Here is a 229,765-nt window from a genome sequence, read left to right as displayed (position 1 = left end):
CACCTCTTCGTGACGCCGGAGCAGCTGGAAGCCGAGACGACCCGCGTCCTCGAGTTCGTCATCACGATGCTGCGCGATTTCGGTCTCGACGACTTCGAGCTCGAACTGTCGATGCGCGACGACGAGAAGGAGAAGTGGATCGGCACCGACGAGTTCTGGGAGTACTCGACGAACGCCCTGCGCAACGTCGCCCTCGCCAGCGGCCTGAAGCTGACCGAGGTTCCCGGCGAAGCCGCCTTCTACGGCCCCAAGATCGACCTCAAGACGAAGGACGCCATCGGCCGCACCTGGCAGCTGTCGACCGTGCAGGTCGACCCGAACCTGCCCGAGCGCTTCGAGCTCGAGTACACCGACCGCGACGGTCAGAAGAAGCGTCCGATCATGATCCACCGTGCGCTCTTCGGATCGATCGAGCGCTTCTTCGCGATCCTGCTCGAGCACTACGCGGGAGCTTTCCCCGTGTGGCTCGCACCCGTGCAGGTGGTCGGCATCCCCGTCGCCGAGGATTACGCCGACTATCTCGAGGATGTCATCGCCGCGCTCGCCGTCGCGGGTGTGCGCGCGGAACTCGACCGCAGCGACGACCGCATGCAGAAGAAGATCCGCAACCACACCACGGGGAAGGTGCCGATCATGCTGATCGCGGGGGAGCAGGACCGCTCCGCCGGCACCGTGTCGTTCCGATTCCGCGACGGATCGCAGGAGAACGGCGTTCCCATCGCCGACGCCGTGCGGCGCATCCGCGACGCCGTCGACACGCACACGCTGGTCAACACGGCGGAAGATCTGGCGTGATCGACCCTTCGGCGAGCTCAGGGACCGGGGGCGACCCTTCGGCGAGCTCAGGGACCGGGGGCGAGCCCGGGACCGGGGGCGACCCTTCGGCGGGCTCAGGGGCCGCCGGGGCGGAGCCACGGGGCGCGGCGGAGGGCGTGGACGGACTCGCCGATGCCGCGGCGCTGCCGGGTACGCCGGACGGGTTCCAGCGGCTGTGGACGCCGCACCGCATGGCGTACATCAACGCCGGGCCCGAGCCGCTGCGCGAAGTGTGCCCCTTCTGCGCGGCACCCGACAAGACCGACGAAGACGGCCTGATCGTCGCGCGCGGCCGCACCGCCTACGTGCTGCTGAACCTCTTCCCGTACAACTCGGGGCACCTTCTCGTGTGTCCCTACCGTCACGTGTCGACCTACGACGAGGCGACGCCCGAAGAGGTCGCCGAGATCGGCGCGCTCACCCAGCGCGGCATGCGGGTGCTGCGCTCGGTCTCCCGCTGCGACGGCTTCAACCTCGGCATGAACCAGGGACACGTCGCGGGAGCCGGCGTCGAAGGCCACCTGCATCAGCACATCGTGCCGCGCTGGCGCTCCGATGCGAACTTCTTCCCCATCATCGCCCAGACCAAAGCCCTGCCGCAGCTGCTGGGCGACGTGCGGCGCACCGTCGCCGAGGCCTGGGACGCCTGAGCTCGCCGCGACGCGGAGTGCGCGGCATCCGCTGAGAACAGCCGTTCCTGCCGACGCAGGCCGATCCGTTGGCAGAAACCACCTGCTCCCGCCAGCTCACCTGACCGCCGGCACGGCAGCCGACGCGCCGCTCAGCGCACCTGGCGTGCCGCGAACTGCATGCGCGGGTGCGCGTAGAACTCCTGGGCTTCGACGAGCCGCAGTTCGCGGTCCTGCGCCTCGAGCGTGAGGGAGAGCAGGTCGAAGACGCTCGATGCTGTGCGCTCGAGCGCGAGGGCAGCGTTCTGTTCGCGCCGGTAGTGCGCAGTGAACAGAGCCGCCGTCACGTCACCGGATCCGTTCGCCTTCAGGGGGAGCAGCGGCGTCTGCACGATCCAGGCTCCCGAGTCGTCCGCGACGAGCATCTCGATCGTGTCGGGTTCGCGGTCGGGGCGCTCCACGCTCGTCACGAGCACGGTCGACGGCCCCATTGCGCGCGCAGCGTCGACGGCGTCGAGGGTCGACTCGATCGTGTCGGGCTCGGACTCGGTGAGGAACCCGAGCTCGAACTGGTTGGGCGTGATGATGTCGGCCACGGGAACGACCCGCTCGCGCAGCAGCACCGGGATGGCCGGTGCCACGAAGCATCCGGATTTCGCGTTGCCCATGACGGGGTCGCACGCGTATACGGCGGCGGGGTTGGCCGCCTTCACACGTGCGACGGCGTCGATGATGACGTCGGCGATGCCCTCGCTGCCCTGATATCCCGACAGGACGGCGTCGATCCCCGAGAACACGCCGCGCTCCTCGATGCCGGTGATGACATCGCGCACGTCGTCGGGCGAGATGAGCGGCCCGCGCCAGGCACCGTAGCCGGTGTGGTTCGAGAAGTTGACCGTGTAGACCGGCAGCACATCGACGCCGATGCGCTGCAAGGGGAACACGGCAGCCGAATTGCCGACGTGACCGTGGGCGACGGCGGATTGAATCGAGAGCACCTTCACGGGACGATCATGCCACCTCTCGCGCACCCGCTCCCACGCGCGCGGCCTCGATCGCCGCCGCGACATCTCGCGCGAGAGCGTCGGCGGACGTCTCGTCGAGATCATGGACCGTGAGGCGCAGCCGTCGCGACGGGCCCGTCGACGCGAGCGCGAACTCGTCGCCCGCGCGGGCGAGCCAGCCCCGACGCATGAGCTGCTCGACGACGGCTCGTGCGGCGACGGGCAGCTCGACCCACAGGTTGAGTCCGTCACCCGGTTCTGTCACGACGCCGTGCTCTGCCAGCCTCCGGGCGAAGTCGATGTTTCGCTCGGCGTAATGCACTCCGGCACGGTCGATCGCCGCACCGACGTCCGGGTCGCTCACGAGCGCATGCGTCAGGCGCTGCAGCAGGTGGCTCACCCATGTCGTGCCGGGTGTGAGACGCATCGCGAGGCGCTCGGCCGTCTCCGGGTCGGACGCCGTCACGGCCAGACACATATCGGGCCCGAGGAACTTCGACACCGAGCGGATGAGCGCCCACCGACGATGCTCCCCGCCGATGACCGAGTGATACCGCGACCGCGACAGCATCGAGAAGTGGTCGTCTTCGATCACGAGGACATACGGATGCCGCGCCAGCACGTCGCGCAGCTGGGCGGCGCGCTGCGCCGACAGACTCGCACCCGTCGGGTTCTGCGCCCGCGGGGTGCAGACGATGGCCCGCACACCGTCGTCGAGGGCCGCCCGGAGCCCGTCGACCGTCATGCCCTCATCGTCGACGGGGATCGGAACGGGGCGGTAGCCGCCCAGACGCACCGTGTGGATGCTCGTCAGGAAGCACGGATCCTCGAGCCCCACCGCGTCGTCGCGCGTGAGCGCCTGGGCGAGCAGCCGTTCCACGGCGTCGGCGGCGCCGCTCGTGATCGTGATGCGGATGTCGTCCTCGCGCACGAGGCCGTCACGCATCCAGCCGCGCGCCCACGTCTCGAGGCCGGGATCGACGACGGGCTCACCGTAGAGCACCGGGCGCCCGGTGACCCGCGCGAGCGCGGACGACACGTCGGGGATGAGGTCGGGGTCGGGGTTTCCCGTCGCGACATCGCGCAGCACACTGTCGGCGGCGAAGCCCTCCTGCGCAACGGGGGAGCCCCCCGCGACACGCGTGCCGGCACGGCCGCGCGTCACGATGGCCCCCGCCTGAGTGAGCTGGCGGTAGGCGGCGACAGCGGTGTTCCGGTTCACGCCGAGTCGTTCGGCGAGGGTGCGCACCGGGGGGAGCGGATCGCCCGGACGGAGGCTCCCTCGTTCGACGAGGGCGCGCACGCTCTCGGCGATCTCGGTCGCGGTGCCGCCGCTGATGGCGAGGTCCATGCCGCTCCTTCCGACGTCTCGATCCTACGAGGTGGATCATGCTACGTTTTGGCATAGGCCAATCAACGGATTGGCTGTGCCCATTCCAGGAGGACCAGATGTCGACCGCCGCCACCGGGACCAACCGCGTCAAGCGCGGACTCGCCGACATGCTCAAGGGCGGCGTCATCATGGACGTCGTCACCGTCGAGCAGGCTCGTATCGCCGAGGACGCCGGCGCCGTGGCCGTCATGGCCCTCGAGCGCGTGCCCGCCGACATCCGGGCGCAGGGCGGCGTCTCGCGCATGAGCGACCCCGACATGATCGACGGCATAAAGGCGGCCGTCTCGATCCCGGTCATGGCCAAGGCCCGCATCGGGCACTTCGTCGAAGCGCAGGTGCTGCAGCAGCTCGGCGTCGATTACATCGACGAGTCCGAAGTGCTCTCGCCCGCCGACTACGTCAACCACATCGACAAGTGGAGCTTCGACGTGCCGTTCGTGTGCGGTGCGACCAACCTGGGAGAGGCCCTCCGCCGCATCAACGAGGGTGCCGCGATGATCCGATCGAAGGGCGAGGCCGGAACCGGCGACGTGTCCGAGGCGACGAAGCACATCCGCACCATCTCCAGCGAGATCAACGTCCTGCGCTCCATGACGAAGGACGAGCTCTACGTCGCGGCGAAGGAGCTGCAGGCGCCCTACGACCTCGTGGCCGAGATCGCCGAGACGGGTCAGCTGCCCGTCGTGCTGTTCGTCGCCGGTGGTGTCGCAACCCCCGCGGATGCCGCCATGATGATGCAGCTCGGCGCGGACGGCGTCTTCGTGGGTTCGGGCATCTTCAAGAGCGGCAATCCCGCTGAGCGCGCCGCCGCGATCGTGAAGGCCACGACGTTCTTCGACGACGCGAAGGTCGTCGCGGACGTGTCGCGCGGCCTGGGCGAGGCCATGGTCGGCATCAACGTCACCGACCTGCCGGCCCCGCACCGCCTCGCCGAGCGGGGCTGGTGATCTCGATACGGCCGCTGCGCGACCTACTCGATCCACGGGGGCACGCGTGAGGGTCGGCGTCCTCGCGCTGCAGGGTGACGTGCGCGAGCACGTCAGCGTCCTGACGGAGCTCGGGGCCGACGTCGTGCGCGTGCGCCGGCCCGACGAGCTCGCCGCCGTTCGCGGGCTCGTGATCCCCGGCGGCGAGTCCAGCGTCATGGACAAGCTCGCCCGCGCGTTCGGGCTGCACGAGCCGCTGCGCGACGCGATCGCGAGCGGCATGCCCGTGTACGGCACGTGCGCGGGCCTCATCATGCTCGCCGACCGCATCACGGGTGCGATCGACGGTCAGCAGAGCCTCGGCGGTCTCGACATCACCGTGGCCCGCAACGCCTTCGGCAGTCAGGTCGACTCGTTCGAGACCGAACTCGATGTCGACGGATTCGCCGGGCCGCCCGTGCATGCGACGTTCATCCGCGCACCGCTCGTGACCGACGTGGGTGATCGCGTGCGCGTGCTCGCGTCGCTGCCCGATGGGGGAGTCGTCGCCGTCGAGCAGGGCGCATTGCTCGGCACCTCGTTCCACCCCGAGATGAACGGCGAGACGCGCTTGCACGCCCGCTTCCTCGAGCACGTGCGCGCGAGCTGACCTCACGCCCGGGTCGGCACCGCCTCGATGAGCCGTTCGATCGCCTCGAGCGTGCGGTCGATGTCGTCGTCGGTCGTCACCCACGACGACATCGAGCAGCGCAGCATCGCCCGCCCGTCCCATTCCGCGCCGGTGAGCGCCGCCGTGCCGTCGGTGAGGATCGCCGCGCCGAGCTGCCGCGTCGCGTCGTCGTGCTCGAGGCGGAACATCACCTGGGTGTATGACACCTCGTTGACGACTGTGACCCGCGGCATCCGTCGCAGCCCCGCCTCGAGACGCACGGCGTTGTGGTGCAGCCGCTCGACGAGCTCGGCGACGCCGCGACGGCCGAGACTGCGCAGCGCGGCCCACGCGGGCACGCCCCGGGCACGGCGCGACAGCTCGGGGTTGACGTCCCAAGGGTCGAGGCTCGTGTACATGAGGTAGTCGCCGCCCGTGCGGAACATCGCGATCGCGTCGGCGGGGTCGCGGATGATCGCCATGCCGCAGTCGTACGGCACATTGAGTGTCTTGTGCGCGTCGGTCGTCCAGGAGTCCGCGCCGTCGACGCCGTCGGTGAGCGATCGCAGGGCGGGAGAGGCGGCGGCCCACAGACCGAACGCGCCGTCGATGTGCACCCACGCCCCGTGGGCGCGGGCGAGCGGAACGAGCTGCGCGAACGGGTCGAACGCCCCCGTATGCACCTCGCCGGCCTGCAGGCACACGATCGTGGGGATGCCGCGCCCACTCGCCAGCGCCGCGGCGAGGCCGTCCGGCAGCATCCGCCCCTCGTGATCGGCGGGCACGACGACGAGCTCGTCGGCGCCGATGCCGCAGAATCGCGCAGCCCTGTCGACCGATCCGTGGCGCTGCGCTCCGACGACGAGCCGGACCGGCGGCGCACCCCGCAGGCCCTGGCGGGTCAGATCCCACCCGGCCCGGCGCAGCACGGCGTGCTGAGCGGTGGCGAGGCAGACGAAGTTCGACACCTGCGCTCCCGTGACGAAGCCGACGGCCGCGTCGGCCGGCAGCCCGAGGAGCTCGCATGTTCAGCGGCCCGCGATGCGTTCGAGCGCGACGGTCGCGGTCGTCATCGTGCTCGACCCGGCGTTCTGGTCCCACGCCGAGACGAGCCAGTCGGTCGCGAGGGCGGCGGGAAGGGTCCCACCGATCACGAAGCCGAAGAACCGGCCGCCCGGGATGGCGACGAGTCCGGGGTCGGCCCGCTCGGCGAGATCGGCGACGAGCTCGGCGGCATCCTGCCCCTCGTCCGCGAGCGGTCCGCCGAATACACCGAGCATGTCGTCGAGACTCGCGCGCGGCCACACGGGCCGCTCAGCGAGCGAGTCGAGGAATCGGGATGCCGCGTCATGAGCCGCCTCGAGGGCATGCGCCCGGTCGTCCATGCCTCGAGTGTCCTCCCCCTTCGGGCCGCGGGCAACGGGACCCGTAGAATCATCTGCATGTCCGGCCACTCCAAGTGGGCGACGACCAAGCACAAGAAAGCCGTCATCGACGCGCGTCGTGCCAAGTCGTTCGCCAAGCTCATCAAGAACATCGAGGTCGCCGCCAAACTCGGCGGCGCTGACCTCGCAGGCAACCCGACCCTGTACGACGCCGTGCAGAAGGCGAAGAAGACCTCCGTCCCCAACGACAACATCGACCGCGCCATCAAGCGCGGTGCGGGCATCGGCGGCGAGTCCATCGAGTACCTGTCGATCATGTACGAGGGCTACGGGCCCAACGGCGTCGCGCTCATGATCGAGTGTCTGACCGACAACAAGAACCGCGCCGCCGCCGAGGTGCGCACGGCGCTGAGCCGCAACGGCGGCAACCTGGCCGACCCCGGCAGCGTCGCCTACAACTTCACGCGCAAGGGCGTCATCGTGGTGTCCGGTGAAGGCACGTCCGAGGACGACGTCATGCTCGCCGTGCTCGAGGCGGGAGCCGAAGAGGTCGAGCCGCACCCGCAGGGGTTCGAGGTCGTGACCGAGCCGACCGACCTCGTGACCGTGCGCACGGCGCTGCAGGACGCGGGCATCGACTACGAGTCCGCCGACATCGAGTTCGTTCCGAACCTCAAGGTCGAGATCGACGCCGACACGGCGCGCAAGGTGTTCCGGCTGATCGACGCGCTCGAAGACAGCGACGACGTGCAGAACGTCTTCAGCAACTTCGATCTGAGCCCCGAGGTGCAAGCCGAGCTCGAATCCGACGACTGATCGGGCGGATGCCGCCGTTCGGGCGCGCCTGGGCGGTGCAGGTCGCGCGCTCGCTTAGCGTAGGGCCGTGACCTCTTCTTCCGCACGCGGCGTGCTGCGTGTGCTCGGGATCGACCCGGGCCTCACGCGGTGCGGCATCGGTGTCGTCGACGTCGCGCGCGACCGATCGGCGACGCTCGTGCACGTCGGGGTCGTGCGGTCCCAGCCGGGCGACCCGATCGAGACGCGGCTCGCGGCGATCGCCGCCGGCATCCGCGGCGTCGTCGATCGGCATTCCCCGGCGGTCATCGCGGTCGAGCGCGTCTTCGCGCAGCAGAACCTGCACACCGTGATGGGAACGGCCCAGGCGAGCGGCATCGCGCTGCTCGTGGCGGGGGAGCGGGGCCTTCCCGCCGCGACGCACACCCCGAGCGAAGTGAAGGCCGCCATCACCGGCTACGGCAGCGCCGACAAGCGCCAGGTGCAGACCATGGTGGCCCGCATCCTGCGGCTCGACGAGCTGCCCAAGCCCGCAGACGCCGCCGATGCCCTCGCGCTCGCCCTCTGTCACGCCTGGCGCGGAGGCCCTGCCTCGGCCCCGTCGGCACCGCTCACGCCCGCGCAGCGCGCCTGGGCCGATGCGGAGCGTCTCACGCGGCGGTAGCGTGTCGGTCGAACATAGCTCCGAATCCCCGCGTAGGCTCGCCTCATGATCTCCTCGCTCCGCGGCACAGCCGTGCACGTCGACACCGATGCCGTCGTCGTCGAGGTAGGCGGAGTCGGCCTCGCCGTCGCCGTGACGCCTCAGATCGCACGGAGCACGCCGGTCGGAGCCGAGATCACCCTGCACACGACGCTCATCGTCCGCGAAGACGCCCTGTCGCTCTTCGGGTTCGAGACCCGCGACGACCTGGCCGTCTTCGGACTGCTGCTGGGTGTCACCGGCGTCGGGCCGAAGTCCGCGCTCGGGGTGCTCTCGACGCTCACCGTCGCGCAGATCGCCGATGCCGTCGCCGCCGAAGACGACGCTCCGTTCCGGCGCGTGTCGGGCATCGGCCCGAAGACGGCGAAGCTCATGGTCGTGCAGCTGGCCGGCAAGATCGACGCGCTCGCCGCCACGACCCCGACGACGGATGCTGCGGCCACGGCCGGCATCCCCGCTCAGGTCGTGCAGGCCCTCGTCGGGCTGGGCTGGTCCGAGCGCATCGCGACCGAGTCGGTCACGACCGTCGCCGAGCGCGCGAACGACGCCGACCGTGCTTCGGTGCCGGCTCTGCTGAGACTCACGCTGTCCGCGCTCGGCCCGGCGCGGAAGGAGCCCGTCGGTGGATGAGCTGAGAGACGCCGGCGAACCGGTCGACGAGGGGGAGCTGGCGATCGAGGGCGCCCTGCGGCCGGCGTCGCTGGCCGAGTTCGTCGGCCAGCAGAAGGTGCGCGGTCAGCTGCAGCTGCTGCTCGATGCCGCCCGAATGCAGCAGCGGCCCGCCGATCACATCCTGCTCTCGGGACCCCCGGGACTGGGCAAGACGACGCTCGCCATGATCGTCGCGCACGAGAGTGCGCGACCCCTGCGCTTGTCGAGCGGGCCGGCCATCCAGCACGCGGGCGACCTCGCGGCGCTGCTGTCGAGCCTCACGCCCGGCGAAGTCCTCTTCATCGATGAGATCCACCGCATGGCGCGCTCGGCCGAAGAGATGCTGTACCTCGCGATGGAGGACTTCCGCATCGACATCATGGTCGGCAAAGGCGCCGGTGCCACGAGCATCCCCCTCGATCTCGCACCCTTCACGCTCGTCGGCGCGACGACCCGGTCGGGCCTCCTGCCCAATCCGCTGCGCGACCGGTTCGGTTTCACGGCCCACCTCGAGTTCTACGAGCCCCACGAACTCGAGCGTGTGCTCGAGAGGTCCGCTCCGATGCTCGGCATCGTCCTGCCCACCGGGCCACGCGCCGAGATCGCGCGCCGTTCGCGAGGCACCCCGCGCATCGCCAACCGCCTGCTGCGCCGGGTGCGCGACTACACGATCGTGCACGGCGACGGCGCCGCAGCCGACGCTGCGACCGTAGACGCGGCGCTCGAGCTCTACGATGTCGACGCCTTGGGACTGGACCGGCTCGATCGCGCGGTCCTCGACGCCGTCGTCCACCGGTTCGGAGGGGGTCCGGTCGGGCTGAGCACACTGGCGGTCGCCGTCGGCGAAGAACCCGACACGATCGAGTCCGTCGTCGAGCCGTATCTGGTGCGCATCGGCTTCATGGGGCGCACTCCGCGCGGGCGCATCGCGACTCCTGCCGCCTATCAACATCTCGGCGCACCGCGTGACTCCGCGGTCCTGGGATTCGATGGCCTATAATCGCTGAAGGCCTCTCGCCTATACCCTCCCTGCAAGGCATCGCCGCCGTGGCGCACGCCTGACCCGAAAGGCACCCCGCCCCATGGAATTCGGTCTCTTCTTCCAGCAGTACGGTCTCATCGTCCTGCTCATCCTGCTGCTCGTCTTCATGTTCTGGAGCTCGCGCCGCCGCATGCAGAAGCAGAAGACGGAGCAGGCTGAGAAGGCCCGCCAGACCGTCCCCGGCGCCGAGGTGCTGCTGCAAGGCGGCCTGTACGGCACCGTCGTCGAGTACGACGGTGAGAACCTCGACCAGCCCGCGATCGTGTCGATCGCCCCCGGCGTCGAGATCAAGGTGCACAGCCAGGCGATCCTGCGCGTCGTGAACCCCACCGAGGGCTTCGTCACCGAAGACGACTTCATCGAAGCTGAGGAGTCCGAGGCCGAGTACGACGCGGCCGTCACCGACGGAGACATCTCCTCGATCAGCGACGACCGCGCCCGTTGGGCCGGCGACGAGTCGCAGCCGGGCAGCGACGACAAAAAGCCCGAGGCCTGACCGGTCCTTCGCGGCCATCCCCCCGAGAGAAGCGAATCACCGTGGCGACATCCACCCCTGTCCGGCACGCCTGGCGCGCCCTCATCGCGCTTGTCGTGACGACGGCCGTCCTGTTCGGCATCAACGCGCTGGGCGTATACGTCTTCACCGACGAAGACGGCAACGGTCAGAGCTCCTGGAGCCCTGACCTGGCGCTCGACCTTCAAGGTGGCACGCAGATCGTCCTGCAGGCGCAGACGCCTGACGGCTCTGCGCCCAACGAAGAGCAGATGAACCAGGCGGTCACGATCATCCGCCAGCGCGTCGACGCGTCCGGCGTCGGCGAGGCCGAGGTCGGCACGCAGGCCGGCAACCAGATCGTCGTGCAGATCCCGGGCGAGGCCGACGACGAGACGCGTGCACGCATCGAGGCATCCGCCCAGCTTCAGCTGCGCGCCGTACTCGTCGCCGGCGCACCCGTCAACACGTTCGTCGGCGAAGACGGCCAATCGACGCCGTACCCGACCCCGGATCCGACGCTCGGCGCGACGCCGACGGTGGAGCCGACCGACGGCAGCGACCTGAACTGGATCACGCCCAAGCTCGAGGCCGAGTTCATGGCGTACGACTGCGCGAATCCGACCAACGACCCGGCCAACGCGCCCAAGGACGAGCCGCTCATCACGTGCGACCCGTCAGGCTCGGCGAAGTACCTGCTCGGCCCCGTCGAGCTCGACGGCTCGTCGATCTCGGATGCGACGTTCGGCCTGCAGCAGACCGACGGCCGCTGGGCCGTCAACCTCGTCTTCAACGGCGAGGGCACCAAGACCTTCGGTCAGATCAGCCAGCGCCTCTACGGTGCGCAGCCGCCTCTGGACCAGTTCGCGTTCGTGCTCGACGGCTACATCCTCTCGGCGCCGTCGATGAACGGCGTCATCATGGACGGCAAGCCCAGCATCACGGGCAGCTTCACGCAGGAGACGTCCAAGACGCTCGCCGACCAGCTCAAGTACGGTGCACTGCCGCTGAGCTTCGAGGTCGTCAGCTCGAACACGATCTCGGCGACGCTCGGTACGCAGCAGCTCGAGATCGGTCTCATCACGGGTCTCATCGGCCTCATCCTCGTGGCGCTGTACTCGCTCATCGTCTACCGGACGCTCGGCACCGTGATCATCGCATCCCTGCTGGTCATGGGTGTCCTGACGTACGTCATGCTCTGCATCCTGGCGTGGCGCATGGGCTTCCGTCTGTCGCTGGCCGGTGTCGCGGGTGTGATCGTCTCGATCGGCTTCACGGCGGACTCGTTCATCATCTACTTCGAACGAATACGAGATGAGCTGCGAGACGGCAAGTCGATCACGAGCGCCGTCGAGGACGGCTGGGCGCGCGCGAAGCGCACGATCTACATCTCGAAGTCGATCAACATCCTGGCCGCCGTCGTGCTGTACATCCTGGCGGATGCGACCGTGAAGGGCTTCGCGTTCACGCTGGGGCTCACGACGATCATCGACGTCTTCATTTTCATCCTCTTCACGCACCCCGTCATGCAGCTGCTGGCGCGCACGAAGTTCTTCGGTCAAGGGCACCCTCTCTCGGGCATGGATCCGAATGCACTCGGCGCGGTCTACCGCGGACGCGCGCAGTTCCGCGCGCCTGTTGCGGCAACGAGCACGACCCCCGCGGGAAGACGAGCCGTCAAGTCGCGAAGCGAGGCCGTGCGCCGCCAGACCATCGCAGAACGCAGACAAGCCGCAGAACTCGCCGCAGCCGACTCCTCGAAACCCGGCCCGAACGTCAAGGAAGCAGGCGACTGATGCGCACCATGAGCCAGCTCGGCAACGACCTCTACACCGGCAAGACGTCCTTCCCGTTCGTCGGGCGACGCAAGCTGTGGTTCATCATCGCGGCGGTCCTCGTGATCGGATCCGTGCTCGTGCCGTTCATCCGGCCCGTGCAGTTCTCGATCGAGTTCACGGGTGGATCGCAGTTCACCGTGTCGGGCCTGTCCAGCCCGGAACAGTCTCTGGCCACCGACGCGGTGCACTCGGTCGTACCCGGAGCGACGACCAAGGTCACCACGATCGGCGACACCGCGGTGCGCGTGCAGACCGACCAGATGACCGAGGCGGAGACGCGCGCGGTCACCGATGCTCTGGCCGACGAGTTCGGCGTGCCCGAGAGCGAAGTGACGGCGTCGTTCATCGGCCCCACATGGGGCGCCGATGTGACGCGGCAGTCCCTGTGGGGACTCGCGATCTTCCTCGCGCTGACCTTCATCATCCTCGCGCTGTACTTCCGCACGTGGAAGATGTCCGTCGCGGCGATCATCGGTGTCGTGGACGTGCTCGTCGTCACGGTCGGCATCTACGCCGCCTTCGGGTTCGAGATCTCGCCCGCCGCCGTCATCGGCTTCCTGACGATCCTCTCCTATGCGCTGTACGACACCGCCGTGGTGTTCGACAAGATCAAGGAGAATACGAACGAAGACGGGGAAGTGTCCGGTCGAACATTCGGCGAATCGGTCAACCTCGCCGTCAACCAGACCCTGGTGCGCTCGATCAACACGACGGTCGTCGCGATCCTGCCCACCGGTGCGATCCTGTTCATCGGCTCGCTGTGGCTCGGCGCTCAGACCCTCACCGACATCTCGCTGTCGATCTTCGTCGGAACCATCGTCGCGGCCTACTCGACGATCTTCGTCGCCTCGCCGCTGTACTCGTTCATGCGCGAAAAGGAGCCGGCGATCCAGGCGCGCGACGAGCGCGTCCTGGCGGCGCGCGAATTGGCGGGCGCTCCGGCCTGACCCTTCGGCCCGCTCCGCGGGCTTAGGATGGCAGGCTCGGGGGAGGGAGGTCTATCGCATGGCGGAGACACTCCCTCCTGCCCACCCGTCGTCGCTGCGCCGGCTCGTTCCGCGCATCTTCTCGCGGGCCGCGCGACGCGATGACGTCGAGAAGCTGCTGCGCACGGTGCGCACGCACCACCCCAAGGGCGACCTCTCGATCATCGAGCGGGCCTACGGCGTCGCCGCAGACGCGCACCGCGACCAGAAGCGCCAGAGCGGCGAGCCGTACATCACCCATCCGCTCGCCGTCGCGCAGATCCTCGCCGACATGGGACTCGGGCCCAAGGCGATCGCCGCCGCGCTGCTGCACGACACGGTCGAAGACACCGGCTATGCGCTGGACACCCTGAGCGCGGAGTTCGGCGACGAGGTCGCGATGCTCGTCGACGGCGTGACGAAGCTCGACAAGGTGAAGTACGGCGACAGCGCGCAGGCAGAGACGGTCCGCAAGATGATCGTCGCGATGTCCAAGGACATCAGGGTGCTGCTCATCAAGCTCGCCGACCGGCTGCACAACGCCCGCACGTGGGGCTTCGTTCCGACGCACAAGGCCGCCAAGAAGGCGACCGAGACGCTCGAGATCTACTCACCGCTCGCGCACCGCCTCGGCATCCAGACGATCAAGTCCGAGCTCGAAGACCTCTCCTTCGCCGTCCTGCACCCCAAGATCTTCGCCGAGATCGACAGCCTCGTGCGACAGCGCACGCCCCAGCGCGAGCAGTACGTGCAGAACGTGATCGACGCCGTCGACGCGGATCTACGGGACCTGCGCATCCGCGGCCGGGTCATGGGACGCCCCAAGCAGCTGTACTCGGTCTACCAGAAGATGATCGTCCGCGGTCGCGAGTTCGACGACATCTACGACCTCATCGGCATCCGCGTCCTGGTCGGCAGCGTGCGCGACTGCTACGCCGTCCTCGGCGCGATCCATGCGCGTTGGACTCCGCTGCCCGGCCGATTCAAGGACTACATCGCGACGCCGAAGTTCAACCTGTACCAATCGCTGCACACGACCGTGATCGGCCCCGGCGGACGAACGGTCGAGATCCAGATCCGCACCAACGAGATGCACCAGCAGGCCGAGTTCGGCGTCGCGGCGCATTGGAAGTACAAGGAGCGGATGAACGGCGGCAAGGCCGACGCGAAGTCGCTCGACACCGATATGGCCTGGCTCGCGCACATCTCGGATTGGCAGGCTGAGACCGCCGACCCGGGCGAGTTCCTGGACTCGCTGCGGTTCGAGATCGGCGCGAAGGAGGTCTACGTCTTCACGCCGAAGGGCCGCGTCATCGGACTGCCGGCCGGCGCCACACCCGTCGACTTCGCGTATGCCGTGCACACCGAGATCGGTCACCGCACGATGGGTGCGAAGGTGAACGGGCGTCTCGTGCCGCTGGAGACGACGCTGAAGAGCGGCGATGTCGTCGAGGCGTTCACATCGAAGAACCCCGACGCCGGCCCCAGCCAGGACTGGCTCGGGTTCGTCACGAGCACACGCGCGCGCAGCAAGATCCGCGGCTGGTTCACGAAGGAGCGGCGCGAAGAGGCGATCGAGCAGGGCAAGGAGTCGATCGCGCGCGCGATGCGGCGACAGAACCTGCCGCTGCAGCGCCTCATGAGCCAGGACTCCTTCACCGAAGTCGCCCAGCAGCTGCGCTACGAAGACGTCTCCGCACTGTATGCGGCCGTCGGCGAAGGCCACGTGTCGACGCAATCCGTGATCGAGAAGGTCACGGCGCTCATCAATGCCAACGACACAGCGACCGGTCCCATCGACCTGCCGCAGCTCGGACGCTCCCGCGCGCCGCGCGGGGGAGACTCCGGCATCCTCGTCCGCGGTGCGCCCGACATCCTGGTGAAGCTCGCGAAGTGCTGCACGCCCGTGCCGGGGGACGACATCATGGGCTTCGTCACGCGGGGGACGGGCGTGTCCGTGCACCGCACCGACTGCACGAACGTCGTCTCGCTCCAGCAGGACACCGAGCGCCTGATCGACGTCGAGTGGGCGCCGACGTCCAAGAGCGTCTTCCTCGTGCAGATCCAGGTCGAGGCGCTCGACCGCGCGGGTCTGCTCAGCGACGTCACGCGCGTCCTCAGCGAGCACCACGTCAACATCCTGTCGGCGACCGTGACCACCTCGAACAACCGCCTCGCCCTGAGCAAGTTCGTGTTCGAGATGGGCGACATCGTGCACCTCGATCGCGTGCTCAACGCCGTGCGCCGCATCGATGCGGTCTATGACGTCTATCGCGTCACATCGTCCTGACCGAGCACGCGCAACCGCTGGAGCCCGACCTTCTTGTGCGGCACCCCCGAGTGCTCCACGAGCCATGTCTCGGCATCTCGGACGATGTCGGGCCGTGCGACGGCGAGGGCGCGGGCAGCATCCGCATGATCTTCGTCATCGACCCGAACCAGATCGGCGAGCGTGCGCGTGAGCGTCGTCACCCACACGCCACCGAGCAGCTGCAGGTCGTCCTCGTCGATCGTCGTGTCGCGATAGACGAGCCGCACATCGAGGACGGCATGCAGCCGTCGCCGGATCGCGCGTTGCACGGTGTGCCGCCCCGGTGGGTCGAGCGTGACCCCGTGCACCCACGCCGCGCTCACGTGGGTCGCCGCGAGACTCTCGCCGAGGATGCCACGCAGCGAGCCCGCCCGCAGAGCCGCGGTCTCGACGGCGTCGGCCGGAACGAAGGCGTCACCGAGCTCCACGACATGCCCGTCGAGCCGCGCAGCGCACAGCTCGGCTTCGGACAGGCGTCCGCCGGGGAAGTACAGGAACGGCGTGCTCATGAGGGAAGTGTGCCCGAGCGGAGTCGTCCGCGAACGCAGATCGGCCCGGTTGTGGAGAACCGGGCCGATCTGAAGGCGGTGTGAACTCTAGCCGCCGAGCACCTTGAGCCATCCGCGACGCGCTTCGAGCGCTTCGCTCGCCTGCGCGATCGAACGCTTGTCGCCCGATGCCTTCGCGGCGTCGAGCTCCTGCTCGAGCTTCTCGATCGCGTCGGTGAGCTGGCGCGTCATGTCGTTCGCGCGCGCCTTTGTCTCGGGGTTGTTGCGCTTCCAATCGGTCTCTTCGCGGGTGCGCAGCGCCTGCTCGATCTTCCGCAGGTCGTCGTCGAGGCCACGCTCCGCGTCGCGGGGGAACACACGACCGATGTCGTCCCAGCGCCGCTGGATACCGGTGAGAGCCGCACGAGCCTTCGCGAGCTCCGGCTCGTCGGCGATGGTCTTGGCTTCGACGAGCAGTTCGCGCTTCGCCTCGATCTTCTCGCGGGATGCTTCGATGTCAGCGGCTTCGCGCTCGACGCGCGCCGAATAGAGCGCATCTCCGGCCGCCTTGAACCGCGCCCACAGCGCGTCGTCGGTCTTCTTGCCGGCGCGGCCGGCGCCCTTCCACTGGTCGAGCAGGTCGCGGTAGGCCGGAATGCCGTCCTCGCCCTTCGGCGCGAGGGCCTCGGCGCGTTCGACGAGCTTCGACTTGCGCTCGCGCACCTCTTTATGGGCGCCGTCCAGCTGGGCATAGAACTCGCGGCGGTGCTTGTCGACCGTCGAGCGCGCATCGCGGAAGCGCTTCCACAGCTGCTGCGCCGTCGACTTCGGCAGACGCGGGCCGTTCTGCTGCTGCGACTGCCACTGATCGAACAGGTCGGCCATGTCGGCGGAAGCCTGCTTCCACTGCACCGTCTTGGGGTCGCGGGCCGCGAGCGTCTCGGCCTGCTCGACGAGGGTCGTGCGTGCGCGCACGGCCTCATCGACCGCCTCGCGGGCAGCGGCGGCTTCGGTCGCGGATGCCGCCGAGAGAGCTTCGGTGAGCGCGCCGAGGCGCGCCTCGAGGCCGGCGAGATCGCCGACGGCGGCCGCGTCGGTGGTTCGGCTCAGCAGAGCACGGGCGGCCGAACGCAGGTCGGAGGCTGATGCGCCGCCACGACGGTGGCGCGCTTCGAGCAGCGACACCTCGCCGGCGAGGTCGGAGTACTTGCGCTCGAAGTACGCGAGTGCTTCGGCGGGCGTGCCGTCGGGGTACTGACCGACGACGCGCCATCCCGCGGCTTCTCGCACCGAGACGGTGCCGTCGTCGTCGACGCGCCCCCACGGCTCGCCGTCGGAGGCGGGCGTCGCGTCGTCTGCCTGCGACGACGAGGAGTCGGCAACGGGCTTGGGGCGGGCTGCCGCGGACGGTGGCGCCGGCACGGCGCGAGGGCGCGGCGTGGGCACGGGTGACGGGGCCGGCGTGGTGACCTCGGCCGCGGGCTCCGCGGTGGCGTCGGCGCCGGCGACCGGAGCGGTCTCGGCGACGGCGTCCGGCGCAGGAGCGGCCTCGGCGTCAGCGACCGGTGCGGCCTCGGCCTCGGCGACCGGTGCGGCATCCGCGTCCGGGGCAGGAGCGGCCTCGGGGTCGGAGGCAGGAGTGGCCTCGGCGTCAGCGACGGGAGTCGCCTCGACGTCGGGGGTCGGAGTCGCCTCGACGTCGGAGACCGGCGTGGTGTCGTCTTCGGGGGACGGGGGAGTGGGCTCTGCGTCGGCAGTCACGGGTTGCACCTCATCGCGGCCTCGCCGCCTGTGGGGGATGGACGCGTCAAGCCTAGTACGCGAGCTTCATCGCACGACGTCTCGACAGCGGTGTTCTCGGGTCAGGGAGTGGAGGTCGGCTCGGGCTCGGGGAGCTCGGTGTCGACGGGCTCGGGGACGGGGCTCTCGGAGTCCACGGGATCGGGCACGGAGCTCGGCAGAGCCGGCGGCGTCGTGATCGATGTCGGCTCGGGTTCGGGCACCGGCGTGCCCGGTCCGACGGTGAAGTAGAGCGTCTGAACGACGACGATCGCGACGATGACGAGTCCGCCGCCGATGCCGGCGATCAGATTGTCGCGTGTGCGGCGACGCGTCTGACCCTGGTGAAACGCCTGACGCGCCTGGTATACCCGCGACCGTTCGCGCGTCTCACGCGCACCACGGTCCTTTCCCACGCTGGACACGGGACCTCCTTTTCCGGGTGAGCCCCGGGCCGGGACGATCCTATTCAGAACGCAGGCTCGCGGCAAAGGCGGCTGCATCGAACGGGCCCGGTGTCGGCCGACGCGATTAGCCTGGACGGGTGACTGCACCCACTCCCACCGCGCTCTTCCAGGGGCAGACGCCCCTCGCGGTGCGGATGCGGCCGACCTCGCTCGATGAGGTCGCCGGTCAAGGGCATCTGCTCGCACCGGGGTCGCCCTTGGTCACACTCGCCGATTCCGAGGCCTCGACGCGCGCCGCGACCTCGGTGATCCTCTGGGGCCCGCCCGGAACGGGCAAGACCACTCTCGCCCAGGCGATCGCCCGTTCTTCGGGTCGGCGGTTCGTCGAGCTCTCGGCCGTGACGGCGGGGGTCAAGGACGTCCGCGAGGTCATGCAGGATGCGCTCACGCAGCGCGATCTCTACGGCCAATCGACGATCCTCTTCCTCGATGAGATCCATCGCTTCACGAAGGCCCAGCAGGACGCCCTGCTTCCGGGCGTCGAGAACGGCTGGGTCGTCCTGATCGCCGCGACGACCGAGAACCCGTCGTTCTCGGTGATCTCGCCGCTGCTGTCGCGGTCGCTTCTGTTGACGCTGCGCCCTCTCACCGACGACGACCTGAGGATGCTGCTGACCCGTGCGACGACCGACGCCCGAGGCCTCCACGACTCGATCGTGCTGCCCGACGAGGCGCGCGACGCCATCGTGCGACTCGCGTCGGGCGACGCGCGCCGCGCTCTCACGACGCTCGAGGCTGCGGCATCCCTCGCGATCGAGACGAATGCCGACGAGACGGCGCCGTCCGTCACGCCCGACCACATCGCGCAGGCCGTCGACCGCGCGCTGCTGCGCTACGACCGCCAGGGCGACGAGCACTACGACGTCATCAGCGCCTTCATCAAGTCGATCCGCGGCTCCGACGTCGACGCCGCGCTGCATTACCTCGCGCGCATGATCGAGGCGGGCGAAGACCCGCGCTTCATCGCCCGGCGCCTCATCATCTCGGCCGCCGAAGACATCGGCCTGGCCGACCCGCACGCACTGCCGCTCGCTGTCGCCGCCGCCGACGCCGTGCAGTTCATCGGGATGCCCGAGGGGCGCATCCCGCTCGCCGAGGCGACGGCGTACCTCGCGACGACAGCGAAGTCCAACGCGGCTTACCTCGCGATCGACAAGGCGATCGCCGATGTGCGTTCCGGAGGTTTCGGACGCGTCCCGACGCACCTGCGCGATGCGCACTATCCCGGCGCGAAGCGGCTCGGGCACGGCAAGGGCTACCGCTATCCCCATGACGCCGACATCGGGGTCGTGGCGCAGCAGTACCTGCCCGATGAGCTGCGCGGTCGCCGCTACTACGAGCCCAAGGCGCTCGGGACCGAACGCGACGTGCAGGCGCGTCTCGAGAAGATCCGCCGCATCCTCGACGGCGACTGACCCGCCTGAGCAGGCGGCACAGCCGCCGTGCATCCGCGGTCCCTGAGCAGGCGGCACAGCCGCCGTGTATCCCCGGTCCCTGAGCAGGCGGCACAGCCGCCGTGTATCCGCGGTCCCTGAGCAGGCGGCACAGCCGCCGTGTCGAAGGGCTGTTAGACTTGACCGGCTTGAAACCGAGTTTTCGGGCATCCCCACCCTCTTTACCGACCTTCCGGTGTGCCCCGACGTGCACACAGCCAGGGCGAGGAGCGGGAGATACGTCCGTGAGCCGTGAAAGACACGGCCACGTCTTCGGAAGGCAATCATGGCTTCGAAAGCCCAGGACCGCCGCAAGGTCCGCCTCTCGCGCGCTCTCGGCATCGCGCTGACCCCCAAGGCCGCCAAGTACCTCGAGAAGCGTCCGTACGCTCCGGGTGAGCACGGCCGCACCAAGCGCAAGCAGGACAGCGACTACGCCGTCCGCCTGCGTGAGAAGCAGCGTCTGCGCGAGCAGTACAACATCCGCGAGGCACAGCTGCGCATCCAGTTCGAAGAGGCTCGCCGCAAGGACGGCCTGACGGGTGAGAACCTCGTCGAGCAGCTCGAGATGCGTCTGGACGCGCTCGTCGTTCGTGCGGGCTTCGCCCGCACGATGGCCCAGGCCCGCCAGCTCGTCGTGCACCGCCACATCCTCGTCGACGGCCAGCTCGTCGACCGCCCGTCCTTCCGCGTGAAGCCGGGTCAGCTCATCCACGTCAAGCCGAAGAGCGAGGCGCTCGAGCCGTTCCAGGTCGCCGCCGCCGGTGGTCACGCCGAGGTTCTGCCTCCTGTCCCGCCGTACCTCCAGGTCGAGCTCGACAAGCTGCAGGCCCGTCTCGAGCGTCGCCCCAAGCGCGCTGAGGTTCCCGTCGTCTGCGACGTCCAGCTCGTCGTCGAGTACTACGCGGCGCGCTGACGTCAACGCGCGCTGACGTTCCGTCGTCAGTGCCGCAGGAAGGGCGTCGGGGAAACCCGGCGCCCTTCGTCGTTTCCGCCTACGATGGACCAAGCCGCGGCTCGCGGCATTCGCGAGGAAGTGGTGACATGAAGAACCTGCTGTGGTTTCTGCTCGGCATCGTGAGCGGCTTCGTCGCCGCGCACCTCGTCAACAAAGACCCCCGCGGCCACGAACTGCTCGCTGAGGTCGACACGCGCATCACGGAGTTCACCGAGCGCATGGGCGATGCCTACCGCGAGCAGGAGTCGCGCATGGCGGGACTCGTCGCCGACGCCGCATCGGCCGTCGCGGACTCCACCCGTTCGTCCTCCGACTGACCACCCACCACGATTCGTCGGCGGTCGCCCGGCCGCCGACGTGTCCGAGGAGCCATCACGCATGAAGACCGCCGAGATCGCCCAGCGCTTCCTCGACTATTTCGAGAAGCAGGACCACGTCATCGTGCCGTCCGCCTCTCTCGTCACCGACGACCCCGCCCTGCTGTTCACGGTCGCCGGAATGGTGCCGTTCATCCCGTACCTCTCCGGTGACGTGCCGGCTCCGTACAAGCGCGCCGCCGACGTGCAGAAGTGCCTGCGCACCCTCGACATCGAAGAGGTGGGGCACACGCCGCGACACGGCACGTTCTTCCAGATGCTCGGCAACTGGTCGTTCGGCGACTACTTCAAAGAGGGCGCCATCCGCTTCGCGTGGGAGCTTCTCACGACCCCCGACGCCGACGGCGGTCTCGGATTCGATCCGAAGGACCTCTGGGTCACGGTCTACGAAGAAGACGACGAGGCACACGACCTCTGGCTGCGGCTGACCGACCTGCCCGAAGAGCGCATCCAGCGCCTCGGCAAGGACACGAACTACTGGTCGACGGGTCTGCCCGGTCCAGCGGGCCCCTGTTCCGAGATCTTCTTCGATCGCGGTCCCGCGTACGGGATCGACGGCGGACCCGCGACCGACGACGACCGCTACGTCGAGATCTGGAATCTCGTCTTCATGCAGTACGAGATCACCAACGTGCAGTCCAAGTACGTCTTCGACATCGTCGGCGAGCTGCCGAACAAGAACATCGACACCGGCATGGGGCTCGAACGCGTCGCGTTCATCAAGCAGGGCGTCGACAACATGTACGAGACCGACCAGGTGCGTCCCGTGCTCGACAAGGCCGTCGAACTGTCAGGGCGCGAGTACGGTGCCGTGCACGAAGACGACGTGCGGTTCCGTGTCGTCGCCGACCACGTGCGCTCCTCGCTCATGCTGCTCTCCGACGGCGTGACGCCCTCGAACGACGGCCGCGGATACATCCTGCGTCGTCTCATGCGCCGCGCCATCCGTTCCATGCGCCTGCTGGGCGTGGACGGACCGACGTTCCGCGACCTCTTCGCCGTCTCGCGTGACGCCATGAAGACGACCTATCCCGTCGTCGAGGCGGACTATCCGCGCATCGAGCAGTACGCGCTGGCCGAAGAGGCGACGTTCCTGCGCACCCTCGCCGCGGGCGAGGCGATCCTCGACGAGTCTCTCGTCGCGACGAAGGATGCCGGGGGCACGACGATCCCCGGTGCCGAGGCGTTCCTGCTGCACGACACGTACGGCTTCCCGATCGATCTGACGCTCGAGGTCGCCCAAGAGGCGGGCCTCACTGTCGACCGCGACGCGTTCGACGCGCTCATGCTCGAGCAGCGCACGCGTGCCAAGGCGGATGCGCGTTCGCGCAAACGCCAGCTCGCCGACACGAGCGTGTACCGCGATCTGCGCGCGCAGGGTGAGACGGTCTTCACGGGCTTCACCGATCTCGAGACCGAGTCGACCGTGCTCGGCATCCTCGTCGACGGCGTCTCGGTCGACCGCGCTCCGAGCGGGCGGATCGCCGAGGTCATCCTCGCCGAGACGGCGCTCTACGCCGAGTCGGGCGGTCAGGTCGCCGACAAGGGCATCATCGTCGGTCCCGGCTACGAGCTCGAGGTGCTCGACGTGCAGCGCCCGGTCGCAGGGCTGGTCAGCCACACCGTGCAGGTCACGACCGGTGAGGTGGGCGTCGGCCAGCCGGCGACGACCATCGTCGATGCGGCGAACCGCCGCTCGGCGCAGCAGGCGCACTCGGCGACGCACCTCATCCACGCCGCCCTGCGCGACACGCTCGGCTCGTCCGCGACGCAGTGGGGGTCGCTCAACCGCGCCGGCTACATGCGGTTCGACTTCTCGTGGGGCCAGGCGCTGTCTGACGCGACGAAGAGCGAGATCGAAGAGATCGCCAACAACGCCGTGCGCGACAACCTCGACGTCACGACGCGGGTGCTCCCGCTCGACGAGGCGAAGGCGCTCGGCGCGCAGGCGCTGTTCGGCGAGAAGTACGGCGATGTCGTGCGCATGGTCGACATCGGCGGCCCCTGGTCGCGTGAGCTCTGCGGCGGCACCCACGTCGGACGCAGTGCCGAGATCGGACTCATCAGCGTCGTGGGCGAATCCTCGGTGGGCGCGTCCAACCGCCGGGTCGAAGCCCTCGTGGGCCTCGACGCGTTCCGGTCCCTGGCCGCCGAGCGCGCGCTCGTCTCGCAGCTGACGACATCGCTCAAGACGCCCCGCGAGCAGCTTCCCGCGCGAATCGCCGAACTCACGGCGAGCCTCAAGTCCGCCGAGAAGAAGATCGCGGCGTACGAAGCCAAGGCCCTCGCCGAACGTGCCCCCGCGCTGGCGAACGACGCGGTCCGTGTCGGGGCGTACCGAGTCGTCGCGCACGCCGTCGGCACGGCGGCATCCGGTGATGACCTCCGCACCCTCGCCCTGCAGGTGCGCGACCGGCTCGGCTCAGAGCCCGCTGTCGTCGCGCTCGGCGCGACGGTGGGCGAGCGCCCCGTCGTCATCGTCGCGACGAACGACGCCGCGCGCACGGCCGGCGGCAAGGCGGGCGTGCTCGCCAAGCTCGCAGCCGGCGTCCTCGGCGGCGGCGGCGGCGGACGCGACGATGTCGCGCAGGGCGGCGGTGCGGATGCCGCGGCTCTGCCGGCGGCTCTGTCTGCCATCACGACGGCGCTCGAGGCCTGATGACCTTCCGTCGCGGAGTGCGACTCGGCGTCGACGTCGGCCGTGCCCGAGTGGGCGTCGCGCGGTGCGATCCGGACGGGCTGCTCGCAACGCCCGTCGAGACCGTGCCCCGCGACGATGCCGCCGTGGCGCGCATCGTCACCCTCGCGCAGGAGTACGACGCGGTCGAGGTGCTCGTCGGTCTGCCGCTCAACATGCGGGGCGAGGACACGCCCTCGACGACCGACGCGCGAGAGTTCGCGGCGGCCGTCGCGGCGGCCGCCGACCGGGCTGTGCGCCTCGTGGACGAACGCCTCTCGACGGTCTCGGCCCACGCCGCTCTGCGCGATTCCGGGCGTTCTCAGCGTTCTTCTCGTAACATTGTGGATCAGGTCGCGGCGGTCGTCCTTCTGCAGCAGGCTCTCGACGTTGAGAAGAGCACGGGACGCCCGGCCGGTACCCCCGTCGTCCAGGAGCCCGCCTGAATGCCCGATCCCACACCCGATGACCCCTTCGCGGACCTCTTCGGCAAACTTCCCGATCCCAATTCCCGCGTGCTCCGGGACGATGGCGCTGAGCGCCCCGCGCCCCCGGCGCCGGCGCCGGCAGATCCCGCGACGGGTGCGCCGCCGATGAGCCGCCGCGAAGCACGAGAGGCCGCGCTCCGCGCCGCCGCCGCGAAGGACCCCGGAGCTGCGCCTGACCCGGTCGAGCCTGGCACGGGCGAGTCCACGCCTGTCCGGACCACGCCCGCTTCCGACCGCCCTGCGCCCTCGCCGTCCGCGCCGACTCCCGCCGAGCCCACGCCGTCCGCGCCGACTCCGGCCGCACCCGCCCCGGCTCCCGCCGAGCCCACGCCTGCCGCCCCGGCTCCCGCCGAGCCCACGCCTGCCGCACCCGCTCCGTCGCTTCCCGCGCCGCGTGCCGCCGAGCAGCCCTCGCCCGTGCGTGCGACGGCTGGGCAGCCGAGCGACCCCGTCCCGGCGGCATCGGCCAGCGAGGTCCGCGCGCCCGCGTATGCGCGCGCGAGCGCGGCGTCGACGTCGGTGCTCGACGACGATCCGCCGACGCGCGCTCCGCGTTCGACGTCACCGGGGCTCGAGGACCTCTTCTCGGGCGAGAGCACGACCGACGACATCGGGACGCACCCGCGTCCGCGGGACAAGCGCCGCCGGCGCGTCGCGGGCTGGGTCGCCCTCGGGGTCATCGTCGCGATCCTCGGCGGGCTCTCGGCAGGTGGTTGGTACGTCTGGTCGACCTACGAGGACCGCATCCGCGCGTTCATGGGCTGGGAGGAGCCGAAGGACTACGAAGCAGGGCTCGCCAACGGCGAAGCGCTGCTCACGATCGTCTCGGGCGACACGGGCTACTCCATCTCACCGAAGCTGCACGAAGCCGGCATCACGAAGACGCCGGAGGCCTTCTACGACTACCTGATCGCCGAAGGGCTCAACCCTCCCTTCCAGCCGGGCGTGTTCCAGATGCAGCAGCAGATGACCTCGGCCGCGGCGCTCGAGGCGATCCTCGATCCCGCGAACAAGCTCGAGAACATGGCACAGCTGCGCGAAGGGCTCACGGTCGAGCAGTCGCTGCCGATCCTCGCCGACGTCATCGGGATCCCGCTCGAGGAGTTCCAGGCCGCCGTGGCCACCCCCGCCGACTACGGCGTGAGCGCATCGTCGCTGGAAGGCTGGCTCTTCCCCGCGACGTACCAGTTCGACCCCGGCGTGACGGCGACCGACGTCATCTCCACCCTCGTGGGCCGCACCGTACAGGCGCTCGACGGAGCAGGCGTCCCCGTCGACGACCGCCAGCGCGTGCTCACGGTCGCCTCGATCATCCAGCGCGAGGCCCGCTTCGAAGACGACATGCAGAAGGTCGCGACGGTCATCGACAACCGTATGGACCCGAACAATCAAGAGACGTTCGGCTACCTGCAGATGGACTCGACCGCGCAGTTCGGTTACGGCGAGATGCACTCCGGCTCGGCGAGCTCCAGCGCCGAAGCGCTCGCCGACGACAACCCCTGGAACACGTACACGCGCCAGGGGCTTCCGGCGGGGCCGATCTCGAACCCCGGCGACGCGGCGATCAACGCCGTCATGAACCCGGCACCCGGTGACTGGCTGTACTTCGTGACGGTGAACCTCGACACCGGTGAAACGGTGTTCACGTCGAACCTGAACGATCACAACCGCGCGGTCGAGCAGTGGATCTCGTGGTGCCGCGACAATCCCGATTCGGGATGCTGAACGCCCCTCGGCGCCTCGCGGTCTGGGGGGACCCGGTGTCTCAGAGCCGGTCCCCGCAGCTTCACGCGGCGGCGTACGCAGAGCTCGGCCGCGATTGGTCGTACGGGCGGCAGCAGGTCGACGCCGCGTCGTTCGACAGCACTCTGGCCGCGCTGGACTCGACGTGGCACGGACTGTCGGTCACCTACCCCCTCAAGGGGGCCGCGTTCGCAGCATCCGTCGTGCGCGATGCGCGCGCCGAAGCGACCGGAGCCGTGAACACGCTGCTGCTGACCTCGGACGGCCCGCACGGGTTCAACACCGACATCGGCGGTCTGGTCGGCGCGCTGCGCGAAGAAGGGATCTCCGCGGTCACGCACGGACGGATCGTGGGTGCGGGCGCCACCGCGACGTCTGCCCTCGTCGCCCTGGCCGAGCTCGGCGCGACCTCGGTCGATGTCGTCGCCCGGCGTCCGGACGCAGTGCAGCCGCTGGTCGGGCTCGGCGAGCGGCTCGCCGTGACCGTCAGGCCCGCGGCGTTCGATGCCCCCTCGCACGCGCACGCCGACGTCACGATCGCGACGCTGCCCGGCGAGGCCGTGCTCGACGCCGACGCCGCTGATCGCCTCGCCTCCGCCGGAGGGCTCCTGCTCGACGTCGTCTACGGCCACTGGCCGACCGATCTCGCAGCCGCCTGGGAGCGGGCGGGCACTCCGGCGATCTCGGGACTCGGGATGCTGCTGCACCAAGCTCTCCTGCAGGTGCGGATCTTCGTCGCGGGCGACCCGGAAACCCCTCTCGCGGGGGAGTCCGACGTGCTGGCCGCAATGCGCCGGGCGGTCGTGGGAGACTAGAGCAATGCTCCGCGTGCTCACGGCCGGCGAATCCCACGGTCCCGAACTCGTCGCCATCATGGAGGGCCTGCCCTCCGGCATCCCGGTTTCGCGTGCCGCGATCCAGGCCGATCTGGCCCGTCGCAAGCTCGGCTACGGCCGCGGCTCGCGCATGAAGTTCGAAGAGGACGAGCTCTCGATCTCGTCGGGTGTCGTGCACGGGCTCACGCTCGGCAGCCCCATCGCGCTGCGCATCGGGAACACCGAGTGGCCCAAGTGGAGCGAGGTCATGAGCGCCGAGCCGGTCGAACTGACCGACCGCTCACGCGGACGCGGCGCCACCCTGACCCGCCCGCGCCCCGGCCACGCCGACCTCGTCGGCATGCAGAAGTACGGCTTCGACGAGGCCCGGCCCATTCTCGAGCGCGCGAGCGCCCGCGAGACGGCGGCACGCGTCGCGCTCGGCGCGCTCGCCCGCGCGTTCCTGTCCGAGCTCGGCATCCGGCTCGTCTCGCACACGCTGTCGATCGGCCCCGTGCAGGCGCCGGCGGATGCGGCACTGCCGACCCCCGACGACCTCGAGGCGCTCGACGCCGATCCGCTGCGCTGCTTCCACGCTGCGACGAGCGCCGCGATGGTCGCCGAAGTCGACGCCGCACGCAAGGACGGCGACACGCTCGGCGGAATCGTCGAGGTGCTCGCATACGGGCTTCCGCCCGGGCTCGGCTCGCACGTGCACTGGGACCGCCGCCTCGATGCGAAGCTCGCCGAGGCGCTCATGTCGATCCAGGCGATCAAGGGCGTCGAGATCGGCGACGGCTTCGAGACGACGCGGCGCCGCGGCTCGGCCGCGCACGATGAGCTCTTCGTGACCGACGACGGCATCACCCGCTCGTCCGACAAGGCCGGCGGCACCGAGGGCGGGATGTCGACGGGCACCGTGCTGCGCGTACGCGCCGGCATGAAGCCCATCGCGACGGTTCCGCGTGCCTTGCGCACGGTCGACATCGCCTCGGGAGAGGCAGCGTCGGCGCACCACCAGCGCTCGGATGTCTGCGCCGTGCCGGCCGCGGGAGTCGTCGCCGAGGCGATGACCGCGATCGTGCTCGCCGGTGTCGTGCTCGAGAAGTTCGGCGGCGACAGCGTCGCCGAGACCAGGCGCAATCTCGAGGGGTACCTCGCGGCGCTTCCGACGACGCTGCGCACGACCGACGCGAGCGACGCCGGCCTCGCTCAGCATGACCTCGCGCTCTGACGCGATCGTCTTGATCGGCCCGATGGGCGCCGGCAAGACGAGCATCGGACGCAAGGTGGCCAAGGCGACGGGGCGCGCGTTCTTCGACAGCGACATCGCCGTCGTGCGCGACCACGGTCCGATCGAGCGGATCTTCGCCGAACACGGCGAGTCGCATTTCCGCGCTCTCGAGCGGGATGCGGTGCTCGAGGGACTCGCGACGGGGGGCGTCGTGTCACTCGGCGGGGGAGCGGTGCTGGACCCCGCGACGCACGACGCGGTCGCTGCGCACCGCGTCGTGCTGCTCACGGTCGCGCCCCACGTCGTGGCCGGGCGGGTCAAGGACTCGCAGCGGCCTCTCCTGCAGAACGGCGACGCGCTCGAGCGGTGGACGACGATCTACCGGGAACGTCGCCCCGTGTACGAACAACTCGCGGACGTCACCTTCGACACGTCGCACGGCCCGTTGCAGCAGGTCGTCGACGCCGTCGTCGAGTGGGTGCGCCGCACCGACGAGGAGACGCCATGACCGACACGACCCGCATCACCGTCACAGGCCAGCACGATTACGCGATCACCGTGGGGCGCGGCATCCTGCGCAGCCTCGGCGAGCAGCTGCCCGAAGCGGCGCGCAAGGTGCTCATCGTGCACCCGCCGACGCTCGCGGCGCAGGCCGAGGCACTGCGCGATTCGCTTCTCGGGGACCGCGAGGTGCTGCTCGCCGAGATCCCCGACGCCGAAGCCGGCAAGCGCATCGAGGTCGCCGCCTTCTGCTGGCAGGTCATGGGCAAGGCGGACTTCACGCGCACCGACGTCGTCGTGGGCTTCGGCGGAGGCGCCGTCACCGACCTCGCAGGCTTCGTCGCCGCCACGTGGCTGCGCGGCATCGAGGTCGTTCAGGTGCCGACCACGGTGCTCGGGATGGTCGACGCCGCGGTCGGCGGCAAGACCGGCGTCAACACCGCGGAGGGCAAGAACCTCGTCGGTGCGTTCTGGCCCCCGGCATCCGTCGTCTGCGATCTCGACCTGCTCGACTCGCTCTCGCGCAACGAGACCGTCGCGGGGTACGCCGAGGTCGTCAAGGCGGGGTTCATCTGGGCGCCCGAGATCCTCGACCTCATCGAAGCCGACCCCGACAAGGCCGTCGACCCGCACAGCGATGCGTTCCGCCGCGCGATCGAACTCGCAATCGACATGAAGGCCCGCGTCGTGAGCGAGGACTTCCGCGAGGCGGGACTGCGCGAGATCCTCAATTACGGGCACACGCTCGGCCACGCGATCGAGCATGCCGAGCGCTACCGGTGGCGGCACGGCGCCGCGATCTCGGTCGGCATGGTCTTCGCCGCCGAGCTGTCGCGTCTGGCGGGGCGGCTCTCCGATGACGCGGCGCAGCGGCACCGCAGCATCCTGGATCTTCTGGGGCTTCCGACGACCTACCGCGCGGGCGCATGGCCGCAGCTGAAGGCATCGATGCAGCGCGACAAGAAGAGCCGGGGCGGGATGCTGCGCTTCATCGTCCTCGACGAGATCGGGCGTCCGACGGTGCTGCAGGCGCCCGACGAATCGCTGCTGTTCGCCGCGTACCAGGAGGTCGCGGGCTGACCTCTTGCGCCGCGCTTCGCGGAGGCGAAGAGTGGCGACATGCAGAAGATCGTCCCCAACATCTGGTGCAATCGGACGGCCGCTGAGGCCGCGGAGTTCTACACGCGGATCTTTCCGAAGGCGACGAGCGAAGTGACGCTGCGCTATCCGGCGGAGGACCTGCCGGATTTCCAGAAGGACTTCGCCGGCGACGTCCTCACGATCGACGTCGTGATCGATGGCTATCACCTGTCACTCATCAATTCCGACGGCACCTTCCGCCCGAACGCCTCGCTGTCGTTCATGGTCAACTTCGATCCGCTCATGTTCCGCGGCGACGAAGCGGCTGCGCGTGGGGCGCTGGATGCCCTCTGGATCGAACTCTGCGTCGGCGGCCGCGTGCTCATGGAGCTGGGGGAGTACCCGTTCAGCGCGCGATACGGGTGGGTCGAAGACCGCTACGCAGTCACGTGGCAGCTCATGCTCACAGACCCCGAAGGCGATCCCCGGCCGTTCCTGATCCCGTCGCTGCTGTTCGGTGCGACGGCGCAGAACCGGGCGGCCGAAGCCGTCGAGGCGTACACCTCGATCTTCGGCGGACGGCTCGGGACGATCGTGCCGTACCCGGAGGAGACGGGCCCTGCTGCCGCGGGTGCCGTCATGTTCAGCGAGTTCCAGCTCGCGGGGGAGTGGTTCACCGCGATGGATTCCGGCGCGCCGCAGGATTCGTCGTTCACGCCGGGTGTCTCGCTCGAGGTCCGCTGCCGCGACCAGGCCGAGATCGACCGGCTGTGGGATGCCCTGAGCGCGGTACCCGAGGCCGAGGCGTGCGGCTGGCTCGTCGACCGGTTCGGTCTCAGCTGGCAGATCACGCCCGCCGACATGGGCGACCGGGCCCAGGAACCGGGCGTCTATCAGGGGATGCTCGACATGAAGAAGATCATCATCGCCGACCTGTGATCGTGTCGGCGGTCTGTGCGAGTGTGTGCGGCATGGCAACGCACACGCATTCGATTCCGCTCACGATCGACTACGTCGAGATCACCGTCACCGATATGCGCGCCGCGCGGGATTTCTACGGTGCCGCGTTCGGGTGGACCTTCACCGACTACGGCGATCAGTATTCGGGCATCCGGACTCCGGCCGAGGCCGAGGGCGACGAGGCCGGCGGGCTCCTGCTCGGCGATGAGGTGCAGCGCGGAGGGCCGCTCGTCCTGCTCTACAGCGACGATCTCGACGCGACGCGCGACGCCGTCGTCGCGGCGGGCGGCACGATCGTGCAGGAACCGTACGCCTTCCCCGGCGGGCGGCGCTTTCATTTCCTCGATCCGAGCGGCAACGAGCTCGGCGTGTGGGGTCCGGCCTGAGCGCGGGCGGCTACTCCAGCAGGTGGCGGAGGTAGCGTACGGGTGATCCGAGGTATGACTTCCCGTGCCCGATCCCATCTGGCACCACATCTTCGAGCCGGGCATCGCCCTCATCAAAACGCACCTGGATGTGTGGAATCTCGCCGGTCCGCTCGACTACCGAACCGTCAACGAGCAGCACTCCCGGGGGTTCGCCGCCGGCACCTGGATGAGGACGCCGGCCGGCGTCGCGCCGTCCCCTCAGCAGATCGTCACGGTCGGTGACCGGGCCTTCAGCGTCGTGTCGGCACGGGACGGCGAGTTGGTGGCGACGTTCGACCAGCTCTGCTCGGCAGCGACGTCGACGATCGAGCATCTGCACTGGTCACGGACATTTCGGCGGTGGACGATCACGGGGATACCTCCGCTCGCAGACGCCGATCCCGAAGCTCAGCAGCGCTTCATCAGCCTCATCGACGTGCTGGTCGATGCCGACGTCCCCGTGGCGTTTTCATCGCCCGTCGATCTGCCCGGCTTCCTCACGAACGCAGCCGCACGGCCCGACGCCTTTTCGTATGGCGAGCCGCCTCCACCTCCTCGTGGCGGACCGCTGAGGGCGCCGCAACCTCACCGCAACCGTTACCGTTTCGTTACCTCCGCAGACTCGAAAACAGTCCATTCGAGCCTGTCGATGTCGGAGGCCCTTCGTATCTTTGTTCTATGACCTCGAACCCCGCACTCACCGGCCGTCTGGTCGCAGCGGTCGCGCGCGTCGCCGAACGAGTGAGCACGGGTGCTGAAAGTGCGAGTGACGGCGAGGTCGATGTGACCCCGGGCGTGGCGGCGCTCGACGACGACGCACTGCTGGCGGTGCTCGCCGATGTGAGCGAAGCACGCAATGCGCTCGATCTGGTCAGCGCGTCCGCGGCCGCCGAGATCGCACGGCGGTCCTCACGCGAGCTCGGACACGCGGGGCTCGCGCAGCGCAAGGGGCACCGCAATGTCACGTCACTCGTGCAGAACATCACGGGGCAATCCCGCACCGATGTCGGGCGCACGCTGAAGACGGGTGAGGATCTCCTCGTCACGGTCGCCGACGTCACCAGCGATGACGAGCCGCGTCCCGACCGACCCAGCGCGCCGAGCGCACCGCGGTGGCGGATGCTACTGCGCGAGGCGCTGACGGGCGGAAAAATCGGACAAGCCCAGTTCCAGGCGATCCTGATCGGCATCGGCGAGCCGCCCGTCGAGCGATATCCCGAGCTGGATCCCGAGTTCTTGCCCGAAGCCTGGGCCAACTCCGTGGAGCTGCTGCTGCATGAGGCGGCGACGCTGCCCGTCGAAGAGCTGCGCGCGACGGCACGCATCGCCCGCGATCGGCTCGACCCCGTCGGTGTGACGCTTCGGTTCGAAGAACGGTTCGCCGCTCGGTCGTTCCGGATGTGGATCGACGAGCAGGGCAGGCATCACGCGAGGATCGCGTTCGATGACGAGGCGGCCGCGTGGGTGCAGTCGATGCTCCATGCCGCGCTGCGTCCACGACGAGGGCCGAGGTTCGTCGGCTCGGATGCCGCCGAGCGGGCGAAGGAGGCCACGGCAGACGAGCGCACGAACGAGCAGCTGCAGTACGACACCGTCGTGGCGGTGCTCCGCTCGGGAGCGAACGCCGACCCCCGACAGGCATTCGGCGACAGGCAGCCCGGCGTCCGGGTCGTCGTCGAGGCCAGCGCCATCGAGAGCCCGTCCGAGCGAGGCGGGATGCGTGTCGCCGGCGTCGGACACGTCGAGCACTCGGGGGCGGCGCTTCCCGGGGGAGTGATCGAGAAGCTCCTGTGCGACGCCGGCGCGATCGCGGTCACGATCGACCCCTTCGGCAGACCCCTCGATGTGGGCCGCGAAGAACGGCTCTTCACGAGAAAGCAGAGGATCGCGATCGCGATCCGAGACGGCGGGTGCATCTGGCCCGGATGCACGGCGCCGATCGACTGGTCGGAGTTCCATCACACCGACCATTGGTACGAAGACCACGGCAGAACCGATATCGATGACGGAGTACCACTCTGCCGAAACTGCCACCTGCGTCTGCACAATCAAGGGTGGCGGATCATCCGAAAACGCGACCAGCACACTCAGCTGGACACGTACTGGCTCCAGTCGCCGCCCGACCCCGTCACCGGCGCCATCGACGAACCCATCCGCCTCGAGTCGCGCTCGCCTCGACGCTTCCAGGCTGCATGAGACCGACTCGGATGCCGCCGACCGACCACCGTCTCGCCTTCGCTGCGCCGTCGCGGCCGGTGCCACGCGCGCCGTGCCGTGCCGTGTGCCGCGCCGTGCCGTGCCGTGCCGTGTGCCGTGCCGTGCCGTGTGTCGTGCGCCTCGTCACCGGCACACCCGACCACGCGAGAGTCCGAGCGACCGCCGGCCGATCAGCGCCCGGGAGCGCCGCGAGCGGCCGGTCGCGCATCCATCGATCGGTAGGGTGATCGCGTGACCGAACGTCGACTGCTGCTCGTGAACGGGCCCAATCTCAACCTGCTCGGCACACGCGAACCCGACGTCTACGGCACGAGTACGCTCGCCGACGTCGAGCGCATCACGACGGATGCCGCGGCCGTACGCGGCTTCGACGTGCGAGCCGTGCAGAGCAACCACGAAGGCGTCCTGCTCGACGCGATCCACGACGCCCGTGAGGACTGCGCCGGCATCGTGATCAACCCCGGCGGCCTCACGCACACCTCCATCGTGCTGCGGGATGCCCTGTCGGGAGTCGCGCTCCCCGTCGCCGAGGTCCACATCTCGAACGTGCTCGAGCGCGAGCCGTTCCGGCACCGCTCCTACGTCGCCGATGTCGCCGCCGTGCACGTGATCGGCGAAGGCGTGCAGGGCTACGCGAAAGCCGTCGAACTGCTGATCGACCTCATCACGGGACAGACCGACGGGTGACATCCGGCACGAAACCGACGCCGTAACGGGTGTGATCTCGCCGGCCACGCGGTAGACACGAGAAGCGAGCAGGTTCGACGACGGGGGAGTGCATGTACTACAGCAGCGGCAACTACGAAGCCTTCGCGCGTCCGCGCAAACCCGAGGGAGTCGACGACAAGACCGCCTGGTTCGTCGGCGCGGGCCTCGCATCGATGGCGGGCGCCGCGTTCATGATCCGCGACGGCCAGATGGACGGCTCCAAGATCACGATCCTCGAAGAGCTCGACCTGCCCGGCGGAGCACTCGACGGCATCAAGAAGCCGAAGAAGGGCTTCGTCATCCGCGGCGGGCGCGAGATGGAAGACCACATGGAGTGCCTGTGGGATCTCTTCCGGTCGGTCCCGTCCATCGAGATCGACGGCGCGAGCGTGCTCGACGAGTTCTACTGGCTCAACAAGGACGACCCGAACTTCTCGCTCTGCCGCGTCACCGAGAAGCAGGGGCAGGACGCCCACACCGACAAGCTCTTCACCCTCAGCAAGAAGGCGCAGAACGAGATCGTCAAGGTCATCATGGCCACGCGCGAGCAGATGGAGGGCAAGCGCATCACCGACGTCTTCGGCGAGGAGTTCCTACAGAGCAACTTCTGGCTGTACTGGCGCACGATGTTCGCGTTCGAGGAGTGGCATTCCGCCCTCGAGATGAAGCTCTACCTGCACCGCTTCATCCACCACATCGGCGGCCTGCCCGACCTCTCCGCCCTCAAGTTCACGAAATACAACCAGTACGAATCGCTCGTCCTGCCGCTCTACCGCTGGCTGCTCGATCAGGGCGTCACGTTCCGGTTCTCGACGACCGTCACCGACATCGACTTCGACATCACGGGCGACCGGAAGGTGGCGACCCGCATCCACTGGACCGATGCCGACGGCGACGGCGGCATCGACCTCGGTGAGAACGACCTGGTGCTCACGACGATCGGCTCGCTGACCGAGAACTCCGATGAGGGCGACCACCACACCCCCGCCACGCTCGACACCGGTCCTGCCCCCGCGTGGGACCTGTGGCGTCGGATCGCCGCGAAGGACCCGTCCTTCGGCCACCCCGACGTCTTCGCGGGCGACATCGCCGAGACGAAGTGGGAATCGGCGACCATCACGACGCTCGACGAGCGCATCCCCGCCTACATCGAGAAGATCGCCCAGCGCGACCCGTTCAGCGGCAGAGTCGTGACGGGCGGCATCGTGACGGCAAAGGACTCCTCGTGGCTGCTGAGCTGGACGGTCAACCGGCAGCCGCACTTCAAGAACCAGTCGCCCGATGAGATCGTCGTCTGGTTCTACGCCCTGTTCGCCGACGTGCCCGGTGACTACGTCACCAAGCCGATGCAGGAGTGCACGGGCGAGGAGATCACCCGGGAGTGGCTCTATCACCTGGGTGTGCCCACCGACGACATCCCCGAACTGGCAGCGACCGGCGCGAGCGCCGTGCCCGTCATGATGCCGTACGTCGACGCGTTCTTCATGCCGCGCCGAGCGGGCGATCGCCCCGACGTCGTGCCCGAGGGCGCCGTCAACTTCGCCTTCATCGGGCAGTTCGCCGAGACCACGCGAGACACGATCTTCACGACCGAGTACTCCGTGCGCACCGGAATGGAATCCGCCTACCAGCTGCTCGGCGTCGAGCGGGGAGTGCCCGAGGTCTTCAACTCGACCTACGACATCCGCTGGCTGATGAAGGCGACGACGCGACTCGCCGACGGCGAAGCCGTGCACATTCCAGGACCGAACTTCGTCGAAGGACGCATCCTCGACAAACTCGACACGTCGCAGCTGGGCGAGCTGCTGACCGACTTCGGCCTGGTCGCCCCGCACGGCGACACGCAGCCGCGGCCTCGTCTGGACGACGCCGTGGAGTGAACGGGATGCCGCTTCCCGGCATCCCGTAGACTCGAGCGTCGGCTTCCCACACGATCGGACTGAATCACCTCATGGCATCGACCGCAGACATCAAGAACGGCATCGTCCTGAACATCGACGGCCAGCTCTGGAGCGTCGTCGAGTTCCAGCACGTCAAGCCGGGCAAGGGCGGCGCGTTCGTGCGGACGAAGATGAAGAACGTCGTCACCGGAAAGACGATCGACAAGACCTACAACGCCGGCACCAAGATCGACATCGAGAACGTCGACCGCCGCGACTTCACCTACCTGTACAACGACGGCGAAGGCTTCGTCTTCATGGATGCCACCGACTACGACCAGCTGACCGTTCAGGCTGCGACCGTCGGAGACGCCAAGAACTTCCTGCTCGAGAACCAGCAGGTCACGATCGCGCTCAACAACGGCAACCCGCTGTACATCGACCTGCCGGCATCCGTCGTTCTCGAAGTCACCTACACCGAACCGGGCCTGCAGGGCGACCGCTCATCGGCGGGCACGAAGCCCGCGACCGTCGAGACCGGCTACGAGGTGCAGGTGCCGCTGTTCCTCGAGACAGGCACGAAGATCAAGGTCGACACGCGCACCGGCGAGTACCTCGGTCGCGAGAAGTAAGGCGTGAGCGCTCGTTCCAAAGCGCGCAAACGCGCGCTCGACATCCTTTTCCAGTCCGATGTCCGCGGTGACGAACTGCGGACCGTCCTCGCCGCGGAAGCGAAGCGCGCCGCAAGCGAACCCGCACGCGAAGCGTCGTGGCTGTATGCCCGCGACATCATCGACGGCGTGATCGACAATCGCGACGCGATCGACGAGCAGATCACGACCTTCGCGAAGGACTGGAGTCTCGCCCGCATGCCCGCCGTCGACCGCGCCGTACTGCGCATCGGCGTGTGGGAGCTCCTCTACAACGATGACGTGCCGCCCGCTGTCGCAATCGACGAGGCGGTCGAACTCGCGAAGGAATTCTCGACCGACGAATCGGGATCGTTCGTGCACGGCGTTCTCGGCCGGATCGCCCGCGCCACCTGATCCCACGTGACCCCTCCGTTCATCGACGCCGTCCACATCCGGAGGCTCGCCGGGCCGGGCGCGTACGAACGGGGAGTCGCCTACTTCGCCGACGGCGCCGTGCAGCGCGTGACGTGGGACGCCGTCGGATCCCTCATCGAATCCGTCGTCGCCGGAAGCGGCGCGCAGCACTACCGCTGCCGCATCCGCGTCGATGCGGATCGGCCACATGCGCCCATCGTCGCGACGACGTGCTCGTGCCCCATGCAGATCGACTGCAAGCACACGGTCGCCACGATCCTCGCGAGCAACCGCTCGGCCGAGGTCGCATCGCGCAGCGAGTCGTCGTGGCGCACCGTCCTGGCGTCCGCCCCGCCCGCGAGCCCCCGCCCCGCGACACCGCTCGCGCTCGGCGTCGAGCTGCGCCAGCGCGTCCGTCGCGGCGCATCCTCGTGGGCGCCGGCCCGCGTCGCGACCGCGACCGCGCGAGGTCTGCACCACAGTGCGGCCGATGTGCTCGTGGGTCTGCGTCCGCTCGAGCGCAGCCCGCGAACGCGCGCCTGGATCAAGGGGACGGTGTCGTGGGACACGCTGCGCCGTCCGATCAGCGCGCACGACCCCGCACAGGCCCGCTGGTTCGCGGAGCTGCACAGCATCGGCCGCGACGTGCGGTCCTTCGGTGCGTTCTCGGACGTCTCGGAGTGGCTCACGCTCGACGACATCGAGTCGAGCCTGCTCTGGGCGCACCTCGCCTCGGGTGTCGAGCACGGCATCCCGCTCGTGCCGACCAAGACCGGTCAGAGCGTCGACCTCGCCCAGACCGCTTCCGTCGTCGTGCGCGCCGAGCGCGTCTCCGGTGCGCTCGAGATCCGGCCGCGGGTCACGATCGACGAGACCGAGGCGGATGCCGCGACCCTTCGGCCGGTCGGACGCTCGGGCCTGTACCGGTTCACGGTGCACGGCGATCGCATCGCACTCACCCTCGCCGCCCTCCCGCTGCCCGATCCGGTGCCCGCGCTCCTCGCCGCGCGGTCGGCGGTGTCGATCCCGGCGCACGAGGCGGACGAGTTCGTGAGCGAGCACCTGGGCAGGATCGCACGTCGCGTCGCCGTCGAGGCGCCCGGCATCCCGATCCCTGCGGCGGTGCGACCGACCCTCGAGGTCGCCGTGCGCTTCGCGCCGTCGGACCGCCTGGACTACGACCTGACGTGGCGGTACGGCCGCGACACGACACTGCCGTGGGATCCCGACACGAGCGAGGAGCGAGACCCGGTCGCCGAGAGCAGCATCCGCGCGCGCGTCGAACAGCTCTGGCAGGACGCGTCTCCCGTCGAGTTCGCACCGTCCGCGTCGCTGGCGGGCGTCGTCGCGGCGGAGTTCTCGTCGAGGCTGCTGCCGCTGCTCGAGGCGGCGGACGACGTCGATGTCGTGATCTCCGGCGAGCGCCCGCGCTACCGCGAACTGTCCGGCGATCCGCGGATCGAGATCACGACCGTGGAGACGACGGAGACCGACTGGTTCGACCTCGGCATCGTCGTGACGATCGACGGGCGACGCATCCCGTTCGGCACCCTGTTCACCGCGATGTCGCGCGGCCGCAAGAAGCTGCTGCTGAGCGACGGTGCGTACTTCTCGCTGTCGCATCCGGCGCTGGACCGTCTGCGCGAGCTGATCGACGAAGCGGGCACGCTCGACGAATGGCAGACGGGGCCGCGGATCAGCCGCTACCAGACGGATCTGTGGTCGGAGTTCGAAGACCTCGCCGACGAGACCGTTCCCGCCACGAGCTGGCGCGCCGCGGCCGAGGGCCTGCGCGACGCCGACGGCGTGCCGTCGGCCGCCCTGCCGCGCGGGCTGAACGCCGAGCTGCGCCCATATCAGCGCGCCGGCTACGACTGGCTCGCGTTCCTGTGGCAGCACCGGCTGGGCGGCATCCTCGCCGATGACATGGGGCTCGGCAAGACGCTGCAGATGCTGGCACTGCTGGCTCACGCGCGCGAATCCGGTGAGACGCGCCCGTTCCTCGTCGTCGCACCGACCTCGGTGCTGTCGACGTGGCGTGACGAAGCGGCTCGGTTCACCCCCGGCCTGCGCGTGCACATCGTCAGCGCGCGGGGGACCGAGGTGGCCGATGCCGCATCCGAGGCCGACGTCATCGTGACCTCGTACACCCTGCTGCGACTCGACGCCGCCGCCTTCACGAGTGTCGATTGGGCGGGAGTCGTGCTCGACGAGGCGCAGTTCGTGAAGAACAGCCAGACGAAGACGCACCGCGTCGCGAAAGAGCTGCGCGCCGACGTCACGTTCGCGATCACGGGCACACCTCTGGAGAACAGCCTCACCGAGCTGTGGGCGCTCCTGTCTCTGACCGCACCCGGCCTTTTCGCCTCGGCGCGCCGATTCCGCGACGAGTACATCGCGCCGATCGAGAAGGGCAAGGTCCCCGACACGCAGGAGGGCGGCCAGTACCGCGCCCGCCGCCTCGCACGGCTGCGACGGCGCATCCGACCCCTCGTGCTGCGCCGCACGAAGGACCTCGTGGCCCCGGAGCTTCCGCCCAAGCAGGAGCAGGAGCTGCGGATCGAGCTCAATGCGGCGCACCGGGCCCTGTACGACACCGTGCTGCAGCGCGAACGGCAGAAGGTGCTCGGACTGCTCGACGACCTCGATCGCAACCGGTTCATCGTGTTCCGCTCGCTCACACTGCTGCGCATGCTGAGCCTGGCTCCCGGGCTCGTCGATCCGGCGCACGCGCACGTCGCGCCGAGCAAGCTCACGGCATTGTTCGAACGCCTCGACGAAGCGGTGGCCGAAGGTCATCGCATCCTGGTCTTCAGTCAGTTCACGTCGTTCCTGCGCCTCGTGGCGCAGCGGCTCGAAGAGCGCGGCATCCGCTTCGCGTATCTCGACGGGTCGACGCGCGATCGAGACGCCGCCGTCGCGGAGTTCCGCCAGGGTGGCGCTGCGGTGTTCCTGATCAGCCTCAAGGCGGGCGGGTTCGGGCTGACACTCACCGAGGCAGACGATGTCTTCCTGCTCGATCCGTGGTGGAACCCTGCCGCCGAAGCGCAGGCGGTCGACCGCGCGCACCGGATCGGGCAGGAGCGCAAGGTCATGGTCTACCGCCTCATCGCCAACGGCACGATCGAAGAGAAGGTCATGGCCTTGCAGCAACGCAAAGCGCGCCTGTTCCGCTCCGTCATGGACGACGACGCCCTGTTCGGCCAGACGCTCGATGCCGACGACATCCGAGCCCTCTTCGACGCGTGAGCCGGTCGGCCCTCGCCTAGACTCGAGGGGTCACACGGGAGGGAATTCATGCGCATCACGGGCCTCGGACACGCCGGAATGTATATCGAGACGGCGGGTGGCAGCATCCTCTGCGATCCGGTCATCGGCCCGAGCTTCTTCGGCTCATGGTTCCCGTTCCCCGACAACCGCGCACTCGACTGGGAGCGCTTCGGCGCCGCGGACTTCCTCTACATCTCGCACCGGCACCGCGACCACTTCGACCCCGCCCTGCTCGAGCGCTACGTGCCGAAGGACATCAGGGTGCTTCTGCCGGAGTACCCGACCGATGACCTCGAGGTCGATCTGAAGAAGCTCGGCTACGACAACATCGTCTACACGCAGGCGGGTGTGCCGCTCGAGTTCGGCGACCTGAAGATCATGGTGACACCCCTGCGCGCCCCGAGCGATGGACCCATCGGCGACTCGTCGCTCTCGGTCGACGACGGCACGGCCAGCATCCTCAATCAGAACGACTCGCACCCCCTCGATCTCGACACGCTGCTGACGTTCTCGAAGCCCGACGCGTACTTCACGCAGGTGTCCGGCGCGATCTGGTGGCCCATGGTCTACGACCTGCCGCAGGATGCCAAGCAGAACTTCGCGAAGCTCAAGCGCGACGCGCAGAACAAGCGCGCGATGTACTACATCGAGAAGGTCGACGCGGCACACGTGTTCCCGATGGCCGGACCGCCCATGTTCTTGCGCGAAGAGCTGTTCCGCTACAACGGCTACGGCACAGAAGACGACTCGATCTTCACCGATCAGCGTCAGTTCCTCGCGCACATGCGCGAGTTGCGGCCCGAGCAGAAGGGCTATGAGTTCGTGCCCGGCACGCAGGTCGACCTGAACCACGGCGAGCTCGTCGTGACGCAGACGCTCTACACGGCTGCCGAGATCGACCGGATCTTCGATGACAAGTGGGCCTACCTCGCCGAACAGCGCGATACGCGTCAGAGCGAAGTCGCGGCCGAAGAGGCGACGCGCGCGGCCGTACTTCCCCCCGCCGAGATGCTCGCCGCGATCAAGGAGTGGTGGGAGCCGCTGCTGCGCCGCGCGCGCACGATCCGCAACGGTGTCGGCGGCAACGTGCGCTTCCGCATCGGTGAACTCGACATGGTGGTGGACTTCCCGAAGGCGAAGGTGCGCGAGTACGACGGCGAAGACTGCGTCTACTGGTACACGATTCCCGCCGACCTCGTCTCGACCAACATCGCCGACCACGAGATCGACTGGTCGAACTCGATCTTCCTCTCGATGCAGTTCGAGGTCGGTCGCAGCGGCAAGTTCAACGAGTTCCTCACCACGTTCCTGAAGTGTCTTTCTCGCGACCGCATCGAGTACGTCGAGAACTGGTACGCCGAGCAGAGCGATCAGACCGAGGATGCGCAGCTCGGCGACTGGATCGTGCAGCGCCGCTGCCCGCATCTGCGCGCCGACCTCACCAAGACCGGCAAGATCGAGGACGGCGTCCTCACGTGCTCGCTGCACGACTGGAAATGGGACCTCGCCACCGGCAAGTGCCTCACGACGCAGGGCCACCCGATACGTGCTCACGAAGCCGAGGGCGCGCTCGCCGCAGGCTGACGACGGGATGCCACTCGCACGAGGCGTCCCGAGACCGGGGCCACAACGATGAGACCGAGCCACGAAAGCCGTGCCGCATCGGCACTCACAACGAGCGCGACAGGCACGGACGCCAGGAAGTAGAGCGGCACGACAAGTGCGTCGAGCAACTGGATCCGATTCAGCCGCGATGGGATCGGGTTTCGCTCGAGACCGCGCGAACGCGCCACCTGGAACATCGCCACCTGCGCAAGCGCGACGGCAGCGACGTTGACGGCGTAGATCGCGGTGGGCAGCGGCAGATCCGTCGTCGCCGCATCGCTGATGCCCTCGGTTGTGAACGGCAGCAGGATGACCAGGCCCGCCGTCGCGAGGTTGACGGCCGTCGTCGGCCCGTCGAGTCCGGACAGACGCCGCACGAGCGTGACATTCACCCGCCAGAACACGACGATCACGACGAAGCTGATCACGAAACCGAGCAGCTGGTCGACGACGTCATCGGTGAAAAGTGTGCGCAGGCTCTGCCAGGCCTCGGGCGCCGGCGCATCGACGTTCGCGACGAGCAGCGTCGCAGCGAACCCGTAGATCGCGTCATAGAACGACAGCCCCCGGTCGAACTCGCTCTCGCCGCGTTCAGCGACGCCCGGACGATCCTGCGCATCGGTGCCCATGACCCCAGCGTGCCAGAGCCCTGTCATCCCGCTAGACTGGCGCGAGTACCCAGCAACCTTTAACACCGTCCTGTGAGGCGGAGAAGGGAGCGGCGGATGAGCACGCGAATCGTGCTGCCTCGTGTCGTCCTGCACAGCGCCGACATCGCCCGCGCTCTGACTCGGATCTCGCACGAGATCCTCGAGTCCAACAAGGGTCCCGAAGACCTCGTCGTCCTCGGCATCCCGACCCGCGGCGTCACGCTCGCCAACCGGATCGGCGGTCTGCTGTCGGAGTTCAGCGGCACGCCGATCCCGATCGGCGCACTCGATGTCACGATGTACCGCGACGACCTGCACCGCAACCCGACGCGCGCCCCCCAGCCGACGCAGATCCCGGCGGGCGGCATCGACGGCAAGGTCGTCGTGCTCGTGGACGACGTGCTGTTCTCGGGCCGCAGCATCCGCGCCGCGCTCGATGCGCTGCAGGACATCGGCCGCCCGTCCGCCGTGCGCCTGGCCACCCTCATCGACCGCGGCCATCGCGAGCTGCCCATCCGCCCGGACTTCGTCGGCAAGAACCTGCCGAGCGCGCGCGACGAGCGCGTCAACGTGCGCCTGGCCGAGACCGACGGCGTCGAAGAGGTGACGATCGAATCATGAGGCACCTCCTCGACACCAAGACCCTCTCGCGGGAGAGTGCGCTGCGCATCCTGGACGTCGCCGAAGACATGTCGGACACGCAGCTCCGCGAAGTCAAGAAGCTGCCGACCCTGCGGGGCAAGACGGTCGTCAACCTCTTCTTCGAAGACTCCACCCGCACCCGCATCTCGTTCGAAGCCGCTGCGAAGCGACTGTCGGCCGATGTCATCAACTTCGCGGCGAAGGGCTCCAGCGTCTCGAAGGGCGAGTCCCTGCAGGACACCGCGCAGACTCTGCAGGCCATGGGCGCGGACGCCGTCGTCATCCGGCACGGGGCCTCGGGCGCGCCGCGGACGCTCGCGACGAGCGGATGGATCACCGCGGGGGTCGTCAATGCCGGCGACGGCACCCACGAGCACCCGACGCAGGCGCTCCTCGATGCGTTCACGATCCGCAAGCGTCACTTCGGCGACGACAGCCGGGGACGCGATCTCGAAGGACTGTCGGTCACGATCGTCGGCGATGTGCTGCACTCGCGCGTCGCGCGGTCGAACGTGTGGCTGCTCGACACCCTCGGCGCCGATGTGACCCTCGTCGCCCCGCCGACACTCGTGCCGCAGGATTCCTCGCAGTGGCCGGCGACGATCCTCTACGACCTCGACGAGGCGATCGCCGCGGCTCCCGACGCGCTCATGATGCTGCGCATCCAGCTGGAGCGGATGAACGCCGCCTATTTTCCGACTGAACGGGAGTATTCACGCCGCTGGGGTCTGGACGCCCGACGGTTGACGGCGCTTCCGGCCGGTAGCATTGTCCTGCACCCCGGACCCATGAACCGGGGGCTGGAGATCTCCGCCGAAGCCGCCGACTCGCCGCGCTCGACGGTGCTCGAGCAGGTCACAAACGGCGTATCGGTCCGCATGGCCGCGCTCTACCTGCTGCTGGCGGGCGAGCGACCCGAACGAGAGCAGAACACGCGATGACTGAGACGTTCCTCATCCGGGGGGCCCGACTCGAAGGCGGGGCCGCCGCCGACATCCTCGTCGAGGATGGCCTTCTCACACAGGTGGGCTCGGACGTCTCGCGCGCCGGGGCCACCGTCGTCGACGCCGACGGCCTCATCGCGCTGCCGGGCCTGGTCGACCTGCACACGCACTTGCGCGAGCCCGGGTACGAAGCCTCCGAGACGATCCTCACCGGGTCGCGCGCCGCCGCGGCCGGCGGCTTCACGGCTGTCTTCGCGATGCCCAACACCTCACCCGTCGCCGACACCGCCGGAGTCGTCGAGCAGGAGCTCGCCCTCGGCGAGGCGGCCGGGTTCGTGACGGTGCAGCCCATCGGGGCGGTCACCGTCGGGCAGAAGGGCGAGCGCCTCGCCGAGCTGGGGGCGATGGCCGACTCCCGCGCTCAGGTGCGCGTCTTCAGCGACGACGGCTTCTGCGTGTGGGATCCGCTGATCATGCGCCGCGCCCTCGAATACGTCAAGGCGTTCGACGGTGTCATCGCGCAGCACGCGCAGGACCCCCGGCTGACCGAGGGCGCTCAGATGAACGAGGGCGTCGTCTCGGCCGAACTGGGCCTGGCCGGCTGGCCCGCCGTCGCCGAGGAGTCGATCATCGCGCGCGACGTGCTCCTGGCCGAGCACGTCGGCTCGCGGCTGCACGTGTGCCACCTGTCGACAGCCGGCTCGGTCGACATCATCCGGTGGGCCAAGAAGCGCGGCATCGACGTGACGGCCGAAGTGACGCCGCACCACCTGCTGCTGACCGACGAACTCGTCCGCGACTACGACGCCCGGTTCAAGGTGAACCCCCCGCTGCGGCGCGAAGAAGACGTCCGCGCCGTGCGCGAAGGACTCGCCGACGGCACGATCGACATCGTCGCGACCGACCACGCACCCCACCCCGCCGAAGCGAAGGCGTGCGAGTGGCAGGCCGCGGCGAACGGCATGGTCGGGCTCGAGAGCGCGCTGCGGGTCGTGCAGCAGACGATGATCGACACGGGGATGCTGGTGTGGAGCGACGTCGCGCGCATCATGTCGCGCGAACCGGCGCGCATCGGCCGGCTCGCGGGCCACGGGACTCCGCTGGCCCCCGGGCACGCGGCATCCCTCACGCTCATCGATCCCGCGCCGATCCGCACCTTCTCGAAGGATGACCTGCGCGGACGCAGCGTCAACTCCCCGTACCTCGGGCGCGAGCTGCCCGGTGAGGTGCGCTGGACGCTGTATCGCGGCACGCCGACCGTCGTCGACGGTGTCGTGCTCGACCGGCCGGGGGAGCGCGCATGACCCGTGAGGGCGCCGTCGCCGTCATGATCGGCGTGGCGGTGTTGATCCTCGCTCTCGCGGCCTTCGCGTGGTGGCGACGCACGCGCCGCGATTCCGGGCTGTCCGCCCCCGTGGCCGAAGCCCCCGCCGGCGCCGAGACGATGAGCGAGTTCCGCTCGCTGTACGTCGCGACGACGAAGCACGGCGAGCCGCTGGAGCGCCTCGCGATCCGCGGTCTGGCGTTCCGCTCGCGCGTCGATGTCACGGTGACGAGCGCCGGCATCGCCCTCGACCTGACCGGCAAGCCCCGCGTGTTCGTGCGCGCCGACCGCATCGATCTCGTGGCGCAGGCCACGGTGACGATCGACCGCGTCGTCGAGCGCGACGGACTCGTCCGCCTCACCTGGCGCCTCGATGACGGCACGGTCGTCGACTCCTACCTCCGACCTCAGGATGCCTCGGCCAGAGCCCTCACCGATGCGATCTCGAGCATCCTCACCCCGACCCAGACGGGAACCGACGCATGACCTTCTTCTCCACCGAACCCGCAGTGCTCGTCCTGGAGGACGGCACGCGCTACGTCGGCCGCGCCTACGGTGCGGTCGGCACGACCCTCGGCGAAGTCGTCTTCGCCACCGGCATGACCGGATACCAGGAGACCCTCACCGACCCGTCGTACGCCGGTCAGATCGTGCTGCAGACCGCGCCGCACATCGGCAACACGGGCGTCAACGCGGAAGACGTCGAGTCGCACCGCATCTGGGTGTCCGGCTACATCGTCCGCGACCCCTCGCGTGTCGTGTCGAACTGGCGCGCCGACGGCTCGCTCGATGACGCCCTCGTCCGCGAAGGCGTCGTCGGGATCAGCGGCGTCGACACGCGCGCCGTGACACGGCACATCCGCGGAGCGGGCAGCATGCGCGGCGGCATCTTCTCGGGGGATGCCGCATCCCTCGAGCCCGACGAGCATCTCCGGCTCATCCGCGAAGCCCCGCGCATGGCCGGGCGCAACCTGTCGGCCGATGTCTCGATCGACGCCGTTCGCGTCGTCGAGGCGACGGGAGAGCGGATCGGCAATCTCGCCGTGCTCGACCTCGGCGTCAAGCAGGCGACGATCCACAACCTCGTCTCGCGCGGCTTCGACGTGCATATCCTTCCGCACGACGTGTCGATCGACGACATCCGCGCCGTCGACCCCGTCGCCGTCTTCTACTCCAACGGGCCGGGCGACCCCGCGGCATCCGACGCGCACGTCGACCTGCTGCGCTCGATCCTCGACGACCGCCTGCCCTTCTTCGGGATCTGCTTCGGCAATCAGCTGCTCGGGCGGGCGCTGGGTCTGGGCACGTACAAGCTGCCGTTCGGCCACCGCGGCATCAACCAGCCCGTGAAGGACAAACTGACCGGGCGCGTGGAGATCACCTCCCACAACCACGGCTTCGCCGTCGACGCTCCCGTCGAGGGCGAGTTCGACAGCCCCCACGGGTACGGCCGCATCGAGGTCAGTCACGTCGGACTCAACGACAACGTCGTCGAGGGACTGCGCGCCCTCGACATCCCGGCCTTCTCGGTGCAGTACCACCCCGAGGCCGCTGCCGGCCCGCACGACGCGAACTACCTGTTCGACCGCTTCCGTGACCTCGTCGTCGCGACCCTTCGACAAGCTCAGGGACCGCGGGAGCAGGAGCAAGGTCAGGGACCGCAGGAGCAGGGGCAAGGTCAGGGACCGCAGGCGCAAGGCCGGGGACCGCAGGAGCAGACTCAGGGATCGAAGGAGAACAATGCCTAAGCGCGACGACATCACGAGCGTCCTCGTCATCGGCTCCGGGCCGATCGTCATCGGGCAGGCGTGCGAGTTCGACTACTCGGGCACGCAGGCCTGTCGCGTGCTGCGCGAAGAGGGAGTGCGGGTCATCCTCGTCAACTCCAACCCCGCGACGATCATGACCGACCCGGACTTCGCCGACGCGACCTACATCGAGCCGATCACGTGGCAGGTCATCGAGACGATCATCGCGAAGGAGCGCCCCGACGCGATCCTTCCGACCCTCGGAGGTCAGACGGCGCTCAACGCGGCGATCGAGCTGCACAACCACGGCATCCTCGAGAAGTACGACATCGAGCTCATCGGCGCGAACTTCGAGGCGATCAACAAGGGCGAGGATCGCCAGATCTTCAAGCAGCTCGTGATCGACGCGGGCGCGGATGTCGCGGCATCGGTCATCTGCCATTCGATGGACGATCTGATCGCCGGCGCCGAGAAGCTCGGCTACCCGCTCGTCGTGCGTCCGTCGTTCACGATGGGCGGCCTGGGATCGGGCTTCGCCTATGACGAAGAGGACCTCCGCCGCATCGGCGGCGCGGGCCTGCACGACTCGCCCACCAACGAGGTGCTCCTGGAGGAGTCGATCCTCGGGTGGAAGGAGTACGAGCTCGAGCTCATGCGCGACACGTCCGACAACACCGTCGTGGTGTGCTCGATCGAGAACGTCGACCCCGTCGGGGTGCACACGGGCGACTCGATCACTGTCGCCCCCGCGCTCACGCTGACCGACCGCGAGTTCCAGAAGCTGCGCGACATCGGCATCGACATCATCCGCGCCGTGGGCGTGGACACCGGCGGCTGCAACATCCAGTTCGCCATCGACCCGCAGACCGGGCGGATCATCGTCATCGAGATGAACCCGCGCGTCTCGCGCTCGTCGGCGCTGGCATCGAAGGCGACGGGCTTTCCGATCGCGAAGATCGCCGCGAAGCTCGCGATCGGCTACCGGCTCGACGAGATCCCCAACGACATCACGAAGGTGACGCCGTCGAGCTTCGAACCGACTCTCGACTACGTCGTGGTGAAGGTGCCGCGGTTCAACTTCGAGAAGTTCCCCGCCGCCGACACGACCTTGACGACCACCATGAAGTCCGTCGGCGAGGCGATGGCGATCGGGCGCAACTACGCCACGGCGCTGCAGAAGGCGCTGCGCTCGCTCGAGAAGCGCGGATCGAGCTTCCACTGGGGCGACGAAGAGCGTTCCGTCGATGAGCTGCTCGAGATCTCGAAGACGCCGACGGACGGTCGGATCGTCGTGCTGCAGCAGGCGCTGCGCAAGGGCGCGACGATCGAGCAGGCCTTCGAGGCGACGAAGATCGACCCGTGGTTCCTGGATCAGATGGTGCTCATCAACGAGGTCGCCGAGTTCGTTCGGCAGGCCCCCGAGCTCGACGTCGCCACGCTGCGTCTGGCGAAGGAGCACGGATTCAGCGATGCCCAGCTCGCGCAGCTGCGCGGCGGGTCCGAAGCCGAGATCCGCGGCATCCGGCACGCGCTGGATGTGCGTCCGGTCTACAAGACGGTCGACACGTGCGCGGGGGAGTTCCCCGCGCTCACGCCCTATCACTACTCGAGCTATGAGGTCGAGACCGAAGTCACGCCGTCTGACCGGCAGAAGGTCGTCATCATCGGCTCGGGCCCCAACCGCATCGGCCAGGGCGTCGAATTCGACTACTCGTGCGTGCATGCGTCCTTCGCCCTCTCCGGCGCGGGATACGAGACCGTCATGGTCAACTGCAACCCCGAGACCGTGTCGACCGACTACGACACGTCCGACCGGCTCTACTTCGAGCCGCTGACGCTCGAGGACGTGCTCGAGGTGCTGCACGCCGAGGCGCAGTCGGGTGAGATCCTCGGCGTCATCTGCCAGCTCGGCGGCCAGACGCCGCTCGGACTGGCGAAGGGCATCGAGGAAGCCGGCTACACGATCCTCGGCACGAGCCCCACCGCGATCGACCTCGCCGAAGAGCGCGAGCTGTTCTCGCGCCTCCTCGACGACGCGGGACTTCTCGCGCCGCGCAGCGGCACGGCGATCGACGCCGACGGCGCCGTGCGCATCGCGGAGGAGATCGGGTACCCCGTGCTCGTACGCCCGAGCTTCGTGCTCGGCGGACGCGGCATGGAGATCGTCTACGACACCGCCGCCCTGCGGGAGTACTTCGTCCGCACGGCTGGCGAGGTCATCGTCGAGGCGGGCAAGCCCCTCCTCGTCGACCGCTTCCTCGACGACGCGATCGAGATCGACGTCGACGCGCTCTACGACGGCACCGAGCTGTACATCGGCGGCGTCATGGAGCACCTCGAAGAGGCCGGCATCCACTCCGGCGACTCATCGTGCACGCTGCCGCCCATCTCGCTCGGTCGCACCGACGTCGACCGCGTGCGTGAGGCGACGCTCGCGATCGCTCAGGGCGTGGGCGTGCGCGGGCTGCTCAACGTGCAGTTCGCGATCTCGGCGGGCGTGCTCTACGTCATCGAGGCCAACCCGCGTGCGAGCCGCACCGTGCCCTTCGTCTCGAAAGCGCTCGGCATCCCGCTGGCCAAGGCCGCCTCGCGCGTCATGGCGGGCACCTCGATCGCCGATCTCAAGGCGGAGGGCCTGCTGCCCGAAGCCGACGGATCGCGCATCCCGCTGGACGCTCCGGTCTCGGTGAAGGAGGCCGTGCTGCCGTTCAAGCGCTTCCGCACGAAGGACGGCAAGACGGTCGACTCCGTGCTGGGGCCGGAGATGCGCTCGACGGGCGAGGTCATGGGCATCGATCGCGATTTCCCGACGGCGTTCGCGAAGTCGCAGGCCGCGGCATACGGCGGCATGCCGCTCGAGGGCACCGTCTTCATCTCGGTCGCCGACAGCGACAAGCGCGCGGTCATCCTGCCCGCGCACCGGCTGCAGGAGCTCGGCTACACACTCGTCGCGACCGAGGGAACCGCCGAGATCCTCGCCCGCAACGGCATCGCCGTGACGGTCGTCGCGAAGTACAGCGAGACGCACGACGGTGGAGAGACCAACATCGTCGACCTCATCAACGACGGCACCATCGACATCATCGTCAACACGCCCTCGGGCGGAACGGCCCGCGCCGACGGGTACGAGATCCGCGCGGCGGCGGTCGCCGGAGACAAGGCGCTCTTCACGACGATGGCCGTTCTCGGCGCAGCCGTGAGCGGGATGTCGACGCTGCGCAAGGGTTTCGACGTGAAGAGCCTGCAGGAGTACGCCGCGGACCGGGCAGCGCGCACGTGACATCCTTCGGCGCGCGGCTTCGCGCAGCGCTCGACGCGTACGGACCGCTGTGCGTCGGCATCGACCCCCACGAGCACCTGCTCGCCGAATGGGGGATGGATGCCGGCGCGCGCGGCCTGCGTGACTTCGGGCTGCGTGTCGTCGAGGCCGCGGCAGGACGCGTCGGCGTCGTGAAGCCCCAGGTCGCCTTCTTCGAGCGCTGGGGATCGGCGGGGTTCGCCGCTCTCGAAGACGTGCTGGCCGCCGCGCGCGCGGCGGGGCTGATCGTGATCGCCGACGCCAAGCGCGGCGACATCGGCTCGACGATGGCCGGCTACGCCGCCGCGTGGCTCACGCCGGGTGCTCCGCTGGAAGCGGATGCTGTCACGGTGAGCCCGTATCTCGGACCCGAGTCGCTGCGCGAGACGCTCGCGACGGCGGTCCGTGCGGGCAAGGGCGTCTTCGTTCTCGCCGCGACGAGCAACCCCGAAGCGGCGGCGCTGCAGACCGCACGCACGGTCGACGTCGCGTCGGCCGACGACCAGACCGTCGCAGCGCGCGTCGCACGCGACATCGCGTGGGTCAACGGATCGGCGGCGTTCGCCGGCGACCTCGGACCGGCCGGTCTCGTCATCGGGGCGACCGTCGACCGGCTCGAGTTCGGATTGACCGACGACGCGCTCACCGCATGCCCCATCCTCGCTCCGGGCTTCGGTGCACAGGGTGCGCAGCCGGCCGAGCTGACGTCGCTCTTCGGGGCGGTCGCGCGCAACGTCGTCGCGTCCGAGAGCCGCAGCATCCTCTCGGCGGGTCCCGATGTTCTGACGGCGCGCATCACAGAGCGCGCGGCGTTGTACCGTAGTGGTTCCGATGGCTGATTCACGTACCCCTCCCGAGGTCGACCGCGTCGCGGCATCCCGCCGCGCGGTCGCTGCGCGCCGCGAACGCGCCGCTCTCAAGCACGACGTCACGATGCGCGTCATCACCCCGCAAGAGCTGCTGCGCCGCGCGCTCGCGAAGCCCGAGACACCGGCGGGCGCGATGCGCGTGACCGAGTTCCTCACGTGCATCCCGGCGATCGGCGAGGGCAAGCGGGACCGCATCCTCGCCGAGCTCGGCATCTCGCCCGTCAAGCGTCTCGGCGGGCTCGGCGCGCGTCAGCGCGCTGTCCTGCTGCGCTTCCTCGACGAGAGGCGGCCCGAGCGCGCCCCCCGCGCCGGCCGCAGCCGGCTGCTCGTGCTCGCGGGTCCCACGGCGGTCGGCAAGGGAACCGTCGCGGCGCACATCAAGGAGCACCACCCCGAGATCATGCTCTCGGTCTCGGCGACGACGCGCGCACCGCGGCCCGGCGAGATCGAGGGCGAGCACTACTTCTTCGTCGACGACGCCGAATTCGATCGCATGATCGCCGCGGGCGACCTGCTCGAGCACGCGACCGTGCACAACCGGCACCGCTACGGCACGCCGCGTGCACCGATCGACGCGGCACTGGCCGAAGGCCGGACGGTGCTGCTCGAGATCGATCTGCAGGGCGCGCGCCAGGTGCGCGCCGCCGAGCCCGCGGCGACCCTCGTGTTCCTGTTGCCGCCGAGCTGGGACGAACTGGTCGACAGGCTCGTCGGTCGCGGCACGGAGGGTCCCGAGGAGCGCGCCAGGCGACTCAAGACCGCCCGTGTCGAACTGGCCTCGCAGGACGAGTTCGATTACCGCGTCGTGAACGACGACGTCGCGCGTGCCGCCCGCGAAGTCGCGGCACTCGCCCGGGTCTGACCGCGCTCGACGGATCGCCTGTCCGGGGGGAACGCCTGTTCCGGATGCCCCTTCGTTGCAGAACATTACGCTCGGCTTCGTTCCGGGGGCCGCCTCAGAAACGATGAGTGCATGTCCAGCACTCTGCTCGCGCCTCCCGCAGCGTCCGCCCCGGCGGTGGACCGCGCTCCGGCCGTCCGTCTCGAGGGTGTGGGGCGAGCCTTCGCAGGACGCGGCGGGCAGCGCACCGTACTGCGCGACGTCGATCTCGAACTCGTCGACGGCGAGATCCTCGCGATCGTCGGTCCCTCCGGCTGCGGCAAGTCGACGCTGCTGCGCCTCATCGGCGCCCTCGACGCGCCGACCGCGGGCGGGGTCGACGTCGGCGGCACGACCGCCGTCGCCTTCCAGGAGCCGCGACTGCTGCCGTGGCGCACCCTCGCGCAGAACGTCGCACTCGGCCTGCCGCGCGGCATCGACAAGCGCGCCGGACGCGACCGCGTCGCCGAGCTGCTGACCCTCGTCGGCCTCGAGCACGCGGCGCACCAGCGCCCGCGCGAGGTCTCCGGCGGCATGGCGCAGCGCGCGTCGCTCGCCCGCGCTCTGGCCCGGGGGCCCGAAGTGCTGCTGCTGGATGAGCCGTTCGGCGCTCTGGACGCGCTGACCCGCCTGCGCATGCAGGACCTGCTTCTCGACGTGCACGCCGCCGTGCCCACGACCGTCGTGCTCGTGACCCACGACGTCGAAGAAGCCCTGTATCTCGCCGACCGCGTGCTGCTGCTGCGCGCCGTCGACCCGAGTGCCGACGCCCGCGACGCTTCGATCGCCCGCACGATCACGGTCCCCGGACTTCGACCGCGAGACCGCTCCGAGCGAGCACTGACCGACCTGCGCGCCGAGCTGCTCGAGGGCCTCGGCGTCGACACGCACCACACCCGCACTCAGGAGACCCGATGAACCGTCCGCTGCGCCGCATCCTTCCCGTCCTCGCCGTCACCGGCGTCATCATGCTCGGTGCGGCGGGATGCGTCGCCGGTGAGAACGCCTCGGCGGCACCCGCGCCGGCGGGGGAGGGCGAGTGGTCGACCGACACGCTCACGATCGACTTCGCGACATATAACCCCCTGAGTCTCGTCATCAGGGAGCAGGGGCTCATCGAAGAGGCGCTCGGCGATTCGGTCGCCGTCGAGTGGGTGCAGTCCGCCGGCTCGAACAAGGCGAACGAACTGCTGCGCGCCGGGTCGATCGACGTCGGCTCGACGGCGGGCTCCGCCGCGCTCCTCGCGAAGGCGAACGGTTCGCCGATCCAGGTCATCGACATCTACTCGCAGCCGGAGTGGGCAGCGATCGTCGTGCCGGAAGGCAGCGACATCACGTCGGTCGCCGACCTGAAGGGGCAGTCCGTCGCCGCGACGATCGGCACCGACCCGTACTTCTTCCTGCTGCAGGCGCTCGAGACCGAGGGTCTCACGGTCGAGGACGTCGAGGTGCAGAACCTGCAGCACGCCGACGGCTGGGCCGCTCTCGATGCGGGATCGGTCGCCGCGTGGTCGGGCCTGGATCCGATCATGGCGGCCGCCGAAGTCGATGCGGGGGCGCAGCTGGTCTACCGCAACGTCGACTTCAACACCTACGGGTTCCTCAACGCGACCGAGGACTTCATCACGAACCACCCCGACCTCGCGCAGGTCGTCGTGAACGCCTACGAAGAGGCGCGCGTGTGGGCACTGGCCAATCCTGACGAGACGGCGGCTCTGCTCGCCGAGGTCGCCGGCATCGACCTCGCCGTCGCCGAGACGGTCATCCAGGAGCGCTCGAACCTCGACGTGAGCGGCATCCCGGGCGCTGCCCAGCTCGCGGTCCTCGAGAAGATCGCGCCCGTGCTGGTGGACTCCGACGCCGTCCAGGGCGGCGAGCAGGCCGTCTCCGACGCCCTCGCGACGATCATCAACGCGACATTCGCCGAACAAGCAGTGAACGCGCGATGACCACGCTCACCGCGGCGGACACCGACACGGGCACGCCCACGGCGCGCTCGCTGTGGGATCGCCGCGCCGTGCGCATCGCGGGTGGCTTCGTCGTTCCGATCGCCCTGCTGGCGCTGTGGCAGGCGGTCACCGTGACGGGCATCCTTCCGCCGCACCGGCTGCCGGCGCCCGCGACGGTCTTCCAGGCCGCCGTCGAGATGCTCGACAGCGGCGTGCTCTGGCTGCACATCGCCATCTCGGTGCAGCGCGTGCTGATCGGCTTCGCGATCGGGTCCGTCGTCGGGCTCGTCGCGGCGGCGTTCGTCGGCCTCACGCGGGCGGGCGACGTGCTGCTGAGTCCGACGCTCGCCGCCTTCCGCGCGATCCCCTCGCTCGCCCTCGTTCCGCTGCTGCTGCTGTGGATGGGGATCGGCGAAGACTCCAAGGTCGCCCTCATCGCGATCGGCGCGTTCTTCCCCATCTTCACGACCGTCGGCTCGGCCCTGCGCCACGTCGACCCGCACCTGGTCGAGATGGGTCGCTCGTTCGGTCTGCGCGGGTGGGACCTGCTGCGCCTCGTGCAGCTGCCCGCCGTCGTGCCCTCGATCATCTCCGGGCTGCGACTGGCGATGGCACAGGCATGGCTCTTCCTCGTCGCCGCGGAGCTGATCGCCGCGTCGATGGGCCTGGGGTTCCTGCTGACCGAATCGCAGAGCACGGGCCGCGTCGACCGCATCCTGCTCGCGATCGTGCTGCTGGCGCTGCTGGGCACCCTCACCAACGGCATCCTCAGCGTCGTCCAGAAGCACCTGCTGAAGAAATGGGCGTGAGATGACCGCCGAGACCCGCCTGGTCGAACGGCGCACCTATCCGCCCGACGACGCGTTCCGCGCGCAGGCCAACGTGGGCGACGAGGCCTACGCCCGCGCCGCCGCCGACCCCACCGCCTTCTGGGAGGATGCCGCGCGCCGGCTGACGTGGCAGCAGCCGTGGCACACGGCCCTCGAGTGGGAGCCACCGGTGACCCGCGCCGACGGCACCCTCTCGGTCCCCGCCGCCCGCTGGTTCGCCGGCGGGCGGCTCAACGTCGCCTACAACTGCGTCGACCGGCACGTCGAGGCCGGTCGCGGCGAGCGCGTCGCCCTGCATTTCGAAGGCGAGCCGGGCGACCGCACGAGCGTCACGTACGCCGATCTGCAGCGACGGGTCTCCCGCGCGGCCAACGCACTGCGGGACCTGGGCATCGAGCCGAGGGACCGGGTCGTGGTGTATCTGCCCGTCCTGATCGAGACCGTCGTGATCGCTCTCGCGTGCGCGCGCATCGGCGCCGTGCATTCGCTCGTCTTCGGCGGTTTCTCGTCAGAGGCCGTGCGCTTCCGCCTGCAGGACACCCGCGCGGCGCTCCTGGTCACATCCGACGGCCAGTTCCGCCGCGGATCCGCCGTCGAGGTGAAGTCCGCCGCCGACGCGGCCGCCGACGGTCTCGACCACGTGCGGCACGTCCTCACGGTTCGCCGCACGGGGCAGGACGTGCCGTGGACGGCGGGCCGCGACGTGTGGTGGCACGATGTCGTCGACACCGCGAGCGACCGCCACGACGCGGTGGCGTTCGAGGCGGAGCATCCGCTGTTCATCATCTACACCTCCGGTACGACGGGGCGACCCAAGGGCCTCGTGCACACGTCGGGCGGATATCTCGCGCACGCGAGCTGGGCCCACTGGGCGCACTTCGACGCCAAGCCCGACGACGTGCACTGGTGCACCGCGGATCTCGCATGGGTCACGGCGCACACCTACGAGCTGTACGGGCCGCTGTCGAACGGTCTGACGCAGGTCATCTACGAGGGCACACCGGATGCACCGCACCGCGAGCGGCATCTCGAGATCATCCAGCGCTACGGGGTCACGGTCTACTACACCGCGCCCACGCTCATCCGCACCTTCATGACGTGGTTCGGCGATGACCTGCCGGCGGGGCACGACCTGTCGTCGCTGCGCCTGCTCGGCACGGTCGGCGAAGCGATCAACCCCGAGGCCTGGGTGTGGTTCCGGCGCACGTTCGGCCGTGACGAGGTGCCCGTCGTAGACACGTGGTGGCAATCCGAGACGGGTGCCGCGATGATCGCCCCGCTGCCCGGCGCGACGACGCTCAAGCCGGGATCGGCGACGGTGCCGCTGCCGGGGATCGACGCGGCCGTCGTCGATGACGCGGGAGAACCGGTGACGCCGGGCGCGTCGGGCACGCTCGTCGTGCGACGGCCGTGGCCCGGTATGGCGCGCACCGTGTGGGGCGATCCCGAGCGGTATCGCGACTCGTACTGGGCGCGCTTCGCGGGACACGGCGCGCACGGCGGCTACTACGTCGCCGGTGACGGCGCGACGGTCGACGACGACGGGCACGTCTGGATCCTCGGTCGCCTCGACGACGTCGTGAACGTGTCGGGACACCGTCTGTCGACGATCGAGATCGAGTCCGCCCTCGTCGCGCAGCGCGCGGTCGGCGAAGCGGGCGCGACGGCCGTCGACGATCCCGTCACCGGTCACGCCGTGGCCGCCTTCGTCGTGCCGTCCGGCAGCGGCGGTCTCGACGCCGCAGAGCTGCGCGACGGCGTCGCACGGCGGATCGGACCGGTCGCGAAGCCACGCCACGTCTACGTCGTCGCCGAACTGCCCAAGACGCGCTCGGGCAAGATCCTGCGCCGCCTCCTCGCCCAGCTGTGGCAGGCTGAGCGGGACCGCCGGGCCGGTCGCGCCCCCGCCTCCCTCGGCGACACCACCTCGCTGCAGAACCCCTGGACCGTCGAGCAGATCGCCGACGTGCTCGCCGATGCGTGACCGCCGTCGCGCCCGCACACCGAGAGAAGACATGACCGACGACCACCGCTTCGGCTTCCGCACGCGCGCCCTGCACGCCGGCGGCACCCCGGATGCCACGACCGGCGCGCGCGCCGTGCCGATCTACCAGACCACGTCGTTCGTGTTCGACGATGCGACGGATGCAGCGAACCTGTTCGCGCTGCAGAAGTACGGCAACATCTACTCCCGCATCGGCAACCCCACCGTCGCCGCTCTCGAAGAGCGGCTCGCTTCGCTGGAAGGGGGCATCGGCGCCGTCGCGACGGCATCGGGCATGAGCGCGGAGTTCATCACCTTCGCCGCCCTCGTCGGCGCGGGCGACCACGTCGTCGCCTCGGCGCAGCTGTACGGCGGCACCGTGACGCAGCTCGACGTCACGCTGCGCCGCTTCGGGGTCGAGACGACCTTCGTCGCCTCCGACGACCCCGCCGACTTCGCCGCCGCGATCCGGCCGGAGACGAAGGTGCTGTACGTCGAGATCATCGGCAACCCGTCGGGGGAGATCGCCGACATCACCGGTCTCGCCGAGGTCGCCCACGCGGCATCCATCCCGCTCGTCGTCGACGCGACGCTCGCGACGCCGTATCTGGCGCGCCCGCTCGAGCACGGGGCGGACATCGTCATCCACTCGGTCACCAAGTTCCTGGGCGGTCACGGCACGACGCTCGGCGGCGTCGTGATCGAGAAGGGCACGTTCGACTGGGGCAACGGCAAGTTCCCGCAGATGACCGAGCCCGTGCCGTCCTACGGCGGCATCCGATGGTGGGACAACTTCGGCGAGTACGGCTTCCTCACGAAGCTGCGCACCGAGCAGCTGCGCGACATCGGCCCCGCCCTCAGTCCGCAGTCGGCGTTCCTGCTGCTGCAGGGCGTCGAGACGCTGCCGCAGCGCATGGACGCGCACCTCGCGAACGCCCGCGTCGTGGCGGAGTGGCTCGATTCCGACCCGCGCGTCGAATACGTCACGTGGGCGGGGCTTCCCGATCATCCTCATCACGATCGAGCGCGCGCGTATCTGCCGCTGGGGCCGGGCTCGGTGTTCGCCTTCGGGGTGAAGCCCACGGGCGAGTTCCCGACGGACGAGGAGCGCCTGAGCGCCGCCCGCCGCACCGGCGAGCGCGTCATCGAGGCGCTGCAGCTCGCGTCGCACCTGGCCAATATCGGCGATGCCCGCACCCTGGTCATCCATCCGGCGTCCACGACCCACCAGCAGCTCGCACCCGCGCAGCTGGCCGACGCGGGCGTTCCCGCCGACCTCATCCGCATCTCGGTCGGCCTCGAGGACGCCGAAGACATCGTCTGGGACCTCGATCAGGCCCTCACCCGAGCGACAGGACTGCCGCGATGAGCTTCGGATCCGATCAGGCCTGCGCACTGCCTGCCCCCGCCTGCGCGCTGCCCGGCGCGCTCGCCGAGACGACCCCGACCGAGGCGACGGCCCCGCGCACGTGGCGGGCCCCGTCCGCGCCGGAGCGTTATGCGCTGCTGCGCGAGGCCCGCTCGATCGCGATCGTCGGGGCATCGGACAACCGCGCGCGGGCGAGCTACTTCGTCGCGTCGTACCTGCTGGGCGGCTCCGACCTCGACGTGTACTTCGTCAATCCGCGCGCGACGGAGATCCTCGGCCGGCCCGTCTACGCCTCGCTCGCCGACCTGCCCGTCGCGCCCGACATCGTCGACGTGTTCCGCAGGCACGACGACCTGCCGGACGTCGCACGCGAAGCGGTCGCCGTCGGCGCGAAGACGCTGTGGCTGCAGCTGGGGTCGTGGAACGAAGAGGCCGCCGCGATCGCCGGTGAGGCCGGCCTCAGCGTCGTGATGGACCGCTGCGTCAAGATCGAGCACGCGCGCTTCCATGGCGGACTGCGTCTGGCGGGCTTCGACACGGGCGTCATCTCGTCGAAACGCCAGGTGACGGCGCGCTGACCCGCACGTCGGATAGAATGGACGGATGCGTCCGCGCTCGGCGCGCGCCTTCAGACATCCACCGCTGACATCCACCCGCTTCGAAAGGATTCCGCCATGGCCGGAACGAAGAACCAGGGGATCATCGATCCCCCCATCGATTCCCTGCTCGGCAAGGTCGACTCGAAGTACCAGCTCGTGATCTACGCATCCAAGCGCGCGCGTCAGATCAACGACTACTACTCCGACCTGCACGAGGGCAACCTGTTCGACAACGTGGGGCCGCTCGTCGACTCCAACGTCGAGGACAAGCCGCTCACGATCGCCCTGCACGAGATCCACGAGGACAAGCTCCGCCTGCGCCACGAAGAGTAAATCGCTCTTGCGCCGTCTGTGTGACGGCCCGATGCCCCCGATGATGCGATGTCCGCACCCGGGGGCATACTGGTTTCCGCCCCGCCCCGATCTGGAGGATCGATGACCGAGTTGCGCCTGTTCACGTCCGAGTCCGTGACCGAGGGCCACCCCGACAAGATCTGCGACCAGATCTCCGACAGCATCCTCGACGCGATCCTCACCGACGATCCGCACGGCCGTGTCGCCGTCGAGACGCTCGTCACGACGGGTCTCGTGCACGTCGCGGGCGAAGTGTCCACGTCGGCGTACGTCGAGATCCCGGCGATCGTGCGCGACGTCGTCAACCGCATCGGCTACACCTCGAGCGAGACGGGCTTCGACGGAGATTCGTGCGGCGTCAGCGTGTCGATCGGCGCGCAGTCCTCCGACATCGCGGCCGGCGTCGACAAGGCGTTCGAACGGCGCGAGGGCGGGTCGGAAGACCCGCATGACCTGCAGGGCGCGGGCGACCAGGGCATCATGTTCGGCTACGCGACGAACGAGACGCCCGAGTTCATGCCCATGGCGGCGTGGACGGCGCACCGCATGGCCGAGCGCCTCGCCGAAGTGCGGCGTTCGGGCGAGCTGCCGTTCCTGCGCCCCGACGGCAAGACCCAGGTCACGCTCGGCTACGAGGGCAGCACCCCGCGCACGGTGCAGTCGGTCGTCCTGTCGACGCAGCACAATCCCGACATCTCGCAGAAGGCGCTGCGCGCCGCCGTGCGGGCCGAGGTCATCGATCCCGTGCTCGAGGCGACGGGGCTCGACATCTCCGACGTCAAGTTCTACATCAACCCCGCGGGCCCGTTCGTGATCGGCGGTCCGAAGGGCGACGCGGGTCTCACGGGCCGCAAGATCATCATCGACACCTACGGGGGAGCATCACGCCACGGCGGCGGCGCCTTCAGCGGCAAGGACCCGTCCAAGGTCGACCGCTCGGCGGCCTACGCCATGCGCTGGGTCGCCAAGAACGCCGTCGCGGCAGGCCTGGCCGAGCGTCTCGAGGTGCAGATCGCCTACGCGATCGGCAAGGCCAAGCCCGTCGGACTCTATGTCGAGTCGTTCGGCACCGCTCAGGTGTCGGATGAGACCATCACCCGGGCCATCCTCGACGTGTTCGACCTGCGCCCGCGGGCGATCGTCGAGCAGCTCGACCTGCTGCGTCCGATCTACGCGCAGACCGCCTCCTACGGGCACTTCGGGCGCGAACTGCCCGATTTCACGTGGGAGCGCACCGACCGCGTCGACGATCTCCGGCGCGCCGCCGGGCTCTGACGTGACGCGGCGCATCGCGCGGGTGCTGCTGGATTCGCCGCTGCCGCAGCTGGACAGGCTCTTCGACTACGAGATCCCGCGCGAGCTCACCGCTGACGCCGTCGCCGGTGTGCGCGTGCGGGTGCCGCTGCGCACGGCCGGTCGCCTGGTCGACGGCTACCTCGTCGAGGTGACGGAATCCGACGACGCCGAGCGCCCGCTCTCCGAACTCGACGCCGTCGTGTCCGGTGTTCCGGTGCTGCCGACGCGGCTCTATGAGCTCGCCCGCCGCGCCGCCGACCGCGCGGCGGGATCGGCGAGCGACATCCTGCGTCTGGCGATCCCCAAGCGCATGGTGCGCGCCGAGAAGGCGTGGCTCGCCGGCGAGCACCCCGCGCCGCCCGAGGCCACCGCCGGCGGGCTCCCGGCGCTGGAGGCCTACCCCGGACTCGCCGACGCGCTCGATGCGGGGGAGCGCCTCGCCCTCGACGCGCCGCCGCACCCCGCCCAGCTCGCGGACGGCACGACCGTGGGGTCGTGGGCCGTGCTGCTGGCATCCACCGCGGCGCACACGCTCGCGACCGGTCGCAGCGCCGTGCTCGTCGTGCCCGACCACCGCGATCAGGACCAGCTCGCCGCCGCCCTCGCCGACCTCGTCGCACCCGACGCCGTCGTCGCCGTCGACGCGCGGCAATCCTCGCCCGCGAGGTATGCGGCGTTCCTGCGCACGCTGACCGAAGTCCCGTGCATCGTGCTCGGCAATCGCTCGGCCGTCTACGCCCCCGTGCACGACATCGGCCTCATCGCGATCTGGGACGACGGAGACCCGCTGCTCGGCGAGCCGCTCAGTCCCGGCGTCAGCGCGCGCGACGCGGCCCTGGTCCGCCAAGAGCTCGATGGTCCCGGGCTCCTGTTCGCGGGCCACACCCGCACGACCGACGTCGAGCGGCTCGTGTCACTGGGCTGGGTGCGCGAGATCGCACCCGCCCGCAAGAGCAGTCCGCGCGTCGTGCTCAGTGCGACGCGCGAGGGCGAGTCGCGCGGTGCGCGCGTTCCCTCGTCGGCCTTCGCCGCGGCACGCGAGGCGCTCGAGGACGGACCCGTGCTCGTTCAGGTCGCCCGCCCCGGCTATGCGCCCGTGCTCGTGTGCGCGGGGTGTCGCCACGCCGCGCGGTGCGCGCACTGCGGCGGACCCCTGCACGCGAAGTCCCACGGCGCCGTTCCCGTGTGCGGCTGGTGCGGTCGTCGGGCGCAGGCGTGGACATGCCCCGACTGCGCCGGCACGACCGTGCGGATGGTCTCGTCGGGCAGCGAGCGCACGGCCGACGAACTGGGTCGTGCGTTCCCCGGCGTGCGCGTCATCGTCGCCGACGGGGAGCACCCCGTGCTGCGCGTCGACGCGCGCCCCGCCCTCGTCATCGCGACGCGCGGGGCCGAGCCGATCGCCGACGGCGGATACCGCTCGGTCATCCTGCTCGACGGCGATCGCATGCTGCAGGCCGAGGCCCTGCGGATCGGCGAGTCGTGCCTGCGCTGGTGGTCCAACGCCGCCGCGCTCGCTGTGCCGAAGGCGCCGGTTCACCTCGTCGGCGTCGCCGGACCCGTCGCACGGGCCCTCGCGACGTGGTCCCAACCGGCGTACGCGCGCGCCGAGCTCGCCGACCGGGCAGCGTTGCGGATGCCGCCGACCGTCCGCGTCGCGGCGCTCGAGGGCCCCCGGGCGGCCGTCGAGACGGCCATCTCGTCGGTGCGGGCCGCCGTGCCGACGCTCGACGAGACGTCGGTGCTCGGCCCCGTCCCGCGTGACGAGGGCGTGCGGGCTCTCGTGCGCTTCGACTACAGCAGCGGCGCGCGCGTCACCGAGGCCCTGCGCGCGGCCGTCGTCGCGAACGCCCTGAACGCCCGCAAGGCCGCGAAGGGACGCAACCCCGCTGCCCGCAATACACTCAGAGTTCGGGTCGACGTGCCCGATCTCGATCTGTGAGGAGACCATGCGCCTCGTCTTCGCCGGCACGCCCGCACCCGCCGTGCCGTCCCTGCGCGCCCTCGCGGCATCCGATCACGACATCGCCCTCGTCGTCAGCCGCACCGACGCGCCGCTCGGACGCAAGCGCACGCTCACCCCGTCGCCCGTCACGGCGGTCGCCGAAGAGCTCGCTCTCGACGTCCTGCGCACCGACCGGCTCGACGATGCGGCGACCGAGCGGATCGCGGCGCTCGAGCCCGACCTCGGCGTCATCGTCGCCTACGGCGGCCTCGTGCGCGAGCCGCTGCTGTCGACGCCCCGGTACGGGTGGATCAATCTGCACTTCTCCCTCCTGCCGCGCTGGCGCGGCGCCGCGCCCGTGCAGCGCGCCCTCATCGCGGGCGACGATCGCACGGGGGCGAGCGTGTTCCAGCTCGTCGCCGCGCTCGACGCGGGCGATGTCTTCGCCGAGCGGATGCACCCCATCGGCCCCGACGCGACGGCGGGGTCGCTCCTCGACGAGCTCGCGCATGACGGCGCCGACCTGCTGCGTGACGTCGTCGACGCGATCGAGGCCGGAACCGCCGTCGCGACGCGGCAGACCGGCGATTCCACCTACGCGCCGAAGCTCACCGACGACGACGGCAGAATCCGCTGGGATGAGACGCGCGACGCCGTCGTGAACCGCATCCGCGGCGTGACCCCCGAGCCCGGCGCGCACACGACGATCGGCGGTGCACGACTGAAGATCCTCGCCGCCGCCCCCGCGCCCGACGACGCGCCCGAGCTCGCTCCCGGCGTCTTCGGCGCGCACGGCAAGGACGTCGTCGTGGGCACGGGCTCGCAGCCCGTCCGCCTCGAGACGATCCAGCCGGCGGGCAAGGGCGCGATGCGCGCGGCCGACTGGTGGCGGGGGCTGCGCGGCGAGCAGCCGGTGGCCGGCTCATGAGTCGCGTGCAGAGCGCGCGACGCGTCGCCTTCGAGACCATCCGCGCCGTCCACGAATCCGACGCCTACGCCAACCTGCTCCTGCCGAAATCGATCGATCGCGCCGGACTGTCGACCGCCGACGCGGGGCTCGCGACCGAATTGACCTACGGCACGCTGCGCCGCGAGGGCACCTACGATGCCGTCATCGCGCTGGCCGCCGACCGGCCCGTGCACGAGATCGACCCCACTGTCCTCGACGCCCTGCGGCTCGGGGTGCACCAGCTGCTGTCGACCCGCGTCGCCTCGCACGCAGCCGTCAACGAATCGGTCGAGCTCGCACGCGGCGCGGCGGGACGCGGTGCCGCGGGATTCACCAACGCCGTCCTGCGTCGCGTGTCCCGCGACACGCCGGGCGACTGGATGATGCGGGTCGCCGATTCCGCGCGGTCCGACGACGAACGCCTGGGCCTGCTGTTCTCGCACCCCGTCTGGGTCGTGCGCGCCCTGCGCCGCGCTCTGGCGGCAGAAGGGCGCGCCGCCGAGCTCGAGGCGCTGCTGACGGCCGACAACGTCTCGCCCCGCGTCACGATGACGGCCCTGCCCGGTCTCGCCGAGGTTCCCGACGACGCGCGTCGCACACCGTACTCGCCGTACGGTTTCCGGCTGCCCGGCGGCGATCCCGAGGGCATGATCCGCGCGGCCGAGGGCCGCATCCGCGTGCAGGACGAAGGGTCTCAGCTCGCGGCCCTCGCGCTGACCCACGCGTCCCCGATAGCGCCGGGGGAGCGGTGGCTCGACCTCTGCGCGGGCCCGGGCGGCAAGACGGCGCTGCTGGCGGCCGAGGCGCTCGCGCACGGCGCACGGCTCGAGGCCAACGAGATCGCGCCCGCGCGGGCGGGTCTGGTCCGTCAGGCCGTCGCCGGTGTCCCCCTCGAGGTGCCGGTGTCGGAGCAGGACGGCCGCGTCCGCGCCGCCGAGACCCCCGACACGTATGACCGCATCCTCGTCGACGCGCCCTGCACGGGCCTCGGCGCGCTGCGTCGGCGCCCGGAAGCGCGGTGGCGCAAGGCGCCGTCCGACGTGCCGGATCTGTCCGAGCTGCAGCGCGGACTCCTCTCCGCCGCGGTCGGAGCCCTCGCTCCCGGGGGAGTCGTCGCGTACGTGACATGCTCGCCGCATCTCGCCGAGACGGCCGGCGTCGTCGGCGAGGTCAGACGCGAGTGGGGCGACGCCGTCGAAGAGATCTCGGCGCGTGACGCTGTGACCGCGGCATCCGTCGGAGATCCTGGCCTGCTCCCGCAGGCCGACGGAAGCCTGCGCGCGCAACTGTGGCCCCATCGGCACAACACCGACGCGATGTCGATCTCGCTGCTGCGACGGGTCTGACCATAATGGAGCCGTGCCCGACATCCGTGTGAACCCCAGCATCCTCGCCGCCGACTTCGTCAACATGCAGTCCGAGCTGGCGCGCATCCACGCGGCCGACTTCGTGCACGTCGACGTCATGGACAACCACTTCGTGCCGAATCTGACGTTCGGTCCGCAGATGGTCGAACGCATCCAGGCGACGAGCCCCGTGCCGCTGGACGTGCACCTCATGATCACCGACCCCGAACGATGGGCTCCGGAATACGCCGAGCTCGGCGCCGCGTCGGTCACGTTCCATCTCGAGGCCGCCGCTGATCCGGTCGCGCTCGCACGACGCCTGCGCGACATCGGCGCGCGAGCGGGTGTCGCCGTCAAGCCCGCGACCCCCGTCGGGGGGCTCTTCGACCTGCTCGACGAGTTCGACCAGATCCTCGTCATGACCGTCGAGCCGGGCTTCGGCGGCCAGTCGTTCATGCCCGAGACGATGCCCAAACTGCGCAGCCTCGCCGACGAAGCGCACCGCCGTGGATCGAACGTGTGGCTGCAGGTCGACGGCGGCATCGGCGACGCGACGATCGCGCAGGCCGCCGAAGCGGGGGCCGACACGTTCGTCGCCGGATCCGCCGTGTTCGGCGCGTCGGATCCGGATGCCGCGATCGCGGGCCTGCGTGCGGCCGCGGCGGCGGCGACCCACCGCCACTGACCGGTACCCTGGCATAGTGAAGACGTTCGACGCCCTGTTCGCTGAGCTCGAGGCGAAGGCCGCCGAGCGACCCGAGGGATCGGGCACGGTCGCTCAGCTCGACGCGGGTGTGCACGCGATCGGCAAGAAGATCGTCGAAGAGGCCGCCGAAGTGTGGATGGCCGCCGAGTACGAATCGGCCGACGCCGCCGCCGAGGAGATCTCGCAGCTGCTCTACCACCTGCAGGTGCTCATGCTCGCGAAGGGACTGACGCTCGAGGACGTCTACCGACATCTGTGAGCCTGCGCCCATCCGTCATCTGCGACATGAGAAAGCTCCTCTGAAATGCTGCGAATCGCCGTGCCGAACAAGGGCTCGCTCGCCGAGACCGCGACCGAGATGCTCAACGAGGCCGGGTACACCGGCCGCCGCGACCCGAAAGACCTGCACGTCATCGACCCCGCGAACGAGGTCGAGTTCTTCTATCTGCGCCCCAAGGACATCGCGACCTACGTCGGCTCGGGCGCCCTCGATGTCGGCGTCACGGGTCGCGACCTGCTGCTCGATGCCCGCATGCCGGGCGCTCTCGAGGTCGAAGCCCTCGGCTTCGGAGGCTCCACCTTCCGTTTCGCCGGCCCGCCCGGACGCTACTCGAGCGTGCAGGAGCTCGAAGGCGCGCGCGTCGCGACGGCCTACCCCGGCCTCGTCGACGGATTCCTCGACGAGCACGGCATCGCCGTGGACCTCGTGCCGCTGGACGGCGCGGTCGAGTCCGCCGTCGCGCTGGGCGTCGCCGACGCCGTCGCCGACGTCGTCTCGACCGGCACGACGCTGCGTCAAGCCGGACTGGAGATCTTCGGGCCCGTCATCCTCGAGTCCGAGGCGGTCCTCATCACCTCGCCCGTCGAGGCGTCCGGCACGCAGACCCTGCTGCGACGTCTGCGCGGCGTCATGGTCGCCCGCCGTTTCGTCATGGTCGACTACGACCTGCCGGCCCACCTCGTCGATGAGGCCGTCAAGGTCGCCGGCGGTGTCGAGTCGCCCACGATCTCACCGCTGCGCGACCCCGAGTGGGTCGCCGTGCGCGTCATGGTCGCGCGACACGGCGTCAACCAGGTGATGGATGCTCTGTATGCGATCGGCGCGCGGGCGATCCTCGTGACCGCGATCCACAACGCGAGGCTGTGATGAGCGTCGTCTGCCGCGTCATCCCGTGCCTCGACGTGGCCGCGGGACGCGTCGTGAAGGGCGTCAACTTCCAGAACCTGCGCGACATGGGCGATCCCGTCGAGCTCGCGCGCGAGTACTACCGTCAGGGCGCTGACGAGTTGACGTTCCTCGACGTCACGGCGACGATCGACGAGCGCGCGACGACCTACGACGTCGTCCGCCGGACGGCCGAAGAGGTGTTCATCCCGCTCACGGTCGGCGGGGGAGTGCGGCAGGCCGACGACGTCGCACGGCTCCTCGCCGTCGGCGCCGACAAGATCGGCGTCAACTCCGCCGCGATCGCCCGCCCCGACCTCGTCGGCGAGATCGCCGACCGGTTCGGCGCGCAGGTGCTCGTGCTCTCGCTCGACGTCGCACGCGCGACCGGTGAACTGGCCGATCTCGTGCCCTCCGGCTTCGTCGTGACGACGCACGGCGGCCGCACCGCGACGACGCTGGACGCGCTCGCGTGGGCGCGCGAGGCGATCGAGCGCGGCGCGGGGGAGCTGCTGGTCAACTCGATCGACGCCGACGGCACGCGCGAAGGATTCGATCTCGAACTGGTCGGGCTCATGCGCGAAGTGTCGAGCGTGCCCATCATCGCCTCGGGCGGTGCGGGCCGTGCGGCCGACTTCGCTCCCGCCGTCGCTGCGGGTGCCGACGCCGTGCTGGCGGCATCCGTCTTCCACTCCGGCCAGCTCACGGTCGGCGAGGTGAAGGCCGCCATGACGGCCGAGGGCATTCCGGTGCGCGAAGTGGCCGCAGACGACGTGCTGAGCGAGCGGAGCGAGTCGAAGTGACCGACGAGCGCGACCCCCGGCTGGACCGTGTCACCTTCACCGACGACGGCCTCGTCGCCGCGATCGTGCAGCAGTGGGACACGCGCGAGGTGCTCATGCTCGGCTGGATGGATGCCGAGGCCCTGCGGCGCACCCTCACCGAGGGCCGGGTCACGTTCTGGTCCCGCTCGCGCCGCGAATACTGGCGCAAGGGCGACACGTCGGGCCACATCCAGCTCGTCAAGGGCGCGCGCCTGGACTGCGACGGCGACGCGATCCTGCTCACCGTCGAGCAGGTCGGCGCGGCCTGCCACACGGGCACGCGCACGTGCTTCGACGCCGACGACCTGACGCCTGTCGTCGCGGACGGTCTGCCGGAATGATCCGCCGCGCGCGCCTCATCGCGATCCTCCTGACGCTCCTGCCCGGAGCGATCGGAGTCATCGCCGCCACCCAGACCTGGCTCACCGTCGTGCTCGCCGACGGCGCGCACCACACCCTGCCGGTACCGGGTGCGTCGGCGATCCCCGTTCTCGCCCCGCTCAGCCTCGCCGTCCTCGCGCTCGGCGGCGCGCTGTCGGTCGTCGGCCTCGTGCTGCGGTACATCTTCGGCGCGCTGACGCTCGTGCTCGCCGGCGTCCTCACGATACTGACCGGCGCCGTCGTGACGGGCCCGCAGACGTCGCACGTCGCCGCGACCGTGACCGAGGCGACCGGCATCACGGGCGAGAAGGCGGTGGCCGGCCTCGTCGAGACGGTCGAGATCTCGGTGTGGCCGGCTGTGACGCTCGTCTGCTGGATCGTGCTGCTCATCGCCGGAGCCTTCACGATCGCGACGGCGCACCGCTGGAAGGGCGCTGGGCGCCGCTACACGACGGCCGACACTCCCGGGCGCACGACATCGGCGAGCACGGGCTCGCGGCCGCACGACGCGATCGACGACTGGGATGACCTCTCGCGTGGCGAGGATCCGACGACCTGACCGATAGACTGACCACGACCGCGCCTACTTCAGAGGAGATCCATGAGCACCAACATCGGCGACCCCGGCCACGGACACTCGCCCGCCGCCTGGACGGCCGTCGTGATCATGCTCGTGGCTGTCGCGCTCGGCGTCGTCTTCTACTGGCTGGACATGGCCCCGCTCGTGTGGGCGTCGGGCGTTCTGCTGGTCATCGGTCTCATCGTCGGATGGGTCATGGCCAAGGCGGGCTGGGGCGTCAAGGGCCCCAAGTACCAGCCGAAAGCCCACTGACGTGCTGGCCGACCTCACGGCCGGCGCGGTTCAGGACGCAGAGGATCGCGCCGTCGCGCGTCCTCTCTCGGTCGTCGAGATAGACGCCCTCGCCCAGCCGCCCGCCCGTGATGCCCTCGCCGCGCTCGCACCGGCCGACCGCGTCAAGATCATCGCCGAGGTCAAGCGGGCCAGCCCCTCGCGCGGTGACCTCGCGACGATCCCCGACCCCGCCCTGCAGGCTCTGCGCTACCAGGAGGGCGGTGCATCCGCCGTCTCGGTGCTGACCGAAGGCCGCCGCTTCAAAGGGAGCCTCGCCGACCTCGAGGCCGTCAAGGCAGCCGTGCAGGTGCCCGTGCTGCGCAAGGACTTCATCGCCACCGAGTACCAGGTGCTCGAAGCGCGCGCGTCGGGCGCCGACCTCGTCCTGCTCATCGTCGCCGCTCTCGCGCAGCCCGTTCTCACGCGCCTGCACGCCCTCGTGCTCGAGCTCGGCATGACGCCGCTCGTCGAGACCCACAGCGCGAGCGAGGTCGACACGGCCGCCGATCTCGGCGCACGCCTCATCGGCGTCAACGCACGGGACCTGTCGACCTTCGACCTGGACCGCGACCTCTTCGGCCGTCTCGTCGACCGGATCCCGACCGACGCCGTCCGGATCGCCGAATCGGCCGTTCTGTCTCCCGCCGACGTGACGCATTACCGCTCCGCGGGTGCCGACGTCGTCCTCGTGGGCGAGGCCCTCGTGACGAACGATCCCGTGGCGACGCTGCGGGCCTTCGTCGAGGCCGGATCATGAGCCTGCGGGCGGCATCCGGGCCGTTCTTCGGCGACTTCGGCGGTCGCTTCATGCCGGAGTCGCTCATCGCGGCCATCGACGAGCTCACCGCAGAATACGAATCCGCGAAGGCCGATCCGGCGTTCCAGGCCGAGTTCGTCCGCCTCCTGCACACGTACGCCGGTCGTCCCTCGGCACTGACCGAGGTTCCCCGCTTCGCCGAGCACGCCGGGGGAGCCCGGGTCTTCCTCAAGCGCGAAGACCTCAACCACACCGGCTCGCACAAGATCAACAACGTGCTCGGCCAGGCTCTCCTGACCAAGCGCCTCGGCAAGACCCGCGTCATCGCCGAGACCGGCGCGGGACAGCACGGCGTCGCGACCGCGACGGCGGCGGCCCTGTTCGGCTTCGACTGCACGATCTACATGGGCGAGGTCGACACCGAGCGCCAGGCGCTCAATGTCGCGCGCATGCGGCTGCTCGGCGCCGAGGTGATCCCCGTCACGACCGGGTCGCGCACCCTCAAGGACGCCATCAACGACGCGTACCGCGACTGGGTCGCCACGGTCGAGAACACGAACTACGTCTTCGGCACGGCCGCGGGCCCGCACCCGTTCCCCGCCATGGTGCGCGACTTCCAGAAGGTCATCTCCGAAGAGGCGCGCCAGCAGCTCCTCGATGAGACCGGCCGGCTCCCCGACGCAGTCCTCGCGTGCGTCGGCGGCGGCTCCAACGCGATCGGCATGTTCGACGCGTTCCTCGACGACGACGACGTACGGCTGTACGGGGTCGAAGCGGCCGGCGACGGCGTCGACACCGACCGGCACGCGGCATCCATCGAGCGCGGGCGCCCCGGCGTGCTGCACGGGGCGAAGACCTACGTGCTGCAGGACGAGGACGGCCAGACGGTCGAGTCGCACTCCATCTCGGCGGGTCTGGACTACCCGGGCGTCGGCCCCGAGCACGCGTGGCTCGCCGACATCGGCCGCGCGCAGTACATCCCCGCGACCGATGACGAGGCGATGCAAGCGCTGCGGCTGCTGTCGCGCACCGAGGGCATCATCCCCGCGATCGAGTCGGCGCACGCCCTGGCCGGTGCCCTGCGCATCGGACGCGAGCTCGGTCCCGACGCGATCCTCGCCGTCAACCTGTCCGGTCGCGGCGACAAGGACATGGACACCGCCGCGCGCTACTTCGAGCTGTACGACGAGGAGTCGCCCGTCGACGCAGCTGTGCCCGATGAATCGGCCAAGGGCGACGGGGTGAAGCTGTGACCGCGTCACGGGTCGCCGCGGCGATCGACAAGGCGCACGCACAGGGCCGCGGAGCCTTCATCGGCTATCTGCCGCTCGGTTTTCCCGATCTGCAGACGAGCATCGAGGCCGCCGTCACGCTCGCCGAGAACGGCGCCGACGTCATCGAACTCGGTCCTCCCTACTCCGACCCCGTCATGGACGGCACCGTCATCCAGGAGGCGACCCAGACGGCTCTGGCCGCCGGGTTCCGCCTGCGCGACACGTTCACCGCCATCCGCGAGATCACGGCGCGCGTCGATGTGCCCGTGCTCGTCATGACGTACTGGAACCCCGTCATGCAGTACGGCGTGGACCGCTACGCCGACGATCTCGCCGCCGCGGGCGGCGCGGGACTCATCACCCCGGACATCACGCCCGAGGCGGCGTCCGAGTGGATCGCCGCGAGCGAGCGCACGGGGCTGGACCGCATCTTCCTCGCCGCGCCCACCTCGACCGACGAGCGCCTCGACCTCATCATCGAGAAGTCCACGGGCTTCATCTACACGGTGTCGACGATGGGCATCACGGGGGAGCGCGCGCAACTGGATGCCGCGGCTCGAACACTCGTCGAGCGTCTCCGGGCCCGCGGGGCCGGTCACGCGTGCGTCGGGATCGGCATCTCGACGGCCGATCAGGTTGCCGGCGTCGTCGAGTACGCCGACGGCGCGATCGTCGGAACCGCCCTCGTGCGTGCCCTGCGCGATCGCGGACTCGAGGGTCTCGCGACCGAGACACGCGCGCTCACGGCCGGCACGGTCACGAACACCGTCTCCGACAACTAAACTCGCACTCATGCTTTCCTCCGCCGCGGGCGTCGTCGCCAGCATCCCGAGCCCCGACATCAGCTCGTTCTCGATCGGTCCGCTGACGATCCACATCTACGCCCTGTGCATCATCACGGGCATCATCGTCGCGGTGTTCATGACGAACCACCGACTCACCAAGCGCGGCGCCGAGCCCTGGGTCGTGATCGACATCAGCCTCCTCGCCGTCCCGCTGGCGATCATCGTCGCGCGGTTCTACCACGTCTTCACCCACGCGAGCTTCTACTTCGCCGACGGACGCGAGTGGTGGAACCCGTTCGTGAAGGACGCCATCTGGAACGTGTGGGACGGCGGCATCGCCATCTACGGCGCCCTCATCGGCGGGGCGATCGGAGCCTGGCTCGGCTGCCGTTGGACGGGCATCCGCTTCTGGACGTTCGCCGACGCCCTCGCGCCGGGTCTTCTGCTCGCGCAGGCGATCGGGCGGTTCGGCAACTGGTTCAACCAGGAGCTCTTCGGCACTCCGACCGATCTGCCGTGGGGCCTCGAGATCGACTACCCGAACCCCGCGTGGCCCATCGGGCTGCCCGAGGACACACTGTTCCACCCGACCTTCCTCTACGAAGTCATCTGGAACGTGCTCGGCGTGATCGTGCTGCTGTGGGCGGGTCGCAAGCTGCGTCTGCAATGGGGCCGCCTGTTCGCGCTCTATCTCATCTGGTACAGCGCGGGCCGCATCGTGTGGGAGTCGATCCGCATCGACCCGAGCGACGTCATCTTCGGTCTGCGCACGAACGTGTGGGCAGCGATCGTGGGCGTCGTCGTGGGCCTCGTCATCCTGTTCGTGCAGGCTCGGCGCCACACCGCCGACGAACCCTCCCCGTACCGACCGGGGCGCGAGTGGAAGCGCGACGGGGCTGTACAATCGCAGACACCCGACTACGTCGACGTCAGCGAACCGCCGACCGACACGGTCGAAGAGACCACCGCCACAAGCACAGTCGCCACGAAGTAGCATCCCGCGCACTTCGTCCACCGGGCCGACGACGTCCCCCTCTCCACTCAGTGAGGACGGTTCCTATGGGCGTGAGCCCGTTTTCTGGCGAGCCGAGCGGATTTCCCCCCGCTCAGGGCATGTACAACCCCGCCTTCGAGAAGGATGCGTGCGGTCTCGCGATGGTCGCGACGCTGCGCGGCACCCCCGGCCACGACATCGTCGACCACGCGCTGACGGCGCTGCGCAATCTCGAGCACCGCGGCGCGATCGGCTCTGACGCCGGCACGGGCGACGGAGCAGGCATCCTGACGCAGATCCCCGACGCGTTCCTGCGCGCCGTCGTCGACTTCGACCTGCCGCCGGTCGGCGAGTACGCCGTCGGCATGGCCTTCCTGCCGCGCGATGACGCCGAGCGCGCCGCCGTCAAGGACGGGATCGCACGCATCGCCGCCGACGAGGATCTCGTCGTGCTGGGATGGCGGCACGTGCCCACGCGCGAAGAGCACCTCGGCAAGCTCGCACTCGCCGCGCGCCCCGACTTCGAGCAGCTGTTCCTGTCCCGCCCCGCCATCGGCGGCGCTCCGGCCATGTCCGGCCTGTCGCTCGACCGTCTGGTCTTCCGTCTTCGCAAACGCGCCCAACATGAGTTGGGCGCGTATTTTGTTTCCCTGTCGTGCCGCACACTCGGCTACAAGGGCATGGTCACGACGCTGCAGCTCGAGCCGTTCTTCCCCGATCTGTCCGACGAGAGGTTCGCGTGCGAACTGGCCGTCGTGCACTCGCGCTACTCGACCAACACGTTCCCGTCCTGGCCGCTCGCGCAGCCGCTGCGCATGCTCGCGCACAACGGCGAGATCAACACCGTGCGCGGCAACCGCAACTGGATGCGCGCGCGTCAGTCGCAGCTGGAATCGGAGCTGCTGGGCGACATGGCGCCGCTGCTTCCCATCTGCACGCCCGGTGCGAGCGACTCGGCCTCGTTCGACGAAGTGCTCGAGCTCCTCACTCTGACGGGTCGCAGCCTGCCGCACGCCGTCATGATGATGATGCCCGAGGCGTACGAGAAGCAGGCCGACCTGGCCCCCGATCTGCGCGCCTTCTACGACTACCACGCGCTGCAGATGGAGCCGTGGGACGGCCCCGCGGCCCTCATCTTCACCGACGGCACGCTCGTGGGTGCGACGCTCGATCGCAACGGCCTGCGCCCCGGCCGCTGGACGGAGACGACCGACGGCCTCGTCGTGATCGGCAGCGAGACCGGCGTGCTCGAGTTCGAGCCCGAGCGCATCAAGCGCCGCGGCCGCCTGCGGCCGGGCCGCATGTTCATCGTCGACACGGCCGAGGGCCGCATCATCGAAGACGACGAGATCAAGACGCGTCTCGCCCGGCTCGAACCGTGGGAGCTGTGGCTTCGGCAGCGTCTGCAGCTCGAGGAGCTGCCCGATCGCGAGCACATCGTGCACCCGATCGCCTCGATCACGCGTCGTCAGCGCACCTTCGGATACACCGAAGAAGAAGTGCGGGTGCTGCTGACCCCCATGGGGCAGACCGGCGCCGAGCCGCTCGGTGCGATGGGCAGCGACACGCCGGTCGCCGTGCTCAGCGAACGCCCGCGCCTGCTCTTCGACTACTTCACGCAGCAGTTCGCCCAGGTCACCAATCCGCCGCTCGACTCGATCCGCGAAGAGATCGTCACGAGCCTGCGCGCGGGGATCGGTCCCGAGCGCAACCTCCTCGCGTGGGGCCCCGACCACACGCGGCAGATCACCCTCGATTTCCCCGTGCTCGACAACGACGAGCTCGCGAAGATCCAGAACATCCACCGCACGATGCCCGGCCGTCGCGCTGTGACGCTGCGGGGGCTGTATCACTTCGACGCCGGTCCGGGCGTGCTCAAGGAGCGTCTCGATGCCCTGTGCACAGAGGCGGATGCCGCGATCGCCGAGGGCGCCGAGTTCCTCATCCTGTCCGACCGCGACTCGAACAAGGACCTCGTGCCGATCCCGTCGCTGCTCATGCTGTCGGCGGTCCACCACCACCTCATCCGCACCGAGACGCGGATGAAGGTGGGACTCGTCGTCGAGGCGGGCGATGTGCGCGAAGTGCATCACGTCGCGACGCTGCTGGGCTACGGTGCATCCGCCGTCAACCCGTATCTCGCGATGGAGACCGTCGAGCATCTCGTGCGGACGGGCTTCATCACCGGGATCTCGCCCGAGCAGGCCGTGCGCAACGTGATCTACGCGCTCGGCAAGGGCGTGCTGAAGATCATGTCGAAGATGGGCATCTCGACCGTCGCGTCGTATTCCGGAGCGCAGGCGTTCGAAGCCGTCGGTCTCGGGCAGGAGCTCATCGACGCGTACTTCACGGGCACCGAGAGCAAGCTCGGCGGCATCGGGATCGATGAGATCGCGGCCGAGAACCAGGCGCGTCATGATTTCGCCTACCCCGAGGATGCCGCGGCTCGAGCGCACGAGCGGCTCTGGACCGGCGGCGAGTACCAGTGGCGCCGCGACGGGTCGCCGCACCTGTTCGATCCGGACACGGTCTTCCGGCTGCAGCACTCGACGCGCACGCGACGGTACGACATCTTCCGCGAATACACGAAGCTCGTCGATGACCAGGCGCACGAACTGAAGACGCTGCGCGGGCTGTTCCGTCTCAAGACCGGGGAGCGCCCGCCCGTGCCGCTGGACGAGGTGGAGTCGGTGGCATCCATCGTCGCGCGCTTCTCGACGGGAGCCATGAGCTACGGCTCGATCTCGCAGGAGGCCCACGAGACCCTCGCGATCGCGATGAACAGCATCGGCGGCAAATCGAACACGGGGGAGGGTGGCGAGGACGTCGATCGCCTTCTGGATCCCGCGCGCCGCAGCGCGATCAAGCAGGTCGCTTCGGGGCGCTTCGGCGTCACGAGCCTCTACCTGACCGAGGCGGACGACATCCAGATCAAGCTCGCGCAGGGCGCCAAGCCCGGCGAGGGCGGACAGCTGCCGCCGACGAAGGTGTATCCGTGGGTCGCGCGCACACGCCACGCGACGGCCGGCGTGGGGCTCATCTCACCGCCGCCGCACCACGACATCTACTCGATCGAAGACCTCAAGCAGCTCATCTTCGACGTCAAGCGCGCCAACCCGACGGCGCGCGTGCACGTCAAGCTCGTGAGCCAGTCCGGCATCGGCGCGGTCGCAGCCGGCACGGCGAAGGCCCTCGCGGATGTCATCCTCGTCTCGGGGCACGACGGCGGCACGGGTGCGAGTCCGCTGAACTCCCTCAAGCACGCCGGCACTCCGTGGGAGCTGGGTCTGGCCGAGACGCAGCAGACGCTCATGCTCAACGGCATGCGCGACCGCGTCGTCGTGCAGGTCGACGGTCAGCTCAAGACGGGTCGCGACGTCGTCATCGGAGCCCTGCTGGGCGCGGAGGAGTTCGGCTTCGCCACGGCGCCGCTCGTCGTGTCGGGGTGCGTCATGATGCGCGTCTGCCACCTCGACACGTGTCCGGTCGGCGTCGCGACGCAGAACCCGACGCTGCGCGCGCGCTTCACGGGCAAGCCGGAGTTCGTCGTGAACTTCATGGAGTTCATCGCCGAAGAGGTGCGGGAGCTGCTCGCCGAGCTCGGCGTGCGCTCGCTCGACGAGATCGTCGGCCGCACCGAGCTGCTCGATGTCGACGATGCCGTGCGGCACTGGAAGACGGAGGGATTGGATCTGGCGCCGGTCCTGGCAGGTCCGGTGTTCGCCGAGGACGAGCCGCGACGGCATGCGCGCGATCAGGAGCATGGGCTCGACGCGCACTTCGATGTGCCGCTCATCGAACGCGCGCAGCAGGTCATCGCCGACGGCGGGCACATCGTGCTCGACCTTCCGATCCGCAACACCGAGCGCGCCGTCGGGACGCTTCTGGGCCATCACGTGACCCGCGCGCACGGTGAGCACGGTCTGCGCACGGGATCGATCGAGATCAATCTGACGGGTTCGGCCGGTCAGTCCCTGGGGGCGTTCCTGCCCGCCGGGATCACGCTGCGGCTCGAGGGCGACTCGAACGACTATGTCGGCAAAGGCCTCTCCGGCGGACAGATCATCGTGCGGCCTCCCCGGGCGGCCACGTTCGAGGCGGCGCAGAACGTCATCGCCGGCAATGTGATCGGCTACGGGGCGACGCAGGGCACGATGTTCCTCAGCGGCGTCGTGGGGGAGCGGTTCTTCGTGCGCAACTCGGGCGCGACCGCCGTCGTGGAGGGCGTGGGTGATCACGCGCTGGAATACATGACGGGCGGCCTCGCCGTCATCCTCGGCACGACCGGACGAAATCTGGGCGCCGGGATGTCGGGAGGAACCGCATACGTGCACCGGCTCGATCCGGCCCTGGTCAACCGCGAGGCGCTCGCGAACGGCGAGCTCGAACTCGGCCCGCTCGGCTCGGGTGACGCGGCGATGCTTCGCGACCTGCTCGAACAGCACGTCGCGCAGACGGGCTCGGTGCGCGCGGCATCCCTGCTCGAGGACTTCGAGACCGAGGTCCGCAACTTCGTCCGCGTCCTGCCGCGGGACTACGCCGCTGTCCTGGATGCGCGACGGGTCGCCGTCGCCGAGGGACTCGATCCCGACGGCGACATCGTATGGAACCGCATCCTGGAGGTGACGGGTGGCTGACCCGAAGGGCTTTCTGAAGATCACGGAGCGGGAGCTGCCGGCACGCCGCCCCGTTCCCGTTCGGATCATGGACTGGAAAGAGGTCTATGAGCCCGGCGACAGCGCCGTCCTGCGCCGTCAAGCGGGCCGGTGCATGGACTGCGGAGTGCCGTTCTGCCACCGCGGATGCCCCCTGGGCAACCTCATCCCGGAGTGGAACGACCTCACGTGGCGTGGCGAAGGCCGGGCGGCGAGCGAGCGGCTGCACGCGACCAACAACTTCCCCGAGTTCACGGGGCGGCTGTGCCCGGCCCCGTGCGAGAGCTCGTGCGTGCTGGGGATCAACCAGCCCGCCGTGACGATCAAGCAGATCGAGGTGTCGATCGCCGACGAGGCGTTCGGCAAGGGATGGATCGAACCCGAGCCGCCGGGACGGCTCACGGGCAGGACCGTGGCCGTCGTCGGCTCGGGACCTGCCGGGCTCGCCGCTGCCCAGCAGCTGACGCGCGCGGGTCACACCGTCGCGGTCTTCGAACGCGACGACCGCATCGGCGGGCTGCTGCGGTACGGCATCCCCGACTTCAAGATGGAGAAGAAGCACCTCGAGGCGCGCCTGCGTCAGATGCAGGACGAGGGCACGCGCTTCCGCGCCGGCGTCGAGATCGGCGTGGACCTGTCGTGGGACGACCTGCGGACGCGTTACGACGCCGTCGTCGTCGCGACGGGCGCGACGGTCGCACGTGAGCTGCCCCTTCCGGGGCGCGAGCTCGACGGCGTGCACGTCGCGATGGAGTACCTCGTGGAGTCCAACCGCGCGGGCGCGGGCGATGTCGTGCCGAACCAGATCACGGCTGCGGGAAAGCACGTCGTCGTGATCGGCGGCGGTGACACGGGAGCGGACTGCATCGGCACGGCGCACCGCCAGGGCGCCCTCAGCGTCACGAACCTGGCGATCGGCCGGCGCCCGCCAGGGGAGCGGCCCGGTCATCAGCCGTGGCCCACGGCTCCGGTCCTGTTCGAGGTGCAGTCGGCGCACGAGGAGGGCGGTGAGCGCTCGTACCTCGCCTCGACCGTCGAGTTCGTCGGCAACGGCGCGGGCGAGGTCCGCGCGCTGCGTGTCGCCGAGACCGAGTTCATCGACGGGCGTCGCGTGCCCAAAGCCGGCACGGAGCGGGAGATCCCCGCCGACCTCGTGCTCATCGCGATGGGGTTCACCGGTCCCGAACGTGCGCTCCTCGAGGATCAGCTCGGCACGCGCTTCACCGAACGCGGCATCCCCTCTCGCGACTCCGACTTCCAGACGAGCGCCCCCGGGGTGTTCGTCGCGGGAGATGCCGGCCGCGGGCAGTCGCTCATCGTGTGGGCGATCGCCGAGGGACGCTCGGTCGCCGCGGCGGTGGATGCGTTCCTGATGGGCGGCACGCAGCTGTCGGCGCCCGTGCGACCCGACGATGTCGCCATCGGCCTGCCGCCCGCGTAGGCTGGCGGAAGCTTCCCCCCACTTCGCACACCACGGAAGAAAGCACGGATGAGACGCGCAAAAATCGTCGCCACCCTGGGTCCCGCAACTTCGTCGTATGAGATGGTCCGCGCGATCATCGATGCCGGCGTCGACGTCGCTCGGCTGAACCTGAGCCACGGCGACTACTCGATCCACGAGAGCAACTTCGCCAACGTGCGGAAGGCCGCCGAAGACGCCCAGCGCGCCGTCGCGATCCTCGTCGACCTGCAGGGGCCCAAGATCCGGCTCGGCAAGTTCGAGAACGGGCCGCACGAGCTCGCCGTCGGCGACATCTTCAAGATCACCACCGAGGACATCCTCGGCACGAAGGAGATCGTGTCGACGACGTTCAAGGGGCTGCCCCAAGACGTCGCGCCGGGGGACTTCCTGCTGATCGACGACGGCAAGGTGCGCGTCGAAGTGATCGAGACCGACGGCACGGTCGTCACGACCAAAGTCATCGTCGCCGGTCCCGTCTCGAACAACAAGGGCATCAACCTGCCCGGCGTCGCGGTCAACGTGCCGGCGCTGTCGGAGAAGGACGAAGCCGATCTGCGCTGGGGCCTGCAGGCCGGAGCGGACTTCATCGCCTTGTCGTTCGTACGCTCGGCGAAAGACGTGCAGCGCGTGCACGTCATCATGGCCGAAGAAGGACGCCACGTTCCCGTCATCGCGAAGATCGAGAAGCCGCAGGCGGTCGAGAACCTCGAGGAGATCATCGACGCGTTCGACGGCATCATGGTCGCCCGCGGCGACCTCGGCGTCGAGCTTCCGCTCGAGGCCGTGCCGATCGTGCAGAAGCGCGCCGTCGAGCTGTGCCGTCGCATGGCCAAGCCGGTCATCGTCGCGACGCAGATGCTCGAGTCGATGATCGACAACCCCGTTCCCACGCGCGCCGAGACGAGTGACGTCGCCAACGCCGTGCTCGACGGCGCCGACGCCGTCATGCTGTCGGGCGAGACGAGCGTCGGACGCTATCCCGTCGTCGTCGTCGAGACGATGGCCCGCATCATCGCGTCCACCGAGGAGCACGGCCTGGAGCGCATCCAGCCGTTCACGACGAAGCCCCGCACGCAGGGCGGGGCGATCACGCTCGCCGCGCTCGAGGTCGCCGACTTCGTCGAGGCGAAGTACCTCTGCATCTTCACCGAGTCCGGCGACACGGCGCGGCGCATGTCACGTCTTCGCCCCGGCATCCCGATGCTCGGATTCACGCCCGAACCCGGCATCCGCCGCCGCATGGCGATCACGTGGGGCGTTCAGTCCACGCTCGTCGAGCATGTGCCGCACACCGACCGGATGTTCATCCAGGTCGACGACTACCTGCTCGCCAACGACCTCGCCGCCGTCGGCGACAAGGTCGTTGTGATCTCGGGATCGCCTCCCGGGATCATCGGGTCGACGAACGACATCCGCATCCACAAGGTGGGCGACGCCGTGCACGGCAAGGCACCCATCTACCGCGAGTAGCGGCAGGCGAACGACGAAGGCGGTCACCCGGGGGGGGTGACCGCCTTCGTCGTCGGTCGCGTCGAGACGCGCACGCGCGACCTACATGAGCTTGGTGGACTGCAGCATGCCTTCCATCTTCTCGTTGAGGCCGATCAACGGCTTGCGCAGCACGAGTCCCAGCAGGAGCATCGGGACCATGAACGCGAGCAGCCAGCCCAGCGAGATCCACAAGTCCGCCTGGTAGATCCCCGCCAACGCGGCCCGGAACGCATCGATGGCGTGCGTGGCGGGCAGGAACGGGCTGACGTTCTGGAACCACTCGGGCAGCAGCGACAGCGGATACGCACCGCCCGCGCCGGCCACCTGGATGACGAGCAGGAACACCGCGAGCGCCTTGCCGGCGTCGCTGAACGATACGACCAGCGTGTAGATGAGGAACGTGAACACGAGCGAGGTCGTCCACCCCACGAGCATGAACAGGAACGGATGCACCGGATCGAGCCCGACGAGCAGGATGTTGCCGAGGAACACCAACGTGCTCTGCGCCAGACCCAGCAGCGCGAAGATCGCGTAGCGTCCGAGGAACTGCTGGTGGAGCTTGAGCTGCGGCCCACCTTCGGACGCACGCGTGGGCGGAGCCACACGCAGCGTCACCGCCATGAGCAGAGCCCCCACCCACAGCGACAGGACGGTATAGAGGGGCGCCATCCCCGCACCGAAGCTCACCACGGGGTAGACCGCGATCCGGTCCAGGCCGATGGGCTGTGCGATCGCCCGGGCGAGAACCGAGGGGTTCGTGCCGATGATCTTGCCGATCATGCTGAAGTCGCCCGAGTCGATGGCACTGGACAGCGCATCCTGCACGCGGTCCACCGAGTCGGCGGCCGTGGCCAGCGCGTCCGCGAGCGCCCGGTTGTCCTGCGCGGCGGTCACGAGGAGAGATGCCGCTCCCTCCGCCACACGCGTGACCTCGGACACGTCCCCGCCGATGGCGTCCAACCCGGCACCGACGACGGCGAGTTCTGCCCCCATCTGGTCGAAAGTGGGCTTCAGGTCGTTCGCGTACACGCTGTTCGCGCTGTCCAGTGCCGACTGTGCCGCGGCGATCCGGCTGTCGAACTGACCGCGGAACCGCTGGGCGTCGGCGTTGCCCGATGCGATTCCGTCAGCGGTCTCCTGCAGGCGCGCTTGGAGTGCCTGCTCCTGCGCGATCGCGGCGTCGAGGCTGTCGATGATCGCCGCGAACGCCGGTGCGTCCTCTTCGGGAATGTTCGGCTGGACATCGTCGACGAGCCGTTCCCGCAACGCCTCCTGCTTGCTGATGAGGTCGGCGAGCTGAGCGGACATCTCGTCGATCATGGCGATGGTCGCACCGGCATCCGCATCCACTGCCGAGAAGATCCTGTCGACCTGGCCTTCGAAGCGGCCGAGCTGCGCACTGCTGGCCTCGAACGCCGTCGTCAGTGCCTGCGTGGCCTGCGCGATCGCGCCGCCCGCCTCCTGCGCCGCTGCGAGGCCTTCCTTCACCTTGCCCGTCGCCGCCGAGAACTCGGATTCGACCGTACCCAGCAGGCTCGTCGTGCTCTCCACGAGCGGCACGCTCGACTCGAGCAGAGCGGTGAACATGCTCGCCGTCCCGGACGCGGCGCGCAGCTGCACGCCGACCTGACCGACGTGCGCCTCGATGCGGGCGAACGCGGCCTGCGATTCCGAGTCGCTCAATGACTTCGACAGCGACGAGACCAGGCTGAGCGCGATGTTGCTGAGCTCCTGGGTGAACTCCGCGTTGATCTTCGCGGAGAGGTCATCGGCCCCCTCGCTCGTGATGAGAGGCGCGAGCGGATTCGATTTGTCGTTCGTGTAGTAGTCGATCTGCGTGCGCTGAGACCCCGCGGTGTAGAACGTCAGCATGCGTTCGCTGAAGTCCTTCGGCAGCACCATCGCGGCATAGTATTCGCCGGATGTGGTGCCGGCGATGGCATCCTCTTCCGACGTGATGATCCAATCGAGCTGGTCGTTCGCGCGCAGGGCCGACTCGACGATGCTGCCGATGTTGACGTGCATCGGGATGAGCGCACTGGTGTACCCCTCGTCGACGCTCGCGACGGCGACCTTCAGGTTCTTCGTGTTGTCGAACGGCTCCCAGCTGCCGATGACGTTGAACCAGGTGAACGCAGACGGGATCACGATCAGGCCGCACAGCACGATCACCGACATCACGTTGCTGGTGGCGCGGCGCAGATCGGCGCGGAACAGCTCCCAGATGCCGCTCACTTGCGCGCCTCCACTTCGGCGAGTTCTCGACGTATCTCCGCGTCAGGCATCTCACTCACCTCGGTCGAGAGCCGCAGGCTGTAGCGGATGTACTCGAGCGTGATGAGGGCCGCGAACACGATCACGAGCCAGAGGATCCACAGACCCACGAACTCGGTCTTGTCGTCCGGGAAGATCATGGCCAGACCGGCGAGGAAGAAGATGCCGAACAAGCCGATCGCGATGATCGCGGTGCGCACCTTCCGATAGGAGCGCGCGAAGGGGAGTGCGCGTTTGGCCAGCCGCTGCGTGTACCTCTCACGGTTCGCCAGCGCACGCAGCAGGTGGTTCAGGCGGAAGCCGGGGCCCGAGGGTGCGCCGGCCTCCGATGTGAACAGCTCCGTCGCGCCGACCTGCTGTGTGAACAGTCGTGTGAGGTTGGACACGCCTCGACGCAGCACGAGCCCCAGGAAGAACGCCAGGGCGACGAAGAGCAGCAGCGTTCCCATGTAGCGCCAGTACGCGAGCCCCGCGAAGCCGCTGATCACCTCGCGCATGGCGTCGATGCCGTAGGTGAACGGGAAGAAGGGGTACAGCGACTGGAAGAACTCCGGCATGAGCTGGATGGGATAGATCCCCGAAGCCCCGGGAATCTGCATGATCACCAGGATCACGACCAGGCCCTTGCCGATGTAGCCGAACGTGACCGAGAGGGCATAGATGATGCTCAGATAGCTCAGTCCGATCAGGATCGGCGTGATGACGAAGACGAACGGGTTGACGTGCTGCACGCCGATGATGAGGTTGCCGATGCTGAGCGTGATGGCCTGCATCACGGCGATCGAGGCGAACAGCATCCAGCGACCGAGGTAGCCCTGCCGCTCCGTCAGACCGGGCACCTCTTCGTCGTCGACCTCGAGCTTGAGGATGACGACCAGCACGAACGCGCCGATCCACAGTGAGAGGTTGATGAACAGGGCAGCCATCAGCGACCCGTAGGTCTTGGTCGGGAAGATGGTGTGCTGATCCACGACCACCGGCGTCGACATGAACTGCGCGATCTGCTCGGGATCCAGCGAGGTGAGGGTCTGCAGCTCCTGCCACGCGGCCGCACCGCCCACGGCGCGCAGGTCCGTCACGGCGGCACCCATGTCCCCTTCGAGCGTGGCCAGGTCCGCGTCGAGGCTCGCGAGCGCTGCCGAGGTCTGAGCGAGCTGGTCGTCGAGGCCCGACAGCAGGCCGGACGCTTCTCCCAGGAGCGTGCGCTGCGCGTCGACACCCGCCGAGAGGGAGTCCGTCGCGGCCGTCACCCTGCCGATCGCGGCGATGGCCGCTGCCGCGCCCTGCGCGACCTCGGCGGATCCGATGACGTGGCCGGTCGTGGCTTCACCGGCGAGGCGCAGAAGATCGGACTGCGCCTTGTCGGAAAGAGCACGGACGTCGCTCAGTGAGCCTTGGACGCCGCCGAGCGCACCGTCGATGTCCGAGAGAGTGACGACGCCCCTCTGCAGCCCTTCGCGGGTTGACTGGAGCCCCGTCTGCAGCTCCCCGACGTGGTCACGGGTCTGCGCGACGATCTGCGCAGCCGCTTCCAGATCGTCGATGATCTTGGCCTCGGCATCCAGCAGGTCCTGCTCGGCGACCCCGCCGCCGGTCTTGATCGCCGTCGCGACGGCGCTGGCGACCTGCTTGGTGAAGGCGTCCGTCATCTGCGTCTGGACGGTCGTGGCGCCCGTGTCGGTGATCTCGGGTGCGACCCCGTTCAGCTTCTCATTGACGTAGTAGAGCAGCTTGGGCTGGGTGAAGTCGCCCGTGGTGAGGCTGAGCAGGTCTGCCGTGAATGTCGCCGGCACGACGAAGGCGGCATAGCTCTCACCGCTCTTGATCGATGCCATGGCCTCGTCCTCGGACAGGAAGTGCCAACCCAGATCGTCGTTGTCTTTGAGCTGCGCCACCAACTGGTCGCCGACATTCAGGTCGCCGGTGAGCGAGGTCGAACCGCCCTCGTCGAGATTGACGACGGCGATGCTGAGGTTCTTCGTGTTGTCGAAGGGATCCCAGAACGCGACGATGTTGAACCACGCGTAGAGGCACGGCGTGATGAGCGCTCCGCCGATGATGACCCACGCCAGGGGCACCCGCCCGAAACGCTTGAGATCGCGAAGGAAAACACGCCACACGTTGCGCATACTTCGGTCGCCTCCCGTGAATACCCAACTGTTCGCACTCAGTCGCAAAGGCTGAGGATCGGCGCACGAAATCGGCTCTCTGTCCGCCGCGCCCACCATATCCATTGGGTCGATTCGATCAGGCCCGTGTTTCGGGCTCGAACGCCGGTCCCGACGCAGATTCCGCGCAAACACTGGGATCGAAGCCGGGTTAGCCCGGGGTGACGCCCGGGGTGAACTTTCCCCGGCGGCCCGTGGTCGACCCGTTCGTCCGCGGATGCGGACCGACGCCGTCGACGTCTTCACCGACCTCGCGAAGACGAGTGAAGTACCGGTGGTGGGAGTCGAACCCACACGCCCTCGCGGGCAACCGATTTTGAGTCGGTCGCGTCTGCCATTCCGCCACACCGGCGCACGCGCGATCTGCCGGCGCGCTGCCGCGAACGACGATACCGTAGGATTCAATGGTGACTGAGCTCGACCAGCCCGTTGGGGCACCCGCATCCGCACCTCGTCGTGTCGTCGTGGCAGAGGATGAATCGCTCATCCGCCTCGACATCGTCGAGATCCTCCGCGACAACGGCTTCGACGTCGTCGGCGAGGCGGGCGACGGCGAGACCGCCGTTCAGCTCGCCACCGAGCTGCGCCCGGATCTGGTGATCATGGATGTGAAGATGCCGCAGCTCGACGGCATCTCGGCCGCCGAGAAGCTCAGCAAGAACCACATCGCGCCCGTCGTGCTCCTGACGGCCTTCAGCCAGAAGGAGCTCGTCGAGCGCGCGAGCGAGGCCGGCGCCCTCGCGTACGTCGTGAAGCCGTTCACGCCGAACGACCTGCTGCCGGCCATCGAGATCGCCCTCGCCCGCTACGAGCAGATCATCACGCTCGAAGCCGAGGTCGCCGACATGGTCGAGCGCTTCGAGACCCGCAAGCTCGTCGACCGGGCGAAGGGCCTGCTCAACGAGAAGATGGGTCTGTCCGAGCCCGAGGCCTTCCGCTGGATCCAGAAAGCCTCGATGGATCGCCGCCTCACGATGCAGGACGTCGCGAAGGCCATCATCGAGCAGCTCGCGCCCAAGAAGGACTGACGCCGCATTCTGCCTGACGTCGCGGCGCGCGTCGAGCCGTCGCATCCGCTCGCGGAAGTCGGCAGAGTCGACGGATGGATACCGCGCTGTTCACCGGATTCGCCGCCGGCTACGTGCTGCTGCTCGCCTGGGGCATCGCCCTCGGGGTGCGGCACGGCTGGCTGACACCGGCGAACCTGCCGCTTCTCGTCCTGGGCGGCCTCGTCTACGACAACACCGTGATCGCCGCCGGGGCCGCGATCGGCGAGGGCGCGCTTCTCGAGGGGCTCAGCGCCGGACGGTTCTGGGTGCACGCGTTCGTGACGCCCCTGCTCGTCGTCTGGTCATGGCACGCCGTACGGCGCGCCGGTCAGCCGTGGGCGAGCACGCGCATCGCGGCTGTCGTGGCGGTCGTCATCACCGCGGCGCTGATCGTGTTCGAGATCGTCACGGTGCTCGCGGGTCTGACCCTGGAACCCGGAACCGAGTACGGGGTGCTCAGCTATTCCGACGCGGATGCCGCCGGCCCGCCGATCATGGTGCTCTTCGTCGCCGCGGCGCTCATCCTGGCGGGGTTCTTCGTCTGGCGCCGTCAAGGCTGGATCTGGCTCCTGGTCGGCGCCGTCATCATGACGGTGGGAAGCGCCGTCCCGATCCCGCTCGACAGCGGGGCCGTCACGAACGCGTTCGAACTCGCGCTGCTCGTCTCGATCCTCGCGACGAAGGCCCGCCAGGACCGGTTCGAGGCGAAGCAGAAGCGGGATGCCGCGGCTCAGGCCTGAGGTCGCTCGGTGATCATGTTGGTGATGCGCACGGTCGAGCATCGCCGGCCCTGATCGTCGGTGACGACGATCTCATGGACGGTCATCGACCGGCCGAGGTGGATCGGCGTGCACACGCCCGTGACGACTCCGCTCGTCGCCGCGCGCGTGTGGGTCGCGTTGACATCGATGCCCAGGGCGAGACGGCCGGGGCCGGCGTGCAGATTCGCCGCCATCGAGCCGAGCGATTCGCCGAGAACGACATAGGCGCCGCCGTGCATGAGCCCGACGGGTTGCGTGTTGCCCTCGACCGGCATCGTGGCGACGCAACGCTGCACCGAGAACTCGGTGAACTCCATGCCCATCTTCTCGGCGAGGGCGCCGCCCCCGTGTGCGGTGAGCCACTCGTGCGCGTCGACAGCGGCGGGGGTTGAGACGGGCTCTGGCATGGGTCTCGCTTTCGGACGCTGTCGCACCTCGCGTCTACGCTGGGAGGGTGACGGACTCCGCAAAGCCTACTCTTCTCGTCGTCGACGGCCATTCGCTCGCGTACCGGGCGTTCTTCGCTCTTCCGGTCGACAACTTCACGACGAAGGACGGCCAGCACACCAACGGGATCTACGGGTTCCTGGCGATGCTGGTCAACCTCATCAAGGCCGAGAAGCCGACGCACCTCGCGGTCGCGTTCGACACGTCGCGCCAATCGTTCCGCACCCGCGAGTACGCGGAGTACAAGGCGAACCGGTCCGAGAGCCCGGCCGAGTTCAAGGGCCAGATCCCCCTGCTGCAGGACTGCCTCGCGGCGATGCGCATCCCCGTGCTCTTCCAGGAAGACATCGAGGCCGACGACATTCTCGCGACGCTCGCGACGCAGGGCGCTGAAGCGGGCTTCTCGGTGCTCGTGTGCTCGGGCGACCGCGACACGATCCAGCTCGTCACCGACGACGTCACGCTGCTCTATCCCAACGTGCAGGGCGTCTCGCAGCTCAAGCGCTACGACCGTGACGCCGTCATCGAGCGCTACGGCGTGCCTCCCGAGCAGTACCCCGACGTCGCGGCCCTCGTCGGTGAGACGAGCGACAACCTGCCCGGCGTACCCAAGGTGGGCGAGAAGACGGCGGTGAAGTGGCTCACGCAGTTCGGCTCGCTCGATGCGCTGCTCGACGGAGCCGACACGATCAAGGGGGTCGTCGGCGGCAACCTGCGCGACAACATCGACGCCGTGCGCCGCAATCGCGCGCTCAACCGGCTGCTGCGCGACGTCGAGCTCCCCGTCCGCCCCGCTGATCTCGAAGTGCAGCCGATCGACGCCCAGGCCGTGCGTGACATCTTCGCGAGGCTCGAGTTCCGCACGCTCCTGCCGCGCGTCTTCGAGGCAGCGGGTGAGCAGGCCACGGCATCCGCAACGACCCCGGCACCCGAGATGCCGCCCGTGCGCGAGCTGTCCGCTGCAGACCTGGCGGCGTGGCTGGCAGACAAAGAAGGCGCCGTCGGTGTGACCGTCACGACCGAGGGCGGGCTGCCGCATCGCATCGGGCTCGCGCGCGCCGACGAGGTCGTCGAGGTGTGGTGGTCTCCCGACGTCGCCGCGGCGGTCGCGCCGTGGCTGGCCGATGCCGACGACGCCGTCTACGCCGACGCGAAGCCGCAGGTCAAGGCGCTGCGCCGCGCGGGTCTTGCCGTCGGCAATCTCGCCTTCGACGTCATCCTCGCCGGATGGCTGCTGCGCCCGAGCTTTCCCGACAAGAAGCTCGCCGATCTCGTCGACCGCTACCTCGGCGAGAAGCTTCCCGAGGCCGACCCCACCCAGCTCGTCCCCGAGACCGAGGGGGCCACGCCCGGGCAGCTGTCGTGGTTCATCCTGCGTGTCGCCGAGGCGCTGCGGGCCGAGCTTCCCGCGCCGGTCACCCGCGTGCTCGACGAGATCGAATTGCCGACGCTGCTGACCCTCGCCGACATGGAACTCGCCGGCGTCGCCGTGTCGCACGACAACCTCTCCTCGTTCTCCGCCGAACTGGCCGCACGCGCCGACGCGATCGCGCAGGAGGCGTATGCGACGATCGGCCGCGAAGTGAACCTCGGTTCACCCAAGCAGCTGCAGGAGGTGCTCTTCGAAGAGCTGCAGCTGCCGAAGACCCGCAAGACGAAGACCGGCTATTCGACGGATGCCGCTGTGCTGGCCGATCTGCAGGAGAGCAATCCGCACCCCTTCCTCGGTCAACTGCTGCAGCACCGCGAAGCGACGAAGCTGCGACAGATCATCGAATCGCTCGACGCCGCCATCGGCGACGACGGGCGGATCCGCACGACGTATCTGCAGACCGGCAGCCAGACGGGGCGTCTGTCGAGCACCGACCCTAACCTGCAGAACATTCCGATCCGCACCGAAGAGAGCCGGCGCATCCGTTCGGCGTTCCAGGTCGGCACCGGCTACGACACCCTGCTGACGGCGGACTACTCGCAGATCGAGATGCGCATCATGGCGCACCTGTCCGAAGATCCCGGGCTCATCGAGGCGTTCAATTCGGGGGAGGACCTGCACCGCTTCGTCGGCGCACGCGTCTTCTCGGTCGACCCCGCCGACGTGACACCTCAGATGCGCACGAAGGTCAAGGCCATGTCGTACGGCCTCGTCTACGGTCTGTCGGCGTTCGGCCTGTCGAAGCAGCTGAGGATCGATCAGTCCGAGGCGAAGCAGCTCATGATGGAGTACTTCGCCCGCTTCGGCGCCGTGCGCGACTATCTGCGCTCGTCGGTCGAGCAGGCGCGCATCGACGGCTACACCGAGACGATCTTCGGCCGCCGTCGACCGTTCCCCGACCTGGCGAGCCCCAACCGGGTGCTGCGCGAGAACGCCGAACGCGCCGCGCTCAATGCACCGATTCAGGGCAGCGCCGCCGACATCATGAAGGTCGCACTGTTCCGCATCCACGAAGAGTTCCATGCCGAGGGTCTGACCTCGCGCGTGCTGCTGCAGATCCACGACGAGCTCGTCGTCGAGGTCGCCCCGGGGGAGTGGGATGCCGCTGAACGCGTCGTCCGCGAGCGTATGGGGGATGCTGCGCAGCTGTCCGTGCCCCTCGATGTGCAGATCGGCCGGGGCGGGGACTGGAACGAGGCCGGCCACTAGCACGACCGCTCGCTCAACGACAGATCTGCCCTTCATTGCGAGCGTCATTGCGGAGGGCATCCACCTCTTGCTCCTCCCGTCGAAACCATCACGAGGGCTGCGCACGGGACGCGCCCATCGTTCACCCTGTTCGCAGCAGTTCCCATTTTGATCTTGCTCGCCAATTGTGGAGGTCGCTAGCCTCAACCGCATCGCCCAGTCAGCTACGCCGAAAGGAAATCTGATGCGAAAACTCATTCTCGCGGGGGTTGGCATGGCACTTGGAGGATTCGTCATTGGCACTCTGGCCGTGAGTGCGGTGACCGAGCCCACAGTGGATCACGTGCCAAAGCCCCATAGAACCTCGGCGTCGCAACCGATCGACCGCACATATGACGCTCCCACGCCTGCCGTGAGCGTAATCCCAGGAGCGATCGGCACCAACGAAGGTGGACAATCGTATGGGCAGTGGGGCGAGGCTGAGGGACTCGTTCTTGTTGAAGCGATCGCAACCAACGGACAGATCGGGTACGTCTACACAGCTGACCTCGCTGCACCTCGGATGGACGAGGAACTAACCCCCGAGGAGGCCGCAAAACTGCAGCCAACGACCCGCATGATCCCCGTCTATTTGACAGATGGCGTCACGCAAGTAGGCGAGTTCAAGGTCGGTGGCGCGATCGTGGGCGAGGGAGAATCCGATGAGAAGTGACCGCACCATGAATGATCGTGCCAGACGACGAGTGGGCGTCGGGCTTGGAGTGACTCCGCTTGCCGGACTGATAGTCGGGTTGGGAAGTGGCGCCGCCCACGCCATTACATACTCCAGTTGGCAAACGTTCGGTAGCCCCACTTCGTATCAGGCAAGGGCCTACACCACTAACACAGGAAGCACAGCATACGGGGGAGTGCACGTCAAGCGTACGACGGGCGCATCGTCCCCGACAGGACAACTGGGTGCGGATGCCGGGCTGGTGCGAGGGACAGCGCTGTGCTCCTTCACCAACGCTGTCTACAACGGGTCACCCGTCATTTTGCATATTGTGACGGTTAGTGGGAACTGCGGCGCTGGCAACTACCGCACGTCGGGGACGGGACTCGACTATCAAGCTTCGGGCTCATACTCGCTCAAGGCTGTTCCCTGGACTCCTTACCAGACGGTTCCGTAGAATAGGCGTCCAGCGTGCCGACTGGCGGAGTCGGGCAATACCCTGGCGCCAAAGACCAAGGATTGCGCCCGCACTAGGCTCGATGCCATGACCGACACTGCACGCACCCCCACCCCGATCGACGAGATCGCCGACGCGTGGGTGGACGCCTATGCCGAGCTCGACCCGTCGGTCGCGACCTACATCGGCCGGTTCGAACACAACGGCCGACTCGCCGACTTCTCACCCGCCGGCCACGAGGCCCGTGTCGAGGCGACGCGGGCAACGCTCGCGGAACTGCGCCGCACCGAGCCGTCCGACGAGATCGACGCCGTCACGAAAGAAGACCTCGCGCGCGAGCTCGAACTCGACCTCGAGCTGCACGAGGCGCGGCAGCACCTGCGCGACGTCAACGTCATCGCCTCGCCCGTGCAGGACATCCGCTCGACGTTCGACCTCATGCCGACCGAGACGACCGAGGACTGGGCGACGATCGCGACGCGGCTCGGCGCCGTGCCCGCCGCGATCGACGGGTACATCGAGACGCTGCGCACCGGCATCGCCGACGGGGTCGTGCCCGCGCGTCGCCAGGTCGTCGAGTGCGTGACCCAGATCGCGCGCTACACGGCCGACAACGGGTTCTTCGCGGAGTTCGCCGCCGAGGCGGCCCCGGCGGACGGGCAGCTTCCCGCGTCGCTCGCGCGCGAGATCGCCGACGGGGCGGGCGCCGCGCGCGTCGCCTACGATGCCCTCGCCCACTTCTTCTCGACCGAGCTCGCGCCGGCCGCGACCGAGAAGGACGCCGTGGGTCGCGAGCTCTACGCCCTCAACTCGCGTCGGTTCCTCGGGGCGACGATCGATCTCGACGAGACCTACGAGTGGGGGATCCAAGAGCTCGCCCGCATGGTGGCCGAGCAGACCGCGATCGCGAACGAGATCGCCCCCGGTGCATCCGTCGAAGAGGCCGTCGCCCTGCTCGAGCAGGACCCGTCGCGCAAGCTCTACGGCACCGAGGCGCTGCAGACCTGGATGCAACAGACGAGCGACCGCGCCGTCGACGAGCTCGGGCGCACGCATTTCGACATCGCCGAGCCGATCCGCCGTCTCGAGTGCATGATCGCACCGACGAAGGAAGGCGGGATCTACTACACGGGTCCGACCGATGACTTCTCGCGCCCCGGCCGCATGTGGTGGTCGGTGCCCGAGGGCGTCACCGAGTTCGACACGTGGCGCGAGCTGACGACGGTCTATCACGAGGGCGTTCCCGGCCACCACCTGCAGATCGCGCAGGCGGTCTACAACCGTGCGCAGCTCAACTCGTGGCGCCGCCTGCTCGCGGGCACGAGCGGCCACGCCGAGGGCTGGGCACTGTACGCCGAGCGCCTCATGCAGGAGCTCGGCTATCTCGACGACCCCGCCGACCGGCTCGGCATGCTCGACGGCCAGCGCATGCGCGCCGCCCGCGTCGTGCTCGACATCGGCGTGCACCTCGAGAAGCCGCGGCTCGACGGGCAGGGCACATGGGACCACGACTACGCGCTCGACTTCATGCGCAGCAACGTCAACATGCCCGACGAGTTCGTGCAGTTCGAGGTCAACCGCTATCTGGGCTGGCCCGGGCAGGCACCGTCGTACAAGGTCGGTCAGCGCATCTGGGAGCAGCTGCGCGACGACGTGCGCACCCGCCAAGGCGACGCGTTCGACATCAAGGCGTTCCACAAGCGCGCCCTCGACGTCGGCGGTGTGGGGCTGGACACGCTGCGTTCGGCGCTCAGTCGCTGACCATGCCGGACGGATCGTCTCGCAGCAGCCGGATGACCTCGTCGTCGCTCGTCTGGGTGAAGTCGTCGTAGAACGGTCCGACAGCCCAGAACTCGCTCTCGCGATGCGGGCAGACGAACTCGTCGGCGGCAGCATCCGGTCGCCACGTGCGCGGCGCCACGGGAACCGCCACGACGACGTGCGCCGCGCCGCGGGCCTTCGCCGACCGGCAGGCGGCGTTCATCGTCGCTCCCGTCGCGACGCCGTCGTCGACGATGAGCACGGTGCGGTCGGTGAGGTCGAGCGGCGCCGCCCCGAACGCCCGGCTCCGTCGATCGAGCTCGATCCGCTCGCGCGCTTCGACGCTCGCGAGCTGCTCGTCACTCACGTTTCCGTCCCGCAGGACGTCGTCGTGGACGATGCGAACGCCCTCGGCGATCGCGCCGACGGCGTATTCCTCGCGGTCGGGAGCACCGAGCTTGCGCACGACCGCGACATCGAGGGGGAGCTGGAGTCGCCGCGCGACGACAGCGGCCACGACGACGCCGCCACGCGGGATGCCGAGCACGACCGCATCCGTCCGCGCCCACGTGGCGAGCGCGTCGCTCAGCTGCTCGCCGGCATCGACCCGATCCGCGAAGATGGCCACGCGCCCACTCTACGCCGCGGGAATGCGCCGGCAAGGGGATCGGTTTGCATTCATGTGAATGAAGGAGTGCACGCATGACCACGGATATCCAGTTCGGACTCGACACGTTCGGCGACATCACGACGGATGAGACCGGCGCGCCCGTGTCGGACGCGGAGACGATCCGGCAGGTCGTCGCCCAGGCGGTCCGCGCCGACGAGGTCGGGCTGTCGTTCTTCGGCGTGGGGGAGCACCACCGTCCTGAGTTCGCCGTATCGAGTCCCGAGATCGTGCTCGCGGCGGCAGCATCCGTCACGTCCTCGATCCATCTCGGAACCGCGGTGACGGTGCTCTCGAGCGACGATCCCGTGCGCGTGTACGAGCGGTTCGCGACGCTCGACGCCGTCTCGAACGGACGCGCCGAGGTCATCCTCGGTCGCGGATCGTTCATCGAGTCGTTCCCGCTGTTCGGCTACGACCTGAGCGATTACGAGGTGCTCTTCGACGAGAAGCTCGACCTCTTCTCGCAGCTCATGACCGAGAAGCCGGTGACCTGGAACGGCACGACCCGCGCGGCGCTGCAGGACGCAGACGTCTACCCCAAGACCGAGAACGGCCTCAAGGCATGGGTCGGGGTGGGCGGATCGCCCGAGTCCGTCGTCCGCACGGCGCGATACGGCTACGGGCTCATGCTCGCCATCATCGGCGGACCGGCGGGACGCTTCCGCCCGTTCGTCGACCTGTACCACCGCTCGCTCGCATCGTTCGGCCGCGAGACGCTGCCGATCGGCGTGCACTCGCCGGGACACGTCGCCGAAACCGACCAGCAGGCGTGGGACGAGGCCTACCCGGGCTTCGAATCCCTCAACAACACCATCGGGCGCGAGCGCGGGTGGCCCGCCTACAACCGACTGCGATTCCAGCACGACGTCGGATCGGAGGGCGCCGTCTACGCCGGCTCACCCGAGACGGTGGCGCGGAAGATCGCCGACACGGTGCGCACGCTCGGCGTGCAGCGCTTCGACATGAAGTTCTCGACGGGAACGCTGTCGCACGAGAAGATGATGCGCTCGATCGAGCTGTACGGATCGAAAGTCGTCCCGCTCGTGCGCGACATGCTGTCGTGAGGCGTGCGCGGCATCCGTAGCATGACGATATGACCGATGCCGCCACGATCCCCGAGCGTCTCGACGCACTGCCGTTCACGAAGCGTCACCTGCGCGTGCTCACCGGGTCGGGGCTCGGCTGGGCGCTGGATGCGATGGACGTCGGCCTCATCTCGTTCGTCATCGCGGCGCTGGCCGCGCAGTGGTCGCTGCAGCCGGGCGAGACGGCGTGGATCGCGTCGGTGGGTTTCATCGGCATGGCGATCGGGGCGAGTGTCGGCGGCCTGCTCGCCGATCGATTCGGGCGCCGCCAGGTCTTCGCCGCGACGCTGCTCGTCTACGGCCTCGCGACGGGGGCGAGCGCACTCGTCGGGGGTCTGGCCGCGCTGCTCGTGCTGCGATTCCTCGTCGGACTCGGACTCGGCGCGGAGCTGCCCGTCGCATCGACCTACGTGAGCGAGTTCGCCCCGGCGCGCATGCGCGGGCGGCTCATCGTGATCCTCGAGGCGTTCTGGGCCGTGGGGTGGACTGCGGCGGCGCTCATCGGCTTCCTCGTGATCCCCGGCTCGGATGACGGCTGGCGCTGGGCGTTCGCGCTGGGCGCCATCCCCGCGGCCTACGCCATCATCGTGCGGTGGGGGCTCCCCGAGTCGGCGCGGTGGCTCAACCGGCGCGGAAAGCACGCGCGTGCGGACGAGATCGTGCGCTCCTTCGAGCGCTCCGCCGGCGTCGCCTCACCGACCGTCACCCTCAGCGTCGTGGACGCCCCGGTCGCGACCTCGCTCTCGTCGCGTGTCGGGGCGCTCTGGGCGCGGGAGTTCCGCGTGCGGACCCTCAGCCTGTGGGTCGTGTGGTTCTGCGTGAACTTCTCGTACTACGGCGCCTTCATCTGGATTCCGTCGATCCTCGTCGCACAGGGCTACGACCTCGTGCGCTCGTTCGGGTTCACCCTCATCATCACGCTCGCGCAGCTGCCCGGCTATGCCGTGGCCGCGTGGCTCATCGAGGTGTGGGGTCGCCGAGCGACCCTGTCGGTGTTCCTCGTGGGCTCGGCCACCGCGGCGGTCTTCTTCGGCACGGCGACGACCGAGGGTGCCGTGATCGCGGCGGGCATGGCGCTGTCGTTCTTCAACCTCGGCGCGTGGGGAGCGCTCTACGCCGTGACACCCGAGATGTACCCGACGTCGCTGCGCGCGACCGGATCGGGATGGGCCGCCGGCGTCGGGCGCATCGCGTCGATCATCGCGCCGCTGAGCGTGCCGCCGCTGCTCCTCGCGGGCGGGGCGCCGCTGCTCTTCGTGCTGTTCGCGGTCTTCTTCATCGTGGCGGCCGCCGCCGCGTGGGGTCTCGTCGATCGGCGCGGACGCGCACTCGATGACCGGTGAGCGGCCGTACGCTGGTGCGGTGACCTCCGTTCGCTACGTCGCCATCGGCGACTCGTTCACCGAAGGCGTGGGCGACGACCTTCCCGACGGTCGTGTTCGGGGCTGGGCCGACCTCGCAGCTCAAGGGTGGGCGGATGCCGCGGGCCGACCGATCTCCTACGCCAATCTCGCGATCCGGGGCAAGCTCGTGTGGCCCATCGTCGACGAGCAGCTCGAACCCGCACTCGCCCTGAAGCCGACGCACCTGTCGTTCAACGGCGGAGGCAACGACATGCTGCGCCCGCGCACGAGCATGGCGCACGTGCTGTCGGCCTTCGACAGGGTCATCCGCCGGTGCGACGAGGAGGGCGTGCGGCTGATCCTGCTGTCGGGCGCGAACCCGTCCGGACAGCTGCCGCTGCGGCGGGTCATCCAGCGGCGCGGTGATGTGCTGTCGGCCGCTGTCGTCGCGCACATCGCCGATCGACCCGACATCGTCCGGGCCCTCAACTGGCCCGACCTCGAGCTGTCCACGGCGCCGTACTGGTCGGAGGACCGGCTGCACATGAATTCGCGCGGGCACCACCGGGTCGCCGCGCGCGTGCTCACGGCGCTCGGCTTCGAGCCGCCCCAGGAGTGGTGGTCGCTGCCCACCGCCGCGGCGACGGGGGCACGCGGCGCGGCCTATTATCGCGAGCACGTCGGCCCGTGGCTGCGGCGCCGCCTCTCGGGCACCTCGTCGGGCGACGGCCGCGAGCCGAAGTTCGGCGCCTGGACCGAGGTCGCCCCGTCGCCGGGCTGAGGGTCATCGAGGTTCCTCCGTGGGGCGCACCCGCCGCACGGAGTAGGTGAGTTCGGCGAACGCACCGGCCTGACGGACGGCGACGAGCTCGAGCACGTCGGCGCCCAGGGCACGCGGCAGCAGCGGCTTGCCCGACCGCAGCGTCGCAGGAGCGACCGAGAGCCGGACCTCATCGAGCAACCCGGCGTCGGCGAACTGCCCCGCGAGGTCGCCGCCCCCGACGATCCAGACGTCGCGGTCGCCCGCCGACTCGACGATCGCCGGCCAGGATTCCCGCACATCGCCGGACGCGAAGCGCACATCAGCCCCGGGAATCGACGGCAGATCGCGAGTCGTGAACACCCAAGTCGGTCTCGTGCCGTAATACGCGGGCCACTTCTCGGGGTGCGCGACGAGATCTTCGTGCTGCACGACCCACTCGTAGGTCGATGACCCCTGCACGAGCACGCCGATGCCGTCGAGGAACCGCTGGAAATCGGCATCGCCGCCCTCGCCGCCGGGCGCCGCGAAGAGCCAGTCGAGCGAGTCGTCGTCGGTGGCGATGAAGCCGTTGAGCGTGGTCGCGGTGGAGAAGATGGCGCGCGTCATGGCGGACACGTTAGCGCCCGCCGCCGACACGAGACCGCGCCCTAATCGACCGGCGGACGGCCTGTCAAGCGGTTGGCGTGACGTGCGGCATCCCGGACGATCGGTCGAGAACGGAACACGTCACGCGTTCCGGGAGGGAGAATCATGAGCATCGGTGCCGGAGTACTGCTGTTCGTCGTCGGCGCGATCCTCGCGTTCGCCGTCAACGTCGAGGTGGAGTGGGTGAATCTCGACCTCATCGGCTACATCCTGATGGGAGCGGGCGCGCTCGTGTTCATCATCGGGCTGATTCTGCTGGCCCGTCGCCGGCAGACCGACTCCGTGACCCGCACCTCGGTCGATCCCACGGTGGGCGAGCAGGTCACGCGTCGGACGACGCGGGCCGACGACGACGTGATCTGACCCGCCGGTTCATCCGGCGTCGGAGAAGACGACGACACGGTCGCCGTCGAGGACGAACTGCAGGGCGCTGCCCTCGGGAAACCGCTCCCGCAGTTCGTCGGGCAGGCCCGCATCGACCGGGAACTGCAGCGTCGCGGGAAAGGCGCCCGTGCCGCAGCCCGAGAACATGCCGCCCTGCGGGTACTCGGCGCCCGTCTCGATGTCCTCGGTGAACACCACCAGCAGGCATTCCTGCTCGACGCCGCCGGCGAAGTACCCGCCCCTGGGGCGCAGCGGTGTCAGGCCGTAGAAGTCGTCGTAGCCGGCTGAGCCCGTACCGGCGACCCCGACGAACTCGGGCCAGTCGAAATCGTCGATCGCGTGCAGCGTCGCGACCTGTCGCACGCTGCCGCCGCCGAGGGCCGAGATGCCGGAGACCCCGACCGTCGCCGCGACGCCCACCAGCAGCGCGACGACGACGGAGGCGATCCACAGCGCGAGCGTGCGCCGGGGGAGTGACGGCCGCGGAGGGATGTCGTCGCCGGGTGCGGACGGCAGGGAGCTCTCCGCAGCAGCCGGTACGACCTCGACGACGGGCGCGTCTTCTCGCGAGGGATCCGTCGTGTCGACGTGCTCGTCCGTATCGGTCCGCCGCTGCGTCGGTCGAGCGAGGCGCTCGAGCTCTTCGAGCCGGTGCTGCGCCGAGGGGTCGACATCGATGTCGGCCTCACGCCCGTAGGCGCGGGCACGCAGCATCCGCAACTCTTCTCGGGTCGTCTCGTCCATCGCAAGCATCGTCGCACACTGTCGCAGTGCCGCCGCCGCCAGGCACGGTACCGCTCTCCACCGACGGTCAGTCCGTGGGCGGACGACGCAGCTTCTTGACGTCGGTGCGGCGCTTCTTCTGCGCCAGGCGCCGCTCCTTCGAGCCTCGCGTCGGCTTCGTCGTGCGTCGCGCACGCGTGGGCGGGCGAACCGCGTCGGCCACGAGCTCTGCCAGCCTCGTGCGCGCGGCATCCCGATTGCGCAGCTGCGCGCGATACTCGGATGCGACGACTGTGACCACGCCGTTGACGAGCCGCCCGCTCAGCCGGTCGAGCAGCCGCTCGCGCTGGAGCGGCGAGAGAACGGCTGAGCCGGCGACGTCCCAGACGAGTTCGACCCGGGAGTCGGCGGTGTTGACACCCTGCCCGCCGGGACCGGACGATCGGGAGAAGCGCCACGACAGCTCGGACTCGGGAATCGTGATCCTCGAGTCGACCCGAAGACCGGGGCGGTGAGCGGCGGGCATGGATCCATCATCCCCCTGCCGCGTGGGCACGGTGCCGAACGCCAGAGGGAGGGGCGCGCGGGTGCGCACCCCTCCCTTCGGTGTCGGCGTCAGCGCGTGCTGTACGCCGGGTGCCAGGTCGAATCGGTCTCGGTGACGGCGCGGCCGTTGACCACGCCCGAGACAGAGACGTCGATCGAGTGAGCCGGCACCTGCACGAGGCGCGTGTTCACCGAGACAGCCGCCGTGTTGCCTGGCGCGACCTTCGCGAACGACTTGCCGCCGAAGGCTGTCGTCACGACGACGTCGACCGGAACGTCCGCGTCGTTGGTCACGGCGATGGACACATAGCCCTTGCCGGCGAGAGTGCGCGGGGTGACCTCGACCGTCACGGGAAGCTGCGCCGGCGCGACGGCTGCGCGCCACGGACCCCACTGACCGCTGCCGTTCTTGGCTCTGACGAACACGGACCGATCGTCGGCGTTGTCGGCGGTGAGGGGGATGCTGCCGGCGAAGCCCACCGTGTGCCCCGTGCCGTCGAGCGTGAGCGGCGCGGTCTCACCGATCGACGCACGGTCGGCGGCGAGCGCCGCCTCGACGGCGACGATGTCGGTGACGGCCGGGCGGCGCTCGGCCGACCGCGGCTCGGCGCCGTAACGGTCATCGCTGGCGACACCGGTGATCGTGATATCGCCGTTCTCGGCGCGATCAGCCGCGACGTGGTCGATCACCCCGCCCAGGCTCGCGGTGTAGGGCTGGTAGGCGGCTTCGGCCGCATAGCGGATGCCGGGAGCGACCTTGTTCCAGAACTCGTCGACGCGGGTGTAGGACGGGAAGAATCCGCCCGTGCGCGACGTGCCGATCTCGTAGGTGTACGCGGGCACACCGAGCTGCGAGTAGATCCAGTCGATGTCGTTGCCCGAGTTGTTGTAGAGGATCTCACCCGCCTTGCCCGTGGCGAACCCGTTGGCGTACGACTGGCGGAACGCGTTCGCCTTAATCGGTTCGAGGTTCGGAACGGCATCGGTGGCCGAGTAGGCGTACGGGTAGATGACGTAGTCGGAGTACGAATGCAGGTTGACGTACGTGCCGGTGCGCGTATCCGGCGCCGCCTGCGTGTTCTCTGCCGTGAACGAGCCGAACAGGTCGGTAAGCAGGCCCGAGAGTGCTTGGATTTCGGGCTCGGAGTGCGGTGCGACACCCGTGTAGGTGCCCGCGTTGGGGTTCGAGCTCGTCGAGGCCTCGGCCCAGTGGAAGCCCCAGTTGCGGTTCAGGTCGACACCCGGCTGCTGGCTGCTCCAGCTGTCGCTGGTCGGCGCGAACAGCGTGTCGTTGACGTTCTTGCGCTGCCACGCTTTCGACGTGTTCGGGGGAGTGGCGTCACCGTTGGCATTGACCGGAGAGGTCGCGAGCGCCGTTTCGACGAGCTCGGCACCGTCGGGGTTGTTCTGGAAGTTGATCCAGACCTCGGTGCTGTCCAGCAGTGCCGTGACCTGCGGGTCGGAGCCGTAGCCGTCGAGCAGCTCGGTCGCGTAGCGCCACGCGAGCTCACTCGTGATGACCTCGCGCGCGTGCGCCTGGGCGACGAGCACGAAGCGCGGACGACCTTCCTGCCCGTCCGTCGGCGCGGGCTGGTCGGCGACGTCGGCCGTGAGGCGCACGGCGAGCAGGTCGTTGCCGCCGCGGTCCTGGGTCTTCAGCCACGAGTCTCCGAAGTCGACGAGTTCGGCCACCTCGGGGTAGGCCTCGACGATGTCGTGCGCGAACTCGGTGTACGCATCGACCGTGCGGTATCCGCCGAAGTACGTTTCGTACTCCGTGCCGGAGAGACGCTCGGGAACCGGGTAGTTCGTCGCGGCGACAGCGGAGCGGGCCGCGCGGAAGACGGCTGCAGTGTCGCCGCCGATCGTTGCGGCGTACGGCGCTACGGCGACCGGCGTGACGCCGCGGTCCGCGAGCAGTGCCTCGGTGCTCGCGTCGCCGAGCACGATGAGGCCGTGCGCGTCGGATCCGATGACGTCCAGGTCACCCGCAGCCGCGCTGTCGTCGCCGTCGAGCGTGAAGAGTCGGACGTCGTCGTCCTCGGCGGAGAATGCCGCGCCGGGCGCGATCAGAATGCCGCCGACGGCGAGTGCGGCCGTGGCCGCGAGCGCGGTGACACGGGTGGAGTGGCGTGACATGGGGGAGTCCTTTTCTCGAGTCGCTGCTCAGGGGGAGGAGCGCCCTCGTCACGCTAGGGAGCGCGGCGAAGTCGGCTCAAGGCGCTCGTAACACGGCGATACGCGACGTCTCCGAACGTCATCTTTCGTACGTGGGCGGAGCGGCTGTGCAATTCGGCGAGCAGCGGCAGAGGCTTCGCCGTGATCGGATGCTGCGCACGCGGCCTTTATCGCGCAGCATCCGCATCGTAGTCTCCTCGCATGCGCACGCTCAGGTACTCCATAAACGTCACGCTCGACGGCTGCGTCGACCATCGGGAGGGGGTTCCCGATCCGGAAAGCCACCGCTACGCGACGGACATCATCGCACGTGCCGACGCCCTGATCCTCGGTCGCGTGACCTATCAGATGATGGAGGGTGCCTGGCGGGCCCCGATATCGGACGACATGCCTGAATGGACCCACCCGTTCGCGGAGACGATCGGTGCCGCAGAGAAGTTCGTCGTGTCCTCGTCTCTGACCTCAGTCGACTGGAATGCGCAGCTTCTTCGCGGCGATCTGCGACGGGAAGTACAGCGGCTGAAGGAGATGCCCGGCGAGAGCCTCTACACGGGTGGAGTGACGCTTCCGACGGCATTGGCGGGGTGGGGCCTCATCGACGAGTACGAGTTCATCGTGCTGCCGCGGATCGCGGGACACGGTCCGCGATTGTTCGACGGGCTGCCCGCACCGCTGGATCTCGCGCTCGTGGGTCGCGTGGAGTTCGACTCGGGAGCCGTCGCGCTCACCTACGTCCCGAATCGATGAACGAAAATGACGACCGACGTCATGCGACCATGATGATCGTCCACACGGGGGAGAGGCGGCCGATCAGCCCTTCGCGACGGTGATGCTGGTCGGCGTCGGGTTCGCGAAGAGGTCGAGCACGGGGCAGTGCGCGTCAACGACGTTCTTCAGTTCGTCGTAGCGCTCCTGCGTCTCGGGACCGTCGATGCGGATGTTCAGGCGCACATCGCTGAACCCGGCGCGCACGGTCTCGTCGATGCCGAACAGCCGACGCGCATCGAGGTCGCCCTCGGCGTCGACGCGGATGTCATCGACCTGGATGCCGAGCGCCTGCGCATAGAGGCGGTAGACGACGATCTGGCACGAGATCAGCGCACCGAGGGCGTACTCGACGGGGCTGGCCGCGACGTCGTCGCCAGCCAGCGCTGCGGGCTCGTCGACGACGAACTCATGCTTGCCCGCGCGGATGACGCTCGCAACCGAGCCGGATCCTTCTCCGCTGACACGGTAAGTGAGGCGGGCACTGTTCGCGTCGGCAGCGATGCGTCCGTTCCAGGAGGCGCTGGCGGCGGTGAGTCGTGCGGCACGGTCATCGGCGGTGGTCTGAGCGGCGGAGGTGTCGAGAAGAGTCATATCGGTCACGTTAGGTCTGACCACCGTGAGGAAGCGCGCGATCGGTAACACGAGGTCACAACCGCAGGCTACTCGCGGACGGACCATTGGACGATGAGAACCCGCAGCGCGAGTTGCGTGGGAGAGCGCACGCAACGGAAGACGTCATCCGCGTACTGACATAATGTGCATTATCGGCTACATCGCGGAAGCGACATCGGTGCGCGAGAAGTCCTGACCCTTGTAGAGCAAAGGGACGCCGAGATGCCGTGACAACGCGTACGAGAAGCAGTCGCCGAAGGTGAGGCCGGCTTCGTGTCGCCCTTTACCGAAACGACGCCACGCGGCTGATGCCAGCGCAGCCTGAGTGTCGTCGACGGCGATGATAGCCACCAGGCCAGGAAGAAATCCTCGCCTGCGTCGACGCGTCACCGAGTGGGACGCGATTGCAGCCCCGGCTCCTGGCACCCCTACCCTCGAATCATGCTCGACTCGCTGACGGGATTCGTCGTGGTCGGCGTCGCGATCCTGGTCGGCTGGATCCTGGGACGCATCGATCTGCTCGGCGAGCACGCGCGGCCGGTACTCGCGCGCCTGACGTTCTTCGTCCTGTCACCGTTCCTGCTCTTCGTCGTGCTCGCACAGGCCGACGTCGCGATGCTCTTCTCCGCACTGCTGCCCGTCTCGGCCATCGCCGCCCTCGCGGTCATGGCGGTCTACGTCGTGATCGCGCGCCTGACCTGGCGCCGCTCCGTCGGGGAAACCCTCATCGGAGCGCTGAGCGCGGGCCAGGTGAACTCGAACAACATCGGCATCCCGCTCTCGCTGTACCTGCTGGGCAGCGCCGCGTTCCCCGCGCCGGTCATCCTGCTGCAGCTGCTCATCTTCACGCCGATCTCGCTCACGATCCTCGACGCCGTCAGTTCGGGGCGCGCGTCGCTGTGGCGCACGCTCGGGCGCACGGCCGTCAATCCCATCGTGCTGGGCTCGGTGCTGGGCACGCTCGTCTCGGTGAGCGGACTCGAGCTGCCTCCGATCGTGATGGAGCCCGCGATCCTCGTCGCCAACGCCTGCGTGCCGGTGCTGCTCATCAGCTACGGCATCTCGCTGTACGGCCAGCGCGTGCTCGGCGCGTCGGGTCGACGCCGCGACATCGTGCTCGCGACGGCCCTCAAGCTCGTCGTCATGCCCGTCGTCGCCTGGGCGGTGGGCAAGTTCGTCTTCGGCATGCCGGACTTCGACGTGCTCGTCGTCGTCGTTCTGGCCGCTCTTCCGACCGCCCAGAACGTCTTCAACTACTCGCAGCGCTACAACGTCGGCGAGACCATCTCACGCGACACGATCTTCCTCACAACGGTCGGATGCGTGCCCGTCATCCTCCTCGCGACATTCCTCCTCGCGTGACGCGAACGGATGCCACGACACGCCCTGCGTCGCACCGCATCAAACCTTGAAGTCAGGGTCTAGACTTCAGGCGCCCCTATTCCAGGAATCTCCCAGGAAGGACACTCCCATGTCCACGGAAACCCCTGTCGCGAAGTCGGCCGTCAACGGTATTCGCACCGCGCTCGGCCTCGGCGGCCTCCTCGCCGTGATCGCCGGCGTCCTCATCCTCGTCTGGCCCGGTTGGACGGCGTTCGTCGTCGTCGCGATCATCGCCATCTACGCGATCGCCGCGGGCCTCGTCTACGCGGGTCTCGGCATCTTCTCCAAGACGAAGGGCGGATGGTCGCGTGTCGGCCACATCCTGCTCGGCGTGCTGTACATCATCGCCGGCATCGTGGCGCTGCTGAATCTCGCGACCGCCACGGCCTGGTTCGCGTTGTTCCTCGGCCTGTTCGTCGGTATCGCCTGGATCATCGAGGGCGTCATCTCGCTCACGACCCTCGCCGACGCCGCATCGAAGGCGTGGACGATCTTCTTCGCGATCCTCAGCATCATCGCGGGCATCGTCCTGCTGTTCTCGCCGCTGTGGGGCTCGATGGTGCTCTGGCTGCTGCTGGGCATCTCGTTCGTGGTGCTGGGAATCGTGCAGGTCATCCGCGCCTTCACCTTCAAGAGCATCGCCTGACACGGCTTCTCGTGTGAACGGTCCTCGGCGCGCACGCCGGGGACCGTTCGCATTCACCGAGCCGGCAGCATCCGCTCCCACCAGCCGAGCACGGCGCCGAACCGCTCGACCCGATGCCGCGGACGACCCGAACGCGTCAGGTCGTGGTTCTCCCCCGGGAAGATGAGCATTTCGGCCGGTGTCCCCTGCCGTTTGAGCGCGGAGTAGTACCGCGTCGCCTGCTCGAGAGGGCACCGGTAGTCAAGTTCGGCGTGCATGACGAGCGTCGGCGTGCGCACGTCGCCCACGGCGGCGAGCGGACTCTGCCGGGCGATGTCCACGGGATCGACGCCGACGTACTCGTCTCCGAAGAACGACCCGATGTCGCTCGTCCCCTGGAATGACGTCGGGTCCAGGAAGCCCCGCTCGACGATGGCGCCCGCGAACCGGTGGTCGTGCGCGATGATCCAGGCGGTCAGATAGCCGCCGTACGATCCGCCCATGATGCCGACGCGCGACGCGTCGAGCCGCGAATCGGCCGCCAGTGCGCCCTCGAAGAAGTCGATGACGTCCTGGTGGTCGACAGTGCCCATCGCGCCCCGGATGCTGCGCCCGTGCGCCCGCCCGTATCCCGCCGAGCCGCGCGGGTTGCTGTACACGACGGCGTAGCCCGCGTCGACGAGCACCTGGGTCTCGTCGAACAGATGCATGCCGTACGCGGCATATGGCCCACCGTGGATCTGCAGGATGACGGGGAACGGCCCCTCCCCCTCGGGCGTCGCGACCCAGCCGTGCACGGGCGTGCCGTCGCGACCCTCGACCGTGAGCTCACGCGGCAGCACGATCCCGGATGCCGCGACCGCGGCGCCGAACGCCGTCAGAGGGCGCGCTGGACCATCACCGAGCACGAAGAGCTCGCCGAACGATTGGGGCGTCGCGACAGCCGCGACGATCCGCCCCGCGCCCGCCGCGTGGCCCGCGACGGCGACGTCGCCGCCGAGCATCTCGGATACGTCGCCCGATCGCGTCACGCGAAGCAGCCGCACGCGTCCACGCCTGCGATCCTGCACGAGCAGATCATCGCCGTCGAAGCCGATGTGGCTGCCGACTTCACCGAGGTCGATCGTCTCGGGATCGGTGAGTCGCCGCGGTTCGCGCGCACCGAGCATCCACAGTGCGACCCCCGGAGCGACGAAGTCGACGCCCGACTCCCCCGCGTCCGACGCCAGCACGAACACGGTGCCGTCGGGAGCCACGGCGAGATCGTTGACCGACAGGCCCGTGTCGGGCCTGAGCACATCGCGCGTCGCTTCGCCGGGCGTGAGCGCGACGATGCGCGAGCGCAGATCGCGGCGATCATGCTCGATCTCGTCGACGACCGCGAGGACGCTCTCTCCGCGGAAGACGATCCCGCTGTGAGAGGCCGCGCCCTCGGTCAGCTGCGCGGGCTCCCCGGGGATCATCCGGCGGACCGCAGGCTCTGCGCCGTCGGGCAGCACCGTGGGCGCCGGCTCGTAGAACGGCTCGCTGTCGACCAGGGGCGCCGCGACGATGAAGACGTGCGCCGGCCGATCGGCGAGATAGCCGAGGCCGTTCGCGTGCCAGCGCACGCCCGTGATCCGCCGCGGACTCTCGGCCGCGGCATCCAGCCCCTCGACGGTGCCGTAGCGACCCGGTTCCGGCACGCGCGCCGTGAAGGCCAGTCGCGCGCCGTCGGGCGACCACGCGAACTCCGAGACGCCGAGCGGTGCGTCCGTCGCCTGCACCGGTTCTCCGCCACCTGCCGCGACGACGAAGATCTGCGGCCGGTCATTCTCGTCACCGCGCAGGAACGCGATCCGGGTGTCGTCGGGCGCGAGCGCGGGCGCCGTGTCGGCGACGCCGCGCGTGAGGCGGCGCGGGGTGCCCTGCGGCAGGTCGACCCGCCACAGCTGACCGACGTCGCGATTCGCCTCGATGTCAGGGCGCGAGGTCGCGAAGACCGCGAACGACCCGTCGCGGGCGATGTCGGGCCGACCGACCGCGATGAGCTTGTCGATGTCGGTGGCCCGCATGCTCACTCCTTCGCGAACGAGTCGGTGTCGCCGATGAGCCGCGTGTGGTCATCGGGAAGAGGATCGACCGCCGCCCGGGCGATCTCGGCGGCGAACTCGGACACGTTGTAGAGACGCCCGGCCGACTCGCGACGTGACGAGATCGCGCCCGGGTTGGCCCGCTCGAGCAGCGTCGCGGTGATCGTGCCCTCGATCATGTCGCCCGACACGACGACGAATCCGATGCCCTTCGCCTCGAGTTCGGGGATCCGCGCGCGCAGGGCGTCCTCGCCCGCGCGCTTGGACAGCGCGACCGGCTCGTACTCGGGCATCGTCGGCGTCGTGCGGATGAAGTGCGCCTGGTGGCTCGTGACGAAGACGACGCGCGAGCCTTCGCCGAGCAGCGGCAGCGCGGCATCCAGCACTCGCACCTGCGCGTCACGATTGAGCTGCAGTGCGTAGTCCTCTGCCATGCCCGCCTCCATGCCGCCCGAGGCGTTGAGCACGAGGATGTCGAGGCCTCCGAAGGTGCGCTGCACGGCGGCGAACATCTCGTTCACCGAATCCGTGTCGGTCAGATCCGCACCGACGACGAGAACCTCGACGCCGAGCTCGCGCAGCTGCGTCGCGAGCTTCTCGGCGCGCGGAGCCTTGTTGCGGAAGTTGATGACGACGTTCGCGCCCGCCTCGGCGAGATAGCGCACGGTGTCGGCGCCGATGCCGCGGGAAGAACCCGTCACGAGCGCGGTCTTGCCGCTCAAGGAGCCGGCTTCGAGGATCTGGGACATGGTGCTGCTCCTGGACGGGATGGGGCTGTGGGCGTCGCTCGAAAGGACGTGTCGACCCTATCAACCGGCCCTCGCACGGCCTCGGGTTGATAGTGTTCCCTCATGCGACCGAGGGGGTGGCGATGCTGCCGGATCTGACGCAGTACCTGTGGATCGCCTGGCTCGTGCTCGCGCTGCTGTTCGTGGTCATCGAGGTGCTCACGCTCGAGTTCACGTTCCTCATGCTCGCGGCCGGAACCCTCATCGGGGGGCTCGGCGTCAACCTGCTCGGCGGGCCCTGGTGGCTGCAGATCGCCCTCGCGGCGGCGCTGTCCGCGCTGCTGCTCTTCACGATCAGGCCGCTGCTGCTCAGACTCCTCCATCGCGGCGCCGATCCGGCGCGCACGAACGTCGACGCCCTGTACGGAATGGGCGCACGCGTCGTCGCACCCTTCGTCGACGGCTTCGGCTCGGTACGACTGGACAACGGCGAGACCTGGACCGCGAAGCTCCCCGACGACGCGTCGGCCCCCCTGGCCGTCGGCTCGCGGGCGGTCGTGCTCGCCGTCCTCGGCGCGACCGTCGAGGTCGGCCCTGCGGCATCCCCCTCCCCTATCGAAAGGAACCCCGATGGTTGACCCCGGAGCGTTCATCGGGCAGATCTTCGTGATCGTCCTGCTCGTCGTCCTGGTGATCTTCGTGATCGTGGTGGTCTTCCGCTCGATCCGCATCGTGCCGCAGGCCTACGCGGGCGTCGTCGAACGCCTCGGTCGGTATCAGCGCACCCTGCAGCCGGGCCTCAACCTGCTCGTCCCGTTCGTGGATCGGCTCCGCCCGCTCGTCGACATGCGCGAGCAGGTCGTGTCGTTCCCGCCGCAGCCGGTCATCACCGAGGACAACCTCGTCGTCTCGATCGACACCGTCGTGTACTTCCAGGTGAACGATGCGCGCGCGGCGACCTACGAGATCGCCAACTACCTGAGCGCCGTCGAACAGCTCACGACGACCACGCTGCGCAACGTCGTCGGCGGGTTGAACCTCGAAGAGGCCCTCACGAGCCGCGACAACATCAACGGGCAGCTGCGCGTCGTCCTCGACGAGGCGACCGGCAAATGGGGCCTGCGCGTCAACCGCGTCGAGCTCAAGGCGATCGACCCGCCGCACTCGATCCAGGACTCGATGGAGAAGCAGATGCGCGCCGAGCGCGAGCGTCGCGCCACGATCCTCACGGCCGAAGGATCGAAGCAGTCGCAGATCCTCGAGGCCGAAGGTCGGCGTCAGGCCGAGATCCTCAGCGCCGAGGGCGACAAGCAGGCCGCTGTCCTGCGCGCCCAGGGTGAGGCCGAAGCCATCGAGATGGTCTTCGACGCGATCCACGCCGGCGCGCCCGACGAGAAGCTCCTGGCCTACCAGTACCTCCAGACGCTGCCCAAGATCGCCGAGAGCTCGTCGAGCAAGCTCTGGATCATCCCCAGCGAGCTCACCGAGGCGCTCAAGGGCATCGGCAACGCCTTCGGCGGACGAGCGGATGCTGCGACACCGCGGCCGCGCACGACCCGGTCGACGACGTCGAGCGCGAGCGATGCGGCATCGGCCGCCGTCGCCGCCGCACGCGAGGCCGCCTCGGCGGCCGACGACATCGCCTCGGAAGCCCGATCCCCCGAGATGCCCACCCGCCGGCCGGCGGACGAGTGACGTGACGGCGAGCCGGCACCCGTTCTTCGCCGGTGTGCGGCCCCGCGTGCTGGCGCATCGCGGGCTCTTGACGCCCGAGAGCGCCGCCCTGGGTGTCGCCGAGAACTCCTTCGCTGCCGTCGCCGCCGCCCATGCGGCCGGCGTCGACATCGTCGAATCGGACTGCCACGTCACTCGCGACGGCGTCGTCGTGCTGTTCCACGACGACGACCTGCTTCGGGTGACGGGCGACCCGCGCAAGATCGCGGACGTCACATCGATCGAGCTCGAGACGATCATGTCCGAGCGCGGCGGACTCGTCACGCTCGCGCAGGCGCTGGACGCCTTCCCCACCGTCAGGTTCAACCTCGATGTCAAGGCCGAAGCCGCCGCCGAACCGATGGGCGCGGCGATAGCCCCGCATGCCGACCGTGTGCTCGTGGCGAGCTTCTCAGACGCCCGTCGCCGGCGCGTGCTCGCCGCGATCGCCGCTGCCGGAGGCGACACCACGCCGGCGACCTCTGCCGGCCGCGAGACGATCACACGGGTCGTGGCAGGGGTGCGCCTGCGCGCGCGCGCCGTCGTCTCGCGCAGCCTGCGCGGCATCGACGCCCTGCAGGTGCCGGAGCAGCACGGGCGCGTGCGCATCGTGACGCCCCGCTTCATCGAGGCCGCGCACCGGCTCGGTGTGGAGGTGCACGTATGGACCGTGAACGACCCCGACGCGATGATCCGCCTGGTCGATCTGGGCGTCGATGGCATCGTCACCGACCGCGCCGACATCGCTCTGGACGTCCTCGCCTGAGCGTCTCTGAGGCACCCGCTGAGCATCCACTGTGAAAGGCTCCCCGAAGGCCTCCGTTCGGATGATCCACCCAGGTCAGGACGTTAGACCTGATATCCGTCGAGAGGACCACACACAATGGCAGATCGCAGCCTGCGCGGCATTCGCCTCGGCGCCCAGAGCCTACAGAGCGAAGAGGGCGTCGTCTTTCATGAGCGCGCACAGCACGCCTACGCGTGCTCGTCGTGCGAGCGTGACACCGTCATGACCTTCGCGGTCGACGCCGAAGTGCCGGATGCCTGGGAATGCCGCCACTGCGGCGCCGAGGCTCTCCGTCGAATCGGCGACACGACCGCCACGGTCGACCGTTCGGGAGAGAAGGTTCCCCGTTCGCACTGGGACATGCTCCTCGAACGACGCACCATCCCCGAACTCGAGGAGCTCCTCGAAGAGCGTCTCGCCTTCATCCGCGCCCGTCGTGGTGCGAGTGAGACGAAGATCAGCGCCTGATCGAATCAGACCTGTGCGACGCCGGCCCCTCCTCGGGCCGGCGTCGTCGCTGTTGAGCGGCGTGACACGAGGTTCGCGACGCCGAGCGCGATGAGCGCCACGAGCCCGCCCCAGCCGACGACCAGCTGCACCCAGCCGCCCACGACGACGGCGGGCGTGAAGCCCGTCCGCAGCGGCACGTCGGTCACCATGTGCCCTGCCTCGCCCGCCGGCAGGCCGTCGATCGTCGAGCCGTCCGGCGCGATGACCTGACTCGTTCCGACCGTGGAGAGGTTCACGACGGCGCGCCCCGTCTCGATCGCCCGCATACGCGCGAACGCGAGCTGCTGCAGGTTCTCGTCGGTGTCGCGGAAGTCCGCGTTGTTCGTCTGGAACATGTACACCTCGGCGCCCTCGCGCGCGCCCCGCCAGATGACGTCGTCGTAGATGACGTCGAAGCAGATCGCCAGCCCGACGCCGATCCCATCGAGATCGAAGAAGGGTGCGTTCGAGCCCGGCGTGTACTCGCGCTGGATCAGCCCGATGAGATCGGGCGCGATGGCCTCGAAGAACCACCGGTCGGGTACGTACTCCCCCATCGGCACCGGGTTGGCCTTGTCGTGCAGCTGCACGGCGCGCTCGCCCCGCACCCACAGCATCGACGTGTTGAACGTGTCGTCACCGCGCTGCGTCGCGGCGTTCACGATGAGCGGCGCGTCGACCTGCGCGGCAAGGCGGTCGAGCACCGAGGCGGTCGTCGTGTTCGCGAGCGGATCCGAGTCGATCCCGCCCTCGGGCCACAGCAGCACGTCGATGTCCTCCCCGAAGAGCGGAGCGGATGCCGCGAGCTGAGCGTTCAGCACCGCGTTGCGGGGGCGCTCGTCGAAGTATCCCGACGGGCCGTTGCCCTGCACGGCGCCGACCCTCAGGTCGCCCGCAGCCGCCGTGGGAAAGGCGGGGACGGCGACGAGCAGCACGGCCAGGGCCGCGGACGGGATCACCGTGCGCACGTCGCGGAAGCGCCGCAGCCGGACCCACTCGATCACGGCCGCCGTGAAGAAGACCATGAGGAACGTGAGGCCGGCCACGCCGACCCACGACGTGATGTGCGCGAGCGGGCTCTCGGACTGGCTCATCCCGATGCGCCCCCACGGGAATCCCGTGTACGGCCAGGAACCCATGAACAGTTCGCGCCCCGTCCACAGCGCGCCGACGAGCGCGGGAAGCCCGATGAGGCGCCACCAGCGCCCGGGAAGGGCCCGCGGCATCCATCGGTAGGCCAGCGCGATCGGGATCGACCCGACCCCCATGAAGAGCGTCTCGATGCCCGAGAGGGCGAACCACGGGACGACGCCCAGGTAGCGCGTGATCCACATGATGTGGATCAGATAGAACGACGCGCCGAACACGAGACCGACCAGCAGCGCACTCCAAGCGCCGCGGCCGATGAGCGCGACGAGCGACAGACCCACGCCGACGAACGCGAGCGGCCACCAGCCGACCGACGGGAAGGCGAGATCGAGGATGGCGCCACCCGCGGCGGACACGATGATCGCGGCCCACAGGGGCAGCAGCGGGCGGGTGCGGGGCGTCGGCGGCATTCGAACGCTCACACCGACGAGTACGCCACGATGCCGCGCCGTACGCCGTCGAGGGCTTTGCGCGCCGTGCGGGCGAGCTTCGCGTCGGCCACGAGCGAGAGCTGGTCGAGCAGGTCGATCGTCTGCTTGGCCCAGCGCACGAAGTCTCCCGCCGCCATGTCCGCCTGATCGAGGACACGCTCCAGCGGCAGCCCGTTCGCCCACGAAGCCATCGCGCGGGCAAGGCTCGCAGCGATCGGCTCGGATCCCGGCAACTCGTGCGCGCGCTCGAGATCGTCCAGACGCTGCCACAGCGTCAGCGTGTCGGCGAAAGCCTGGCGGAAGGGACCGCGGGGCAGGTCGTGCTCCCCCGCCATCGCATCGTCGCGGCGCGGCTCGTACACGATCGAGCACGCGAGCGCCGCCAGCGCGGCGGCATCCAATTCTTCCCAGATGCCCTGGCGCAGCGACTCGGCCACGAGCAGGTCGCGCTCGCCGTAGATGCGCCGCATGGTACGGCCCGCGCCCGTGAGCGTCGTCGAGCCGTCGTCCTCGATCCGCACGTAGTCGAGCTCGCTGAGCACGTCGACGACGCGGTCGAAGACACGGGCGACGGCCCCCGTGCGCGTCTCGATCTGGCGACGCAGTTTGCCGACGGTGCGCTTGAGCTTCCAATACCGCTCCGCCCAGCGCGCATGGTCCTCTCGCTCGGGACACGAGTGGCACGCGTGCCGCTGCATGCGTGTGCGCAGGGTCGAGATCTGGCGCTGGCGCTTGTCGCGCGTCGCCCGCGAGGCCGTGGCGTCCTTGCGGTTGAGCTTCTCGAGGTCGCTCAGCTCGCGACGGATGCCGGAATATTCGGCGAAGTCGCCGCGATCGCACGTCATCGACTTCTCGTAGCCGGCGAGCGACTGCTCCTGCTCGCGCACCTGGCGGGCGAGCCCCACGACGGCGCGGTCGGCCTGGAACTGCGCGAAGGACGACTCGAGGATCTGCCGTGCGCGGGCGCGCCCGAACTGATCGATCAGGTTGACGGCCATGTTGTAGGTGGGGCGGAAGCTCGAGTTGAGCGGATACGTCCGTCGCGAGGCGAGGGCGGCGACGGCCTGCGGATCCAGACCCTCGGTCCACTGCACGACGGCGTGCCCCTCGACGTCGATTCCGCGACGCCCCGCGCGACCGGTCAGCTGCGTGTACTCGCCCGACGTGATGGCGACGCGTGCTTCGCCGTTGAACTTCTCGAGCTTCTCGAGCACGACGGTGCGGGCGGGCATGTTGATCCCGAGCGCGAGCGTCTCGGTCGCGAAGACGACCTTGACGAGCTTGCGCTGGAACAGCTCCTCGACGACTTCCTTGAACGCCGGGAGCAGACCGGCATGGTGGGATGCCACGCCTCGCTCGAGATTGTCGAGCCACTGCCAGTACCCCAGCACCTCGAGGTCCTCGTCGAGGAGCGTGCGCGTGCGTTCTTCGACGATCGCACGGATCTCGAGACGCTCCTCGTGCGAGGTCAGCCGCACGCCGCCGCGACGCACCTGCTGCACGGCGGCGTCGCAGCCCGCCCTGCTGAAGATGAAGAAGATCGCGGGCAGAAGATTCGCCCGGCCCAGCAGCTCGACCGCCTCGGGGCGGTCGATCCGCTCGACGCGCTGCGCGTCCCGCGGGCGTGGCTGACGCCGCTGGCCTCGGCGACGGTCGGTGAACGCCGGGCCCTTCGCAGACCGGATGCGCAGCAGCTCCTGGTTGACCTGCGCCGTCGCGATCCCGGCCCGATCGTCGAAGAGGGGCAGCAGGTCACCGCGCACGAGAACGTGCTGCTCGAGCGGCACGGGGCGCGTCTCGGAGACGATGACCTCGGTGTCCCCGCGCACCGTGTCGAGCCAGTCGCCGAACTCCTCGGCGTTGGACACGGTCGCCGACAGCGACACGAGCCGCACGGCGGGCGGCAGGTGGATGATGACTTCTTCCCACACCGCCCCGCGGAAGCGATCGGCGAGGTAGTGCACTTCGTCCATCACGACGAAGCGCAGGCCCCGCAGAGCGGGCGAGTCGGCATACAGCATGTTGCGCAGCACTTCGGTCGTCATGACGACGACGCGCGCATTGCCGTTGATGTTGGTGTCGCCCGTGAGCAACCCCACCTCGTCGGCGCCGTAGACCTCTTGCAGTTCCCGGAACTTCTGGTTCGACAGGGCCTTCATGGGCGTCGTATAGAACGCCTTGTCGCCCGGCTCGCGCATCGCCAGGTGCACGGCGAACTCGCCGACGATCGTCTTGCCCGCCCCCGTGGGTGCGGCGACGAGAACGCTGCGCCCGGCCTCGAGTGCCTCGCATCCCGCGATCTGGAACGGATCCAGCTCGAAGCGCTGCGCCTGCGCGAACGCCGCCGTCACGGGACTGTGACGCTCGCGTGAAGACCGTTCGCGCGCCCGCGCATAGCGCTCGGCGGGACCGACGTCGCTCATGGTTGTGCCTCCGGATCGAGCAGCGTGGCGTTGCGCTTGGCATTGCGCCGATCGAACAGCATGGACAGCCCCGCAGCGGCGAAGAAGAGCAGGATCAGGATGCCGGCGAGCAAGAGCGTCGTGACGACGTCGGCGGGCGGCGTGGCGATGGCGGCGAAGGTGACCGCGATGAGCACCGCGACACGCCATCCCCTCAGGATCGCCCTGCCCGACATGACCCCGGCGACGTTCAGCGCGACGAGGAAGATCGGCAGGACGAAGGCCACACCGACGAACACGAGCAGCTTGAAGACGAAGTCGTAGTAGTAGATGGCGTCGTAGAAGGCCGCAGCCCCCTCGGGCACGAACTCGGCCATCAGCTTCACGATGTTGGGCATGACATACAGGCCCGTCGCGCATCCGGCGAAGAAGAGCGGCACGGCCGCGCACACGAAGCACACCGTGTAGATGATCTCCTTGCGGCGAAGCCCCGGCATGATGAAGGCCCAGATCTGCCAGAGCCAGATCGGTGCGGACAGCAGGATGCCGATCGCGAAGGCCATCCGGAGCTTGAGGTCGAATCCCGAAGTGACGGTGCTGTACATCAGCTCGACGCGCGACGCGTCACCGCGCGACTCCGCGACGATGCGGATGGGTTCGGTGATGACGTGAAGCACCGGATCGGTGATCAGGAACGCGACCACCATCGCAACCACGAGCGCCGCGGCGCAGATGATGAGGCGGTTCTTCAGTTCGACGAGATGGCCGCCCAGGGACATCCGCCGGTCACGGCGCGAAGGTCTGCGTCCGCGTGCGTGCGGTTGCTCAGCCGTCACCACGGACGACTACTGCTTGGGGTTGGATGCCCCACCCGAATTCGAGGAGTTCTCGGTCGGTGATGCAGGTACAGAGTGGGACGGATCGGCGACGGAGCTGGTCGTCGCGGAGTCCGTCGCCTTGTCGTCCTCTTTCATGGCCTTCATCTCGCCCTTGAACACGCGAGCCGACTGGCCCATGCTCTTGGCGAGCGCCGGGAGCTTGGCCGCGCCGAAGAGCAGAAGGATCACGGCCAGGATGAGGAGCCACTGCCAGCCTTGGATTCCCATGAGTGTCCTTCTTCCAGGATGTCGTCGCCCCAGTGTAACCCCGCCGACTTTATGCGACGCCCGTGACGGGCGAGTTGCGCGGGTGGTGTCACCGGTAGAGCGCGAGTGCGGCCGCGGCCCAATCCGCCGCCGCACGGCGGGCCGCTTCGGGCTCGACGACCTCGACGGCGCCGCCGCGACGTGTGACGAGCCGGCGCACGCTCACCTCGTCGGCGACACGCATCGTCGCCAGCGTCACGCCGTCGGTCGTCTTCAGCGTCGCACGGGCGAGGTAGTCGCCCACGAGGGGGGCGACGTCCTGCGCGAAGCGCAGGGTCACGACATCACGGCCTTCGCCCTCTTCGAACCAGTCCGGCACCCGGTCCTCGCCGTGGGTCGTGGCGATGTCGGTGAGTTCGGGGTCGCTGACGCGGTCGAGGTGGAACGTGCGCATGCCCTCGCGCAGGTGACACCAGCCCTGCAGGTACCACTGTCCGTCCGCGATGACGACCTTGACAGGATCGACCGTACGGGTCGTGGGCGCGGCATCCGGAGCCTTGTACGTGAACGACACCGCGACGCGCCGCTGCAGCGCCGCCGCGACGACGTCGCGCACGGCATCGACGGGGCCCGGGGCGACGATGACGTCGGCGGGCGCCGCCGACGCGCCGCGGGCGAGCTTGGCGAGCAGGGCCGAGAACAGCTCGGTGTCGCCGACGCCGGGGATCGTGCGCGCCAGCTGCAGCCCGGCCAGCAGCGCGGCCGCCTCACGGGCGGTGAGCCGGGGCGCGCGCTCGAGACCGACGGCGTTCGTGATCGAGATGACGCCGTGCCGGTCGAGCAGATCCCAGTCGATGTCGAACAGATCGTTCGCCATCTGCCAATATCCGCCGTCGCCGGGCAGCCCGATGACGGTGAGCTTCTCGACCATGCCACGCATCTGCTCGGGGTCGACGTCGAACTCCTCGGCGGCCTCGGCGACGGAGACCTCGCCCTTGCCGACGAGATACGGCACGAGCTGCAGCAGGAGGGCGGCGCGGTCGGTCGCGACGAGCGGCTTACGGTGCGTCATCGGTCGGCTCCGTGCAGGGCGGCGGCGGCCTCGAGCCGCGCGATGACGTGCTCGCGCAGATCGTGCGGCTCGACGACACGCACTTCGGGGCCGTACGAGGCCAGTTCGTCGGCGAAGAAGTGGACGTCGACGAACGACACGCGGATGCCCTGTTCGGCCGGCGTCGCGCGCCGACCCAGCCGCAGGGCCGCTTCGGTTCCCGGAGTGACCTCGAGCAGCGCGACGTTGCGCGCCGCGACGTCGTTGAGGCCGGTCAGTGCGCGCTCGCCGGCCCGCTCACGCGATGTCGCATCGAAGGACTCCCTTGTCAGCTCGACATCGCCCACGATGCGCGAGAGCAGGAACGTGCGCTCGGCCGCGGCATCCGTGTCGATGCCGTACACATGCCAGCGCGCCTCGTACTCGACGAGCGCGAGCGGCTGCATGCGACGTCGGCGCGCGGTCTTCTCGCCCGGCTTGAGATAGGAGAAGCGCACGACGCGCGCCTGCTCGATCGCCCGCTGCAGGGCGGTGAAGCTCGGCTCGCGCACGCTGATGCGCGGAGAGAACCCGATGATCGGCTCGTCCACGGGGATCCCGAGTGCCCGGATCTTGCGCAGACCGCTGCGCGCATCGGCCGACAGCGAGCTCTCGCTCCACACACCGCCCGCGAGGGTCAGGAGCGCGACTTCGGCGGGTGTGAAGACGATGTCCTCCGGAAGTTCGTATTCCGCCGTGGGCACGCGATACCGGGCTTCGCGCAGGTCATCGGGATCCGCCCAGTCGCCGATCGTCTCGATCGGGATGCCGAGACCGCGCAGGTTCTCCTTGTCGCGCTCGAACATCTTCTCGAGCGCGTCCTTGGAGGCACCGGCATCCGCCTGCTCCCGGTACCCCGCGACGGAGCGCAGGATCGTGTCCTTCGTCAGCCCCTGCTCGGTCGCCATCAGCGCCACGACGAGATTGACCAGCCGCTCTTCGGGCGGACTCTTGGCAGGGGCGTTCGCGGGCACCTCCTCATCTTAGGGTCGGTGCCGCGGTCGGGGCCGGAGCCGTGGCTACTGCGTCGGTGCGTCGTCGAGCCCGAGGATGTCGACGACGAACACGAGCGTCGAGTTCGCCGGGACGGCGCCCTGCGCCTCGTTTCCGAAGCCCTCCGACGGCGGAACGACGACGAGCACCTGGGAGCCGACCGTCTCGCCCTCGAGCGCCTCATCGAGCGCCGGCAGGAACGAGCCGAGCGTGATGGACGGCGGTTCGCTCTCCCACGTCGACTGGAATTCCTCGCGGGTCTCCCAGACGGTGCCCGTGAGATGGATGCGCACGGGCTGCTCCCCCGTCACGACGGGACCGGTGCCGCGCTTGATCGTCTGCACCACGACCTCGGTCGGGGGCGCCGCGTCCGGGATCGTGACACCGGGACGCCCGTTGGTCGCACGCACGACGCTCGGAAGACCGAAGCCGGACTGGAAGACATCGGCGCCGTCGGCCTTGGCGCGGTACACGGTGCGTACGTCGATGACGGCGACGGCCGAGTCGTCAGGGCCGATGCCGATCGAGGTGGCGGAACCCTCTTCGATGTCACCGGGTGCGAGTGCGACGACGGTGCGGGTGCCTTCGGTCGCGCAGTGCAGGATCTCGGGCAGCGCGGGGATCGCACCCTGCAGCACCGTGAGCGGAATCGGGTTGTAGGCCTGCTCGAGAGCGGGCTCGCCCGTGCGGCCGTTCACGATCGTGAGGTTGAGCCCCACGAGCTGACCGTCGTTCTCGACCGCCATGCCCTCGCCCGTCACGACGTCGCGCACGGCGATGTCGGTCGCACGGAACTGCGGGTACACCGAGATCTCGGCGGCGGTGTCGATGTCGGTCGAGACCGTCACCGCGTCGAGGACGGCACGGTCCAGGTCAGGACGCTCGCATGCCGCGCTCGAGGGCGCTGTGCACCCGACGAGGCCGACGGCGGCGAGGCCGAGAACCGAGACGGCCGCGGGGATCAGTGGGAATCTGCGCACCTGGACATCCTAAGTGGAAGACGTGGTCTCGCCGGGCGCGCGCCCTTCTGCGGCGATGCGCGCGCCGTCGGCGGCCTTCTGCGCCTCGCGCACGCGCTTGCGCAGATTCTTGTCGGAGATCTGGCGGTCCCCCACCGCTCCGGGAGTCCACAGCTCGACGTCCTCGTCGCCGTAGCTCGACTTCGACGCACGACGTTTGACCTCGGGCAGGACTGCTCCGGGGGCCAGTCGTCGCGCCCAGATCAGGAAGCCGGTGTGCGCGACCATGCGATGATCGGGCCGCACAGCCAGTCCCTCGACGTGCCAGCCGCGCACCATCGTCTCGTTCGCGTCGGGCTCGGTGAACAGTCCCGTGCCGCGGATGTACTCCGCGACGCGACTCAACTGGGTCGCCGTCGCGACATAGCAGAGCACGACGCCGCCGGGGGTCAGCGCCTCGGCGACGACGTCGATGCACTCCCACGGGGCGAGCATGTCGAGCACGACGCGATCGACGGAGCCCTGGGCGACCGCGGCGGGCAAGGACGCCACCAGGTCGCCCACGACGACCTGCCAGTTCTCGGGCGTTCCGCCGAGGAATGTGCTGACGTTGGCCGTGGCGACCTCGGCGAACTCCTCGCGGCGCTCGAACGACACGACGCGTCCCGTCGCGCCGACCGCACGCAGCAGCGACAGCGACAGCGCACCCGACCCGACACCCGCTTCGACGACGACGGATCCGGGGAAGACGTCGGCCTGCGTGACGATCTGCGCGGCATCCTTCGGGTAGACGATCGCGGCGCCGCGCGGCATCGACATGACGAAGTCGCGCAGCAGAGGACGCAGGGCGAGGTATTCGTGCCCGGCGCTGTTGGCCACGACCGAACCGTCCGGCAGCCCGACGAGCGCGCTGTGCGGCAGCACTCCGTGGTGGGTGTGCAGCTCGCCGTCCTCGCGCAGCGTGATCGTGTGCAGACGCCCCTTGGGACCGGTCAGCTGAACGCGGTCGCCGAGCCGGAAGGGCCCGCGGGGTTGCTCGGTCACGGGGCGTCTCCGCTCGTGCGACGCGACATGTGGACGGCCGAGACGTCGGCGGTCGTGCGCCCCTCGAGCGTCGGCCAGATCGCGTGGGCGCCGACCCCCTCGAGAGACACCATGAGCGGCACGCCGATCGACGTGGCGCCCGACGCGACAGCCGAGCGCATCCCGTTCGGGGAGTCTTCGATCGCGGCGGTCTGCTCGGGGGCGACCCCGAGCGCCTCGCATGCCTGCAGGTAGGGGTCGGGGAAGGGCTTCGGTCGTGTGGCGTCGTCTCCGGCGACGACGACGTCGAACATGTCGTCGCCGATGAGGTCGGCGATCGCGCTCGCCATGCGGCGCATCGACATCGTGACGAGCCCGGTCTTGATTCCGGCGGCGCGCAGATCGCGCAGCAGCTCGCGTGCGCCGGGCCGGAACGGCACGCCCTCGGCGGCGATGGTGCTCATGACCGTGTCGGTCAGGTGGTCGACGATGTCCTCGACGCTCATGCGTACGCCGGCGTCCTGCAGGATGCGCGCAGCATCGGCGAGCCCCAGTCCCACCAGGCTCAGCGCCTGCTCCGGCGTCCACTCACCGCTGAAGCGGCCCACGAGCGCGGCCTCGGCCGCCATCCAGTGCGACTCGGTGTCGACGAGGGTTCCGTCCATGTCCCACAGGACGGCGGCAAGAGGTGCAGAGGTCATCGTTCCATCGTATCCAGCGGCGTACCGGCTGCCGGGCGGCCGGGGCTGGCGCCTATCCTGGTAGAAGCCCGCGCCGCGGGCGGAGGAGGCCGTGTGTCCGGACTGGGTCGGAGAGTCGTCGTCGCTGCGTTCGACGGATGGAACGACGCCGGGGAGGCTGCCTCGTCGGCCATCGCCCATCTGCGTGCGGCGGACGAGTACGAACCCGTCTTCTCCGTCGACCCCGAACTGTACTTCGACTACCAGTACACGCGGCCGCACATCGAGGCCGACGGCGAGGGCCGGCGGTCGCTGCGCTGGCCCGAGACGACGCTCCTGCGGCCAACGCATGCGACGGGATCCACCGAGCTGTGGCTGCTCACGGGCGTCGAGCCCGCGCGGGCATGGCAGGCCTACGCCGGCGAACTCATCGATGTCGCTTTGCGAGAAGACGTCTCGGGGCTCGTCTGCCTCGGCTCGATGATGTCCGACGTGCCGCACACACGACCGATCTCGATCTTCGCGGGCAGCGAGAACGAGAGCCTGCGTGCGGCGCTCAAGCTCGAACGCAGCACGTACGAGGGCCCCGTCGGCATCATGAGCGTGCTCACCGACGCCGCCGACACCGCCGGCATCCCCTCTGCCGGCCTCTGGGCGAGCGTGCCGCACTACGTCGCGGGCCACACGCCCTCTCCCAAAGCGACTCTCGCGCTCCTCGAGCGGCTCGGCGAGCTCACGTCGGCCGAGATCTCGCCCGGTGAGCTGCCCGCGCAGGCTGCCGCGTGGGAGGCCTCGATCGATGCCGCCGCCGCGGACGACGACGAGATGACCGAGTACATCCGCCAACTCGAGCACACGCGCGACACATGGGACTCACCCGAGGCCTCGGGCGACGCGATCGCGCAGGAGTTCGAGAAGTACCTGCGCCGGGGGTCCGAGGGCCCCGGAAAGCCCGGGCGCGACGACCCGCGCCGTTAGCGGCGGACGATCACTGCGCCTGCAGCACCCCCGTGCTCAGCAGCACGAGGACGAGTGAGCCGAGCGCGACGCGGTAGATCACGAACGGCAGGAAGCTGCGCTTGGAGATCCAGCTCATGAAGAACGCGATGACGCCGAGCGCGACGACGAACGCGACACCGGTCGCGATGGCCGTCTCACCGAGCGTGAACACCGCCGGCTCGCCCCAGCTCTTGAACAGCTGATAGAAGCCGCTGCCGAAGACGGCCGGAATGGCCAGCAGGAAGGCGTAGCGTGCGGCCGCCGCGCGCTCATATCCCATGAACAGCCCCGCGGTGATCGTGCCCCCCGAGCGTGACACACCCGGGATGAGCGCGAGCGACTGCGCGAACCCGTAGACGACGCCGTCTCCCACCGTCAGCTGGCGGAGCTTGCGCTTCTTCGCCCCGACATGGTCGGCGATGCCCAGCAGCACACCGAAGAGGATCAGCATCGCCGCGACGAGCCACAGCGACCGGAACGTCGTCTCGATCTGGTCCTGGAACAGCAGCCCCAGCACGACGATCGGGATGCTGCCGATGATGATCAGCCAGCCCATCCGGGCGTCCGGATCGCTGTGCGGGATGCGCCCTGCCAGCGCCCTGCACCAATTGCCGATGATCCGCACGATGTCGTGCCAGAAGAACACGACGACCGCCGCCTCGGTGCCGATCTGCGTGATCGCCGTGAAGGCCGCGCCCGGGTCTTCCGCAGACGGCAGGAGCTCGCCGAGGATCCGCAGGTGGGCGCTGGACGAGATCGGGAGGAACTCGGTCAGTCCCTGGACGAGTCCGAGGATGATCGCCTCGAAAAGGTGCATTCGGGTCCTTCAGTAGGTGCGGAGCAGGTCGGTCAGCACGCGCTGCCCGAAGACGAGCGCGTCCAGCGGAACACGTTCGTCGACACCGTGGAACATGCCGGTGAAATCCAGATCGGCGGGCAGCCGCAGCGGCGCGAAGCCGTAGCCGGCGATGCCGAGCTTCGCGAGCGCCTTGTTGTCGGTTCCGGCGCCCAGCAGGTACGGGATCACCGGGACGCCCGGATCGTGGCGGCCGAGGGCGGCGACCATCGCGTCGACGAGCCCGCCCTCGAAGGACGCCTCGAGGCCGACGTCGCGCACGACGGTCTCGACGTCGATGTCGGCTCCGACGATGCGCTGGATCTCACTGAGGACGGCGTCCTCCTGCCCGGGAAGCGTGCGCACGTCGATGAGCGCTTCGGCCGTGTCGGGGATGACGTTGTGCTTGTATCCGGCAGTGAGTCCGGTCGGGTTCGCCGTCGTGCGGAACGTCGAGCGCAGAAAAGCGGATGCCGCGCCATACCGCTCGGCGACGGCATCGGGATCGGCGGGGTCGGCATCGGCGAGCATCGCCAGGTCGTCGACCATGCGGCGCGTCGTCGGCGTCATCGCGAGCGGCCATGACGTGCGCCCGAGGGCGGCGACCGCTTGGGCGAGCCGCGTCACGGCGTTGTCCGGGTGCACTCGACTGCCGTGCCCGGCACGCCCGTGAGCGCGGAGTCGGATCCAGCACAGCGCCTTCTCCCCCGTCTGCAGCAGGTAGGCGCGCTTGTCGCCTGTCGCGATGGAGTACCCGCCGACCTCGCTGATGGCCTCGGTCGCGCCCGCGAACCATTCCGGTCGGTCGCGCACGACGAGCGCGGATCCTTCCGCGCCCCCGGCTTCTTCGTCTGCGAAGAACGTCACGATGATGTCGCGCGCGGGCTGCTCCCCCGCGCGCAGGATGTCGCCGATCGAGGTGAGGATCATGGCGTCCATGTCCTTCATGTCGACCGCGCCGCGGCCCCACAGCATGCCGTCGCGGATCTCGCCGGCGAACGGATCGACGCTCCAGTCCTCGGCGATGGCCGGTACGACATCGAGGTGACCGTGCAGCACGAGTGCGGGACGAGACCGATCCCGCCCGGGCACGCGCGCGCACACGTTGGTCCGGCGCGGAACGGGCTCGAAGTACTGCGTCGTGAGACCGAGCCCCTCGAGGTATGACCCGGCGTATTCAGCCGCTTCACGCTCGCCCCGGGCGTTGCCTTCGCCGTGGTTGGTCGTGTCGATGCGGATGAGATCGCGTGCGACCGCGACGACCTCCGGCAGCGTCGTGTCGGGTGTGGGCATGCGGACTAACCTACCTGCCCGCTCGATTCGGTTTCGTCCGCCGGAACGTGCTAATGTCGACCCTCGGTTGCGAAACCGAAAACCACCTCGCGCGGGTGGCGGAATTGGTAGACGCGCTAGCTTGAGGTGCTAGTGCCCGTATAGGGCGTGGGGGTTCAAGTCCCCCCTCGCGCACAAAATGAAAAGGCCCCCGAAAGGGGGCCTTTTTGTTTTGTCCCCGCGGGTCGGTCGCGAACCCTCGTGAGGGGTGGGCCCCTGCCGCGGAGGCTCCGCGCGCCGCGCAGCGGCGTGTGGAGGGCGGTAGGGACAAGTCCCCCCTCGCGCACAAAATGAAAAGGCCCCCGAAAGGGGGCCTTTTCGTTCTGTCCCCGCGGGTCGGTCGCGAACCCTCGTGAGGGACAGGTCGCGCACACCGGGTTGCGGCCGGTCGGGAGGACCGCGATCATGGCAGCGAGCCGAGGAGTGATGCGCGCCGTGAGTGGGACCCGTCTTGCCGAGATCGTCGATACCCGAGGAATCACGCTCGTGGAAGACGTGCACGATGCCGATGAGTTCGCCGAGATCGCGACGCGCGTCACCCGCCCGCACACGATCCTGCCCCGCTCGCCCGACGCCCGTCTCGATGCGCGGCTGACCGCACTGCCCCTCGGGGACATCGCCGTCAGCCGAGTGACCTACGGCGCCGATGTCTCGGTCATCCCGGGCGACGACGAGCCCGACAGCTTCCTGTTCCCGCTCTCGATGGCGGGCACGGCGCGACTTCGCTACGGCAACGAGAGCGTACCGATCGCGTCGAGCGATACGACGGTCATCGCGCCGTACCGCGAGTTCCGTTCGGACATCGACGCCGATTACGAGCAGGTGCTCGTCGCGGTATCGCGCTCACGCATCGAGCGGGTCGCGGCATCCCTCCTGCTCGGTGACGTCGGCGATGTCCTCGATATGCCGCTGACGACCTTCGACCTGCCCGACGCCGTGCTGCGCATGTTGGAAGCACTCGCTCTCCTCGTCGACGAGACCGGACCGCTCGGCGATCCCGACCTGCGGAATCGACTGCAAGACGTCGCACTGGAGAGTCTGCTGCTGAGCGTCCCGTCCTTTCGCGAACGGCTGCCCGCCCGCGGCGACGTCCGTTCCGCGCGTGTCCGCGCCGCGATGGAGTACATGCTCGACCGCGTGAGCGAGCCCGTCTCGTTCGCCGCCGTCGCTGCGGCGGTCGGTGTGAGTCCGCGCGGACTGCAGCTCGCGTTCCGCAAGGCGGTCGGCACGACACCGTCGGCGTGGCTGCGCACGAAGCGCCTCGAACGGGCCCACCGAATGCTCACGGCGGCAGACCCGGCATCGACGACGGTGACCTCTATCGCGAATGCGTGCGGGTTCTTCCACCCCGGCGAGTTCGCCGGGCACTTCCGGGCGGCATACGGGATCGCCCCCTCGGCGCTGCTGGGACGCCCTGCTTCGTGTATCCGCTCCTGACGCATCGGTTCTCCGATGGCGGTCACCGCGCGTCCGCGCTGGAATGACGACGATGAGCATCCCCAAGGCCACCTTCTTCGTCGGTTCGTCCGCGTGCGCCCTCCTGGCGGGAACGGCGGCGAGCGTGGTGCGCGCCGCTCGGGACCTGACACTGCCGCAGATCGCGCTGGTGCACACGCGTCAGCGACAGCACGTACGAGATGCGAGCCGGCCCATCGTGTCGACGTTCCTCTTCTCGCAGACGGACCTGCCCCTCCCCGTGCCCGGCGACGATCCCGCCGTCGCGCTCGCCGTGCCGCGGGAACGTGTGGGACTGCACGTTCTCCCGACCCTGGTGCATCTGCCGATGACCCCGCTCGTGCGGGCTTCACGCTCGATGCTGCGCAGCCTGCAGCGCGACCTGGCAGCGCAGCGCGACCATCTCGAGCACGTGGAAGACGTGGCTCTGAGCCTCATCCGTGCCGTCGTGCTGCAGCACGCGAGCCGAAGCGACGAGGTCGACGACTCGTCGCTGACCGCCCAGCTCGAGGCGTTCATCGACGCCCACCACCGCGACCCGCTGCTGGATGTGGACGGCATCGCACAGAGACTGCACTTCAGCCGTCGCCAGCTCTACCGCTTCGCGCGCGGAGACGGCGTCGCCGCCATGCTCGCCGAGCGCCGCCTCGCCACGGCGTGCGACCTGCTGCGCGAACAGTCCGACCTGTCGATCACCGAGGTCGCGCTCATGTCCGGCTTCACGAGCGCATCCCGTCTGCGCGTGCACGTCATGCGCCGCTTCGGGGTGACACCCACGGAGTACCGCGACGGAGCAGAGTGCGCGGCACGAGACAGCGACCTCAGCCGAGCGTGACGCCGAAGGCCAGACCGAGCGCGTAAGTGACAGCGGCCGCACCGAACCCGATCGCCAGCTGGCGCAGAGCACGCCGCCACGGCGGCGCGCCCGACAGCAGCCCCACCGTGGCGCCCGTGCACAGCAGCGCCGCACCGACGAGGACGAGCGCGGTGACCACGGCCGCGAGCCCGGACAGCCCGAAGAGCCACGGCAGCACGGGGATGATCGCTCCCGACGCGAAGAACAGGAAGCTCGACAGCGCGGCACTCCACGCGTTTCCGACGACGTCGTGGGCGCGGGCCCGCTCGGGTCGAACGGGCGCCTCGTCGCCGGCCTGGGCGGCGGCCACGGCGCGCCGGGCACGGTCGAGGGCCTCGATCTCGGGCATCCCCCGCGTGCGGTACACCAGCGCCAGTTCGTTCGCGTCGAGGTCGAGGTCCAGCAGCGCGGCGGCCGTATATTCGCTGGGTTCGGTGGCGTCGAGCAGCTCACGCTGCGAGCGCACCGACACGAACTCGCCCGCCGCCATCGACAGGGCACCCGCGAGCAGGCCGGCGATGCCGGAGAACAGCACGAACCGCGAATCCACTCCCGTCGCGCCGATGCCGAGCACGAGGGCGAGGTTCGAGACGAGTCCGTCGTTCGCGCCGAACACCGCCGCGCGGAACGTGCCGGACAGACGGCGGCGCCCGCGCGCGGCGAGCCCCCGCACGACCTCGTGGTGGATGCGCTCATCCGCCGCCATGCGAGGTGTCGCGAACGGCTCGTCGTCGTACGGCGAGCGCGCTTCGGCGTTCTGGGCGAGGGCGAGCACGAAGATCCACCCGAACCGCTTCGCCATCCAGCCCAGCACGAGCGTGCGCGTCTCGGGCCGGGGCGCATGGACGGGCTCGCCCCCGAGCAGGTGCAGCCAGTGCGCCTCGTGCCGCCCTTCGGCCTCGGCGAGCGCCAGCAGGATGTCGCGCTCTTCACCATCGCGGCGCGTCGCGAGCTGACGGTAGACCTGGGCCTCGGCGCGCTCGTTCACGAGGTACCGCGCCCACCGGCGTCGGTCGCGGGCGGTCGGTTCAGCGGGCGCGGTCAATCGAGGCCTCCGGGCAGGGTGACGGATGCCTCCACGCTAGCGACGCCGTGACGACGACGAGGGGGCGAGAGCGCGGATTACCAGCATTTCGGACCCCCGAACGCCGCTCACGACCGCACGCGGGCGCGCAGCAGGTCGATGCGGGCCTGCAGTTGCGCAACGGTCGCCTGTGCGACGCTCGGGCCTCCGCACACGCGGCGCAGCTCGGCGTGCACGGCACCGTGCGGCTCGCCGGATTGCCGCGCATACAGCCCCACGAGGCTGTTCAGCAGCTGGCGCTGCTCCTTCAGCGTGCGATGCAGGGCCGCCGGCGGGACATCGGGCGCGGGATCGTCGGGCGCCGGCTGCTGCGATTCGCGCACCCGACGGTGGCGGCTCTGACGTGCCTGACGCTGCACGAGCAGCTCGTGCACGTGCTCGGGCTCGAGCAGGCCGGGCAGCCCCAGGAACTCCTCTTCTTCGGGAGTGCCGGGCACAGCGAGCTGGCCGAACTCCTTGCCGTCGTAGAGCACGCGGTCGAAGTGGGCGAGGGATCCGAGCGCCTGGTAAGTGAACTCGTACGTCAGGGCATCCGAAGCCCTGTCGCCCTGCTCGGCGGCGTCGAGCAGGTCGTCATCGAGCGCCCACTCGTCATCCTCGCTCTCGCGGTCGAGGGCGTGGTCGCGTTCGACCTCCATGGCGTTGGCGAGGGCGAGCAGCTGCGGAACGTTCGGCAGGAAGACACTCGCCGTCTCGCCGCGGCGCCGCGCGCGGACGAAGCGACCGATCGCCTGCGCGAAGAACAGCGGCGTCGAGGCGCTGGTGGCGTACACGCCGACCGCCAGTCGCGGCACGTCGACGCCCTCCGACACCATGCGGACGGCGACCATCCAGCGCCGGGTGTTGTTCGCGAACTGCTCGATGCGTGCCGACGCGCCCTCCTCGTCGGACAGCACGACGGTCGTCGGCTCACCCGTGAGCCGGTCGAGGATCTCGGCATAGGCCCGTGCGGCGGTCTGATCCGTCGCGATCACGAGGCCACCGGCATCCGGAACCTGCTCGCGCACTTCGCTCAGGCGCCGGTCCGCCGAGCGCAGTACGGCGGGGATCCACTCCCCCTCGGGATCGAGCGCCGTGCGCCACGCCTGCGCCGTGACGTCCTTCGTGTTGTCCTGCCCGAGCTGCGCCTCCATCTCGTCGCCCGTCTTGGTGCGCCAGCGCATCTGGCCGGCGTAGACGAGGAAGAGCACGGGCCGCACGACGCCGTCTTCGAGCGCACGACGGTACCCGTAGTTGTAATCGGTGCGCGAGACGCGGATGCCCTTGTCGTCGGGGTGGTATTCGACGAACGGGATCGGTGCGGTGTCGCTGCGAAACGGGGTCCCCGACAGCAGCAGTCGCCGTGTCGCGCGGCCGTACGCCTCGCGCAGCGCGTCGCCCCAGCTGAGCGCGTCACCGCCGTGGTGGACCTCGTCGAGGATCACCAGCGTGCGCCGGTCATGGATGAGCCGTTCGTGCACCGACGATTTGACGGCGACCTGCGCGTAGGTGACCGCGACGCCGTGGAACTGCCGCGACGGCAGACCATGGCGGTTGCTGAAGTGCGGATCGAGGCGGATCGAGACGCGAGCCGCGGCATCCGCCCACTGGGTCTTGAGGTGCTCGGTCGGCGCGACGACGACGATGCGCTCCACGATGCCACGGCGCAGCAGCTCGCTCGCGAGCCGCAGGGCGAAGGTCGTCTTGCCGGCGCCGGGGGTCGCGGCGGCGAGGAAGTCCCGCGGACCGCCGCCGGGACCGTCAGGTCCGTCGAGACCGAAGTACAGGTCGAGCGCCTCTGCCTGCCAGGCCCGAAGTCGCTGAGCCGTACCCCACGGGGCACGCTGCGGATACGCGGGCGACAGCTGCTCGGCGGCGAAGCTGCCGAAGTGCTCGGGCACGTCGGTCGTCACCGGTTCGGCAGCGGCGATCGCGTCGTCCACTGGCTCCCCTTTCCGCGACGGCCGTCCCACAGCCGCGGACAGCACGATTGACCACCCTAATCCGTGCCGCCGACATGATCGGCGCGCGCGCTACGCTCGAAAGCGGCCGCGACCTGAGGAGGAGCGCATGTCGATCACCGATGCACACCGCAGCCCCTACGTCGCCAATGTCGAAAAGCACCCGTGGCGACGCTACGTCGCGATCGGCGACTCGTTCACCGAGGGGATCGGCGATCCGATCCCCGGCACCGATCAGCACCGCGGCTGGGCCGATCGCGTCGCCGAGGTCCTCGGCTCGCAGGTCGAAGATCTGGCGTATGCGAACCTCGCCGTGCGAGGAAAGCTGATCCGGCAGATCGTCGATGACCAGATCGAACCGGCGATCGCCCTCAAGCCCGACCTCGTCACGTTCTCCGCGGGCGGGAACGACGTCATCCGTCCCGGCTCGGATCCGGACGCGGTCGCCGAGCTGTTCGAGGACGCCGTCGTGCGGCTGTCGAGCGGCGGCGCGACCCTGGTCGTGTTCACCGGGATCGACACGAACTTCACGCCCGTGTTCCGTGGCATCCGTGGCAAGGTCGCGATCTACAACGAGAACATCCGCGCGATCGCCGACCGGCACGACTGCATCGTCGCCGACCAATGGGCGTTGAAGGAAGTGCAGGACATGCGCTTCTTCGACGACGACCGGCTGCACTACAACCCGCTCGGACACCACGAAGTCGCCCGCATGGTGCTGCGGTCGCTCAACGTGCCGAACGATCTGCAGCCGATGCAGCCCGATCCCCTGCCGGGGCGCACGTGGCGCGCCGCACGCGCACACGACCTCGTGTGGGCGCGGGAGTATCTCGTGCCCTGGGTGCTGCGGCGTCTGCGGCATCAGTCATCCGGCGATCACGTCACCGCCAAGCGCCCCGAACCGCTGCCGGTCGTCACGCTCGCGCCGGAGGCGGATGCCGCCGAGCCGCGCGGCGATCAGGTCTGAGTCCGCAGTTCCCACAGCGCGACGGCACTGGCCGCCGCGACGTTGAGCGAATCGACCCCACCGGCCATCGGGATCATCACGCGGGAGTCGGATGCCGCGAGGGCGCGGCGCGAGAGCCCGTCGCCCTCGGAGCCGAGCATCAGCGCGACGCGGTCATGGCCCGCGGCGGCGAACGCATCCAACGGCACGGCGTCGTCGTCGAGCGCGAGCGCCGCGAGGTGGAAGCCGCGGTCGTGCAGCTCACGCTGCGCGTCGGACCACTCCGGCAGGCGCGTCCACGGCACCTGGAAGACCGTGCCCATGCTCACCCGCACGCTGCGCCGATACAGCGGGTCGGCGCACCGCGGGCTGATGAGGACGGCGTCGGCGCCCAGCCCGGCCGCCGCGCGGAAGATGGCACCGACGTTCGTGTGGTCGACGATGTCCTCGAGCACGACGACCAGCTGAGCACCGTCGACGACCTCGCCGAGCGGCGGGAGGGGCGGACGGTGCATGGCCGCGAGGGCGCCGCGATGCACGGCGTAGCCGGTGAGGCTCTCGGCGACCTCGGACGTGACGATGTAGAGCGGCACGCCCGGATGCTCGGCGAGCAGTGCCCGCGCAGCATCCGCCCACTTGTCCTGCACCAGGACGGACCGCGGCATGTGGCCGGCGGCGAGGGCGCGGGCGATGACCTTGGCCGACTCGGCGATGTAGAGCCCGCCCTCGGGCTCGAGCACGCGCCGCAGCGCGATGTCGGTCAGATCCCGGTAGTCCGCCAGCCGCGGGTCGTCCGCCGTCTCGATCTCGATCCCCACCCCTCCACTATCCCAGCCCCACTGACCGCGAGACTGCAACGGCAGGGCGAGACCGTGGGTGAACCCCGCAGTCTCGGCGCCCCGTTGCAGTCTCGCGGTCAAGGGAGCGACCTAGACTGCGAGGGCGGGAGGTGCGGATGACGGAGCCGGATGACATCGCGCGGGCGGTCGAGGTCCTCGCGGGGCGCCGGATCGCGGTGCTCACGGGCGCCGGCGTCTCGACCGACTCGGGCATCCCCGACTACCGCGGATCGGGCGCCCCCGTGCGCACGCCGATGACGGTCGATCGCTTCCTCGGCGACGAGGCCGACCGCCGGCGGTACTGGGTCGGCAGCCACCTGGGCTGGCGCGCCTTCGCCGCGGTGCAGCCGAACCCCGGGCACCGCGCCATCAGCCGCCTCGAGGAGCGCGCCCTGGCCACCGGCGTCGTGACGCAGAACGTCGACGGGCTGCACGTGCGCGCCGGCAGCCGCCGTGTCGTCGAGCTGCACGGCACGATGCGCCGCGTGCTGTGCACGCACTGCGGCCAGATCTTCGACCGCCGCGACCTCGCCGCCCGCGTCGAGGCCGACAACCCCTGGATCGCCCTGCCCGACGCCGTCGCCCTCGGACCCGACGGAGACGTGCTCCCCGAGAGCACCGAGGGCTTCCGGGTGCCGGCGTGCAGCGCGTGCGGCGGCATGCTCAAGCCCGACGTCGTCTTCTTCGGCGAGTTCGTCCCGCGCGAGAAGTTCCGCCACGCCGAGCAGCTCGTGCGCACGAGCGACGCCCTGCTCGTGGCCGGCTCCTCGCTCACCGTGAACAGCGGCATCCGCCTCATCGAACGCGCCCGCCGCCAGCACCTGCCGATCGTCATCGTCAACCGCGGCGAGACGCGGGCCGACGGACGCGCGACCGTCAAGATCGACGGCAGCGCGAGCAGCGTGCTCGAGGCCCTCGCCGCCGGGCTCCCCGACCGTTGAGCGCGGTTAGGCTCGAAGGGTGACGACCCTCATCCTGATGCGCCACGGCGAGACCGACTGGAATCGCGCGCGACGCATCCAGGGCAGCACCGACATCCCGCTCAACGACACCGGACGCCAGCAGGCTCGGGATGCCGCGCAGTCGGTGCGCGAGCAGCTCGACGGCTCCCCCGTCGTGGTCGTCTCGAGCGACCTCTCCCGCGCGCGGGAGACCGCCGAGATCGTGGCCGAGGGGCTCGGGGTCGAGCTGTCGCACGCGTACCCCGAGCTGCGGGAGCGGGCCTACGGCGAGGCCGAGGGCCTCGAGACGACCGAGTTCTTCGCGCGGTGGGGAGACTGGTACACCGCCGAGGTCCCGGGCGCCGAATCGCGCGCGGATCTGCGCCTGCGTGCCGTGCTCGGTCTGCGCAGAGCCGTGCGGCGGGCGCGCCGCGAGACGGCTCCCGCCTCGCCCGCCCTCGTCGTCGTCGCGCACGGCGCGCTCATCCGCGAGGTCATCATGCACGCGACGGCCGGCGAGATGCCGCCCGCGGGCGAACGTCTCGCGAACGGCGCGAGCTTCTCGTTCCTGCTCGAGCGCGAGCGGCTGAGCCTGCGCTCGTACGCCGGCTCACCGCTCGTCTGACGCGCCGAAGCCTCCTGCAGGACCGAGGGCGCGAACCGCGCCGCACGGGCCACTCCCGTCACACCTGATCCTGCATACGGCGCGGGAAAGCCGACCTCAGGCTCCGTCGGCGCGGCGCAGCACGGCGCGCGCATGCCGCAGCACGGGCTCGTCGACCATGCGGCCCTCGAACGCGAAGACCCCGCGCTCCCCGTCCGCAGCCGCGAGGACCGCCCGCGCCCACGTCACCGAAGCGTCGTCGGGCCGGTAGGCGTCGCGGATGACGGCGACCTGGCTCGGGTGGATGCACGCCGTGGCGGTGAATCCGGATGCCGCGGCATCCGTCGCCTCGTCGGCAAGGCCGGCCACGTCGGCGATGTCGAGGTGCACGGCGTCGATCGCGCCCTTGCCCCGCGATCCCGCCGCGAGCAGTGTCCGGGCGCGCGCGTGACGGGCGATGTCGCGATAGCGGCCGTCCGCGCCGCGGCTCGAGGTTCCTCCGAGGGATGCCACGAGGTCCTCGGCACCCCACATGAGCGCGACGACGTTGTCCAGCGCCGCGATCCGGTCGGCCTGCGCGATGCCCTTCGCCGTCTCGCACAGCGCGATGATCTCGAACCGCTCGTCGAGGCGCTTGAGCCGCTTGGGCGACTCGGCCTTGGCGATCATGACGCGGCGGTAGTCGGTCTGCGACAGGGTCGCGAGGTCGGCGGCGAACTCGTCGGTCTCGGGCGGATTGACGCGCACGATGACGCGGGCAGGATCCAGCTCGGACTCGATCAGCGCACCGCGCGCCGCGGCCTTCGCCGATGGCGAGACGGCGTCCTCGAGATCGAGGATGACCGCGTCGGCCCGGTCGAGGGCCTTCGCGTAGCGCTCCGGGCGATCGGCGGGGCAGAACAGCAGCGCGGGCCCGAGATCGAACCCGGTCATGCGTGCGACTCCGCGTTCAGCCACATGAGCGCCGTGCGCGTCGCCGTGGCGACGACGACGCCGTCCTGATTGCGACCCGTGTGCGCCATCGTCACGATCCCCTGACCGGGACGCGAGCTCGACGGGCGCTTGTCGAGGATCTCGGTCTCGCTATAGAGGGTGTCCCCGTGGAAGACCGGCGCGGGGAACGTGATGTCGCCGAGCCCGAGTTGGGCCACGAGCGTGCCCTGCGTGATCTGCCCGACCGACGCGCCGACCAGGGTCGACAGCGTCCACATCGAGTTCATGAGGCGCTGCCCGAACGGCTGCGTCTCGGCGAACGCGGCATCCAGGTGCAGCGCCTGGCCGTTCATCGTGAGCGTCGTGAAGAGGATGTTGTCGGCTTCGGATGCCGTCCGTCCCGGTCGGTGCGCATATCGCGCACCGACTTCGAGCTCGTCGACGTACAGTCCGCGTTGAACGATCTCGGTCACAGCCTCACGCTACCCCGAGCGAACGGGCGATGACGAGCAGCTGCACCTCGTTCGTGCCCTCGCCGATCTCGAGGATCTTCGAATCGCGGTAGTGCCGCGCGACGGGGTACTCGTTCATGAACCCGTTGCCGCCGAAGATCTGCGTCGCATCGCGCGCGTTGTCCATCGCGGCGTCGCTCGAGGTGAGCTTCGCGATGGCCGCCTCGGTCTTGAACGGCTTGCCGGCATCGCGCAGTCGCGCCGCGTGGTGCCACGCCAGACGCGCGTTGTGCACGCGCAGCTGCATGCGCGCGATCATGAACTGGATGCTCTGACGCGTCGAGAGCACTTCGCCGAAGACCGTGCGCTTGCCGGCATAGTCGATCGCCGCTTCGAGGCATCCTTCGGCCGCACCCGTCGCGAGAGCCGCGATCGCGATGCGCCCTTCGTCGAGGATGTGCAGGAAGTTCGCGAACCCGCGGCCGCGCTCGCCGATGAGGTTCTCTTCGGGCACACGGGCGTCCTGGAAGGTCAGCGGGTGCGTGTCGGAGGCGTGCCAGCCGACCTTGTCGTACGCCGGCTCGACCGTGAAGCCCTCGGTGCCGTGCGGCACCATGATCGTCGAGATCTCCTTGCGGCCGTTCTGCTCGCCCGTGACCGCCGTGACGGTGACGAAGCGTGTGATCGGCGTGCCGGAGTTCGTGATGAACTGCTTGGCCCCGTTGATGACCCACTCGCCGCCCTCGAGCCGCGCCGTCGTGCGCGTCGCGCCGGCGTCCGACCCCGCTTCGGGCTCGGTCAGGCCGAAGCCCGCGAGCGCCGTGCCGGCGAGCAGGTCGGGCAGGAGCGTCTGCTTCTGCTCGCCGGTGCCGAAGCGGTAGATCGGCATCGCACCGAGGCTCACCCCTGCTTCGAGGGTGATCGCGATCGACTGGTCGACGCGCGCGAGCGCCTCGATCGCGAGACCGAGCGCGAAGTAGTCGCCGCCCTGTCCGCCGACCTCTTCGGAGAAGGGCAGACCGAACAGGCCCATCTCGCCCATCTGACGCACGACGTCCATCGAGAGCGTCTTCGTGCGGTCGGCCTCGTAGGCCTGCGGCGCGACGACCTCGTCGGCGAACTCGCGCACGAGGCCGGCGAGCTCGCGCTCGTCATCGGTGAGGTTGTGGTGGTCCATGGTCACTCCTTAGTCGATCTCTGAGCTCGTCGAGGGGTCGGCCGCCACGTGCGCGATGACCTGGTCACGGCGCACCTGGTCGCCCGCGGCGACATCGAGGCGCAGGATGCCGCCGTGCGGCGCCGTGACGGGATGCTCCATCTTCATCGCCTCGATCGTGACGATGCGCTGGCCCGTCTCGACGCGGTCGCCGTCGGCGGCGTGCACCGCCACGACGGCACCGGGCATGGGCGCGCGCAGCTCGGGTGCCGCGGCCGCGGCACCGCGTGCCGACGCCGCGAGACGTCGTTCGAGGGCTTCGCGGCGCGTCAGCGGCTTGAGGCGGTGCGTGACGCCGTCGGCGTGCACCCACGACCACCCTTCGCGGTCGGTCCGCAGCTGTGCGCCGGCGGGCAGCGCCCGCCCGAGCGACACGGCGCGCCATCCCCCCGCTCCCGCCGAGACGAGCGGGCCGGGATCCGGCACGGCAGCCGTGCGCACCTCGCCGTCCTCGCCCAGCACGGCGACCGTGCGCGCGGGCGCGCCATCGCCGATCCGCCAGCCGGAGCCCGTGCGCCACAGCGCTGAGGCGCGTCGCTGCTGAAGTCCCGCGAGGTGCCGGCCCTCGTCGACGGCGGCGACGGCGCTCAGCGCGGCAGCGGACGGGTCCGGCGCGGCGAAGGGCGGCAGCCGGTCGATGAGCCCGGTGTCGAGGTCGCCTGCCTGCACGGCCGGGTCGGCGAGCAGAGCGCGCAGGAACGCGATGTTGGTGTCGACGCCGAGCAGGACGGTGTCGGCCAGCGCCGCGTCGAGCCGGGCGAGCGCGTCGGCGCGGTCGACGCCGCGCACGATGACCTTCGCGATCATGGGGTCGTAGTCCGAACCCACGATCGAACCGCTCTCGACGGCGGAATCCGTGCGCACGTCGGCCGGGTCGGCAGCATCCCACAGCAGCACGTCACCCGTCGCGGGCAGGAATCCGCGCTCGGGACTCTCGGCGTACACGCGCGCTTCGATCGCGTGCCCTTCGAGGATGATGTCGTCCTGCGCGATGCCGAGCGGCAGTCCCGCCGCGATCCGCAGCTGCTGCTCGACGAGGTCGATCCCCGTCACGAGCTCGGTCACGGGGTGCTCGACCTGCAGGCGCGTGTTCATCTCGATGAAGAAGAACTCGTCGGGGCGGTCCCCCGCGACGAGGAACTCGACCGTCCCCGCACCGCGATAGTCCACGGATGCCGCGGCGGCACAGGCAGCCGCTCCCAGTCGCTCTCGGGTTCGGGCGTCGACGATCGGCGACGGCGCCTCTTCGACGACCTTCTGGTGACGACGCTGCAACGTGCACTCGCGCTCGCCCACGTGGATGACCGCACCGTGGGAATCCGCCAGCACCTGCACCTCGATGTGGCGCGGCCGCTCGATGAGCCTCTCGAGCAGCAGCGTGTCGTCGCCGAATGCCGCCAGCGCGACGCGACGGGCCGTCGCGAGGGCGTCGGCGAGCTCGTCGGCGGCGCGCACGATCTGCATCCCCTTGCCGCCGCCGCCCGCCGAGGGCTTGATCAGCAGCGGGAAGCCGGTCTCTTCGGCGGCGGCCGAGATCGCGGCATCCGTCATACCTGCCGCGCTGAATCCCGGCACCGTCGGCACGCCGTGACCGATGACGTGCTCTTTCGAGCGGATCTTGTCGCCCATGACGTCCAGGGCGCGCTCGCCGGGACCGATGAAGACGATGCCCGCGGCAGCGCAGGCGCGCGCGAAGGCGACGTTCTCGGAGAGGAACCCGTACCCCGGATGCACCGCCTGCGCGCCCGTCTCGACGGCGGCGCGGACGACCGCGTCGATGTCGAGATACGACGCGGATGCGGCGGCGGGTCCGATGCGTACGGCCTCGTCGGCCTCGCGCACGTGCGGAGCATCGGCGTCGGCGTCGCTGTAGACCGCGACCGACCGGATGCCCAGACGGCGCAGCGTGCGGATGACCCGGCGCGCGATCTCGCCGCGATTCGCGACGAGCACGACGTCGAGCCGTTCGACGAGCTCGGGGACAGCGTTCACTTCGGTGTTCATCATGATCACATCCGGAAGACGCCGAAGCGCGGTTCGGGGAGCGGCGTGCGCGACACGACGTCGAGCGCGAGCCCCAGCAGGTCACGGGTATCGGCAGGATCGACGATGCCGTCGTCCCACAGCCGGGCCGTCGCGTAATACGGACTGCCCTGGCGCTCGTACTGCTCGCGGATGGGCCCCTCGAAGTCGCTCTGCGCCTCGGCGGACCACTCCTCGCCCCGCGCCTCGATCTGATCGCGCTTGACCGTCGAGAGGACGGATGCCGCCTGGGGACCGCCCATCACCGAGATGCGGCTCGCGGGCCAGGTCCACAGGAACCTCGGCGAGTACGCCCGCCCGCACATCGAGTAGTTCCCGGCGCCGAACGATCCGCCGATCACGACCGTGAGCTTGGGCACGCGCGTCGTCGCGACGGCGGTGACCATCTTCGCGCCGTCCTTCGCGATCCCGCCGGCCTCGGCGTCACGCCCGACCATGAAGCCCGAGATGTTCTGCAGGAACAGCAGCGGGATGCCGCGCTGGTCGCACAGCTCGATGAAGTGGGCCCCCTTCTGAGCGGACTCGCTGAACAGCACGCCGTTGTTCGCGACGATGCCGACGGGGTGGCCGTGCAGGCGGGCGAACCCCGTCACGAGCGTCTCGCCGTATTCGCGCTTGAACTCGTGGAACTCGCTGCGGTCGACCATGCGCGCGATCACCTCGCGCACGTCGTACGGCTGATTGACGTCGACGGGCACGACGCCGTACAGGTCGGACGCGTCGACGGTGGGGTCTGCCGCGGGTCGCACCTCCCAGGCGGGCTCAGCGGGCGGGGGCAGCGTCGCGACGATGTCGCGCACGATCTGCAGGGCGTGCTCGTCGTCTTCGGCGAGGTGGTCGACGACGCCGGAGCGCTTCGCGTGCAGTTCGCCGCCACCGAGCTCCTCGGCCGTGACGATCTCGCCGATCGCGGCCTTCACGAGGGGCGGACCACCGAGGAAGATCGTGCCCTGGTCGCGCACGATGACCGTCTCATCGCTCATCGCCGGCACGTAGGCGCCTCCGGCGGTGCACGATCCCATGACGGCGGCGATCTGGGGAACGCCCGCGGCGGACATGCGCGCCTGGTTGAAGAAGATGCGTCCGAAGTGGTCGCGGTCGGGGAAGACTTCGTCCTGCATCGGCAGGAAGGCACCGCCGGAGTCCACGAGGTAGACGCACGGCAAGCGGTTTTCGAGGGCGATCTCCTGTGCGCGCAGGTGCTTCTTGACCGTGAGGGGATAGTAGGTGCCGCCCTTGACGGTCGCGTCGTTGCAGACCACCATGACGTGTCGTCCGTGCACGAGGCCGATGCCCGCGATGACGCCCGCCGCGGGAGCATCTCCGCCGTAGACCCCGTCTGCGGCCAGTGCGCTCACTTCGAGGAAGGGGCTGCCTTCGTCGAGCAGCCGTGCGACCCGCTCACGGGGAAGCAGCTTGCCGCGCGCGACATGGCGCTCCCGCGAGGCTTGCGGTCCCCCGAGCGCCGCGGCTGCGAGCTTGTCGCGCAGTTCCTGCGCGAGGTCCGCCTGGGCCTCGCGTGTTCGGGTGAACGCCTCGTCGGCGACGATCTCGGTCCCGAGTGTGGTCATGTCATCTCCGTCGACGTCACGATCGGATCACGCTTCGAGCGGTGGAGGATCCGAACTGGTTAGTGTTCACTAACCGAGGTACCAGGTTAGCGAGGGTTAACTGAAATGACAAGCGGTGTCACGGAGCGCGAGCGCGCGAAGGCAGACCGTCAGGCCGCGCTCCTCCACGAGGCGGCGCGGCTGTTCGCCGAGCGCGGATACAGCGGCGTGAGCCTGGAGGATCTGGGCGCCGCCGTCGGGGTCAGCGGACCCGCCGTCTATCGGCACTTCGTCAACAAGCAGGCCCTGCTCGCGGCGATCCTCGTGCGGGTCAGCGAGCGACTCCTCGCGGGCGGACGCGCCGTGCTCGCCGAGCACCGCACAGCGCGGGATCGTCTGACAGGGCTCGTGCGCTTCCACGTCGACTTCGCCCTCGCCGACGCCGACGTCATCCGCGTGCAGGACCGCGATCTCGCGAGTCTCGCCGATGACGATCGACACACCGTGCGCCGTCTGCAGCGCGAATACGTCGAGCTGTGGATCGCCGTGCTGACCGATCTGCATCCCGACCGGGACGCGAGCGACCTGCGCGTACGCGCGCACGCGTGCTTCGGTCTCATCAACTCGACGCCGCACAGCGTGCACGGCCTGCGCTCGGCGCCGGACGCGCCCGACATCCGCGGCATCCTGGAATCGATGGCGATCGCGGCGCTCAGCGCCTGACGCCGAAGGACGACGGGCCCGCCCGGTCGTCGCGGGCGGGCCCGTCGTCGTCAGCGCAGAAGCAACGCGCGTCCGGGTTCGCGCAGCACGCCCGCGACGTCGGCGAGGAACTTCGAGCCCTGCTCCCCGTCGACGAGTCGGTGATCGAACGACAGCGCGAGCGTCATGACGTCGCGCAGGGCGATCTCGCCGCGGTGCTCCCACGGCTGACGGCGCACCGCGCCGATCGCGAGGATGCCCGCCTCGCCGGGGTTGAGGATGGGGGTTCCCGCATCCACGCCGAAGACGCCGACGTTCGTGATCGAGAACGTTCCGCCCATCATCTCGGCGGGCGAGGTCTTGCCGGCACGCGCCGTCTCGGCCAGCGCCCGGATGGCGTCCGCCATCTCGGTGAGCGACAGCTCCTGGGCGTCGCGGATGTTCGGCACGACCAGGCCGCGGCCCGTCGCGGCGGCGATCCCGAGGTTGACGTAATGGTGCTGGACGATCTCGCCCGCTGCCTCATCCCACTTGGAGTTCAGTTCGGGGTGCGTGCCCAGCGCGAGGCACACGGCCTTCGCCGCGACCGTGAGCACGCCGATGCGGTGATCCTGCAGGCGACGGTCGGCCTTGAGCGAGGCGATCAGCTCGCTCGTGGCCGTGACGTCGACCGTGAGGAACGTCGTGACGTGCGGTGCCGTGAAGGCGCTCTGCACCATCGCGGCCGCCGTGTGCTTGCGTACACCGCGGATCGGGGTGCGGGTCGTGCGCTCGCCGGTCTCGCGGACCGGCGCCGGCTGCGCAGGCGCAGCGGGGGCGGCCGGGGCGGCCCCGACGCGGGCGGCGTACGCCTCCACGTCGTCGCGCGTGATGATGCCCGTCGCGCCGCCCGCCTCGACGAGAGCGAGGTCGATGCCGAGCTTCTTGGCGAGCATGCGCACCGGCGGCGTCGAGCGGGGGCGCTCGAGCGGGCGCTCGATGACCTCTTGCGAGTGCACCGCGTCGTGCGGGGCCGCTTCGAGCACGGCGGTGTCGGCCGGCTCCTTCCGGCCCCCGGCAGCGCGGGCACGCCGCTGCGGGCGACCCGACGAGCGGGGCGCCGCGCCGTAGCCGACGAGGTTCGGCTGCGCCTTCTCACCGGCATCCTCCGCGTCGGCGGGAGCGGATGCCGCCGCCTCGGGCGCCGCCTCGGGTGCGGCGTGCTCCCCCTCGAGCTGGAACGAGATGAGCACCGAGCCGACCTCGACGACATCGCCCGCGGCGGCGTGGAGGTTCTGCACGATGCCCGCGTGGGGGCTGGGGAGCTCGACGACGGCCTTCGCGGTCTCGACCTCGGCGATCGTCTGGTTGAGGGCGACCGTGTCGCCCTCGGCGACGAGCCACTGGACGAGCTCGGCCTCCGGCAGACCTTCGCCGAGGTCGGGCAGGCGGAAGTCCTGGATCACAGCTCCACTCCTGTCAGGCTGTTCGGGCGGTCGAGCACGCGGTCGACCGCGTCGAGGATCCGGTCGAGATCGGGCACGTGCCGCTTCTCGAGCTTGGCCGGCGGGTACGGGATGTCGTGGCCCGTGACGCGCGCAGGCGCGGCTTCGAGGTGGTTGAAGCAGCGCTCGGTGACGCTCGCGATGAGCTCGGCGCCGACGCCCGCTTCGCGCGCCGCTTCGTGGGTCACGACGACGCGACCGGTCTTGCGGACGGATGCCGTCACGGTGCGGTAGTCGACGGGCGAGAGCGAGCGCAGGTCGATGACCTCGATCGAGAGACCGTCGTCTTCGGCGGCCATCGCCGCGTCGAGGGCGACCGGCACCTGGGCGCCGTAGGTCAGGATCGTCACGTCGCTGCCTTCGCGCGCGACCCGGGCGAGACCCATCGGCGGCGCGTCGGCCAGGTCGGTGTCGAAATCGACCTCGCCCTTCGTGTGATAGAGCCGCTTCGGCTCGAAGTAGACGACCGGGTCGTCGCTCGCGATCGCCTGACGCAGCATGACGTGCGCGTCCTGCGGGTTCGACACCGCGACGACGCGCAGGCCCGACGTGTGCACGAAGTACGCCTCGGGCGACTCCGAGTGGTGCTCGGCGGCGCCCACGCCCCCGGCCCACGGGATGCGGATCGTGATCGGCATCTTGACGTTGCCGCGCGTGCGGTAGTGCAGCTTCGCGACCTGGCAGACGATCTGGTCGAAGGCCGGGTAGACGAACCCGTCGAACTGGATCTCGACGACGGGGCGGTAGCCGCGGAACGCCAGCCCCACGGCGGCGCCCATGATGCCGGACTCCGCGAGCGGGGTGTCGATGACGCGCTGCGCGCCGAACTCGTCGATCAGGCCGTCGGTGATGCGGAACACACCGCCGAGCTTGCCGATGTCCTCGCCCATGAGCAGGACCTTCGGGTCGTCGGCCATGGCGCGACGCAGACCTTCGTTGATCGCCTTCACCATCGTGAGCTGTGTCATCGTGCCGTCTCCTCCGTGTCGAAGCCGCCGAGGTACGCGCCGTACCATTCGCGCTGCTCTGCGAGCCCCGTGTGCGGCTCGGCGTAGACGTCGTCGAGCACCTCGATCGCGGGGCGGGTCACGGCGCCGAGCGTGGCGGCGCGCACCTCGGCTCCGAGCTGGTCCGCGTCGGCGGCGACCTCGGCCGCGAACGCGTCGTCGAACGCGCCCTCGGCGCGCAGGAGTGCTTCGATGCGCGCGATCGGGTCGCGCTGACGCCAGCGCTCGACCTCGTCCTTGTCGCGGTACCGGGTCGGGTCATCCGACGTCGTGTGCGGGCCGATCCGGTAGGTGACGGCCTCGATGAAGGCGGGACCGTTGCCCTTGCGGGCATTGTCGATCGCCCAGCGCATCGCGGCCAGGCACGCCAGCACGTCGTTGCCGTCGACCCGCATGCTGGGGATGCCGAAGCCCGGTGCACGCCCGGCGATCGGGAACTTCGCCTGCACCGTGACGGGCTCCGAGATCGCCCACTGGTTGTTCGTGCACACGAAGACGACGGGCGAGCGGAAGGATGAGGCGAAGACCATCGCCTCGTTCACGTCACCCTGGCTGGTCGCTCCGTCGCCGAAGTACGCCGCCGAGACCTGGTCGGTGCCGTCGCGCTGGATGCCCATGGCGTAGCCCACGGCGTGCAGGGCCTGCGCGCCGATGATGATCTGCGGCGTGGCGGTGTTTATGTCGTAGGGGTTGTAGGTCGAGTGCGACTCACCGCGCCACGCGAGCACGAAGTCGGCCGGCTTCGCGCCGCGCACGAGGTTGACCCCGATCTCCCGGTAGCTGGGGAAGACGAAGTCGTCGGCCCGGAATGCGCGAGCGGTGCCGACCTGCGTCGCCTCTTGACCCTGGCAGGGAGCCCACAGGCCCAGCTGCCCCTGGCGCTGCAGCGCGACGCCCTCGGTGTCCACGCGACGCACGAGCACCATGTCGCGGTAGAGCTCACGCAGCGCCGTCGCGTCGACGTCGGCGACCCAGCGCTCCAGGTCGGGATCGGAGACCCGCTCCCCGTCGGGGTTCACGAGCCGCGCGACGTCGTCGACGTCGGTCGCTCGCTCGGCGGTCGGTGTCAGGGTGTGCGTCATCGTCATCCCTCCTCGGGAGCCATCCTCGTGGGGGCTCGTCGTGGTCGTCAGCTGCTTCGCCGACAAGCCAGACCTTACGTCGACATTGCACCTAGCTCAAGCTAACGAAGAGTACTTGAGCATGTTGCGCATTCATTTGAAAATACGGCGTGCTAACGTTGCGCACTATGAGCACCCTGGACCAGGTAGACCTCGACCTGCTCGCGGCCCTGTCGACCGACCCGCGCGCGACCGTGGTCGCCTTGGCCGAGAGACTCGGCCTGTCACGCAACACCGTCCAGGCGCGCATGTCGCGTCTCGACCGCGCCGACGTGTTCCTGTCGTATGAGCGTGCTCTCTCGTCGGCCGCTCTCGGCTACCCGATCGAGGCGTTCATCAGCGTCATCGTCCGGCAGGCAGACCTGCCGCGCATCACGGAAGACCTCGCTGCGATCCCCGAGATCGTGCAGGCGCACGGACTGAGCGGTCAGATCGATCTGCTCGTGCGCGTCGCCTGTCGAGACACCCAGCATCTGTTCGATACGGACGCGCGCATCCTCGCGATCGACGGCGTCGAGCGCACCGAGACATCGCTCGTGATGGACGAGGTCATCCCGTACCGCCTGATGCCGCTCATGGAGCTGGCACGGCGGGAGAGATAGCCTTCCCGGCGCGCCCCCGCCGCCCCGTGCCCGCCGAGGCATCGAGGCGCACGAGCACGACGCCGACGAGGATGAGCGCGCCGCCCACGAACTGGACGGGCGCGGGCACCTCGGCCAGCAGGAGCCAGGCGAACCCCAGAGCGAAGAGCACTTCGGACAGCCCGACGAAGGACCCGACCCGCGATCCGATGCGCGGGATCGCCATGACACCCAGACCGTATCCGAGCGTCGTCGCGACGCACGCGACCCACAGCAGCGGCACGAACCACGGCACCTCGATGCCGGCGAGCTCGACCGAGACCGGTGGAGCGTGGAACGGCAGGACGCCGATGACCACGAGGACCCCCATGAACAGGGCGCCGGCGAGCAGTCCTCCCGCCGCGAGCGCGAGGGGCGGCAGATCGTCGCGCGACTTCTCGGCGATCAGGTAGTAGGCCATGACGCAGACGGCGGCGCAGAGGGCGAAGAGCGTGCCGACGAAGTCGAAGCTCACCCCCGAGATGTCCACGACGAGCACGAGACCCGCAACGGCCACGACCGATCCCACGATGACGAGCGTGGACGGCGCGCGCTTCGTGCGCACCCAGGCCAGCAGAACGAGCATGACGGGGGCGAGGAACTGGATGAGCAGCGCCACGGCCACCGGCATCCGCTGCATCGCCAGGAAGTAGAACAGCTGGCATCCGACGACGGCGGTCACCCCGAATCCGACCATGAGCAGACCGTGGCGACGCAGGAACGACCGCTGTCGTCGCATCGCGACGAACAGCGCGGGCGAGAGCAGCAGCCCCGCGAGGCCGATCCGGACGATGAGCGCTGCGCCGACCGACCAGCCCGCTTCGAGGAGCGGCTTGATGAACGGCCCGCTCGATGAGAAGGCGAGGGCCGAGGCGACCGCCAGGACGAGGCCCGTCGTGCTGAGTCTCGTCGGCGGGGCGATGTCGCGGATGATCGGGATGGGTGCGGTCGAGGTCATGGGCGGCATCCGGCTGTCAGGAGTGAAGGGTGATTACACTGGTGACAGTATCCGAGTCGAATGTCAGGAGTCAACATGGTCTTCATCCGTGACACGAGACAGAGTCTCGAAGCCGCCGCCGCCCTCGTGAACACGCTCCCGCTGTGCGACGGCGAGGACACCATGACCACGGTCGCCGACCTCGATTCCTACCTCGCCGATCACCCGTATTCGGGTACCGTCCGGCGCGATCGAGCGACGGTCGAGGAGATCCGCCAGGTGCGCGCCCGGGTGCGGAAGCTGTGGGAGGTCGACCGCGAAGGAGCCGTGCCGCTCGTCAACGACATGCTGCGCGACGGCGAGGCCGTGCCGCGGCTGGTCATCCACGGCGAACACGACTGGCATATCCACGCGACTCCCGACGACGCCCCCATCGCGACGCGCATCATGGTCGAAGCGGCGATGGCCTTCGTCGAGGTGATCCGCAGCGACTCGTACGATCGCGTGCGGGTGTGCGAGGCCGATGACTGCGACGCGGTCTACATCGACTATTCGCGCAACGGATCGAAGCGCTACTGCGACACCGGAAACTGCGGCAACCGCATGAACGTCATCGCGTACCGGGAACGGAAGGCGCGAGAAAGCGCCTGATCGCTGCGGCCGCGGGTTCCGGGGTCTCGTAGTGGATCAGATGCCCGACATCGGGGATCTCGACGAGCTCGACGTCGGCGAACAGCGTCGCGAGGTGGCGCTGCGCCTGGATCGGGGTGATGTCATCGCGCACGGCGGCGATGAGCAGCGTCGGCACGTCGATGCGCGGTGCCGCCTCGCGGACATCGTGCGACACCGACGTCACGAACGCGTCGTGCAGCACATCGCGGTCGGCGAAGCGTGAGAAGTAGGTGTCGTGCTGATCGTGCACGAAGCGCCGCAGCACGGCATCCTTCGTCTTGGCCATCGACACGCTCATGACCCGCACGATGAGGCCATTGCGCAGCAGCGCTTCGCCGATCGCCGCGGGCAGCTTCGCACCGGCCCAGTAGTAGAGGACGGCGAGCCGCGTCAGCACGCCCCGCGGGCCCTCGAGCGCGGGAGCGCCGATCGGATTGATCAGGATGAGGCGGGGCGTGGCCAAGCCGCCGGCGACCGCCGCCGAGGCGACGATCGAGCCGAAGGAATGCCCGAGGATCACGGCGCCGGGGGCGACCGTCTGCGCGAAGCGCGTGAGCCACTGGGCGTAGGCCTCGAGATCGTGCGTGCGGCCCGGCAGCGGAGGTGTCTCTCCGAAGCCGGGGAGATCGGGCGAGATGACGCGGATGCCGCGCAGTTGGGCGATCACCGGTTCCAGCCCGTGGTGGTCGCCGCGGAACCCGTGCACGGCGATGATCGTCGTCTCGGCGTCGTGCGGACCGTAGTCCCAGTACGCCGTCGTGCCACCGAGCACCTCGACCTCATGCCGCTCGACGGGGATCTGCTCGAGCAGGGCGGCATAGGGGTTGAACGCGGGCACCGGACGAGTCTACGAGTGCGGGCAGGACCAGGCCGCCTGTCGCACGCGGAGCGCCTCGCGCGCGATGTCGGGGGTGTCGCATACCGTGGGCGGCATGCAGCCCTCGCACGCCGCGCCCGCTCCCCCGGTGCATCCGCACTGGTCCACCGCCGTGGGCGTGTTCGATCTCGAGACGACGGGCGTCGACGTCCGCACCGATCGCATCGTGACGGCCTACGTGGGACTGCTCGACGGCACGGGAGCCGTCGTGCGCGCGCGAGACTGGCTCGCCGATCCCGGGGTCGAGATCCCCGAGGGCGCCGCTGCGATCCACGGGGTCACCACCGCCCGGGCCCGCGCCGAAGGCCGCGCCGCGCGCGATGTCGTCGGCGAGGTCGTCGAAGCGCTCCGCGCGATGCTCGACGCCGGCATCCCGGTCGTCGCCTACAACGCGGCATACGACTTCTCGCTGCTCAAGCACGAGGCCGAGCGCCACGGCATCGCCGGCATCGCCACGCCGTCACCCGTCATCGATCCGCTCGTGATCGACAAGCACTGCGACCGCTATCGCCGCGGCAAGCGCACGCTCGAGGCCGTCGCGGCGCACTACGCCGTGCCGCTCGCGAGCGCGCACGAAGCAGCATCCGACGCCGTCGCCGCGGGCCGCGTGGCACAGGCGCTCGTCACGCGCTACTCCACGCGCCTGCCCGCCACACCGCACGAGCTGCACACGAGTCAGATCTCCTGGGCGCGCGCGCAGGCGGCGAGCCTCACCGAGTACTTCATCCAGATCGGGCGTCTCGACCCCGGCGACGCCCTCGACGGCGTGTGGCCCGTGCGCTGACGCGCACAGACAACGAAAGCCCCGCCGGAGCGGGGCTTTCGCACGTCGGCTGTTACTTGCCGAAGTTCTTGAAGCGCTGGTTGAACTTCTCGACGCGACCGGCCGAGTCCATGATGCGCTGCTTGCCCGTGTAGAACGGGTGCGATGCCGACGAGATCTCGACGTCGATGACGGGGTACTCGACGCCGTCGAGCTCGATCGTCTTGTCGCTCGTGACCGTCGAACGGGTGAGGAAGGTCTCGCCCGAACCGAGGTCGCGGAAAACGATGGCCCGGTATTCGGGGTGGATGTCAGTCTTCATGAAAAGTCCTTAAGGGGATGGCGTCCCTGCTGAGAACCAGGGACCAGGGTCCGTGGTGCGAGTGCACCAAGGAGCGATTCTATCAGGAAACCGACTCCGCGCGCGCCGCGTACCGGCCGTCGGCCTCGGACAGGATGATCGGCACGCCGAACGTCTCGGTGAGCGACTCTGCCGTGAGCGCTTCGGCGATCGGGCCCTGTGCGACAGCGCGTCCGTCGCGCAGCAGCAGCACGTGCGTGAATCCGACCGGGATCTCTTCGACATGGTGGGTCACCATGATCATCGCCGGGGTCGTGGGCGCCTGCGCGTATCCGCTGAGGAGCGCGAGGAGCTCTTCCCGCGCCCCGAGGTCGAGGCTCGCGGTCGGCTCGTCCAGCAGCAGCATCTCGGGGTCGGTCATGACGGCACGCGCGATCTGCACGCGCTTCTGCTCGCCGTCGCTGAGCGTGCCGAACGTGCGATCGGCGAGGTGGTCGAGCTTCCACTCCGCGAGCACGCGCAGCGCGCGCCTCTCGTCGATGTCCTCGTAGTCTTCGCGCCAGCGCCCGAGCACCGAGAACGCCGCCGTCAGCACGACATCGACGACGGTCTCCTCCGGCGGCACACGGCGTGCCATGGCGGACGAGGCGAAGCCGATGCGCGGGCGCAGCTCGAACACGTCGGTGCGACCGAGTCGCTCACCGAGGATCGTCACGACGCCGGACGTGGGATGCAGGAGCGTGTCGGCGAGCTGCAGCACGGTCGTCTTGCCGGCGCCGTTCGGGCCGAGGATGACCCATCGTTCGTCGTCCTGCACCGTCCAGTCGAGGCGATCGACGATGTTGCGGGAGTTTCGGCGGACGATGACGTCGGAGAAATCGAGCACCTGGGGCATGACGCCCAGCCTAACGGCCCGACGCGGCGACCTCGGCGTAGAGCGCCGCCGTCTGCTCCGCGATGCGCGCCCAGCTGAAGTCCTTGCCCGCGCGCTCGCGCCCCGCTGCACCGTAACCGGCGGCGCGGGCCGGATCGCTCACGACCTCGGCCAGGACGCGCGCGAGGTCGGCGACGAACCGGTCGGGGTCGGTCGGGGTCCCGGTCCCGTCCTGCACCTGGTCGATCGGCACGAGCCGGCCCGTCACCCCGTCGACGACGACCTCGGGGATGCCGCCGGTCGCGGTGCCGACGACGGCGGCGCCGCACGCCATCGCCTCGAGGTTGACGATGCCCAGCGGTTCGTAGATCGACGGGCAGACGAACGTCGTGGCCGCCGTGAGGATCGTGCACAGCTCGTGCCGCGAGAGCATCCGATCGATCCACACGACGCCGTCGCGCGTGCGTTGGAGGCCACGCACGAGGCCCTCGACCTCGGACATGATCTGCGGCGTGTCCGGTGCGCCCGCGCACAGGATGATCTGCACGTCGGGCGGCAGCAGCTGGGCGGCGCGCAGGAAGTACGGCAGTCCCTTCTGCCGCGTGATGCGCCCGACGAACACGACCGACGGGCGGGACGCGTCGACCCCGAGCTCGGCGAGCAGGGCGGGATCATCGACGGGATGCCACCCCTCGACGTCGATGCCGTTGTAGACGACGTGCACCTTGGCGGCATCCAGCGCCGGGTAGCTGCGCAGGATGTCGTCGCGCATGCCCCCGCTCACGGCGATGACGGCGGCGGCCGACTCGTACGCCGTCTTCTCGATGTAGCTCGACACGGCGTACCCGCCGCCGAGCTGCTCGGCTTTCCAGGGGCGCAGCGGCTCGAGCGAATGCGCCGTCACGATGTGCGGGATCCCGTGCAGCAGGGACGCGAGGTGCCCGGCGAAGTTCGCATACCAGGTGTGGGAGTGCACGACGTCGGCACCGGCGACATCGCCCACGATCTCGAGGTCGGTGCCGAGTGTCCGGATCGCGGCATTGGCATCCGCCAGTTCGGCGGGCACGCCGTACGACGTCGTGCCCTTTTCGTCGCGGTCTGCCCCGAACGCGCGCACTCGCACGTCCATGCTCCGGCGCAGGGCCGCGACGAGCTCGGTCACGTGCACGCCCGCGCCACCGTAGATCTCCGGCGGGTACTCCTTGGTCACGATGTCGACGCGCATGGCACGAAACCTAGTACACGAGACGTTCCTGTGACAGTCGCTATACCTCGCCGCGCGGCGCCCCTAGGGTGGTGCCATGCCTGCAGCGCCGAAGGTCTTCGGAATCATCCTCGCGGGGGGCGAGGGCAAGCGACTCATGCCTCTCACGGCCGATCGCGCCAAACCGGCGGTGCCGTTCGCGGGCCAGTACCGGCTCATCGATTTCGCGATCTCGAACCTGATCAACTCCGGCCTGCGCCAGATCGTCGTGCTCACGCAGTACAAGTCGCACAGCCTCGACCGCCACATCTCCCAGACATGGCGCATGTCGCCGCTGCTGGACTCCTACGTCGCCTCCGTACCCGCTCAGCAGCGACTCGGGAAGCGCTGGTTCTCGGGATCGGCCGACGCGATCCTGCAGAGCCTCAACCTCATCACCGACGAGAAGCCGGACATCGTCATCGTGATCGGCGCCGACCACGTCTACCGCATGGATTTCCGGCAGATGCTCGGCGCGCACGTCGAGTCCGGCGCGCGGGCGACCGTCGCCGGCATCCGCCAGCCCATCGGGCTCGCCAACCAGTTCGGGGTGATCGACGTCGACCCGGCCGATCCCGGCCGCATCCGCGAGTTCCTCGAGAAGCCGCAGGCCCCGACCGGGCTCGCCGACTCCCCCGGCGAAGTGCTCGCGTCGATGGGCAACTACATCTTCGACACCGACGCGCTCATCGAGGCCGTCGAGTCCGATGGCGAGCTGCCGACCTCGAACCACGACATGGGCGGCGACATCGTGCCGTACTTCGTCGAACGCGGCGAGGCGGGCGTGTACGACATGAATCGCAACGACGTGCCGGGCTCGACCGACCGCGACCGGTACTACTGGCGCGATGTCGGCACGATCGAGTCGTTCTTCGACGCCCACCGCGACCTGATCTCGACGCTGCCGATCTTCAACCTCTACAACATGCAGTGGCCGATCCACTCTCAGGCCGTCAACTCCCCGCCCGCCAAATTCGTGCGCGATGCGGACGGACGCATCGGCAACGCGATCGATTCGGTCGTGTCGCTGGGCTCGGTGCTCTCGGGCACGCATATCGAGCGCAGCGTCGTGGGGCCCTGGACGCTCGCCGGGGGTGGATCGACGATCACCGACTCCGTGCTGTTCGACCATGTCCGCGTCGGGGCGGGCGCGCGCGTGCACCGCGCCATCCTCGACAAGAACGTCTTCCTCGACGACGGCGCGACCGTCGGCGTCGACGTCGAACGCGATCTGGCGCGCGGCTACACCGTGACCGACAGCGGCATCACGGTCGTCGGCAAGGGCATCCGCGTCGAGCGCTGACGTGTCCGGAGCGGCACTCGCGCGACGCTAGCGTGGAGGGATGCCGCTTCAGGACGCCCGTTTCCTCGTCGTTCTCGACGCCGATTCCACGCTCATCCGCAACGAGGTCATCGAGCTCATCGCCGATGAGGCGGGGCGCGGCGTCGAGGTCGCCGAGGCGACCGAGGCCGCGATGCGCGGCGAAGTCGACTTCGCGACGAGTCTGCGCTCGCGCGTCGCCACCCTCGAGGGCGTACCGGTCGCGGCGTTCGCCCGCGTGCTCGCGCGCGTCGAGCCGACGCCGGGCGTGCACGAACTGATCGCCGCCGTGCACGAGCGCGGCGGCCGGTTCGGCGTCGTCTCGGGGGGCTTCCACGAGATCCTCGACACGATCGCTCCGCAGCTCGGCGTCGACATCTGGCGCGCGAACCGTCTCCAGGCCGCCGAGGGCGCCCTCACGGGGCTCGTCGACGGCGAGATCGTGGATGCCGCGGGCAAAGCCACCGCACTCGGCGAATGGGCCGCCGCAGCCGGTGTCCCGCTGTCGCGCACGATCGCCGTCGGCGACGGCGCGAACGACCTGCTCATGATGGCGGCCGCGGGGCTGGGCCTGGCGTTCAACGCGAAGCCCGCCGTGCGGGAGCTCGCCGACCTCGTGATCGGACCCGTCGACCTGCGCGAGGTCATTCCGCTGCTGCCCTGACGGATGTCCGAGGTCCGGCGTACCGTCTGTGCCATGGACATCGTGCTCATCCCGGGACTCTGGCTGGACGCATCCTCCTGGCGTGCGGTGACCCCCGCGCTCGAGCGCGCGGGGCACACGCCGCATCCGCTCACGATGCCGGGGGTCGGCGAGCCCGCGCCGGTATCGGGCGACATCGGCATCGCGGACTGGGTCGCCGCGACGGTGTCCGAGATCGACCGGATCGACGGTCCCGTCGTGCTCGTCGGCCACAGCGGCGGCGGCAACGTCGCCTACGGCGCGGCAGACGCCCGCCCCGAGCGCGTGCAGCACATCGTGTTCCTCGACACCTTCCCGCCCGGCGACGGGGGTTCCATCTGGGAGTTCCCGGCCGTCGACGGGGTCGTCCCCTTCCCCGGCTGGAGCTTCTTCGACGCCTCCGACACCGCCGACCTCGCCGACGATCTCCGCGCGGCGATCGGTGCCGGCGCGCAGACGGTTCCCGTGCGCGTGCCGACCGACCCGATCCGTCTCACCGATGAGCGGCGCCGCAGCGTGCCCGCGACGATGATCACCTCGACGGTGCCCGAGGTGCAGATCCGCGCGCACATCGCGCAGGCGCCGGCGTGGGCGGCCGAGCTCGCCGCGCTCGAGAACCTGAACATCGTGCAGATCGTGCCCGACGGTGAGCCTACGGGCCACTGGCCGCAGTTCTCACGCCCCGATGCGGTGGCGGCGGCGATCGTCGAGGCGATCGCGCCCTGAAGAGGCGGGGTCGGTGCGGGTCAGTGCCCCATGCCGAGGCCGCCGTCGACGGGGATCACGGCGCCGGAGATGTAGGCGGCGTCGTCCGACGCGAGCCACGTGACGACGCCCGCGATCTCGTCGGGGGCCCCGAAGCGGCCGGCGGGGATGTTCTTCTTGTACTCCGCCTGCGTCTCGGGCGCGAGCTGCGCCGTCATGTCGGTCTCGACGAAGCCCGGAGCGACGACGTTCGCGGTGATGCCGCGCCCGCCGAGCTCCCGCGTGAGCGACCGGGCGAACCCGACGAGGCCGCTCTTGGACGAGGAATAGTTGATCTGCCCGGGCGAGCCGTAGAGGCCCACGACCGACGAGATGAGGATGACGCGTCCCCAGCGCGCACGCAGCATCCCCTTCGATGCGCGCTTGACGACACGGAACGCACCGCCGAGGTTCGTCGCGACGACCGAGTCGAAGTCGTCCTCGGTCATGCGCAGCAACAGCATGTCCTTCGTGATGCCGGCGTTGGCCACGACGATCCCGACCGGACCGAGTTCCTGCTCGACCTGTGTGAAGGCGACATCGACGGATGCCGCATCCGTGACGTCGGCGCGCACCGTCAGCGTGCCCTCGGGGCCCTCGCCGGAGCGCGCCGTCACGGCGACCCGGTATCCCGCGGCGACGAAGCGCTCCGCGATGGCGCGACCGATGCCGCGGTTTCCGCCGGTGACGAGCACGACGCGATCGGTGGACATGACAGCTCCCTCGGGATGACGACGAACCGCCCCAGCCTAGCGGCGCGTCGTTTGACCTATGCCGCCCGCGCTGGAACGCTGGAGGCAGCATCGACGAAAGGCGCGACCGTGAGCACCCCGGAGAACCCCTCTAACGACGACCACGACGACGCGCGTCCGACGTACGCTCCTCCGGCCTACACGCCGCCTCCCGCGTACAGCGCGCCGCCCGCCTACACTCCTCCGGCCGAAGCGCCGGCGCCGCCCGCGGCGGACGCACCCCCGCAGGCGCCCGGCGCCTACCCCGCCTACGGCGGGTACGCGCAGCCGCAGTATCCCAGCGCGCCCGCGTACGGTGCCCCGGCGGGCCCGTACGGGGCCGCTCCCGCCTACGGCTATGCCGCCGTCAAGACGAACGTCCTCGCCATCATCTCGATGATCGCGAGCATCGCCGGATTCATCTGGATCCTTCCCTTCGTCGGCTCGCTCGCCGGCGCCATCATGGGTCACATCTCGCTCAAGCAGATCGCGCGCACGGGCGAGAAGGGTCGCGGCATGGCCCTGGCCGGCGTCATCGTGGGCTGGGTCGGCCTGGCCTTCCTCGTGCTGGGTGTGCTCTTCTTCCTGGCGTTCATCCCCTTCGCCGCCACGCAGTCGTCTTTCCGCTGATCCGCCGCGGGCGAAGCGGCGTACGCTGGATGGGTGAGGAACTCGTCTGCGCGGCAGTCTGCGACTTCGCTCCCCGCGTCGCCGCACGACGACACGAGCGACCGCGCGAAGCACTACCTCATCACCATGGGCGTGCGGGTCGCGTGCTTCGTGCTGATGGTCGCGATCACCCCCTACGGCTGGTACACCTGGGTGCTCGGTGCGGCCGCGGTCTTTCTGCCCTACTTCGCGGTCGTCACGGCCAACGTGAGCAAGAGCACGAACCGCACGACGTCGGAGTCGCCCGAGCTCGCCCTCCCGTCGCAGGCGTCGCCCACCGCCGCCGACGGTCCCACCGTCATCCGGCTGAACGAGGCCCGCGCCGTCGACGAGGGCCCGCACGACGCGACCGGGCCCGCCGAGAAGGATCCCGCATGACCGGCGCCCCCGACACCACGTGCTCGCGCGCCGGGTGCCGTGCGACGGCCCGCTGGCGCATCGACTGGCGCAATCCGCGCATCCACGCCGAGGACCGCCGCAAGACGTGGGTGGCGTGCGACGACCACGTGGCGTACCTGCGCGAGTTCCTCTCGGCGCGCTCCTTCCCGCTCGACGTGGGTGAACTCGAGGTTCCGTCATGAAGAACGCCCCCGCCGCCGTCCGCTGGTCGACCTATGTGCTCGTCGCCGCCGTGTTCGCGATCGCGTGCGCGTTCCTGTCGGACTGGCAGTTCACCCGCAACGGCGACCGCTCCGCGCAGCTCGCGCTCGTCGAGCAGAACTACGACGCCGCGCCGGTCGCCTTCGCCGAGTTGATCCCCGACGGCGAGACGCTCGACGCGGGTGATGAGTGGCATCCGGTCGTGTTGACGGGCGAGTACCTCGCCGATGAGCAGCTGCTCGTGCGCAACCGCCCGCACGGCGGCACGGCGGCGTATGAGGTTCTCGTGCCGTTCCGCCTCGACGACGGGCGCGTGCTCGTCGTCGATCGCGGCTGGGTTCCGCCCGGCGCCGACCAGCCCGAGCCCGATGCCGTGCCGGCACCGCCGGCCGGCGAGGCGACGGTCATCGTCCGGCTCCGGCCGGGTGAGCCGCTCCCCGCGTCCGGCCGCACGGCCGATGCGGGTCAGGTGCCGACGATCAACCTGCCCTTCGTCGCCGAGCGGGTCGCGCCCGACATCGGCGACGCGCTCGTGCAGAGCGCCTACGGCATCATCGTGTCCGAGGATCCCGCCGTCGAGGCGATGCCCGGTTCCCTCCCGTCGCCCTCCGAGGACCCCGGCCCGTACCTGTCGTACGCGATCCAGTGGATCCTGTTCGCCGTCATGGGCTTCATCTTCATCGGATACATGATCCGCACCGAGATCATCGCCCGCCGCGAGGACGCCGAGGACGACGAGCACTCCCCGCCGAGGCCGCCGCGCCCCGCGGCATCCGCTCGTCGTCGCGACCGCGACGCCGACGCCGAGGACGCCCTCCTCGACGCCGTGCGCTGACCCCACCCCTCACCCGCGAGACTGCACGGGGCGGCCGAGACCGCGGGGTTCACCCGCAGTCTCGGCGCGCGCGTGCAGTCTCGCGGGTGAGAGGGGATGCCGCGGGCCGGTCAGGCGAGGGAGACGAGGTCGGCGTAGTCGCGGCCCCAGATGTCCTCGACGCCGTCGGGAAGGATGAGCACACGCTCGGGATTGAGCGCCTCCACGGCGCCCTCGTCGTGCGAGACGAGCACGACGGCGCCCTCGTAGTGCGCGAGCGCGCCGAGGATCTCCTCGCGCGAGGCGGGGTCCAGGTTGTTCGTGGGCTCGTCGAGCAGCAGCATGTTCGCCGAGGACACCACGAGCGTCGCGAGCGACAGGCGCGTCTTCTCGCCACCCGAGAGCACGCCGGCGGGCTTGAGCACGTCGTCGCCCGTGAACAGGAACGACCCGAGCACCTTGCGCGCCTCGGTCGCCGTGATGTCCGGCGCCGCCGACATCATGTTCTCGAGCACCGACCGCGAGACGTCGAGGTTCTCGTGCTCCTGCGCGTAGTAGCCGATCTTGAGACCGTGTCCCGGTTCGAGCTGCCCCGTGTCGGGCTTGTCGACGCCGGCGAGGATCCGCAGCAGCGTCGTCTTGCCGGCGCCGTTGAGGCCGAGGATCACGACGCGCGAACCGCGGTCGATCGCGAGGTCGACGTCGGTGAAGATCTCCAGCGAACCGTACGACTTCGACAGTCCCGACGCCATGAGCGGCGTCTTGCCGCACGGTGCGGGCTTGGGGAACCGCAGCTTCGCGACGCGCTCCTCCTGCCGCACCTCGTCGAGCCCCGCCAGCATCTTCTCCGCGCGCGCGACCATCTGGTGCGCGGCAGCCGCCTTCGACGCCTTCGCCCCGAACCTGGCCGCCTGCTGCTGCAGCACGGTGGCCTTCTTCTCGACGTTGGTGCGCTCCTTCTTGCGGCGCTCCTCGTCGGCCACCCGCTGACGCAGGTAGTTCTTCCAGTTCATGTTGTAGACGTCGATGACCTGACGGTTGGCATCCAGGTAGAAGACGCGGTTGACCGTCTCGCCGACGAGCTCGACATCGTGCGAGATCACGATGAGCCCGCCCTTGTATCCCTTAAGGAACTCCCTCAGCCACACGACGCTGTCGGCGTCGAGGTGGTTGGTCGGCTCGTCGAGGATCATCGTCTGGGCATCCGAGAACAGGATGCGAGCGAGTTCGATGCGGCGGCGCTGACCACCCGACAGCGTCTTGAGCGGCTGATCCAGGATCCGATCCGGCAGCGAGAGGTTGTGAGCGATGGATGCCGCTTCCGCTTCGGCGGCATACCCCCCGAGCGCCTCGAACCTCTCGGTGAGGGTGCCGTACTTGCGCATCGCGCGAGCAGCGACAGCGGGATCGTCGTCGCCCATCGCGAGCGAGGCCTCCTGCATGCCGATCGCGAGCGAGCCGAGCCCGCGCGCGTCGAGCACACGGGTCCGCGCGAGCATCTCGGGGTCACCCGACCGGGGGTCCTGCGGCAGGTAGCCCAGCTCGCCCCAGCGTTCGACCTTGCCGTCGGCGGGGATCACGTCACCCGCGAGCACCTTCGTGAGCGTCGTCTTGCCGGCGCCGTTGCGGCCCACGAGGCCGATCTTGTCTCCATCGGAGACGCGGAAGGACACGTCCGACATGAGCACGCGTGCACCCACGCGGATCTCGAGGTCGTGCACGGCGAGCACAGCGGACGTCCGTTCTTCGGGGCGGGTGGGTGGGCGGCCGAGCGGCCAGCCGCCCAGTCTACCGGGTCTTCTCGTGCGCGTGACCGAGCCGCAGCCCGGGGACGAGCGCAAGCACCGAGAGCACGGCCGCGAGGGCGAAGACAGCCGTGAATCCCCCGCCCGAGGCGCTCAGCGCCGTGAACACGAGCCCCATGACGGCGATCGTCGTGGCCGACCCGACAGCGTCCGAGATCGACAGAGCCGACGAATTGAATCCCTGGTTCCGCGGCGTCGAGTACGCGAGCGTGAGAACCGTGAGCCGCGGGTACATGAGCCCCATGCCGCTGCCCGCGAGCGCCCAGCCGGCGATGAGCAGTCCGGGCGGCAGGTGCGACAGCGCCGTGATGCCCGCCAGCACGATCGCGGCGAGCAGCTGGGCGGTGCCGATGAGGGTGATGCGCGCGTTGCCGATGCGGTCGCCGAATCGGCCCTGCACGTCCGCCGCGAGTGCCCAGGTGAGCGCGGCGGCGGTGAGCCCGAGTCCCGCCCATGTCGGCGAGAACCCGTATTCGTCGATCAGCAGGTACGGAATGTAGATCTCGGCGCCGAACAGCGCTCCCGCGATGAGTCCCCGCATGAGCACGACACTGGGCAGTCCGCGTCCCGCCACGAGCGTGCGCGGCGGCAGCAGCGGCCGCGCGGCGAGGGCGATGATCACAGCGGATGCCGCCACCACGACCCACGCGCCCGCGCCGAGCTCGCCGGCCAGGCTCAGGGCGAGCGCGCCGACGGCGACCGCGACGGCACACGCGAGGCGGGGGGCGATGCGGCCCGTCGCCGGCTGATCGGTGTGCAGCGGAAGCCCGTGCAGGCGCGTCACCACCATCGCGAACGCCACGACGGTGAGACCGGCGACGCCGAGGAACACCCAGCGCCAGTGCAGGAGCTCGGTGACGGCGCCGGCGAGGAACGGGCCGATGAGGGACGGCACGACCCACGCGGCGGAGAACGCCGCGAACACGCGGCCGTGCAGGTCGGTCGGGTAGACACGGGCGACGGCGACATACAGGGCGACCGTCTGGCCGCCCGTGCCGAGGCCCTGCACGAGCCGCCCCGCGACGAGCAGCTCCATCGTGGGCGCGGCGCCGGCGATGATGAGCCCGATCACGAAGAGCACGACCGCCGTCGTGAGCGGTGCGAGCACTCCCCCGCGGTCGCACCATGCGCCGACGGCGACCATGCCGATGACGCTGGTTGCGAGGGTGCCCGCGAAGGCGACGGCGTACAGCGACTCACCCGCCAGGTCGGCGCTGACGACGGGCATGACCGTCGTGACGGCGAGGGACTGCATCGCGGCGAGGAAGATCAGCGCGACGGCGCCGACCGTCACCCAGACGTAACGAGCGCTCCAGACGCCGGCACCGCGATGCGCGGGCGCTGTCACGTGCTCACCAGCGCGGAGACGCGCCGGATCGCTTCGCGCAGCATGTCGGGTGCGCAGCCGAAATTGATCCGCACGTGTCCTGCGCCCTGCTCGCCGAACTGAGGACCGAAGTGGAAAGCGACCTTGGCGTCGCGCAGGATGAGCCGCCCCGGGTCATCGCCCCAGCCGTACGCCGAGAGGTCGACCCACGCCAGGAAGCCCGCGTCGGGGATCCGGTAGACGGCGTCGGGCAGGTACTCATCGAGCAGTTCGGCCAGCAGTCGGCGGTTGACGTCGAGCGCGGCCAGCTGCGCATCGAGCCAGGCGTCGCTGTCGACCGAGAACGCCGCGATGGCCGCGATCGCTCCGAAGTGCGCCGTGCGCCATTCGATCTCGTCGGGAAGCGCCCGCAGCACGGCGGAGTTCTCGTCGGAAGCGGTCACCATGAGGGCGCACTTCAGGCCCGCGAGGTTGAAGGCCTTACTCGCCGACACGAAGGCGTAGCCGACACGTTCGGCAGCGGGCGAGGCCGACAGGAACGGTGTGAAGACGACATCGGGCTGCGTGAGCGGAGCATGGATCTCATCGCTCAAGACGACGGCCCCGTGCCTTTCGGCGATGACGGCGAGCTCGGCGAGGTCCGCCTTGGCGTGCACGGTCCCCGTCGGGTTGTGCGGATTGCACAGCAGCACGGCCCGCGCACCCGCGGCGAGAGCGGACTCGATGCCTGCCAGATCCAGCTGCCACCCGGCATCCGATTCGCGCAGCGGCACGGTCTCGACGACGGCACCCGCTTCGGGGATGCAGTCGAAGAACGGCGGATACACGGGGGTCGTCACGACGACCCGGTCTCCGGGGCTGGTGACCCGTCGCAGAACTTCGACGACGCCCATCATCACGTCGCATGTCGTGCGGGCGCGGGCCGGGTCGACACTCCAGCCGAATCGACGGAGCGCGAAGGCCGCATACGCCGCCCCGACGCCCGTGCCGGGCGCCGAGTACCCCGTGTCGCCGAGCTCGACGGCGCGCGCCAGGGCGGCCGTGATGGCGGGCGCCGGTGCGAAGTCGGTCTCGGCGACGAACAGCGGCAGGACGTCGTCGGGATACGCACGCCACTTGACGCTCGTGCGCTCTCGGAGACGTTCGACGGGAAGGGCCTGCAGGGGGGTCACGCTCACCGCGCAAGCCTACCGAAGGTCAGATGGCGAAGCCGAGCGCCCGCATCATGTCGCGGCCGTCGTCGGTGATGCGCTCCGGACCCCACGGCGGCATCCACACCCAGTTGATGCGGAAGCGATCCACGACCTCGTCGAGGGACTGCGCGGTCTGCTCTTCGAGCACGTCGGTGAGCGGGCAGCCCGCCGACGTCAGCGTCATGTGGATGATGAGGGCGTCGTTCTCGTCATCCCATGCGAGGTCGTAGATGAGTCCGAGGTCGACGACGTTGATCCCCAGTTCGGGGTCCATGACGTCCTTGAGCGCTTCGATGACCTCTTCGTACTTCTCGGGTGCGAGCGTGGCGGACATACGGCGATCCTACGCGCCGGCTTCGACGACGGCGCCGTCCGAAGGGTCGAGGAACCGGTCGTAGCCCTCGTTCTCGAGGCGGTCGGCCAGTTCGGGGCCGCCCTCTTCGACGATACGGCCGCCGATCATGACGTGGACGTAGTCGGGGTGGATGTAGCGCAGAATGCGCGTGTAGTGCGTGATCAGCAGGACACCGAGGTCGGTCTCCTCCTTCGCCCGGTTGACGCCTTCCGAGACGACCTTGAGCGCGTCGACATCGAGGCCCGAGTCGGTCTCGTCGAGCACGGCGATCTGCGGCTTCAGCAGTTCGAGCTGCAGGATCTCGTGGCGCTTCTTCTCGCCGCCCGAGAACCCCTCGTTGACGTTGCGCTGGGCGAACTTGCCGTCCATGCGCAGGTTCTTCATCGACTGCTTGACGTCCTTCGTCCAGTGGCGGATCGAGGGGGCTTCGCCTTCGATCGCCGTCTTGGCGGTGCGCAGGAAGTTCGTCACCGTCACGCCCGGGATCTCGACGGGGTACTGCATCGCGAGGAACAGGCCCGCGCGGGCACGCTCGTCGACGGACATCTCGAGCACGTCTTCGCCGTCGAGCGTGATGGAGCCGCTCACGACCTCGTACTTGGGGTGGCCGGCGATCGTGTAGGCGAGGGTCGACTTGCCCGAGCCGTTGGGGCCCATGATGGCGTGGGTCTCACCCTTGCGGATCGTGAGGGTCACACCGTTGAGGATGGGCGTGGTGCCGGCATCCGTCTGGACCGTCACATACAGGTCGCGGATCTCGAGGACAGACATTCAGACTTCCTTCTTCAAAGCGGGGTCGATGAGCACGTCGTCGCCGTCGATCTGAACGACATAGACGGGGACGGGCTCATACGCGGGGAGGTTGAGGGGCTTGCCGGTGCGCAGCGAGAAGGCCGAGCCGTGGGCCCAGCATTCGAGCGTCTCGCCGTCGACGAAGCCCTCGGACAGCGAGATGTCACCGTGCGTGCACGTGTCGCCGATCGCGTGCACCTCGCCACTGGAATCGAGCACGAGTGCGATCGGCACACCGTCGACCTCGACACGACGGGCTTCGTCCTGCACGAGGTCGCTGAGCGCGCACACGCGGGTCGCGCTCACGAAGCCGTCCCGCCCTCGAGTTCACGCTCGATGGCGGCGGACAGCTCTTCTTCGAGATCGGCGATGCCGATCTTCTGCACGATCTCGGTGAGGAATCCGATCACGACGAGGCGGCGGGCCTCGGCCTCGGGGATGCCGCGGGCCTGCAGGTAGAACAGCTGCTCGTCATCGAATCGGCCCGTCGCGCTCGCGTGACCGGCGCCCTGGATGTCGCCCGTCTCGATCTCGAGGTTCGGCACCGAATCGGCGCGCGCGCCGTCGGTCAGGATGAGGTTGCGGTTGGCCTCGTACGAGTCGGTGCCGACGGCATCCGCCCCGATGAGCACGTCGCCGACCCAGGCACTGCGAGCCGATTCGCCCTGCAGCGCGCCCTTGTAGAGCACGTCGCCACGCGTGTGCGGACCCTTGTGGTGCAGGTACACCTGGCTCTCGAGGTGCTGACCGGCGTCGGAGTACGACAGTCCGTACAGCTCGCCCTGCGCGCCGGGGCCCGCGAGCTCCACCGAGGGGTTGACGCGTACGACGCCGCCGCCGAAGCTCACGACGAAGTGACGCAGGAAGGCGTCCTTGTCGACGCGCGCCTGGTGGGATGCCGCGTGCACGGCGTCGTCGTCCCACTGCTGCACCGTGATGACGTCGAGTCGGGCACCGTCACGCACGATGATCTCGACGTTCTGCGCGTGGTGCGCCGATCCGACGTGGCGAAACAGCACGATGGCGCACGAGTTGGGCATCGCCTCGACGACGACATGCGCGTGCGCGAGGCCGCCCGTGCCGCGCAGGTCGACGACGATCGGCTCGTCGAGCTCGACGCCGGCGGGAATCCGCAGGAGCGGCGCGTCGGTCTCTTGGCTCCACGCGATCGCCGAGGGCAGGTCTTCGGGAGTGAACACGTCGCCGCGCGGCGACTGTCCGACCCGGAGGGTCAACTGCTCGACGGCGGCGGGCGCGTCGACCGCGACCTCGACGACGCCGTGCGGGCCGGCCTCATCGACGAACAGCGGCGCGAGACGGTCGAGGGGCGCGTACTTGAACCCGACGTCGCGTGAGGTGGGGACGGAGAAATCAGCGGGGTCGAACGACCAGGGTCGTTCGGACCGCGTCTGCACCGGGACGAATGCCCCGGCCCCGTCGGAGTGCGCTCGAGAACCCGGCACCGTCGTGGGTGCCTGTGTCATGGCCGTCATCTAGCCGACCGATCCTTCCATGCCCATCTCGATGAGCTTGTTGAGTTCCATCGCATACTCCATGGGAAGCTCGCGTGCGATCGGCTCGATGAAGCCGCGCACGATCATCGCCATGGCCTCGGCCTCGGGAAGGCCGCGCGACTGGAGGTAGAACAGCTGTTCCTCGCTGACCTTGGACACCGTCGCCTCATGACCGAGCTGCACGTCGTCGACGCGGATGTCGATCGCGGGATAGGTGTCCGAGCGCGAGATGGTGTCGACCAGGAGGGCGTCGCACACGACCGAGTTCGCGGAATGGTGCGCTCCGGGCTCGACGCGGATCTCACCGCGGTAGCCCGTACGACCGCCGCCGCGGGCGATCGACTTCGAGACGATCGAGGACTGCGTGTAGGGCGCCATGTGCACCATCTTGGCGCCGGCGTCCTGGTGCTGCCCGGGACCCGCGAACGCGACCGACAGGGTCTCGCCCTTCGCGTGCTCGCCCACCAGGAAGATCGACGGGTACTTCATCGTGACCTTCGAGCCGATGTTGCCGTCGACCCACTCCATCGTCGCGCCTTCGTGCGCGACCGCACGCTTCGTGACGAGGTTGTAGACGTTGTTCGACCAGTTCTGGATCGTCGTGTAGCGCACGCGGGCGTTCTTCTTGACGATGATCTCGACGACGGCGGAGTGCAGCGAGTCGCTCTTGTAGATCGGGGCCGTGCAGCCCTCGATGTAGTGCACGTAGGAGCCCTCGTCGGCGATGATGAGCGTCCGCTCGAACTGGCCCATGTTCTCGGTGTTGATCCGGAAGTAGGCCTGCAGCGGGATCTCGACGTGCACGCCCGGCGGCACGTAGACGAACGAGCCGCCCGACCAGACCGCCGTGTTCAGGGCCGCGAACTTGTTGTCTCCGGCGGGGATGACCGTGCCGAAGTACTCCTGGAAGAACTCGGGGTGCTCGCGCAGCGCCGTGTCGGTGTCCATGAAGATGACGCCCTGCTCCTCCAGATCCTCGCGGATCTGGTGGTAGACGACCTCGGACTCGTACTGCGCCGCGACGCCCGCGACCAGGCGCTGGCGCTCGGCCTCGGGGATGCCGAGCTTCTCGTACGTGTCACGGATCTCCTCGGGGAGGTCCTCCCACGACTGCGCCTGCTTCTCGGTCGAGCGCACGAAGTACTTGATGTTGTCGAAGTCGATCTCGCTGAGATCAGCACCCCACGTGGGCATCGGCTTGCGGCCGAAGAGCTGATAGCCCTTGAGCCTGGTCTTCAGCATCCATTCGGGTTCGTCTTTGAGGGCCGAGATACCGCGCACGACGCTCTCGTCGATCCCTCGCTTGGCGATGGCACCCGCGGGATCCGCATCGTGCCATCCGAACTCGTAGACGCCCAGCCCATCCAGCTCCGGGCGGTCGATCAGCACATCTGACATCGTCACACTCTCCTCTGGGCCTCAACGGTTTCATCCGCCCCGGCATTCCGTTCACCTGATGTATTCGAAGGAATGGATGCCGCTGGTGGGCCCTCTCAAGTGGCGCTGTGCTTCGCGCCTAGACTGTCTCTGGATCACGGTGCCTCGGGCAGCCGCATCCGACCTCTTGATTCTACAGGGTCCGCCCGTCCCGCGGGCGAGACACCCTGCTCCGCCGCCGCACCGCAGTAGACCCGCAGGAGAACCCATGTCCGCGCAGACGCTCATCACCCCGACGCCGCGCTGGCTTCCGGACCACGTCGATCGGCGCATCCGTGTGTTCGCGTGGCTGTCGTTCCTGGCAGAGGTGCTCATCATCGGCACGGGAGGCGCCGTACGACTGACCGGCTCGGGCCTCGGCTGCCCCACGTGGCCCACCTGCACGGCGGATTCGCTCGTGCCGACGCCCGAGATGGGCATCCACGGGGTCATCGAATTCGGCAACCGCACCCTGACGGGGCTCGTCGGCATCCTCGCGCTCATCGTCGTCGTGCTCGTGTGGCGCATGCGCCGTTCACGCCGCGACCTCTTCGTGCTGGCCCTGATCGTGGTCGGCGGCGTCGTCGCGCAGGCGATCGTCGGCGGGATCACGGTCTGGACGGGGCTGAACCCCTTCATCGTCGGCTTCCACTACATCGCCTCGGTCGTGCTCGTGTGCGTCACGACGGCGTTCCTCGTGCGGATGCGACAGGAGCCGGGGCCCCGCGTACTCGCCATGCCGCGGTGGTACGCCATCGTCGCCCACGTCACGACTGTCGCGCTCGTCCTCACGATCGTGTTCGGCGTGCTCACGACCGGCGCCGGCCCCCACTCGGGCGACGCCGACGCGGGCCGAAGCGGATTCAACGCCGAAGTGCTCGAGCATGTGCACGCGTGGCCGGGCTACATCCTGTTCGCGCTCACGCTCGTCCTGCTCGTCGCCTCGTGGGCGCGCCGCTCGGTCGTGCCGAGTCTCGCGCTGTGGACCGCGCTGCTGCTCGCCGCCGAGCTCGTGCAGATCGCCGTCGGTCTCTACCAGGCCCGCAACGGACTGCCCGTGCTCGCCGTCGGCGTGCACATGGTGCTCGCCGCCCTCACGGCCGCGACGATGACCGTCGTCATCCTGCACCTCAGGCTGCCCCAGGCCGCGATCGACGCCGAACGCGCGACACGCGCCCCCGAGGCCGCGCGCCCGCTCTGATCGGCCTCGCAGCACCGGCGGATCCGCGCGCGCACGCTGCGCTGCGGCGCGGTGTTCCACCCTCGCGCTACCAAACCCGCACGCGCGCCCGAAGTTCGGGTAGCGGCTGCAGGTTTCGGTAGCGGCTACCAAGACCTGCACGCGCGCCGGGCCGACACCCTCGCGCTACCTAAACCTGCATACGCGCCCGGCCACCACCCTCGCGCTACCGAAACCCGCACGCGCGCCCGGCCACCACCATCGCGCTACCAAAACCCGCACGCGCGCCCGAAGTTCGGGTAGCGGCTGCAGGTTTCGGTAGCGGCTGCTGAAACCCGCACGCGCGCGGGCCAGCACCTTCGCGCTACCAAAACCTGCTCGCGCGCCTGGGCGACCGCCCTCGCGCTACCAAACCCGCACGCGCGCCCGAACTTCGGGTAGCGGCTACGGGTTTCGGTAGCGACTGCGGGTTTCGGTAGCGCGGGCCGCAGTGGTCCTCGGCCCCAGCCCGGCCGTGAGCTGTCGCCCGAGTCGAGACCACGGGCGCGCCGAGCGGGGCTCAGAACGGCAGCAGCGGGTCGACGGCGATCGCGACGAAGAGGAGCGTCAGATAGGTGATCGACGCGTGGAAGACGCGCATGGGGCGCGCCTCGGTGCCGCGCACGGCCCGGCTGTACATGCGGTGCGACTCGTAGATGAACCATCCGCCGAAGACGATCGCCGAGACCGAGTAGACGAGCCCCATGTGCGCGACGGGAATGAGCAGGAGCGAGCAGGCGACGGTCGCCCACGCGTAGAGGATCACCTGCAGGCCGACCTGCGAGCCGTTGCGCGTCGCACCCAGCATGGGCACGTCGACGTCCTCGTAGTCGACCTTGTACTTCATCGACAGCGGCCAGTAGTGCGGCGGCGTCCAGAGGAAGACGACGACGAACAGGATGATGGGGGGCCACGCGAGCGAGCCCGTCACGGCCGTCCAGCCGATCAGCACGGGGAAACAGCCGGCGATGCCGCCCCACACGATGTTCTGCTCGGTGCGGCGCTTGAGGATCATCGTGTAGATCACGACGTAGAAGAAGATCGCGCCCGCCGACAGTGCCGCGGCGACCCAGTTCGTCGTGAACAGCAGCCACGCGGTCGAGACCACGGCGAGCACCCAGGAGAAGACGAGGGCGCCGCGCGGCGACACCTCTCCCGTCACGATCGGACGGTTGACCGTGCGCGCCATGTGCGCGTCGATGTCGCGATCGAGGTACATGTTGAACGAGGCGGCCGAGCCGGCGCTCAGCGAGCCGCCGATCACGGTCGCGAGCACGAGCCACAGATCGGGCAGGCCGTTCTGGGCGAGAACCATGACGGGCACGGTCGTCACGAGCAGCAGCTCGAGCACGCGCGGCTTGGTCAACTGGACGTAAGCGCGGATCTTCCGTCCGAGCGGGCGACGGGTGGCGGATGTCGCAGTCGTCCGCAGTGTCGTCGTGTCCATTGCTCCCGCTCTTCGCCCGCCACAGAATCCCCCCAAGTCTAGGCCATCCGGCGTGTCGCGCCTCCCCCGGCGCCGCGGGCGACCCGCGGCCGATGCGTTCGCCGAGCCAGCGTCGATGCGTTCGCATCGTCGTCGCGGCATGCGCCTTCGCTATGCTGAAATCACACGCGCGCCCCCGGGCCGGCTGCCCCTTCCCAGGACGCGGTCTGCTGACCGGCTTCGACGGGCGCACCCCTCTTTCTGGAAGGCGGCCGGGTGTCGGATCTGCAGTGGGACGAAATCGATCGGCGCGCGGTGGACACCGCGCGAATCCTCGCGGCGGACGCCGTCGAAAAGGTGGGCAACGGCCACCCGGGCACGGCGATGAGCCTCGCTCCGGCGGCGTACCTGCTGTATCAGCGGGTGATGCGCCACGATCCGACCGACACCGACTGGCTCGGCCGCGACCGCTTCATCCTCTCGGTCGGTCACTCCTCGCTCACGCAGTACGTGCAGCTGTACCTGGGCGGCTTCGGTCTCGAGCTCGAAGACCTCGAGAGCCTGCGCACGTGGGGTTCGAAGACCCCCGGACACCCCGAGTACGGCCACACCGACGGCGTCGAGATCACGACCGGACCGCTCGGCCAGGGCCTGGCCTCGGCCGTCGGCTTCGCGTACGGGGCCCGCTACGAGCGAGGTCTGTTCGATCCGGATGCCGCGGCGGGAACGAGCCCCTTCGACCACTTCGTCTACGTCATCGCCGGCGACGGTGACCTGCAGGAAGGCGTCACGAGCGAGGCATCCTCACTCGCGGGACACCAGCAGCTCGGCAACCTCATCGCGATCTACGACTCGAACCAGATCTCGATCGAAGACGACACCAACGTCGCCTACTCCGAGGACGTCGCCGCGCGCTACGAGGCATACGGCTGGGACGTGCGGACCGTCGACTGGAAGAAGACGGGCGACTACGTCGAAGACGTCGCCGAGCTGTATGCCGCGATCGAGGCCGCCAAGGCGGAGACCGAGCGGCCGTCGCTCATCATCCTGCGCACGATCATCGGATGGCCGTCGCCGGGCAAGCAGAACACGGGCAAGATCCACGGCTCCGCCCTCGGCGCCGACGAGCTCGCCGCGACGAAGAAGGTGCTCGGCTTCGATCCCGAGCAGTCCTTCGTTGTCGCCGACGACGTCATCGCGCACACGCGCCAGCTGGCCGACCGCGCGCGGGCGGACCGCGCCGCGTGGCAGGAATCGTTCGATGCCTGGGCTGCCGCGAACCCCGAGCGCAAGGCTCTGCTGGACCGGCTCGAGGCGGCGACGCTGCCCGACGGCATCGCCGATGTGCTCCCGAGCTTCGAAGCAGGCAAGGACGTCTCGACGCGCGCCGCATCGGGCCTGGTCCTCAATGCCCTCGCCGAGCAGCTGCCCGAGCTGTGGGGCGGATCGGCCGACCTCGCCGAGTCCAACCTCACGACGATCAAGTCGGCGAAGTCGTTCATCCCGGCCGAGTGGTCCACGAGCGAGTGGTCCGGCGACCGCTACGGGCGGGTGCTGCACTTCGGCATCCGCGAGCACGCGATGGCCGCGATCGTGAACGGCATCGTGCTGCACGGACCGACCCGGGCGTACGGCGGCACGTTCCTCATCTTCAGCGACTACATGCGCCCCGCCGTGCGTCTCGCGGCGCTCATGAACGTGCCCTCGGTGTTCGTGTGGACGCACGACTCCGTCGCGCTCGGTGAGGACGGCCCGACGCATCAGCCCATCGAGCAACTCGCGACGCTGCGCGCGATCCCGAACCTCGCGATCGTGCGCCCCGCCGACGCCAACGAGACCGCAGCCGCGTGGCTCGAGATCCTGCGCCGCAACGAAGGCCCCGCCGGCATCGCGCTGACGCGCCAGAACATCCCGGTCTTCCCGCGCGGCGAAGACGGCTTCGCGTCGACCGACGCCGTGGCGAAGGGCGCGTACGTGCTCATCGACGCACCGAACGGCGAACCGGACGTCCTCCTCATCGCGACGGGGTCCGAAGTCCAGCTCGCCGTCGAGGCACGGGAGACGCTCGCCGCCGAAGGCGTGCAGGCGCGCGTCGTGTCGGTGCCGTCACTCGAATGGTTCGCCGAGCAAGACGAGGCGTACCGCGAATCGGTCCTCCCCTCTGCCGTCAAGGCGCGCGTCTCGGTCGAGGCGGGTCTGGCCCTCACGTGGCGCGACATCGTCGGCGACACGGGCCGCTCCGTGTCGATCGAGCACTTCGGCGCGTCCGCGGACTACAAGACCCTTTTCCAGAAGTTCGGCATCACCGCCGAAGCGGTCGTGCACGCGGCCCGCGAAACCCTCAAGGAGAACGCATGAGCACTCCCACTCAGCAGCTGTCCGAGGCGGGCGTGAGTATCTGGCTCGACGACCTCTCGCGCACCCGCATCACCTCAGGCAACCTCGCCGAGCTCATCGACTCCCGCAACATCACGGGCGTCACGACGAACCCGACGATCTTCCAGGGCGCCATCGGCGGCGGAGGCGACGCGTATGCGGCGCAGATCGCCGAGCTCGCGGCATCCGGAGCAGATGCGGATGCCGCGATCTTCGCGGCGACGACCGATGACGTGCGCGACGCCGCCGACATCTTCCTGCCCGTGTACGAGGCCACGAACGGCGTCGACGGTCGTGTGTCGATCGAGGTCTCCCCCGATCTCGCTCACGACACGGCAGCGACGGTGGCTCAGGCGAAGGAGCTGTACAAGCGGGTGGGTCGCGACAACGTGCTCATCAAGATCCCGGCGACCAAAGCGGGGCTGCCCGCGATCACCGAGACCATCGCGGCCGGCATCAGCGTGAACGTGACGCTCATCTTCAGCCTCGAGCGCTACGCCGAGGTCATCGATGCCTACCTCGAGGGGCTCGAGCGCGCACTCGCGGCGGACTTCTCCCTCGGTTCGATCCACTCGGTCGCGTCGTTCTTCGTCTCACGCGTGGACACCGAGGTCGACAAGCGTCTCGTGGCGATCGGCTCCGACGACGCGGAGGCGCTGAAGTCCCTCGCGGGCGTGGCCAATGCGCGCCTCGCCTACGAGCTGTACGAGCAGAAGTTCGCCGAGCCGCGGGCCCGCAAGCTCATCGAACTCGGCGCGAACGTGCAGCGCCCGCTGTGGGCGTCGACCGGTGTCAAGGACCCGTCGCTTCCCGACACGCTCTACGTGACCGAGCTCGTCGCTCCCGGCACCGTCAACACGATGCCCGAGAAGACGCTCGAGGCGACGTTCGACCACGGGGAGATCGCCGGCGACGCCATGACGGGCACCTACGAGGCCGCGCACCAGGTCTTCGCCGATCTCGCTGCCGTCGGCATCGACTTCGCCGATGTCACGCAGGTGCTCGAAGACGAAGGCGTCGACAAGTTCATCGCGTCGTGGCACGACCTGCAGCAGACCGTGACCGATGCCCTGACGAACGCGAAGGAAGACCGATGAGCTTCGACATCCACCTCAGCGGCCACGCCAAGTCCGTCGTCGAGGCGACCCTTCCCGGTCTGGCCGAGAGCCTCGTCGCCTCGGCCATCACCGCCGGCGATCCGACCCTGTGGGGCCCCGCAGCCGAAGCCGAGGCGGCTCAGCGTCTCGGCTGGGTGCAGGCGGTCAGCACTTCGCGTCCGCTCGTGCCCGAGATCGAGGCACTGCGCGCCGATCTCGTGGCGAAGGGCGTCACCCGCGTCGTGCTCGCGGGCATGGGCGGTTCCTCGCTCGCGCCCGAAGTGATCACCCAGACGGCCGGAGTGCCGCTCGTGATCCTCGACTCCACGGCACCCGGGCAGGTCCTCGCCGCGATCGACGGCGACCCCGAGGCCGGCGGACTCGACAAGACGGTGCTCGTCGTGTCGTCGAAGTCCGGTTCGACGGTGGAGACCGATTCCGCCAAGCGAGCCTTCGAGGCCGCGTTCCGCGACATCGGGGTCGACCCCGTCGAGCGGATCGTCATCGTGACCGACCCCGGATCGCCGATGGACGAGGCGGCGCGCGCCGACGGCTATCGCGTCTTCAACGCCGACCCGACGGTCGGCGGACGCTACTCGGCGCTCACGGCGTTCGGCCTCGTGCCGTCCGGACTCGCCGGTGCCGACATCTCCGAGATCCTCGACGAAGCCGAGGCGACCCTTCTCGAGGTGGCGATCGACAGTCCGGAGAATCCGGCACTCGTCCTGGCCGCTGCCATCGCGGGCGCCGACCCGCGCCGCGACAAGCTCGGCCTCGTCACCGACGGCACGCACATCGTGGGACTGCCCGACTGGATCGAGCAGCTCGTCGCCGAATCGACGGGCAAGGAAGGCACCGGCATCCTTCCCGTCGTGCTGCTCCCCGTCTCCCCCGAGGTCGAGAGCAAGCCCGCCGACATGCAGATCGTGCGCCTGGTCGACGAGGCGAAGGAGTTCCACCTCTTCGAGCACCATGACGGCGAAGTTCTCGTGAGCGGCTCGCTCGGCGCGCAGTTCATCGTGTGGGAATACGCGACGGTCATCGCGGGGCGGATGCTGGGGATCAATCCCTTCGATCAGCCCGATGTCGAATCGGCGAAGATCGCCACGCGTGGCCTGCTCGACGCCCGGCCCGAGCCGACGGCCGCGGCCTTCACCGCCGACGGCGTCGAGGTGCGCGTCTCGGACCCCGAGCTCGCGGCATCCGGAACGCTCGCCGGCGTCCTCGACGCCCTGTGGGCACGCATCCCCGCCGACGGCTACGTCGCGGTGCAGGCTTACGTCGACCGCCTGCGACTGCCGCAGCTGCAGGGTCTGCGCGAGCTCGTTGCGGCTGATTCCGGGCGTCCGACGACGTTCGGCTGGGGTCCGCGCTTCCTGCACTCGACCGGGCAGTACCACAAGGGCGGCCCCGCGACGGGCGTGTTCCTGCAGATCCTCGAGCAGACCGACGTCGATCTCGAGATCCCGGGGCGGCCGTTCACTTTCGGGCAGCTCATCCAGGCGCAGGCGGCGGGCGACGCGAGCGTGCTCGCGGACGGGCACGGTCGTCCCGTCGTGACGCTCACCCTGACCGATCCGCAGGCCGAAGTGCTCACGCTCTTCGAAGCAGCCCAGTAGGAGCCGCTCCCACATGACCGTGGAAGTCTCGCGCGGACACAATCCGCTCCGCGACCCCGATGACCACCGCTTGAACCGCATCGCGGGGCCCAGCGCCCTCGTGATCTTCGGGGTGACCGGTGACCTGTCGCGCAAGAAGCTCATGCCCGCCGTGTACGACCTCGCCAATCGCGGGCTCCTGCCGCCCGGCTTCGCGCTCGTCGGCTTCGCCCGCCGCGACTGGGCCGACCAGGATTTCGCCGAGGTCGTCTACCAGGCGGTGCGCGAGCACGCTCGCACGGAGTTCCGTGAAGAGACGTGGCAGCAGCTCATGCAGGGCATTCGCTTCGTGCAGGGCGAGTTCGACGACCCGCAGGCCTTCCACCGCCTGCGTGAGACGGTCGATCGGCTCGACGTCGAGCGCGGCACGATGGGAAACCACGCCTTCTACCTGTCGATCCCGCCGAAGGACTTCCCCGTCGTCGCCGAGCAGCTCAAAGCATCCGGGCTCGTCGATGACACCGCCGACCAGCCGGAGCGCTGGCGACGCGTCGTCATCGAGAAGCCGTTCGGGCACGACCTCGAGTCGGCGCGCTCTCTGAACGACGCGCTGCGTGCGGCGTTCCCGACCGACTCCATCTTCCGGATCGACCACTATCTCGGCAAGGAGACGGTGCAGAACATCCTCGCGCTGCGGTTCGCGAATGAGCTGTACGAGCCCATCTGGAACCGCAACTACGTCGACCACGTGCAGATCACCATGGCCGAGGACATCGGTGTGGGCGGCCGGGCCGGCTACTACGACGGTATCGGCGCGGCACGCGACGTCATCCAGAACCACCTGCTGCAGCTGCTCGCGCTCACGGCGATGGAGGAGCCGAATTCGTTCGAGGCCCGCGATCTGCGCGCCGAGAAGGAGAAGGTGCTCGGCGCCGTGACGCTGCCGAACGACCTCGCGCGCTCGACGGCGCGCGGGCAGTACGCCGGCGGCTGGCAGGGCGGCGAGAAGGTGCTCGGCTTCCTCGAAGAGGAAGGCATGAACCCGCAGTCCACGACCGAGACCTACGCCGCCATCACGCTCGAGATCAACACGCGCCGCTGGGCGGGCGTGCCGTTCTACCTGCGCACGGGCAAGCGCTTGGGCAGGCGCGTCACCGAGATCGCCGTCGTATTCAAACGCGCTCCCGAGCTGCTCTTCCCATCGAGCCAGACATCGGGTCAGGGGCAGAACGCCCTCGTCATCCGTGTGCAGCCCGACGAGGGCGTGACGATCCGTTTCGGTTCGAAGGTGCCCGGTGCCGGAGTGCAGGTGCGCGACGTCACGATGGACTTCGGCTACGGCCACGCCTTCACCGAGGCGAGCCCCGAAGCCTACGAGCGACTGATCCTCGATGTGCTCCTGGGCGACCCGCCGCTGTTCCCCCGCCACGAAGAGGTCGAGCTCTCGTGGAAGATCCTCGATCCCATCGAGGAGTTCTGGGAACAGCAGGGCGGTCCGCTCGAGCAGTACTCGCCCGGGTCCTGGGGCCCCCCATCCGCGGACGACATGCTTGCCCGCGACGGACGAGCCTGGAGGCGCCCGTGATCGTCGATCTGCCCGACACGACCGTCAGCAAGATCTCGCGCGCTCTGGTCAACGTGCGCGAAGAGGGCGGTGTCGTCGCCCTCGGGCGCGTGCTGACCCTCATCATCCTCACGAACGAGCGCGCGATGGAAGAGGCCATCGAGGCCGCCAACGACGCCTCGCGCGAGCACCCGATGCGCGTCATCGTGCTCATGCTCGACGAGGATGCCCCCGAAGCGCGGCTCGATGCCCAGATCCGCGTCGGCGGTGACGCCGGAGCCAGCGAGGTCGTCACGCTCCACGCGCTCGGCGAGGCCGCGAGGTCGAACCAGGAGAGCCTCGTGACGGGGCTCCTGCTGCCCGACGCGCCCGTCGTGGCGTGGTGGCCCAACACGACGCCGGATTCGCCGTCGACGACCTCGATCGGGCGCATCGCGCAGCGCCGCATCACGGATGCCGCGACCAAGCCCGACCCGTCGAGCTTCGTCGCCCACCTCGGGCGCACGCACGCGCCCGGCGACACCGACCTCGCCTGGACGCGTCTGACGCACTGGCGGGAACAGCTCGCCGCCGTCCTGGACCAGCCGCCGTACCAGCCCGTCACGGCGGTCGAGGTGCGCGGCGCGGGAACGTCGCCGTCCACGGCACTGCTCGCGGCGTGGCTGCGCCTCGCTCTGGATGTGCCCGTGGACTGGCAGTACCTGCCCGAAGACGAGTGGGCCGAGGGCATCAAGTCGGTGCGACTCGTGCGGGCGGACGGTGACATCCTGCTGGAGCGGTCCAGTCCCGCCGTGGCGTGCCTGACGCAGCCCGGCCAGCCGCTGCACGACCTCGTGCTCCCCCGCCGCACACTGCGCGAATGCCTCGCGGAAGAGCTCCGCAGGCTCGGTCCGGACCTCCTGTATGGTCGAGTGATCACCGAGGGCTGGGCGCTCTTGGACACCGGTGCGATGCAGGAGACTCATGGCTGAGCTCGATGGCGAGAAGCGGGTCGTGATCGCGGCCGACCCCGAGGCACTCGCGACCGCGGTCGCGACGAGGTTGATCACACGGATCCTCAAGCGGACCGAGCGCGGCAAGACGGTGCACGTGTCGCTGACGGGTGGCTCGATGGGCGGGCGCGTGCTGTCCACGGCGGGCCGGGACGCACGCATGGCCGACATCGACTGGTCACTCGTGCACTTCTGGTGGAGCGACGAGCGCTTCGTGCCGAACGGCCACGACGACCGCAACGACGTGCAGTCCCGGCGCGCGCTGCTGGACTCGCTCGACATCCCGGCCGAGAACATCCACGCGGCCGCCGGCAGCGACGAGGGCATCGACCTCGATGCGGCGGCCGAACGCTATGCCGCCGAGCTCGCACGTTTCGGCACGCCCGACCAGCCGTGGCCATCGTTCGACGTGTGCCTGCTCGGAGTGGGCCCCGACGCGCACATCGCGTCGTTGTTCCCCGATCGCCCCGAGATCCAGGTGACCGATCGTGCGGTCCTCGACGTGCGCGACTCCCCCAAGCCTCCGCCCGAGCGCGTCACGATGACGCGGCCCGTGATCAACGCCTCACAGCGCGTCTGGCTCGTCCTCGCCGGCGCCGACAAGGCGGCGGCGCTCGGACTCGCGCTCGCCGGTGCGAGCTATGAGAGCGTGCCCGCGGGCGGCGCGAAGGGCCGCAAACGCACGGTGTTCTTCGTCGATGACGCGGCGGCGGGGCAGGTTCCCCCCGAGCTCATCGACCGCGACTACTGACCGCGGCGCTCGCGCAGCTGCGTGAGCGCGTCGTCGAGGAGCGCGTCGGCCTCTTCTTCGGTGCGACGCTCTTTCACGTACGCGAGGTGGGTCTTGTACGGCTCGGTCTTGGCGACCGCCGGCGGATTGGTCTTGTCGCGTCCGGCCGGAAGACCGGAGTGCGGCGAGTCGATCGTCTCGGGGATCTCCTCGTCGGGGATGCCCGCCGCGAAATAGCGGACGGTCTCGTTGCCGACGGCATCCCAGTAGGACACGGCGACGCGATCGGCGTGGAAGCCGTGGTCCTGCTCGCCCATGGGACCGGCACCGACGCGCGTGCCGCGGATCGCGTTTCCCCCGGAAGCCATTAGAGCAGACCCTGGAACTTGGTGACCAGGCCCAGCGCCACGATCGACAGGAACCACGCGAAGGCGAGGACGACCGTGAACCGGTTGAGGTTTCGTTCGGCGAGGCCGGACGAGCCCATCGATGAGGTCATGCCACCGCCGAACATGTCGGAGAGGCCACCGCCGCGCCCCTTGTGGAGCAGGATGAGGAGGGTCAACAGGAGGCTCGTGATGCCGAGGAGCACCTGGAGGACGAACTCGAGGATCTGCACAGTCGTTGAAGCCTTTCGCCGCGATCTCCCAGCGATCGCACAAGGGTCAAGTATACGGGCCGGGCGCACAAGTCTCGACAGGCTCGTCGGCGATGTCGGATCGTCGACGAGCCCGTCGCACGATTCAGACGCCGACGTGCTTCTGGAACCGGATGATCGCGGCGAACTCGTCGACGACGAGGCTCGCACCTCCGACGAGCGCGCCGTCCACATCGGGCTCGCGCATGAAGCTCGCGATGTTGGCGGCCTTGACCGAGCCGCCGTAGAGGACACGGGTACGGGCCGCGGCCTCGTCACCGAGCTTCGCGGCCACGACCTCGCGCAGCTTCGCGCAGACCTCTTGCGCCTGCTCGGGCGTCGCCGCCTGACCGGAGCCGATCGCCCAGACGGGCTCGTACGCGACGACGATGTCCGCCTCGGGCTTCACGCCCTCGAGCGCCACTTCGAGCTGGCCGACGGGCACGGCGCTCGCGCCGAACTTCTCGAGATCCTCCGAGGTCTCGCCGACGCAGATGACGGGGGCGATGCCGTGGCGCAGGGCGGCCTGGACCTTGCCCGCCACGATCTCGTCGGTCTCGTTGTGGTACTGACGCCGTTCGGAGTGGCCGATGATGACGTACGCGTTGTCGAGCTTCGCGAGGAACGCCCCCGAGATCTCGCCCGTGTACGCCCCCGAATCGTGCGCGGACACATCCTGTGCACCGAGGGCGAACGGGATCTTGTCCGCGTCGAGGAGCGTCTGCACCGTGCGGATGTCGGTGAACGGCGGGAACAGCGCCACCTCGACCGAGCCGTCTTCGTGCTTGGCATCCTTGAGCGCCCAGTGCAGCTTCTGGACGAACGCGACCGCCTGCAGGTGGTCGAGATTCATCTTCCAGTTGCCCGCGATGAGCGGGGTGCGTGCCGTCATTGCCATCCGAGGACCTCCAGTCCGGGAAGTGTCTTGCCCTCGAGGAATTCGAGGCTCGCCCCGCCTCCCGTCGAGATGTGTCCGAACTCGTCGTCGGTGAACCCCAACTGGCGCACGGCGGCCGCGGAGTCACCGCCGCCGACGACCGACAGACCGTCGACGTCGGTGAGCGCCTTGGCGAGCGCCTTCGTGCCCGCTGCGAACGCCGGCATCTCGAAGACGCCCATGGGACCGTTCCAGAACACCGTCGCCGAATCGCGCACGACCGCCGCGAACGTCGCGGCGGTGCGCGGGCCGATGTCGAGCCCCATCCCCGAGGCGCCGAAGGCGGTGTCCTCGAGGTGGGTCGCGTCGGCGACGACATGCGCGGCCTCGGCGTCGAAGGATTGCGCCATGACGGCGTCGACGGGCAGGACGAGCTGCACGCCCCGCTCCTTCGCCGTGGCGATGTAGCCCTTGACCTTCTCGAGCAGGTCCTTCTCGAGCAGGCTCGCCCCGACGGCGTGACCCTCGGCGGCGAGGAAGGTGAACATCATCCCTCCGCCGATGAGCAGCCGGTCCACACGCGGCAGCAGATGCTCGATCACGCCGAGCTTGTCGCTCACCTTCGACCCGCCGAGGACGACGGTGTACGGGCGCTGCGGGTTCTCGGTGAGGCGATCGAGCACGCCCACTTCGGTCTCGATCAGCAGACCGGCCGCGCTGGGCAGCAGTTCGGCCAGTTCGTAGACCGAGGCCTGCTTGCGGTGCACGACGCCGAACCCGTCCGAGACGAGCGCGTCTCCGAGGGTGGCCAGCTGCTCGGCGAAGGCGCCGCGCTCGGCGGCATCCTTGGATGTCTCACCGTGCTCGAAACGCAGGTTCTCGAGTACCGTGACCTCGCCGGGCTCGAGACCGGCGACGGCCTCACGGGCGGAGTCGCCGACGGTGTCGCGCGCGAAGGCGACGGGCTTGCCGAGCAGCTCGGCAAGCCGCTGCGCGACAGGTTCGAGGCTGAGCGACACGTCGTCCGGCCCCGTGGGGCGTCCGAGATGCGAGCAGACGACCACCACGGCGCCCTGATTGATGAGCGCGTTGAGAGTGGGCAGTGAAGCGCGGATGCGGCCGTCGTCGGTGATCTCGCCGTCCTTGAGGGGGACGTTCAGATCACAGCGGACGATGACGCGCTTGCCGGCGAGCGGCCCGAGCGAATCGATGGTGCGCAGGGTCATACGACGATCCTAGAGACGCTCGGCGACGTACTCGGTGAGGTCGACCAGACGGTTCGAGTAGCCCCACTCGTTGTCGTACCAGCCGACGATCTTCACCTGGTTGCCCATGACCCGGATGAGCCCGGCGTCGAAGATGCACGAGTGCGGGTCGGTGACGATGTCGCTCGAGACGATCTCGTCTTCGGTGTACTTCAGGATGCCCTTCAGCGGACCGTCGGCGGCCGCCTTGTACGCCGCCTTGATCTCGTCGACCGTGATGCCCTCGCGCGTCTCGATCGTCAGGTCTGTGGCCGAGCCCGTGGGGACCGGCACGCGCAGTGCGAAGCCGTCGAGCTTGCCCTTGAGCTCGGGAAGCACGAGCCCGATCGCCTTGGCTGCGCCCGTCGAGGTGGGGACGATGTTGAGCGCGGCAGCGCGCGCACGACGCAGATCCTTGTGCGGGCCGTCCTGCAGGTTCTGATCCGCCGTGTACGCGTGCACCGTCGTCATCAGACCGCTCTCGATGCCGAACTCGTCGTTGAAGACCTTCGCCATCGGCGCGAGGCAGTTCGTCGTGCACGACGCGTTGGAGATGATGTGCATCGTGGCGGGATCGTAATCCTGCTCGTTGACGCCCATGACGAACGTGCCGTCCTCACCCTTCGCGGGTGCCGAGATGAGCACCTTCTTCGCGCCGCCCTCGATGTGCTTGCGCGCGTCGTCGGCGTTCGTGAAGCGACCGGTGGACTCGATCACGATGTCGACGCCGAGTTCGCCCCACGGCAGGTTCGCGGGATCGCGCTCTTCGAAGACCTTGATCGTCTTGTCACCGACCGTGATCGAATCGGCACTGTAGGACACGTCGGCGTCGAGACGGCCGAGGATCGAGTCGTACTTGAGCAGGTGGGCGAGCGTCTTGTTGTCGGTGAGGTCGTTCACCGCGACGATGTCCAGGTCCGCGCCCTGCGCGAGCGCAGCGCGGAGGTAGTTGCGTCCGATGCGGCCGAAGCCGTTGATGCCGATCTTGACGGTCACGGTATCTCCCGTTTTTTCTCGTCGCGCCGGGACCCTGATCGGCGTCCCTGTCACGCGATCTCCCTTGAACGCGAAGATGGTCCCGTCAACCCGAACGACGGGGCCGCCGGGGCATCCTCGCCGACTACGACACTAGCGCAGCGCTCAGCCGGGATGAAGGCCGCGAGCCGAAGAGGAAAGACGACGCCCGGCGGCACCGCGAGGTGCACGCCGGGCGTGTGTCGCACTGCGTTCAGACGAGCAGACCGGCCGTCTTCTCGCGCGCCGTCGAGAAGCGCCTCTGCACATCGGCCCAGTTCGCGATGTTCCAGAACGCCTTGACGTAGTCGGCGCGCACGTTCTTGTAGTCGAGGTAGTACGCGTGCTCCCAGACATCGAGCAGCAGGAGCGGAACCGTGCCCGCCGCGAACTGCGACTGCTGGTCGAAGAACTGCTGGATGATGAGGTTCTGGCCGATCGAGTCCCAGAACAGCCCCGCCCATCCCGAGCCCTGCACTCCGAGCGCGGCGGCTCCGAAGTGGGCCTGGAATTTGTCGAACGACCCGAAGTGGTCATCGATCGCAGCCTCGAGGTCGCCCGTGGGCTTGTCCCCGCCCTCGGGCGACAGGTTGGTCCAGAAGATCGAGTGGTTCGTGTGTCCGCCGAGGTTGAACGCGAGGTCCTTCTCGAGCTTGTTCACGTTCGCGAAGTCGCCCTTGTCGCGCGCTTCGGCGAGCTGCTCGAGAGCCGTGTTCGCTCCGGTCACATAGGCCTGATGGTGCTTGTCGTGGTGCAGCTGCATGATCGTCGCACTGATGTGCGGCTCGAGCGCTGCGTAGTCGTACGGGAGGTCGGGAAGCGTGTAGGTCGCCATGTTCTCTTCTTCCTGTCGGCGCCGCGAACGGGAAGGAGGTTCTGCGGCGAGGGTGACGAGTTCATCCTACTGAGCCGCGCGGCACCCGGCAGGGGCTTGCGGCACGCTCCGCAATGGTGAAGCGAACGGACGTCAGTCCTCGACGCCGGCAGGGACGGCCGACTCGGTGCCGGGGATCTGGTCCTGCTCGGCCTTCTTGTCGGCCATCGCGAGCAGGCGGCGGATGCGCCCGGCGACGGCGTCTTTCGTAAGCGGCGGCTCGGCGTGGTGGCCGAGTTCGTCGAGACTGGCATCCCGGTGCGCGAGGCGCAGTTCGCCCGCCTGCCGCAGATGATCGGGCACCTCATCGCCGAGGATCTCGAGCGCTCGCTCCACCCGCGCGCACGCGGCGACCGCCGCCTGCGCCGAGCGTCGGAGATTCGCGTCGTCGAAGTTGACGAGGCGGTTCACCCCCGCACGCACCTCGCGGCGCTGTCGCATCCGGTCCCAGTCTGCGGCGGCGCGCACGGCGCCCATCTCGGCCAGCGCGAGACGAATGGCCTCGCCTTCCCGGACGACCACTCGCGGCACGCCGCGGACTTCGCGCGCCTTCGCGGGAATGCCGAGCCGGTGCGCCGCTCCGACGAGCGCCATGGCCGCTTCGGGCGCGGGACAGGTGATCTCCAGCGCCGCGGAGCGGCCCGGATCACTCAGCGAGCCGGTCGCGAGGAAGGCCCCCCGCCAGATCGCGGCGAGGTCAGGACGCGCGCCCGTCGTGAGCTTGTTCGGCAGGCCGCGCACCGGCCGGCGCCGCTGGTCGAGCAGCCCCGTCTGGCGAGCGAGGGTCTCACCGCCCTCGATGACGCGCACGGCGAAGTTGTTGTCCGAGCGTCCGCCCGAACCCTGCACGTGCACGAGCTCGGGGCGCACGCCGTAGATCTCCATCAGCTCGCGCGCGACGCGGCGGGCGAGCCGATCGGAGTCGAGCTCCGCTTCGACCGCCACGCGATTCGCGATCGAGTGGAGCCCCCCGGAGAACCGCAGGAGCGACGTGAGCTCGGCGACCCGGGCCGACGGGCGCGGATCCCGCACGGTGATCAGTTCGGCCTTCACGTCGGCGGTCAGCGACACGTCTCTCCTCACAGCTGGGAACGGGGACGATCGTCCAGCTTACTCCCGCGCGGCATCCTCTGCCGCCGTTCACTCTCGGCCGAGGTCGCGGTGCTTGATGCGCACCGCGACGCCGGACACCTTCGACAGGCGCTGCGCGAGCTCGCGCGACATCACGACCGAGCGGTGCTTGCCTCCGGTGCATCCGATCGCGACGACGGAATGCCGCTTGTTCTCGCGCTGATATCCCTCGAGTACGGGCACGAGGGCCTCGGCGTACGCATCGATGAACGGTTCGGCGCCCGTCTGGCGGAGCACGTAATCGCGCACCTGCGCGTCCTCGCCCGTCAGCGCGCGCAGGCCGTCATCCCAGAACGGGTTCGGCAGGAATCGCATGTCCGCCACGATGTCGGCGTCGGGCGGGAGGCCGTACTTGAATCCGAAGCTCATGATCGTGAGCGTGTGGCGTGCGGCGCCCTCTTCCGAGAAGAGATCGACGATGCGGGTCGACAGCTGGTGGACGTTGAGCAGCGACGTGTCGACGATGATGTCCGCACGCTCGCGCACTGCCGCGAGACGTTCGCGCTCCTGCCGGATGCCGTCGATGATGGTGCCGTCCCCCTGCAGCGGATGCGGGCGACGCACGGCCTCGAAACGCCGCACGAGCACATCATCGGAAGCGTCGAGGAAGATCGAGCGGACGGGCCGGCGCTCACGCAGCGTCCGCATCACCTCGGGCAGCTCGACGAAGAGGTCGCGCCCACGCGCGTCGACGACGACGGCCACCTTCGGCAGCGCCTCACCCGCGATCTCGGTCAGATCCAGCAGCGGTTTGAACATCTGCGGCGGCAGGTTGTCGACGACGTACCAGTCGAGGTCTTCCAGCGCATTCGCGGCCGTCGACCGGCCGGCTCCGGACATGCCCGTCACGATCAGCACTTCACCGGCGTCCCGCCGGGAATCGTCGCTCATGCAGTCCCCCGTCTCGGAGTTCACCCTATCGAGTCGCGAGGTGGGCGTGGATCGTCGTGGCGAGCTTCGGGCCGATGCCGGGCAGTTGCGAGATCTCGTCGGGATTCGCCGTCTTCAACGCCGCGACCGACCCGAAATGGCGCAGGAGAGCCTTGATCCTCGCCTCACCGAGCCCGGGCACCTCGGCCAGGACGCTCTGGATATCGCGACGACGACGCTTGCGCTGGTGCGAGATGGCGAAGCGGTGCGCTTCGTCACGCAGCCGCTGCAGCAGGTAGAGCGCCTCGCTCGTGCGCGGCAGGATGACCGGGTAGTCCTCGCCCGGCAGCCACACCTCTTCGAGCCGCTTGGCGATGCCGCACAGCGCGATCTCCTCGTGCCCCGCGTCGCGCAGCGCGCGAGCGGCCGCCTCGACCTGCGGCTTGCCGCCGTCGACGACGAGCAGCTGCGGACGGTACGCGAACCGCGGTCGTCTGCGCGGCTCGGTCGCAGAATCCACAACCGCGTCCCCGGAATCGACGCCCCCGTCCCCCGAGCCCACGACCCCGCCCCCCGAGCCCGCAACCCCGGCCCCTGAGCTTGCCGAAGGGTCGGGCCGGTCGAGATATGCCAGCCGCCGCGTCAGCACCTGGTACAACGAATCGGTGTCGTCCGTCGTCTCGGCCACGCCGAACGACCGGTACTGGTCCTTGCGCGGCAGCCCGTCCTCGAACACCACCATCGACGCCACGACGTTCGTGCCGCCCAGGTGCGAGACGTCGAAGCACTCGATGCGCAGGGGCGCTTCGGCCAGGCCCAGTGCCTCCTGCAGGTCGGTGAGCGCCTGTGTGCGTGCCACGTAGTCGCTCGTGCGACGCGTCTTGTGCAGCATGAGCGCCTGCTGCGCGTTGAGCGTCGCCGTCTTCATCAGCTCGGCTTTGCGCCCGCGCCGGGCCACCTGGATCGATACGTTCCTGCCGCGACGCGCGCGCAGCCAGGTCTCGAGCTCCGTCGCGTCGTCGGGGAGCGCCGGCACGAGCACCTGACGCGGGATGTCCGCCTCGCCCGCGTCGCCGTAGGCTCGCTGCACGATCTGGTCGACGAGGTCGCCGCCCGAGATGTCGAGCTCCTTCTCGACGGTCGTCGCACGCACACCACGGACGCGGCCGCCGCGGATGACGAAGTGCTGCACGGCTGCGGCGAGCTCGTCTTCGGCGATGCCGAACAGGTCGGCATCGGTGTCTTCGGAGAGCACCAGCGCGCTCTTGTTGAGCACCGCGTCGATCGCCTGAAGACGGTCACGGTAGACGGCGGCCGCCTCGTAGTCCATCGCGGCGGCCGCTTCTCGCATGCGGGCGGTCAGGTCGCGCGCGAACCTCTGGTCGCCGCCGGCCATGAAGGCGACGAAGTCGTCGACGACCGCGCGGTGCTCGTCGATCGTGACGCGCATCGAGCACGGACCGCCGCAACGGCCGATCTGCCCCGGAAAGCACGGGCGGCCCGTCGCCATCGCCTTCTTGTAGGACGCGTCGCTGCACGTGCGGATGGGGAAGACCTTGATGAGCTGATCGATCGTGTCGTGAACGGCCCAGACCTTCGGATACGGGCCGAAGTACTTCGCCCCCGAGATGCGCCGGTTGCGCGTCACGATGACGCGCGGTGCCTCGTCGGCGAGGGTGACGGCCATGAACGGGTAGGACTTGTCGTCGCGGTAGCGCACGTTGAAGGGCGGATCGAACTCCTTGATCCACTGGTATTCGAGCTGCAGCGAGTCGACGTCGGTTGCGACGACGGTCCATTCGACGGATGCCGCAGTCGTGACCATCCGTCGCGTGCGCTCGTGCAACGTGTGCAACGGTGCGAAATAGTTCGACAGCCGCGCGCGGAGGTTCTTCGCCTTTCCGACATACAGCACGCGCCCGTCCCGATCGCGGAAGCGATACACGCCCGGGTTCGTGGGGATCTCCCCCGGCTTCGGCTTGTAGGCGACGGTGGGGGCGGAACGGGCCACGTCAGCCCGCCTTGCGCTGGATACCCGGTCCTTGGCCTTCCAGCACTTCGGCGAGGAAGGTGCCGGTGTGGCTGCCCTCGACGCGCGCGACCCGCTCGGGGGTGCCCGTCGCGATGACCTCGCCGCCGCCGGCACCGCCCTCGGGGCCGAGATCGATGACCCAGTCCGACGACTTGATGACGTCGAGGTTGTGCTCGATCACGATGACCGTGTTGCCCTTGTCGACCAGGCCGCCCAGCACTTCGAGCAGTCGGGCCACGTCTTCGAAGTGCAGACCCGTCGTTGGCTCGTCGAGCACGTAGATCGAGCGGCCGTTCGAGCGGCGCTGCAGCTCGGTGGCGAGCTTGACGCGCTGCGCCTCGCCGCCGGACAGCGTCGTGGCGGACTGCCCGAGTCGCACGTACCCGAGGCCGACGTCGACGAGCGTCTTGAGGTAGCGGTGGATGGCCTGGATCGGCTCGAAGAACTCGGCTGCCTCGGCGATCGGCATCTCGAGCACTTCGGCGATGTTCTTGCCCTTGTAGTGCACCGACAGCGTGTCGCGGTTGTACCGCTTGCCGTGGCACACCTCGCAGTCGACGTAGACGTCGGGCAGGAAGTTCATCTCGATCTTGATCGTGCCGTCGCCCGAGCACGCCTCGCAGCGGCCGCCCTTGACGTTGAAGCTGAACCGGCCCGGCTGGTAGCCGCGCGCTTTGGCCTCGGGCGTGTCGCTGAACAGCGAGCGGATGCGGTCGAACACGCCCGTGTAGGTCGCGGGGTTGGATCGCGGTGTGCGGCCGATCGGCGCCTGGTCGACGTGCACGACCTTGTCGAGGTTGTCGAGCCCCGTCACTCGCGTGTGCTTGCCCGCGACGCGGCGTGCGCCGTTGAGACGGCTCGCGAGGACTTCGTAGAGGATGCCGTTGACCAGCGTCGACTTGCCCGACCCGCTGACGCCCGTGACGGCGGTCAGCACGCCGAGCGGGAAGTCGACCGTGATGTTCTTGAGGTTGTTCTCCCGCGCGCCCACGACCGTGATCTGACGCTTCTTGTCGATCTTGCGCCGTTTCGCCGGCGTCGGGATCTCGCGGCGCCCCGCGAGGTAGTCGCCCGTGATCGACGCCGGGTCGTCGAGGAGTGACGCGAGCGGACCCGAGTGCACCACTTCACCGCCGTCGACACCGGCACGCGGGCCGATGTCGACGATCCAGTCGGCCGCGTGGATCGTCTCCTCATCGTGCTCGACGACGATGAGCGTGTTGCCCAGGTCGCGCAGGGTGAGCAGCGTCTCGATCAGACGGCGGTTGTCGCGTTGGTGCAGGCCGATCGAGGGCTCGTCGAGCACGTACAGCACGCCGGTCAGCCCCGAGCCGATCTGCGTCGCCAGACGGATGCGCTGCGCTTCGCCGCCCGACAGCGAGCCGGCCGCCCGGCCGAGACTCAGATAGTTCAGCCCCACCTGGAGGAGGAAATCGAGGCGCGCGCGGATCTCGCGCAGCACCGCCGCGGCGATCTGCGCTTCGCGCTCGGTCAGTTCGAGCGTCGCGAAGAACTCCTGCGATTCGGCGAGACTCAGCCGCGACGCGTCGGCGATGGAATGCCCGTGCACGAGCACGGCGAGGACTTCGGGCTTGAGTCGGTCGCCGTCGCAGACGGGACACGGCACTTCGCGCAGGTACTCGGACCACCGCTGCCGCTGCGTGTCGGACTCGGCCTGCAGGTACTGCCGCTCGATGTACGGGACGACACCCTCGAACCCCGACGTGTAGCGCATCTCGCGCCCGTAGCGGTTTCGCCACTTGACCGAGACCTTGTAATCCTCACCGCGCAGCACGGCTTCGCGCACCGATTCGGGCAGGTCCTTCCACGGCGTCTCGAGCGAGAACTCGAGGTCGCGTGCGAGGCCTTCGAGCAGCCGCTCGTAGTACTGATAGAGCCCCTTGCCCTGCGTCGTCCACGGCACCAGGACGCCCTCGCTGATCGAGAGCTCCTCATCGCCGAGCATGAGCTCGACATCGACCGACATGCGGGTGCCCAGACCCGAGCACGCGGGACACGCGCCGAACGGCGCGTTGAACGAGAAGGTGCGCGGCTCGATCTCGGTCAGCTGCAACGCGTGACCGTTCGGGCACGCGAGCTTCTCTGAGAAGGACTGCCACGCGTCGTCGCCCTCTTCGTCGACGAAGTTGACCTGCACGATGCCGCCGGCAAGGCCCAGTGCCGTCTCGACCGAATCGGTGACGCGACTGAGGGTGTTCGGGCCGGCGACGAGCCGGTCGACGACGACGGCGATGTCGTGCTTGTAGCTTTTCTTGAGCTTCGGCGGCTCGGCGAGCTGGATGAGTTCGCCGTCGACGATCGCCCGGGCGTATCCCTTCGCACCGAGCTCGGCGAAGAGATCGACGAATTCGCCCTTCTTCTGGGAGACGACCGGGGCGACGACCTGGTAGCGCGTGCGCTCGGGCAGCTCCATGAGCTGGTCGGCGATCTGCTGCACCGTCTGGCGCTGGATCCGCTCGCCGCACTCGGGACAGTGCGGCACGCCGATGCGCGCCCACAGCAGGCGCATGTAGTCGTGGATCTCGGTGATCGTGCCGACCGTCGAGCGCGGGTTGCGGTTGGTCGACTTCTGGTCGATCGACACGGCGGGGCTGAGCCCCTCGATGAAATCGACGTCGGGGCGGTCGACCTGACCGAGGAACTGACGCGCATAGGCGCTCAGCGACTCGACGTAGCGGCGCTGGCCCTCGGCGAAGATCGTGTCGAACGCGAGACTCGACTTGCCCGACCCCGAGAGCCCCGTGAACACCACGAGCGAATCGCGCGGGATGTCGAGATCGACGTTCTTGAGATTGTGCACGCGAGCGCCGCGCACGCTGAGCGTGCCACTCCCGTGCCCGGATGCGGGGAACGGGCGCGTGACGGCGTGGCTCTGACCGGAGCCTCCGGGCGTGTGATCAGGCGTGGTGACGGGGACGATGGGCACCCGACAAGTTTAGGTGCGGCCTCGGACACGGGATCGAAAGCGTGTTCGCCTCGCGCGAATCTGCGCGGACGACGAGCGGATGCCGCGGGTCCGACCCGCGGCATCCGTTCGTTCAGCCGCCGCTGATCACCACACGAGGACGGGGAAGCGGAAGCTCTTCGATCCGTCGTGCGCGTCGCTGCCGGCGTACGTCGCCGAGAGCAGGTGCAGACCGCGGCTCAGCGTCGGCAGCGTCACCGAGACGACGCCGCGGTCCTTCGCCGTGAGGGTCGCCGTCGCGATGCGACGGTTGCCGTCGAAGATCGCGACCTCGCCCGTCGGGGTGCCTTTCGCGGCGATGACGGCGACGTTGTACTGGATCTTCGTGCCGTGCTTGGCGAGGATCTTGCTCGGCACGCCGAGTGTGATCGTCGCGCTCTTGGCGACCGGCTCGGCGATCGTGATCGGCACCTCGATCGCCGTTCCTGCCAGCGTCGTGATCGTCAGCGCTACGGCGCCGCTCACCCCGGTCGGCACCGTGACCGACAGGTTCGCGGTTCCCGTGACATCGAGCACCTCGTTGCCCACCGTGGAATCCACGGGCGCCGTGCCGACGACCGTGCCGTCGATCGCCACCGACACCGTGTCGGCCTTCGGCTCGGTGGTCGAGAAGTCGAGCGACGAGAGCGAGATGTCGATCGTCGAGCCGGCGGTGTACCCGCCTGCCGGCGGTGCCGACAGCACGAGCCCGATCGAACGCTGCGCGTAGTCGGGCGACGCCGTGCCGACGAAGGCCATGTAGTCGACCATCGCCGCGAGGTCGGCCTGTCCCGTGTCGGCCTTCGCCGTTCCCTGCGTGAACGCGGCGAAGTTGTCCCCACCTGCGGCGAGGAACGAGTTCGCCACGACGCGGTACTCCCCCGCCGGATCGATCGGCGCGCCGTCGAACTGGGCGTTCGCCACGCGGCTGCCGGCCGCTGCCGTCGAGTCGAACGTGTAGGTGAGTCCCTTCGAGACGCCGAGCTTGAGGAACGGTCGAGTCGCTCCCGCCGGCTGCCACTGCTGTTCGAGCAGTGTCGTGAGCTGCGCGCCCGTCAGCGTGAGCGCGACGAGCGTGTTGGCGAAGGGCTGGACGCTCGCGGCCTCGCGGTAGGTGAGCACACCGTCCGGCGCATACGTCATGTCGGTGCGCAGACCCCCGGGATTCATGAACGCGATCTGCGCGGTCGGGTCCGTGCGCTGCACGGCCCACAGCTGCGCGTCGGCGACGAAGTTGCCGAGCGTCGATTCAGCGCCCCGGTTCTCGGTCGTGCCGTTGGCGAGCTTGGCGCGGTTGATGTCCGCCGACAGCGTGCCGAGCGGCGCCGCTCCGAGCGGACCCGCGTCGATGACCGCCTGATCGACGATGGCCTGGACGGTCGGGTCGGGCGCGTAGGCGGCGACGCCGCCCTCGAGGTACATGGAATATACGGTGTTGTCCATCGACTGCACCGTCTTGCTGTCGGGGTCGATCGTGATCACCATGTTGCTGAACTTCTCGCCGTACTGTCCCGACGAGATGACGGGACGAAGCCCCGTGTCGCCCGCGTAAGGCACCTGATGCGAGTACGCCAGGTGAGTGTGTCCGGAGACGATCGCGTTGACCTCGGAGTTCACGCCGTTGACGATCGCGCCGAAATTCGTCGTCGGGTCTGTCGCCGTCTCGTACGACGTGTCCTCGGCCCCTTCGTGCACGAGCAGCACGATGACGTCGGCCTCGCCGTTCGACGGGTCACCGTCGCTGAGGTCGTCGGCGACGGCGTTGACGCTCGACACGATCGGCAGCACGTCGAGCGTCGCGATGCCCGCGGGATTGACCAGCGACGGCAGGTCTTCGGTCACGGCTCCGATGAAGCCGACCGACACCCCGTCGACCGCGCGCACCCAGTACGGCGCGAGCGCGAGGTCGTCGGTCTCGGTGTCCCAGACGTTCGCGCTGATGTACTCCCAATCCGCCGCACTCTGCACACGGTCGCGCAAGTCGGCCCAGCCGCCGTCGAACTCGTGGTTGCCGGCCGCGCTGACATCCAGGCCCGCCGCGTTGAGCGCCTGGATCGTCGGCAGATCCTGCTGGATGAACGACTCGAACGTCGATGCGCCGATGAGGTCGCCGGCCGCCGCGAAGATCGTGTTGTCGTTCGCCTCGCGAAACGACGTGACCGCCGTCGCGAGCGCGGCGGCGCCGCCGGCGGGCGCGGATGCCGCGATGCGCCCGTGGAAGTCGTTCATCGTCACGAGATTGACCGTGACGGGGTCGGCGGCCTGGGCCGGAACGGCGACGAAGGCTCCTGCTCCGAGTACCGCGGCGGTGAGCGCCGCTCCGACGGCGAGGCGTCGACGTGACGCGGCGCGGCCGGGTTGTGACCTGTTTCGCATGTGACTGCTTCCTCTGAATGGAATCGGGCAGACACGTCCGCGCGTGATCACCACGACGTGACGCGCCGATGCCGAGCCTAGGACTCCGCGCCGCCGCGCAACAGAGAAATGAGAGGGTGCTCACACACCGGTGCCGTGCAACCGGCGGCGGTTCTGTGCGATGCGTGCATCCGAGCGGTCAGGCGTGCCCCGCGCGCTCCATGGCGCGCAGGTCGCGCTTGAGATCCTGCACTTCGTCGCGCAGGCGCGCCGCGAGCTCGAACTTGAGCTCTTCGGCCGCGACGAGCATCTGCGAGCTGAGGTCGGCGATCGTCGCCTCGAGCTGCTCGGCGCCCTCGGCCGCGATCCCCTCGCGCGCGCCCTTCGAACTCAGCGACCGCGGCGTCGGCGCTTTGCCCTTGCCCGACGCGAGGCGCGACGAATCCCGGCGCGACAGCATTCGATCGGTGTCGGATGCCTCGCGGGCGAGCGCGTCGGTGATGTCGGCGATGCGCTTGCGCAGCGGCTGCGGATCGATTCCGTGCTCTTTGTTGTAGGCGAGCTGCTTGTCGCGACGCCGATCGGTCTCTTCGATCGCGTTGCGCATGGAGTCGGTCACCCGGTCGGCGTACATGTGCACTTCGCCCGAGACGTTGCGCGCCGCACGGCCGATCGTCTGGATGAGCGACGTGCCGCTGCGCAGGAACCCCTCTTTGTCGGCGTCGAGGATCGCCACGAGCGATACTTCGGGCAGGTCGAGACCCTCGCGCAGCAGGTTGATGCCGACGAGCACGTCGTAGACGCCCGCGCGCAGCTCGCTCAGCAGCTCGACCCGGCGCAGCGTGTCGACGTCGGAGTGCAGGTAGCGCACGCGCACGCCGTGCTCACCGAGGAAGTCGGTGAGCTCTTCGGCCATCTTCTTCGTGAGGGTCGTCACGAGCACGCGCTCGTCACGTTCGGCACGCAGCCGGATCTCCTCGAGGAGGTCGTCGATCTGGCCCTTCGACGGCTTCACGATGATCTGGGGGTCGACGAGACCCGTGGGGCGGATGATCTGCTCGACGACGCCGTCGGCGATGCCCATCTCGTAGCGCCCGGGGGTCGCGGACAGATAGACGGTCTGGCCCACGCGGTTCTTGAACTCGTCCCAGCGCAGCGGTCGGTTGTCCATCGCGCTGGGCAGGCGGAAGCCGTGCTCGACGAGAGTGCGCTTGCGCGACGCGTCGCCCTCGTACATGGCGCCGATCTGGGGCACCGTGACGTGCGATTCGTCGATGACCATCAGGAAGTCGTCGGGAAAGAAGTCCAGCAGCGTGTGCGGCGGCTCGCCCGGCCCGCGACCGTCGAGGTGACGGGAGTAGTTCTCGATACCCGAGCAGAAGCCCAGCTGCTGCAGCATCTCGAGATCGAACGTCGTGCGCATGCGCAGGCGCTGCGCCTCGAGCAGCTTGTTCTGCGACTCGAGCTCTTTCAGCCGCTCTTCGAGCTCGTGCTCGATCGTGCCGATCGCGCGATGCACCGTGTCGGTGCCCGCCGCGTAGTGCGTCGCGGGGAAGATCGGCACCGAATCGAGCTTCTGCACGACATCGCCCGTGAGGGGATGCAGCATGAACAGACCCTCGATCTCATCGCCGAACATCTCGATGCGCACGGCGTACTCCTCGTACACCGGAATGATCTCGATCGTGTCGCCGCGCACGCGGAAGTTCCCGCGCGAGAAGTCGACGTCGTTGCGGTTGTACTGCATCGCGATGAATTTGCGGATCAGCGCGTCGCGGTCGTACCTCTCGCCCAGCTGCAGGGCGACCATCGCCCGCAGATACTCTTCGGGCGAGCCGAGACCGTAGATGCACGACACGGTCGACACCACGACGACATCGCGACGGCTGAGCAGCGAGTTCGTCGTCGAGTGGCGCAGTCGCTCGACCTCGGCGTTGATCGACGAGTCCTTCTCGATGAAGGTGTCCGTCTGCGGGACGTACGCCTCGGGCTGGTAATAGTCGTAGTACGACACGAAGTACTCGACGGCGTTGTTCGGCATGAGCTCGCGGAACTCGTTCGCGAGCTGCGCCGCGAGCGTCTTGTTGTGCGCGAGCACGAGGGTCGGGCGCTGCACCGCCTCGACGAGCCACGCCGTCGTCGCCGATTTTCCGGTTCCGGTCGCACCGAGGAGCACGACATCGGTCTCGCCCGCGTTGATGCGCGCCGCGAGTTCGGCGATCGCCTGAGGCTGATCTCCGGACGGGGAATAGTCGCTGATGACCTCGAAGGGCCGCACGGAACGTGTCGTCTGCACCTTTCCAGCGTAGGCGCGGGCTCCGACATCGGGGCGCGTCGGACCTCAGCCCGCTCGAGAAGTCAGCGCGCGGCGCGTTGCGCGATGTGCTGCGGGAGCGCGTCCCACAGCGCGTCGACCTGCCGCATCGTGTCCTCGATCGTGCCCGTCGTGTCGACCACGACATCGGCGACCGCGAGGCGCGCGGCGTCGGTCACCTGCGACGCGAGACGCGCGTCGGCGTCTGCTTCGGTCATCCCCCGCAGCTCGACGAGCCTCGTTCGCCGCACGTCGGCGGGCGCGTGCGCGACGACGATGAGCTGCCACGGGTCTTCGACGCGGGCTTCGACCAGGAGCGGCACGTCGTAGACGATGACAGCATCGGGGTCGATCGCGAAGGCCGCGGCGAAGCGCCGCTGCGACTCGACGCCCACGGCGGGATGCACGATGGCGTTGAGCCGCGCGACCGCCGCGGGGTCGCCGAAGGCCTTCGCCGCGAGGGCCGCGCGGTCGAGGGCGCCGTCGTGCAGGATGACGTCTGCGCCGAACTCGGCGGCGAGCGCCGCGAGCACGGGTGAGCCCGCGCTCTGCACGTCGCGGACGATCTGGTCGGCGTCGACCACGACGGCACCGTGATCGGCGAGACGGGCGGCGATCGTGGACTTCCCCGACGCGATCCCGCCGGTGAGGGCGATGAGCGGCATGTGACGAGCATGCCATGACGGCATCCCCGATCCGAGTCGAACAATATTCACGCGCATGAAATCTCAGTTTCGGCTCAGGACGACGATCCTTGGATCCCCCTGAGGTGCGCACAAGCCGGGGCTGAGGATGCGGCCATAGCTTCGAGATGTCGCAGAAACCGCGGGTCAACCCACAACGGAGGATCCGGTCGCGACTCCCGAACCTCACGAAAGGCCATCATGTCCGCATCCGTCACCCAGCCCGAGACCCGCCGCAAGAACAAGCGTCGCCCGATCGTCGCCTTCGCCCTGGCCACCCTCGCGGTCGGCGGCGTGGGCGCAGCGCTCACCAGCGCCGCCTGGACCGACAACGTCTTCGCCGCCGCACCCGCCGATGCCGCGACGTTCGACCTCCAGGCCTCGCTCGACGGAGTCACCTGGCAGCAGTCCGACAAGAAGGACGCCGTCGAACTCGTCGTCCCGGCGACGACGTTCGCGAAGCTCCTGCCCGGCCAGACGCGCACCGTCACGCTGCACGTCAAGAACTTCGGCAACGTCAGCGCGGCCGTGGTGCCGAGCGTCGAGTGGGCCGGATCCACGTTCCTCACCGAACCGACGGCGCAGGTCTCCGGCCTGGCCACGACGCTCGCCCCGGCCGGAACCATCCGCGACACGAGCACCTTCACGCTCACGGTCACCGCACCGGCGGACTGGAAGCCCGAGAACAAGGGCAAGACCGGAACGATCATCGTCACCGTCGCGGGCGAAGCCACGGCCTGACGCACCTCTTCCGAACGACACGAGACCGACAGGAGATCATCATGCAGGCACTGCGTCGCGTCACGATGGTCGCCCTGTGGGCGCTCGCCGTCGTCGGAGTGGCGAGCGGTGTGGTCTGGGGGGCCACCGCTGCCGGCATGATCAAGCCGCTCATCGTGATCTCGGGTTCCATGGAGCCCGAGATCATGACGGGCGACCTGCTCATCGCCACCAAGAAGCCCGTCGCCGATCTGGGGGTCGGTGACGTCGTGAGCTTGCCCAGCGAGCTCACGAGCACACTCGTGACGCACCGCATCGTGGAGATCACCGCCGAAGGGGACGGCAGTGTCATCACGATGAAGGGCGACGCGAACGAGTTCGAGGACGCCCTCGACTACCGCGTGGCCGGCGAGGTGTGGATGCCGCAGATGCAGGTGCCCGGCGCGGGCGCCGTCATCGCGCGCATCTCCACCCCCGCTGTCGCGGTGCCCCTGCTGATCGGTCTCGTCGCTCTCCTCGGGCTGACGTGGCTGATCCCCGCTCCCGAGTCCCGCGGAACCCGAAAAGCCGGGGACTCGGGAGCACTCCTGCCGGAGGTCGCGCGATGAGCCGTGCGACCGCCGCGGACCGCGTCGCGGCGGGGGCCGCGACACCGGCCGACGTGGGGACGTCGGCCGGTCGGTCTGTTCGCGCGCGTGGCCGCGCGCGCTCCGGCATCCTGTCGCTGCTCGCGGCGCTCGCTCTGATCCTGGGGGTCGGGGCGGGCGCTGCGGCGGCGCAGTCGACGCTCAGCGCGTGGACCGATCCGGTGCGGGCGGTCGCGACCGTGAGCGCGGGCCAGTGGGAGGCACCGGCGACGCTCGGCTGCGTCGCGATGAACGCCGACGGCAGTGTCAAGAACAACGGGCACTGCGCCGTCACCTCGGTCGTCTTCGACCAGTGGGGCACGGACGCCGGCCTTCACCGCAACTACTACGTCACCGTCGCCAGCAACGCGGGCAACGGGTACGTCGTCGTCACGATCGACCTGGCCTCCGCCCGGATGCGCTCGGACACGGGCACCGGCACATGGAGGTGGGAGAACGCCGCGACGACCGGCGGTCACGTCGCACCGTCGTCGGCGTGCGCGGACCTGCCGCTGCTGACGGCGCGCACGCCGCCCGGATGGGGCGGGTCGGGTCAGTTCTACCTGCCGATGGTCGACAACCGCGCATCGACGCCGGCGGGATCGGTCACGTGCCGGTGAGTCCAGACGCGCCCGGCAGAGCGTTTCGTCGCCTCTTCTGGGATATCATCACGGTTGTCGACTCGCCGACCGAGTTCGATGAGTCGGATGCCGGGGGTGTGCACGTGCAGGACAGCCGCGTCGCCGTCGTGATCGAGGACGAAGCCGACATCCGGCAGCTCCTGAGCGATGTCCTCGAAGCCGCGGGCTTCACGGTGCATGCGGCCGGATCCGGACTCGATGGCATCGAGCTCGTCCGGACGAAGCAACCCGTCGTGACGACGCTGGATGTCAGCATGCCGGGCATCGACGGGTTCGAGACGGCCAAGCGGATCCGCGCCATCAGCAGCACATACATCGTGATGCTCACGGCGCGCAGCGAAGAGATCGATGCGCTGCAGGGGCTCGAATCCGGTGCCGACGACTACGTCACGAAGCCCTTCCGGCCCCGTGAGCTGCGCGCGCGCATCGATGCGATGCTGCGTCGCCCCCGCGTGCACACCGCCGCGGGTGACGCGCCTGCCGATCCCCCGCAATCGTCGTCGACGACGGTCCAGGATCCGGATGACGGCTGGCTCGAGCACCGCGGACTGCGCGTGCACCCGGACATGCGCCTCGCGACGCGCGACGGGCAGAACCTCGATCTGACGCGCAGCGAGTTCGACATCGTCGTCGACCTCCTCACGGCGCGCGGCCGTGTCGTCAGCAAGACCGACCTCGCCCTCATGCTGCGCGGCGACCACTACAGCACGAACGGGTTCGTCAGCGACGCGGATGCGCGCGCGATCGAGGTGCACATGGCGAATGTGCGTCGCAAGCTCGGCGAGACGCCCACTCGGCCGCGCTGGATCGAGACCGTGCGTGGTGTGGGCTACCGGCTCACGCGCTGATCACGACGTCACGACGACGGCCGCCTCTGCGGCGTGTGCGGCGTCCGTCGCCGCCCGCCGCGCTCCGCGCATGAGCGCTGCGGGCTCGTAGCCCGTCGTGTCGCTGAGGGTCACGCCCACGCCCACGACCGGGATCACCGCCCCCACGACTCCCGACAGCTCGTCGAAGAGCCCCCGGCGGATGCGTTCCGCCGTGCGGCGCGCTTCGGCGGGCGACCCCGGCTGGATGCCCACGAAGAGGCCCGTCGGTCCGTCCTGGCCGACGAACGCGCTCGTCGGTGCGAAGCGCCGCACGACCGTGCGGAACGCGTCGGCGACGCTCGCGGCCGCCTCCGTCCCGAAGGCCGTCGAGATCGCCGGCAGATCGTCGATGCGCACCGAGATGACGCCGACGAGTTCGCCGCGGCGTCGCGCGCGACCGCTCATCCCGAGCAGCACGTACGCGAAGGACAACTCGGGCAGCACGTCGTCGTCGGTGAGGGCGAGGTCGCGCGACGCGACGACACCCACCGATCCGGCGCGGTCCGACAGCAGCACCGAGGTCACGACGACCGCGACGATCGTCGTCAGGGTGGTGATGAAGCTCGTGGGGATCGTGTCCAGCCACGTGCGGAAGACGTCGCTGTCCGGGCCGGCGACGAGGAACACGACCGTGCGCACGAGGTAGAACACGGACTGGAATCCGAGCACCGCGACGAGACTCCACGCGTTGCGGTTGCGACCCATGTCGCCACGCAGACTCTCGACGGCGCCGAGGGCGGCGAAGATGAGGATGCCGACGAACATGACCGGCGCCCCCGCCCACCCTCCGCCCTCGGGTCCCGCGACGACGACTGCGCCGATGGCCACGACCGCGGTGGCCGCCACGACGAGGCCCGCCACGAGCATGCGTCGTGTGTTGTAGGCGCGGCATCCGAGCCAGATGCAGCCCGGGATCGCCACGAAGGCCCCGTTTCCGATCGCGATCGCCCACCAGGCCTCCGGCGCCGCCGACCAGACGAGATAGCTGACCGATGTCAGCACGGCGGCGAGGAACGCCAGACCCCACATGCGACCCGCACCATCGTCGCGCCGCAGGATCGATCCCAGGATGAACACGACGCTGCTCGCGACGACGACGACGGTCGTCATCACCGAGACGGAGAAGAGGTCGAGGGTCATACGGTTCCTTCCGGTGCTTCCAGGCGATGCGCCCCCAAGGGCAGTCGCACCACGAACGTCGTTCCCGACCCCAGTTCGCTTCGCACCGTGATCTCGCCGCCGTGGGAGCGGACGATGTCCCGGCTGATCGCCAATCCCAGCCCGCTGCCGTGCGTCGAGGTCATGCGCACGGCGTCGGAGCGGAAGAACCGATGGAACAGCCGCGGCATCTCGGCATCCGAGATCCCCCGGCCCGAATCCCGCACGACGATCCACGCGTGTACATCATCGGTCGTGGTGCCGACCTCGATCGATCCGCCGTCTTTGTTGTACTTGACGGCGTTGGAGAGCAGGTTGTCGAGCACTTGACGGATCCGCGATGCGTCGACGAAGGCGACGGCGCTCTCGACCCCGGAGGAATCGATCCGGATGCCGCGCTCCGCGGCGCGCGGATCCTGCAGCTCGATCGCGGCGATCGCGATCGCGGCGATGTCGGTCTGCTGCGGGCGGATGCTGAGTTCGACCGTCGTGCGATCAGAGCTGGATGCCGCGAGGATGTCGGACACGATCGAAAGCAGCCGGTGCGCGTTGCGCTCGGCGACTTCGAGCCCGCGGCGCGCCGACGGCGACAGATCTTCGTCGAGCACGAGGTCGAGGTAGCCGACGATCGCGGTGAGGGGCGTGCGCAGTTCGTGCGACACCGACGCCACGAGGTCCTCACGGGCACGCACGGCGATGAGCTCGGTCGTGATGTCGCGCGAGACGATGACGGTTCCCGTCACCTGCCCGTCGTCGTCGCTGAGGTGCCGCGCCGTCACGGTGAGCGCACGGCGCTGCTCACCCGGCTCGCCGAACCAGACGACCTCGTCGTCGAACGTCTCACCGCGCATCGCCCGGGCGAGGGGCTGCTCGTCGGCGGGCAGGAGCGTGATCCCGTCGCGCGAATAGGCGGGCACGAGGGTCGTCGCCTCCTGTTCGGCTCGGGTGTCCTTGACGCGCTGCAGGCGTCCGTGCGCGTCGTTGCGCACCGCGATGCGGCCGTCTTCGCCCACCCGGATGATGCCGAAGTCGACGGCATCCAGCACGCTCGTCACGGTCTGCTCCTGCTGACGGGCGTTCTCGAGAGCCTTGCCGAGGATGCGCGTCTGGCTGTCGAGGAGAATCCGCTGCACGCGCGAGCGCCGCGCCGTGAGGTAGCTCGTCGTCGACAGGGCGATGACGGCGATCGGCAGCAGCAGCGCCGAGAACGTCAGTGGCCGATCGGGCAGGAACGTCTGGAATCCGTAGATCGTGCAGATGCTGACGATCGACACGAACAGACCCACGAGGCCGAATCCCGAGGCGAGCCACATCGCGGGAAAGATCCACAGCAGCCCGAACCCCGCCGTCGGGCTGGATTCGCGCATGAACGCGATGGCCGCGACGTCCGCGAGCGGCAGCACGATACTCACCCACTGCGGGAGGCTGTTCCACGGCACCGCGATCGCCACACCGGCGCCGACGAACACGACGAGGACCGCGGCGAAGAACATCGGCGTGTCACCGGGAAAGTCGCCGATGACGGCGATCAGCGTGGTGATGAGCACGACAGCGCCCAGCAGGAGCTGGTTGAGCACCGTCGTTCGGGCCCGCGTCCGGTCCTCGAACTGCGCACGACCGACGCGGCGGCGGAGTGCGGGCGTCCAGGACATGGTGCGACGCTACCGCGCGGGGTGCGCTCGGCGCTGCTCGCCGCTCCGGATGCCGCGGGTGCGGCATCCGTCTCGTGAAACGCCGAAGAGGCCAGGACCCGACGGTCCTGGCCTCTTGGCGGTGTCGAGGAGGTTACTCCCCGATCAGCTGTGTCGGATCAGCGACCCGAGAGCTTCTCGCGGAGAGCGGCGAGCGCCTCGTCGTCGGCGAGCGTTCCGCCGCCGGCCTCGGAGGTGAAGCTCGACGACGAACCCGTGTCGGCGGGGGCGTTGGCCTCGGCCTCGGCTGCCTTCGTGACGGCGGCCTTGTGCGCCTCCCAGCGGGCGTGGGCAGCGGCGTACTCCTGCTCCCACTTCTCGCGCTGCTCGTCGAAGCCTTCCTTCCACTGGTTGGTCTCGGAGTCGAAGCCCTCGGGGTACTTGTACTCCCCGTTCTCGTCGTACTCGGTGACCATGCCGTAGAGGGCCGGGTCGAACTCGGTGCCGAAGGGGTCGACCGACTCATTCGCCTGCTTGAGCGAGAGCGAGATGCGACGACGTTCGAGGTCGATGTCGATGATCTTGACGAAGACCTCTTCGCCGACCGACACGACCTGCTCGGCGAGTTCGACGTGCTTGCCGGAGAGCTCCGAGATGTGCACGAGGCCCTCGATGCCGTCGGCGACGCGGACGAACGCACCGAACGGAACGAGCTTGGTGACCTTGCCCGGAGCGACCTGACCGATCGCGTGCGTGCGGGCGAAGACCTGCCACGGGTCTTCCTGCGTCGCCTTCAGCGAGAGCGACACGCGCTCGCGGTCCAGGTCGACCTCGAGGATCTCGACGGTGACCTCCTGGCCGACCTCGACGACCTCGGACGCGTGCTCGATGTGCTTCCACGACAGCTCCGAGACGTGGACGAGACCGTCGACGCCACCGAGGTCGACGAACGCACCGAAGTTGACGATCGACGAGACCGTGCCCTTGCGGACCTGACCCTTGTGGAGGTTGTTGAGGAAGTTCGAGCGCGACTCGGACTGCGTCTGCTCGAGCAGAGCGCGGCGCGAGAGCACGACGTTGTTGCGGTTCTTGTCGAGCTCGAGGATCTTCGCCTCGATCTCCTGACCGAGGTACGGCGTGAGGTCGCGGACGCGGCGCAGCTCGATGAGCGAAGCGGGGAGGAACCCGCGCAGACCGATGTCGACGATGAGGCCGCCCTTGACGACCTCGATGACGGAGCCGGTGACCACGCCGTCGTCTTCCTTGATCTTCTCGACGTCGCCCCACGCGCGCTCGTACTGCGCGCGCTTCTTCGACAGGATGAGGCGGCCTTCCTTGTCCTCCTTCTGGAGAACGAGGGCCTCGACCTCGTCGCCGACCTTGACGACCTCGTTGGGGTCGACATCGTGCTTGATCGAGAGCTCGCGCGAGGGGATGACACCCTCGGTCTTGAAGCCGACGTCGAGGAGGACCTCGTCGCGGTCGACCTTCACGACGGTGCCTTCGATGAGGTCGCCGTCGTTGAAGGACTTGATGGTCAGTTCGACCGCGGCCAGGAAGTCCTCAGCAGAGCCGATGTCGTTGATTGCGACCTGCTTGGTGGCCGGGGCGGTCGTTGCGCTAGTCATGTAGTGGGTTGTCCTTGTGGGTTTGGGGTCTCGGGCTCGGCACCTCGAACGCGCGGACGCGAACGAAACAGCAGCCGAAGCGAAGCGGATTGTTGTCGTGCGATGTCACCAGCCCCGTACCGGGACGTGGCTGTAGAACCACAGAAGTGACATTCCAGGGTATCAGAATGCCGCCGACGCCCGCGAGGTCAGGCTCCGGCACGCGTCGCGCACGGCACGCAGCGCGTCGCCGTCGGCCGGGCGACGAGACGGGCGAGCGGGATCGGGGCGCCGCAGTCCGCACAGATCCCGAAGCCTTCCGTTCCGGTCCGCGCGAGCGCGGCATCGACCTCGTCCCGTTCACGCGCCGCATCCGCGCGCAGCCCCGCGAGCCGCGACCACTCCGCCGAGAGGGTCGCACCCTCGGGATCGTGCTCGTCGTCGGCGGTCTCGGCACCGCGGTCGGCGCGCAGCTCGACGAGCGTGTCGTCGAAACGGCGGATGCGGTCGTCGAGCTCGGCGCGCAGCGTCTCGAGCGCCTGCTGCACCTGCCCCGCGGCATCCGTCGTCACGGCTGAAGCAGCACCTTGACGGCGCGGCGTTCGTCCATCGCCGCGTAGGCCTCGGCAACATCGGCGAGCGGCAGCACGAGGTCGAAGACGCGCCCCGGCTGGATGCGGCCCGAGCGCACGTCGGGCAGCAGCCCCTCGATGTACCCGCGTACCGGTGCGACTCCCCCGTTGACGCCGACGTTGCGGCTGAACAGGTGCGTGATCGGCAGCTCGGGACCGCCGTTGGGCACGCCCACGAACCCGACCATGCCGCCGGGCCGCGTGGCGCGCAGCGCCTGGTCCATCGACTCCTTCGTGCCGACGCACTCGAGGACACGATCGGCACCGATGCCCTCGGTGAGCGCACGCACGGCCGAGACGCCCTCGTCGCCGCGCTCCTCGACGATGTGCGTCGCGCCGAACTCGCGGGCGAGCTCCTGCCGGCGCGGGTGCCGCGACATCGCGATGATCGTCGTGGCGCCGAGCCGCTTGGCCGCGATGACGGCGCACAGGCCCACGGCGCCGTCGCCCACGACGGCGACCGTGTCGCCGGGTGCGACGCCCGCCGAGACCGCGGCGTGGTGGCCCGTTCCCATGACGTCGCTGAGGGCGAGGAGGCCCGGGATCTCGTCGTCCGAGACGGGGCCGGGCACGACGGCGAGCGTGCCGTCGGCGAGCGGAACGCGCACGCGCTCCCCCTGGCCTCCGTCGGCGAACCCGCCGAAGCGGTCGTCGCGCCCCCACCAGTCACCCTCCAGGCACGACGTGCTCACGCCGTTGCGGCAGTTGAGGCACGTGCCGTCGCACACGTAGAAGGGCGCGATGACGAAGTCTCCGGGACGCACAAGCTCGACCTCGGCGCCGACCGCCTCGACCACTCCGACGAATTCGTGACCGATCCGCCGCGGCGCATCGACCGCCGTGACGCCGCGATAAGGCCACAGGTCCGAGCCGCACACGCACGACGCGACGACCCGCACGATCGCGTCGCGTCCGGTCGAGAGCTCGGGGTCGGGTACCTCCTCGACGCGGACGTCTCGGGCCGCGTGGATGACAGTGGCGCGCATGGGCTCGATGCTACGCCCGGTTCCGCGCCGGGGTGCCGCGGCCTACGCTCGGGCCATGCGTATGACCGCAGCGTTCCGTGCCCCGCGACGCGCGCCTGCCCTGCAGGTGGCCAAGTCCGCTCTCGCGACGATCGCCGCGTGGCTCGCCGCGGGCTGGCTCGTCGATGGCCCGCCGCCCGTTTTCGCCGCGATCGCGGCGCTGCTCGTCGTGCAGCCGAGCGTCAACCAGTCGCTCACCAAGGCGCTGGAGCGCTCGATCGGCGTGATCGCGGGCGTCACGGTCGCGTCGGCTCTGGGAATCCTGCTCGGCGGCTCGACGTGGGTGATCCTCCTGGCGACCGTCGTCGCGCTGCTCCTGGCGTGGGGACTGAGGATGACGGCGGGCACGGCCAACCAGGTGGCGATCAGCGCACTGCTCGTGCTGGCACTCGGTGGGACAAGTCCGGGGTATGCCGTCGAGCGGATCATCGAGACACTGCTCGGAGCGGTCATCGGGATCGTCGTGAACCTCGCGCTCGTGCCTCCGCTCGCCGTCGCGCCCGCCCGCGACGCCGTCGAATCGCTCGCCGGCGAGCTCGCCGCATCGCTCGATCGCCTCGCGACGGCTCTCGAGCAGCCGCAGTCGCCGGAGCAGGTCGAAGAGGTGCTCCTGACCGCCCGCCTCCTGCGCCCCATGCGCGACAAGGCGGCCGCCGCGCTCGCCGACGCGTCCGAATCGCTCACGCTCAATCCGCGCCGCACGCGGCACCGCGACGAGCTCGCCGACGCGCAGGCGCAACTGGACCGCTTCTCGCCGATCGTGACGCAGACGATCGGCATGACGCGCGCCTTCGCCGATCACCACGACGCATCCGTGCACGAGGAACCCGTCGTGCACGACATCGCGCAGCAGCTGCGGCGCGCCGCCCATGACGTGCAGCTCATCTCGGGAGACCCGGCGCACCTGCCCGCCGACGACCGTGAACCGGCGCTCACGGCACCGCTCACCGTGCGGATGCCGAGCTCCACCCATTGGATGCTGATCGGCTCACTGCTGGAGGATCTTCGGCGCATCCACGAGACGCTGAGTGAGCCCGCTGAACCTACTGCGTGACGTGCACCGTGAAGATGACGTCCTGGATGCCGCCGTCGGAGTTCGACAGCGTGACCTCGGTCTCGCCCTCGGCGAGCGCCGTGATCCCCGGGTTGAACGTCGCCGTGGCATCTTCGTGCCCTTCGACGAACTCGGCGACGGCGGGGTCGCCGATCGTCGCGGTGTAGCTGTCGACGGCGAGATCGCCCGTGTCGATGTTGAGCACCTGCCCGACGACGAGGTCGACGGTCGTACCCTCGAGCTCGCCCGCACCCTTCGTGACGGGTGCGATGACGTCTCCTCCGATCGAGCCCGAACACGCGGTGAATGCGAGGGCCGAGACGGCGATCACGCTGGCGGCGGCGATGCGGGTGATTCTCATGCCGTCAGCCTGGCAGTGCGGATACCTCGGCGCCAGGGTGAACTCATGAATCACCCCTGTGGATAAGTACCCCCGGGCACTGCCGGTGCGAATTACGGTGGTCGCGTGTTCACCCGCCTTCGCCCCGTCATCGCTGTGTGCGCCCTCGCGCTCGCTCTCGGCGGCTGCGCCACGTCTCCCCATCCCGCAGAACCTCCGCCCGCCTTCTCGAGCGAAGCCGAAGCGTTCGCCGCCGCCGAAGAGACCTACCGCGCATACGTCGACGCGTTGAACCAGGTGGACCTGAGCGACCCCGCGACCTTCGAGGCGGTGTACGCGTGGACGACGGGGGAAGCGAATGCGAACGAACGCAGATCATTTTCTGAAATGCACGCTGCCGGCCTGACTGTTTCCGGAATCAGTCGCTATGACGCGTTCAATCCGGTCTCGTTCGCAGCCTCTGAAGGCGTCGTGATCGTAGAGCTCTGCATGGATGTTTCGGACGTCGATCTTCTGGACCAGTCGCAGACCTCGGTGGTGCCGGGGTCTCGCCCAGACCTTCAGCCTGCCGTCGTTACGTTTCATCAGAGTGACGCCACAGCGACGGGACTGTGGATCTCCTCAAGCGTCGCAAAGGAGGACGCGTCATGCGGATAGCCCTCGTCACAATCTCCGTCCTAAGCACACTCCTCACCGCCGCCATCCCCGACGGCTGTGGCATGGCGTCGGCTTGGGGCTCTTGCTCCGCCTCGAACTCCGGCACGTCCGTCGAGATCGGTGCATCCACCACTCGGCCGGGTAGCTCCCCCGGACCCTCGACACCCGGCGGCAGCCAGCCCGCGCCCGAACCCACGAGGCCTTCGGCCCCCGAAACCTGCGGTCCCCTCGGCTGCCGCCCGAACTACTCCGTCGTCATGATCCCCGACGTCACGATCGACGACCTCGCCTCGTTCCGTCCCGCGCCGCCCTCGCTGACGGGTGAACCGCTCGGGTTCGCCGTCGTCGGTCTGCCGGCGAACCTCGTGGCGGCGGCATCCGAGCAGCGCATCGCGGGTGAGCTGCTCGGCTGGGACGTCACGGTGCGCTTCGTGCCCGCCGGATTCGAGTTCGACCACGGAGACGGCTCATCGCGCACGTCCACCACCGGCGGTGTCGCGTGGGCGGCGAACGGTGCGCCGCAGTTCGCGCCGACGGCGACGAGCCACGTGTACCGCGAGCGCGGCGCGCACACCGTGACGGCGACCGTCCGCTATGCGGCATCCGTCGACTTCGGCACGGGCTCGTGGCGTCCCGTGCCCGGGTACGTCACCGCGACGAGCGCGGGATACGGCGTGCGCGTCGTCGAGGCCACGACGGCCCTCGTCGACCGCACGTGCCGTGAGGGCGCGGCCGGCCCCGGCTGCTGACCGGCCGCGTCGGTGGTGCGTGGCAGGATGACGGCATGTCCGACCGACTCATGCTGCTCGACTCCGCATCGTTGTACTTCCGTGCGTTCTTCGGCGTGCCCGACACCGTCCGCGCGCCCGACGGACAGCCCGTCAACGCCGTGCGCGGGTTCCTGGACATCATCACGAAGCTCGTGACGGCATACGAGCCGACGCACGTCGTCGCGTGCTGGGACGACGACTGGCGGCCGCAGTGGCGGGTCGATCTCATCCCCTCGTACAAGACGCACCGTGTCGCCGAGGTGGTCGCGGGTGCACCCGACGTCGAAGTGGTGCCCGACCCGCTCGAAGCGCAGGTGCCGGTCATCCGCGAGGCGCTCGCGGCGGTCGGCATCGTCGTCGTCGGAGCCGCCGAGCACGAGGCCGACGACGTCATCGGCACCCTCGCGACGCGTGCCGCGATGCCCGTCGACGTCGTCACGGGCGACCGCGATCTGTTTCAGCTCGTCGACGATGCGCGCGGCGTCCGGGTCATCTACACGGCGCGCGGCATGAGCAATCTCGACGTCGTCACCGACGACGTCGTCCTGACGAAGTACGGCGTACGCCCCGACCAGTACGCCGATTTCGCGACGCTGCGCGGCGATGCCTCCGACGGCCTGCCGGGTGTCGCGGGTGTCGGCGACAAGACGGCCGCGAAGCTGCTGCAGGCCCACGGCGACATCGCCGGCGTCATCGCCGCGGCCGACGCGGGCGAGGGCATGTCCGCCGGTCTCCGCGGCAAGCTCGAGGCGGCCCTGCCCTACCTCGCCGTCGCTCCCGCTGTCGTCGGCGTCGTGCGCGACCTGCCCCTCCCCGATGTCGACGCGCGTCTGCGTCCGCTCGGCGAGCAGCAGAAGACGGATGCCGCGGCTCTGGCCGAACGCCGCGGGCTCGGCACGTCGATGCACCGCCTCGTGACGGCGCTCGACGGCGTCTGAACCGCGTCAGCGCAGCGGCGCCGACCGCGCCGTCGCCGCCAGGAGCAGCACGCAGTAGACGACAGACAGCGCCATGCAGACGACGAGGGGCGTGTTCCACCCGCCCGACACGTCGTGCATCCACCCCACGAACGGACCGCCGGCAGCGCCGAGCGCGTAGCCGCCGCCCTGCACGAGGGCGGACATGCCGGCCGCCTCGCGATCGGACCGCGAGACGCCGATGAGCGCCGTGAAGACGACGACGAAGCCGCCCGCGTGCCCCACCGCGCCGATCACGAGCCACAGCCACAGCATCTCGGGAGCGAAAACGAGGCCGATCGTGAGGACGAGCCACGAGGCGCAGATCGTCAGGGCGGGAACGTAGCGCGGCGCGTAGCGGGCCAGCAGCGGCACGATGAACGCACCGGCGATCCCGGCGCCCTGATACAGCGACGCGAGCGCCCCCGCCGCTGACGCACCGAGGCCGAGCTCGTCCGCCGTGAGGGCGGGGAGCCAGGTCGTCAATCCGTAGTAGATGAGGCACTGCGTGCCGAACGCGCCCACGAGCAGCCACGCGATGGGTCGCCGCAGGATGCCGCGTTCGTCGCGGCGACTGCCGACGACGGGCAGCGGTCCCGTGATGGTCTCGGCCAGTTCGGCGGTGCGCTGCTCTTCGGCCGAGCGGGGCGGTGTGCGGTGGGCGGCGGGTTCGCCCGAGAGCCGGTCCACTCCCCCGGTCAGCCGCTGCCGGCGGGCATGTACGGTCCACAGGGCCAACCCGGCGAGCGTGATGGCCGACCACATGAGCAGCGCCCACGACCACCCGACGACGTCGGCCAGCGGCGCGGTGAACAGCGCGGTCACGAGCGATCCGACGTTCGTCGCCGCCGCGTAGGCCGCCGTGACGGTGGCGACCCGCTCGGGCGGAACATCGCGGCGGATGATGACGGGGATCACGATGTTGCCGATCGTGATGGATGCCCCGATGACGACCATGCCCGCGAGCATCCACCCGAATCCGGGGATCGCGCGCACGAATGTGCCGACGAGCACACCCGCGAGCGACGTGAAGAGGGCGATCTCGGCGCCCGTGCGCCGGATGATGATCGCCGCGACCGGGGTGAGCACGGCGAACATGAGCACGGGCAGCGTCGTGAGCAGCCCCGCCGCGGCGGATCCGATGCCGTAGTCGTGCTCGATCTGGCGCAGCACGGGCGTCGGCGCGACGATGGGTCCGCGCAGACTCAGCGCGGCCACGAGCACACCGGCGACGATCAGCCAGGGGATGCCGCGCCTCGCTCGTCCTGCGGCGGGGAACGAGCTCATCCGGCGAGCCTATCCCCGGTCACCGTCGGCGCCGCGTCCATTCGCGCAGCCGATCGAGCGGCCAGGTCGTCACGATGCGGTCGGCGGGGACGCCGGCGCGCTCGGCCCGTTCGGCGCCGTGGTCCAGCAGCGAGAGCTGGCCGGGCGCGTGCGCATCCGAGTCGATCGAGAACAGGCACCCCTCGTCGAGCGCGATCGCGAGCAGGTCGTCGGGTGGGTCCTGCCGTTCGGGTCGCGAGTTGATCTCGACCGCGACACCGTGCTCGGCGCACGCGGCGAAGACGGCACGCGGGTCGAGATCCGACGGCGGCCGCGTGCCGCGCGCCCCCTCGACGAGCCGGCCCGTGACGTGGCCGAGCACGTCGACGTGCGGGTCCGAGACGGCCGCGACGATGCGCCGCGTCATCGGCGCGCGCTCCATCCGCAGCTTCGAATGCACGGATGCCACGACCACGTCGAGTTCGTCGAGCAGATCGGGTTCCTGGTCGAGCGCACCGTCGTCGAGGATGTCGACCTCGATGCCCGACAGCAGCGTGAACCCGCCCCCGCTCAGTCCCGCCACGACCTCGAGCTGGGCACGCAGGCGCTCGGGCGACAGCCCGTTCGCGACGCGCAGCCGCGGCGAGTGGTCGGTCAGCGCAAGGTACTCGTGGCCGAGGCGCCGTGCCGCATCGACCATGAGGTCGATCGACGTGAGCCCGTCCGACCAGTCGCTGTGCGCGTGCAGGTCGCCGCGCAGCAGCGGACGCAGGGTCGACGCGCGCTCGACGCCGGCACGCTCCCGCAGTTCGGCCAGGTACGCCGGCACGTCGCCGGCGAGGGCCTGCTGGATGACCGCGAACGTGGATTCGCCGATGCCTTTGCGGCGCCGCAGGGATGCGGCATCCCGAAGCTCGTCGTCGGTGAGCGGCGCGATCGTGTCGGCAGCAGCACGGAACGCCCGGGACTTGTATCGCGACGACCGCTCCCGCTCGAGGAGCGTCGCGATCTCGGCAAGGGCGTCGTACGGCCTCATGCGCTCACGCTCCGGCGGCGAACCTCGAGGTCTTGACGACGACGGGGGCGGAGGCCACGCGACGCAGCGCCCAGCCGAACAGGATCGACAGCACGCCCATCCCCATCGCGAACGCCGCGACGCCGAACGAGACGACCGAGGTGAACAGCGAGGCGCGCAGGAACGAGGCGTTCATCATCGTGGCGCGCACGGGGTCGTCCTGCGGCAGCTCGGCGTACGTCTTGCCGCCCGATGCCTCCATGGCGTGGTGCTGGATGATGTCGGCCTGCACGTAGGCCGTCAGCGGTCCCTGCACCGTCTGCCCCTGGAAGGCGGCCGCATCGTCGGGGATCGTGATGTTCTCGGCGCGCAGCTGCGAGGACACCATGATCCACACGACGAGGCCCACGACGATGAGGAGGATTCCGCCCAGGATGCCGAGCACTCCCACCGCCTTGACACCACCGAGGCTGCGGGCGGGGGGTTCGACGGCTGCTGCCGAATCGCTCATGTGCGTTCTCCTCAGATCGGGGACTTCCGCTTCACGCTAGCGTCGGTCGGCCGATCGGGGGAAGAGGACTCGCGCCTCCCACGAGGGCGCGCGTCGCCTCGACCCACTGGTCGAGCTTCGACGCCGCAGCGCCGCTGTCGATCGCGGCGGCGGCCTCCTCCCGCGCCTCGGCGAGGCGCTCGAGCATCGAGCGCTGCACCTGGGTCGGATCGCGGAAGAGCCGGTACGAGACGATTCCCGCCGCGGCGTTGAGCAGGACGATGTCGCGGACCGGACCCGCCTCGCCCCCGATCACGCGGCGCACGACCGCGGCGTTGTGCGCGGGGTCGCCGCCGAGCAGGTCGCCGATGTCGGCGAGCGGGATGCCGAGGTCGCGCGGATCGACGTCGTGCTCGTGGATGTCACCGCGGCTGACCTCCCACAGGCGGCTGTGGCCGGTCGTCGTGAGTTCGTCGAGCCCGTCGTCGCCGCGGAAGACGAGCGCCGTCGCGCCGCGCGTGCGGAAGACGCCCGTGATGAGCGGCACCCGGTCGAGCTGCGCGACGCCGACCGCGTTGGCCTCGGCGCGAGCGGGGTTGCACAGGGGCCCCAGGAAGTTGAACACGGTCGGCACGCCGAGCTCGGCCCGCGTCGCACCCGCGTGGGCGAAGCCGGGATGAAACGCCGAGGCGTACACGAACGCGATGCCGGCGCGCTCGAGGGTCTGCGCGACGGCGTCGGGGCTGAGGGTCAGCTCGATCCCGAGCGCGCCCAGCACATCCGATGACCCCGACGACGAGCTCGCGGCGCGATTGCCGTGCTTGACGACGGGAATTCCGGATGCCGCGGCGACGACGGCTGCCATCGTCGAGACGTTCACGGTGCCGAAGCGATCCCCGCCGGTGCCGACGATGTCGAGGACACCCGGGTCGACGGGAAGCGGCAGCGCCGCCTCGAGGATCGCGTCGCGGAACCCGACGATCTCGTCGACGGTCTCGCCCTTCGCACGCAGCGCGAGCAGGAATCCGGCGATCTGCGACGGCGTCGCCTCGCCGTTCATGATGCGCCGCATCGCCCAGGTCGATTCCGACACGCTGAGATCACGTCGCTCGAGAAGCGAGGTCAGGATGCCGGGCCACGTGTACAGATCCACCATGGGAAACCAGCCTACCCACCGCGCCAGCCGCATGTCCGCGCGGTAACCGCGCGCATCCTCATGCACTTGACAGCGCGTTCCCGGCGTTCTCTTAGGTAGTCCTAAGTTCACACTCGGGTGACGAGAACCCCGCGGGTGGGAAAATCTCCGCGCGGTTTCGGCAATAATGGGGAGCGTGACGACCACCCCAGCTACGTACTCTCAGGCGATGAGGTCCGTTAAGCGACCCGATCCGGTCGCCGTCGGCACCATCGTGTGGCTCGGCAGCGAGGTGATGTTCTTCGCGGGTCTGTTCGCGATCTACTTCACCCTTCGCAGCACTTCGCCCGAATTGTGGGCCGAACGCTCCGATCTGCTGAACATCCCCTACGCGACCGTGAACACGATCATCCTCGTGCTCTCTTCGGTCACGTGTCAGATGGGGGTGTTCGCGGCCGAGCGCTTCCAGCCCTACTCCACCAAGAAGCGCGGCTGGCTCGGCTGGGGCATGGTGGAGTGGTTCTGGCTGACCTTCATCCTCGGCGCGATCTTCGTGTCCGGTCAGGTGTGGGAGTACGCGCAGCTCGTGTACGAAGGCATGCCGATCTACTCCGACGCGTACGCCTCGGCGTTCTACCTCACGACGGGCTTCCACGCCCTGCACGTGACCGGCGGACTCATCGCGTTCCTCCTCGTCATCGGACGCGCATACGCCGTCAAGACTTTCGGGCGCAAGGAGATGACCACCTCGATCGTCGTGTCGTACTACTGGCACTTCGTCGACGTCGTCTGGATCGCCCTGTTCCTCGTCATCTACTTCCTGAAATAGAGCGGAGCTGAATTTCCCCATGGCACGAGACAAGACGCGCCGCTCGAACGGTCGTCGCAGTCCCTTCGCTGCGGCCGCCGTCGTCGGAATCGGACTGTTGCTGACCGGTGGCCTGTATGCGGGCGCATCCGCTGCGATGGCCGCCACCGACGACACGCGGACCACGACCGTCCTCACCGTCGACGACGGCAAGAAGCTGTTCGACGCCAACTGCGCGACATGCCACGGCCTCGACGTGCAGGGCACGCCGGAAGGTCCGTCGCTCTACGGAGTCGGCGAGCTCGCCGTTCACTTCCAGATGAGCACCGGCCGCATGCCGCTGCAGATGCAGGGGCCGCAGGCGCCGCAGAAGCCCGTGCAGTTCACCGACGCGCAGATCGAGGCGGTCGGCGCGTACATCCAGTCGATCGCGCCCGGGCCGAGCTTCCCCAGCGACGACGTGCTCGATGGCGGCGGCAACCTGTCCCAGGGCGGTGACCTGTTCCGCATCAACTGCGCGATGTGCCACAACGTCGCCGGCGCCGGTGGCGCCCTCACCGAGGGCAAGTACGCGCCCGCGCTGCACGAGACCTCGCCGCTCAACATGTACGCGGCCATGGTCACGGGCCCTCAGGCGATGCCGGTCTTCAACGACCTCACGCTCACGGCCGAAGAGAAGCGCGACATCATCTCGTACCTGCTGTATCTGCAGGAGAGCGAGTCGGTCGGCGGCTTCACCCTCGGTTCACTCGGTCCCGTCTCAGAGGGACTCTTCATCTGGATCTTCGGCATCGGCGGTCTGATCGCCATCACCGTGTGGATCACGGCGAAGTCCAACTGATCGACCAGACGACGACATTCAGGCACTAACGAGGAGCAGCATGGCACACGAGGACGATCCGCTCGAGCTGGAGAGGGGCTCTTGGAAGCCCTCCCCCGGGCTCGCTGTCGCGGTCCCCGATCCGGTGCGCAACCCGGAGCTCCCGCCGCACCGCGAGCGGGTGACCGACAAGGACCCGGCCGCGATGAAGCGCGCGGTAAGGACCGTCTACACCCTCTTCTACGTGTCCGTGGCCGCCAGCATCTGGGCAGTCGCGGCGTACATGATCTTCCCGATCGAGAGTGGCCGGTTCATCGACATCCGCCACAACAACCTCTTCATCGGCCTCGGCATCGCGCTCGCGCTGCTGGCGATCGGCGTCGCCGCGATCCACTGGTCGAAGGCGATCATGTCGGACAAGGAGTTCATCGAGCCCCGGCACGCGACACGCGGGCGCGACACGACGCGCGAGGCGGCCATCCAGGCCTTCGCCGACGCGAACGAGGAGTCCGGCTTCGGACGCCGCACGATGATCCGCAACTCGCTCATCGCGGCGCTCGTCGCCTCGGTGGCTCCCGGCATCGTGCTGTTCCGCGGGCTGGCACCGCACAACACGCCCGACAACCCGTTCGCGGGCGACCCGGTGCACCTTCTCGAGCACACGATGTGGGCCGAGGGCATGCGCCTCGCCCACGACCCCTCGGGCGAACCGATCCGCGCCGCCGACCTGACGCTCGGCTCGGCCGTGCATGTCATCCCGGAGCCGCTCGCCGAGCTCTCCCACCACGACGGCTACCTCGAAGAGAAGGCGAAGGCCATCGTGCTGCTCATGCGCCTGCTCCCCGAGCAGCTCATCGAGTCCGAGGAGCGCAAGGACTGGTCGTACGACGGCATCGTCGCGTACTCCAAGGTCTGCACGCACGTCGGCTGCCCCGTCGCCCTGTACGAGCAGCAGACGCACCACCTGCTGTGCCCCTGCCACCAGTCGCAGTTCGACGTGACGGATGAGGCCAAGGTCATCTTCGGCCCCGCCGCGCGCGCTCTGCCCCAGCTGCCGATCACGGTCGACGACGAGGGCTACCTCGTCGCACGCAGCGACTTCACCGAACCCGTCGGCCCGAGCTTCTGGGAGCGTCATTGAGCACCGCAACCGTCACCGAGAAGACCCAAGAGCGCGATAAGCCGCTCGGGGGCCGCTTCGTCGGCGCCACGGCGAACTATCTCGACGAGCGCACGAGCCTGTCGGGCATCGTCAAGGAACTCGGCCGCAAGGTCTTCCCCGACCACTGGTCGTTCATGCTCGGCGAGATCGCGCTGTGGAGCTTCGTCGTCGTGCTCCTCTCGGGCACCTTCCTGACGTTCTTCTTCGATGCGTCGATGGCTCCCGTCCACTACCACGGCGCCTATCTGCCGATGCGCGGCCTCGAGATGTCGGCGGCGATGGCCTCGACCCTCGAGATCTCGTTCGACATCCGCGGTGGTCTGCTCGTCCGTCAGATGCACCACTGGGCGGCGCTGGTCTTCGTGGCCGGCATCGGCGTGCACATGCTGCGCGTCTTCTTCACGGGCGCGTTCCGCAAGCCCCGTGAGCTCAACTGGGTCATCGGCTTCGTGCTGTTCGTCCTGGCGATGGGTGAGGGCTTCACGGGCTACTCGCTCCCCGACGACGTGCTCTCCGGCAACGGTCTGCGCATCATCGACGGCATGATCAAGGGCATCCCGCTGATCGGCACGTGGACGTCGTTCCTGCTGTTCGGCGGCGAGTTCCCCGGAACCGAGATCGTCGGACGCCTCTACGCGCTGCACATCCTGCTGCTGCCGGCGATTCTGGTCGCGCTCCTCGCGTTGCACCTCATGCTCATGATCATCAACAAGCACACGCAGTTCGCCGGCCCCGGCCGCACGAACAGCAACGTCGTGGGCTACCCGATGATGCCCGTGTACATGTCCAAGATGGGCGGATTCTTCTTCGTCGTCTTCGGCTTCATCGTGCTGATCGCCTCGCTGTTCTCGATCAACGCGATCTGGGCCTACGGACCGTATGATCCGTCTCCCGTCTCCGCGGGAACGCAGCCCGACTGGTACATCGGCTTCGCCGACGGCGCGCTGCGCCTGGTCCCGCCGCATCTCGAGAGCGTCTTCCTCGACCGCACGTGGTCGTGGAACATCCTGATCCCGCTCGGCGTGCTCGTGGTCTTCATCCTGATCGTCGCGATCTACCCGTTCATCGAGTCGTGGATCACGGGCGACAAGCGCGAGCACCACATCGCCCAGCGCCCGCGCAACGCCGCGACGCGCACCGCGATCGGTGCGGCCGGCGTCACGTTCTACGCCGTGCTGTGGGCGGCTGCCTCGTCGGACATCATCGCGACGCACTTCTGGCTGACGATGGAGGGCGTGATCCACGCTCTGCAGGCGCTGCTGATCCTGGGTCCGATCATCGCCTACTTCGTCACGAAGCGGATCTGCATCGCGCTGCAGCGCAAGGATCGCGAGATCGTGCTGCACGGCTACGAGTCCGGACGCATCGTGCGTCTTCCCGGTGGCGAGTACATCGAGGTCCACCAGCCCGTCGATCAGTACGACCGCTTCAAGCTCGTCGACTACGAGACCTACGAGCCGCTCGTGGTGCGTCCGAATGCACAGGGACGGATCCCGTGGCACGAGAACCTGCGTGCCGGTTTCTCGCGCTGGTTCTTCGAGGACCGCCTCTCCCCCCTCACGCAGACCGAACTCGAAGCGGCCGATGCTCACCAGCACCACGAGCTCGACCACATCGCAGACGAAGAGCACGCCGAGATCCAGGGCGCGCATGAGCGCGCGGGTGTCCCGGATGCACCGCACGTGCCGATCGACGACGGTCACAACACCGAGACGGCCAACCGCCCGTCGAACGTCATCATCCCCGAGGACGAGGGACGCGACAAGTAACGCGGTCCAGTCGCGAAGAGCCCCGGTTGCATCACGCAGCCGGGGCTCTTGCGTGAGCGCCGGCTGCGGCATCCGATATCGTGTGCCCGTTCGAAGAGCGGCCCGGTCCACCGCCACACGTCAGGGCGGCATCCGGCGTGTCACGACCCGGCGTCGGGCAGCTCCACACCCTTGCGCGCAGCCAGCTCGGCGATCTTCTCGGCCTCGTCGATCGAGACCGCGACGTACATTCGCAGACCCTCCTCGTCACGACGCAGCAGATACTCGTAGTCGCCATCGGTGAGGAACTCGTCGCCGGCGCCGTAGAAGTGCCACCGGACCCTCAGCCTGGTGATCGTGGCGGTCAGGTCCACGCGTTCGAGCAGCGTGTGCTCCACGCGCTTCAGTCCGAGCTGTCGGTACAGCGGATAGGACTGCTCCAGGCCCTGCGCCATCTCCTCACGCGAGGAGACCGTGCCCACGAACGCGTCGCTCAGGATCGTGCCCGGCAGGCCCCACAGGGCCACACTCCGCGCCACGTCGTAGGTGCCGAGTCCGTCTTGGTAGTCGTTGAGGAACGACTCGATCTTCTGGTCGCTGACCGCCATGGGCCTCAGGGTAGCAAGACCCGTTCTTCCACGGTTGCGGCACTATCGCCGAGCCGTGGAGCGGCGTGCGTCCGCTGACTGACCGGTGGGGCAGCGACGACGTGGATCCGGCGCCGGCAGGGACGCAGCGCCGCTCGGGCGCCCCACCACAGCGAAGCGGCCGGCATCCGGATCGAGATCCAGGATGCCGGCCGCTATGAGCCGCGAGCGGGTCAGCGCGCGAAGTGACCGCGGTAGTACTCGTAGACCCAGCCGACGATCGCGACGACGAACAGTGCGATGCCGATGGGGAACATCCAGACGCCGACAGCGAGGCCGAGGATCGCGACGGCAGACGCCCCCGCGAGGACGATCGGCCACCACGACCACGGGCTGAACTCGCCGACCTCGGGGTCGCCGTCGTCGATGTCCGACGTCAGGATGTCCTCGGGCAGCTCGCCGCCCTGTGCCTTGTGCACACGGCTCGTGTAGAAGGCGATGAGGCCCGTCATGAACGCTGTGAAAAGCAGTGCGACGCTTCCGACCCACTCGATCGAGAGGGTGAAGGTGTCCCACCAGGACAGCCCGGGAGCGGCATACGTCCCCCAGTGGGCGATCAGGTTCCACACCGTGTACATCGTGAAGACGACGAGGAAGAAGACGGTGAGGATCCACCAGAGCGCGGTGTTGGTACGCATCTACTTGACCTCTCCTTCGGCCGCGTCGACGACCGGGGCTTCGGGTGCATCCTTCGCTGGACCGACGCCGACGGGGATTCCCGCCTCGGGGTGGTTCAGGTCGAACGCGGGACGCTCGCTGCGGATGCGCGGGATGGACGTGAAGTTGTGACGCGGCGGCGGGCACGACGTCGCCCACTCGAGCGAGGCGCCGTAGCCCCACGGGTCGTTGACCGTGACCTTGGGCGCCTTGCGGGCCGTGATCCACACGTTGAACAGGAACGGGATCATGGATGCACCGAGGAGCATCGCACCGACCGTCGAGACCTGGTTCTGCCACGTCCAGCCGTCAGCGGCCGAGTAGTCCGCGTAGCGGCGCACCATGCCGTCGACGCCCAGCCAGTGCTGGATGAGGAACGTCATGTGGAAGCCGATGAACAGCATCCAGAAGTGCACCATGCCGAGCCGCTCGTTGAGCATGCGACCGGTCCACTTGGGCCACCAGAAGTAGAACCCGGCGAACATCGCGAACACGACCGTGCCGAAGACGACGTAGTGGAAGTGGGCGACGACGAAGTACGAGTCGGAGATGTGGAAGTCCAGCGGCGGCGAGGCGAGGATGACGCCCGTGAGGCCACCGAAGACGAACGAGACCAGGAAGCCCAGCGAGAACACCATGGGCGTCTCGAAGGTCACCGATCCTCGCCACATCGTTCCGATCCAGTTGAAGATCTTCACGCCTGTCGGTACCGCGATGAGCATCGTCATCAGCGCGAAGAACGGCAGTAGGACGGCGCCCGTGACGTACATGTGGTGGGCCCACACGGCGATCGACAGCGCGGCGATCGCGATCGTGGCGTAGACCAGGGTCTTGTACCCGAAGATCGGCTTGCGGCTGAAGACCGGCAGGACCTCGGAGATGATGCCGAAGAACGGCAGCGCGATGATGTACACCTCGGGGTGTCCGAAGAACCAGAACAGGTGCTGCCAGAGGAGCACTCCGCCGTTCTGCGGATCGTAGATGTGGGCGCCCAGCACGCGGTCGGTCGCAGCGGCGAGGATCGCGGCGGCGAGGACAGGGAAGGCCATCAGGATCAGGATGCTCGTGACGAGCGTGTTCCACGAGAAGATCGGCATGCGCCACATCGTCATGCCCGGTGCGCGCATCGTGATGATGGTCGTGATGAAGTTCACGGCACCGAGAATGGTTCCGAAACCGCTCATGCCGAGTCCGAGCATCCACAGGTTTCCGCCGACACCTGGCGAGAACGTCGTGCTCGCGAGTGGCTGATAGGCGAACCAGCCGAAGGATGCCGCACCCTGGGGCGTGAGGAAGCCGGCGACCGCGATGAGCGAGCCGAACGTGAACAGCCAGAGCGCGAAGGCGTTGAGTCGCGGGAACGCGACATCGGGGGCACCGAGCTGCAGCGGCAGGATCGCGTTCGCGAAGCCCGCGAACAGCGGCGTCGCGAACATCAGCAGCATGATCGTGCCGTGCATCGTGAACAGCTGGTTGTACTGCTCCTTCGTCGGGACGATCTGCATGCCCGGTTCGAAGAGCTCGGCGCGGATGATCAGCGCCATCACACCGCCCAGCATGAAGAAGATCACCGAGGCGATCAGGTACATGTAGCCGATCGTCTTGTGGTCGGTGGAGGTGATCCACTTGACGATGATGTTGCCCTTCTGCTCGACGCGAGATGCGCTGAGCAGAGCGGCCTGGCGAGGCGGCAGGGTCGTCGGACGCCCCTGCGCGGGTTCATTGAGGGGAAGTGTCGTCGCCATGGTCAGTCTTGTCCCTCCGATGCGACCCCGCCCGTACCGGGAAGGTTCTGGAGCCGGTCGTATTCGTTGTTGATGTCACCGGTCTGCCCCGCGGCTTCGAGGGAGTCGAGGTAGTCCTCGTACTCGGCCTCGCTGACGACCTTGACGTTGAAGAGCATCATCGAGTGGTACTCGCCGCAGAGCTCGGCGCACTTGCCGGCGTACTCGCCCTCGCGCGTCGGCGTGAACGACCACAGGTTGTCGCGGCCGATGTACATGTCCTTCTTGTAGAGGAAGTCGATGATCCAGAAGGAGTGGATGACATCGCGCGACTGCAGGTTGATCGTGACGGACTTGTCGACCGGCAGGTAGAGCGTCGGCAGCTCGTTGATGATGTTGCCGGACTCGTCGGTCTGCGCCTGGACGCCCATCGACCAGACCGTGTCGTCGTCGGTGGCGCCGTCGTACTGGAAGTCCCACGCCCACTGCTTGCCGATCGCCGTGATCGACACGTCGGGGTTCTCGTCGTAGTCCTCGAGGATGGCCTGGTCACGCGCGGTGAACGCGAAGAATCCGAGCACGAGGATGACCGGCACGACCGTGTAGAAGATCTCGATCGGCATGTTGTAGCGCAGCTGGACCGGCAGACCGGTCTGTCCGCGGCGACGTCGGTAGACGATCGCGGCCCACAGCGTGAGACCCCACGTGATGACGCCGACGGCGAGCAGCACGATCCAGGAGTTGACCCACAGGCCCGACACCATCTCGGTGTGGTTCGTCGTCGCGGGACCGTCCTCGACGAAGCCCGGTAGATACCCGTTGAGCTCCGTCGGGGTGCATCCGGCCAAGATGGCGGCCGTAGCGATCCCGACGGGGAGGAGGGCCCAGCGGAGGCGGCGTTTCGAGGGCACGGTGCACCTTTCCAAGTCGCGAATGTGACTCACGCCAGTCTAGGGCAACCGCTCAGGCACTTCAGGCCATCTGCCCAGCTTGTCGCGCCATCTCCCGCCGAGGACGACAGAACCCGGCGGCTGATCAGCGCGCCGGGTTCCGTCGGATTTCCGTTCCGATCAGTGGAAGCTGTCTCCGCACGCGCAGCTGCCGCCGGCGTTCGGGTTGTCGATCGTGAATCCCTGCTCGGAGATCGTGTCCTTGAAGTCGATCGAGGCGCCGTCGAGGTACGGGACGCTCATCTCGTCGACGATGACTTCGACGCCCTCGAACTCGACCGCCTGGTCACCCTCGAGGTAGCGCTCGTCGAAGTAGAGCTGGTAGATCAGTCCGCTGCAGCCGCCGGGCTGCACAGCGACCCGCAGGCGCAGGTCGTCGCGGCCCTCCTGCTCGAGCAGGTTCTTGACCTTGAGTGCCGCAGCGTCGGTCAGCGACACGTTGTGCGCGCGGGCTTCCTGGTCGGTAGACAGAGCGGTGTCGGTCATGTGATCCTCCGAGATCGGTGCTGCCGGATGCCACGATTCTACGCCGCGCAGCCCGGAAGGGGCTCCGCACTCGGCGTATTGGCTCAGTCGCCCCGCCGCGCGTCGAGCTTGGCCAGCAGCAGCGCCTCCGACACGAGGGCGTTGCGGAACGTCTCGAGGTGCAGCGACTCGTTCGGGCTGTGCGCCCGCGCGTGCGGGTCTTCGACCCCCGTGACGAGGATCTGCGCCCCCGGGAACTCCCTCACCAGATCCGCGATGAACGGTATCGACCCGCCGATGCCGAGATCGACCGGAGTCACTCCGTATCCCTCGTCGAGGGCTTCGCGCGCCGTGGCGGCGGCCCAGCCGGACGTGTCCCCCAGGAACCCGTTGCCGAAATCGGCGTCGCGGAAGGACAGCTGAGCGCCGAACGGGGCATGCGACCGCAGATGCGCTTCGATCGCGGCGTACGCCTCTTCGGCGGACTGCCCCGGCGCGATGCGCGCACTGACGACGACGCTCACTTCGGGCGTCAGGGTGTTCGACGCGTTCACGACGCTCGGCGCGTCGATTCCCGTCACGGTGATCGACGGCTTGTTCCAGATGCGGCTCAGGATCGTGCCGTCGCCGATCGGGCGGACCCCCTCGGGCAAGCCCGCCTCGTCACGCAGGGTCTCTTCGGTGTAGTCCGGGGTCGCGGCATCCCGCGTCTGCAGGCCCTCGACGGCGACCGAGCCGTTCTCGTCCCACAGCGTCGCCAGCAGCGTCACGGTGGCCATCATGGCGTCGGGCACGGCGCCGCCGAACATGCCGGAGTGCGACGCGTGCTCGAGCGTGCGGACGGACATGGTGAAACGCGCGTTGCCGCGCAGCGACACCGTGAGCGCGGGTGTCTTGGCATCCCAGTTGCCCGAGTCCGCGACGACGATGACGTCGGCGCGCAGCGCATCGGCGTTGTCGGCGAGGAACTGCGCGAACGACCGCGATCCCGCCTCTTCCTCCCCCTCGATGAAGAGGGCGACGCCGAGGTCGAAGTCGTCGCCGAGCACCTCTTTGAGCGCGCGCAGCGCACCGATGTGCACCATGACACCGGCCTTGTCGTCGGCCGCGCCGCGACCGTAGAGCCGTCCGTCGCGCACCGTCGGCTCGAAGGGCGCCGACTCCCACAGCGATTCGTCGCCGACGGGCTGCACGTCGTGGTGCGCGTAGAGCAGAATGGTCGGCCGGCCGTTGCGCGCGGCACGCGTGGCCAGCACGGCCGGCATCCCCCGCTCGCCGGTGCCGGGGATCGCCGCGTCGCGGATCTCGACGCGGTCGAAGATGCCGAGGCCTTCGGCGAGGGCCGCGACGGCTTCAGCGCTGCGGCGCACGTCACTCGGATCGAACCCCGGAAAGGCGATCGAGGGGATGCGCACGAGGGCGCCGAGATCGGCGAGCGCCGAGGGGATGCCGGCGCTCGCGGCATCCGCGACGGACTTCTGGCGGGAGAGCTCTGAGGTCATGCGGGTAATCTTAGAGGGCACCCTTCCCGCAGATCCGAGGATCCATCGTGGCCAAGACCCCCGCAACATCCGCGTCCGGCGACGCGCCGTCCGACGGCACCGTGCTCAACGGCACCTCCATCGGGAAGGGCCGGCCGACGCCATCGCGCGCCGAGCGTGAAGCAGCGCGCAAGCGCCCGCTCGTTCCGGACACGAAAGAGGGCAAGGCGCGCGCGAAGGCCGAGATCGCGGCACAGCGCGAGAAGGCGCGCGTCGGCATGGCAGCCGGCGACGACCGCTACCTGACGCCGCGCGACAAGGGCCCCCAGCGACGGTGGGTGCGCGACTTCGTCGATGCCGGGTGGCACTTGGGCGAGGCGGTCATGCCGGCCATGGTGCTCGTCATCGTCGCGACCTTCATCCCGGTCGCCGGAATCCAGTACTACTCCTTCATCGCCCTGTGGATCTTCATCCTCTTCGTCGTCGGCGACATGATCATCACGTCGATCCGCGTCAAGAAGGCCGCACGGGCCAAGTGGGGCGACCAGACGGAGAAGGGCCTCGGCTGGTACGCCGCGATGCGCACGATCCAGATGCGCTTCCTGCGTCTGCCCAAGCCGCAGGTCAAGCGCGGCGGGCGCCCCGCCTGAGGTCGTCGCAGGCGGTCTCGATACGCGCGCTTCGCGCGCTCCTCGACGGTGAATCCCGCCGCGTCAACGCCGCTTCGCGGCAGTGATCCGGCGCAACTCACGGTTGATCTGACGGGCCCACAGCGGGCCGCGGTAGAGGAACGCCGTGTAGCCCTGCACGAGGTTCGCGCCGGCGTCGAGGCGCTCCCGCACATCGGCGGCCGTCTCGACTCCCCCGACCGAGATGACGCAGAACTCCGCCGGCACGACGGCGCGCACCAGGAGAAGCACCTCCAGCGCGCGTGCTTTGAGCGGTGCGCCGGACAGCCCGCCCGCGCCGGCGGCCTCGACGACGTTAGACGACGTGCGCAGGCCCTCGCGCGAGATCGTCGTGTTGGTCGCGATGATCCCTGCCAGATCCGTGTCGACCGCGAGCCGCGCGATCGCCTCGACCTCGTCATCGGACAGGTCGGGCGCGATCTTGACCAGCAAGGGCGTGGAACCCGCGGCATCCCGAACCGCTTCGAGCAGCGGACGCAGCGTCTCGACGGCCTGCATGCTGCGCAGGCCGGGCGTATTCGGAGACGAGACGTTGACGACGAGGTAGTCGGCCAGCGGAGCCAGCAGCGTCGCGCTGCGCACGTAGTCGGCCGTCGCGTCGGCGACATCGACGACGCGGCTCTTGCCGATGTTGACCCCGACGACAGGTCGTCGTCGACGCCGCCGCAGCTTCTCGAGCCGCACCGACGCGGCAGCCGCCCCGCCGTTGTTGAAGCCCATCCGGTTGATCACGGCGCGGTCCGGGACCAGCCGGAACAGGCGCGGACGCGGGTTGCCGGGCTGGGGGATGGCCGTCACCGTGCCGACCTCGACATGGCCGAAGCCGAGCGCCCACAGTCCCGATGCGCCGATCACGTCTTTGTCGAAGCCGGCGGCGACCCCGAAGGGCGAGTCGAAACGCAGCCCGAGCGCTTCGGTGCGCAGGTCGGCATGGGGTCGGGTGAGCGCGCGCGAAGCCCACGCGAGACCCGGAAGCCCCAGCATCCGGATCACCTTCATCCCGAGGTGGTGCGCCGATTCGGGATCGATGCGCGACAGGACGGTGCGGAAGAGAAGGGGATACATCCCGTTCAGGGTATCGCCCCGGGGGGCGCTCACTCGTCGACGGCAGCAGGAGCCGGTGCACGATCCGCACGCAGCTGATCGATCGCCGACTCGAAGTCCTCAAGCGATTCGAACGCCCGATACACGCTCGCGAACCGCAGGTACGCGACCTCGTCGAGTTCGCGCAAGGGGCCGAGGATCGCCAGTCCGATCTCATTGGCATCGAGCTGCGATGAGCCCGTCTGGCGGATCGACTCCTCGACGCGCTGCGCGAGCATCGCGAGATCGGCATCGGTCACAGGCCGGCCCTGGCATGCCTTGCGCACTCCCGAGACGACCTTCTCGCGACTGAACGGCTCGACGACGCCGGAGCGCTTGATGACGCTGAGGCTCGCCGTCTCGACCGTCGTGAAGCGGCCGCCGCATTCGGGGCACTGGCGCCGGCGACGAATGCTCAGCCCGTCATCGCTCGTGCGCGAATCGATGACGCGCGAGTCGGAGTGGCGGCAGAACGGGCAGTGCATGTCAGCCCCAGCCTACGCGTCGAACCGCACGTCGACGGCTTCGCCGTGCGCGGGCAGGTGCTCGGCTTCGGCGAGGGTCACGATCGCCTCGCGCACGCCCGCCAGCGCGTCATGGTCATACTCGATGACCTGCTGCGGGCGCAGGAACGTCGCGGCGGAGAGACCCGCCGCGTACCGCGCCTGACCGCCCGTCGGCAGCACGTGATTGGAGCCGGCGAGGTAGTCTCCGAGGCTCACGGGCGAGTTCGCGCCGACGAATACGGCCCCGGCGTGCACGAAGTCCTCGGGATGCGGATCGGACAGGTGCAGCTCGAGGTGCTCGGGCGCATACGCATTGCTGAACGCCGTCGCCGCCGCGAGATCGTCGACGAGCACGATCGCGGACTGCGGTCCGCGCAGCGCCGTCGCCACCCGATCGGCGTGCCTCGTGCGCGGCGCGCGCTGCTCGAGGTCGGCGTGAACCTCGGCCGCGAGTGCCGCTGAAGTGGTCACGAGCACGGCCGAGGCCTGTTCGTCGTGTTCGGCCTGGCTGATCAGATCGGCCGAGACGAGCCGCGGATCGGCCGTCTCGTCGGCGACGATGAGGATCTCGGTCGCTCCCGCCTCGGAATCGGTGCCGACACGCCCCGCGACGGCGCGCTTGGCCGCCGCGACGAAGTTGTTGCCCGGTCCGGTCACGACGTCGACGGGGTCGAGCCCGAACGACGCCACACCGTGCGCGAATGCGGCGATCGCGCCGGCCCCGCCCATCGCGTAGACCTCGTCGACGCCGAGCAGGCGGGCCGCCGCGAGGATGACGGGATGCACGCGACCGTCCGCGTCGCGCTGCGGCGGCGACGCGAGGGCGATCCGCTGGACTCCGGCGACCTGCGCCGGCACGACGTTCATGACGACGCTCGACGGGTATACGGCCTTGCCGCCGGGCACATACAACCCGACGCGGCGCACGGGCTGCCAGCGCTGCGCGACGCGGGCACCCGGGGCGAGCTCCGTGACGACGGGGGGCGGAATCTGAGCGAGGGATGCCGCGCGCACGCGCTCGATCGCCGCTTCGAGGGCGTCGCGCACGGCGGGATCGAGGTTCGCGAGGGCTTCGTCGAGATGCGCCGCCGGCACGCGGATCGCGTGGCCGGTCACGCCGTCGAAGCGCTCGGCCTGCTCGCGGAGCGCATCCTCGCCGCGCGCGGCGACGTCGGACACGATCTGCGCCGCCGCCGCGAGGGCTTCGTCCCGCGCCGAGACGGCACGGGGCACAGCGGCGAGCAGTTCGGTGGGTGAGAGGGCGCGCCCGCGAAGGTCGATCGTGCGAAGCATCCGTCTACGCTAGCGCGGCAGCGGGCCTCAGCCGCGCGTCACGTCCTCGATGTCGAGCAGGTGCCCGACCCGGCCGTCTTCGTGGCGCACGACGAATCGGTCGCCGTGGTCCTCGATGACGAGTGCCCAGGCGGTCGGTCCGATGCGGAACAGCGGCGCGCCGTGCTCGTCGACGACGTCGCGCTCCTCGGGAACGAGCGCCCAGAAAGCCTGGTGCCGCACGGGTTCGTCCGCGACGGGCTCCTGCGCGACGGGCTCGTAGGTGTCGCGCACCTGATCGGGGTCCCAGTCCGCATCAGCTTCGGCGGGCTCGGCGCCGTAGGGCGGCTCGTCGGCCGTGCCGGCGTCGTAGGCGTCGGCCTCGGCGACGGGCGCGTACGTGCCGTCGGCCGGCGCACCCCGCTCGGCTTCCGGAGCGTGCGGCTCGGGCCGGGGTCGCACCGGACGCGGGGAGACGGCGCGGACCGGTCGCGCGTTGCGGTGCGCGGCGATCTCGCGACGCCCTTCGAAGTCCTCGGAGAACGGCGGGATGAGCGAGCCGAACACCGTCAGCAGCACACCGGCGAGCATGAGGAAGAACTCCACCCAGATGACCCATGAGCGGAACCATGCACCGCCCGCGAGCGAGAACGCGACGGTCTCCCAGACCAGCTGCAGCCACACGACCGTCGACACCGAGAAGGCCACCGAGGCGAACTGGTCGATCCCGAGTGAGCCGAATCGCCGGATGCCCTGGGGGGACAGCCGCCGCAGCACGAGCAGGAAGACGGCGATCGTGGGCAGACCGATCGTGAGGACCCAGCCCAGACCCGAGGTCCAGACCGAACCGAAGCCGAACAGGAGGCTCTCGCGGGGGCCCCCGATGATGGCGGCGACGGGGAAGAACGAGACGACGAACGCCGCGAGCCAGATCCCCGCGAGCGAGACCTCGCGGATCGTGAACGGTCCGACCCCGTACTGGGGACGCTCCCCCGAGCTCGCGGGTTCGTCGACCGTCATGTCGGTTTCGTCGACCGTGATGTCGGTGTCGACGTCGATGTTCTCGTCCTGGTGGTCGGTCACGATGGTCCTTCCGGTTCCGAGCAAGGGGTCTTCTGAATCCTACCGGCGGCTCATCCGAGGCACTGCGGGCCGAGCAGCCCCTTGAGCTCACCGAACAGGTCAGCGGTCACGGTGACGGTGAGGGGCACCTCGAAGACCTTCGCCGTGCCGCCCTTGTGCAGCTTGAGGGTCACTTCGGTCTCGCCGCGGTGGCGCCCGAGGACGTCGGCGAGATCGCCGATCACCGTCTCGGTCGCACGGTGCTCGGGCATCGTCAGAGTGAGCGGCCCCGCGGCATCCATCGTTCCGAGATCGGGCGAGAACACCGCCTGCGCGTGCAGATTCATGCCGTCGTCGCGGCGGGACACGCGGCCGCGCACGACGAGGATCGAGTCGGCCTGCAGCATCGACGAGAACTCGGTGTAGGTCTTGCCCATGAACATGACGGTGATCTCGCCGTTGAAGTCTTCGACGGTGATCATGCCGTAGGGGTTGCCGCTCTGCTTCGCGACACGGTGCTGCACGCTCGTGACGAGCCCCGCGATCGTGACCTGGTCGCCGTCATCGAGGACCTCGCTCGCGAGCAGGTCGTGGATGCTGATGGACGCGTGCTTCGCGAGCGGGATCTCGAGCCCGGCGAGCGGGTGGTCGGACACGTACAGGCCGAGCATCTCGCGCTCGAACGCGAGCTTGTCCTTCTTGGTCCACTCCGGGCGATCGGGCACCTTCGCCGCCTGCTGCGGCTCGTCGTCGCCCCACAGCGAGTCGAAGTCGAATCCGACCTCGCCGTTGGCCTCGCGCCGTTTGTCGAGCACGGCGGCCTCGGTGGCATCCTCGTGGATCTCCATGAGGGCGCGCCGGGTGTCGCCGAGCGAGTCGAACGCACCCGCCTTGATGAGCGATTCGACCGTGCGCTTGTTGGCGACGTGCACGGGCACCTTCGTGAGGAAGCCGTGGAACGACGTGAACGGCTCGTCGGCACGCGACGCGACGATCGCATCGACGACGTTCGTGCCGACGTTGCGGACGGCACCCAGTCCGAAGCGGATGTCCTCGCCGACGGCGGCGAAGTAGCGGATCGACTGGCCGACGTCGGGCGGCAGCACCTTGATGCCCATGCGCCGGCACTCGTTGAGATAGATCGCGAGCTTGTCCTTCGCATCGCCCACGCTCGTGAGCAGGGCCGCCATGTACTCGGCGGGATAGTGCGCCTTGAGATAGGCCGTCCAGTACGAGACCAGCCCGTATGCGGCGGAGTGCGCCTTGTTGAAGGCGTAGTCCGAGAACGGCAGCAGGATCTCCCACAGCTTCTGCACGGCCTCGTCGGAGTAGCCGTTGGCGTGCATGCCCGCCTGGAAGCCCTCGAACTGCTTGTCGAGCTCGGACTTCTTCTTCTTTCCCATCGCGCGGCGCAGGATGTCGGCTTGACCCAGGCTGAATCCGGCGACACGCTGGGCGATCGCCATGACCTGCTCCTGGTAGATGATCAGGCCGTAGCTCGTGTCGAGGATGTCCGAGAGCGAGTCGGTGAACTCCTCGTGGATCGGCGTGATGTCCTGCTGCCCGTTCTTGCGCAGGGCGTAGTTGATGTGCGAGTTCGCACCCATGGGTCCTGGACGGTACAGGGCGATGACGGCCGAGATGTCCTCGAAGTTGTCGGGCTTGAGCAGCCGGAGGAGCGAGCGCATGGGCCCGCCGTCGAGCTGGAACACGCCCAGCGTGTCACCGCGCGAGAGCAGCTCGTAGGATGCCGCATCGTCGAGCGTGAGATCTTCGAGCACGAGGGGGTGGCCGCGGTTGGCCTCGATGTTGTCGAGCGCATCATTGATGATCGTGAGGTTGCGCAGCCCCAGGAAGTCCATCTTGATGAGGCCGAGCGATTCGCACGCGGGGTAGTCGAACTGCGTGACGATCTGGCCGTCCTGCTCGCGCTTCATGATCGGGATGATGTCGAGCAGCGGCTCGCTGGACATGATCACGCCGGCGGCGTGCACGCCCCACTGGCGCTTGAGGTTCTCGAGGCCCACCGCGGTGTCGAACACCGTCTTGGCCTCGGCGTCGGTCTCGATGAGAGCGCGGAACTCGGAGGCCTCTTTGAAGCGCGGGTGCTTCGTGTCGAACATGCCCTCGAGCGGCATGTCCTTGCCCATGACGGCGGGCGGCATGGCCTTGGTGAGCCGCTCCCCCATGCTGAACGGGAAGCCGAGCACGCGCCCGGCGTCTTTCAAGGCCTGCTTGGCCTTGATGGTGCCGTACGTGACGATCTGGGCCACGCGCTCGTCGCCGTACTTCTCGGTGACGTACTGGATGACCTCGCCGCGGCGACGGTCGTCGAAGTCGACGTCGAAGTCGGGCATCGAGACGCGGTCGGGGTTGAGGAAGCGCTCGAAGATGAGCCCGTGCTGCAGCGGGTCGAGATCGGTGATCCCCATCGCGTACGCCACCATCGATCCGGCGCCCGATCCGCGACCGGGACCGACGCGGATGCCGTTGCGCTTGGCCCAGTTGATGAAGTCGGCCACGACGAGGAAGTAGCCGGGGAAGCCCATCTGAACGATGACCCCGGTCTCGTACTCGGCCTGCCTGCGTACATCGTCGGGGATGCCGGTGGGATACCGGACGTGCAGCCCCTGCTCGATCTCTTTGACGAACCAGGACTCCTCGGTCTCGCCGTCCGGCACGGGGAAGCGGGGCATGTAGTTCGCCGACGTGTTGAACTCGACGTCGCACCGTTCGGCGATCAGCAGCGTCGTGTCGCACGCCTCAGGGTGCTCGCGGAAGACCTGTCGCATCTCGGCGGCGGTCTTGACGTAATACCCGTCGCCGTCGAACTTGAAGCGCTTCGGGTCATCGAGGGTCGAGCCGGACTGCACGCAGAGCAGCGCCGCGTGGCTCTTCGCATCGTGCTGATGCGTGTAGTGCAGGTCGTTCGTCGCGACGAGCGGGATGCCGAGGTCTTTCGAGATCTTCAGCAGGTCGCCGATGACGCGTCGCTCGATCGACAGACCGTGATCCATGATCTCGGTGAAGTAGTTGTCCTTGCCGAAGATGTCCTGGAATTCCGCCGCCGCGGCCCGCGCCGCGTCGTACTGTCCGAGCCGCAGTCGCGTCTGGATCTCGCCCGAGGGGCAGCCGGTCGTGGCGATGAGACCCTTCGCATAGGTCTGAAGCAGCTCGCGGTCCATGCGGGGCTTGAAATAGTAGCCCTCGAGGCTCGACCGCGACGAGAGCCGGAAGAGGTTGTGCATGCCTTCCGTCGTCTCGGACAGCAGGGTCATGTGCGTGTACGCGCCCGAGCCCGACACGTCGTCGTCGGACTGTTCGGGCGTGCCCCATCGCACGCGCGAGCGGTCGCCGCGGTGCGTTCCCGGGGTGACGTAGGCCTCGATCCCGATGATCGGCTTGATGCCGGCATCTTTCGCCGCCTTGTAGAACTCGAAGGCGGCGAACGTGTTGCCGTGGTCGGTGACGGCGATCGCCGGCATCTCGAGCCGCACCGCCTCTTGCACCATCGATCCGATGCGCGCGGCCCCGTCGAGCATCGAGTATTCGCTGTGCACGTGCAGGTGTACGAAAGAGTCGGATGCCACGCATCGAGTCTACGTAGCGGCTCGGACATCAGGGCCCGAGGTGGCCCTCGGCCGCGCATGCCGTGCACGGTGTCGTCCCGTGTCCCCCTCGCCCGCGCCGAACACGCAGGTGCACGGCGCACGACACGCAGGAACGCCGCCGTGCCACGGCAACCCGCCCGACGGGCACGGCACCGGCGGTGATCCCCGTCGACGCCGGACACGGCGTGCCTAACGTCGAAGTGCGACGCCGGCACGAGGAGGTCCGTGGGGGATGTCATCCCGGGCCGGCGTCGCGACCTCCTCCCCCGTCGGCTCAGTCGCCGCGCAGGACCTCGAGCGCGTGAGCGAGGTCGCCGGGGTACTCCGAGGTGAAGGTCGACCACTCCCGCGTCGCGGGGTGCGCGAAGGAGAGCTGGTGCGCGTGCAGCCACTGGCGCGTGAGCCCCAGCCGAGCGGAGAGGGTCGGATCGGCGCCGTACAGCGGATCGCCGACGCACGGATGCCGGTGGGCGGCCATGTGCACACGGATCTGGTGCGTCCGGCCCGTCTCGAGGTGGATCTCGAGCAGCGATGCTCCGGGGAACGCCTCGATCGTCTCGTAGTGCGTCACGGAGTCCTTGCCGTCGGGTGTGACCGCGAACTTCCACGAGTGGGTCGCGTGTCGGCCTATCGGTGCGTCGATCGTGCCGGTGAGGGGGTCGGGATGCCCCTGCACGATCGCGTGATAGATCTTCTCGACCTCGCGCTCCTTGAACGCCCGCTTGAGCGCCGTGTAGGCGTGCTCGGACTTGGCGACCACCATGAGCCCGCTCGTGCCCACGTCGAGCCGATGCACGATGCCCTGGCGCTCGGCCGCCCCCGTTGTCGCGACGCGCACGCCGCCCGCCGCCAGCGCCCCCAGCACGGTCGGACCCTCCCAGCCGACGGAGGGATGCGCCGCGACGCCGACCGGCTTGTCGATCACGACGATGTCGTCGTCTTCGTGCACGATGCCGAGGTCGGGAACCGCGAGCGGCACGACGACGAGCTCCTGCCGATCCGTCCACGTGATGTCGAGCACGCTTCCTGCCGAGACCCGGTCGGACTTGCCCACGACACCGCCGTCGAGCAGCACGCCGCCCGCTTCGGCGACCTCGGCCGCGAACGTGCGCGAGAAGCCGAGCATCTTCGCGAGCGCCTGGTCCACCCGAGTTCCGTCGAGCCCGTCGGGCACGGGGAGCATCCGGGTGGGCATGTCAGCGGTCGTCGCGGTGTTCGTCCGCCTCGCGGTCCGCTTCGCGCTCGACCTCACGCTGCTCGCGCTGCGTGAGCGGCGGCAGTCCGCGTTCATCGGCGGGGATGCCGACATCAGGGTCGGCGACGGGGAACTCGTCGCCGAAGCCCGAGACTGCGCCGCCGGGCGCCACTTCGTCGCCTTCGCCGAGAATCGTCTCGCGCTCGGAGTCGTGTCGCGATTCGCGTGTTCCGTCCATGTGCACTCCCAGGATGATCAGCAGTGCGACCAGGATCATGTCGCACACGATGAAGATGTCGGCGACGTTGTAGATCGCCGGCGACATGCCCGGGAAGAACCACATCCAGGGCGTGTTGATGAAGTCGATCACGTGCCCGACCGCGAAGCCGGGCTCGCGGAAGAGGCGATCGGTGAGATTGCCGAGCACACCCCCCAGCAGCAGGCCGAGCACGACCGCCCACAGGCGTGAGCGCACGCGCGTGACGGCGAGCCAGCCGATGACCACCGCGACCAGAGCCAGCGCGATCGTGAAGATCCAGGTGACCCCCTCGCCGAGCGAGAAGGCCGCGCCGGGGTTCTTCACGAGATAGAAGCTCAGGAAGTCCCCGAGGACGGGGACCGTCTGCTGCAGCGGCAGGTTCTCGAGGGCGAGCTGCTTCGAGAACTGGTCGGCGGCCAGCACCACTGCCGCGAGAATCGCGATCGTGATGCCGGCCGCCGCCGGACGAAGCTTCGACGCGCTCGTGTGCGGGCGTGTCAAAGGGACAGGTTCAGAGGCCGGCCGCAGAGATCGGGGTCGAACCCGATGCCGTGCCGGTCGTCTCGAGGTCGCGGAGGTGGCTCTCGATGTAGCCGCGCAGCTGCGTGCGGTAGTCGCGCTCGAACTGACGCAGATCGGAGATGCGGCCCTCGAGCGAGACGCGCTCGCGATCGAGGCGTGCGATCTCTTCGCGACCACGTGTCTCGGCGTCCGAGATGATGGCGGCCGCCTGCGACTTGGCGTCGGCGATGAGCTTGTCGCGCTGAGCCTCGCCCTCGGCGACGTGCTCGTCGTGCACCCGCTGAGCGAGCTCGATGAGGCCGGCCGATGCCGAGACGGGCGCGGGGGTGGCCTGCGGTGCCGCTTCGGCCGCGGGTGCGGGAACCGACACCTCTTCGATGACCTCGACGGACTCGACGGTCTCGGAGACCGGCGCCTCGCCGGACTCGTACGCGGCGAGCTTCGCCTTCAGTTCTTCGTTCTCGGCGATCGTCTTGCGCCACTCGACGACGATCTCGTCGAGGAAGTCATCGACCTCGTCCGGGTCGAAGCCTTCCTTGAAACGGACGTGCTGGAACTGCTTGGTGACGACGTCATCCGGAGTCAAAGCCATGGTGATTCCTCTTTCGAGCGCTCAGGTCGGTGGCAACGGTCTGGGGCGGACCCGCCGACTGGCAAGCCGTACCTGCCAAGCATAGCCGCGGCATCCACCCCTGTGGTGTCGGTCCGTGCGGAGTCAGACGGACATGAAGGCTCTCGTGATCGAGAGCAGCACGAAGCACAGGAGCATCGTGAGGGCGAAACCGAAGTCGATCGCGATGGCCCCGACGCGCAACGGAGGGATGAGGCGTCGGAAGAGTCGGATCGGCGGGTCGGTCACGGTGTAGACGATCTCGGCGGCGACGAGGCCGAGCCCTTTGGGCCGCCATTCGCGGTTGAGGATCGGCACCCATTCGAGCACGAGACGCACGAGCAGCACGAGCACGTACAGGACGAGCGCGCCGTTCAGTATCGCCGCGGCGAGGCGGACGAGCTCCACGGCTTACTGCTGTGCGAAGGGCACGGACTCCGCGTCGGCGTGCGCGACGGCGCCGTCACCCGACACGGCGACGTTCTCGGGCGAGAGCAGGAACACCTTGCTCGTGACCCGCTCGATGCGCCCGAACAGGCCCAGCGAGAGTCCGCTCGCGAAATCGATCAGACGGCGCGCGTCGGCGTCGCTCATCTGCGAGAGATTGATGATGACCGGCACGCCGTCGCGGAAGTTCTCGGCGATGACCTGCGCGTCGCGGTACTGCTTGGGATGCACCGTCAGGATCTCGCTGATGGCGGTCGGCGCCGGCTGGCGCACGACGGCGGGGCGATGGATCGGGGTCACGGGCGCTGCTTTCTCGACGACGGCTTCGGTCTTGCGACCGCGGGGCTGCGGCGCAGGCTCCTCGTACACCTCTTCCTCGTCGGCGAGGCCCAGGTACACCATGGTCTTCTTGAGCGGGTTCGACATCGCATCCTCCGTTGTGCTCGTCTGTTCCGAGGTTAACCGCGGTCGGGCCGCGGTCCCGTGATTGCCGAGCCGATCCGCAGGTGTGTCGCACCCGCGGCGATCGCCTCGGCGAAGTCTGCCGTCATGCCGGCTGAGATCCAATCCGCATCCGGCACCGTCGCTCGCACCACATCGCTGAAGGCTGCCAGGCGCGCGAACGCGGCGGCGGGCGGCTCCTCGAGGGGCGCGACGGCCATGATTCCGCGCACGCGCAGCGACCGGCGATCGGCGACGTGTTCGGCGAGCTCGGCGAGATCCTCCGGCGCGACGCCGCCGCGACCCGGGTCTGCCGTGAGGTTCACCTGCAGCAGCACATCCAGGACGGGATCGGAGGCCTCCGCCGCGGCGTCGAGCGCATCGGCGACCCGACCGCGGTCGACCGAGTGAACGATGGATGCCGCGGCGCGCACGGCGCGAGCCTTCTTGGTCTGCAGCTGGCCGATGAAGTGCCAATCGACGTCGAGGTCGGGCAGCTCGGCGCGCTTGGCGGTGAGCTCCTGCTGGCGGTTCTCGCCGACATCGCGCACACCGAGGTCGGCGAGGGCTGTGACCAGCGCCGCGGGATGGAACTTCGTCACGACGATGCGCGTGAGGGAGCTCGGTGCGCGGCCGACGTCGCGCGCCGCCTGGGCGATGCGTTCGTCGATGTCGGCCAGTCGCGCCGACAGCGCCGCGACGTCGACAGACTCAGGGGACGGGGGCATGAAAATCCGTTCTCTGAGTCTGCCGATCGTCGTGCGGGACTTACTTGAGGAAGTCCGGGATGTCGAGG

The 229,765-nt window shown here is 69.2% G+C and carries 216 protein-coding genes and 2 tRNA genes (2 of these 218 only partly in view); 119 read left to right on the top strand and 99 right to left on the bottom strand.

What is annotated here, in order from left to right; all coding sequences use genetic code 11:
• Together thrS and ACWICD_RS08295 are read left to right on the top strand one after the other, a co-directional pair.
• Positions 1-795, top strand: the 3' portion of a protein-coding gene (gene thrS, locus ACWICD_RS08300) for a threonine--tRNA ligase (protein WP_454139894.1). The gene continues 1,230 nt to the left of window position 1, outside the view; 795 of the gene's 2,025 nt are visible here — the last part of the coding sequence; its start codon lies beyond the left edge, outside the window; it ends in the stop codon at positions 793-795.
• A gap of 137 nt (positions 796-932) precedes the next feature.
• Positions 933-1,466 carry an HIT family protein gene (locus tag ACWICD_RS08295; RefSeq protein WP_454139907.1) on the top strand — a complete coding sequence of 178 codons (534 nt, stop codon included), beginning with the start codon at positions 933-935 and terminating at the stop codon, positions 1,464-1,466.
• 131 nt (positions 1,467-1,597) lie between these two features.
• Here ACWICD_RS08295 and pdxY read toward each other — a convergent pair whose 3' ends face one another.
• Positions 1,598-2,449 carry a pyridoxal kinase PdxY gene (gene pdxY / locus ACWICD_RS08290; RefSeq protein WP_376125855.1) on the bottom strand — a complete coding sequence of 284 codons (852 nt, stop codon included), beginning with the start codon at positions 2,447-2,449 and terminating at the stop codon, positions 1,598-1,600.
• Positions 2,450-2,456: 7 nt separating this feature from the next.
• The gene (locus ACWICD_RS08285; protein WP_454139893.1) at positions 2,457-3,800 is read right to left on the bottom strand and encodes an aminotransferase class I/II-fold pyridoxal phosphate-dependent enzyme; all 1,344 of its coding nucleotides are present in this window, start codon (positions 3,798-3,800) and stop codon (positions 2,457-2,459) included.
• Positions 3,801-3,898: 98 nt separating this feature from the next.
• Between ACWICD_RS08285 and pdxS the strand changes: the two genes are divergently transcribed.
• Together pdxS and pdxT are read left to right on the top strand one after the other, a co-directional pair.
• On the top strand, positions 3,899-4,789 hold the full coding sequence (gene pdxS / locus ACWICD_RS08280) for a pyridoxal 5'-phosphate synthase lyase subunit PdxS (RefSeq protein ID WP_454139892.1): 891 nt from the start codon (positions 3,899-3,901) through the stop codon (positions 4,787-4,789).
• A gap of 46 nt (positions 4,790-4,835) precedes the next feature.
• Positions 4,836-5,417, top strand: coding sequence for a pyridoxal 5'-phosphate synthase glutaminase subunit PdxT (pdxT, locus tag ACWICD_RS08275; RefSeq protein WP_454139891.1), 582 nt, complete (start codon positions 4,836-4,838; stop codon positions 5,415-5,417).
• Positions 5,418-5,419: 2 nt separating this feature from the next.
• Here the strand turns inward: pdxT and ACWICD_RS08270 are convergent, their stop codons facing one another.
• Positions 5,420-6,427 carry a pyridoxal phosphate-dependent decarboxylase family protein gene (locus tag ACWICD_RS08270; protein ID WP_454139906.1) on the bottom strand — a complete coding sequence of 336 codons (1,008 nt, stop codon included), beginning with the start codon at positions 6,425-6,427 and terminating at the stop codon, positions 5,420-5,422.
• Between the two features lie 18 nt (positions 6,428-6,445).
• Positions 6,446-6,802: a hypothetical protein gene (locus tag ACWICD_RS08265; RefSeq protein WP_454139890.1), complete on the bottom strand. Its 357-nt coding sequence runs from the start codon at positions 6,800-6,802 to the stop codon at positions 6,446-6,448.
• A 57-nt stretch (positions 6,803-6,859) separates the two neighbouring features.
• Between ACWICD_RS08265 and ACWICD_RS08260 the strand changes: the two genes are divergently transcribed.
• From ACWICD_RS08260 to ACWICD_RS08225, 8 genes are all read left to right on the top strand, one after another.
• Complete coding sequence (locus ACWICD_RS08260; RefSeq protein WP_376125868.1) at positions 6,860-7,618, top strand: YebC/PmpR family DNA-binding transcriptional regulator; 759 nt, start codon at positions 6,860-6,862, stop codon at positions 7,616-7,618.
• A 67-nt stretch (positions 7,619-7,685) separates the two neighbouring features.
• Entirely contained in the window at positions 7,686-8,261 is a 576-nt protein-coding gene (gene ruvC, locus ACWICD_RS08255; RefSeq protein ID WP_376125870.1) for a crossover junction endodeoxyribonuclease RuvC, read from the top strand.
• A 45-nt stretch (positions 8,262-8,306) separates the two neighbouring features.
• The gene (gene ruvA, locus ACWICD_RS08250) at positions 8,307-8,930 is read left to right on the top strand and encodes a Holliday junction branch migration protein RuvA (protein WP_376125873.1); all 624 of its coding nucleotides are present in this window, start codon (positions 8,307-8,309) and stop codon (positions 8,928-8,930) included.
• Entirely contained in the window at positions 8,923-9,951 is a 1,029-nt protein-coding gene (gene ruvB, locus ACWICD_RS08245) for a Holliday junction branch migration DNA helicase RuvB (protein ID WP_454139889.1), read from the top strand. Before ruvA ends, ruvB begins: the two co-directional genes overlap by 8 nt.
• Before the next feature lie 82 nt (positions 9,952-10,033).
• Positions 10,034-10,489 carry a preprotein translocase subunit YajC gene (locus ACWICD_RS08240; protein WP_376125879.1) on the top strand — a complete coding sequence of 152 codons (456 nt, stop codon included), beginning with the start codon at positions 10,034-10,036 and terminating at the stop codon, positions 10,487-10,489.
• Between the two features lie 41 nt (positions 10,490-10,530).
• Positions 10,531-12,282, top strand: a complete 1,752-nt coding sequence (gene secD / locus ACWICD_RS08235; protein WP_454139888.1) for a protein translocase subunit SecD — start codon at positions 10,531-10,533, stop codon at positions 12,280-12,282.
• Entirely contained in the window at positions 12,282-13,271 is a 990-nt protein-coding gene (gene secF / locus ACWICD_RS08230) for a protein translocase subunit SecF (RefSeq protein WP_376125885.1), read from the top strand. The genes secD and secF overlap by 1 nt, the downstream gene beginning before the upstream one ends.
• 58 nt (positions 13,272-13,329) lie before the next feature.
• Complete coding sequence (locus ACWICD_RS08225; protein ID WP_454139887.1) at positions 13,330-15,579, top strand: RelA/SpoT family protein; 2,250 nt, start codon at positions 13,330-13,332, stop codon at positions 15,577-15,579.
• On the opposite strand, the gene ACWICD_RS08220 is transcribed toward ACWICD_RS08225, so the two are convergent.
• From ACWICD_RS08220 to ACWICD_RS08210, 3 genes are all read right to left on the bottom strand, one after another.
• Positions 15,558-16,109: a hypothetical protein gene (locus ACWICD_RS08220; RefSeq protein WP_454139886.1), complete on the bottom strand. Its 552-nt coding sequence runs from the start codon at positions 16,107-16,109 to the stop codon at positions 15,558-15,560. The genes ACWICD_RS08225 and ACWICD_RS08220 overlap by 22 nt on opposite strands.
• 87 nt (positions 16,110-16,196) lie before the next feature.
• Positions 16,197-17,378: a DUF349 domain-containing protein gene (locus ACWICD_RS08215; protein WP_454139905.1), complete on the bottom strand. Its 1,182-nt coding sequence runs from the start codon at positions 17,376-17,378 to the stop codon at positions 16,197-16,199.
• 572 nt (positions 17,379-17,950) lie between these two features.
• A complete protein-coding gene (locus ACWICD_RS08210; protein ID WP_376125893.1) occupies positions 17,951-18,292 on the bottom strand; it encodes a dioxygenase in 342 nt (113 codons plus the stop codon).
• 176 nt (positions 18,293-18,468) lie between these two features.
• Here ACWICD_RS08210 and ACWICD_RS08205 point away from each other — a divergent pair, with 176 nt between their 5' ends.
• From ACWICD_RS08205 to ACWICD_RS08110, 20 genes are all read left to right on the top strand, one after another.
• Positions 18,469-19,749: a replication-associated recombination protein A gene (locus tag ACWICD_RS08205; RefSeq protein WP_376126125.1), complete on the top strand. Its 1,281-nt coding sequence runs from the start codon at positions 18,469-18,471 to the stop codon at positions 19,747-19,749.
• Positions 19,750-20,053: 304 nt separating this feature from the next.
• Positions 20,054-20,683: a 30S ribosomal protein S4 gene (rpsD, locus tag ACWICD_RS08200; protein WP_376125895.1), complete on the top strand. Its 630-nt coding sequence runs from the start codon at positions 20,054-20,056 to the stop codon at positions 20,681-20,683.
• Positions 20,684-20,811: 128 nt separating this feature from the next.
• Positions 20,812-21,042: an ATPase gene (locus tag ACWICD_RS08195; protein WP_376125898.1), complete on the top strand. Its 231-nt coding sequence runs from the start codon at positions 20,812-20,814 to the stop codon at positions 21,040-21,042.
• 61 nt (positions 21,043-21,103) lie between these two features.
• A complete protein-coding gene (gene alaS / locus ACWICD_RS08190) occupies positions 21,104-23,761 on the top strand; it encodes an alanine--tRNA ligase (protein ID WP_454139885.1) in 2,658 nt (885 codons plus the stop codon).
• Positions 23,758-24,225 carry a Holliday junction resolvase RuvX gene (gene ruvX, locus ACWICD_RS08185; protein WP_376126128.1) on the top strand — a complete coding sequence of 156 codons (468 nt, stop codon included), beginning with the start codon at positions 23,758-23,760 and terminating at the stop codon, positions 24,223-24,225. Before alaS ends, ruvX begins: the two co-directional genes overlap by 4 nt.
• Positions 24,226-24,372: 147 nt before the next feature.
• Positions 24,373-25,992, top strand: a complete 1,620-nt coding sequence (gene mltG, locus ACWICD_RS08180) for an endolytic transglycosylase MltG (protein ID WP_454139884.1) — start codon at positions 24,373-24,375, stop codon at positions 25,990-25,992.
• The gene (locus tag ACWICD_RS08175; protein WP_454139883.1) at positions 25,986-26,825 is read left to right on the top strand and encodes a shikimate dehydrogenase; all 840 of its coding nucleotides are present in this window, start codon (positions 25,986-25,988) and stop codon (positions 26,823-26,825) included. The genes mltG and ACWICD_RS08175 overlap by 7 nt, the downstream gene beginning before the upstream one ends.
• A gap of 4 nt (positions 26,826-26,829) precedes the next feature.
• Positions 26,830-28,059, top strand: a complete 1,230-nt coding sequence (gene aroC / locus ACWICD_RS08170) for a chorismate synthase (protein WP_376125907.1) — start codon at positions 26,830-26,832, stop codon at positions 28,057-28,059.
• Entirely contained in the window at positions 28,043-28,567 is a 525-nt protein-coding gene (locus ACWICD_RS08165; protein ID WP_376125910.1) for a shikimate kinase, read from the top strand. The genes aroC and ACWICD_RS08165 overlap by 17 nt, the downstream gene beginning before the upstream one ends.
• Positions 28,564-29,640, top strand: coding sequence for a 3-dehydroquinate synthase (gene aroB / locus ACWICD_RS08160; RefSeq protein WP_376125913.1), 1,077 nt, complete (start codon positions 28,564-28,566; stop codon positions 29,638-29,640). Before ACWICD_RS08165 ends, aroB begins: the two co-directional genes overlap by 4 nt.
• A gap of 39 nt (positions 29,641-29,679) precedes the next feature.
• On the top strand, positions 29,680-30,579 hold the full coding sequence (locus ACWICD_RS08155; protein WP_454139882.1) for a VOC family protein: 900 nt from the start codon (positions 29,680-29,682) through the stop codon (positions 30,577-30,579).
• Between the two features lie 32 nt (positions 30,580-30,611).
• On the top strand, positions 30,612-30,986 hold the full coding sequence (locus ACWICD_RS08150; protein WP_376125919.1) for a VOC family protein: 375 nt from the start codon (positions 30,612-30,614) through the stop codon (positions 30,984-30,986).
• 64 nt (positions 30,987-31,050) lie between these two features.
• On the top strand, positions 31,051-31,689 hold the full coding sequence (gene zapE / locus ACWICD_RS08145; protein WP_376125922.1) for an AFG1/ZapE family ATPase: 639 nt from the start codon (positions 31,051-31,053) through the stop codon (positions 31,687-31,689).
• The gene (locus ACWICD_RS08140; RefSeq protein WP_454139881.1) at positions 31,686-33,203 is read left to right on the top strand and encodes a DUF222 domain-containing protein; all 1,518 of its coding nucleotides are present in this window, start codon (positions 31,686-31,688) and stop codon (positions 33,201-33,203) included. The genes zapE and ACWICD_RS08140 overlap by 4 nt, the downstream gene beginning before the upstream one ends.
• 252 nt (positions 33,204-33,455) lie before the next feature.
• A complete protein-coding gene (gene aroQ, locus ACWICD_RS08135) occupies positions 33,456-33,911 on the top strand; it encodes a type II 3-dehydroquinate dehydratase (protein WP_376125928.1) in 456 nt (151 codons plus the stop codon).
• Between the two features lie 92 nt (positions 33,912-34,003).
• Positions 34,004-35,812, top strand: a complete 1,809-nt coding sequence (locus ACWICD_RS08130) for an oleate hydratase (protein WP_376125931.1) — start codon at positions 34,004-34,006, stop codon at positions 35,810-35,812.
• Positions 35,813-35,883: 71 nt separating this feature from the next.
• Positions 35,884-36,444 (top strand): elongation factor P, encoded by a 561-nt coding sequence (efp, locus tag ACWICD_RS08125; RefSeq protein WP_376125933.1) that lies wholly within the window; start codon positions 35,884-35,886, stop codon positions 36,442-36,444.
• 3 nt (positions 36,445-36,447) lie between these two features.
• Entirely contained in the window at positions 36,448-36,858 is a 411-nt protein-coding gene (gene nusB / locus ACWICD_RS08120; RefSeq protein ID WP_376125935.1) for a transcription antitermination factor NusB, read from the top strand.
• A gap of 243 nt (positions 36,859-37,101) precedes the next feature.
• Positions 37,102-40,107: a DEAD/DEAH box helicase gene (locus ACWICD_RS08115; RefSeq protein WP_454139904.1), complete on the top strand. Its 3,006-nt coding sequence runs from the start codon at positions 37,102-37,104 to the stop codon at positions 40,105-40,107.
• A gap of 48 nt (positions 40,108-40,155) precedes the next feature.
• The gene (locus ACWICD_RS08110; RefSeq protein ID WP_376125941.1) at positions 40,156-41,712 is read left to right on the top strand and encodes a Rieske 2Fe-2S domain-containing protein; all 1,557 of its coding nucleotides are present in this window, start codon (positions 40,156-40,158) and stop codon (positions 41,710-41,712) included.
• Here the strand turns inward: ACWICD_RS08110 and ACWICD_RS08105 are convergent.
• Positions 41,679-42,362 (bottom strand): TMEM175 family protein, encoded by a 684-nt coding sequence (locus ACWICD_RS08105; protein WP_454139880.1) that lies wholly within the window; start codon positions 42,360-42,362, stop codon positions 41,679-41,681. The two genes, ACWICD_RS08110 and ACWICD_RS08105, sit on opposite strands and share 34 nt — an antisense overlap.
• 96 nt (positions 42,363-42,458) lie before the next feature.
• Between ACWICD_RS08105 and pyrR the strand changes: the two genes are divergently transcribed.
• The 33 genes from pyrR (at position 42,459) to pyk (ending at position 80,035) form a co-directional block, all read left to right on the top strand.
• Positions 42,459-43,004, top strand: a complete 546-nt coding sequence (pyrR, locus tag ACWICD_RS08100) for a bifunctional pyr operon transcriptional regulator/uracil phosphoribosyltransferase PyrR (RefSeq protein ID WP_376125947.1) — start codon at positions 42,459-42,461, stop codon at positions 43,002-43,004.
• Positions 43,001-43,966 carry an aspartate carbamoyltransferase catalytic subunit gene (locus ACWICD_RS08095; protein ID WP_376125950.1) on the top strand — a complete coding sequence of 322 codons (966 nt, stop codon included), beginning with the start codon at positions 43,001-43,003 and terminating at the stop codon, positions 43,964-43,966. Before pyrR ends, ACWICD_RS08095 begins: the two co-directional genes overlap by 4 nt.
• On the top strand, positions 43,963-45,273 hold the full coding sequence (locus ACWICD_RS08090; protein WP_454139879.1) for a dihydroorotase: 1,311 nt from the start codon (positions 43,963-43,965) through the stop codon (positions 45,271-45,273). Before ACWICD_RS08095 ends, ACWICD_RS08090 begins: the two co-directional genes overlap by 4 nt.
• On the top strand, positions 45,270-45,779 hold the full coding sequence (locus ACWICD_RS08085) for a PH-like domain-containing protein (RefSeq protein ID WP_454139878.1): 510 nt from the start codon (positions 45,270-45,272) through the stop codon (positions 45,777-45,779). The genes ACWICD_RS08090 and ACWICD_RS08085 overlap by 4 nt, the downstream gene beginning before the upstream one ends.
• Entirely contained in the window at positions 45,776-47,041 is a 1,266-nt protein-coding gene (gene carA / locus ACWICD_RS08080; protein WP_454139877.1) for a glutamine-hydrolyzing carbamoyl-phosphate synthase small subunit, read from the top strand. The genes ACWICD_RS08085 and carA overlap by 4 nt, the downstream gene beginning before the upstream one ends.
• A complete protein-coding gene (gene carB, locus ACWICD_RS08075) occupies positions 47,034-50,321 on the top strand; it encodes a carbamoyl-phosphate synthase large subunit (protein WP_376125961.1) in 3,288 nt (1,095 codons plus the stop codon). The genes carA and carB overlap by 8 nt, the downstream gene beginning before the upstream one ends.
• Positions 50,318-51,178, top strand: a complete 861-nt coding sequence (gene pyrF, locus ACWICD_RS08070) for an orotidine-5'-phosphate decarboxylase (RefSeq protein WP_376125964.1) — start codon at positions 50,318-50,320, stop codon at positions 51,176-51,178. The genes carB and pyrF overlap by 4 nt, the downstream gene beginning before the upstream one ends.
• The gene (gmk, locus tag ACWICD_RS08065) at positions 51,171-52,070 is read left to right on the top strand and encodes a guanylate kinase (protein WP_454139876.1); all 900 of its coding nucleotides are present in this window, start codon (positions 51,171-51,173) and stop codon (positions 52,068-52,070) included. The genes pyrF and gmk overlap by 8 nt, the downstream gene beginning before the upstream one ends.
• Positions 52,071-52,181: 111 nt before the next feature.
• Positions 52,182-53,006 (top strand): ABC transporter ATP-binding protein, encoded by an 825-nt coding sequence (locus ACWICD_RS08060; RefSeq protein ID WP_454139875.1) that lies wholly within the window; start codon positions 52,182-52,184, stop codon positions 53,004-53,006.
• Complete coding sequence (locus ACWICD_RS08055; RefSeq protein WP_454139874.1) at positions 53,003-54,037, top strand: aliphatic sulfonate ABC transporter substrate-binding protein; 1,035 nt, start codon at positions 53,003-53,005, stop codon at positions 54,035-54,037. Before ACWICD_RS08060 ends, ACWICD_RS08055 begins: the two co-directional genes overlap by 4 nt.
• Positions 54,034-54,846 carry an ABC transporter permease gene (locus ACWICD_RS08050; RefSeq protein ID WP_454139873.1) on the top strand — a complete coding sequence of 271 codons (813 nt, stop codon included), beginning with the start codon at positions 54,034-54,036 and terminating at the stop codon, positions 54,844-54,846. Before ACWICD_RS08055 ends, ACWICD_RS08050 begins: the two co-directional genes overlap by 4 nt.
• A 1-nt stretch (position 54,847) precedes the next feature.
• Positions 54,848-56,851 (top strand): acetate--CoA ligase, encoded by a 2,004-nt coding sequence (gene acs / locus ACWICD_RS08045; protein WP_454139872.1) that lies wholly within the window; start codon positions 54,848-54,850, stop codon positions 56,849-56,851.
• A 31-nt stretch (positions 56,852-56,882) separates the two neighbouring features.
• Positions 56,883-58,220, top strand: coding sequence for an O-acetylhomoserine aminocarboxypropyltransferase/cysteine synthase family protein (locus ACWICD_RS08040; RefSeq protein WP_454139871.1), 1,338 nt, complete (start codon positions 56,883-56,885; stop codon positions 58,218-58,220).
• Positions 58,217-58,798 carry a CoA-binding protein gene (locus tag ACWICD_RS08035; protein WP_454139870.1) on the top strand — a complete coding sequence of 194 codons (582 nt, stop codon included), beginning with the start codon at positions 58,217-58,219 and terminating at the stop codon, positions 58,796-58,798. The genes ACWICD_RS08040 and ACWICD_RS08035 overlap by 4 nt, the downstream gene beginning before the upstream one ends.
• Before the next feature lie 96 nt (positions 58,799-58,894).
• Positions 58,895-59,152 (top strand): DNA-directed RNA polymerase subunit omega, encoded by a 258-nt coding sequence (gene rpoZ / locus ACWICD_RS08030; RefSeq protein ID WP_376125986.1) that lies wholly within the window; start codon positions 58,895-58,897, stop codon positions 59,150-59,152.
• A gap of 102 nt (positions 59,153-59,254) precedes the next feature.
• Positions 59,255-60,448, top strand: a complete 1,194-nt coding sequence (gene metK, locus ACWICD_RS08025) for a methionine adenosyltransferase (protein ID WP_376125989.1) — start codon at positions 59,255-59,257, stop codon at positions 60,446-60,448.
• A 1-nt stretch (position 60,449) separates the two neighbouring features.
• Positions 60,450-62,411, top strand: coding sequence for a primosomal protein N' family DNA-binding protein (locus ACWICD_RS08020; RefSeq protein WP_454139869.1), 1,962 nt, complete (start codon positions 60,450-60,452; stop codon positions 62,409-62,411).
• 7 nt (positions 62,412-62,418) lie between these two features.
• Positions 62,419-63,342, top strand: coding sequence for a methionyl-tRNA formyltransferase (fmt, locus tag ACWICD_RS08015; protein ID WP_454139868.1), 924 nt, complete (start codon positions 62,419-62,421; stop codon positions 63,340-63,342).
• Positions 63,339-64,709 (top strand): RsmB/NOP family class I SAM-dependent RNA methyltransferase, encoded by a 1,371-nt coding sequence (locus ACWICD_RS08010; RefSeq protein WP_454139867.1) that lies wholly within the window; start codon positions 63,339-63,341, stop codon positions 64,707-64,709. The genes fmt and ACWICD_RS08010 overlap by 4 nt, the downstream gene beginning before the upstream one ends.
• Before the next feature lie 13 nt (positions 64,710-64,722).
• Positions 64,723-65,394, top strand: a complete 672-nt coding sequence (gene rpe / locus ACWICD_RS08005; protein ID WP_454139866.1) for a ribulose-phosphate 3-epimerase — start codon at positions 64,723-64,725, stop codon at positions 65,392-65,394.
• Between the two features lie 16 nt (positions 65,395-65,410).
• Positions 65,411-65,674, top strand: a complete 264-nt coding sequence (locus ACWICD_RS08000) for a phosphoribosyl-ATP diphosphatase (protein WP_376126003.1) — start codon at positions 65,411-65,413, stop codon at positions 65,672-65,674.
• Positions 65,675-65,719: 45 nt separating this feature from the next.
• Positions 65,720-66,562, top strand: a complete 843-nt coding sequence (hisG, locus tag ACWICD_RS07995; RefSeq protein WP_454139865.1) for an ATP phosphoribosyltransferase — start codon at positions 65,720-65,722, stop codon at positions 66,560-66,562.
• Positions 66,562-67,383: an imidazole glycerol phosphate synthase subunit HisF gene (hisF, locus tag ACWICD_RS07990; RefSeq protein WP_454139903.1), complete on the top strand. Its 822-nt coding sequence runs from the start codon at positions 66,562-66,564 to the stop codon at positions 67,381-67,383. The genes hisG and hisF overlap by 1 nt, the downstream gene beginning before the upstream one ends.
• A complete protein-coding gene (gene hisI, locus ACWICD_RS07985; protein WP_376126012.1) occupies positions 67,380-67,745 on the top strand; it encodes a phosphoribosyl-AMP cyclohydrolase in 366 nt (121 codons plus the stop codon). The genes hisF and hisI overlap by 4 nt, the downstream gene beginning before the upstream one ends.
• A complete protein-coding gene (locus tag ACWICD_RS07980; protein ID WP_454139864.1) occupies positions 67,742-68,344 on the top strand; it encodes a Trp biosynthesis-associated membrane protein in 603 nt (200 codons plus the stop codon). Before hisI ends, ACWICD_RS07980 begins: the two co-directional genes overlap by 4 nt.
• A gap of 42 nt (positions 68,345-68,386) precedes the next feature.
• On the top strand, positions 68,387-68,617 hold the full coding sequence (locus ACWICD_RS07975; RefSeq protein ID WP_376126017.1) for a DUF6704 family protein: 231 nt from the start codon (positions 68,387-68,389) through the stop codon (positions 68,615-68,617).
• A gap of 1 nt (position 68,618) precedes the next feature.
• On the top strand, positions 68,619-69,395 hold the full coding sequence (gene trpC / locus ACWICD_RS07970; protein WP_376126020.1) for an indole-3-glycerol phosphate synthase TrpC: 777 nt from the start codon (positions 68,619-68,621) through the stop codon (positions 69,393-69,395).
• Positions 69,392-70,648 (top strand): tryptophan synthase subunit beta, encoded by a 1,257-nt coding sequence (gene trpB / locus ACWICD_RS07965; RefSeq protein ID WP_376126023.1) that lies wholly within the window; start codon positions 69,392-69,394, stop codon positions 70,646-70,648. The genes trpC and trpB overlap by 4 nt, the downstream gene beginning before the upstream one ends.
• Positions 70,645-71,451 (top strand): tryptophan synthase subunit alpha, encoded by an 807-nt coding sequence (trpA, locus tag ACWICD_RS07960; protein ID WP_376126025.1) that lies wholly within the window; start codon positions 70,645-70,647, stop codon positions 71,449-71,451. The genes trpB and trpA overlap by 4 nt, the downstream gene beginning before the upstream one ends.
• 10 nt (positions 71,452-71,461) lie before the next feature.
• Positions 71,462-72,448, top strand: a complete 987-nt coding sequence (lgt, locus tag ACWICD_RS07955; protein WP_376126028.1) for a prolipoprotein diacylglyceryl transferase — start codon at positions 71,462-71,464, stop codon at positions 72,446-72,448.
• Positions 72,449-72,513: 65 nt separating this feature from the next.
• Entirely contained in the window at positions 72,514-77,085 is a 4,572-nt protein-coding gene (gltB, locus tag ACWICD_RS07950; RefSeq protein ID WP_376126031.1) for a glutamate synthase large subunit, read from the top strand.
• Entirely contained in the window at positions 77,078-78,544 is a 1,467-nt protein-coding gene (locus tag ACWICD_RS07945) for a glutamate synthase subunit beta (protein WP_454139863.1), read from the top strand. The genes gltB and ACWICD_RS07945 overlap by 8 nt, the downstream gene beginning before the upstream one ends.
• A gap of 48 nt (positions 78,545-78,592) precedes the next feature.
• Positions 78,593-80,035: a pyruvate kinase gene (gene pyk / locus ACWICD_RS07940; protein WP_376126037.1), complete on the top strand. Its 1,443-nt coding sequence runs from the start codon at positions 78,593-78,595 to the stop codon at positions 80,033-80,035.
• Positions 80,036-80,116: 81 nt separating this feature from the next.
• Here pyk and ACWICD_RS07935 read toward each other — a convergent pair whose 3' ends face one another.
• From ACWICD_RS07935 to ACWICD_RS07925, 3 genes are all read right to left on the bottom strand, one after another.
• On the bottom strand, positions 80,117-82,291 hold the full coding sequence (locus ACWICD_RS07935) for a YhgE/Pip family protein (protein ID WP_454139862.1): 2,175 nt from the start codon (positions 82,289-82,291) through the stop codon (positions 80,117-80,119).
• On the bottom strand, positions 82,288-84,450 hold the full coding sequence (locus ACWICD_RS07930) for a YhgE/Pip domain-containing protein (protein WP_376126042.1): 2,163 nt from the start codon (positions 84,448-84,450) through the stop codon (positions 82,288-82,290). Before ACWICD_RS07930 ends, ACWICD_RS07935 begins: the two co-directional genes overlap by 4 nt.
• A 317-nt stretch (positions 84,451-84,767) precedes the next feature.
• Positions 84,768-84,850 (bottom strand) — tRNA-Leu (locus ACWICD_RS07925).
• A 55-nt stretch (positions 84,851-84,905) separates the two neighbouring features.
• Here ACWICD_RS07925 and ACWICD_RS07920 point away from each other — a divergent pair.
• Together ACWICD_RS07920 and ACWICD_RS07915 are read left to right on the top strand one after the other, a co-directional pair.
• Positions 84,906-85,526: an ANTAR domain-containing response regulator gene (locus tag ACWICD_RS07920; protein ID WP_376126045.1), complete on the top strand. Its 621-nt coding sequence runs from the start codon at positions 84,906-84,908 to the stop codon at positions 85,524-85,526.
• A gap of 74 nt (positions 85,527-85,600) precedes the next feature.
• Positions 85,601-86,287: a hypothetical protein gene (locus ACWICD_RS07915; RefSeq protein WP_454139861.1), complete on the top strand. Its 687-nt coding sequence runs from the start codon at positions 85,601-85,603 to the stop codon at positions 86,285-86,287.
• Here the strand turns inward: ACWICD_RS07915 and ACWICD_RS07910 are convergent.
• Positions 86,278-86,715, bottom strand: a complete 438-nt coding sequence (locus ACWICD_RS07910) for a hotdog fold thioesterase (protein ID WP_454139860.1) — start codon at positions 86,713-86,715, stop codon at positions 86,278-86,280. The genes ACWICD_RS07915 and ACWICD_RS07910 overlap by 10 nt on opposite strands.
• 47 nt (positions 86,716-86,762) lie before the next feature.
• On the opposite strand from ACWICD_RS07910, the gene polA reads away from it, so the two are divergent.
• The 3 genes from polA to ACWICD_RS07895 all read left to right on the top strand — a co-directional run bounded on the left by polA (position 86,763) and on the right by ACWICD_RS07895 (position 92,305).
• Positions 86,763-89,396: a DNA polymerase I gene (polA, locus tag ACWICD_RS07905; RefSeq protein WP_454139859.1), complete on the top strand. Its 2,634-nt coding sequence runs from the start codon at positions 86,763-86,765 to the stop codon at positions 89,394-89,396.
• A gap of 223 nt (positions 89,397-89,619) precedes the next feature.
• On the top strand, positions 89,620-90,087 hold the full coding sequence (locus tag ACWICD_RS07900) for a hypothetical protein (protein WP_454139858.1): 468 nt from the start codon (positions 89,620-89,622) through the stop codon (positions 90,085-90,087).
• A gap of 544 nt (positions 90,088-90,631) precedes the next feature.
• On the top strand, positions 90,632-92,305 hold the full coding sequence (locus ACWICD_RS07895; RefSeq protein WP_454139857.1) for a DUF885 domain-containing protein: 1,674 nt from the start codon (positions 90,632-90,634) through the stop codon (positions 92,303-92,305).
• On the opposite strand, the gene ACWICD_RS07890 is transcribed toward ACWICD_RS07895, so the two are convergent.
• The gene (locus tag ACWICD_RS07890; protein ID WP_454139856.1) at positions 92,295-92,933 is read right to left on the bottom strand and encodes a phosphoribosyltransferase; all 639 of its coding nucleotides are present in this window, start codon (positions 92,931-92,933) and stop codon (positions 92,295-92,297) included. The genes ACWICD_RS07895 and ACWICD_RS07890 overlap by 11 nt on opposite strands.
• Before the next feature lie 74 nt (positions 92,934-93,007).
• Between ACWICD_RS07890 and ACWICD_RS07885 the strand changes: the two genes are divergently transcribed.
• Genes ACWICD_RS07885 through ACWICD_RS07875 form a run of 3 tightly spaced genes read left to right on the top strand, consistent with a single transcriptional unit; the run spans position 93,008 to position 96,184 of the window.
• Complete coding sequence (locus tag ACWICD_RS07885) at positions 93,008-94,039, top strand: LLM class flavin-dependent oxidoreductase (RefSeq protein WP_454139855.1); 1,032 nt, start codon at positions 93,008-93,010, stop codon at positions 94,037-94,039.
• 29 nt (positions 94,040-94,068) lie between these two features.
• Entirely contained in the window at positions 94,069-95,403 is a 1,335-nt protein-coding gene (locus ACWICD_RS07880) for an MFS transporter (RefSeq protein WP_454139854.1), read from the top strand.
• 19 nt (positions 95,404-95,422) lie between these two features.
• Positions 95,423-96,184: an SGNH/GDSL hydrolase family protein gene (locus ACWICD_RS07875; RefSeq protein WP_454139853.1), complete on the top strand. Its 762-nt coding sequence runs from the start codon at positions 95,423-95,425 to the stop codon at positions 96,182-96,184.
• Positions 96,185-96,187: 3 nt separating this feature from the next.
• Here the strand turns inward: ACWICD_RS07875 and ACWICD_RS07870 are convergent, their stop codons facing one another.
• The gene (locus ACWICD_RS07870; RefSeq protein WP_454139852.1) at positions 96,188-96,772 is read right to left on the bottom strand and encodes a dihydrofolate reductase family protein; all 585 of its coding nucleotides are present in this window, start codon (positions 96,770-96,772) and stop codon (positions 96,188-96,190) included.
• A gap of 144 nt (positions 96,773-96,916) precedes the next feature.
• Between ACWICD_RS07870 and ACWICD_RS07865 the strand changes: the two genes are divergently transcribed.
• Positions 96,917-97,174 (top strand): DUF6458 family protein, encoded by a 258-nt coding sequence (locus tag ACWICD_RS07865; RefSeq protein WP_376126073.1) that lies wholly within the window; start codon positions 96,917-96,919, stop codon positions 97,172-97,174.
• A 9-nt stretch (positions 97,175-97,183) separates the two neighbouring features.
• Here the strand turns inward: ACWICD_RS07865 and ACWICD_RS07860 are convergent, their stop codons facing one another.
• The 3 genes from ACWICD_RS07860 to ACWICD_RS07850 all read right to left on the bottom strand — a co-directional run bounded on the left by ACWICD_RS07860 (position 97,184) and on the right by ACWICD_RS07850 (position 100,603).
• A complete protein-coding gene (locus ACWICD_RS07860; RefSeq protein WP_376126076.1) occupies positions 97,184-97,939 on the bottom strand; it encodes a hypothetical protein in 756 nt (251 codons plus the stop codon).
• A gap of 67 nt (positions 97,940-98,006) precedes the next feature.
• Positions 98,007-98,444 carry an alternative ribosome rescue aminoacyl-tRNA hydrolase ArfB gene (gene arfB, locus ACWICD_RS07855; RefSeq protein WP_454139851.1) on the bottom strand — a complete coding sequence of 146 codons (438 nt, stop codon included), beginning with the start codon at positions 98,442-98,444 and terminating at the stop codon, positions 98,007-98,009.
• An 89-nt stretch (positions 98,445-98,533) separates the two neighbouring features.
• Positions 98,534-100,603 carry a M14 family zinc carboxypeptidase gene (locus ACWICD_RS07850; RefSeq protein ID WP_454139850.1) on the bottom strand — a complete coding sequence of 690 codons (2,070 nt, stop codon included), beginning with the start codon at positions 100,601-100,603 and terminating at the stop codon, positions 98,534-98,536.
• Between the two features lie 240 nt (positions 100,604-100,843).
• Between ACWICD_RS07850 and ACWICD_RS07845 the strand changes: the two genes are divergently transcribed.
• Positions 100,844-101,389, top strand: a complete 546-nt coding sequence (locus ACWICD_RS07845; protein ID WP_376126084.1) for a dihydrofolate reductase family protein — start codon at positions 100,844-100,846, stop codon at positions 101,387-101,389.
• Between the two features lie 63 nt (positions 101,390-101,452).
• Here ACWICD_RS07845 and ACWICD_RS07840 read toward each other — a convergent pair whose 3' ends face one another.
• Complete coding sequence (locus ACWICD_RS07840; RefSeq protein WP_454139849.1) at positions 101,453-102,001, bottom strand: OsmC family protein; 549 nt, start codon at positions 101,999-102,001, stop codon at positions 101,453-101,455.
• Positions 102,002-102,178: 177 nt separating this feature from the next.
• Positions 102,179-102,448: a type II toxin-antitoxin system VapC family toxin gene (locus ACWICD_RS07835; protein ID WP_454139848.1), complete on the bottom strand. Its 270-nt coding sequence runs from the start codon at positions 102,446-102,448 to the stop codon at positions 102,179-102,181.
• Between the two features lie 15 nt (positions 102,449-102,463).
• Here ACWICD_RS07835 and ACWICD_RS07830 point away from each other — a divergent pair, with 15 nt between their 5' ends.
• Positions 102,464-103,384, top strand: a complete 921-nt coding sequence (locus ACWICD_RS07830; RefSeq protein WP_376126091.1) for an AEC family transporter — start codon at positions 102,464-102,466, stop codon at positions 103,382-103,384.
• A gap of 109 nt (positions 103,385-103,493) precedes the next feature.
• Positions 103,494-104,051: an HdeD family acid-resistance protein gene (locus tag ACWICD_RS07825; RefSeq protein ID WP_454139847.1), complete on the top strand. Its 558-nt coding sequence runs from the start codon at positions 103,494-103,496 to the stop codon at positions 104,049-104,051.
• A gap of 53 nt (positions 104,052-104,104) precedes the next feature.
• Here ACWICD_RS07825 and ACWICD_RS07820 read toward each other — a convergent pair whose 3' ends face one another.
• Both ACWICD_RS07820 and ACWICD_RS07815 read right to left on the bottom strand, forming a co-directional pair.
• A complete protein-coding gene (locus tag ACWICD_RS07820; protein ID WP_454139846.1) occupies positions 104,105-106,084 on the bottom strand; it encodes a S9 family peptidase in 1,980 nt (659 codons plus the stop codon).
• 2 nt (positions 106,085-106,086) lie between these two features.
• Positions 106,087-106,851, bottom strand: a complete 765-nt coding sequence (locus tag ACWICD_RS07815) for an SDR family oxidoreductase (protein WP_376126100.1) — start codon at positions 106,849-106,851, stop codon at positions 106,087-106,089.
• A gap of 122 nt (positions 106,852-106,973) precedes the next feature.
• Between ACWICD_RS07815 and ACWICD_RS07810 the strand changes: the two genes are divergently transcribed.
• The 4 genes from ACWICD_RS07810 (at position 106,974) to ACWICD_RS07795 (ending at position 109,798) form a co-directional block, all read left to right on the top strand.
• Complete coding sequence (locus ACWICD_RS07810; protein WP_454139845.1) at positions 106,974-107,468, top strand: NfeD family protein; 495 nt, start codon at positions 106,974-106,976, stop codon at positions 107,466-107,468.
• Complete coding sequence (locus ACWICD_RS07805) at positions 107,461-108,525, top strand: SPFH domain-containing protein (RefSeq protein WP_376126106.1); 1,065 nt, start codon at positions 107,461-107,463, stop codon at positions 108,523-108,525. Before ACWICD_RS07810 ends, ACWICD_RS07805 begins: the two co-directional genes overlap by 8 nt.
• A gap of 1 nt (position 108,526) precedes the next feature.
• Positions 108,527-109,309, top strand: coding sequence for a glycerophosphodiester phosphodiesterase family protein (locus tag ACWICD_RS07800; protein WP_454139844.1), 783 nt, complete (start codon positions 108,527-108,529; stop codon positions 109,307-109,309).
• 117 nt (positions 109,310-109,426) lie between these two features.
• Positions 109,427-109,798 carry an RNA polymerase-binding protein RbpA gene (locus tag ACWICD_RS07795; protein ID WP_454139843.1) on the top strand — a complete coding sequence of 124 codons (372 nt, stop codon included), beginning with the start codon at positions 109,427-109,429 and terminating at the stop codon, positions 109,796-109,798.
• Positions 109,799-109,803: 5 nt separating this feature from the next.
• On the opposite strand, the gene lnt is transcribed toward ACWICD_RS07795, so the two are convergent.
• From lnt to ACWICD_RS07750, 9 genes are all read right to left on the bottom strand, one after another.
• On the bottom strand, positions 109,804-111,378 hold the full coding sequence (gene lnt / locus ACWICD_RS07790; RefSeq protein WP_454139842.1) for an apolipoprotein N-acyltransferase: 1,575 nt from the start codon (positions 111,376-111,378) through the stop codon (positions 109,804-109,806).
• A gap of 8 nt (positions 111,379-111,386) precedes the next feature.
• Positions 111,387-113,822 (bottom strand): DEAD/DEAH box helicase, encoded by a 2,436-nt coding sequence (locus tag ACWICD_RS07785; RefSeq protein ID WP_376126512.1) that lies wholly within the window; start codon positions 113,820-113,822, stop codon positions 111,387-111,389.
• Complete coding sequence (tatC, locus tag ACWICD_RS07780; protein ID WP_454139841.1) at positions 113,819-114,580, bottom strand: twin-arginine translocase subunit TatC; 762 nt, start codon at positions 114,578-114,580, stop codon at positions 113,819-113,821. The genes ACWICD_RS07785 and tatC overlap by 4 nt, the downstream gene beginning before the upstream one ends.
• A 66-nt stretch (positions 114,581-114,646) precedes the next feature.
• Complete coding sequence (tatA, locus tag ACWICD_RS07775) at positions 114,647-114,907, bottom strand: Sec-independent protein translocase subunit TatA (RefSeq protein ID WP_376126507.1); 261 nt, start codon at positions 114,905-114,907, stop codon at positions 114,647-114,649.
• An 88-nt stretch (positions 114,908-114,995) separates the two neighbouring features.
• On the bottom strand, positions 114,996-115,958 hold the full coding sequence (locus ACWICD_RS07770) for a helix-turn-helix transcriptional regulator (protein WP_454139840.1): 963 nt from the start codon (positions 115,956-115,958) through the stop codon (positions 114,996-114,998).
• Positions 115,955-116,950 (bottom strand): helix-turn-helix transcriptional regulator, encoded by a 996-nt coding sequence (locus tag ACWICD_RS07765; protein WP_376126501.1) that lies wholly within the window; start codon positions 116,948-116,950, stop codon positions 115,955-115,957. Before ACWICD_RS07765 ends, ACWICD_RS07770 begins: the two co-directional genes overlap by 4 nt.
• A 45-nt stretch (positions 116,951-116,995) precedes the next feature.
• Complete coding sequence (locus ACWICD_RS07760) at positions 116,996-117,949, bottom strand: FKBP-type peptidyl-prolyl cis-trans isomerase (protein ID WP_376126498.1); 954 nt, start codon at positions 117,947-117,949, stop codon at positions 116,996-116,998.
• A 9-nt stretch (positions 117,950-117,958) separates the two neighbouring features.
• Complete coding sequence (locus ACWICD_RS07755) at positions 117,959-118,972, bottom strand: tRNA (adenine-N1)-methyltransferase (RefSeq protein WP_376126495.1); 1,014 nt, start codon at positions 118,970-118,972, stop codon at positions 117,959-117,961.
• Entirely contained in the window at positions 118,969-119,652 is a 684-nt protein-coding gene (locus ACWICD_RS07750; protein WP_454139839.1) for an HAD family hydrolase, read from the bottom strand. Before ACWICD_RS07750 ends, ACWICD_RS07755 begins: the two co-directional genes overlap by 4 nt.
• 93 nt (positions 119,653-119,745) lie before the next feature.
• Between ACWICD_RS07750 and ACWICD_RS07745 the strand changes: the two genes are divergently transcribed.
• Positions 119,746-120,609, top strand: coding sequence for a PAC2 family protein (locus ACWICD_RS07745; RefSeq protein ID WP_454139838.1), 864 nt, complete (start codon positions 119,746-119,748; stop codon positions 120,607-120,609).
• 10 nt (positions 120,610-120,619) lie between these two features.
• On the opposite strand, the gene ACWICD_RS07740 is transcribed toward ACWICD_RS07745, so the two are convergent.
• On the bottom strand, positions 120,620-121,447 hold the full coding sequence (locus tag ACWICD_RS07740; RefSeq protein WP_376126486.1) for an undecaprenyl-diphosphate phosphatase: 828 nt from the start codon (positions 121,445-121,447) through the stop codon (positions 120,620-120,622).
• A 9-nt stretch (positions 121,448-121,456) separates the two neighbouring features.
• Positions 121,457-122,758 (bottom strand): M20/M25/M40 family metallo-hydrolase, encoded by a 1,302-nt coding sequence (locus ACWICD_RS07735; RefSeq protein ID WP_454139837.1) that lies wholly within the window; start codon positions 122,756-122,758, stop codon positions 121,457-121,459.
• Positions 122,759-122,847: 89 nt separating this feature from the next.
• Between ACWICD_RS07735 and ACWICD_RS07730 the strand changes: the two genes are divergently transcribed.
• The 3 genes from ACWICD_RS07730 (at position 122,848) to ACWICD_RS07720 (ending at position 125,087) form a co-directional block, all read left to right on the top strand.
• Positions 122,848-122,932: transfer RNA gene (locus ACWICD_RS07730), tRNA-Leu, on the top strand.
• A 270-nt stretch (positions 122,933-123,202) separates the two neighbouring features.
• Positions 123,203-124,234, top strand: coding sequence for a helix-turn-helix domain-containing protein (locus ACWICD_RS07725; protein WP_454139836.1), 1,032 nt, complete (start codon positions 123,203-123,205; stop codon positions 124,232-124,234).
• Between the two features lie 52 nt (positions 124,235-124,286).
• Positions 124,287-125,087 carry a helix-turn-helix domain-containing protein gene (locus ACWICD_RS07720; protein ID WP_454139835.1) on the top strand — a complete coding sequence of 267 codons (801 nt, stop codon included), beginning with the start codon at positions 124,287-124,289 and terminating at the stop codon, positions 125,085-125,087.
• On the opposite strand, the gene ACWICD_RS07715 is transcribed toward ACWICD_RS07720, so the two are convergent.
• Positions 125,074-126,153 carry a VIT1/CCC1 transporter family protein gene (locus ACWICD_RS07715; protein WP_376126474.1) on the bottom strand — a complete coding sequence of 360 codons (1,080 nt, stop codon included), beginning with the start codon at positions 126,151-126,153 and terminating at the stop codon, positions 125,074-125,076. The two genes, ACWICD_RS07720 and ACWICD_RS07715, sit on opposite strands and share 14 nt — an antisense overlap.
• A 107-nt stretch (positions 126,154-126,260) precedes the next feature.
• Complete coding sequence (locus ACWICD_RS07710; RefSeq protein WP_454139834.1) at positions 126,261-128,114, bottom strand: DEAD/DEAH box helicase; 1,854 nt, start codon at positions 128,112-128,114, stop codon at positions 126,261-126,263.
• A gap of 127 nt (positions 128,115-128,241) precedes the next feature.
• On the opposite strand from ACWICD_RS07710, the gene ACWICD_RS07705 reads away from it, so the two are divergent.
• Positions 128,242-129,099 (top strand): SGNH/GDSL hydrolase family protein, encoded by an 858-nt coding sequence (locus ACWICD_RS07705; RefSeq protein WP_454139833.1) that lies wholly within the window; start codon positions 128,242-128,244, stop codon positions 129,097-129,099.
• Here ACWICD_RS07705 and ACWICD_RS07700 read toward each other — a convergent pair.
• Entirely contained in the window at positions 129,090-129,896 is an 807-nt protein-coding gene (locus ACWICD_RS07700; protein WP_454139902.1) for a TrmH family RNA methyltransferase, read from the bottom strand. The genes ACWICD_RS07705 and ACWICD_RS07700 overlap by 10 nt on opposite strands.
• A 137-nt stretch (positions 129,897-130,033) precedes the next feature.
• Here ACWICD_RS07700 and ACWICD_RS07695 point away from each other — a divergent pair, with 137 nt between their 5' ends.
• On the top strand, positions 130,034-130,858 hold the full coding sequence (locus ACWICD_RS07695) for a Sir2 family NAD-dependent protein deacetylase (protein WP_454139832.1): 825 nt from the start codon (positions 130,034-130,036) through the stop codon (positions 130,856-130,858).
• Positions 130,859-130,877: 19 nt separating this feature from the next.
• Entirely contained in the window at positions 130,878-131,483 is a 606-nt protein-coding gene (locus ACWICD_RS07690; RefSeq protein WP_454139831.1) for a histidine phosphatase family protein, read from the top strand.
• Between the two features lie 96 nt (positions 131,484-131,579).
• Here ACWICD_RS07690 and ACWICD_RS07685 read toward each other — a convergent pair whose 3' ends face one another.
• From ACWICD_RS07685 to ACWICD_RS07665, 5 genes are read right to left on the bottom strand one after another with little or no spacing between them, the layout of a single operon-like run.
• Positions 131,580-132,395, bottom strand: coding sequence for an HpcH/HpaI aldolase/citrate lyase family protein (locus ACWICD_RS07685; protein WP_454139830.1), 816 nt, complete (start codon positions 132,393-132,395; stop codon positions 131,580-131,582).
• Positions 132,392-132,868 (bottom strand): MaoC family dehydratase, encoded by a 477-nt coding sequence (locus ACWICD_RS07680; RefSeq protein WP_376126458.1) that lies wholly within the window; start codon positions 132,866-132,868, stop codon positions 132,392-132,394. Before ACWICD_RS07680 ends, ACWICD_RS07685 begins: the two co-directional genes overlap by 4 nt.
• Positions 132,869-132,872: 4 nt before the next feature.
• Positions 132,873-134,024, bottom strand: a complete 1,152-nt coding sequence (locus tag ACWICD_RS07675) for an acyl-CoA dehydrogenase family protein (RefSeq protein WP_454139829.1) — start codon at positions 134,022-134,024, stop codon at positions 132,873-132,875.
• A gap of 9 nt (positions 134,025-134,033) precedes the next feature.
• Positions 134,034-136,070 carry an acetyl/propionyl/methylcrotonyl-CoA carboxylase subunit alpha gene (locus ACWICD_RS07670; RefSeq protein ID WP_454139828.1) on the bottom strand — a complete coding sequence of 679 codons (2,037 nt, stop codon included), beginning with the start codon at positions 136,068-136,070 and terminating at the stop codon, positions 134,034-134,036.
• Positions 136,071-136,072: 2 nt separating this feature from the next.
• Positions 136,073-137,677, bottom strand: coding sequence for a carboxyl transferase domain-containing protein (locus tag ACWICD_RS07665; protein WP_376126449.1), 1,605 nt, complete (start codon positions 137,675-137,677; stop codon positions 136,073-136,075).
• Positions 137,678-137,782: 105 nt separating this feature from the next.
• Between ACWICD_RS07665 and ACWICD_RS07660 the strand changes: the two genes are divergently transcribed.
• Entirely contained in the window at positions 137,783-138,379 is a 597-nt protein-coding gene (locus ACWICD_RS07660; protein ID WP_376126446.1) for an SACE_7040 family transcriptional regulator, read from the top strand.
• 50 nt (positions 138,380-138,429) lie between these two features.
• Here the strand turns inward: ACWICD_RS07660 and ACWICD_RS07655 are convergent, their stop codons facing one another.
• The 3 genes from ACWICD_RS07655 to pdhA are packed head-to-tail and all read right to left on the bottom strand — an operon-like array spanning position 138,430 to position 141,937.
• The gene (locus tag ACWICD_RS07655) at positions 138,430-139,803 is read right to left on the bottom strand and encodes a dihydrolipoamide acetyltransferase family protein (protein ID WP_454139827.1); all 1,374 of its coding nucleotides are present in this window, start codon (positions 139,801-139,803) and stop codon (positions 138,430-138,432) included.
• A complete protein-coding gene (locus ACWICD_RS07650; RefSeq protein WP_454139826.1) occupies positions 139,800-140,810 on the bottom strand; it encodes an alpha-ketoacid dehydrogenase subunit beta in 1,011 nt (336 codons plus the stop codon). The genes ACWICD_RS07655 and ACWICD_RS07650 overlap by 4 nt, the downstream gene beginning before the upstream one ends.
• Positions 140,807-141,937, bottom strand: a complete 1,131-nt coding sequence (gene pdhA, locus ACWICD_RS07645; protein WP_376126437.1) for a pyruvate dehydrogenase (acetyl-transferring) E1 component subunit alpha — start codon at positions 141,935-141,937, stop codon at positions 140,807-140,809. Before pdhA ends, ACWICD_RS07650 begins: the two co-directional genes overlap by 4 nt.
• Before the next feature lie 161 nt (positions 141,938-142,098).
• On the opposite strand from pdhA, the gene ACWICD_RS07640 reads away from it, so the two are divergent.
• The gene (locus ACWICD_RS07640; RefSeq protein WP_376126434.1) at positions 142,099-142,572 is read left to right on the top strand and encodes an Lrp/AsnC family transcriptional regulator; all 474 of its coding nucleotides are present in this window, start codon (positions 142,099-142,101) and stop codon (positions 142,570-142,572) included.
• On the opposite strand, the gene ACWICD_RS07635 is transcribed toward ACWICD_RS07640, so the two are convergent.
• Positions 142,544-143,548, bottom strand: coding sequence for an EamA family transporter (locus ACWICD_RS07635; RefSeq protein WP_376126432.1), 1,005 nt, complete (start codon positions 143,546-143,548; stop codon positions 142,544-142,546). The genes ACWICD_RS07640 and ACWICD_RS07635 overlap by 29 nt on opposite strands.
• A gap of 75 nt (positions 143,549-143,623) precedes the next feature.
• On the opposite strand from ACWICD_RS07635, the gene ACWICD_RS07630 reads away from it, so the two are divergent.
• Positions 143,624-144,178: a CGNR zinc finger domain-containing protein gene (locus ACWICD_RS07630; protein WP_454139825.1), complete on the top strand. Its 555-nt coding sequence runs from the start codon at positions 143,624-143,626 to the stop codon at positions 144,176-144,178.
• On the opposite strand, the gene ACWICD_RS07625 is transcribed toward ACWICD_RS07630, so the two are convergent.
• A complete protein-coding gene (locus ACWICD_RS07625; RefSeq protein ID WP_454139824.1) occupies positions 144,138-145,037 on the bottom strand; it encodes an alpha/beta fold hydrolase in 900 nt (299 codons plus the stop codon). The two genes, ACWICD_RS07630 and ACWICD_RS07625, sit on opposite strands and share 41 nt — an antisense overlap.
• A 94-nt stretch (positions 145,038-145,131) precedes the next feature.
• On the opposite strand from ACWICD_RS07625, the gene ACWICD_RS07620 reads away from it, so the two are divergent.
• Complete coding sequence (locus ACWICD_RS07620; RefSeq protein WP_454139823.1) at positions 145,132-145,860, top strand: exonuclease domain-containing protein; 729 nt, start codon at positions 145,132-145,134, stop codon at positions 145,858-145,860.
• Positions 145,861-145,912: 52 nt separating this feature from the next.
• Here ACWICD_RS07620 and ACWICD_RS07615 read toward each other — a convergent pair whose 3' ends face one another.
• The 3 genes from ACWICD_RS07615 to glgA all read right to left on the bottom strand — a co-directional run bounded on the left by ACWICD_RS07615 (position 145,913) and on the right by glgA (position 148,239).
• Positions 145,913-146,161, bottom strand: a complete 249-nt coding sequence (locus ACWICD_RS07615) for a type B 50S ribosomal protein L31 (RefSeq protein WP_376126420.1) — start codon at positions 146,159-146,161, stop codon at positions 145,913-145,915.
• An 82-nt stretch (positions 146,162-146,243) separates the two neighbouring features.
• Positions 146,244-147,035: an ABC transporter ATP-binding protein gene (locus tag ACWICD_RS07610; protein ID WP_454139822.1), complete on the bottom strand. Its 792-nt coding sequence runs from the start codon at positions 147,033-147,035 to the stop codon at positions 146,244-146,246.
• Positions 147,036-147,045: 10 nt separating this feature from the next.
• Positions 147,046-148,239, bottom strand: a complete 1,194-nt coding sequence (glgA, locus tag ACWICD_RS07605; protein ID WP_454139821.1) for a glycogen synthase — start codon at positions 148,237-148,239, stop codon at positions 147,046-147,048.
• A 76-nt stretch (positions 148,240-148,315) separates the two neighbouring features.
• Here glgA and ACWICD_RS07600 point away from each other — a divergent pair, with 76 nt between their 5' ends.
• Genes ACWICD_RS07600 through ACWICD_RS07590 form a run of 3 tightly spaced genes read left to right on the top strand, consistent with a single transcriptional unit; the run spans position 148,316 to position 150,986 of the window.
• Entirely contained in the window at positions 148,316-149,560 is a 1,245-nt protein-coding gene (locus ACWICD_RS07600; protein WP_454139820.1) for a glucose-1-phosphate adenylyltransferase, read from the top strand.
• 40 nt (positions 149,561-149,600) lie between these two features.
• Positions 149,601-150,242, top strand: coding sequence for a phosphoserine phosphatase SerB (gene serB / locus ACWICD_RS07595; protein WP_454139819.1), 642 nt, complete (start codon positions 149,601-149,603; stop codon positions 150,240-150,242).
• A 33-nt stretch (positions 150,243-150,275) separates the two neighbouring features.
• The gene (locus tag ACWICD_RS07590; RefSeq protein ID WP_454139818.1) at positions 150,276-150,986 is read left to right on the top strand and encodes an alpha/beta fold hydrolase; all 711 of its coding nucleotides are present in this window, start codon (positions 150,276-150,278) and stop codon (positions 150,984-150,986) included.
• Between the two features lie 20 nt (positions 150,987-151,006).
• On the opposite strand, the gene ACWICD_RS07585 is transcribed toward ACWICD_RS07590, so the two are convergent.
• Complete coding sequence (locus tag ACWICD_RS07585) at positions 151,007-151,717, bottom strand: beta-ketoacyl-ACP reductase (protein WP_454139817.1); 711 nt, start codon at positions 151,715-151,717, stop codon at positions 151,007-151,009.
• A 108-nt stretch (positions 151,718-151,825) separates the two neighbouring features.
• Here ACWICD_RS07585 and ACWICD_RS07580 point away from each other — a divergent pair, with 108 nt between their 5' ends.
• The 4 genes from ACWICD_RS07580 to ACWICD_RS07565 are packed head-to-tail and all read left to right on the top strand — an operon-like array spanning position 151,826 to position 153,839.
• A complete protein-coding gene (locus tag ACWICD_RS07580; RefSeq protein ID WP_376126404.1) occupies positions 151,826-152,365 on the top strand; it encodes a DUF4190 domain-containing protein in 540 nt (179 codons plus the stop codon).
• Between the two features lie 33 nt (positions 152,366-152,398).
• Positions 152,399-152,782 carry a DUF3099 domain-containing protein gene (locus tag ACWICD_RS07575; RefSeq protein ID WP_454139816.1) on the top strand — a complete coding sequence of 128 codons (384 nt, stop codon included), beginning with the start codon at positions 152,399-152,401 and terminating at the stop codon, positions 152,780-152,782.
• Positions 152,779-152,985, top strand: a complete 207-nt coding sequence (locus tag ACWICD_RS07570; protein WP_454139815.1) for a hypothetical protein — start codon at positions 152,779-152,781, stop codon at positions 152,983-152,985. Before ACWICD_RS07575 ends, ACWICD_RS07570 begins: the two co-directional genes overlap by 4 nt.
• On the top strand, positions 152,982-153,839 hold the full coding sequence (locus tag ACWICD_RS07565; RefSeq protein WP_454139814.1) for an SURF1 family cytochrome oxidase biogenesis protein: 858 nt from the start codon (positions 152,982-152,984) through the stop codon (positions 153,837-153,839). Before ACWICD_RS07570 ends, ACWICD_RS07565 begins: the two co-directional genes overlap by 4 nt.
• 110 nt (positions 153,840-153,949) lie before the next feature.
• Here ACWICD_RS07565 and ACWICD_RS07560 read toward each other — a convergent pair whose 3' ends face one another.
• The 8 genes from ACWICD_RS07560 to sufB are packed head-to-tail and all read right to left on the bottom strand — an operon-like array spanning position 153,950 to position 162,202.
• Positions 153,950-155,548 (bottom strand): ABC-F family ATP-binding cassette domain-containing protein, encoded by a 1,599-nt coding sequence (locus ACWICD_RS07560; RefSeq protein ID WP_376126394.1) that lies wholly within the window; start codon positions 155,546-155,548, stop codon positions 153,950-153,952.
• Between the two features lie 58 nt (positions 155,549-155,606).
• Complete coding sequence (locus ACWICD_RS07555; protein WP_454139813.1) at positions 155,607-156,971, bottom strand: MFS transporter; 1,365 nt, start codon at positions 156,969-156,971, stop codon at positions 155,607-155,609.
• The gene (locus ACWICD_RS07550; protein ID WP_454139812.1) at positions 156,968-158,128 is read right to left on the bottom strand and encodes a MalY/PatB family protein; all 1,161 of its coding nucleotides are present in this window, start codon (positions 158,126-158,128) and stop codon (positions 156,968-156,970) included. The genes ACWICD_RS07555 and ACWICD_RS07550 overlap by 4 nt, the downstream gene beginning before the upstream one ends.
• A 19-nt stretch (positions 158,129-158,147) precedes the next feature.
• Complete coding sequence (locus tag ACWICD_RS07545) at positions 158,148-158,477, bottom strand: metal-sulfur cluster assembly factor (RefSeq protein ID WP_376126386.1); 330 nt, start codon at positions 158,475-158,477, stop codon at positions 158,148-158,150.
• Between the two features lie 9 nt (positions 158,478-158,486).
• Entirely contained in the window at positions 158,487-159,269 is a 783-nt protein-coding gene (gene sufC, locus ACWICD_RS07540) for a Fe-S cluster assembly ATPase SufC (protein WP_454139811.1), read from the bottom strand.
• The gene (locus ACWICD_RS07535; RefSeq protein WP_376126380.1) at positions 159,270-159,596 is read right to left on the bottom strand and encodes a non-heme iron oxygenase ferredoxin subunit; all 327 of its coding nucleotides are present in this window, start codon (positions 159,594-159,596) and stop codon (positions 159,270-159,272) included.
• Positions 159,593-160,783 carry a Fe-S cluster assembly protein SufD gene (gene sufD, locus ACWICD_RS07530; protein WP_454139810.1) on the bottom strand — a complete coding sequence of 397 codons (1,191 nt, stop codon included), beginning with the start codon at positions 160,781-160,783 and terminating at the stop codon, positions 159,593-159,595. Before sufD ends, ACWICD_RS07535 begins: the two co-directional genes overlap by 4 nt.
• Positions 160,784-162,202, bottom strand: a complete 1,419-nt coding sequence (sufB, locus tag ACWICD_RS07525; protein WP_376126376.1) for a Fe-S cluster assembly protein SufB — start codon at positions 162,200-162,202, stop codon at positions 160,784-160,786.
• Positions 162,203-162,449: 247 nt separating this feature from the next.
• On the opposite strand from sufB, the gene ACWICD_RS07520 reads away from it, so the two are divergent.
• Positions 162,450-163,421: a COX15/CtaA family protein gene (locus ACWICD_RS07520; RefSeq protein WP_454139809.1), complete on the top strand. Its 972-nt coding sequence runs from the start codon at positions 162,450-162,452 to the stop codon at positions 163,419-163,421.
• Positions 163,422-163,959: 538 nt separating this feature from the next.
• Here the strand turns inward: ACWICD_RS07520 and ACWICD_RS07515 are convergent.
• Positions 163,960-164,886, bottom strand: coding sequence for a heme o synthase (locus ACWICD_RS07515; RefSeq protein ID WP_376126370.1), 927 nt, complete (start codon positions 164,884-164,886; stop codon positions 163,960-163,962).
• Positions 164,887-165,141: 255 nt separating this feature from the next.
• Between ACWICD_RS07515 and tkt the strand changes: the two genes are divergently transcribed.
• The 6 genes from tkt to pgl are packed head-to-tail and all read left to right on the top strand — an operon-like array spanning position 165,142 to position 173,243.
• On the top strand, positions 165,142-167,223 hold the full coding sequence (gene tkt, locus ACWICD_RS07510) for a transketolase (RefSeq protein WP_454139808.1): 2,082 nt from the start codon (positions 165,142-165,144) through the stop codon (positions 167,221-167,223).
• The gene (tal, locus tag ACWICD_RS07505) at positions 167,220-168,338 is read left to right on the top strand and encodes a transaldolase (protein WP_454139807.1); all 1,119 of its coding nucleotides are present in this window, start codon (positions 167,220-167,222) and stop codon (positions 168,336-168,338) included. The genes tkt and tal overlap by 4 nt, the downstream gene beginning before the upstream one ends.
• Positions 168,335-169,957: a glucose-6-phosphate isomerase gene (locus ACWICD_RS07500; RefSeq protein ID WP_454139806.1), complete on the top strand. Its 1,623-nt coding sequence runs from the start codon at positions 168,335-168,337 to the stop codon at positions 169,955-169,957. The genes tal and ACWICD_RS07500 overlap by 4 nt, the downstream gene beginning before the upstream one ends.
• Positions 169,958-169,970: 13 nt before the next feature.
• On the top strand, positions 169,971-171,521 hold the full coding sequence (gene zwf, locus ACWICD_RS07495) for a glucose-6-phosphate dehydrogenase (RefSeq protein ID WP_376126360.1): 1,551 nt from the start codon (positions 169,971-169,973) through the stop codon (positions 171,519-171,521).
• Entirely contained in the window at positions 171,518-172,471 is a 954-nt protein-coding gene (locus tag ACWICD_RS07490; protein WP_376126357.1) for a glucose-6-phosphate dehydrogenase assembly protein OpcA, read from the top strand. Before zwf ends, ACWICD_RS07490 begins: the two co-directional genes overlap by 4 nt.
• Positions 172,464-173,243: a 6-phosphogluconolactonase gene (pgl, locus tag ACWICD_RS07485; RefSeq protein WP_376126354.1), complete on the top strand. Its 780-nt coding sequence runs from the start codon at positions 172,464-172,466 to the stop codon at positions 173,241-173,243. Before ACWICD_RS07490 ends, pgl begins: the two co-directional genes overlap by 8 nt.
• On the opposite strand, the gene ACWICD_RS07480 is transcribed toward pgl, so the two are convergent.
• From ACWICD_RS07480 to coaE, 13 genes are all read right to left on the bottom strand, one after another.
• Positions 173,237-173,590 (bottom strand): RNA polymerase-binding protein RbpA, encoded by a 354-nt coding sequence (locus ACWICD_RS07480; RefSeq protein ID WP_376126351.1) that lies wholly within the window; start codon positions 173,588-173,590, stop codon positions 173,237-173,239. The genes pgl and ACWICD_RS07480 overlap by 7 nt on opposite strands.
• A complete protein-coding gene (secG, locus tag ACWICD_RS07475) occupies positions 173,590-173,841 on the bottom strand; it encodes a preprotein translocase subunit SecG (protein WP_376126348.1) in 252 nt (83 codons plus the stop codon). Before secG ends, ACWICD_RS07480 begins: the two co-directional genes overlap by 1 nt.
• Before the next feature lie 124 nt (positions 173,842-173,965).
• Positions 173,966-174,757, bottom strand: coding sequence for a triose-phosphate isomerase (gene tpiA / locus ACWICD_RS07470; RefSeq protein WP_376126345.1), 792 nt, complete (start codon positions 174,755-174,757; stop codon positions 173,966-173,968).
• The gene (locus tag ACWICD_RS07465) at positions 174,748-175,962 is read right to left on the bottom strand and encodes a phosphoglycerate kinase (protein WP_454139805.1); all 1,215 of its coding nucleotides are present in this window, start codon (positions 175,960-175,962) and stop codon (positions 174,748-174,750) included. Before ACWICD_RS07465 ends, tpiA begins: the two co-directional genes overlap by 10 nt.
• Before the next feature lie 9 nt (positions 175,963-175,971).
• Entirely contained in the window at positions 175,972-176,976 is a 1,005-nt protein-coding gene (gene gap, locus ACWICD_RS07460; RefSeq protein ID WP_454139804.1) for a type I glyceraldehyde-3-phosphate dehydrogenase, read from the bottom strand.
• A 232-nt stretch (positions 176,977-177,208) separates the two neighbouring features.
• A complete protein-coding gene (locus ACWICD_RS07455) occupies positions 177,209-177,829 on the bottom strand; it encodes a superoxide dismutase (RefSeq protein WP_376126337.1) in 621 nt (206 codons plus the stop codon).
• 132 nt (positions 177,830-177,961) lie between these two features.
• A complete protein-coding gene (gene whiA, locus ACWICD_RS07450) occupies positions 177,962-178,939 on the bottom strand; it encodes a DNA-binding protein WhiA (protein WP_376126334.1) in 978 nt (325 codons plus the stop codon).
• A 69-nt stretch (positions 178,940-179,008) separates the two neighbouring features.
• Positions 179,009-179,890 (bottom strand): RNase adapter RapZ, encoded by an 882-nt coding sequence (gene rapZ, locus ACWICD_RS07445; protein ID WP_376126331.1) that lies wholly within the window; start codon positions 179,888-179,890, stop codon positions 179,009-179,011.
• A gap of 25 nt (positions 179,891-179,915) precedes the next feature.
• The gene (gene uvrC, locus ACWICD_RS07440) at positions 179,916-181,880 is read right to left on the bottom strand and encodes an excinuclease ABC subunit UvrC (protein WP_376126330.1); all 1,965 of its coding nucleotides are present in this window, start codon (positions 181,878-181,880) and stop codon (positions 179,916-179,918) included.
• A gap of 1 nt (position 181,881) precedes the next feature.
• Positions 181,882-184,737 (bottom strand): excinuclease ABC subunit UvrA, encoded by a 2,856-nt coding sequence (gene uvrA / locus ACWICD_RS07435; RefSeq protein ID WP_376126524.1) that lies wholly within the window; start codon positions 184,735-184,737, stop codon positions 181,882-181,884.
• A gap of 237 nt (positions 184,738-184,974) precedes the next feature.
• Positions 184,975-187,242: a bifunctional metallophosphatase/5'-nucleotidase gene (locus ACWICD_RS07430; RefSeq protein ID WP_454139803.1), complete on the bottom strand. Its 2,268-nt coding sequence runs from the start codon at positions 187,240-187,242 to the stop codon at positions 184,975-184,977.
• A 178-nt stretch (positions 187,243-187,420) separates the two neighbouring features.
• Entirely contained in the window at positions 187,421-189,517 is a 2,097-nt protein-coding gene (uvrB, locus tag ACWICD_RS07425) for an excinuclease ABC subunit UvrB (RefSeq protein ID WP_376126324.1), read from the bottom strand.
• Between the two features lie 62 nt (positions 189,518-189,579).
• A complete protein-coding gene (gene coaE / locus ACWICD_RS07420; RefSeq protein ID WP_454139802.1) occupies positions 189,580-190,200 on the bottom strand; it encodes a dephospho-CoA kinase in 621 nt (206 codons plus the stop codon).
• Between the two features lie 219 nt (positions 190,201-190,419).
• Between coaE and ACWICD_RS07415 the strand changes: the two genes are divergently transcribed.
• Genes ACWICD_RS07415 through ACWICD_RS07400 form a run of 4 tightly spaced genes read left to right on the top strand, consistent with a single transcriptional unit; the run spans position 190,420 to position 193,053 of the window.
• Entirely contained in the window at positions 190,420-190,959 is a 540-nt protein-coding gene (locus ACWICD_RS07415) for a hypothetical protein (RefSeq protein ID WP_454139801.1), read from the top strand.
• A 41-nt stretch (positions 190,960-191,000) separates the two neighbouring features.
• Complete coding sequence (locus ACWICD_RS07410; RefSeq protein ID WP_454139800.1) at positions 191,001-191,546, top strand: signal peptidase I; 546 nt, start codon at positions 191,001-191,003, stop codon at positions 191,544-191,546.
• Positions 191,543-192,184: a hypothetical protein gene (locus ACWICD_RS07405; RefSeq protein ID WP_454139799.1), complete on the top strand. Its 642-nt coding sequence runs from the start codon at positions 191,543-191,545 to the stop codon at positions 192,182-192,184. Before ACWICD_RS07410 ends, ACWICD_RS07405 begins: the two co-directional genes overlap by 4 nt.
• A complete protein-coding gene (locus tag ACWICD_RS07400) occupies positions 192,175-193,053 on the top strand; it encodes a response regulator transcription factor (protein ID WP_454139798.1) in 879 nt (292 codons plus the stop codon). Before ACWICD_RS07405 ends, ACWICD_RS07400 begins: the two co-directional genes overlap by 10 nt.
• Here the strand turns inward: ACWICD_RS07400 and ACWICD_RS07395 are convergent, their stop codons facing one another.
• From ACWICD_RS07395 to ACWICD_RS07375, 5 genes are all read right to left on the bottom strand, one after another.
• Positions 193,054-194,214 carry a hypothetical protein gene (locus tag ACWICD_RS07395; protein WP_454139797.1) on the bottom strand — a complete coding sequence of 387 codons (1,161 nt, stop codon included), beginning with the start codon at positions 194,212-194,214 and terminating at the stop codon, positions 193,054-193,056.
• Positions 194,211-195,884 (bottom strand): sensor histidine kinase, encoded by a 1,674-nt coding sequence (locus ACWICD_RS07390; RefSeq protein WP_454139796.1) that lies wholly within the window; start codon positions 195,882-195,884, stop codon positions 194,211-194,213. The genes ACWICD_RS07395 and ACWICD_RS07390 overlap by 4 nt, the downstream gene beginning before the upstream one ends.
• Positions 195,885-196,042: 158 nt before the next feature.
• Complete coding sequence (gene rpsA / locus ACWICD_RS07385) at positions 196,043-197,491, bottom strand: 30S ribosomal protein S1 (RefSeq protein WP_376126303.1); 1,449 nt, start codon at positions 197,489-197,491, stop codon at positions 196,043-196,045.
• A gap of 188 nt (positions 197,492-197,679) precedes the next feature.
• The gene (locus ACWICD_RS07380) at positions 197,680-198,042 is read right to left on the bottom strand and encodes a TraR/DksA family transcriptional regulator (protein ID WP_376126300.1); all 363 of its coding nucleotides are present in this window, start codon (positions 198,040-198,042) and stop codon (positions 197,680-197,682) included.
• A complete protein-coding gene (locus ACWICD_RS07375; RefSeq protein WP_454139795.1) occupies positions 198,039-199,088 on the bottom strand; it encodes a zinc-dependent alcohol dehydrogenase family protein in 1,050 nt (349 codons plus the stop codon). The genes ACWICD_RS07380 and ACWICD_RS07375 overlap by 4 nt, the downstream gene beginning before the upstream one ends.
• 55 nt (positions 199,089-199,143) lie before the next feature.
• Here ACWICD_RS07375 and ACWICD_RS07370 point away from each other — a divergent pair, with 55 nt between their 5' ends.
• A complete protein-coding gene (locus ACWICD_RS07370; RefSeq protein WP_454139794.1) occupies positions 199,144-200,181 on the top strand; it encodes an FUSC family protein in 1,038 nt (345 codons plus the stop codon).
• Here the strand turns inward: ACWICD_RS07370 and ACWICD_RS07365 are convergent.
• The gene (locus tag ACWICD_RS07365) at positions 200,171-200,542 is read right to left on the bottom strand and encodes a hypothetical protein (RefSeq protein ID WP_454139793.1); all 372 of its coding nucleotides are present in this window, start codon (positions 200,540-200,542) and stop codon (positions 200,171-200,173) included. The two genes, ACWICD_RS07370 and ACWICD_RS07365, sit on opposite strands and share 11 nt — an antisense overlap.
• 105 nt (positions 200,543-200,647) lie before the next feature.
• Between ACWICD_RS07365 and ACWICD_RS07360 the strand changes: the two genes are divergently transcribed.
• From ACWICD_RS07360 to ACWICD_RS07350, 3 genes are all read left to right on the top strand, one after another.
• A complete protein-coding gene (locus tag ACWICD_RS07360; RefSeq protein ID WP_376126290.1) occupies positions 200,648-201,178 on the top strand; it encodes a hypothetical protein in 531 nt (176 codons plus the stop codon).
• Positions 201,179-201,435: 257 nt separating this feature from the next.
• Positions 201,436-201,927, top strand: coding sequence for a hypothetical protein (locus ACWICD_RS07355; protein ID WP_376126288.1), 492 nt, complete (start codon positions 201,436-201,438; stop codon positions 201,925-201,927).
• Between the two features lie 35 nt (positions 201,928-201,962).
• On the top strand, positions 201,963-202,886 hold the full coding sequence (locus tag ACWICD_RS07350; RefSeq protein WP_376126285.1) for a 5'-3' exonuclease: 924 nt from the start codon (positions 201,963-201,965) through the stop codon (positions 202,884-202,886).
• Positions 202,887-202,892: 6 nt separating this feature from the next.
• Here ACWICD_RS07350 and ACWICD_RS07345 read toward each other — a convergent pair whose 3' ends face one another.
• The 4 genes from ACWICD_RS07345 to trpD are packed head-to-tail and all read right to left on the bottom strand — an operon-like array spanning position 202,893 to position 206,831.
• The gene (locus tag ACWICD_RS07345; protein ID WP_376126282.1) at positions 202,893-204,191 is read right to left on the bottom strand and encodes an MFS transporter; all 1,299 of its coding nucleotides are present in this window, start codon (positions 204,189-204,191) and stop codon (positions 202,893-202,895) included.
• A gap of 19 nt (positions 204,192-204,210) precedes the next feature.
• On the bottom strand, positions 204,211-205,206 hold the full coding sequence (locus tag ACWICD_RS07340; protein ID WP_454139792.1) for a PHP domain-containing protein: 996 nt from the start codon (positions 205,204-205,206) through the stop codon (positions 204,211-204,213).
• Between the two features lie 4 nt (positions 205,207-205,210).
• Positions 205,211-205,696 (bottom strand): aromatic ring-opening dioxygenase LigA, encoded by a 486-nt coding sequence (locus tag ACWICD_RS07335; protein ID WP_376126277.1) that lies wholly within the window; start codon positions 205,694-205,696, stop codon positions 205,211-205,213.
• Between the two features lie 31 nt (positions 205,697-205,727).
• Positions 205,728-206,831: an anthranilate phosphoribosyltransferase gene (gene trpD / locus ACWICD_RS07330; RefSeq protein ID WP_376126274.1), complete on the bottom strand. Its 1,104-nt coding sequence runs from the start codon at positions 206,829-206,831 to the stop codon at positions 205,728-205,730.
• A gap of 166 nt (positions 206,832-206,997) precedes the next feature.
• Here trpD and ctaE point away from each other — a divergent pair, with 166 nt between their 5' ends.
• From ctaE to qcrB, 4 genes are read left to right on the top strand one after another with little or no spacing between them, the layout of a single operon-like run.
• A complete protein-coding gene (gene ctaE, locus ACWICD_RS07325; RefSeq protein WP_376126272.1) occupies positions 206,998-207,639 on the top strand; it encodes an aa3-type cytochrome oxidase subunit III in 642 nt (213 codons plus the stop codon).
• Positions 207,640-207,658: 19 nt separating this feature from the next.
• A complete protein-coding gene (qcrC, locus tag ACWICD_RS07320; protein WP_454139791.1) occupies positions 207,659-208,459 on the top strand; it encodes a cytochrome bc1 complex diheme cytochrome c subunit in 801 nt (266 codons plus the stop codon).
• Positions 208,460-208,499: 40 nt separating this feature from the next.
• Complete coding sequence (gene qcrA, locus ACWICD_RS07315; protein WP_376126267.1) at positions 208,500-209,579, top strand: cytochrome bc1 complex Rieske iron-sulfur subunit; 1,080 nt, start codon at positions 208,500-208,502, stop codon at positions 209,577-209,579.
• Entirely contained in the window at positions 209,576-211,369 is a 1,794-nt protein-coding gene (gene qcrB / locus ACWICD_RS07310) for a cytochrome bc1 complex cytochrome b subunit (RefSeq protein WP_454139790.1), read from the top strand. The genes qcrA and qcrB overlap by 4 nt, the downstream gene beginning before the upstream one ends.
• Before the next feature lie 140 nt (positions 211,370-211,509).
• Here the strand turns inward: qcrB and ACWICD_RS07305 are convergent, their stop codons facing one another.
• The 6 genes from ACWICD_RS07305 to ACWICD_RS07280 all read right to left on the bottom strand — a co-directional run bounded on the left by ACWICD_RS07305 (position 211,510) and on the right by ACWICD_RS07280 (position 217,293).
• Positions 211,510-211,956 carry a hypothetical protein gene (locus ACWICD_RS07305; protein WP_454139789.1) on the bottom strand — a complete coding sequence of 149 codons (447 nt, stop codon included), beginning with the start codon at positions 211,954-211,956 and terminating at the stop codon, positions 211,510-211,512.
• Positions 211,957-212,168: 212 nt separating this feature from the next.
• Positions 212,169-212,633, bottom strand: a complete 465-nt coding sequence (locus tag ACWICD_RS07300) for a cytochrome c oxidase subunit 4 (protein ID WP_376126260.1) — start codon at positions 212,631-212,633, stop codon at positions 212,169-212,171.
• Positions 212,634-214,397 (bottom strand): aa3-type cytochrome oxidase subunit I, encoded by a 1,764-nt coding sequence (ctaD, locus tag ACWICD_RS07295; RefSeq protein WP_376126258.1) that lies wholly within the window; start codon positions 214,395-214,397, stop codon positions 212,634-212,636.
• Between the two features lie 2 nt (positions 214,398-214,399).
• Positions 214,400-215,287 (bottom strand): aa3-type cytochrome oxidase subunit II, encoded by an 888-nt coding sequence (gene ctaC, locus ACWICD_RS07290; RefSeq protein ID WP_376126255.1) that lies wholly within the window; start codon positions 215,285-215,287, stop codon positions 214,400-214,402.
• Positions 215,288-215,446: 159 nt separating this feature from the next.
• Complete coding sequence (erpA, locus tag ACWICD_RS07285) at positions 215,447-215,812, bottom strand: iron-sulfur cluster insertion protein ErpA (RefSeq protein ID WP_376126253.1); 366 nt, start codon at positions 215,810-215,812, stop codon at positions 215,447-215,449.
• A gap of 83 nt (positions 215,813-215,895) precedes the next feature.
• Positions 215,896-217,293 carry a dipeptidase gene (locus ACWICD_RS07280; protein ID WP_376126251.1) on the bottom strand — a complete coding sequence of 466 codons (1,398 nt, stop codon included), beginning with the start codon at positions 217,291-217,293 and terminating at the stop codon, positions 215,896-215,898.
• Between the two features lie 47 nt (positions 217,294-217,340).
• On the opposite strand from ACWICD_RS07280, the gene ACWICD_RS07275 reads away from it, so the two are divergent.
• A complete protein-coding gene (locus ACWICD_RS07275; protein ID WP_454139788.1) occupies positions 217,341-217,922 on the top strand; it encodes a DUF3043 domain-containing protein in 582 nt (193 codons plus the stop codon).
• A gap of 63 nt (positions 217,923-217,985) precedes the next feature.
• On the opposite strand, the gene ACWICD_RS07270 is transcribed toward ACWICD_RS07275, so the two are convergent.
• The 12 genes from ACWICD_RS07270 to ftsZ form a co-directional block, all read right to left on the bottom strand.
• Entirely contained in the window at positions 217,986-219,026 is a 1,041-nt protein-coding gene (locus ACWICD_RS07270; RefSeq protein WP_454139787.1) for a quinone-dependent dihydroorotate dehydrogenase, read from the bottom strand.
• 29 nt (positions 219,027-219,055) lie between these two features.
• Positions 219,056-219,529, bottom strand: a complete 474-nt coding sequence (gene nrdR, locus ACWICD_RS07265) for a transcriptional regulator NrdR (RefSeq protein WP_376126243.1) — start codon at positions 219,527-219,529, stop codon at positions 219,056-219,058.
• Between the two features lie 12 nt (positions 219,530-219,541).
• A complete protein-coding gene (gene hisD / locus ACWICD_RS07260; protein ID WP_376126240.1) occupies positions 219,542-220,843 on the bottom strand; it encodes a histidinol dehydrogenase in 1,302 nt (433 codons plus the stop codon).
• Positions 220,844-220,870: 27 nt separating this feature from the next.
• Entirely contained in the window at positions 220,871-221,905 is a 1,035-nt protein-coding gene (locus tag ACWICD_RS07255; protein WP_376126238.1) for a hypothetical protein, read from the bottom strand.
• Between the two features lie 50 nt (positions 221,906-221,955).
• On the bottom strand, positions 221,956-225,474 hold the full coding sequence (gene dnaE / locus ACWICD_RS07250; protein ID WP_454139786.1) for a DNA polymerase III subunit alpha: 3,519 nt from the start codon (positions 225,472-225,474) through the stop codon (positions 221,956-221,958).
• Positions 225,475-225,769: 295 nt separating this feature from the next.
• The gene (locus tag ACWICD_RS07245; protein ID WP_454139785.1) at positions 225,770-226,690 is read right to left on the bottom strand and encodes an RluA family pseudouridine synthase; all 921 of its coding nucleotides are present in this window, start codon (positions 226,688-226,690) and stop codon (positions 225,770-225,772) included.
• Between the two features lies 1 nt (position 226,691).
• Positions 226,692-227,393 carry a signal peptidase II gene (locus ACWICD_RS07240; RefSeq protein ID WP_454139901.1) on the bottom strand — a complete coding sequence of 234 codons (702 nt, stop codon included), beginning with the start codon at positions 227,391-227,393 and terminating at the stop codon, positions 226,692-226,694.
• A gap of 67 nt (positions 227,394-227,460) precedes the next feature.
• Positions 227,461-228,063, bottom strand: a complete 603-nt coding sequence (locus tag ACWICD_RS07235; RefSeq protein WP_454139784.1) for a DivIVA domain-containing protein — start codon at positions 228,061-228,063, stop codon at positions 227,461-227,463.
• Positions 228,064-228,186: 123 nt separating this feature from the next.
• The gene (locus ACWICD_RS07230; protein ID WP_454139783.1) at positions 228,187-228,489 is read right to left on the bottom strand and encodes a YggT family protein; all 303 of its coding nucleotides are present in this window, start codon (positions 228,487-228,489) and stop codon (positions 228,187-228,189) included.
• Positions 228,490-228,492: 3 nt separating this feature from the next.
• The gene (locus ACWICD_RS07225; protein WP_376126225.1) at positions 228,493-228,954 is read right to left on the bottom strand and encodes a cell division protein SepF; all 462 of its coding nucleotides are present in this window, start codon (positions 228,952-228,954) and stop codon (positions 228,493-228,495) included.
• Positions 228,955-228,986: 32 nt separating this feature from the next.
• Positions 228,987-229,697: a YggS family pyridoxal phosphate-dependent enzyme gene (locus ACWICD_RS07220; protein WP_454139782.1), complete on the bottom strand. Its 711-nt coding sequence runs from the start codon at positions 229,695-229,697 to the stop codon at positions 228,987-228,989.
• 40 nt (positions 229,698-229,737) lie between these two features.
• On the bottom strand, positions 229,738-229,765 hold the end of the coding sequence (ftsZ, locus tag ACWICD_RS07215) for a cell division protein FtsZ (protein ID WP_376126219.1). The gene runs 1,127 nt beyond the window's last position; only the last 28 of its 1,155 coding nucleotides appear in the window; its start codon lies beyond the right edge, outside the window — the gene reads right to left on this strand; it ends in the stop codon at positions 229,738-229,740.

It is taken from the genome of Microbacterium sp. NPDC055357 (assembly GCF_053644835.1).
This window is presented reverse-complemented; position numbering and strand designations above follow the sequence as displayed.

Excerpts from the sequence above, each read along its gene's own strand:
- ACWICD_RS08285 (WP_454139893.1), bottom strand. The coding sequence starts at position 3,800 with ATGGACCTCGCCATCAGCGGCGGCACCGCGACCGAGATCGCCGAGAGC.
- pdxS (WP_454139892.1), top strand. The coding sequence starts at position 3,899 with ATGTCGACCGCCGCCACCGGGACCAACCGCGTCAAGCGCGGACTCGCC.
- ACWICD_RS08265 (WP_454139890.1), bottom strand. The coding sequence starts at position 6,802 with ATGGACGACCGGGCGCATGCCCTCGAGGCGGCTCATGACGCGGCATCC.
- ACWICD_RS08260 (WP_376125868.1), top strand. The coding sequence starts at position 6,860 with ATGTCCGGCCACTCCAAGTGGGCGACGACCAAGCACAAGAAAGCCGTC.
- ruvA (WP_376125873.1), top strand. The coding sequence starts at position 8,307 with ATGATCTCCTCGCTCCGCGGCACAGCCGTGCACGTCGACACCGATGCC.
- ACWICD_RS08240 (WP_376125879.1), top strand. The coding sequence starts at position 10,034 with ATGGAATTCGGTCTCTTCTTCCAGCAGTACGGTCTCATCGTCCTGCTC.
- secF (WP_376125885.1), top strand. The coding sequence starts at position 12,282 with ATGCGCACCATGAGCCAGCTCGGCAACGACCTCTACACCGGCAAGACG.
- ACWICD_RS08225 (WP_454139887.1), top strand. The coding sequence starts at position 13,330 with ATGGCGGAGACACTCCCTCCTGCCCACCCGTCGTCGCTGCGCCGGCTC.
- ACWICD_RS08220 (WP_454139886.1), bottom strand. The coding sequence starts at position 16,109 with ATGAGCACGCCGTTCCTGTACTTCCCCGGCGGACGCCTGTCCGAAGCC.
- ACWICD_RS08205 (WP_376126125.1), top strand. The coding sequence starts at position 18,469 with ATGCGGCCGACCTCGCTCGATGAGGTCGCCGGTCAAGGGCATCTGCTC.
- rpsD (WP_376125895.1), top strand. The coding sequence starts at position 20,054 with ATGGCTTCGAAAGCCCAGGACCGCCGCAAGGTCCGCCTCTCGCGCGCT.
- ACWICD_RS08195 (WP_376125898.1), top strand. The coding sequence starts at position 20,812 with ATGAAGAACCTGCTGTGGTTTCTGCTCGGCATCGTGAGCGGCTTCGTC.
- alaS (WP_454139885.1), top strand. The coding sequence starts at position 21,104 with ATGAAGACCGCCGAGATCGCCCAGCGCTTCCTCGACTATTTCGAGAAG.
- mltG (WP_454139884.1), top strand. The coding sequence starts at position 24,373 with ATGAGCCGCCGCGAAGCACGAGAGGCCGCGCTCCGCGCCGCCGCCGCG.
- ACWICD_RS08175 (WP_454139883.1), top strand. The coding sequence starts at position 25,986 with ATGCTGAACGCCCCTCGGCGCCTCGCGGTCTGGGGGGACCCGGTGTCT.
- aroC (WP_376125907.1), top strand. The coding sequence starts at position 26,830 with ATGCTCCGCGTGCTCACGGCCGGCGAATCCCACGGTCCCGAACTCGTC.
- ACWICD_RS08165 (WP_376125910.1), top strand. The coding sequence starts at position 28,043 with ATGACCTCGCGCTCTGACGCGATCGTCTTGATCGGCCCGATGGGCGCC.
- aroB (WP_376125913.1), top strand. The coding sequence starts at position 28,564 with ATGACCGACACGACCCGCATCACCGTCACAGGCCAGCACGATTACGCG.
- ACWICD_RS08155 (WP_454139882.1), top strand. The coding sequence starts at position 29,680 with ATGCAGAAGATCGTCCCCAACATCTGGTGCAATCGGACGGCCGCTGAG.
- ACWICD_RS08150 (WP_376125919.1), top strand. The coding sequence starts at position 30,612 with ATGGCAACGCACACGCATTCGATTCCGCTCACGATCGACTACGTCGAG.
- ACWICD_RS08140 (WP_454139881.1), top strand. The coding sequence starts at position 31,686 with ATGACCTCGAACCCCGCACTCACCGGCCGTCTGGTCGCAGCGGTCGCG.
- ACWICD_RS08130 (WP_376125931.1), top strand. The coding sequence starts at position 34,004 with ATGTACTACAGCAGCGGCAACTACGAAGCCTTCGCGCGTCCGCGCAAA.
- efp (WP_376125933.1), top strand. The coding sequence starts at position 35,884 with ATGGCATCGACCGCAGACATCAAGAACGGCATCGTCCTGAACATCGAC.
- ACWICD_RS08115 (WP_454139904.1), top strand. The coding sequence starts at position 37,102 with ATGCAGATCGACTGCAAGCACACGGTCGCCACGATCCTCGCGAGCAAC.
- ACWICD_RS08110 (WP_376125941.1), top strand. The coding sequence starts at position 40,156 with ATGCGCATCACGGGCCTCGGACACGCCGGAATGTATATCGAGACGGCG.
- ACWICD_RS08105 (WP_454139880.1), bottom strand. The coding sequence starts at position 42,362 with ATGGGCACCGATGCGCAGGATCGTCCGGGCGTCGCTGAACGCGGCGAG.
- pyrR (WP_376125947.1), top strand. The coding sequence starts at position 42,459 with ATGAGCACGCGAATCGTGCTGCCTCGTGTCGTCCTGCACAGCGCCGAC.
- ACWICD_RS08095 (WP_376125950.1), top strand. The coding sequence starts at position 43,001 with ATGAGGCACCTCCTCGACACCAAGACCCTCTCGCGGGAGAGTGCGCTG.
- ACWICD_RS08090 (WP_454139879.1), top strand. The coding sequence starts at position 43,963 with ATGACTGAGACGTTCCTCATCCGGGGGGCCCGACTCGAAGGCGGGGCC.
- ACWICD_RS08085 (WP_454139878.1), top strand. The coding sequence starts at position 45,270 with ATGACCCGTGAGGGCGCCGTCGCCGTCATGATCGGCGTGGCGGTGTTG.
- carA (WP_454139877.1), top strand. The coding sequence starts at position 45,776 with ATGACCTTCTTCTCCACCGAACCCGCAGTGCTCGTCCTGGAGGACGGC.
- carB (WP_376125961.1), top strand. The coding sequence starts at position 47,034 with ATGCCTAAGCGCGACGACATCACGAGCGTCCTCGTCATCGGCTCCGGG.
- gmk (WP_454139876.1), top strand. The coding sequence starts at position 51,171 with ATGGCTGATTCACGTACCCCTCCCGAGGTCGACCGCGTCGCGGCATCC.
- ACWICD_RS08060 (WP_454139875.1), top strand. The coding sequence starts at position 52,182 with ATGTCCAGCACTCTGCTCGCGCCTCCCGCAGCGTCCGCCCCGGCGGTG.
- ACWICD_RS08055 (WP_454139874.1), top strand. The coding sequence starts at position 53,003 with ATGAACCGTCCGCTGCGCCGCATCCTTCCCGTCCTCGCCGTCACCGGC.
- ACWICD_RS08050 (WP_454139873.1), top strand. The coding sequence starts at position 54,034 with ATGACCACGCTCACCGCGGCGGACACCGACACGGGCACGCCCACGGCG.
- acs (WP_454139872.1), top strand. The coding sequence starts at position 54,848 with ATGACCGCCGAGACCCGCCTGGTCGAACGGCGCACCTATCCGCCCGAC.
- ACWICD_RS08040 (WP_454139871.1), top strand. The coding sequence starts at position 56,883 with ATGACCGACGACCACCGCTTCGGCTTCCGCACGCGCGCCCTGCACGCC.
- ACWICD_RS08035 (WP_454139870.1), top strand. The coding sequence starts at position 58,217 with ATGAGCTTCGGATCCGATCAGGCCTGCGCACTGCCTGCCCCCGCCTGC.
- rpoZ (WP_376125986.1), top strand. The coding sequence starts at position 58,895 with ATGGCCGGAACGAAGAACCAGGGGATCATCGATCCCCCCATCGATTCC.
- metK (WP_376125989.1), top strand. The coding sequence starts at position 59,255 with ATGACCGAGTTGCGCCTGTTCACGTCCGAGTCCGTGACCGAGGGCCAC.
- fmt (WP_454139868.1), top strand. The coding sequence starts at position 62,419 with ATGCGCCTCGTCTTCGCCGGCACGCCCGCACCCGCCGTGCCGTCCCTG.
- ACWICD_RS08010 (WP_454139867.1), top strand. The coding sequence starts at position 63,339 with ATGAGTCGCGTGCAGAGCGCGCGACGCGTCGCCTTCGAGACCATCCGC.
- hisG (WP_454139865.1), top strand. The coding sequence starts at position 65,720 with ATGCTGCGAATCGCCGTGCCGAACAAGGGCTCGCTCGCCGAGACCGCG.
- hisF (WP_454139903.1), top strand. The coding sequence starts at position 66,562 with ATGAGCGTCGTCTGCCGCGTCATCCCGTGCCTCGACGTGGCCGCGGGA.
- ACWICD_RS07980 (WP_454139864.1), top strand. The coding sequence starts at position 67,742 with ATGATCCGCCGCGCGCGCCTCATCGCGATCCTCCTGACGCTCCTGCCC.
- ACWICD_RS07975 (WP_376126017.1), top strand. The coding sequence starts at position 68,387 with ATGAGCACCAACATCGGCGACCCCGGCCACGGACACTCGCCCGCCGCC.
- trpB (WP_376126023.1), top strand. The coding sequence starts at position 69,392 with ATGAGCCTGCGGGCGGCATCCGGGCCGTTCTTCGGCGACTTCGGCGGT.
- lgt (WP_376126028.1), top strand. The coding sequence starts at position 71,462 with ATGCTTTCCTCCGCCGCGGGCGTCGTCGCCAGCATCCCGAGCCCCGAC.
- gltB (WP_376126031.1), top strand. The coding sequence starts at position 72,514 with ATGGGCGTGAGCCCGTTTTCTGGCGAGCCGAGCGGATTTCCCCCCGCT.
- pyk (WP_376126037.1), top strand. The coding sequence starts at position 78,593 with ATGAGACGCGCAAAAATCGTCGCCACCCTGGGTCCCGCAACTTCGTCG.
- ACWICD_RS07915 (WP_454139861.1), top strand. The coding sequence starts at position 85,601 with ATGGATACCGCGCTGTTCACCGGATTCGCCGCCGGCTACGTGCTGCTG.
- ACWICD_RS07910 (WP_454139860.1), bottom strand. The coding sequence starts at position 86,715 with ATGCCAGAGCCCGTCTCAACCCCCGCCGCTGTCGACGCGCACGAGTGG.
- ACWICD_RS07900 (WP_454139858.1), top strand. The coding sequence starts at position 89,620 with ATGCGAAAACTCATTCTCGCGGGGGTTGGCATGGCACTTGGAGGATTC.
- ACWICD_RS07895 (WP_454139857.1), top strand. The coding sequence starts at position 90,632 with ATGACCGACACTGCACGCACCCCCACCCCGATCGACGAGATCGCCGAC.
- ACWICD_RS07885 (WP_454139855.1), top strand. The coding sequence starts at position 93,008 with ATGACCACGGATATCCAGTTCGGACTCGACACGTTCGGCGACATCACG.
- ACWICD_RS07880 (WP_454139854.1), top strand. The coding sequence starts at position 94,069 with ATGACCGATGCCGCCACGATCCCCGAGCGTCTCGACGCACTGCCGTTC.
- ACWICD_RS07870 (WP_454139852.1), bottom strand. The coding sequence starts at position 96,772 with ATGACGCGCGCCATCTTCTCCACCGCGACCACGCTCAACGGCTTCATC.
- ACWICD_RS07865 (WP_376126073.1), top strand. The coding sequence starts at position 96,917 with ATGAGCATCGGTGCCGGAGTACTGCTGTTCGTCGTCGGCGCGATCCTC.
- ACWICD_RS07860 (WP_376126076.1), bottom strand. The coding sequence starts at position 97,939 with ATGGACGAGACGACCCGAGAAGAGTTGCGGATGCTGCGTGCCCGCGCC.
- arfB (WP_454139851.1), bottom strand. The coding sequence starts at position 98,444 with ATGCCCGCCGCTCACCGCCCCGGTCTTCGGGTCGACTCGAGGATCACG.
- ACWICD_RS07850 (WP_454139850.1), bottom strand. The coding sequence starts at position 100,603 with ATGTCACGCCACTCCACCCGTGTCACCGCGCTCGCGGCCACGGCCGCA.
- ACWICD_RS07845 (WP_376126084.1), top strand. The coding sequence starts at position 100,844 with ATGCGCACGCTCAGGTACTCCATAAACGTCACGCTCGACGGCTGCGTC.
- ACWICD_RS07840 (WP_454139849.1), bottom strand. The coding sequence starts at position 102,001 with ATGACTCTTCTCGACACCTCCGCCGCTCAGACCACCGCCGATGACCGT.
- ACWICD_RS07830 (WP_376126091.1), top strand. The coding sequence starts at position 102,464 with ATGCTCGACTCGCTGACGGGATTCGTCGTGGTCGGCGTCGCGATCCTG.
- ACWICD_RS07825 (WP_454139847.1), top strand. The coding sequence starts at position 103,494 with ATGTCCACGGAAACCCCTGTCGCGAAGTCGGCCGTCAACGGTATTCGC.
- ACWICD_RS07820 (WP_454139846.1), bottom strand. The coding sequence starts at position 106,084 with ATGCGGGCCACCGACATCGACAAGCTCATCGCGGTCGGTCGGCCCGAC.
- ACWICD_RS07815 (WP_376126100.1), bottom strand. The coding sequence starts at position 106,851 with ATGTCCCAGATCCTCGAAGCCGGCTCCTTGAGCGGCAAGACCGCGCTC.
- ACWICD_RS07810 (WP_454139845.1), top strand. The coding sequence starts at position 106,974 with ATGCTGCCGGATCTGACGCAGTACCTGTGGATCGCCTGGCTCGTGCTC.
- ACWICD_RS07805 (WP_376126106.1), top strand. The coding sequence starts at position 107,461 with ATGGTTGACCCCGGAGCGTTCATCGGGCAGATCTTCGTGATCGTCCTG.
- ACWICD_RS07795 (WP_454139843.1), top strand. The coding sequence starts at position 109,427 with ATGGCAGATCGCAGCCTGCGCGGCATTCGCCTCGGCGCCCAGAGCCTA.
- lnt (WP_454139842.1), bottom strand. The coding sequence starts at position 111,378 with ATGCCGCCGACGCCCCGCACCCGCCCGCTGCTGCCCCTGTGGGCCGCG.
- ACWICD_RS07785 (WP_376126512.1), bottom strand. The coding sequence starts at position 113,822 with ATGAGCGACGTCGGTCCCGCCGAGCGCTATGCGCGGGCGCGCGAACGG.
- tatC (WP_454139841.1), bottom strand. The coding sequence starts at position 114,580 with ATGTCCCTGGGCGGCCATCTCGTCGAACTGAAGAACCGCCTCATCATC.
- tatA (WP_376126507.1), bottom strand. The coding sequence starts at position 114,907 with ATGGGAATCCAAGGCTGGCAGTGGCTCCTCATCCTGGCCGTGATCCTT.
- ACWICD_RS07770 (WP_454139840.1), bottom strand. The coding sequence starts at position 115,958 with ATGACGCACCGTAAGCCGCTCGTCGCGACCGACCGCGCCGCCCTCCTG.
- ACWICD_RS07750 (WP_454139839.1), bottom strand. The coding sequence starts at position 119,652 with ATGACCTCTGCACCTCTTGCCGCCGTCCTGTGGGACATGGACGGAACC.
- ACWICD_RS07740 (WP_376126486.1), bottom strand. The coding sequence starts at position 121,447 with ATGCACCTTTTCGAGGCGATCATCCTCGGACTCGTCCAGGGACTGACC.
- ACWICD_RS07735 (WP_454139837.1), bottom strand. The coding sequence starts at position 122,758 with ATGCCCACACCCGACACGACGCTGCCGGAGGTCGTCGCGGTCGCACGC.
- ACWICD_RS07725 (WP_454139836.1), top strand. The coding sequence starts at position 123,203 with ATGGCAGCGAGCCGAGGAGTGATGCGCGCCGTGAGTGGGACCCGTCTT.
- ACWICD_RS07720 (WP_454139835.1), top strand. The coding sequence starts at position 124,287 with ATGAGCATCCCCAAGGCCACCTTCTTCGTCGGTTCGTCCGCGTGCGCC.
- ACWICD_RS07705 (WP_454139833.1), top strand. The coding sequence starts at position 128,242 with ATGTCGATCACCGATGCACACCGCAGCCCCTACGTCGCCAATGTCGAA.
- ACWICD_RS07695 (WP_454139832.1), top strand. The coding sequence starts at position 130,034 with ATGACGGAGCCGGATGACATCGCGCGGGCGGTCGAGGTCCTCGCGGGG.
- ACWICD_RS07685 (WP_454139830.1), bottom strand. The coding sequence starts at position 132,395 with ATGACCGGGTTCGATCTCGGGCCCGCGCTGCTGTTCTGCCCCGCCGAT.
- ACWICD_RS07675 (WP_454139829.1), bottom strand. The coding sequence starts at position 134,024 with ATGGACCACCACAACCTCACCGATGACGAGCGCGAGCTCGCCGGCCTC.
- ACWICD_RS07670 (WP_454139828.1), bottom strand. The coding sequence starts at position 136,070 with ATGATGAACACCGAAGTGAACGCTGTCCCCGAGCTCGTCGAACGGCTC.
- ACWICD_RS07665 (WP_376126449.1), bottom strand. The coding sequence starts at position 137,677 with ATGACCACACTCGGGACCGAGATCGTCGCCGACGAGGCGTTCACCCGA.
- ACWICD_RS07660 (WP_376126446.1), top strand. The coding sequence starts at position 137,783 with ATGACAAGCGGTGTCACGGAGCGCGAGCGCGCGAAGGCAGACCGTCAG.
- ACWICD_RS07650 (WP_454139826.1), bottom strand. The coding sequence starts at position 140,810 with ATGACACAGCTCACGATGGTGAAGGCGATCAACGAAGGTCTGCGTCGC.
- pdhA (WP_376126437.1), bottom strand. The coding sequence starts at position 141,937 with ATGACGATGACGCACACCCTGACACCGACCGCCGAGCGAGCGACCGAC.
- ACWICD_RS07640 (WP_376126434.1), top strand. The coding sequence starts at position 142,099 with ATGAGCACCCTGGACCAGGTAGACCTCGACCTGCTCGCGGCCCTGTCG.
- ACWICD_RS07635 (WP_376126432.1), bottom strand. The coding sequence starts at position 143,548 with ATGACCTCGACCGCACCCATCCCGATCATCCGCGACATCGCCCCGCCG.
- ACWICD_RS07630 (WP_454139825.1), top strand. The coding sequence starts at position 143,624 with ATGGTCTTCATCCGTGACACGAGACAGAGTCTCGAAGCCGCCGCCGCC.
- ACWICD_RS07620 (WP_454139823.1), top strand. The coding sequence starts at position 145,132 with ATGCAGCCCTCGCACGCCGCGCCCGCTCCCCCGGTGCATCCGCACTGG.
- ACWICD_RS07615 (WP_376126420.1), bottom strand. The coding sequence starts at position 146,161 with ATGAAGACTGACATCCACCCCGAATACCGGGCCATCGTTTTCCGCGAC.
- ACWICD_RS07610 (WP_454139822.1), bottom strand. The coding sequence starts at position 147,035 with ATGCCCCAGGTGCTCGATTTCTCCGACGTCATCGTCCGCCGAAACTCC.
- glgA (WP_454139821.1), bottom strand. The coding sequence starts at position 148,239 with ATGCGCGTCGACATCGTGACCAAGGAGTACCCGCCGGAGATCTACGGT.
- ACWICD_RS07600 (WP_454139820.1), top strand. The coding sequence starts at position 148,316 with ATGCCTGCAGCGCCGAAGGTCTTCGGAATCATCCTCGCGGGGGGCGAG.
- serB (WP_454139819.1), top strand. The coding sequence starts at position 149,601 with ATGCCGCTTCAGGACGCCCGTTTCCTCGTCGTTCTCGACGCCGATTCC.
- ACWICD_RS07590 (WP_454139818.1), top strand. The coding sequence starts at position 150,276 with ATGGACATCGTGCTCATCCCGGGACTCTGGCTGGACGCATCCTCCTGG.
- ACWICD_RS07585 (WP_454139817.1), bottom strand. The coding sequence starts at position 151,717 with ATGTCCACCGATCGCGTCGTGCTCGTCACCGGCGGAAACCGCGGCATC.
- ACWICD_RS07570 (WP_454139815.1), top strand. The coding sequence starts at position 152,779 with ATGACCGGCGCCCCCGACACCACGTGCTCGCGCGCCGGGTGCCGTGCG.
- ACWICD_RS07565 (WP_454139814.1), top strand. The coding sequence starts at position 152,982 with ATGAAGAACGCCCCCGCCGCCGTCCGCTGGTCGACCTATGTGCTCGTC.
- ACWICD_RS07545 (WP_376126386.1), bottom strand. The coding sequence starts at position 158,477 with ATGTCCGCCACGCTCGCACCCGAGAAGTACGAAGAGGTCATCGAAGCG.
- sufC (WP_454139811.1), bottom strand. The coding sequence starts at position 159,269 with ATGTCTGTCCTCGAGATCCGCGACCTGTATGTGACGGTCCAGACGGAT.
- sufD (WP_454139810.1), bottom strand. The coding sequence starts at position 160,783 with ATGACGGCCATGACACAGGCACCCACGACGGTGCCGGGTTCTCGAGCG.
- sufB (WP_376126376.1), bottom strand. The coding sequence starts at position 162,202 with ATGTCAGATGTGCTGATCGACCGCCCGGAGCTGGATGGGCTGGGCGTC.
- ACWICD_RS07520 (WP_454139809.1), top strand. The coding sequence starts at position 162,450 with ATGTCCGCGCAGACGCTCATCACCCCGACGCCGCGCTGGCTTCCGGAC.
- ACWICD_RS07515 (WP_376126370.1), bottom strand. The coding sequence starts at position 164,886 with ATGGACACGACGACACTGCGGACGACTGCGACATCCGCCACCCGTCGC.
- tal (WP_454139807.1), top strand. The coding sequence starts at position 167,220 with ATGAGCACTCCCACTCAGCAGCTGTCCGAGGCGGGCGTGAGTATCTGG.
- ACWICD_RS07500 (WP_454139806.1), top strand. The coding sequence starts at position 168,335 with ATGAGCTTCGACATCCACCTCAGCGGCCACGCCAAGTCCGTCGTCGAG.
- zwf (WP_376126360.1), top strand. The coding sequence starts at position 169,971 with ATGACCGTGGAAGTCTCGCGCGGACACAATCCGCTCCGCGACCCCGAT.
- pgl (WP_376126354.1), top strand. The coding sequence starts at position 172,464 with ATGGCTGAGCTCGATGGCGAGAAGCGGGTCGTGATCGCGGCCGACCCC.
- ACWICD_RS07480 (WP_376126351.1), bottom strand. The coding sequence starts at position 173,590 with ATGGCTTCCGGGGGAAACGCGATCCGCGGCACGCGCGTCGGTGCCGGT.
- tpiA (WP_376126345.1), bottom strand. The coding sequence starts at position 174,757 with ATGGCAATGACGGCACGCACCCCGCTCATCGCGGGCAACTGGAAGATG.
- ACWICD_RS07465 (WP_454139805.1), bottom strand. The coding sequence starts at position 175,962 with ATGACCCTGCGCACCATCGATTCGCTCGGGCCGCTCGCCGGCAAGCGC.
- ACWICD_RS07455 (WP_376126337.1), bottom strand. The coding sequence starts at position 177,829 with ATGGCGACCTACACGCTTCCCGACCTCCCGTACGACTACGCAGCGCTC.
- rapZ (WP_376126331.1), bottom strand. The coding sequence starts at position 179,890 with ATGAGCGACGATTCCCGGCGGGACGCCGGTGAAGTGCTGATCGTGACG.
- ACWICD_RS07430 (WP_454139803.1), bottom strand. The coding sequence starts at position 187,242 with ATGCGAAACAGGTCACAACCCGGCCGCGCCGCGTCACGTCGACGCCTC.
- coaE (WP_454139802.1), bottom strand. The coding sequence starts at position 190,200 with ATGCCGCTCATCGCCCTCACCGGCGGGATCGCGTCGGGGAAGTCCACG.
- ACWICD_RS07415 (WP_454139801.1), top strand. The coding sequence starts at position 190,420 with ATGTCCGCATCCGTCACCCAGCCCGAGACCCGCCGCAAGAACAAGCGT.
- ACWICD_RS07410 (WP_454139800.1), top strand. The coding sequence starts at position 191,001 with ATGCAGGCACTGCGTCGCGTCACGATGGTCGCCCTGTGGGCGCTCGCC.
- ACWICD_RS07405 (WP_454139799.1), top strand. The coding sequence starts at position 191,543 with ATGAGCCGTGCGACCGCCGCGGACCGCGTCGCGGCGGGGGCCGCGACA.
- ACWICD_RS07395 (WP_454139797.1), bottom strand. The coding sequence starts at position 194,214 with ATGACCCTCGACCTCTTCTCCGTCTCGGTGATGACGACCGTCGTCGTC.
- ACWICD_RS07390 (WP_454139796.1), bottom strand. The coding sequence starts at position 195,884 with ATGTCCTGGACGCCCGCACTCCGCCGCCGCGTCGGTCGTGCGCAGTTC.
- rpsA (WP_376126303.1), bottom strand. The coding sequence starts at position 197,491 with ATGACTAGCGCAACGACCGCCCCGGCCACCAAGCAGGTCGCAATCAAC.
- ACWICD_RS07375 (WP_454139795.1), bottom strand. The coding sequence starts at position 199,088 with ATGCGCGCCACTGTCATCCACGCGGCCCGAGACGTCCGCGTCGAGGAG.
- ACWICD_RS07370 (WP_454139794.1), top strand. The coding sequence starts at position 199,144 with ATGCGTATGACCGCAGCGTTCCGTGCCCCGCGACGCGCGCCTGCCCTG.
- ACWICD_RS07365 (WP_454139793.1), bottom strand. The coding sequence starts at position 200,542 with ATGAGAATCACCCGCATCGCCGCCGCCAGCGTGATCGCCGTCTCGGCC.
- ACWICD_RS07355 (WP_376126288.1), top strand. The coding sequence starts at position 201,436 with ATGATCCCCGACGTCACGATCGACGACCTCGCCTCGTTCCGTCCCGCG.
- ACWICD_RS07350 (WP_376126285.1), top strand. The coding sequence starts at position 201,963 with ATGTCCGACCGACTCATGCTGCTCGACTCCGCATCGTTGTACTTCCGT.
- ACWICD_RS07345 (WP_376126282.1), bottom strand. The coding sequence starts at position 204,191 with ATGAGCTCGTTCCCCGCCGCAGGACGAGCGAGGCGCGGCATCCCCTGG.
- ACWICD_RS07340 (WP_454139792.1), bottom strand. The coding sequence starts at position 205,206 with ATGAGGCCGTACGACGCCCTTGCCGAGATCGCGACGCTCCTCGAGCGG.
- ACWICD_RS07335 (WP_376126277.1), bottom strand. The coding sequence starts at position 205,696 with ATGAGCGATTCGGCAGCAGCCGTCGAACCCCCCGCCCGCAGCCTCGGT.
- trpD (WP_376126274.1), bottom strand. The coding sequence starts at position 206,831 with ATGGTGGATCTGTACACGTGGCCCGGCATCCTGACCTCGCTTCTCGAG.
- ctaE (WP_376126272.1), top strand. The coding sequence starts at position 206,998 with ATGGGGAGCGTGACGACCACCCCAGCTACGTACTCTCAGGCGATGAGG.
- qcrC (WP_454139791.1), top strand. The coding sequence starts at position 207,659 with ATGGCACGAGACAAGACGCGCCGCTCGAACGGTCGTCGCAGTCCCTTC.
- qcrA (WP_376126267.1), top strand. The coding sequence starts at position 208,500 with ATGGCACACGAGGACGATCCGCTCGAGCTGGAGAGGGGCTCTTGGAAG.
- ACWICD_RS07305 (WP_454139789.1), bottom strand. The coding sequence starts at position 211,956 with ATGGCGGTCAGCGACCAGAAGATCGAGTCGTTCCTCAACGACTACCAA.
- ACWICD_RS07300 (WP_376126260.1), bottom strand. The coding sequence starts at position 212,633 with ATGCGTACCAACACCGCGCTCTGGTGGATCCTCACCGTCTTCTTCCTC.
- ctaD (WP_376126258.1), bottom strand. The coding sequence starts at position 214,397 with ATGGCGACGACACTTCCCCTCAATGAACCCGCGCAGGGGCGTCCGACG.
- erpA (WP_376126253.1), bottom strand. The coding sequence starts at position 215,812 with ATGACCGACACCGCTCTGTCTACCGACCAGGAAGCCCGCGCGCACAAC.
- ACWICD_RS07280 (WP_376126251.1), bottom strand. The coding sequence starts at position 217,293 with ATGACCTCAGAGCTCTCCCGCCAGAAGTCCGTCGCGGATGCCGCGAGC.
- ACWICD_RS07270 (WP_454139787.1), bottom strand. The coding sequence starts at position 219,026 with ATGTATCCCCTTCTCTTCCGCACCGTCCTGTCGCGCATCGATCCCGAA.
- nrdR (WP_376126243.1), bottom strand. The coding sequence starts at position 219,529 with ATGCACTGCCCGTTCTGCCGCCACTCCGACTCGCGCGTCATCGATTCG.
- hisD (WP_376126240.1), bottom strand. The coding sequence starts at position 220,843 with ATGCTTCGCACGATCGACCTTCGCGGGCGCGCCCTCTCACCCACCGAA.
- ACWICD_RS07245 (WP_454139785.1), bottom strand. The coding sequence starts at position 226,690 with ATGCCCACCCGGATGCTCCCCGTGCCCGACGGGCTCGACGGAACTCGG.
- ACWICD_RS07235 (WP_454139784.1), bottom strand. The coding sequence starts at position 228,063 with ATGGCTTTGACTCCGGATGACGTCGTCACCAAGCAGTTCCAGCACGTC.
- ACWICD_RS07225 (WP_376126225.1), bottom strand. The coding sequence starts at position 228,954 with ATGTCGAACCCGCTCAAGAAGACCATGGTGTACCTGGGCCTCGCCGAC.
- ACWICD_RS07220 (WP_454139782.1), bottom strand. The coding sequence starts at position 229,697 with ATGCCCCCGTCCCCTGAGTCTGTCGACGTCGCGGCGCTGTCGGCGCGA.